220 protein-coding genes, 1 tRNA gene and 2 pseudogenes (2 of these 223 only partly in view) are annotated in these 221788 nt (G+C 69.0%); 127 read left to right on the top strand and 96 right to left on the bottom strand.

Annotated features, from left to right (window positions below):
• Positions 1-156: the 3' portion of a 23S rRNA (uridine(2552)-2'-O)-methyltransferase gene (locus tag LI336_RS15580; protein WP_227134072.1), read on the top strand. The gene continues 621 nt to the left of window position 1, outside the view; the window shows 156 of its 777 coding nt (coding positions 622-777); its start codon lies off the left edge, out of view; it ends in the stop codon at positions 154-156.
• Between the two features lie 19 nt (positions 157-175).
• On the opposite strand, the gene LI336_RS15575 is transcribed toward LI336_RS15580, so the two are convergent.
• The 4 genes and pseudogenes from LI336_RS15575 to tatC form a co-directional block, all read right to left on the bottom strand.
• Positions 176-352: a ribbon-helix-helix domain-containing protein gene (locus LI336_RS15575; RefSeq protein WP_227134071.1), complete on the bottom strand. Its 177-nt coding sequence runs from the start codon at positions 350-352 to the stop codon at positions 176-178.
• 60 nt (positions 353-412) lie between these two features.
• Positions 413-1069 carry a potassium channel family protein gene (locus LI336_RS15570; RefSeq protein WP_227134070.1) on the bottom strand — a complete coding sequence of 219 codons (657 nt, stop codon included), beginning with the start codon at positions 1067-1069 and terminating at the stop codon, positions 413-415.
• A 125-nt stretch (positions 1070-1194) separates the two neighbouring features.
• A pseudogene (locus LI336_RS15565) lies at positions 1195-2609 on the bottom strand (APC family permease).
• A 196-nt stretch (positions 2610-2805) separates the two neighbouring features.
• Complete coding sequence (gene tatC, locus LI336_RS15560) at positions 2806-5307, bottom strand: twin-arginine translocase subunit TatC (protein ID WP_227134069.1); 2502 nt, start codon at positions 5305-5307, stop codon at positions 2806-2808.
• A gap of 110 nt (positions 5308-5417) precedes the next feature.
• On the opposite strand from tatC, the gene LI336_RS15555 reads away from it, so the two are divergent.
• Positions 5418-6839: a twin-arginine translocase subunit TatC gene (locus LI336_RS15555; protein WP_227134068.1), complete on the top strand. Its 1422-nt coding sequence runs from the start codon at positions 5418-5420 to the stop codon at positions 6837-6839.
• A 169-nt stretch (positions 6840-7008) separates the two neighbouring features.
• Positions 7009-7320: a hypothetical protein gene (locus LI336_RS15550; RefSeq protein ID WP_227134067.1), complete on the top strand. Its 312-nt coding sequence runs from the start codon at positions 7009-7011 to the stop codon at positions 7318-7320.
• 5 nt (positions 7321-7325) lie between these two features.
• On the opposite strand, the gene larE is transcribed toward LI336_RS15550, so the two are convergent.
• Positions 7326-8216 carry an ATP-dependent sacrificial sulfur transferase LarE gene (larE, locus tag LI336_RS15545; protein WP_227134066.1) on the bottom strand — a complete coding sequence of 297 codons (891 nt, stop codon included), beginning with the start codon at positions 8214-8216 and terminating at the stop codon, positions 7326-7328.
• 366 nt (positions 8217-8582) lie between these two features.
• Between larE and LI336_RS15540 the strand changes: the two genes are divergently transcribed.
• Together LI336_RS15540 and LI336_RS15535 are read left to right on the top strand one after the other, a co-directional pair.
• A complete protein-coding gene (locus LI336_RS15540; protein ID WP_227134065.1) occupies positions 8583-9740 on the top strand; it encodes a sulfite exporter TauE/SafE family protein in 1158 nt (385 codons plus the stop codon).
• Positions 9740-10174 (top strand): universal stress protein, encoded by a 435-nt coding sequence (locus LI336_RS15535; protein ID WP_227134064.1) that lies wholly within the window; start codon positions 9740-9742, stop codon positions 10172-10174. The genes LI336_RS15540 and LI336_RS15535 overlap by 1 nt, the downstream gene beginning before the upstream one ends.
• Positions 10175-10287: 113 nt before the next feature.
• Here the strand turns inward: LI336_RS15535 and LI336_RS15530 are convergent, their stop codons facing one another.
• From LI336_RS15530 to LI336_RS15515, 4 genes are all read right to left on the bottom strand, one after another.
• On the bottom strand, positions 10288-10440 hold the full coding sequence (locus tag LI336_RS15530; protein WP_227134063.1) for a hypothetical protein: 153 nt from the start codon (positions 10438-10440) through the stop codon (positions 10288-10290).
• Between the two features lie 175 nt (positions 10441-10615).
• Complete coding sequence (locus LI336_RS15525) at positions 10616-11110, bottom strand: acyl-CoA thioesterase (protein WP_227134062.1); 495 nt, start codon at positions 11108-11110, stop codon at positions 10616-10618.
• A gap of 89 nt (positions 11111-11199) precedes the next feature.
• On the bottom strand, positions 11200-12990 hold the full coding sequence (locus LI336_RS15520) for an excinuclease ABC subunit C (RefSeq protein ID WP_227134061.1): 1791 nt from the start codon (positions 12988-12990) through the stop codon (positions 11200-11202).
• Between the two features lie 128 nt (positions 12991-13118).
• Positions 13119-13724 (bottom strand): hypothetical protein, encoded by a 606-nt coding sequence (locus tag LI336_RS15515; RefSeq protein WP_227134060.1) that lies wholly within the window; start codon positions 13722-13724, stop codon positions 13119-13121.
• Between the two features lie 126 nt (positions 13725-13850).
• Here LI336_RS15515 and LI336_RS15510 point away from each other — a divergent pair, with 126 nt between their 5' ends.
• The 5 genes from LI336_RS15510 to LI336_RS15490 all read left to right on the top strand — a co-directional run bounded on the left by LI336_RS15510 (position 13851) and on the right by LI336_RS15490 (position 18107).
• Positions 13851-15131, top strand: a complete 1281-nt coding sequence (locus LI336_RS15510) for an outer membrane protein assembly factor BamB family protein (RefSeq protein ID WP_227134059.1) — start codon at positions 13851-13853, stop codon at positions 15129-15131.
• Between the two features lie 86 nt (positions 15132-15217).
• On the top strand, positions 15218-15493 hold the full coding sequence (locus LI336_RS15505) for a DUF7967 family protein (protein WP_227134058.1): 276 nt from the start codon (positions 15218-15220) through the stop codon (positions 15491-15493).
• 230 nt (positions 15494-15723) lie between these two features.
• Positions 15724-16767 carry an ABC transporter ATP-binding protein gene (locus LI336_RS15500; RefSeq protein ID WP_227134057.1) on the top strand — a complete coding sequence of 348 codons (1044 nt, stop codon included), beginning with the start codon at positions 15724-15726 and terminating at the stop codon, positions 16765-16767.
• The gene (locus LI336_RS15495; protein ID WP_227134056.1) at positions 16764-17606 is read left to right on the top strand and encodes an ABC transporter permease subunit; all 843 of its coding nucleotides are present in this window, start codon (positions 16764-16766) and stop codon (positions 17604-17606) included. Before LI336_RS15500 ends, LI336_RS15495 begins: the two co-directional genes overlap by 4 nt.
• A 48-nt stretch (positions 17607-17654) precedes the next feature.
• Positions 17655-18107 carry a hypothetical protein gene (locus tag LI336_RS15490; protein WP_227134055.1) on the top strand — a complete coding sequence of 151 codons (453 nt, stop codon included), beginning with the start codon at positions 17655-17657 and terminating at the stop codon, positions 18105-18107.
• Here the strand turns inward: LI336_RS15490 and LI336_RS15485 are convergent.
• Complete coding sequence (locus LI336_RS15485; protein WP_227134054.1) at positions 18075-18335, bottom strand: hypothetical protein; 261 nt, start codon at positions 18333-18335, stop codon at positions 18075-18077. The two genes, LI336_RS15490 and LI336_RS15485, sit on opposite strands and share 33 nt — an antisense overlap.
• A 96-nt stretch (positions 18336-18431) precedes the next feature.
• On the opposite strand from LI336_RS15485, the gene LI336_RS15480 reads away from it, so the two are divergent.
• The 3 genes from LI336_RS15480 to LI336_RS15470 all read left to right on the top strand — a co-directional run bounded on the left by LI336_RS15480 (position 18432) and on the right by LI336_RS15470 (position 20984).
• The gene (locus LI336_RS15480; protein WP_227134053.1) at positions 18432-19400 is read left to right on the top strand and encodes an ABC transporter ATP-binding protein; all 969 of its coding nucleotides are present in this window, start codon (positions 18432-18434) and stop codon (positions 19398-19400) included.
• Complete coding sequence (locus tag LI336_RS15475; RefSeq protein WP_227134052.1) at positions 19400-20236, top strand: ABC transporter permease; 837 nt, start codon at positions 19400-19402, stop codon at positions 20234-20236. The genes LI336_RS15480 and LI336_RS15475 overlap by 1 nt, the downstream gene beginning before the upstream one ends.
• A 70-nt stretch (positions 20237-20306) precedes the next feature.
• On the top strand, positions 20307-20984 hold the full coding sequence (locus LI336_RS15470) for a hypothetical protein (RefSeq protein ID WP_227134051.1): 678 nt from the start codon (positions 20307-20309) through the stop codon (positions 20982-20984).
• Between the two features lie 78 nt (positions 20985-21062).
• Here the strand turns inward: LI336_RS15470 and ligA are convergent, their stop codons facing one another.
• Entirely contained in the window at positions 21063-23198 is a 2136-nt protein-coding gene (gene ligA, locus LI336_RS15465; RefSeq protein ID WP_438267286.1) for an NAD-dependent DNA ligase LigA, read from the bottom strand.
• An 88-nt stretch (positions 23199-23286) separates the two neighbouring features.
• Complete coding sequence (eif1A, locus tag LI336_RS15460; RefSeq protein ID WP_227134050.1) at positions 23287-23577, bottom strand: translation initiation factor eIF-1A; 291 nt, start codon at positions 23575-23577, stop codon at positions 23287-23289.
• Positions 23578-23703: 126 nt separating this feature from the next.
• Here eif1A and LI336_RS15455 point away from each other — a divergent pair, with 126 nt between their 5' ends.
• Positions 23704-23922 carry a DUF7470 family protein gene (locus LI336_RS15455; protein ID WP_227134049.1) on the top strand — a complete coding sequence of 73 codons (219 nt, stop codon included), beginning with the start codon at positions 23704-23706 and terminating at the stop codon, positions 23920-23922.
• Positions 23923-24392: 470 nt separating this feature from the next.
• Positions 24393-24590 (top strand): hypothetical protein, encoded by a 198-nt coding sequence (locus LI336_RS15450; protein ID WP_227134048.1) that lies wholly within the window; start codon positions 24393-24395, stop codon positions 24588-24590.
• 58 nt (positions 24591-24648) lie between these two features.
• Here the strand turns inward: LI336_RS15450 and LI336_RS15445 are convergent, their stop codons facing one another.
• Positions 24649-26661: a DUF460 domain-containing protein gene (locus tag LI336_RS15445; protein ID WP_227134047.1), complete on the bottom strand. Its 2013-nt coding sequence runs from the start codon at positions 26659-26661 to the stop codon at positions 24649-24651.
• Positions 26662-26703: 42 nt separating this feature from the next.
• On the opposite strand from LI336_RS15445, the gene LI336_RS15440 reads away from it, so the two are divergent.
• Positions 26704-26937 (top strand): winged helix-turn-helix transcriptional regulator, encoded by a 234-nt coding sequence (locus tag LI336_RS15440; protein ID WP_227134046.1) that lies wholly within the window; start codon positions 26704-26706, stop codon positions 26935-26937.
• A gap of 22 nt (positions 26938-26959) precedes the next feature.
• Here LI336_RS15440 and rnz read toward each other — a convergent pair whose 3' ends face one another.
• On the bottom strand, positions 26960-27895 hold the full coding sequence (gene rnz, locus LI336_RS15435; RefSeq protein ID WP_227134045.1) for a ribonuclease Z: 936 nt from the start codon (positions 27893-27895) through the stop codon (positions 26960-26962).
• A 194-nt stretch (positions 27896-28089) separates the two neighbouring features.
• Between rnz and LI336_RS15430 the strand changes: the two genes are divergently transcribed.
• The 4 genes from LI336_RS15430 (at position 28090) to LI336_RS15415 (ending at position 31579) form a co-directional block, all read left to right on the top strand.
• On the top strand, positions 28090-29445 hold the full coding sequence (locus LI336_RS15430; RefSeq protein WP_227134044.1) for a DUF4382 domain-containing protein: 1356 nt from the start codon (positions 28090-28092) through the stop codon (positions 29443-29445).
• A gap of 178 nt (positions 29446-29623) precedes the next feature.
• A complete protein-coding gene (locus LI336_RS15425) occupies positions 29624-30646 on the top strand; it encodes an AAA family ATPase (protein ID WP_227134043.1) in 1023 nt (340 codons plus the stop codon).
• A gap of 49 nt (positions 30647-30695) precedes the next feature.
• Positions 30696-31133, top strand: coding sequence for an acyl-CoA thioesterase (locus LI336_RS15420; protein ID WP_227134042.1), 438 nt, complete (start codon positions 30696-30698; stop codon positions 31131-31133).
• Positions 31134-31198: 65 nt separating this feature from the next.
• On the top strand, positions 31199-31579 hold the full coding sequence (locus LI336_RS15415) for a hypothetical protein (protein ID WP_227134041.1): 381 nt from the start codon (positions 31199-31201) through the stop codon (positions 31577-31579).
• Between the two features lie 33 nt (positions 31580-31612).
• On the opposite strand, the gene LI336_RS15410 is transcribed toward LI336_RS15415, so the two are convergent.
• Positions 31613-32740, bottom strand: a complete 1128-nt coding sequence (locus LI336_RS15410; protein ID WP_227134040.1) for a THUMP domain-containing protein — start codon at positions 32738-32740, stop codon at positions 31613-31615.
• Between the two features lie 205 nt (positions 32741-32945).
• On the opposite strand from LI336_RS15410, the gene LI336_RS15405 reads away from it, so the two are divergent.
• The 3 genes from LI336_RS15405 (at position 32946) to LI336_RS15395 (ending at position 34487) form a co-directional block, all read left to right on the top strand.
• Positions 32946-33515: a TATA-box-binding protein gene (locus LI336_RS15405; RefSeq protein WP_227134039.1), complete on the top strand. Its 570-nt coding sequence runs from the start codon at positions 32946-32948 to the stop codon at positions 33513-33515.
• A gap of 131 nt (positions 33516-33646) precedes the next feature.
• A complete protein-coding gene (locus LI336_RS15400) occupies positions 33647-34021 on the top strand; it encodes a DUF7473 family protein (protein WP_227134038.1) in 375 nt (124 codons plus the stop codon).
• 115 nt (positions 34022-34136) lie between these two features.
• Entirely contained in the window at positions 34137-34487 is a 351-nt protein-coding gene (locus LI336_RS15395; protein WP_227134037.1) for a hypothetical protein, read from the top strand.
• A gap of 136 nt (positions 34488-34623) precedes the next feature.
• On the opposite strand, the gene hisG is transcribed toward LI336_RS15395, so the two are convergent.
• On the bottom strand, positions 34624-35472 hold the full coding sequence (gene hisG / locus LI336_RS15390) for an ATP phosphoribosyltransferase (protein WP_227134036.1): 849 nt from the start codon (positions 35470-35472) through the stop codon (positions 34624-34626).
• Positions 35473-35601: 129 nt separating this feature from the next.
• Here hisG and LI336_RS15385 point away from each other — a divergent pair, with 129 nt between their 5' ends.
• The gene (locus LI336_RS15385) at positions 35602-36888 is read left to right on the top strand and encodes an amidohydrolase (RefSeq protein WP_227134035.1); all 1287 of its coding nucleotides are present in this window, start codon (positions 35602-35604) and stop codon (positions 36886-36888) included.
• 34 nt (positions 36889-36922) lie between these two features.
• Here LI336_RS15385 and LI336_RS15380 read toward each other — a convergent pair whose 3' ends face one another.
• Complete coding sequence (locus LI336_RS15380) at positions 36923-37972, bottom strand: type IV pilin domain-containing protein (RefSeq protein ID WP_227134034.1); 1050 nt, start codon at positions 37970-37972, stop codon at positions 36923-36925.
• Between the two features lie 221 nt (positions 37973-38193).
• Between LI336_RS15380 and LI336_RS15375 the strand changes: the two genes are divergently transcribed.
• Complete coding sequence (locus tag LI336_RS15375; RefSeq protein WP_227134033.1) at positions 38194-38943, top strand: hypothetical protein; 750 nt, start codon at positions 38194-38196, stop codon at positions 38941-38943.
• A 251-nt stretch (positions 38944-39194) separates the two neighbouring features.
• On the opposite strand, the gene LI336_RS15370 is transcribed toward LI336_RS15375, so the two are convergent.
• Positions 39195-41633: a PAS domain S-box protein gene (locus LI336_RS15370; protein ID WP_227134032.1), complete on the bottom strand. Its 2439-nt coding sequence runs from the start codon at positions 41631-41633 to the stop codon at positions 39195-39197.
• A gap of 195 nt (positions 41634-41828) precedes the next feature.
• Between LI336_RS15370 and LI336_RS15365 the strand changes: the two genes are divergently transcribed.
• The 4 genes from LI336_RS15365 (at position 41829) to hjc (ending at position 45141) form a co-directional block, all read left to right on the top strand.
• The gene (locus LI336_RS15365; RefSeq protein WP_227134031.1) at positions 41829-42515 is read left to right on the top strand and encodes a DUF2306 domain-containing protein; all 687 of its coding nucleotides are present in this window, start codon (positions 41829-41831) and stop codon (positions 42513-42515) included.
• A gap of 96 nt (positions 42516-42611) precedes the next feature.
• Positions 42612-43895 (top strand): adenosylhomocysteinase, encoded by a 1284-nt coding sequence (locus LI336_RS15360; RefSeq protein ID WP_227134030.1) that lies wholly within the window; start codon positions 42612-42614, stop codon positions 43893-43895.
• Between the two features lie 368 nt (positions 43896-44263).
• Entirely contained in the window at positions 44264-44596 is a 333-nt protein-coding gene (locus tag LI336_RS15355; RefSeq protein ID WP_227134029.1) for a carboxymuconolactone decarboxylase family protein, read from the top strand.
• A gap of 116 nt (positions 44597-44712) precedes the next feature.
• Entirely contained in the window at positions 44713-45141 is a 429-nt protein-coding gene (gene hjc, locus LI336_RS15350) for a Holliday junction resolvase Hjc (protein WP_227134028.1), read from the top strand.
• Positions 45142-45158: 17 nt separating this feature from the next.
• On the opposite strand, the gene LI336_RS15345 is transcribed toward hjc, so the two are convergent.
• Positions 45159-45905, bottom strand: a complete 747-nt coding sequence (locus tag LI336_RS15345) for an SWIM zinc finger family protein (protein WP_227134027.1) — start codon at positions 45903-45905, stop codon at positions 45159-45161.
• A 182-nt stretch (positions 45906-46087) separates the two neighbouring features.
• Between LI336_RS15345 and LI336_RS15340 the strand changes: the two genes are divergently transcribed.
• From LI336_RS15340 to LI336_RS15315, 6 genes are all read left to right on the top strand, one after another.
• Positions 46088-46423 carry a DUF7471 family protein gene (locus LI336_RS15340; RefSeq protein WP_227134026.1) on the top strand — a complete coding sequence of 112 codons (336 nt, stop codon included), beginning with the start codon at positions 46088-46090 and terminating at the stop codon, positions 46421-46423.
• Positions 46424-46447: 24 nt separating this feature from the next.
• A complete protein-coding gene (locus LI336_RS15335) occupies positions 46448-46963 on the top strand; it encodes a winged helix-turn-helix transcriptional regulator (protein WP_227134025.1) in 516 nt (171 codons plus the stop codon).
• A gap of 79 nt (positions 46964-47042) precedes the next feature.
• Positions 47043-48599: a TrkH family potassium uptake protein gene (locus LI336_RS15330; RefSeq protein WP_227134024.1), complete on the top strand. Its 1557-nt coding sequence runs from the start codon at positions 47043-47045 to the stop codon at positions 48597-48599.
• Between the two features lie 210 nt (positions 48600-48809).
• Positions 48810-50096, top strand: coding sequence for a DUF7405 family protein (locus LI336_RS15325; RefSeq protein WP_227134023.1), 1287 nt, complete (start codon positions 48810-48812; stop codon positions 50094-50096).
• Positions 50097-50260: 164 nt separating this feature from the next.
• Entirely contained in the window at positions 50261-51349 is a 1089-nt protein-coding gene (locus LI336_RS15320) for a DUF7350 domain-containing protein (RefSeq protein ID WP_227134022.1), read from the top strand.
• Positions 51350-51439: 90 nt separating this feature from the next.
• Entirely contained in the window at positions 51440-51679 is a 240-nt protein-coding gene (locus LI336_RS15315) for a DUF7472 family protein (RefSeq protein ID WP_227134021.1), read from the top strand.
• A gap of 135 nt (positions 51680-51814) precedes the next feature.
• Here LI336_RS15315 and LI336_RS20225 read toward each other — a convergent pair whose 3' ends face one another.
• On the bottom strand, positions 51815-52855 hold the full coding sequence (locus LI336_RS20225; RefSeq protein WP_264475483.1) for a DNA primase large subunit PriL: 1041 nt from the start codon (positions 52853-52855) through the stop codon (positions 51815-51817).
• Positions 52856-53011: 156 nt separating this feature from the next.
• Here LI336_RS20225 and thpR point away from each other — a divergent pair, with 156 nt between their 5' ends.
• The 4 genes from thpR to LI336_RS15285 all read left to right on the top strand — a co-directional run bounded on the left by thpR (position 53012) and on the right by LI336_RS15285 (position 54825).
• Entirely contained in the window at positions 53012-53566 is a 555-nt protein-coding gene (gene thpR, locus LI336_RS15300; RefSeq protein WP_227134020.1) for an RNA 2',3'-cyclic phosphodiesterase, read from the top strand.
• A 157-nt stretch (positions 53567-53723) separates the two neighbouring features.
• Positions 53724-53876, top strand: coding sequence for a 50S ribosomal protein L39e (locus LI336_RS15295; RefSeq protein ID WP_227134019.1), 153 nt, complete (start codon positions 53724-53726; stop codon positions 53874-53876).
• A gap of 2 nt (positions 53877-53878) precedes the next feature.
• Positions 53879-54157, top strand: a complete 279-nt coding sequence (locus LI336_RS15290) for a 50S ribosomal protein L31e (protein ID WP_227134018.1) — start codon at positions 53879-53881, stop codon at positions 54155-54157.
• Between the two features lie 2 nt (positions 54158-54159).
• A complete protein-coding gene (locus LI336_RS15285; protein ID WP_227134017.1) occupies positions 54160-54825 on the top strand; it encodes a translation initiation factor IF-6 in 666 nt (221 codons plus the stop codon).
• Between the two features lie 30 nt (positions 54826-54855).
• Here LI336_RS15285 and LI336_RS15280 read toward each other — a convergent pair whose 3' ends face one another.
• Entirely contained in the window at positions 54856-56937 is a 2082-nt protein-coding gene (locus LI336_RS15280) for a DUF7289 family protein (protein WP_227134016.1), read from the bottom strand.
• 415 nt (positions 56938-57352) lie between these two features.
• On the opposite strand from LI336_RS15280, the gene rpl18a reads away from it, so the two are divergent.
• The 6 genes from rpl18a (at position 57353) to LI336_RS15250 (ending at position 62856) form a co-directional block, all read left to right on the top strand.
• Positions 57353-57529, top strand: a complete 177-nt coding sequence (gene rpl18a / locus LI336_RS15275; RefSeq protein ID WP_227134015.1) for a 50S ribosomal protein L18Ae — start codon at positions 57353-57355, stop codon at positions 57527-57529.
• On the top strand, positions 57526-57987 hold the full coding sequence (pfdA, locus tag LI336_RS15270) for a prefoldin subunit alpha (protein WP_227134014.1): 462 nt from the start codon (positions 57526-57528) through the stop codon (positions 57985-57987). The genes rpl18a and pfdA overlap by 4 nt, the downstream gene beginning before the upstream one ends.
• A 6-nt stretch (positions 57988-57993) precedes the next feature.
• The gene (ftsY, locus tag LI336_RS15265; RefSeq protein WP_227134013.1) at positions 57994-59241 is read left to right on the top strand and encodes a signal recognition particle-docking protein FtsY; all 1248 of its coding nucleotides are present in this window, start codon (positions 57994-57996) and stop codon (positions 59239-59241) included.
• A 78-nt stretch (positions 59242-59319) separates the two neighbouring features.
• Positions 59320-59892 (top strand): response regulator transcription factor, encoded by a 573-nt coding sequence (locus LI336_RS15260; RefSeq protein ID WP_227134012.1) that lies wholly within the window; start codon positions 59320-59322, stop codon positions 59890-59892.
• Between the two features lie 327 nt (positions 59893-60219).
• Entirely contained in the window at positions 60220-61626 is a 1407-nt protein-coding gene (locus LI336_RS15255; protein WP_227134011.1) for a signal recognition particle protein Srp54, read from the top strand.
• Between the two features lie 3 nt (positions 61627-61629).
• Complete coding sequence (locus tag LI336_RS15250; RefSeq protein WP_227134010.1) at positions 61630-62856, top strand: MFS transporter; 1227 nt, start codon at positions 61630-61632, stop codon at positions 62854-62856.
• Positions 62857-62886: 30 nt separating this feature from the next.
• Here the strand turns inward: LI336_RS15250 and surE are convergent, their stop codons facing one another.
• From surE to upp, 3 genes are all read right to left on the bottom strand, one after another.
• A complete protein-coding gene (gene surE / locus LI336_RS15245; protein ID WP_227134009.1) occupies positions 62887-63753 on the bottom strand; it encodes a 5'/3'-nucleotidase SurE in 867 nt (288 codons plus the stop codon).
• Positions 63754-64183: 430 nt separating this feature from the next.
• A complete protein-coding gene (locus LI336_RS15240) occupies positions 64184-64393 on the bottom strand; it encodes a DUF7569 family protein (RefSeq protein ID WP_227134008.1) in 210 nt (69 codons plus the stop codon).
• Between the two features lie 65 nt (positions 64394-64458).
• Positions 64459-65136 (bottom strand): uracil phosphoribosyltransferase, encoded by a 678-nt coding sequence (gene upp, locus LI336_RS15235; RefSeq protein WP_227134007.1) that lies wholly within the window; start codon positions 65134-65136, stop codon positions 64459-64461.
• Positions 65137-65409: 273 nt separating this feature from the next.
• Here upp and LI336_RS15230 point away from each other — a divergent pair, with 273 nt between their 5' ends.
• Complete coding sequence (locus LI336_RS15230) at positions 65410-66108, top strand: DUF5828 family protein (RefSeq protein WP_227134006.1); 699 nt, start codon at positions 65410-65412, stop codon at positions 66106-66108.
• On the opposite strand, the gene LI336_RS15225 is transcribed toward LI336_RS15230, so the two are convergent.
• Positions 66105-67085 carry an ABC transporter permease gene (locus tag LI336_RS15225; protein WP_227134005.1) on the bottom strand — a complete coding sequence of 327 codons (981 nt, stop codon included), beginning with the start codon at positions 67083-67085 and terminating at the stop codon, positions 66105-66107. The genes LI336_RS15230 and LI336_RS15225 overlap by 4 nt on opposite strands.
• A gap of 125 nt (positions 67086-67210) precedes the next feature.
• On the opposite strand from LI336_RS15225, the gene LI336_RS15220 reads away from it, so the two are divergent.
• Positions 67211-67954 carry a response regulator gene (locus LI336_RS15220; protein ID WP_227134004.1) on the top strand — a complete coding sequence of 248 codons (744 nt, stop codon included), beginning with the start codon at positions 67211-67213 and terminating at the stop codon, positions 67952-67954.
• A gap of 165 nt (positions 67955-68119) precedes the next feature.
• Positions 68120-69313 (top strand): inorganic phosphate transporter, encoded by a 1194-nt coding sequence (locus LI336_RS15215; protein ID WP_227134003.1) that lies wholly within the window; start codon positions 68120-68122, stop codon positions 69311-69313.
• A 48-nt stretch (positions 69314-69361) separates the two neighbouring features.
• On the opposite strand, the gene LI336_RS15210 is transcribed toward LI336_RS15215, so the two are convergent.
• Both LI336_RS15210 and LI336_RS15205 read right to left on the bottom strand, forming a co-directional pair.
• Complete coding sequence (locus tag LI336_RS15210; RefSeq protein WP_227134002.1) at positions 69362-69679, bottom strand: hypothetical protein; 318 nt, start codon at positions 69677-69679, stop codon at positions 69362-69364.
• A 75-nt stretch (positions 69680-69754) separates the two neighbouring features.
• Positions 69755-71152 carry a hemolysin family protein gene (locus LI336_RS15205; RefSeq protein ID WP_227134001.1) on the bottom strand — a complete coding sequence of 466 codons (1398 nt, stop codon included), beginning with the start codon at positions 71150-71152 and terminating at the stop codon, positions 69755-69757.
• A gap of 152 nt (positions 71153-71304) precedes the next feature.
• Between LI336_RS15205 and LI336_RS15200 the strand changes: the two genes are divergently transcribed.
• The 5 genes from LI336_RS15200 to LI336_RS15180 all read left to right on the top strand — a co-directional run bounded on the left by LI336_RS15200 (position 71305) and on the right by LI336_RS15180 (position 73810).
• Positions 71305-71601, top strand: coding sequence for a glutathione S-transferase N-terminal domain-containing protein (locus LI336_RS15200; RefSeq protein WP_227134000.1), 297 nt, complete (start codon positions 71305-71307; stop codon positions 71599-71601).
• The gene (locus LI336_RS15195) at positions 71601-72119 is read left to right on the top strand and encodes a peroxiredoxin family protein (RefSeq protein WP_227133999.1); all 519 of its coding nucleotides are present in this window, start codon (positions 71601-71603) and stop codon (positions 72117-72119) included. Before LI336_RS15200 ends, LI336_RS15195 begins: the two co-directional genes overlap by 1 nt.
• A gap of 94 nt (positions 72120-72213) precedes the next feature.
• A complete protein-coding gene (locus LI336_RS15190) occupies positions 72214-72831 on the top strand; it encodes an L-threonylcarbamoyladenylate synthase (RefSeq protein ID WP_227133998.1) in 618 nt (205 codons plus the stop codon).
• A 55-nt stretch (positions 72832-72886) separates the two neighbouring features.
• Entirely contained in the window at positions 72887-73252 is a 366-nt protein-coding gene (locus tag LI336_RS15185; RefSeq protein ID WP_227133997.1) for a hypothetical protein, read from the top strand.
• A 246-nt stretch (positions 73253-73498) separates the two neighbouring features.
• A complete protein-coding gene (locus LI336_RS15180) occupies positions 73499-73810 on the top strand; it encodes a hypothetical protein (RefSeq protein WP_227133996.1) in 312 nt (103 codons plus the stop codon).
• Between the two features lie 25 nt (positions 73811-73835).
• On the opposite strand, the gene LI336_RS15175 is transcribed toward LI336_RS15180, so the two are convergent.
• Complete coding sequence (locus LI336_RS15175) at positions 73836-74498, bottom strand: CRISPR-associated protein Cas4 (RefSeq protein WP_227133995.1); 663 nt, start codon at positions 74496-74498, stop codon at positions 73836-73838.
• Positions 74499-74583: 85 nt separating this feature from the next.
• Positions 74584-75204, bottom strand: a complete 621-nt coding sequence (locus tag LI336_RS15170; RefSeq protein ID WP_227133994.1) for a conditioned medium-induced protein 4 — start codon at positions 75202-75204, stop codon at positions 74584-74586.
• A 407-nt stretch (positions 75205-75611) separates the two neighbouring features.
• Between LI336_RS15170 and LI336_RS15165 the strand changes: the two genes are divergently transcribed.
• On the top strand, positions 75612-77774 hold the full coding sequence (locus LI336_RS15165; protein WP_227133993.1) for a heterodisulfide reductase-related iron-sulfur binding cluster: 2163 nt from the start codon (positions 75612-75614) through the stop codon (positions 77772-77774).
• A gap of 293 nt (positions 77775-78067) precedes the next feature.
• On the opposite strand, the gene LI336_RS15160 is transcribed toward LI336_RS15165, so the two are convergent.
• From LI336_RS15160 to LI336_RS15140, 5 genes are all read right to left on the bottom strand, one after another.
• Positions 78068-78514, bottom strand: coding sequence for a DUF4870 domain-containing protein (locus tag LI336_RS15160; RefSeq protein ID WP_227133992.1), 447 nt, complete (start codon positions 78512-78514; stop codon positions 78068-78070).
• Positions 78515-78693: 179 nt separating this feature from the next.
• Positions 78694-79035 (bottom strand): hypothetical protein, encoded by a 342-nt coding sequence (locus tag LI336_RS15155; protein ID WP_227133991.1) that lies wholly within the window; start codon positions 79033-79035, stop codon positions 78694-78696.
• 107 nt (positions 79036-79142) lie between these two features.
• Positions 79143-79697, bottom strand: a complete 555-nt coding sequence (locus tag LI336_RS15150; RefSeq protein ID WP_227133990.1) for a GNAT family N-acetyltransferase — start codon at positions 79695-79697, stop codon at positions 79143-79145.
• 55 nt (positions 79698-79752) lie between these two features.
• Positions 79753-80304, bottom strand: a complete 552-nt coding sequence (locus LI336_RS15145) for a GNAT family N-acetyltransferase (protein WP_227133989.1) — start codon at positions 80302-80304, stop codon at positions 79753-79755.
• A gap of 64 nt (positions 80305-80368) precedes the next feature.
• Positions 80369-81013: a DedA family protein gene (locus LI336_RS15140; RefSeq protein WP_227133988.1), complete on the bottom strand. Its 645-nt coding sequence runs from the start codon at positions 81011-81013 to the stop codon at positions 80369-80371.
• 133 nt (positions 81014-81146) lie between these two features.
• Here LI336_RS15140 and hemB point away from each other — a divergent pair, with 133 nt between their 5' ends.
• The 8 genes from hemB (at position 81147) to LI336_RS15105 (ending at position 89587) form a co-directional block, all read left to right on the top strand.
• Positions 81147-82130: a porphobilinogen synthase gene (hemB, locus tag LI336_RS15135; protein ID WP_227133987.1), complete on the top strand. Its 984-nt coding sequence runs from the start codon at positions 81147-81149 to the stop codon at positions 82128-82130.
• A 174-nt stretch (positions 82131-82304) separates the two neighbouring features.
• Positions 82305-82724, top strand: coding sequence for a hypothetical protein (locus LI336_RS15130; protein WP_227133986.1), 420 nt, complete (start codon positions 82305-82307; stop codon positions 82722-82724).
• 444 nt (positions 82725-83168) lie between these two features.
• Positions 83169-83297: a hypothetical protein gene (locus LI336_RS20220; protein ID WP_264475482.1), complete on the top strand. Its 129-nt coding sequence runs from the start codon at positions 83169-83171 to the stop codon at positions 83295-83297.
• A complete protein-coding gene (locus LI336_RS15125) occupies positions 83297-84769 on the top strand; it encodes an ammonium transporter (RefSeq protein ID WP_227133985.1) in 1473 nt (490 codons plus the stop codon). The genes LI336_RS20220 and LI336_RS15125 overlap by 1 nt, the downstream gene beginning before the upstream one ends.
• A complete protein-coding gene (glnK1, locus tag LI336_RS15120) occupies positions 84762-85112 on the top strand; it encodes a nitrogen regulatory protein GlnK1 (RefSeq protein WP_264475481.1) in 351 nt (116 codons plus the stop codon). The genes LI336_RS15125 and glnK1 overlap by 8 nt, the downstream gene beginning before the upstream one ends.
• A 134-nt stretch (positions 85113-85246) precedes the next feature.
• Positions 85247-86557, top strand: coding sequence for an O-acetylhomoserine aminocarboxypropyltransferase/cysteine synthase family protein (locus tag LI336_RS15115; RefSeq protein WP_227133984.1), 1311 nt, complete (start codon positions 85247-85249; stop codon positions 86555-86557).
• Between the two features lie 555 nt (positions 86558-87112).
• A complete protein-coding gene (locus LI336_RS15110) occupies positions 87113-87454 on the top strand; it encodes an SHOCT domain-containing protein (RefSeq protein WP_227133983.1) in 342 nt (113 codons plus the stop codon).
• 120 nt (positions 87455-87574) lie between these two features.
• Positions 87575-89587 carry a copper-translocating P-type ATPase gene (locus tag LI336_RS15105; protein WP_227134262.1) on the top strand — a complete coding sequence of 671 codons (2013 nt, stop codon included), beginning with the start codon at positions 87575-87577 and terminating at the stop codon, positions 89585-89587.
• 147 nt (positions 89588-89734) lie between these two features.
• Here the strand turns inward: LI336_RS15105 and LI336_RS15100 are convergent, their stop codons facing one another.
• Positions 89735-90652 carry a DMT family transporter gene (locus tag LI336_RS15100; protein ID WP_227133982.1) on the bottom strand — a complete coding sequence of 306 codons (918 nt, stop codon included), beginning with the start codon at positions 90650-90652 and terminating at the stop codon, positions 89735-89737.
• A 213-nt stretch (positions 90653-90865) separates the two neighbouring features.
• Here LI336_RS15100 and hemL point away from each other — a divergent pair, with 213 nt between their 5' ends.
• From hemL to LI336_RS15075, 5 genes are all read left to right on the top strand, one after another.
• The gene (gene hemL / locus LI336_RS15095) at positions 90866-92203 is read left to right on the top strand and encodes a glutamate-1-semialdehyde 2,1-aminomutase (RefSeq protein ID WP_227133981.1); all 1338 of its coding nucleotides are present in this window, start codon (positions 90866-90868) and stop codon (positions 92201-92203) included.
• A 293-nt stretch (positions 92204-92496) separates the two neighbouring features.
• Positions 92497-92901, top strand: a complete 405-nt coding sequence (locus LI336_RS15090; protein WP_227133980.1) for a hypothetical protein — start codon at positions 92497-92499, stop codon at positions 92899-92901.
• 84 nt (positions 92902-92985) lie between these two features.
• Positions 92986-94110, top strand: a complete 1125-nt coding sequence (gene hemC / locus LI336_RS15085) for a hydroxymethylbilane synthase (RefSeq protein WP_227133979.1) — start codon at positions 92986-92988, stop codon at positions 94108-94110.
• A gap of 3 nt (positions 94111-94113) precedes the next feature.
• The gene (gene cobA, locus LI336_RS15080) at positions 94114-94953 is read left to right on the top strand and encodes a uroporphyrinogen-III C-methyltransferase (protein WP_227133978.1); all 840 of its coding nucleotides are present in this window, start codon (positions 94114-94116) and stop codon (positions 94951-94953) included.
• Positions 94950-95699 (top strand): uroporphyrinogen-III synthase, encoded by a 750-nt coding sequence (locus LI336_RS15075; protein ID WP_227133977.1) that lies wholly within the window; start codon positions 94950-94952, stop codon positions 95697-95699. Before cobA ends, LI336_RS15075 begins: the two co-directional genes overlap by 4 nt.
• On the opposite strand, the gene LI336_RS15070 is transcribed toward LI336_RS15075, so the two are convergent.
• Positions 95696-96679: an NmrA family NAD(P)-binding protein gene (locus LI336_RS15070; RefSeq protein ID WP_227133976.1), complete on the bottom strand. Its 984-nt coding sequence runs from the start codon at positions 96677-96679 to the stop codon at positions 95696-95698. The genes LI336_RS15075 and LI336_RS15070 overlap by 4 nt on opposite strands.
• A complete protein-coding gene (locus LI336_RS15065; RefSeq protein ID WP_227133975.1) occupies positions 96676-97308 on the bottom strand; it encodes an NAD(P)-dependent oxidoreductase in 633 nt (210 codons plus the stop codon). The genes LI336_RS15070 and LI336_RS15065 overlap by 4 nt, the downstream gene beginning before the upstream one ends.
• Positions 97309-97437: 129 nt before the next feature.
• Here LI336_RS15065 and LI336_RS15060 point away from each other — a divergent pair, with 129 nt between their 5' ends.
• From LI336_RS15060 to LI336_RS15050, 3 genes are all read left to right on the top strand, one after another.
• A complete protein-coding gene (locus LI336_RS15060; protein ID WP_227133974.1) occupies positions 97438-97878 on the top strand; it encodes a winged helix-turn-helix transcriptional regulator in 441 nt (146 codons plus the stop codon).
• A gap of 143 nt (positions 97879-98021) precedes the next feature.
• Complete coding sequence (locus tag LI336_RS15055) at positions 98022-99107, top strand: ABC transporter ATP-binding protein (RefSeq protein WP_438267285.1); 1086 nt, start codon at positions 98022-98024, stop codon at positions 99105-99107.
• Positions 99104-100015: an ABC transporter permease gene (locus tag LI336_RS15050; RefSeq protein ID WP_227133973.1), complete on the top strand. Its 912-nt coding sequence runs from the start codon at positions 99104-99106 to the stop codon at positions 100013-100015. The genes LI336_RS15055 and LI336_RS15050 overlap by 4 nt, the downstream gene beginning before the upstream one ends.
• A gap of 30 nt (positions 100016-100045) precedes the next feature.
• On the opposite strand, the gene LI336_RS15045 is transcribed toward LI336_RS15050, so the two are convergent.
• Complete coding sequence (locus tag LI336_RS15045) at positions 100046-102196, bottom strand: PAS domain-containing protein (RefSeq protein WP_227133972.1); 2151 nt, start codon at positions 102194-102196, stop codon at positions 100046-100048.
• Between the two features lie 1048 nt (positions 102197-103244).
• On the opposite strand from LI336_RS15045, the gene LI336_RS15040 reads away from it, so the two are divergent.
• Together LI336_RS15040 and recJ are read left to right on the top strand one after the other, a co-directional pair.
• Entirely contained in the window at positions 103245-104375 is a 1131-nt protein-coding gene (locus LI336_RS15040; protein WP_227133971.1) for a DUF2332 domain-containing protein, read from the top strand.
• A gap of 52 nt (positions 104376-104427) precedes the next feature.
• Positions 104428-105840 carry a RecJ family nuclease gene (gene recJ / locus LI336_RS15035; RefSeq protein WP_227133970.1) on the top strand — a complete coding sequence of 471 codons (1413 nt, stop codon included), beginning with the start codon at positions 104428-104430 and terminating at the stop codon, positions 105838-105840.
• 156 nt (positions 105841-105996) lie between these two features.
• On the opposite strand, the gene LI336_RS15030 is transcribed toward recJ, so the two are convergent.
• Together LI336_RS15030 and LI336_RS15025 are read right to left on the bottom strand one after the other, a co-directional pair.
• Positions 105997-107130 carry a PstS family phosphate ABC transporter substrate-binding protein gene (locus tag LI336_RS15030; RefSeq protein WP_227133969.1) on the bottom strand — a complete coding sequence of 378 codons (1134 nt, stop codon included), beginning with the start codon at positions 107128-107130 and terminating at the stop codon, positions 105997-105999.
• A 183-nt stretch (positions 107131-107313) separates the two neighbouring features.
• Entirely contained in the window at positions 107314-107916 is a 603-nt protein-coding gene (locus tag LI336_RS15025) for a metal-dependent hydrolase (protein ID WP_227133968.1), read from the bottom strand.
• Between the two features lie 64 nt (positions 107917-107980).
• Between LI336_RS15025 and LI336_RS15020 the strand changes: the two genes are divergently transcribed.
• Both LI336_RS15020 and LI336_RS15015 read left to right on the top strand, forming a co-directional pair.
• Positions 107981-108601, top strand: coding sequence for a DUF2238 domain-containing protein (locus tag LI336_RS15020; RefSeq protein ID WP_227133967.1), 621 nt, complete (start codon positions 107981-107983; stop codon positions 108599-108601).
• Positions 108602-108616: 15 nt separating this feature from the next.
• Positions 108617-109366, top strand: a pseudogene (locus tag LI336_RS15015) (TVP38/TMEM64 family protein); the annotation flags it as partial.
• Between the two features lie 97 nt (positions 109367-109463).
• On the opposite strand, the gene LI336_RS15010 reads toward LI336_RS15015, so the two are convergent.
• From LI336_RS15010 to LI336_RS14980, 7 genes are all read right to left on the bottom strand, one after another.
• Complete coding sequence (locus tag LI336_RS15010) at positions 109464-110336, bottom strand: DUF2270 domain-containing protein (protein ID WP_227133965.1); 873 nt, start codon at positions 110334-110336, stop codon at positions 109464-109466.
• 51 nt (positions 110337-110387) lie between these two features.
• Positions 110388-110798, bottom strand: a complete 411-nt coding sequence (locus LI336_RS15005) for a helix-turn-helix domain-containing protein (protein WP_227133964.1) — start codon at positions 110796-110798, stop codon at positions 110388-110390.
• A gap of 162 nt (positions 110799-110960) precedes the next feature.
• Positions 110961-112001, bottom strand: a complete 1041-nt coding sequence (locus LI336_RS15000) for a sulfite exporter TauE/SafE family protein (RefSeq protein WP_227133963.1) — start codon at positions 111999-112001, stop codon at positions 110961-110963.
• Positions 112002-112003: 2 nt separating this feature from the next.
• A complete protein-coding gene (locus LI336_RS14995; RefSeq protein ID WP_227133961.1) occupies positions 112004-112153 on the bottom strand; it encodes a DUF7512 family protein in 150 nt (49 codons plus the stop codon).
• A 477-nt stretch (positions 112154-112630) separates the two neighbouring features.
• On the bottom strand, positions 112631-113104 hold the full coding sequence (locus LI336_RS14990; protein ID WP_227133959.1) for a DUF6691 family protein: 474 nt from the start codon (positions 113102-113104) through the stop codon (positions 112631-112633).
• A complete protein-coding gene (locus LI336_RS14985; RefSeq protein ID WP_227133957.1) occupies positions 113101-113571 on the bottom strand; it encodes a YeeE/YedE family protein in 471 nt (156 codons plus the stop codon). Before LI336_RS14985 ends, LI336_RS14990 begins: the two co-directional genes overlap by 4 nt.
• Position 113572: 1 nt before the next feature.
• Complete coding sequence (locus tag LI336_RS14980) at positions 113573-114757, bottom strand: MBL fold metallo-hydrolase (RefSeq protein WP_227133955.1); 1185 nt, start codon at positions 114755-114757, stop codon at positions 113573-113575.
• 261 nt (positions 114758-115018) lie between these two features.
• Between LI336_RS14980 and LI336_RS14975 the strand changes: the two genes are divergently transcribed.
• A complete protein-coding gene (locus LI336_RS14975) occupies positions 115019-115264 on the top strand; it encodes a sulfurtransferase TusA family protein (protein WP_227133953.1) in 246 nt (81 codons plus the stop codon).
• A gap of 2 nt (positions 115265-115266) precedes the next feature.
• A complete protein-coding gene (locus LI336_RS14970; protein WP_227133952.1) occupies positions 115267-115875 on the top strand; it encodes a DsrE/DsrF/DrsH-like family protein in 609 nt (202 codons plus the stop codon).
• 1189 nt (positions 115876-117064) lie between these two features.
• On the opposite strand, the gene LI336_RS14965 is transcribed toward LI336_RS14970, so the two are convergent.
• Positions 117065-118831, bottom strand: coding sequence for a vWA domain-containing protein (locus LI336_RS14965; protein WP_227133950.1), 1767 nt, complete (start codon positions 118829-118831; stop codon positions 117065-117067).
• 158 nt (positions 118832-118989) lie between these two features.
• Here LI336_RS14965 and LI336_RS14960 point away from each other — a divergent pair, with 158 nt between their 5' ends.
• From LI336_RS14960 to LI336_RS14940, 5 genes are all read left to right on the top strand, one after another.
• A complete protein-coding gene (locus tag LI336_RS14960) occupies positions 118990-119307 on the top strand; it encodes a DUF5783 family protein (RefSeq protein WP_227133949.1) in 318 nt (105 codons plus the stop codon).
• 107 nt (positions 119308-119414) lie between these two features.
• Positions 119415-120104, top strand: coding sequence for a phosphatase PAP2 family protein (locus LI336_RS14955; protein ID WP_227133947.1), 690 nt, complete (start codon positions 119415-119417; stop codon positions 120102-120104).
• A gap of 163 nt (positions 120105-120267) precedes the next feature.
• Positions 120268-120624 carry a NifU family protein gene (locus LI336_RS14950; protein ID WP_227133946.1) on the top strand — a complete coding sequence of 119 codons (357 nt, stop codon included), beginning with the start codon at positions 120268-120270 and terminating at the stop codon, positions 120622-120624.
• Between the two features lie 204 nt (positions 120625-120828).
• Positions 120829-122406, top strand: a complete 1578-nt coding sequence (locus LI336_RS14945; RefSeq protein ID WP_227133945.1) for a sulfatase family protein — start codon at positions 120829-120831, stop codon at positions 122404-122406.
• 52 nt (positions 122407-122458) lie between these two features.
• Positions 122459-123493: a lysylphosphatidylglycerol synthase transmembrane domain-containing protein gene (locus LI336_RS14940; protein ID WP_227133944.1), complete on the top strand. Its 1035-nt coding sequence runs from the start codon at positions 122459-122461 to the stop codon at positions 123491-123493.
• 76 nt (positions 123494-123569) lie between these two features.
• On the opposite strand, the gene LI336_RS14935 is transcribed toward LI336_RS14940, so the two are convergent.
• The 5 genes from LI336_RS14935 to LI336_RS14915 form a co-directional block, all read right to left on the bottom strand.
• Entirely contained in the window at positions 123570-124511 is a 942-nt protein-coding gene (locus tag LI336_RS14935; RefSeq protein WP_227133942.1) for a ketopantoate reductase family protein, read from the bottom strand.
• 77 nt (positions 124512-124588) lie between these two features.
• Complete coding sequence (locus LI336_RS14930; protein WP_227133941.1) at positions 124589-124888, bottom strand: DUF7130 family rubredoxin-like protein; 300 nt, start codon at positions 124886-124888, stop codon at positions 124589-124591.
• Positions 124889-125155: 267 nt separating this feature from the next.
• Positions 125156-129343, bottom strand: coding sequence for a DNA-directed DNA polymerase II large subunit (locus LI336_RS14925; protein ID WP_227133940.1), 4188 nt, complete (start codon positions 129341-129343; stop codon positions 125156-125158).
• Entirely contained in the window at positions 129344-129763 is a 420-nt protein-coding gene (locus tag LI336_RS14920; protein WP_227133939.1) for a PPC domain-containing DNA-binding protein, read from the bottom strand.
• 171 nt (positions 129764-129934) lie between these two features.
• Positions 129935-130105 carry a DUF7556 family protein gene (locus LI336_RS14915; RefSeq protein ID WP_166039045.1) on the bottom strand — a complete coding sequence of 57 codons (171 nt, stop codon included), beginning with the start codon at positions 130103-130105 and terminating at the stop codon, positions 129935-129937.
• Between the two features lie 401 nt (positions 130106-130506).
• Between LI336_RS14915 and LI336_RS14910 the strand changes: the two genes are divergently transcribed.
• The 11 genes from LI336_RS14910 to LI336_RS14860 all read left to right on the top strand — a co-directional run bounded on the left by LI336_RS14910 (position 130507) and on the right by LI336_RS14860 (position 145590).
• The gene (locus LI336_RS14910) at positions 130507-132420 is read left to right on the top strand and encodes an ABC transporter substrate-binding protein (RefSeq protein WP_227133938.1); all 1914 of its coding nucleotides are present in this window, start codon (positions 130507-130509) and stop codon (positions 132418-132420) included.
• 156 nt (positions 132421-132576) lie between these two features.
• A complete protein-coding gene (locus LI336_RS14905) occupies positions 132577-133647 on the top strand; it encodes an ABC transporter permease (RefSeq protein ID WP_227133937.1) in 1071 nt (356 codons plus the stop codon).
• Positions 133644-135383 (top strand): ABC transporter permease, encoded by a 1740-nt coding sequence (locus LI336_RS14900; protein ID WP_368408389.1) that lies wholly within the window; start codon positions 133644-133646, stop codon positions 135381-135383. The genes LI336_RS14905 and LI336_RS14900 overlap by 4 nt, the downstream gene beginning before the upstream one ends.
• On the top strand, positions 135383-136774 hold the full coding sequence (locus tag LI336_RS14895) for an ABC transporter ATP-binding protein (protein WP_227133935.1): 1392 nt from the start codon (positions 135383-135385) through the stop codon (positions 136772-136774). The genes LI336_RS14900 and LI336_RS14895 overlap by 1 nt, the downstream gene beginning before the upstream one ends.
• A gap of 11 nt (positions 136775-136785) precedes the next feature.
• Positions 136786-138432, top strand: a complete 1647-nt coding sequence (locus LI336_RS14890) for an ABC transporter ATP-binding protein (RefSeq protein ID WP_438267292.1) — start codon at positions 136786-136788, stop codon at positions 138430-138432.
• A 25-nt stretch (positions 138433-138457) separates the two neighbouring features.
• Positions 138458-138892 carry a DUF7555 family protein gene (locus LI336_RS14885; RefSeq protein WP_227133933.1) on the top strand — a complete coding sequence of 145 codons (435 nt, stop codon included), beginning with the start codon at positions 138458-138460 and terminating at the stop codon, positions 138890-138892.
• 124 nt (positions 138893-139016) lie between these two features.
• Entirely contained in the window at positions 139017-139649 is a 633-nt protein-coding gene (locus LI336_RS14880) for a DUF7529 family protein (protein ID WP_227133932.1), read from the top strand.
• 87 nt (positions 139650-139736) lie between these two features.
• Entirely contained in the window at positions 139737-140588 is an 852-nt protein-coding gene (locus LI336_RS14875; RefSeq protein ID WP_227133931.1) for a CBS domain-containing protein, read from the top strand.
• Positions 140581-142314 (top strand): glycine--tRNA ligase, encoded by a 1734-nt coding sequence (gene glyS / locus LI336_RS14870; RefSeq protein WP_227133930.1) that lies wholly within the window; start codon positions 140581-140583, stop codon positions 142312-142314. Before LI336_RS14875 ends, glyS begins: the two co-directional genes overlap by 8 nt.
• Complete coding sequence (locus LI336_RS14865; RefSeq protein ID WP_227133929.1) at positions 142311-142943, top strand: dolichol kinase; 633 nt, start codon at positions 142311-142313, stop codon at positions 142941-142943. Before glyS ends, LI336_RS14865 begins: the two co-directional genes overlap by 4 nt.
• A gap of 109 nt (positions 142944-143052) precedes the next feature.
• Positions 143053-145590 (top strand): DEAD/DEAH box helicase, encoded by a 2538-nt coding sequence (locus LI336_RS14860; RefSeq protein ID WP_227133928.1) that lies wholly within the window; start codon positions 143053-143055, stop codon positions 145588-145590.
• A 28-nt stretch (positions 145591-145618) separates the two neighbouring features.
• Here LI336_RS14860 and LI336_RS14855 read toward each other — a convergent pair whose 3' ends face one another.
• Positions 145619-146272 (bottom strand): Sjogren's syndrome/scleroderma autoantigen 1 family protein, encoded by a 654-nt coding sequence (locus LI336_RS14855; protein ID WP_227133927.1) that lies wholly within the window; start codon positions 146270-146272, stop codon positions 145619-145621.
• Between the two features lie 183 nt (positions 146273-146455).
• On the opposite strand from LI336_RS14855, the gene LI336_RS14850 reads away from it, so the two are divergent.
• On the top strand, positions 146456-147352 hold the full coding sequence (locus LI336_RS14850; protein ID WP_227133926.1) for a hypothetical protein: 897 nt from the start codon (positions 146456-146458) through the stop codon (positions 147350-147352).
• A gap of 100 nt (positions 147353-147452) precedes the next feature.
• On the top strand, positions 147453-148367 hold the full coding sequence (gene mdh, locus LI336_RS14845) for a malate dehydrogenase (protein ID WP_227133925.1): 915 nt from the start codon (positions 147453-147455) through the stop codon (positions 148365-148367).
• Between the two features lie 346 nt (positions 148368-148713).
• Here mdh and LI336_RS14840 read toward each other — a convergent pair whose 3' ends face one another.
• The 5 genes from LI336_RS14840 to larB all read right to left on the bottom strand — a co-directional run bounded on the left by LI336_RS14840 (position 148714) and on the right by larB (position 152454).
• Positions 148714-150687, bottom strand: a complete 1974-nt coding sequence (locus LI336_RS14840) for a bacterio-opsin activator domain-containing protein (RefSeq protein ID WP_227133924.1) — start codon at positions 150685-150687, stop codon at positions 148714-148716.
• 96 nt (positions 150688-150783) lie between these two features.
• A complete protein-coding gene (locus tag LI336_RS14835) occupies positions 150784-151029 on the bottom strand; it encodes a ferredoxin (protein ID WP_227133923.1) in 246 nt (81 codons plus the stop codon).
• A 46-nt stretch (positions 151030-151075) separates the two neighbouring features.
• Entirely contained in the window at positions 151076-151336 is a 261-nt protein-coding gene (locus LI336_RS14830; protein WP_227133922.1) for a GIY-YIG nuclease family protein, read from the bottom strand.
• 56 nt (positions 151337-151392) lie between these two features.
• Positions 151393-151545 (bottom strand): DUF7563 family protein, encoded by a 153-nt coding sequence (locus tag LI336_RS20515; protein ID WP_418934291.1) that lies wholly within the window; start codon positions 151543-151545, stop codon positions 151393-151395.
• 135 nt (positions 151546-151680) lie between these two features.
• Positions 151681-152454, bottom strand: coding sequence for a nickel pincer cofactor biosynthesis protein LarB (larB, locus tag LI336_RS14825; RefSeq protein ID WP_227133921.1), 774 nt, complete (start codon positions 152452-152454; stop codon positions 151681-151683).
• A 244-nt stretch (positions 152455-152698) separates the two neighbouring features.
• On the opposite strand from larB, the gene LI336_RS14820 reads away from it, so the two are divergent.
• A complete protein-coding gene (locus tag LI336_RS14820) occupies positions 152699-152866 on the top strand; it encodes a DUF1931 family protein (RefSeq protein WP_166039076.1) in 168 nt (55 codons plus the stop codon).
• A gap of 161 nt (positions 152867-153027) precedes the next feature.
• Here the strand turns inward: LI336_RS14820 and rpiA are convergent, their stop codons facing one another.
• Positions 153028-153756, bottom strand: coding sequence for a ribose-5-phosphate isomerase RpiA (gene rpiA, locus LI336_RS14815; RefSeq protein ID WP_227133920.1), 729 nt, complete (start codon positions 153754-153756; stop codon positions 153028-153030).
• A gap of 221 nt (positions 153757-153977) precedes the next feature.
• Between rpiA and LI336_RS14810 the strand changes: the two genes are divergently transcribed.
• The 3 genes from LI336_RS14810 (at position 153978) to LI336_RS14800 (ending at position 156228) form a co-directional block, all read left to right on the top strand.
• Complete coding sequence (locus LI336_RS14810) at positions 153978-154730, top strand: ABC transporter ATP-binding protein (RefSeq protein WP_227134259.1); 753 nt, start codon at positions 153978-153980, stop codon at positions 154728-154730.
• Positions 154731-154750: 20 nt separating this feature from the next.
• Complete coding sequence (locus LI336_RS14805) at positions 154751-155962, top strand: ABC transporter permease (RefSeq protein WP_264475502.1); 1212 nt, start codon at positions 154751-154753, stop codon at positions 155960-155962.
• A gap of 95 nt (positions 155963-156057) precedes the next feature.
• Positions 156058-156228 (top strand): DUF8027 family protein, encoded by a 171-nt coding sequence (locus tag LI336_RS14800; RefSeq protein WP_227133918.1) that lies wholly within the window; start codon positions 156058-156060, stop codon positions 156226-156228.
• A 32-nt stretch (positions 156229-156260) separates the two neighbouring features.
• Here the strand turns inward: LI336_RS14800 and LI336_RS14795 are convergent, their stop codons facing one another.
• Positions 156261-157241 carry a cation diffusion facilitator family transporter gene (locus LI336_RS14795; RefSeq protein ID WP_227133917.1) on the bottom strand — a complete coding sequence of 327 codons (981 nt, stop codon included), beginning with the start codon at positions 157239-157241 and terminating at the stop codon, positions 156261-156263.
• A 103-nt stretch (positions 157242-157344) separates the two neighbouring features.
• Entirely contained in the window at positions 157345-157941 is a 597-nt protein-coding gene (locus LI336_RS14790) for a hypothetical protein (protein WP_227133916.1), read from the bottom strand.
• Between the two features lie 148 nt (positions 157942-158089).
• Here LI336_RS14790 and LI336_RS14785 point away from each other — a divergent pair, with 148 nt between their 5' ends.
• Entirely contained in the window at positions 158090-158620 is a 531-nt protein-coding gene (locus LI336_RS14785) for a metallophosphoesterase (protein WP_227133915.1), read from the top strand.
• Positions 158621-158987: 367 nt separating this feature from the next.
• Here the strand turns inward: LI336_RS14785 and LI336_RS14780 are convergent, their stop codons facing one another.
• The gene (locus LI336_RS14780; RefSeq protein ID WP_227133914.1) at positions 158988-159665 is read right to left on the bottom strand and encodes an ArsR/SmtB family transcription factor; all 678 of its coding nucleotides are present in this window, start codon (positions 159663-159665) and stop codon (positions 158988-158990) included.
• 286 nt (positions 159666-159951) lie between these two features.
• On the opposite strand from LI336_RS14780, the gene LI336_RS14775 reads away from it, so the two are divergent.
• Positions 159952-160095, top strand: coding sequence for a DUF7859 family protein (locus LI336_RS14775; protein ID WP_227133913.1), 144 nt, complete (start codon positions 159952-159954; stop codon positions 160093-160095).
• Positions 160096-160132: 37 nt separating this feature from the next.
• On the opposite strand, the gene LI336_RS14770 is transcribed toward LI336_RS14775, so the two are convergent.
• A complete protein-coding gene (locus tag LI336_RS14770; RefSeq protein ID WP_227133911.1) occupies positions 160133-161149 on the bottom strand; it encodes a threonine aldolase family protein in 1017 nt (338 codons plus the stop codon).
• Positions 161150-161308: 159 nt separating this feature from the next.
• On the opposite strand from LI336_RS14770, the gene LI336_RS14765 reads away from it, so the two are divergent.
• The 4 genes from LI336_RS14765 to LI336_RS14750 all read left to right on the top strand — a co-directional run bounded on the left by LI336_RS14765 (position 161309) and on the right by LI336_RS14750 (position 166857).
• Positions 161309-162073 carry a topoisomerase DNA-binding C4 zinc finger domain-containing protein gene (locus tag LI336_RS14765; protein ID WP_227133910.1) on the top strand — a complete coding sequence of 255 codons (765 nt, stop codon included), beginning with the start codon at positions 161309-161311 and terminating at the stop codon, positions 162071-162073.
• Between the two features lie 154 nt (positions 162074-162227).
• Positions 162228-163322: a tRNA-intron lyase gene (locus tag LI336_RS14760; protein ID WP_264475477.1), complete on the top strand. Its 1095-nt coding sequence runs from the start codon at positions 162228-162230 to the stop codon at positions 163320-163322.
• A gap of 72 nt (positions 163323-163394) precedes the next feature.
• Positions 163395-164996, top strand: coding sequence for a tryptophan--tRNA ligase (locus LI336_RS14755; protein WP_227133909.1), 1602 nt, complete (start codon positions 163395-163397; stop codon positions 164994-164996).
• A 145-nt stretch (positions 164997-165141) separates the two neighbouring features.
• Positions 165142-166857 carry a hypothetical protein gene (locus tag LI336_RS14750; protein WP_227133908.1) on the top strand — a complete coding sequence of 572 codons (1716 nt, stop codon included), beginning with the start codon at positions 165142-165144 and terminating at the stop codon, positions 166855-166857.
• A gap of 65 nt (positions 166858-166922) precedes the next feature.
• Here the strand turns inward: LI336_RS14750 and LI336_RS14745 are convergent, their stop codons facing one another.
• Positions 166923-167579 carry a class I SAM-dependent methyltransferase gene (locus LI336_RS14745; protein WP_227133907.1) on the bottom strand — a complete coding sequence of 219 codons (657 nt, stop codon included), beginning with the start codon at positions 167577-167579 and terminating at the stop codon, positions 166923-166925.
• A 167-nt stretch (positions 167580-167746) separates the two neighbouring features.
• Between LI336_RS14745 and LI336_RS14740 the strand changes: the two genes are divergently transcribed.
• From LI336_RS14740 to LI336_RS14730, 3 genes are all read left to right on the top strand, one after another.
• Positions 167747-168184, top strand: coding sequence for a hypothetical protein (locus tag LI336_RS14740; RefSeq protein WP_227133906.1), 438 nt, complete (start codon positions 167747-167749; stop codon positions 168182-168184).
• 376 nt (positions 168185-168560) lie between these two features.
• Positions 168561-170063: a phenylalanine--tRNA ligase subunit alpha gene (gene pheS, locus LI336_RS14735; RefSeq protein WP_227133904.1), complete on the top strand. Its 1503-nt coding sequence runs from the start codon at positions 168561-168563 to the stop codon at positions 170061-170063.
• Positions 170063-172033 (top strand): phenylalanine--tRNA ligase beta subunit-related protein, encoded by a 1971-nt coding sequence (locus tag LI336_RS14730; protein ID WP_227133903.1) that lies wholly within the window; start codon positions 170063-170065, stop codon positions 172031-172033. Before pheS ends, LI336_RS14730 begins: the two co-directional genes overlap by 1 nt.
• A 220-nt stretch (positions 172034-172253) precedes the next feature.
• Here the strand turns inward: LI336_RS14730 and LI336_RS14725 are convergent, their stop codons facing one another.
• A complete protein-coding gene (locus tag LI336_RS14725) occupies positions 172254-173489 on the bottom strand; it encodes a cytochrome P450 (RefSeq protein ID WP_227133902.1) in 1236 nt (411 codons plus the stop codon).
• A 165-nt stretch (positions 173490-173654) separates the two neighbouring features.
• Between LI336_RS14725 and LI336_RS14720 the strand changes: the two genes are divergently transcribed.
• On the top strand, positions 173655-174755 hold the full coding sequence (locus tag LI336_RS14720) for an aminopeptidase (protein ID WP_227133901.1): 1101 nt from the start codon (positions 173655-173657) through the stop codon (positions 174753-174755).
• 21 nt (positions 174756-174776) lie between these two features.
• On the opposite strand, the gene LI336_RS14715 is transcribed toward LI336_RS14720, so the two are convergent.
• The 4 genes from LI336_RS14715 to LI336_RS14700 form a co-directional block, all read right to left on the bottom strand.
• Positions 174777-177857: an outer membrane protein assembly factor BamB family protein gene (locus LI336_RS14715; RefSeq protein ID WP_227133900.1), complete on the bottom strand. Its 3081-nt coding sequence runs from the start codon at positions 177855-177857 to the stop codon at positions 174777-174779.
• 343 nt (positions 177858-178200) lie between these two features.
• Positions 178201-179469, bottom strand: a complete 1269-nt coding sequence (locus LI336_RS14710) for an erythromycin esterase family protein (protein WP_227133899.1) — start codon at positions 179467-179469, stop codon at positions 178201-178203.
• Positions 179470-179562: 93 nt separating this feature from the next.
• A complete protein-coding gene (locus tag LI336_RS14705; RefSeq protein WP_227133898.1) occupies positions 179563-179997 on the bottom strand; it encodes an RNA-binding domain-containing protein in 435 nt (144 codons plus the stop codon).
• The gene (locus tag LI336_RS14700) at positions 179994-180566 is read right to left on the bottom strand and encodes an AAA family ATPase (RefSeq protein ID WP_227133897.1); all 573 of its coding nucleotides are present in this window, start codon (positions 180564-180566) and stop codon (positions 179994-179996) included. The genes LI336_RS14705 and LI336_RS14700 overlap by 4 nt, the downstream gene beginning before the upstream one ends.
• 129 nt (positions 180567-180695) lie before the next feature.
• Between LI336_RS14700 and LI336_RS14695 the strand changes: the two genes are divergently transcribed.
• Together LI336_RS14695 and LI336_RS14690 are read left to right on the top strand one after the other, a co-directional pair.
• A complete protein-coding gene (locus LI336_RS14695; protein WP_227133895.1) occupies positions 180696-181073 on the top strand; it encodes a YccF domain-containing protein in 378 nt (125 codons plus the stop codon).
• Between the two features lie 49 nt (positions 181074-181122).
• Positions 181123-181197 (top strand) — tRNA-Arg (locus LI336_RS14690).
• Positions 181198-181329: 132 nt separating this feature from the next.
• Here the strand turns inward: LI336_RS14690 and LI336_RS14685 are convergent.
• The gene (locus tag LI336_RS14685; RefSeq protein ID WP_227133894.1) at positions 181330-182058 is read right to left on the bottom strand and encodes a hypothetical protein; all 729 of its coding nucleotides are present in this window, start codon (positions 182056-182058) and stop codon (positions 181330-181332) included.
• Positions 182059-182307: 249 nt separating this feature from the next.
• Between LI336_RS14685 and LI336_RS14680 the strand changes: the two genes are divergently transcribed.
• Positions 182308-182748 (top strand): MaoC family dehydratase, encoded by a 441-nt coding sequence (locus tag LI336_RS14680; RefSeq protein ID WP_227133893.1) that lies wholly within the window; start codon positions 182308-182310, stop codon positions 182746-182748.
• A 96-nt stretch (positions 182749-182844) separates the two neighbouring features.
• A complete protein-coding gene (locus LI336_RS14675; RefSeq protein ID WP_227133892.1) occupies positions 182845-183507 on the top strand; it encodes an HAD family hydrolase in 663 nt (220 codons plus the stop codon).
• 30 nt (positions 183508-183537) lie between these two features.
• Here LI336_RS14675 and LI336_RS14670 read toward each other — a convergent pair whose 3' ends face one another.
• Positions 183538-184650 carry a molybdopterin-dependent oxidoreductase gene (locus LI336_RS14670; protein ID WP_227133891.1) on the bottom strand — a complete coding sequence of 371 codons (1113 nt, stop codon included), beginning with the start codon at positions 184648-184650 and terminating at the stop codon, positions 183538-183540.
• Positions 184651-184698: 48 nt separating this feature from the next.
• Between LI336_RS14670 and LI336_RS14665 the strand changes: the two genes are divergently transcribed.
• The gene (locus tag LI336_RS14665; protein WP_227133890.1) at positions 184699-185643 is read left to right on the top strand and encodes a CBS domain-containing protein; all 945 of its coding nucleotides are present in this window, start codon (positions 184699-184701) and stop codon (positions 185641-185643) included.
• Positions 185644-185672: 29 nt separating this feature from the next.
• On the opposite strand, the gene LI336_RS14660 is transcribed toward LI336_RS14665, so the two are convergent.
• From LI336_RS14660 to LI336_RS14645, 4 genes are all read right to left on the bottom strand, one after another.
• Complete coding sequence (locus LI336_RS14660; protein ID WP_227133889.1) at positions 185673-186824, bottom strand: nucleoside recognition protein; 1152 nt, start codon at positions 186822-186824, stop codon at positions 185673-185675.
• Between the two features lie 98 nt (positions 186825-186922).
• Entirely contained in the window at positions 186923-187978 is a 1056-nt protein-coding gene (locus tag LI336_RS14655) for a hypothetical protein (protein ID WP_227133887.1), read from the bottom strand.
• Positions 187979-188103: 125 nt separating this feature from the next.
• Entirely contained in the window at positions 188104-188667 is a 564-nt protein-coding gene (locus LI336_RS14650) for a magnesium transporter (RefSeq protein WP_227133886.1), read from the bottom strand.
• Positions 188668-189249, bottom strand: coding sequence for a magnesium transporter (locus LI336_RS14645; RefSeq protein WP_227133885.1), 582 nt, complete (start codon positions 189247-189249; stop codon positions 188668-188670). It abuts the gene before it with no gap.
• Positions 189250-189380: 131 nt separating this feature from the next.
• On the opposite strand from LI336_RS14645, the gene LI336_RS14640 reads away from it, so the two are divergent.
• The gene (locus LI336_RS14640; RefSeq protein ID WP_227133884.1) at positions 189381-189782 is read left to right on the top strand and encodes a hypothetical protein; all 402 of its coding nucleotides are present in this window, start codon (positions 189381-189383) and stop codon (positions 189780-189782) included.
• A gap of 58 nt (positions 189783-189840) precedes the next feature.
• On the opposite strand, the gene LI336_RS14635 is transcribed toward LI336_RS14640, so the two are convergent.
• From LI336_RS14635 to hisB, 6 genes are all read right to left on the bottom strand, one after another.
• Positions 189841-192003 (bottom strand): S9 family peptidase, encoded by a 2163-nt coding sequence (locus tag LI336_RS14635; RefSeq protein ID WP_227133882.1) that lies wholly within the window; start codon positions 192001-192003, stop codon positions 189841-189843.
• 94 nt (positions 192004-192097) lie between these two features.
• Complete coding sequence (locus LI336_RS14630; protein WP_227133881.1) at positions 192098-192703, bottom strand: IMPACT family protein; 606 nt, start codon at positions 192701-192703, stop codon at positions 192098-192100.
• Entirely contained in the window at positions 192700-193242 is a 543-nt protein-coding gene (locus LI336_RS14625; protein WP_227133880.1) for a hypothetical protein, read from the bottom strand. Before LI336_RS14625 ends, LI336_RS14630 begins: the two co-directional genes overlap by 4 nt.
• A gap of 88 nt (positions 193243-193330) precedes the next feature.
• Positions 193331-193834 (bottom strand): TrpY family transcription regulator, encoded by a 504-nt coding sequence (trpY, locus tag LI336_RS14620; RefSeq protein ID WP_227133879.1) that lies wholly within the window; start codon positions 193832-193834, stop codon positions 193331-193333.
• A 268-nt stretch (positions 193835-194102) separates the two neighbouring features.
• Positions 194103-194588, bottom strand: coding sequence for a DUF3592 domain-containing protein (locus LI336_RS14615; RefSeq protein ID WP_227133878.1), 486 nt, complete (start codon positions 194586-194588; stop codon positions 194103-194105).
• A 93-nt stretch (positions 194589-194681) separates the two neighbouring features.
• Positions 194682-195269 (bottom strand): imidazoleglycerol-phosphate dehydratase HisB, encoded by a 588-nt coding sequence (hisB, locus tag LI336_RS14610; RefSeq protein ID WP_227133877.1) that lies wholly within the window; start codon positions 195267-195269, stop codon positions 194682-194684.
• Positions 195270-195688: 419 nt separating this feature from the next.
• Between hisB and LI336_RS14605 the strand changes: the two genes are divergently transcribed.
• Positions 195689-195952, top strand: coding sequence for a DUF8028 family protein (locus LI336_RS14605; RefSeq protein ID WP_227133876.1), 264 nt, complete (start codon positions 195689-195691; stop codon positions 195950-195952).
• Positions 195953-196168: 216 nt separating this feature from the next.
• On the opposite strand, the gene hisA is transcribed toward LI336_RS14605, so the two are convergent.
• Positions 196169-196903: a 1-(5-phosphoribosyl)-5-[(5-phosphoribosylamino)methylideneamino]imidazole-4-carboxamide isomerase gene (gene hisA / locus LI336_RS14600; protein ID WP_227133875.1), complete on the bottom strand. Its 735-nt coding sequence runs from the start codon at positions 196901-196903 to the stop codon at positions 196169-196171.
• Between the two features lie 124 nt (positions 196904-197027).
• On the opposite strand from hisA, the gene LI336_RS14595 reads away from it, so the two are divergent.
• The 4 genes from LI336_RS14595 to LI336_RS14580 all read left to right on the top strand — a co-directional run bounded on the left by LI336_RS14595 (position 197028) and on the right by LI336_RS14580 (position 200316).
• A complete protein-coding gene (locus LI336_RS14595; RefSeq protein WP_227133874.1) occupies positions 197028-198173 on the top strand; it encodes an inorganic phosphate transporter in 1146 nt (381 codons plus the stop codon).
• Positions 198174-198308: 135 nt separating this feature from the next.
• On the top strand, positions 198309-198698 hold the full coding sequence (fer, locus tag LI336_RS14590) for a ferredoxin Fer (protein WP_227133873.1): 390 nt from the start codon (positions 198309-198311) through the stop codon (positions 198696-198698).
• A gap of 108 nt (positions 198699-198806) precedes the next feature.
• The gene (gene hisI / locus LI336_RS14585; RefSeq protein WP_227133872.1) at positions 198807-199178 is read left to right on the top strand and encodes a phosphoribosyl-AMP cyclohydrolase; all 372 of its coding nucleotides are present in this window, start codon (positions 198807-198809) and stop codon (positions 199176-199178) included.
• Positions 199171-200316 (top strand): DUF7118 family protein, encoded by a 1146-nt coding sequence (locus LI336_RS14580; protein ID WP_227133871.1) that lies wholly within the window; start codon positions 199171-199173, stop codon positions 200314-200316. The genes hisI and LI336_RS14580 overlap by 8 nt, the downstream gene beginning before the upstream one ends.
• Before the next feature lie 24 nt (positions 200317-200340).
• Here LI336_RS14580 and glmM read toward each other — a convergent pair whose 3' ends face one another.
• The gene (gene glmM / locus LI336_RS14575) at positions 200341-201705 is read right to left on the bottom strand and encodes a phosphoglucosamine mutase (RefSeq protein WP_227133870.1); all 1365 of its coding nucleotides are present in this window, start codon (positions 201703-201705) and stop codon (positions 200341-200343) included.
• Positions 201706-201889: 184 nt separating this feature from the next.
• Here glmM and LI336_RS14570 point away from each other — a divergent pair, with 184 nt between their 5' ends.
• The 3 genes from LI336_RS14570 (at position 201890) to LI336_RS14560 (ending at position 204324) form a co-directional block, all read left to right on the top strand.
• Positions 201890-202747: an HVO_0234 family beta-propeller protein gene (locus LI336_RS14570; protein WP_227133869.1), complete on the top strand. Its 858-nt coding sequence runs from the start codon at positions 201890-201892 to the stop codon at positions 202745-202747.
• Between the two features lie 73 nt (positions 202748-202820).
• The gene (gene prs / locus LI336_RS14565; RefSeq protein ID WP_227133868.1) at positions 202821-203669 is read left to right on the top strand and encodes a ribose-phosphate diphosphokinase; all 849 of its coding nucleotides are present in this window, start codon (positions 202821-202823) and stop codon (positions 203667-203669) included.
• 118 nt (positions 203670-203787) lie between these two features.
• Positions 203788-204324 carry a heme NO-binding domain-containing protein gene (locus LI336_RS14560; RefSeq protein ID WP_227133867.1) on the top strand — a complete coding sequence of 179 codons (537 nt, stop codon included), beginning with the start codon at positions 203788-203790 and terminating at the stop codon, positions 204322-204324.
• 33 nt (positions 204325-204357) lie between these two features.
• On the opposite strand, the gene LI336_RS14555 is transcribed toward LI336_RS14560, so the two are convergent.
• Both LI336_RS14555 and ileS read right to left on the bottom strand, forming a co-directional pair.
• Positions 204358-206538, bottom strand: a complete 2181-nt coding sequence (locus LI336_RS14555) for a hypothetical protein (protein WP_227133866.1) — start codon at positions 206536-206538, stop codon at positions 204358-204360.
• 79 nt (positions 206539-206617) lie between these two features.
• Positions 206618-209803 carry an isoleucine--tRNA ligase gene (gene ileS, locus LI336_RS14550; RefSeq protein WP_227133865.1) on the bottom strand — a complete coding sequence of 1062 codons (3186 nt, stop codon included), beginning with the start codon at positions 209801-209803 and terminating at the stop codon, positions 206618-206620.
• 124 nt (positions 209804-209927) lie between these two features.
• Here ileS and LI336_RS14545 point away from each other — a divergent pair, with 124 nt between their 5' ends.
• A complete protein-coding gene (locus LI336_RS14545; protein ID WP_227133864.1) occupies positions 209928-210113 on the top strand; it encodes a hypothetical protein in 186 nt (61 codons plus the stop codon).
• A gap of 159 nt (positions 210114-210272) precedes the next feature.
• Here LI336_RS14545 and LI336_RS14540 read toward each other — a convergent pair whose 3' ends face one another.
• The 3 genes from LI336_RS14540 to LI336_RS14530 form a co-directional block, all read right to left on the bottom strand.
• Positions 210273-210518 carry a hypothetical protein gene (locus LI336_RS14540; protein WP_227133863.1) on the bottom strand — a complete coding sequence of 82 codons (246 nt, stop codon included), beginning with the start codon at positions 210516-210518 and terminating at the stop codon, positions 210273-210275.
• A 142-nt stretch (positions 210519-210660) separates the two neighbouring features.
• A complete protein-coding gene (locus LI336_RS14535; RefSeq protein ID WP_227133862.1) occupies positions 210661-211356 on the bottom strand; it encodes an eL24 family ribosomal protein in 696 nt (231 codons plus the stop codon).
• Positions 211357-211482: 126 nt separating this feature from the next.
• Positions 211483-211761, bottom strand: coding sequence for a hypothetical protein (locus LI336_RS14530; RefSeq protein ID WP_227133861.1), 279 nt, complete (start codon positions 211759-211761; stop codon positions 211483-211485).
• Positions 211762-211992: 231 nt separating this feature from the next.
• On the opposite strand from LI336_RS14530, the gene LI336_RS14525 reads away from it, so the two are divergent.
• Positions 211993-212418: an HIT family protein gene (locus tag LI336_RS14525; protein ID WP_227133860.1), complete on the top strand. Its 426-nt coding sequence runs from the start codon at positions 211993-211995 to the stop codon at positions 212416-212418.
• A gap of 51 nt (positions 212419-212469) precedes the next feature.
• A complete protein-coding gene (locus LI336_RS14520) occupies positions 212470-213219 on the top strand; it encodes a P-loop NTPase family protein (protein WP_227133859.1) in 750 nt (249 codons plus the stop codon).
• 93 nt (positions 213220-213312) lie between these two features.
• Here LI336_RS14520 and LI336_RS14515 read toward each other — a convergent pair whose 3' ends face one another.
• Complete coding sequence (locus LI336_RS14515; RefSeq protein WP_227133858.1) at positions 213313-213828, bottom strand: DUF7858 family protein; 516 nt, start codon at positions 213826-213828, stop codon at positions 213313-213315.
• A gap of 171 nt (positions 213829-213999) precedes the next feature.
• On the opposite strand from LI336_RS14515, the gene LI336_RS14510 reads away from it, so the two are divergent.
• Positions 214000-214911 (top strand): transcription initiation factor IIB, encoded by a 912-nt coding sequence (locus tag LI336_RS14510; RefSeq protein WP_227133857.1) that lies wholly within the window; start codon positions 214000-214002, stop codon positions 214909-214911.
• 11 nt (positions 214912-214922) lie between these two features.
• On the opposite strand, the gene LI336_RS14505 is transcribed toward LI336_RS14510, so the two are convergent.
• From LI336_RS14505 to LI336_RS14480, 6 genes are all read right to left on the bottom strand, one after another.
• Positions 214923-215612, bottom strand: a complete 690-nt coding sequence (locus LI336_RS14505) for a MinD/ParA family ATP-binding protein (RefSeq protein ID WP_368408393.1) — start codon at positions 215610-215612, stop codon at positions 214923-214925.
• A complete protein-coding gene (locus LI336_RS14500; protein ID WP_227133855.1) occupies positions 215609-216085 on the bottom strand; it encodes a DUF7857 domain-containing protein in 477 nt (158 codons plus the stop codon). Before LI336_RS14500 ends, LI336_RS14505 begins: the two co-directional genes overlap by 4 nt.
• A gap of 88 nt (positions 216086-216173) precedes the next feature.
• Positions 216174-217034, bottom strand: a complete 861-nt coding sequence (locus LI336_RS14495) for a DUF7856 family protein (protein WP_227133854.1) — start codon at positions 217032-217034, stop codon at positions 216174-216176.
• Positions 217031-217369 carry a DUF7855 family protein gene (locus LI336_RS14490; protein WP_227133853.1) on the bottom strand — a complete coding sequence of 113 codons (339 nt, stop codon included), beginning with the start codon at positions 217367-217369 and terminating at the stop codon, positions 217031-217033. Before LI336_RS14490 ends, LI336_RS14495 begins: the two co-directional genes overlap by 4 nt.
• A gap of 65 nt (positions 217370-217434) precedes the next feature.
• The gene (locus LI336_RS14485) at positions 217435-217716 is read right to left on the bottom strand and encodes a DUF7854 family protein (RefSeq protein ID WP_227133852.1); all 282 of its coding nucleotides are present in this window, start codon (positions 217714-217716) and stop codon (positions 217435-217437) included.
• The gene (locus LI336_RS14480) at positions 217717-221229 is read right to left on the bottom strand and encodes an LAGLIDADG family homing endonuclease (RefSeq protein WP_227133851.1); all 3513 of its coding nucleotides are present in this window, start codon (positions 221227-221229) and stop codon (positions 217717-217719) included.
• 229 nt (positions 221230-221458) lie between these two features.
• Between LI336_RS14480 and LI336_RS14475 the strand changes: the two genes are divergently transcribed.
• Positions 221459-221788, top strand: partial view of an alpha/beta fold hydrolase gene (locus LI336_RS14475; RefSeq protein ID WP_227133850.1) — the 5' end (the start) only. The gene runs 849 nt beyond the window's last position; 330 of the gene's 1179 nt are visible here — the first part of the coding sequence; the start codon lies at positions 221459-221461; its stop codon lies beyond the right edge, outside the window.

Below are 221788 nucleotides of genomic sequence, written 5' to 3'. Positions count from 1 at the left end.
GTCACCATCGAGGACGAGGGCAGCGAAGGCGACGGCGTCGCGAAGGTCGAGGACTTCACCGTGTTCGTCTCCGGCGCCGACGTCGGCGACGAACTCGACGTCCGCATCGACCAGGTCAAACCCCGGTTCGCGTTCGCACAGCCCGTCGAGGAATAGGGACCGCGTTCGCCGCCGGCTACGACTCGTCGTCCAGCCGGCCGTGGCGCTGGTCAATTTCGTCGAGCGTATCCAGCGTCTTCCGGATGGACGCCCGGATGGCCTCGCTCCGATTCACGAACTTCCCGTCACCGCCGACGTGGTCGTCCAGGTCGTCGAGGAGCTCCTGGGGGACCTCGACGCTTATCTTGGGCATACCCGAGGGTTCGCGAGGGCACCGTATATGATTGACGCCGGTTCCGTCGCTGGGTTCGCACTACCCGCGCAGGAGGTTCACGATCTCGTCGGCGACGTCGGCCTCCATCGCGACGAGGTAGCGTTCGCCGGGTTCGAGGACGGTGTCGGCCCCGCCGATGCGGCCACCGCCGGCGTCGGCGATGATGAGACTCCCGCGCGGGAGCGATATCTCCTGGAGGGTGCGGCCGGCCACGGGTGCGTCCTCGGCGACCTCGAACTCCGCGATCTCGAGGCCGAGCTCGCCGCCGACGTCCTCGATGGTTCGGACGCCACGCCCCGTTATCTCGTTCGCCGCGCCACGCGCGCCGAACGCCTCCGGGAACACCGTCCCGTCGACGAACGCGTCGTACTCCTCGCCCGGCGACGTCGACGTCCGCAGCACCGTCCGCACCGTCGCCATCCGCTGGGCGGCCATGCAGACCGCGAAGTTCGTCGCCTCGTCGTCGGTCAACGCCGCGACGACGTCCGTCCGTTCCAGGTTCGCCTGCGCGAGCACGCCCGGCCTGGCCGCGTCCCCCTGGAGGACGGTGCCGACGTACGCGTCGCTCAACTCGTCGGCACGCTCCGGGTCCGGTTCGACGATGGTGACGACGTGCCCGCGGTCGTCGAGGACGCGCGCCGCACCGAGGCCGACCTCGCCACCGCCCGCGACGAGGACGTCCAGCTGACTGCTCATCGCGACCACGCCCCGCGGACAGCGGTCGCGTTCACTCCGACACGGAGCGATGCGTCCGGGTCGGTCGAGCAGCCGAGAGGCGATGCGTCCGGGTCGGTCGAGTGAGTGTAGCGTGACATGGTTCCTCAGTCGTCGGTCGGAGGGACGTCGACGTCCGGGTCGACGTCCGGTTCGACGTCGACGGTGACCTCGACGTCGTCCCCTGGGTCGCCCGGGTCGCCCTTCCGGCGTTGGAGTGCAACGTAGACGACGCCGCCGAGGGCGAGCCAGCCGACGGCGAGCGTCCACGTCACCGGGTCGATGAACAACCCGAGCAGGAGGTTCAGGACGATACCGAGCACCGGCGGCACCGGATAGAACGGTATCTCGAAGGGGCGTCGGAGCGCGGGCTGCTGGCGGCGGAGCTCGATCGCGGCGAGGTTCACGACGACGAACCCCAGGAGCGAGAACAGGCTCGCGAGCTTCCCGACGATCTCGATGGGGACGAGGACGACCGCGACGAGCATCACGGCCGCGGACGCGAGCACCGCGACGAACGGCGTCCCGAAGCGGTGATGGAGTCGACCGAGGACGCCCGGGAGCTGGCGTTCCCGCCCCATCGCGAACGCGACGCGACTCGACCCGATGACGACCGCGTTCAACGCGGAGACCGTCGAGAACACCGCGCCGAACGCGATGAGCGCCGCCCCCGTCCCGAGCAGCGGGAGCCGGGGCATGAACCCCTCCGCGGCGTTCGCGATAGCGGTCTCGCCCGCGCCGGCGAGCGCCTCCGCGCCGAGCGTTCCGATAGCGACGAACACGACGAGGAGGTACACGACGACGGTCAACGCGAGCGACAGGAGGATGGCGCGCGGGATGTTCTGCTGGGGGTTCTCGACCTCCCGGTGACGGTCGCGATGAGGTCGTACCCCTGGAACGCGATGAACGTCAACCCCATCGCGGGCAGCACGTTGAGCGCGCCGTTCGGGAACGTCGGCGTGAACTCGCCGGGGTTCGCCTGCGGGAGTCCGAACGCCACGAACACGACGAGGATCGCCAGCTTCACGAGCGTGATCGCGGTCTCCGCACCACCGCTCGCCTCCGTCGACACCGCGTTCAGGACGACGAAGACGACGATGACGAGCAACGCGTACAGCTCCGGGAACGTCTCCCCGAACGGGAGCGCGAGGTCGTAGAGGTGGACGAACTCGACGAAGTTCGAGGAGAACCCGAGCGCGTACAGTGCGCCCGCCACCATGTATGTGAACCAGCGCGTCCACCCCATGACGAACGCGACGACCGGCGGGAACGCCTCGCGGACGTACGCGTATCCGCCACCGTTCCGCGGAATCGCAGCGGCGAGTTCCGCGTACGAGAGCGCAGTGAACGCCGTGACACCGCCGTTCAGCCCGAACGCGACGAGCGCCGCTGGGCCTGCGATGTCCGCCGCAGCACCAGTCAGGACGAAGATGCCCGCGCCGATCATCGCGCCGACGCCGACCATCGTCGCGTCCAGCAGGCCCAGGCTCGTCGTCGGCGCCCGCTCGCCCGACTGGCTCATACGTTTGCTACCACACCACACGACGTGAAATAGCTAGCCCTGGACCACTCCACGACGCCGACGAACGAAGCGCCGGACAAGAACAGGAACCCCGTAGAAGGTGAGACCAACTCCCACGGCGCGCACCGGTCCAGATCGCGAGTTCTGCCCCGAGCGTACCGGTCCAGATCGCGAGTTCTGCCCCGAGCGTACCGATTCAGACCGCGTCGGCTTCGGACCCGCCTCCGCCGCCGCCGAGGAGGCGGCCGGGCGCCGTCATGACGCGCAGGACGAGGAGGCCGAGTGCGTACGCGAGCGAGAGCGGAAGCGCGAACAGGAGCATCGACAGCACGCTACTGCTCGTGATGAACGCACCGCCGACGAACAGCGCGAGGATGACGCCGCGCCACGCGCGCTGCATCGCGTCGTAGCTCACGATGTCCGCGTAGTGGAACAGCACCATCGACACGGGGATGTCGAGCAGGATGCCGATGCCGACGGTCATGAACGCGATGAGCCACATGAACGAGTTCACGCGGTACGAGATGACCATGTTCGCGCGGATGGCGTCCTCGACGAGGTAGGAGACGATCGCGGGCGCGAACACGAGGTAACCGAGCGCGCTCCCGACGGCGAACCCGGCGAAGATGGCGCCACCCCAGAGGAGGAACGCCGACGAGTCCCCGTCGCCGCCGAACCCGCGTTCCTTCACCGCCGGCCACGCGTAGTACCCGAGGAGCGGGAGCGTCACCGCCGCTGCGACGATGGTACTCGCCTTCACCGCGAAGATGAGTTGCTCGACGGGATGGAGCGCGACGACGATCCCGATCTGACCGACGCCACCCATGTTCGCGAGCAGTTCCGCGGTCGGGAACACGTCCAGTATCGTCGTCGGACTCGACGGCCCCGCGGTCGCCCCTGCTTGCCCGCCGGGCATCGTCGTCATCGCGGACGCGAACGCGTTCGCGGTCTCGACGCTCTCCGCGAACGGGAGCGTGTTCGGGTCCCCGCGGACCTCCGGCGGGACCCGCGAGAGGAACTGCTCCTTGATGTCGCCGAGGCCGCCGCGGTACAGCCAGAAGAACACGCCCGCGAGCGTCGCCATGAACACCGCGACCAACCTGAAGACCTTCGACGTGAGCGACTGGAGCACGAACGTGATGTCGTAGTAGTACCCGCCGATGTCGTCCTCGGTCGTCTCCTCCTCCGTGAACGGGTCCATCATCCCGGCGGCGGTCGACTGGAGGACGTTCCCGTCGTCGTCGGCCGCGTCCGCGTTGCCTTTCATCGCGTCGACGTCCGTCACGGGCGTGTCGCCCGGCGGGCCGGCCGCGAGCTCGTGCCCGTCACTCGACCCGCTCGCCGCCTCGCCAGCGGCCGCACCAGCGCCTGCGGCCTCGGCCGCCTCCGCGGCAGCCTGCTGTTCCTGTATCTCGTCGAACCGGTCGAGGATCGCCTGGGCCTTGTCCGGATCGTCCGCGTCCATCGCCGTGCTCGCCTTCGAGAGCGCCTCGTCCTCGGTCATCTCCGCGAACACCTCGGGCGGGGCGGCGCGAACGCCCGCCTCGTCGAGGACGTCCAGGTCGATGTCCGCCGGATCCATGCCGCGACCGCCGGCGCGCGGGACGACGGGACTCCGCAGCACCTTCAGCGTGTACCCGAGCAGCACGAGCAGCGACACGATGAGTGCGATCTGCGACGCGATGAGTGCCTGCGCGACCCAGCCCGCTTCCGGCGCGAGCCCACCTGACGCGAGCGGGTTCGCGGGCTGAACGAGTCCGGGAAGCGCCGGGACGACCGCCGAGTCGATGGTCGCGACCACGCCGACGCGGATCGCGAGCACCGACCCGAGGAGGAGCGCCGCGAAGAACCCGCCGAACTGCAGCATCCGCATCCGGAGCAGGCCGTCGGCCTCCGCCGCACCCTCGCCGCGCCGCCGCAGGTTCACGACGACCTTCGAGAGCGCGAGCGACGCCGCGTACAGCGTACACAGCGGGATGGACCACATCACCTGCGTGAGCGGGTCCGGCGGGCTCGCGACCGCGCCGAACGCGAAGATACCGACGACCGCGAACTTCCACTTGTCGCGCCACGTCTCGTACGGCACGAGTTCCGCGTACGACAGCGACGACATCACGAGCGGCAACTGGGCGGCGAGCCCGAACGAGAGCGTGAGGAGGAAGAGGAACTGCGTCCACATCGTGATGTCCCACGTCGGTTTCAGCGTCGCGTTGATCGCGTTCTGCGCGAGGAACTCGAACATGAACGGGAAGAACACGATGTACGCGTACGCCACGCCACCGACGAACAACAGGATCATCAGGACGCTCAACCCGGCGAGTTGCGCTCGCGACACCGGGACCTCGGGCGTCCACCCGCGGCGCTTCAGCGGCTCCTTCGCGTAGTACAGGAGCACGGGTAACCCGAACAGGATGCCGACGACGGCGCCGATCTTGAACTGGAGGAGGATGACGTCGAACGGCGTCCGCGCGATGATGTCGACCTGCGCGGCGATCTCCGGGGGCATGCGCTGCTTGGTGTTGACCTTCAGCGCCTTCCAGAGGAACGTCCGGAGCGCCCAGATCGTCCCGAGCAGCCCGACGAGAGAGACGATGAAGACCTTCTGGAGCTCCTTCTGGGCCGCGCGGAGGAGTGCCCCGATCGTCTCGCGCCCGGCGTCGATGGTCCGGGCGGTGTCCTCGTTGATGACCGAACTCATTAGTTGCGGGAGGCTACCTACCTCGGAAACATCAATCTTCTTCTCCCCGCTCGCTCGCGAGCGCGACGGAGAAAAAGGCCTATAACGCCGCACCTGTCTACTTCCGACAGATGCCGGACGAGTCGGACGACCACGACGACGGCGCTCCGGACGACGCCGTCGGCGGTTCTGGCGACGACGCGAGCGACGCCACAACCGACTCGACCACGAACGCCGAGGAGTCCCCGGACGCGGAGGAGTCCCCGGACGCGGAGGAGTCTCCCGACAGCGAGGAGTCTCCGGACGCGGACGGTTCAAGTGACGACGAAGCCGCCGCCGAGGACTCGCCAGACCCGACGCCCGCCGACGCGGACGCGGGCTCGGACGACCTGGAGACGCCGGATGACGATTCGGGTGGGCTGGAGAAGGTAGACGACGACGATTCGGGTGGGCTGGAGAAGGTAGACGACGACGAGGACTCGGGCGGGCTGGAGCGAGTCGAACCGCGGACGCGGCACGTCGACGTCCCCGAGGAGGGCGAGGAGATGGCGAGGCCGGACGACGGCGTGGTCGCGGACGAGGAGAAGGTGCCGAACCGCGGCGTCGAGGCCGGATTCGAGCGCCCGGAGGACGCCCCGGAGAAGCATCGGCCCGAGCACCCGGACAAGCTCGACGCGAACGGCGGCTCGGACGTCCCGGTCGGGCACGCTGCCGGCGCACCGAAACCCGGTGAGGCGACGCCGGCGGGCGCCGGCGCGACCGGAACGGGCACCGGGACTGGGGCGGGCGGGGGCGGCAGGACCATCGAGGACGACGAGGAGCTGTTCGAGGGGCCGCCCGACGACGAGGAGATGCCGCTCGCCGACCACATCGAGGAGATGATGCTGCGGCTCGCCGCGGTCGTGTTCGCGGGCGCCGTCGCGACCATCCTGATGTACCTCTACTCGGACATCCTCGTCATGGAGATGTGGACGGACATCCTGCCGGCGGGCGAGGACGCGGCGCGCCCGCACCTCTACGCGCCCCTGGAGTTCATCTTCACGAAGATCAAGGTCGCGAGCCTCGCGGGCGTCCTCATCGCACTCCCCGTCCTCGTCTACCAGTCGTACCTCTTCATGCGACCCGGACTCTACCCGCAGGAGCGCCGGTACTACCTCGCGGCAGTCCCGACGAGTCTCGTCCTCGCCGTCGCGGGAATGGCGTTCGCGTACTTCGCGGTCCTCCCCGGCCTCTTCGAGTACTTCGACTACTACACCGAGGGGAACGCGGTCATCGCGTACGGCCTCCAGTCGACGTTCAACCTCATCGTCGCGCTCATGGGACTGCAGGCGGTCGTCTTCCAGATTCCGCTGTTCGTGATGCTCGCCATCATGATGGGCGTCACGTCCCGCCAGTGGCTCGAATCCCGGCGCCTCCTCTTCTGGGGGGCGTTCGGTGGGATCGCGTTCCTGTTCGCGCCGGACCCGACGGGGATGGCGCCGTTCATCATCGCGGTGTCGATGATCGTCCTCTTCGAGGGGACGCTCGCGCTCCTGCGGTGGACGGGGCGCTGAGACAGTCTGAGGGCTCCGCGAATCGACGTCGTCACTGAACGTTCTGAGAACTCGTCCGCGAAGACGTCCCCGTCGATTCTTCCAGAGCGGGTCATCCACTCGGAATCCTCCGAGAGACACGACGCCCCGTGCCAAATTTTATCAATTATCCGTAATCTATCGGGTTCGCATGGGACACGACCTGACTCCGATGTACCAGGGTGAGATAGAGGCCGACGTTCTCGAAACCTCGCTGGAGACGGTCTCATCCGCAGGCTGGGTGAAAGTCACGGACTGGACCGAGTATCACAACCACGCGGTCGTGTTCGCGCACTTCGCCGAGGGAGGGCAACTCAAGACCACGCATTACGACGGACAGAAGAAGAAGGAGGTTCAGAACTTCGTCCAGACGGACGGTGGCATCAATATCGGGACCGAGGAGTGGCAGGGGAAAACGCTGCTCTTGGCGGTCCTCGACGAGAAAGTCCCGACAACGGAGTAGACTCGCTATCCCGGGTACTCCTGCTCGAAGACGTTCGCGACCACGGGTTCGTCGGCGTCGTCCGCCTCGCTCGGAGTGCCGTCGCCGTCGCCTTCGGGGCTGACGCTCCCGGTGCGGTAACCGTGGAGGTCGAGCGTGACGTGCTCGAAGCCGAGGTCCGAAAGGTGCTCGCGGACGGCTTCGGCGAAGTCGCGGTCGAGCGCGACGTCGAGTTCGTCCGGGGTGACCTCGATGCGTGCGAGGCCGTCGTGGTCGCGGACGCGGAACTGCGAGAACCCCCACTCGCGCAGCGCCGCCTCCGCCTTCTCGACGCGACTCAGACGCTCCTCCGTCACCTCGATACCGGTGGGGATACGCGAGGACAGGCACGCCATCGACGGTTTGTCCGCGACGGAGAGCCCGTACTCGTCGGCGGCCGCGCGGACGTCGTCCTTCGTGAAGCCGTGTTCGAGGAGCGGCGAGTACGCGTCCAGTTCGTCGACGGCCTGCAGGCCGGGCCGATGCCCGCCGTCCGCGTCGCTCGCGTTCGTCCCGTCGCAGACCACGTCGATGCCGCGTTCCCTGGCGCGGTCGAACATCCGGCCGAGGCGCATCGTCCGGCAGTGATAGCAGCGGTCGCCGTCGTTCGCGACGAAGTCCGGCGAGTCGAGTTCGCTGAACTCGACGACGTCGTGCTCGATACCGATCTCGTCGGCGACCCGGGCGGCGTCGTCGAGTTCGGCGTCGGGCAACGTCTCGCTCTTGGCGGTGCACGCGACCGCGTCGTCGCCGAGGGCGTCGTGGGCGACGGCCGCGACCACGCTCGAATCCACGCCGCCGCTGAACGCGACGAGGACGCCGTCGCGCTCCGCGAGGTCCGCGCGCATCGCCTCGACCTTCGCCCCGATGTCGGTCATGGAACGCTCGTAGTCGCCGCGCACGCAAAAGCGCCGTGGGTCGCGGCTGCCGCCGCACGGGCCGCCTACCGGCACCGTTCGCGTGTGGCGACGTGGCAAGCCGCTCTCGAACCTCAAGGCTTTTATTCGAATCCTCGTTAGGCCACGCTCACCATGACCCGTTTCGCGACCCGCGACGAGCCAGCGCCGCAACTGCTCCACAGCGAACCACCCGGGGGGATCTCCTAGAATGCCCCGCCGTCGTCGCACTCGCGTCGCCCGTCGACCCGCTCGCTCTCCTGAAACCGACCTCGACCGTCCAGCAACCGCCATCGTCGACGCGACAGTGCGACCGCTGTCCGCGGCACGAACGGAGGCCTGACATCGATGAGTTCACCGTCGACGACCAGTCGCGTCCAGAAGAACTTCCTCAAGTACCAGCACCTGTTCGTGTTCACCGCGCCGGTGTTGTTCGTCGCGAGCGTCCTCCTGTTCGCGCCCACGGATGGTGCGAGCGGGACGAGTTACTGGCTCCAGTACTGGTGGCTGTTCCCCATCTTCCTCACGGGCGCCACCATCGTGAACACCGTCGGTATCAGCGGGAGCGCGCTGTTCGTGCCGTTCTTCATCTTCCTGTTCCCCATCTTCGAGTCCGGGAGCCTCGACCCGAGCATGTGGGCGGCGGTCGCGCTCGACCCGACGACGCTCGTGAAGGTCGGCCTCATCAGCGAGGCGTTCGGGCTCTCCAGTTCGAGCGTCGCGTTCATCCAGTACGGGCTCGTCGACCGGAAGCTCGCGCTCACGATCGTCGCGGGGAGCGTCCCGTTCGTCGTCGCTGGCGCCGTCATCTCGTTCCTCATTCCGGCGTGGGTGTTCCACCTCCTGCTCGGTATCGCGCTCACGGCGGCCGCGTACCTCCTGATGCGCGCGGACCTCGACCACGAGGAACCCGGTGAGGACGACGCCGATGCGGACGCGACCGCGGCTGCGGACGGCGGAATCGCGGACCGCGACCTGCCGGACGACGACGACAAGCTCGGGCCGGCGGGCGTCCGTACTGACGCCGACGGCACGGTGACGCGCGTCGACCGCGAGGGCGACGACTACCGGTACACGCGCGGCGGCTACCTGCGTCGGTTCGCGAACTACAGCGTCGGCGGGACGTTCCAGGGCCTCGCCGGCTTCGGGTCGGGCGAGCTCGGTATCGTCTCGATGCTCGGCACGAAGGTCCCGGTGCGGGTCGCCATCGGCACGAACCACATCGTCGTCGCGACGACCGCCATCCTCGCGTCGCTCGTGCACGTCTTCGGTGGCGGCATCCTCGTTGACCTGTTCCCGAGCCTGAAGGGTACCGTGCACTCGCTGAGTCTCGCGTCGACGCCGTGGAACATGGTCGTGTTCACGGTGCCGGCGACGGTGACGGGCGGCCAGATCGCACCGTACGTCTCGAACGCACTCGAGACGAGCACCATCAAGAAGGGCGTCGCTGGGCTGTTCGCGCTCATCTCGCTCGCCCTGTTCGGGATGGCGACGGGTGGGTTCTGATGTACGACGACATCCTGCTGCCGACGGACGGCAGCGAGGGGACGACGGCGGCGACGACGCACGCCGCCGAGCTCGCGAGCACGTACGACGCGACCGTGCACGTGCTGTCGGTCGCGGACTCGCGGAACCGCTTCGAGAGCCCGACGAGCGGTATCGCGCCGGAGGCGTGGGACGAGGAGCAGCGGAACCGCGCGGAGGCCGCCATCGACGCGACCGTCGACGCGCTCGGTGACGACGTCGACGTGCATCGCGTCCTCCGCGAGGGCGTCCCCCACGAGGAGATCGTCGCGTACGTCGACGACGCGGACGTCGACGTCGTCGTCATGGGGACCCACGGCCGGACGGGTCTCGACCACTACCTCATCGGGAGCGTCACGGAGAAGGTCGTCAGGCAGTCTGCCGCGCCCGTGCTGTCGGTGCGACTCGACGAGTAACTCGCTGCGCGGCCGCGGGCGATCCGGTCGAGTGACGCGTCGCTGGTCGGTCGCGGGCGAGCGGTGGTGAAAGTGGACTCGTTCTATCGGCGTTGCGTGACTTCAGGTGCCCGTCAGCGGCCGGCGTCGAACCGCATCCGGACGTAGCGGTCGGCCCATTCGCGGTCGTGGCGGCGCAACCGGTCGACGAGCGCGCGAAGCGGCCCTCGGTTCGCACGGTCGTCGCCTCGTCCACGTACCCCGGCTGGGTCATTTTTGTGGCTCATACAAGGAACGTGTGTGACATGCAGTGTGTAACATCATAAAAGTTGGTGCCATCTCCCGCTGGCTGGGGTCTCGAGGCCTGTGGCGTCCGTCGAGCGACCCAACCGCTGGCGAGTTTCGGCGCGTTGTCGGGCTCAGCGCGGTATTTCTCCGAGTAATCGTCGCGGGCGGCGTGCCCTACGCGGTGGAGGCGTCGAGGAGGTCTCGGCGGCGTTCCCGCCGGCGGTCGAGCGCTGTCTCGCGGAGTGCGACCTCGGCTTCGGTCGGGCATTCGAGGTGCGGGACGGGGGCGCTGGTGCCGTCGTCGTCGACGGCGACCATCGTGAAGAACGACGTCGCCGTCGCCTCGTAGTCGCCGGTCTCGGGGCGTTCGCTGTGGACGTCGACCTTGACGTCCATGCTGGTGTCGCCGGTCGCGAACACGTACGCCTGGACGGTGACGATGTCGCCGAGGTCGATGGCGGCGCGGAAGTCGACGTGGTCCATCGCGGCGGTGACGACCTGTTCGCGCGCGAACCGGCGGCCGGCGACGGCGGCGGCGATGTCCATCCAGTGGAGGATGGCGCCGCCGAGCGCGCGCCCGAGGTTGTTCGTGTCGTCGGGCATCAGTATCTCGGACAGCTCGGTGTAGGACTCGGCGAGACTGGCGGTGTCTGAGTCGTGGTCGTACATACGCGTACCCGACCACCGCGAACGCATAAAACCACTAGGATTAACTTAGGACAAGCTGGCTTGTTCTCTGGTGGGGGGGGGGAGACCGCTCAGAGTCGCTCGTCGATGGCGCGCGCGGTCTTCTCGCCGACGCCGTCGACGGTCGCGAGCTCCTGGACGCTCGCCGCACGCACGTTCTCCACGCTCCCGAACCGCCCCAGCAGTCGCTTCCGGGTCGCCGGCCCGACGCCGGGGACGTCGTCGAGCACCGTCGAGACGTCGTCGCGCACGCTCTGATGATACTGGACCGCGAACCGGTGGGACTCGTCGCGCACCCGCCGCAGCAACTGGAGCTTCGCGTCGCCGTCCCAGTCGTACTCGCGCCGCGGCGTCACCACCGTCTCCTCGCGCTTCGCCAACGCCACCACCGGCACGTCCCACCCGGCCGCGTCGAGCGCCTCCGTCGCCGCGTCGAGCTGTCCACGGCCACCGTCTATCAGGAGGAGGTCGGGGTCCGGACGGTCGTCCCGTCCCGCGACCGCGCGCTCGGCGCGCCACCCGACGAGCTCGCGCATCCGCGCGTAGTCGTCGTTCTCGTCCGTGAGCTTCTTCCGGCGATAATCCGCTTTCTCGGCGCTCCCGTCCACGAACACGACGTTCGACCCGACGACCGCCTTCCCCCCCGCGTGACTCACGTCGAACCCCTCGATGCGGGCCGCGGCGTCGATACCGAGTTCGCGCGCGAGCTCCCGACCAGCGTCCCGCGTCCCCGTCGCCGTCCGCGCGTTCTTCAGCGCGAGGTCGACGAGCTTCGCCTCCCGGCCCGCACCCGGGACCCTGACCGCGACGCCCTCGGCGTCCAGCCACGCCGCGACCTCCTCGTCGCCGTGCGCCTCCGGCAGGAGGACGGCATCGGGAAGGTCGCGCTCCGCGTAATATTGGACGAGGAACGCCGCCAAGACCGCTGGCACCGGCTCCTCGCCGTCGACGCCACCGTCCTCCGGGGCGCCCGTCGCCGCGTCCGCCTCCGCGGGGACGTCGATGCGGTGGCGGTCGCGTTCGACGAGCTGACCGCCCTCGGCGTGCAGCCTGGCGACGGTCGCTCGGTCGCCGTCGATGGCGACGCCGAGCACGTCGACGTGCCGCTCGTACTCGTCGCCGTCGCCGCCCGCCGCCGACACCGCTTCGCCGCCCGCGCCGTGGAACGACTCGACGACCTCGAGGCGGTCCCGGAGGTTCGCCGCGCGCTCGAAGTGCTGCGCGGACGACGCCGCCGTCATCTCGCTCCGTAACGGGTCCGCGAGCACGCCCGTCTCGCCCTTGAAGAACTGCATCACGGACTCGACGTCCCCGACGTAGTCGCCCGCACCGATCTCGTCAGTGCACGGCGCGGTGCAGAGCCCGACCTCGTAGTCCAGACACGGCCGCTCGCGGTTCGAGAACTTGTGGTCGCTACAGCCGCGGACGCCGAACGTCTCCCGCAAGGCCTTCACGACCGTCTCGACGTCGCCCTTGTCCGTGTACGGCCCGAACACGGTCGCGTCGTCCGCCGGGTCCCTGGTGACCTCGATGCGCGGGAACGCGTGGTCGGTGAGTTGCACGAGCGGATACGACTTGTCGTCCTTCAGGCGGACGTTGTACCGCGGCTGATGGCGCTTGATGAGGTTCGCCTCCAGCAGGAGCGCTTGCGTCTCCGTGTCGGTCTCCGCGACCTCGAGCGCGTCCGCTCGCTCGACCATCCGCCGGATGCGCGCCGACCGCGGGTCCGCGTACGACCGCACTCGAGCGCGGAGGTCCACCGCCTTCCCGACGTACAGCACCACGTCCTCGCCGTGGAACTGGTAGACGCCCGGCTCGGTCGGGAGGTCCTTGGCGCGTTCGCGAACGGTCGCCGCGTCCATCGCCAGCCCCTAGCGGCCTCGCGCGCTTAGGCGTGACGCGTCGCCGCCGCCGCTCGCGGTGACGAACCCGCCGTTGTCATCACCTCTCGGTACGCGCGTTGACGGCACGAAGCTACGTCTAGAGCGTTCTAATGGCGTTCTGTGGTGGTCTCGGGCCGTTCGACCGACCGGAGGGCCGTCCGCAGTCGTTCCGCCGCCGCCACCTCGCCGGCGTCGACGCGCAGCCGGACGTCGGTGTCGCCGGCGACGCCGACGGTGACGACGCGGTCGCGCGACCGCCAGTGGCGGACGCCGTGCCACGTGGCGACCACGAGGAAGCACGCGCCGGCGAGCGCGACGGCCTCGTCGAGGAGCGCGAGCGCGCCGAAGACGTCCGCGAACAGCGAGACGATACCACCGGTCCCGGCGACACCGCCGGACTGGACGCTCTCGGGGAGCGAGAACCAGTCGCCGACCTCGACGACGACGCCCGCGACGACGAACGACACGCCCGCGATACCCCACGCGACCGCCTTCGCGAGCGCCCACCGGTCGCTCTCGCTCCCCGCGGTCACCCCCTCGACGTTCGGGTGGTCGACGTGCCGGAAGTTCGCCGCGTCGTCGTCCGCGGTCGCGTCCGGGAACGCGAGCACGCGATGACTCGACACGTACACGCGGTTCGCGCCGACGTCCACGGTCTCCTGGACGGTCTCGCCGTCGTACAGCAGGTCGTTCACGCGGTCGCGCCACGACATCACGCAGAGGGTTCCGCGGCCGCGAGGAAATCCCTTCGGGCCCGCGGTCGCTTACGTCGCGACCGAGTCGGTCGACCCGCGATCCGAGGGCAAGCGGTATGTGGGTGCGCGTCGCGTCGGCTAGGCGTGACGAAGCGACTCTCACGCCGCGAGGGAACGGCGGACGGCGCGCGCGTCTCGCGTCGCGACGTGCTCGCCGCGACCGCCGCGGTCGGCGCAGCGAGCGCGAGCGCGGGCTGTCTGAGCGACGCGCTCGGCGGCGGTACCGCGAGCGTGTCGTCGACGACCGCGTTCGCGCAGTTCCGCGGCGGCCTCCGTCGACGGGGCGTCTACCCGGACGCGAGCGTCCCCGTGGAGGCGACCCACGAGTGGACGCTCCGGGACGTGAACACCGGCGACCACACCGCGGCGAAGGCGAGCGTCGTCCCGATCCCCGGCGGCGACCTGCTCTGTCCCGGCGACTCCGGGTTCCTGTGGCGCGTGACGCCCGGCGGCGACGTCGTCTGGCGGACCGACGTGACGGGCGCGACCCGCGGGATGCACGGGACGCCCGCGGTCGTCGACGGGTACGCGTTCGTCGGCGCGTACGACGGCGTCCTCACCGCGCTCGACGTCGAGACCGGCGACCTCGCGTGGCGCGCCGACCTCGGGGACGCCATCGGCTCAAGTCCCGCGTACCACGACGGCGTCGTCTACATCGCCGTCGAGTACGCCGAGCCGAGCGGCGCGATGTTCGGCGTCGACGCCGAATCCGGGGACGTCGTCTGGAAGGACCAACGCATCACGGACCACCCGCACTCGACGTGCGCCATCGACCGGGACGCGGGCCGGCTCGTCGTCGGGTCGAACGACGGCTACCTCTACGCGTGGAGCTACCCCGACCTCGCGTTCCAGTGGCGGTTCGACACCGGTCGCCCGATCAAGGGGCCGGTGGCGACGCACGACGGCGGCGCGTTCTTCGGGTCGTGGGACCGCCACGTCTACCGCGTCGCGCTCGCCGACGGCACGGAGACGTGGTCGACGCGCACCGGCGGCCTCGTGATGAGCGGCCCGGCGGTCGAGGCGTCGACGGACACGGTGTACGTCGGCAGCAAGGACGACCGGTTGTACGCGCTCGAGGCCGCGTCCGGGAAGGAGCGATGGGCGTACGACGCGGACGGCGCGATCATCGGTTGCCCGACCGTCGCTCGCGAGCACGTGCTCGTCGGCTCGTACGACGCGACCCTGCACGCCGTCGAGAAAACGACGGGTGACGTGGTGTGGCGCGGCGAAGGCGTCGGGCGCGTCACGAGCACGCCCCGCGTCCACGACGGCGCGGTGTACTTCGCCGACCGCGCCAGCGACGCTTACCTCGACGACGACGGCGACAAGTCCGGCGCGCTCTACAAGGTCGCGAGCGGCGTGTAGTCGCGCCGAGGGACCCGCTCCGTCGCGACCGACGCCGGCGGTCGCGTTCCCGAGGATACAAGCCCGCGCTGGCGGAACGGGAACGCATGACCGACGACGCAGCCGACGGCGTCCGCTGCTGGCTCGTGGAACGCGAGTACACCGACAAGGGCCTCGTGACGCTCGTGTACGCCGAACCCGGCGGCGAGCGCGCTGCCGTCATGCAGCGCTCCTCGAACATGCTCGCACGCATGGACGTCACCGCCGCCCGCGACGTCGACCCCGACGAGCTCGAACCGGTCGACGACCCCGAGGTCCGCGACCGGTACGCGACCGAGGTCGAACGCACCAGCGAGAGCCACGCGCCCGACGACGCGCTGTAGCCGGCGCGGCCGTGTCGTCACCGGTCCGACAGCGTCGGCGTCGCGTGGCAGATTCCCGTTTCGAGGGGTTCTGTCAGTTGTCGGCGGGGACGTCGTCGACCACAGATACGTGTCGGATACCGTCGATTGTTTTCGATAACCGGCGGGCAGATGGGTGTCAATACCGGAAATACACCGTGACATGAAGTTTCAGTCTATCTATAAATACTCGGCGGTCGTCTATCAGGTATATGTCTTCAGCCATCAGCATCGCCGGTCTCACGAAGCGATTCCCGGGTGACGTCCTCGCGCTCGAGGACGTCGACCTCGAGGTCCACGAGGGCGAGATCTTCGGGTTCCTCGGCCCGAACGGCGCCGGGAAGTCCACGACGATCAACGTCCTCCTGGACTTCGTCCGCCCCACGTCGGGGACAGTCAGCGTCCTCGGCATGAACCCCCAGAAGGAAGGCGTCGCGCTCCGTCAGCGCGTCGGCGTCCTCCCCGACGGCTTCCACGTCTACGACCGCCTCACCGGCCGCCAGCACGTCCAGTTCGCGGTCGACTCCAAGCGCGTCGACGAGGACGTCGACGCCCTCCTGGAGCGCGTGGACATCCTCGACGCCGCCGACCGCAAGGCCGGCGGGTACTCGAAGGGCATGAAGCAGCGGCTCGTGCTCGCGATGGCGCTCGTCGGCGACCCCGACATCCTCATCCTCGACGAACCCACCACGGGCCTCGACCCGAACGGCGCCCGCGAGATCCGTCAGATCATCCGCGAGGAGGCCGCGCGCGGCGCGACCGTGTTCTTTTCGAGTCACATCCTCGAACAGGTCGAAGCGGTCTGTGACCGCGTCTGCATCCTCGACGAGGGCCGCGTCGTCGCCATCGACACCATCGAGAACCTCCGCGACAGCGTCGACGCCGACGCCCGGATGACCGTCGAACTCGACGCCGTCCCCACGCCCGAGACCCTCGACGCCGTGGAAGCCGTCGCCGGCGTCACCGCCGTCACCGCGAGCGACTCGACGCTCACCGTCGCGTGCGACCCCGGCGTGAAGACGCGCGTCCTCGACGCCATCGAAGCGCAGGGCGTGGGCGTCCGCGACTTCGCCACCGAACGCACCAGCCTCGAGGACCTGTTCATGACGTACACGAACCACGACACCGACGACGAACTGACCGCCGACGACGCCGCCGACACCGACCGCGACGCGGCCGACGCACCGATCACGGACGCGACCACCGAGGACGCGACCGAATCTGACGCGGCCGAGCCCTCGGAGGTGTCGCGATGAGCGTCACCGCCATCGCCCGGAAGGACTTCCAGGACGCTCGCGGCTCGCGCGCGCTCTGGCTCCTCACCGCGCTGTTCGTGCTGTTCGCGGCGTTCATGGTGTGGGCGTTCGCGGAGTTCGAAGCCGGCGGGGTCGGCGCCGACCCCGACCTCGCCGCGCTCGGGTTCTTCGACTTCCTCGCCGCCAGCGCCGCGCTGTTCGTGAGCATCACCGCGTTAGTGGTGGCGTACAAGGCCGTCGCCGGCGAGCGCGACACCGGGAGCGCGAAGCTCCTGCTCGGCCTCCCGCACTCGCGACGCGACGTCGTCATCGGGAAGGTGTTCGGCCGCAGCCTCACGATGGCCATCCCCGTCCTCCTCGGGTTCGGGCTCGCGTTCGGCCTCGCGTTCTGGCTGCTCGGCGCCGTGAACCTCGTGGACTACGCGCTGTTCGTCGGCGTCACCGTCCTGTTCGCGTTCGCGTACGTCAGCCTCATGGTCGCCATCTCCGCGAGCGTCTCCACGACGAGTCGCGCCAGCGCGCTCGCGTTCGGCGCGTTCGTCGTCCTCGAACTCGTCTGGAGCCTCGTCGCCACCGGCGCCGTCTACGTCGCCAACGGCTTCGCGCTCCCCGCGACCGTCGCGCAGTACCCCGAGTGGTACTTCGGGCTCGTCAGCTTCGTGCCCTCCGCGGCCTACCAGTCCGCGGTCGCCGCGGTCGTCGACGCCACCAGCAGCGGCGGGCTCGCCGGCAGCGACGCCATCTACCTCGAACCCTGGTTCGGGTTCGTCTGGCTCGCCGTCTGGGCGATCGTCCCCCTCGCCCTCGCGTACGGCAAGTTCACCCAGGCCGACCTCTGAAGCGACCCACCGGTCCTTTTTGTTCGTCCCGACTGACCCGTCGAGCACATGCGTTCACGACGACGGCTGCTTGCCGCCCTCCCCACGACGATTGCGCTCGCCGGCTGCGTCGGAACTCGCTCTCCCAGGGCCGACCTCGGCACCATCTCGGTCGAGAACAACGCTGCGGAGGCAATCGAGATAGCGGTCCGCGTCGAACGCAACGGCGACGTGGTGGTCGACGATTCGACGACGGTTCCGACTGCTGACGAAGCTGGACGAGTCGTGGTCCGAGAGAGCACGCCCGGCGACCCGGGCCGGTACGTGCTCCACACGTCCGTCGCAGGAACAGACGAGACGGAGACGAGCGAGTTCACGACCGAGGGATGCGTCGACGTCCTGGTCAAGTACTGGCCGTCGTCGCTGAGTCACTACACGAAGACCCGGGACGGCAGTTGTTCGTCCCGGGAGCGCCTCGACGACGGGCGGTCAGCGGCCGCCGTGAGCGCGCCGGTCGAGTGACGCCATCGTCGAGACGAACATGAGGACGACCCCGGCGACGAAGTACGCGAGGACGAACGCGACGCCGACCGGGTCCGTGCTCGCGGAGACGTCTCGTTGCACGCTCAGATAGGCCTGTTGCCAGAACGTGAGGGCGGCGAATCCCGCGAGCACCGCACCGACTGCGAAGGTGGCCGCGGGTCGAAGGTGGTCGCGTGCCCGCGCCGCGAAACCGCGGTCCGATTCCATACCGGACCGAAATCAACGTTCGCTGATGTGTTCTTCGGTTCGGTCGTCGTCCGGGCCTCCGGTAGTCTCTTGTGCGTTCCTCGACACGTGCGGGGTATGGCTGCTATCGAACTGCGGGACGTGACCAAGCGCTTCGGGACGGTCACGGCCCTGGACGGCCTCGACCTCGAGGTCGAAGAGGGCGAGGTGTTCGGGTTCCTCGGGCCGAACGGCGCGGGGAAGTCCACGACCATCGACGTCCTCATGGACTACGTCCGCCCGACGAGCGGGACCGCGCGCGTGTTCGGGCACGACGCCCAGGAGTCCCCGACGGCGGTCCGCGAGCGCGTCGGCATCCTCCCGGACGGCTACGGGGCGCTCGGGCGGATGACGGGCCGCGAGCAACTCGAGTTCACCATCGAAGCCGAGCGCGGCCGCGAGCACCCCGACGAGATACTGGAGCGCGTCGGGCTCGCCGGCGACGGCGACCGGCAGGTCCGCACGTACTCGAAGGGGATGGCCCAGCGCCTCATGCTCGGGATGGCGCTCGTCGGCGACCCCGACCTCCTCGTGCTCGACGAACCGACGACGGGCCTCGACCCCGCCGGTGCACGCATGATGCGCGAGGTCATCGACGACGCCGTCAGCGACGGCCAGACCGTGTTCTTCTCCAGTCACATCCTCGGGCAGGTGGAGGCGGTCGCCGACCGCGTCGGCATCCTCTACGGCGGCGGGCTCGTCGCCGTCGACAGCATCGACGCGCTCCGCGAGACCGCGGGCGCGACGGGCGGCGTCACCGTCACGCTCGACGAACGCCCGGACACGCTCCGGAACGCGGTCGCCGGCCTCCGCGGCGTCACCGACGTCACCGTCGACACCGACGACAAGGGGCGGCCCGTCGTCGACGCCTCCTGCACGCCCGCCGCGAAGGGCCGCGTCGTGAAAGCGTGCTACGACGACGGCGCTAACGTCCGCGACGTCGACACGCGCGAAGCCAGCCTCGAGGAGTTGTTCGTCGCGTACACGAGCGGCGACGGCCGTGACGCGACCGCCACGGCCGAGGCGACGCCCGGAGGTGCGTCCTGATGTGGCGGCTCGTCGCGCGCAAGGACGTCCGCGACAGCGTCCGCGAACGCCAGCTCCACGTCGGCGTCGGCCTGTTCACCGTCGTCGGCCTCATCGCGGGCTACATCTACGCGAGCAGCTACGACCCCGCGTACGTCGACCGCCCCGGCCTCCGGTTCCTCGGCGTGCTCGTCGGCGCCGCCTTGTTCCTCGCCCCCATCGCCGCCATCATGCTCGCGCAGGGCCGGGTCGTCGACAAGCGCGCTCGCGGCGAACTCGTCGTCCTCCTCGGGATGCCGTTCTCGCGCCGCGATATCGTCCTCGGGAGTCTCGCCGGCCGGTTCGCGGTCACCGCGGTCGTCGTGACGTGCCTGTTCGCGTTCGCGACCGGCGTCGCCGCCCTCATGCTCGCGCCCATCCCGCTGCTCAGACTCGTCGCCGCGCTCGCGGCCCTCGTCGCGTTCGCCGGCATCTTCGTCGCGCTCGGCACCGCGATCTCGGCGGCGGTGTCCGGGACGACGCGCGCCGCCGTGCTCGCCGTCGGCGTCTACCTGTTCTTCGTGTTCCGCCTCCACGACATCCTCTGGCGACTCCTCGTGAACGGCGTGTACGGCACGCAGTCGGCGCCCGCGACGCTCCTGCCGGCGGTCGCCCAGTTCGGGCCGTTCACCGCCCTCCGGAACCTCGTCGTCGGCGTCTACCCCGACATCGGCGGGGCGTTCGGGTACTTCGGCGGGACGCCGCCGACGGAGCTGACGCTCCTCGCGGAACCCTCCGTCGGGTTCGTCGTCCTCGTCGTCTGGGCGACCGCACCGCTGTACGTCGCCCTGGAGCGCTTCGAGGGGGCGGACCTGTGACCGCATCCCGCTCGACGACTGCGATCGCGTCCACGACCGGACCCGGGGCCGCGACACCGGGGGTGGTCGCGTGACCGTAACGATCACGTGCTTCATCGACGACGAACGCCGCCGGCGGTTCGCGCGCCTCCGCACTCGCGCCTACGTCGGCCCGGCCCCCGGCGTCGTCGTGGTCGACGGCGACGACCGACTCGTCGTCCACCTCCCCGAGGGCACCGAGCCGAACGCACGCGTCCTCGCCGGGAACGTCCTCGCGCCCGGCGAGCGCGCCACGGCCATCGTCGCGACCGAACGCGACGGGGAGTCCATCGAACTCGGGTACGTCTACCAGGGCCGCGACGCCGGGAGCGTCCAGCGTCTCGCCGCCGAACTCGGCGATGGAGGCGACGCGGGGAGTGACGCGCACGCCGCCATCAAGCGCCAGTTCGGCCTGGACGCGGCCCGCGACCCGACCGGGCTCCGGGAGCGCCTCGAACGCGAGTACGGCGCCGACTACCTGCCGCTCGACGAACTCCACTTCTACGCGCAACAGCTCGCGGACGTCGCCGACCCCGACACCGTCCTCCGCGAGAGTGCCATCCGGAACGACCCCCGCGAGCGTATCCGGGAACTCGTCGCCAACCTCGACGACGACGCGCTCGACGCCGCACTCGAGGAGGCGGACTGGGCGTGGCTCGCCAGCCTCGCCGCCGACCGCACCAAACGACCACCGGTCGCGTACGAACCCGACGACCACGACGTGGTCTGAACTGACTCTATGGGCATCCGCCGGTCACCGGGTCGGCGGTTCGAGGCGGTGGGGTGCGCCCCCGAGTGGCGGTGACGTTTACTCGCCGGGCCAGTCGTCGACGCCGTGGTCCGTGAGGAACTCCCGGAGTTCGGTTTCGTCGAGCGTCGGGACGCCTTCGGTTTCGGCGTCGCTGGTCTTGCTGGCGCCGGGGCTGTCGCCGACGACGAGGTAGTCGGTGTTCCCGGAGACGCTCCCGGTCGCGCTCCCGCCGTGGGCTTCGACGACGTCCTCGAACGCGCTCCGTGCCGCCGAGAGCGACCCCGTGAAGACGAACGTCAATCCCTCCAGTTCCTCGCCCGCTACCCCCTCCGCTTCCAGTGGAGACACGTGGACGAGGAGGTCGTCAAGCACCGCCGCGTTCGCCTCGCTCGCGAAGAAGTCCACGAGCTGGGTGGCGACCGCGTCGCCGACGCCGTCGACCGCGGTCAGCGCCTCGCGGTCGTCGTTCGCGGCGGCGGCGCGGAGCGCGTCGAACGTCTCGAAGTGCCGTGCGAGCCGGTCGGCGAGCTCCGGGCCGACCTCCTGGATGCCCAGCGCCGCGAGGAAGTCCGCGAGCGCCGGTTCGCGGGTCGCGTCCAGTTCCGCGACGAGCTTCTCGGCGCTCCGCTCGCCCCAGCCCTCCAGGGCCGCCAGGTCGTCCTCGGTGAGCTCGTAGAGGTCCGCGACGCCGTCCTCGACGAGGCCCGCGTCGACGAGCTGGGCAACGGTCTCCTCGCCGAGGCCCTCGACGTCCAGGCCCTTCTCTGACCCGTAGTACTCCACCGACCGTCGGAGCTGCGCGGGACATCCGAGCCCGCCAGTGCAGTACGCGATCGGGCCCTCTCGTTCGACGACGCTCCCGCAGACCGGGCACGACTCGGGGAGCTCGTACGGCCCGTCGCTGTTCCGTTCGACGACCTCGTCGACGTAGGGAATGACGTCGCCAGCGCGCTGCACGCGCACGACGTCGCCGACGCCGACCCCGAGCGCTTCGACCTCGTCGAAGTTGTGGAGGCTCGCCCGCGACACCGTCACCCAGCCGACGTCAACGGGTTCGAGGAGTGCAACGGGCGTGAGTCGCCCCGTACGCCCGACCTGCACCGTCACGTTCGCGACCGGCGTCTCCTCGTCCCTCGCGGGGAACTTGTACGCCTTCGCCCACCGCGGCGCGCGCGCCGTCGCCCCCAGTTCGTCGCGCTTCGCCGTCGAATCGACCTTCACGACGACGCCGTCTACCTCGTAGTCCAGGTCGTCGCGCTCGGCGAGCAGCGCGTCGCGGTACGCGATGGCGGCCTCGGCGTCCGCACCAGTCTCGACGCGCTCGCAGACCGGGAGCCCGAGACGTCGGAACGCAGACAGCGCCGCACTGTGGGTGTCCCACGGACTGCTCGATTCGAGGACGTCGAAGAAGAAGACCGAGAGCGGGCGTTCGGCGACGACCGTCGGGTCCTGCTGGCGGATCGTGCCGGCGGTCGCGTTCCGCGGGTTCGCGAACGGGTCGTCGCCGCGCTCCACGCGCTCCGTATTGTACTCGGTGAACGCCTCGCGGGGCATGTACACCTCGCCGCGGACCGCGAGGAACTCGGGGTAGTCGCCCCGGAGCCGCTGGGGGATGGCGGCGATGGTCCTGGCGTTCCGCGTCACGTCGTCGCCCTCGTAGCCGTCGCCTCTCGTGGTCGCCCGCACGAGCTCGCCGTCCTCGTACACCACCTCGAGGCTCACGCCGTCGAACTTCGGCTCCAGGACGTACTCGACGTCGCCGACCTCGCGACGAACGCGGTTGTCGAACTCGCGGACGCCCTCGGCGCTGTCGGTGTGGTCGATGGAGAGCATCGGCGCGACGTGCTCGACCGTCTCGAACCGGTCGACGGGCTCCCCGCCGACGCGGTTCGACGGCGACCCCTCGATAGCGAGGTCGAACGCGGCCTCGAGGTCGAGCAGCCGCTGGAACAACCGGTCGTACTCGCGGTCCGCGACGACGGGGTCGTGGTCGACGTAGTACCGGTAGTCGTGGAACTCGATGGCCTCGCGGAGCGCCTCGGCCTGCTCGCGCGCCGCCACCTCGTCGAGCGCGTCGATCGGCTCGAACTCGCTGTCGGGGTCGCGCACGAACGGATTGTCCACCGGCGCGTCACCGGCGTCGTCGCTCCCCCCGTCGCCCGCCGCCGTCTCGCTCGCGTCGCTCGAAGTCACTACCCGGCACTATGCCCGCATCCGCCTAAAACGCTCGTAGTTCCCGCCACTACCCGCCCGGCGAGCACGAACGCGCGTCGAGAACGAGTCAGGCGATGTGGCCTTCTTCCCGGAGCTGCTCGGCGTCCTGCTTCTCGTACCGGTACGTGATGTCGGCCTTCTCGTCCTGCCAGTCCCACGGGTCGACGAGGACGACGTCGTCCTCCCGGATCCAGACGCGCTTCTGCATCTTCCCCGGGATGCGAGCGGTGCGCTCCACGCCGTCCGCGCACCTGACTTTCACCCGGTTCGCGCCGAGCATGTCTGTCACGGTAGCGAACACCTCATCGTCGTCGGGCATCCGGAGGTCCTTCCGTCCCCCGTCGTCGTTGTCGCTCATATCAACCGGTTCTCGCGCGACGGTTTTAACTAATTCCCTCTCTGGCGACCGAAACCCCACTCGAACCCCGCTTCGTCCGGCCACGGACCGGCAGGTTTAGGCCGTCCCGCCAAGCAATCGGGGGACATGAGTCAACGAAGTGGCGGTCTCGGACGCATGCGGCAGATGCTCGGCGTCTCCGGATTCCTCGGGCTGCTGTGCATCCTCGGCGGCATCGCAGCTATCGCCAGCCAGAACCTCATCATCGGCGGCGGTATCGCGCTCGTCCTCGCTGGCCTCGGCCTCTTCGTCCGCGCCCTCGTCTCCGGCCTCATGGGGATGATGGGCATGGGCGGCATGATGTAAGGCGGGCGAACGCGCGAACGAACCCGGTATCGACCCGACGAAGCCATTCTCACGCCTCTCGCGCCGAAGCACCCGATGCCGAGCTGTGCGAGTGCGAGTCGGTCACGAGCAGCGCTCGGCGTCAGACCGATCGGACCGTTCTGCACAGAGCGAATAGCTATGCTCCAGACTGGCGTAGACTCTGTATCGTGCGATACCTACGAACATCCGAGAGGGGAGTGACGCGCGGCGCCGGCGTTGGCCTCGCTCTCGGTGTCGGCCTCGGGATAGCGATCGATAGCATCGGCCTGGGAATGGGAATCGGCATGGTTCTCGGAGCAGCGATCGGTGGCAAGCTGGACCGACAGGACCGCTGAATCCATCCGCTGTGTCTAACGGTCCGGTCGTCGACGGCCCCGCGGACGCTCGCGAGCACGGGTCGCGTCCTGCCGCCGAGGATGGTTTATACCGGTCCTCGCCTATTGTGACGTATGGACACCGACCAGTTGAAGGAACTCGTTCCGCACTACCTCGCGATGATCATCCTCGTCTTCGGCGTTCTCACGATCCTTCGAACGGCCGTCGGCGACCTCGGTTTCTGGGGCGAACTGGTGGTCGTCGTCGCGCTCGCGTTCCTGTACCGCCCCGTCGTCGTCCGACTCGGCGTCGCCCCGAGTCCCTGGAAGTGACCAGGCAGGTGCGTGGGACGCGCGACGCCATGGCCCGCGGTCGCCGGCGGTTCGCCGTCTAGCTCCGTCGTTGCTCCTTCTTCGTCTCGGCACGGTGCTCGCTGATGAGCTGGTCGAGCTGCTCGGCCTTGCGCTCCTTCCGGCGCTGTTCGGCGCGGTCGTGCCAGTCCTCGACGACGGCGTCGACGTCGTTCTCGCGGGCGACCGCGAGCTCGTCGACCTCCTGCATCGCGACGTCGTCGGCCGGCCCGACCGGAACCTCGGCGTCGAACAGGACGGCGTCGGCCATGTCCGACAGGCCGCCGTCGCCGACGAGCACGACCCGTGGTTCGAACGCCGCGAGCTTCTCCGCGGTCGACCGCCCTGCACCGGCCGCGTTCCGCAGGAACACGACGTCGTCGGTCGCGATACCGTAGGCCTCGTGGGCGTCGTCGATAGCGGCCTTCGTGAACTCGTCGACGGGCTTGACCGGCACGAGCCCCTTCTTCTTCTCCTCGACGTCCGCGAAGTTCGAGTGGTCGAGCTTCCAGAGCTCCTTCAGGCGCGCGAGCTTCCCCTCGAGTTCGTCGATGCGGTCGTCGCGCTCGTCGACGTCGCGTTCGAGCGCGTCGTTCCGGCGCTTCAGCCGCGAGACGGTGCGGCGTTCGCGCGCGTCACGACGCTCCTCGCGCCGTGACTCCTCCAGCTCGCCCTCCAGCTCCTCGATGCGGTCGTCCTTCTCGCCGACCGTCTCCTCCAGGCTCGCGACGTGGTCCTGGAGCCGCTCGACCTGGCGCTCCAGGGTCTTGATGCGCTTCTCCTCCGCGCTCAACTCGCGTTCGACGTGCTCGCTCCCGTCGTCGCCGCCGCCGTCGTCGTCGCTCGCCGTGAGGTCCTCGACGACCGCCTCCACGGACTCCTCGCCCGCGACGACGCGCGCCGTCACCTCGCCGCGGTCCAGGCGCGGCGGCGTCTTCCGGGCCACCCGCTCGAACTGGTCCTCGTGGTCGTCGAACGCGAAGAGGGCGGCGGCGAGCGCGTCCCGCTCGTGGTCGTTCTCGTACCCCTCCTCGCGCGTCCGGTGCTGTTTCTCGTCCACCGGCAGGTCCGTCTCGGGAATCCAGCCGGCGGCGTCGAAGCTCCGCCGTATCTTCTCGACCGTGTTCGGCATCGGCTCCACGTCCGCCGCGACCACGATGGGGCGGCCGCGCTCGACGATCCACTCGATGACCGCCGCCGTGTCCGCGGTCCGCGTGGAGAGGACGTCGAGCACGCTCCCGTCGAGACCGACGATGGCGACCGCGGTCGTCGTACCGGGGTCGACGCCGACGAGCACGTGGTCGCGGCGCTTCGCGAGCGGCTCGAACTCGATGCCGTCCCGGCGCTCGCGCTCGATCTCGACCCTGACGTCCCCCGACCGATGCCGGCTCACGGGGATGTCCTGCGGGCGCCCCTCGACGTGAAAGAGCGCCTGCGAGAACCCGCCGTACTTCTCGGTGACCTCGCGCTCGTACTCCAGGCCCGCGTCGTCGAGTTCCGACTCGACCTCGCGAGTCCGCGTCTTCACGCTCCCGTGGATGCGTCGCGTGTACCGGTCCTCCGACCAGCCACCCTTCCCCGTCGACCGGCCGCGAGCGACCTTCACGGTGGTCTCGTCGGTGAACGCCGACACCTCCACGCCGACGTTCGCCGCCGCCAACCTCGCCGCGGCCTCGGCCTCCTGCATCGGGTCCTTCCCGTACGGGACGCCGTGACGCTTCGCCACCCGCGACAGCGGCTCGGGTTGCTCCGCGCCCGTGACCTGCACGAGCTTCGTCCCCGCCGGGAGCTCGCCGAGGAAGTGCACCAGAGCGTCCTTGTCCGCGGCGAGCTCGTACATGTTGTCCGTCGCGACGATACCGGGCTCCTCGTCGGCGATGCGCCGCCGGAGCTTCCGGAGCGTCACCACGTCGCGCTCGATCTCGTACCCGTCGTCGCCCGCGCTCGACTCGAGGACGACGAGCGCGTACGACGGCGCGTCCCCGCGCACGTCCCCGCTCTGGACGTCCACGCCGAAGACGACGCTGTCCAGTGCGCTGGTTCTCGCACTCACTGGCCGGCGATAGGGGCGAGACGCGTATAAGTTCCGCGGGGGTTGCGGTTTCGCGCTGGCGCCCGTCGCGGTTCAGGTGGCGAGTTCGCGCGCGATGCGGACGGGGACGGCCGGCGACACCGCACTCGTCGGTGCGACGCCGGCATCCTCCACCGCGAACAGTACGACGAGATACCGCCGCGCGTCGAGTACGCGCTCACCGCCGACGGCCGCGACCTCTGCGACGCGTTCGGCCCGCTCGTCGAGTGGGCGCGCGAGCGCGACGGAAGCGCCTGACAGAACGGGGAACGGGAGCGAATCAGTCGTCTTTGTCGGGGAACGGGACGTCGAACGTCTCGCCGTCCCGGGGCACCCACGAGCGCCCGTCGAACTCGTCGGCGGCCTCGGCCTCGTGCGCGGAGACGTCCCCGGCGTACCGCGAGGAGATGTGGACGAGCGCGAGCCGCCGTGCACCTGCCTGCTGTGCGATACTCCCGGCCTGTGCGGCCGTCGAGTGCGCGGTCGACGCCGCGCGCTCCTCGCACTCGTCGGTGAACGTCGCGTCGTGCACGAGCAGGTCCGCGTCCTCCGCGACGTCGACCGTACTCCCCGTCGGCGTCGTGTCGCCCGTGTAGACGACCGTGCGGCCGGGCCGCGGGTCGCCGACGACCGAATCGGGCTCGACGACCGTGCCGTCCTCGAGCTCGACGGCTTCGCCACGATGGAGCTTCGAGTACTTTGGCCCCGGCTCGATACCGAGTTCGTCCTCGGCTTTCTCGCGGTCGAACCGGCCCTTCCGGTCGTCCTCCACTATCGCGTACCCGACCGCGTTCGTCCGATGATTCACGTCGAACGCGCGGACCTCGTAGCCGTCGCCGTCCAGCGCGACGTCGCCCGCGCGCACCTCCTTCACGCGAACGGGGAACCCGGGCGTGTTCCCCGTCGCGTTCAGGAGCCGCTTCGCGGTCTTGCGTTCGCCCGCCGGCACGTGCACGGCGAGCGGTCGCTCGCGCTCGTTGAAGTCCATCGTCTGCGTGAGGCCGGGGATCCCCAGCACGTGGTCGCCGTGCGTGTGCGTGACGAACAGGTGGTCGACGCCGAACCCGGTGCCATAGCGCATCATCTGTCGCTGCGTGCCCTCGCCGCAGTCGAAGAGGAGGTCGTCGCCCTCTCGGGACACGAACAGCGCGGCCGGATTCCGTTCAGTGGTCGGGATCGCGCCACTCGTCCCGAGGAACGTCACGCGTAACGACATGCTCGCGTGAGTCTCGTGCCGCCACGGGGAAACCCGTATCGGAACGATCCCGGTGTCGATATCGCGGACCGGAACGCCGCCGAACCGCCCGGTTCCGCGGACGGTTCGCGTCCGTTCAAACCGTTCACGCCGACTGAATTGGGTCGAACGTTCTGGCCAGGTTATGACCAAGTAGGCGCTACGTACTCTCGACGATGCCCACGAAGAAGGCGGTCGGTGCGGTCGCCGTGGCAGCCCTCCTCGTCCTGGCGGGCTGTTCGACGGCCGTGCCGGGCACGACGACGCAAGCACAGGCGACGACCGACGACGGTGTCGGCGGCGACACCGGCTCGATGGCCGCGAGCGACTCGGCGGCCCTCACGTTCTACGTGAGCGACCGCCCGGGCGCCATCGAGGACTTCGAGCACCTGAACGTCACCATCACGAAGATCGGCCTGCACAAGGCCGGCGGTGACGACGCCGAAGACGACGACGCCGACGAGACGGCGTCGGCGAACGACACGACCGAGGCGGACGCGAACGCCGACGTCGGCGACGTCGACACCACGACGGTCGACGACCCGAACGAGACGACCGTCGATATGAACGACACCGAGACCGAGGAGCCCACGGAGACTGAGGAACCCGAGGAGACGGAGGAACCCGAGGAGACGGAGGAACCCGAGGAGACGGAGGAACCCGAGGAGACGGAGGAACCCGAGGAGACGGAGGAACCCGAGGAGACGGAGGAACCCGAGGCGTCCGACGATGACGACGACGCGGAATCGAAGGACGGCTGGGTCATGCACGACGTCGACAACGAGACCGTGGACCTGACGAAGCTCAAGGGCGCGAACGCGACCGCCATCTCGAACGTGTCGGTGCCCGCCGGCGAGTACGACAAGGTGTTCGTGTACGTCAGCGACATCAACGCGACGCTCACGAACGGCGAGTCCGTGAACGTCAAGCTCCCGAGCTCGAAGCTCCAGCTCAACAAGAACTTCGAGCTGTCGGCGAACTCCTCGCCGGACTTCGTGTTCGACATCAACGTCCACAAGGCCGGGAACTCCGGGAAGTACATCCTCCGGCCGATCGTGAGCGAGTCCGGGACTGGCGACCAGGTCGAGATCGAGAAGGTGAACAAGAACGGGAAGCCCGAGAACCCCGGGAACAGCGGCGCGAACGGGAAGGACAAGGGCGACGACGATGACGACGATAGCGACGACGACTCCGAGACCGAGGACGACGAGTCCGAGACCGAGCGCGCGCTCGAGGCGACGCTCGACGGCAAGGTTCGTGCCGGCGAGAACGTCACGCTCTCGGTGACGGACGCGAACGGGTCGGTCGCGAACGCGACCGTCTCCGTGAACGGCGAGGCCGTCGGCGAGACCGGTGCTGACGGGACGCTCGCGTTCGAGGTCCCCGACACCGACGAGCTCGAGGTGACGGTCACCAGCGGCGACGCCGAGGTCGAACTCGAACGCAAGGTCAAGGGCGGCAACGGCGGCGGGAACGGTAACGGTAGCGTGACCGCACAGCAACTCGGCGGGCACGCGCTCGCCGCGGTCTGACCGGCAACCACTTTCTCCGCGCATTCTTCCGTTCTCCACGACCTCCATAGCGGCGCGCGTCGATTGCGTGCGAGGGCGTCGCTTGGACTGCGTGCGAGGGCATCGCGTCGACTCGGTGGGCGACGACGCCGTGACGTAACCGACAGATTCGTACCGCGGCCGCGACTACGTCGTGGTGATGGACGCGCCGCTGTGGACCGACCGACACGCGCCGACGCTCGCGGACCTCCCTCAGGAGGACGCTCGCGAGTACCTCCAGCACGCCGTGGACGACCCGATAAACCTCGTGCTGTACGGGCCGGCGGGCGTCGGGAAGACCGCTGCCGCGCGAGCGCTCGCGCGGGAGAGCCACGCGGACCCGGAGAACGACCTCGTGGAGATCAACGTCGCGGACTTCTTCGATAGGACGAAAAAGGAGATCACGAACGACCCGCGGTTCGCGTCGTTCCTCCGCGGGAAGTCCCACCTCTCCAAGCGCGACATGATAAACCACGTGCTGAAGGAGAGTGCGAGCTATCAGCCCGTGAGCGGGCACTACAAGACGGTGGTGCTCGACAACGCGGAGGCGGTTCGCATCGACTTCCAGCAGGCGTTGCGGCGCGTGATGGAGCAGTACCACGAGGCGACGCAGTTCGTGGTGACGACGCGCCAGCCGACGAAGCTCATTCCGCCGATCCGGTCGCGGTGCTTCCCGGTGTCGATGCCGGCGGCGAGTCACGGCGCGCTCGTCGACGTCCTCGAGCGCGTCTGCGAGCGCGAGGGCGTCGAATACGACGCGGACGGACTGGAGTACGTCGCCGGGTTCGCGGACGGTGACGTGCGCGAGGCGGTGCTGGCGGCGCAGACGACGTACGAGGGCGAGGGCGAGGTGTCGATGCAGGCGGCGTACGAGACGCTCGGTGACGTCGCGCACGAGGAGCAGGTCCAGGAGATGCTGGACGCGGCCGAAGCCGGCGAGTTCATGGACGCCAGGGGCGTCCTCGACGACCTCCTCGTCGACGAGGGCTACGAGGGCGGCGAGGTCCTCGAGGTCGTGCTCGACGAGGCCAGGTCGCGGTACGACGGCGACAGGCTGGCGACGCTGTACGAGCTCGCGGGCCAGATCGACCTCGACATGACCGAGGGGTCGAGCGACCGCGTGCACCTCTCGCACATGCTCGCGGAACTCGGCCGCGAGGACGGGCCGCGCGTCGACACCTGAGCCGGTTCGCGCCCGGGGTTTTTGCGGCGGGTGCGCGAACGGTCGACGTATGGCTTCGCTCGCCGAGACGTACATCGAGAACCGCCAGCGCGTCCAGCCGAATCACGCGAACAACTACGACGCCGTCCACGGCGGGAACCTCATGAAGTGGATGGACGAGGTGGGGGCGATGAGCGCGATGCGGTTCGCTGGCGCGCCGTGCGTGACCGCGGCGGTCGACGAGTTCAGCTTCGAACGACCGATTCCCGTCGGCGACACCGCCGTCATCGAGGCGTACGTGTTCGACGCGGGGCGGACGAGCGTCCGCGTGTTCCTGCGCGCGCACCGCGAGGACCCCCTGACCGGTGAGATGGCGAAGACCACCGCGGCGTGCTTCACGTTCGTCGCCGTCGACGAGGACGGGAAACCGACGGGGGTGCCGGCGCTCGACGTCGACTCCGACGAGGAACGCGAGATGCAGACGACCGCGCACGACCTCGCGGAGTGAACGCGCACGACCTCGCGGGGTGAGTCACCAACAGACCTATTCTGTGCGCTCTCGCAGGCAGTCGCATGACCGACCCGAGTCGCTTCGAGCGCGTCGGCGTCGCCGCCGGCGTCGTCCTCGTCGCGGTGTTCGTCGTCGCGCTCCTCGCGGACGCCGTCGCGACGGACGCTCGGACGACGTTCGTCGCCGCGGTGCTCGCGCTCGGCGCGCTCGCGGGCGTCGTCGCCGCAGCCAGTGGCGTCCTCGACTACGAGGCCGTGTGGGCGTTCGCGCTCGGCGCGTGGCTCGTCGCCGTCCCGTTCGTCTCGCTCGCGCCCGAGGGCCGTCTCGCGATGCTCGTCGCGTCGGACGTCCTCCTCGACGACGCAGGATACCGGGTACTCGTGCTCGCGGTCGCGAGCCTCGGCGGCGTGGTCGTCGCCGCCGGCTACGGCCGGTACGCGTAGCTCACAGCCCGAAGTCCTCCGGAAGAATCGCGGTCAGACGGCGCGCGCGTCGACGCCGTCGTCGTCGAGCACGAGCACGTACCGGTCGAGGCTCGCGTGCACGCGCCGCTTGAACGCCGCGTCGACCGTCCACCCGGCGTCCCGGGCGGCGTCGCGCCAGTCGCGGTCGGCGACGAGCACGCAGCGGTCCGCGACCCGGCGACTCTCCTCGAGTGCGCCCGCGACGAGGTCGTCGAGCGCGTGCGTCTCTATCTTCGACTGGCGGCCGTACGGGGCGTCGAACACCACGCCGGTGACCGTGTCGTCGCGGAGCGCGAGCCGCGTCGCGTCCCCGCGCATCGTCGCCCAGTCGCCCGGCGTCGCGAGCTCCGGGACTCCCGACTCCAGGAACGCGGCGAGGTTCTCGCGCGCACCCCGCGCCATCTTCGCCTGCGCGTCCACGCCGAGGACGTCCGCGCCGACGAGCCCGGCCTCGACGAGCACGCCGCCGGTCCCGCACATCGGGTCGAGCACGGTCGCACCGGGGCGCGCGCCAGCGAGGTTCGCTATCGCGCGCGCCAGCAGCGGGTCCATGCTCCCCGGCTGGAAGAACGGCCGGTCCGTCGGCTTCCGGTCGCCGAAGTCCCGGACCGACGCCGCGGTCTCCCAGCCGACCGCGCAGACGCCAGCGTCCCCGGACTGCGGGCCGTGGGACGCGTCCTCTGTCGCCGGGTCCACCTCGGTGTCGCGGGCGTCGCCCGCTCGACTGTCCGAGGCGCGTAGCGCCTCGTCATCCGGCGCGAACGCGACCCGCAGGACGTGGTCGGGGTCGTCGAGGTCGACGTCGAACCCGCGGTCGACGAGCACGCCACCGAGTTCCCGTTCGGCGTCGCTCGTCGACACGCCCGTGGCGCCGCGGACGTCCCGCGCGCGAACCGCGACCGAGCCCTCCCGGGCGAGCGGCGCGGCGTCGAGGAGCGCGCGCGCCGACGCTATCGAGGCGTCGCCGGTCCCGACGAGTTCGCTCGCACGCCGCGTGTACGCCAGCCCGCGGACGCGCTCCGGGACCACCGCGTCCGCCGTCGCGAGGCCGACGCCGAGCCGCGAGACGCCCGTCGCTGCCGTCGCCGCCTCGCGGCGCGCGAACGCGTCGTCCTCGCCGCCGAGTTCCAGCAGGTACACGCCCGACCGTACCTCGCCGCCGCTCAAAAGCCGTTCGACCCCCGGTCGCGACCACGGCCGCGACCGCTACCGGACCCCCTCAAGTACCCCTTAAGACCGGGTTCGTCCGGCCGAAAGCCCCGAGAACCGGGGTGACGGTCGGTCGCGGCACGTTCACCGCAGCACCAACCTTTATAAGCCTTAAATACGACTTTAAGAGCGAACGATGACCGACGACGACCCCAAGGACACCATCAACATCGAGAACGTCGTTGCCTCCACCGGCATCGGCCAGGAGCTCGACCTCCAGTCCGTCGCCATGGACCTCGAAGGCGCAGACTACGACCCCGAGCAGTTCCCCGGTCTCGTCTACCGGACCCAGGAACCCAAATCCGCCGCACTCATCTTCCGCAGCGGGAAGATCGTCTGCACGGGCGCCAAGAGCACCGACGACGTCCACGAGAGCCTGCGCATCGTCTTCGACAAGCTCCGCGACCTCAAGATCGAGGTCGAGGAAGACCCCGAGATCGTCGTGCAGAACATCGTCACGAGCGCGGACCTCGGACGGAACCTCAACCTGAACGCCATCGCCATCGGCCTCGGCCTCGAGAACATCGAGTACGAGCCCGAGCAGTTCCCCGGCCTCGTCTACCGCCTCGACGACCCCGAGGTCGTCGCGCTCCTCTTCGGCTCCGGGAAGCTCGTCATCACCGGCGGGAAGAAGCCCGACGACGCCCGGCACGCCGTCGACAAAATCGTCTCCCGGCTCGAGGACCTCGGTCTCCTCGACTCCTGAGCGCGGCCCGACCGCTCTCACGACCCTTCTCGACGCGCCACGTACCCCGACCACGGACAGCCGCGGCACGCGCAAGCGACGAGGCACCGGAAGGGCGGGACTGAAAACCCGTCGGCTCCTTACGTCGAGTGATGGTGCTCTCGCCCGCGCAGCTCGACCCGGTCGCCGGTAGTCCGGTCGCGTTCATCGGTACGTTCCTCGTCGCCGCGATATTCTACTCGCTGACGTTGTTCGTCGCCGCGCGGTACGTCCTCGGGGATGCGCCACTGAAACGCGCCGTGGTCGTCGGCGTGGTGCTCGCGGTCGCGTCGATGCTCCTCCAGCGCTACGAGCCCGCTATCGTCATCGCGGTGACGCTCGCGCTCGATGCGTTCGCCATCTCCGCGGTCTACCGGCTCTCCTGGAAGTCCACGGCGCTCGTCGCGGTCGCGCACTACACGGTCGCCGTCATCGCCGGCATCACCGTGTTCAACCTCGTCGCGCTCCTCCAGACCGCGCCCATCTGACCGTTCGCCGCACTCCTCCGGACCGCGCCCATCTGACCGCTCGTCGCCTGGCACGCAGTCACTCGCTCACCCGGAACGCCGGGCTTTTTGTACGGTACCGGCCGTAGGTCGCGCCATGAGTACGTCCGAGGTCGACATGGACGCCGACGACCGCGCGAAGTTCGCGCGCGGTGGCGTGTTCCTCCTCGTCGGTGGCCTCCTCGTCGCTGCGTTCACCGTGCTGGGTGTGGAATCGTCGCCGTCGCTGTACGCGGGCCTCGTCGGTGGCGCGCTCGCGCTCGCCGTCGCGGTCGTCCTGTCGAGCGAGCCCGTGGTGCGCGCGGTGTGGTTCGCGCCCGGCGTCGCCGCGGTCGGGGTCGCGCTCAGCGACGTGTTCTCGCTCTCGGGAACCCTCGTCGGCGGGCTGTTGGTCGGGCTCGGTGTCGTCCAACTCGTCACCGCCGGCCTCCTCGAGAAACAGTTCTGAGCGCTCAGTGACGGCGCGGCGGCGACGGCGTGGCGTCGAGGGCGAGCGAGTCGGGTCGAGGGCGAGCCAGTCGAGTCGAGCGATGGCGCGGCGTCGAGGGCGAGCGAGTCGATTCGAGCGACGTTGCTCGATCTGGTTACTCGACGAGGCGCTCGATCTCGGTGACGAGGATGTCGCTCGCGCCCGCTTGCTTCACGCGATTGATCGTCTCGAAGACGTCCGCGTCGTCCACGACGACGTGCACGGCGACCTTGTCGTCGCCGGCGACGTCCATCACCGTCGGGCCGCCCATGCCGGGGATGACGTCGCGGATGGCGTCCAGGTCGGCTTCGTCCGCGTTCATCATCAGGTAGCGTTTGCCCTCGGCGGCGAGGACGCTCGCGAGCGCGGTCCGGACCTGCTCGGTCTTCTCGTCGTCGACGACGTCGCTGCGCGCGAACAGGTGCACGCTCGACTGGAGGACCTCGTCGATGATGGCGAGACGATTCACCTGGAGCGTCGTCCCCGTGCTCGTGATGTCGACGATCGCGTCCGCCATGTCGACGTGCGGCGTCAGTTCGGTGGCGCCCGTGACCTCGACGACCTCCGCGTCGATGCTCCGCTCGTCGAAGTACTCGCGGGTGAGCCGCGGGAACTCGGTCGCGACCGTCTTCCCATCGAGGTCGTACGGCGTCTCCACGTCGCCGTCTTCGGGCGCGGCGAGGACGAGCCGGCACTCGCCGAACTCGAGGTCGAGCAGCGCCTCGACGTTCTCGTGCCCGGCCTCCTCGGCCTGGTCGAGCCCGGTGATGCCGAGGTCCGCGGCGCCGTCGGCGACGTACTCGGGGATGTCGGCCGCTCGCGCGAACAGCACGGAGACGTCGGGGTCGACGGTGTCGGCGTACAGTTTCCGGTCCGCGCCATCCACCACCGGGAGGCCCGCGCGTTCGAGGAGAGAGATCGAGGGGTCGTGAATCCGGCCCTTGTTGGGTACCGCGATGCGCATAGGAGTCCTTGCGGTGGCGTGCGGAATACGCTTTCCCTCGCGGCAGCCGCGCGGTCCCGCGAGTCCCAGGGAGACGGGTCGGCGCTACGGATGAGAACGCACATGGCGCGGCGTCCGGAAGCAGGTGGTATGAGTACGCTCTGCGTGTCCGGCGGGCGCGTCCTGCTCCCGGACCACGACGTCGTGCGGGCGGACGTGCTGGTCGACCAGGAAGAGGGAACGGTCGTCGAGGTCGGCGAGGACCTCGCGGGCGACGTGACGCTCGACGCCGACGACTGTCTCGTGATGCCGGGGCTCGTGAACGCGCACACGCACGCCGCGATGACGCTCCTGCGCGGTATCGCGGACGACAAGCCCCTGGACGCGTGGCTCCAGGAGGACATCTGGCCCGTGGAGGCGGCGCTCACGAGCGAGGACGTCCGCGCCGGCACGGAACTCGCGGCGGTGGAGATGATAAAGAGCGGGACGACGGCGTTCGCGGACATGTACTTCGAGGTCGACGCGGTCGTCGACGCCGTCGAGACCGCTGGGTTGCGCGCCAGGGTCGGCCACGGCGTCGTCACCGTCGGGAAGGACGACGAGGCGGCGCGCGAGGACGCGGCGGAGTCCATCCGGGTCGCCGAGCGGTTCGACGGCGCCGCGGACGGTCGCGTCTCGACGGCGTTCATGCCGCACTCGCTGACGACCGTCGACCCCGACGTCCTCCGCGAGTACACCGAGGCAGCGCGCGACGCCGGCGTTCCCGTGCACTTCCACGCGAACGAGACGACCGACGAGGTCGACCCTATCGTCGACGAGCGCGGAGAACGGCCGCTGGCGTGGGCGCGCGAACTCGGCCTCCTCGAACCCGAGGACTTCCTCGCACACGGCGTCCACACCACGAGCGACGAGCACGCCCTGCTCGCCGAGACCGGCGCCGGCGTCGTGCACTGCCCGGCGTCGAACATGAAGCTCGCGAGCGGGATGGCGCCCGTCCAGGCCATGCGTGACGCGGGCGTGACGGTCGCGCTCGGCACCGACGGCGCCGCGTCGAACAACGACCTCGACGTCTTCGACGAGATGCGCGACGCCGCGATGCTCGGGAAGCTCGCCGCCGACGACGCGAGCGCCGTCCCCGCGGGCGCCGCCGTCGAGATGGCGACCCAGGGCGGCGCCGACGTCCTCGGCATCGACGCCGGCCGCGTCGAACCCGGCGCGAACGCCGACCTCGCCGTCCTCGACCTCGACGCCGCACACCTCACCCCCCAGCACGACCTCGTCAGTCACCTCGCGTACGCCGCCACCGGCAGCGACGTCCGCCACACCGTCTGCGACGGCCAGGTCCTCATGCGCGACCGCGAACTCACCACGCTCGACGCCGCCGCCGTCCGCGAGCGCGCCAGCGAGCAGGCCACGGAACTGGTCGAACGCGCCTGAACGGGAGTACCGATTCCGCCCTCGTCGAACGCCCCTAACTCGTCCAGCGCCCGCTCGCCGTCGCGTTCACCGCGCCGACACCGGGACCCTGCCGGGACGCGACGACGACCGGCGACGCCGAGGGCTCGTACACGCGGACGTTCCGGAACTGCGAGTTCGCGAGCGTCCTGCTGCCGTCCTCCGATGGGCACGACGCTCGCGAATTATCGACGTTCCCGTCGCAGTCGTTGACGAACACCAGATGCTCGATTTCACTCGGTAGGCCACTGGACTCGTAGTGCTCGCCGACCGGAATCTCGTAGCGAATCCAGCCGTCGCTGAGCTCGTAGTACTCCGCGCCAGCGAAGTCCGAGACGTTCTTCCCCCAGTCCTGGACGCCGAACACCTGCACGATGCGAGCTCCGGTCTGGTCCTGGTCGTCCTCCAGTCCGATACCGTGGATCTCGCCGCGGGCCGTGCTGTTGAACTCGAAGAAGAGCATCGTGTCCGCGGTCACGTCGTAGTCGTAGTCGACGTACTTCCACTGGTTGCCTTCCATCCGGACCGTCGCCCCGCCGGCCTCGACGGTCGTCTCGCCGTCGCCGTCCTGGCTGCTCTCGAACGACTGCGTCGGGTCGCTCGCGTCCATGTCGACGACGTCCGGCGAACTGTCGGGCCGGGAGACGGACTGTTCGACGACCACTGACCCCGAGGGGCGATGCACGAGCTGGACGGTCGTCGGGCCGTCGAGCAGGAACGCCGTCCGTAGCGTGTCGCCGGCGTCGACGACGCCACCGCTCGTCCCCGAGCGGTCGTCGAACGCCGATAGCGGCGTCCGCGTCGTCGTTCCCGCGTCGCGCACGACGACGTCGAACTCGGCTATCGCGAGCGCGTCCCCGCCGTCGTGCGCGACGACGAGCTGCTGTGCGTTCTCGCCGTCCACGACCGCCGTCACGGACACGCTCGCAGCCGGTGCTCGCTCCTCGTCGCTCGGCGCCAGGTCGAAGACGAACACGCCGGTTGCGCCGACCACCACGAGCGTCAACGCGACCATCAACAGCGACCCCATCGGTGACGACGCGCCCCGATCACTCCCCTTTCGCATACACTCCCTCCTCGTGCGAAGGCAATGAAACGTTCGCTCGCTGACGTGCTCGCCACGAACGCGCACCACGCCACCACCGCACCCGCAGCCCCGGAGTCCGGAATTAAACGACGAAAACGGTTTTTGAACGCCCTAACGTTCTTTAGGGACGTCTCGGTTGGGTGGTGAACGGAACGAACGAGGTGCCCGGTTTATGCAGGTATCCACGTTGTTACCAGGTGATGCCAGACTCCAGAAAGACCGCGTTGTTCGGCGTGCTCGTGATGCTCGTCGCCGCCGTCGGCCCGATGGTCGGCGCCGCCGCACCCGCAGACACGACAGCGACGACGGCCATCGACGGCGACGCCGACCTCGCGCTCAGCCCCGACAACGAGACCACCGACGAGAACGAGTCGGAACTCGACGAGAACGAGACGGACCTCGACGAGAACGAGACGGACCTCGACGAGAACGAGACGGAGGGGAACGAGAGCGATGACGTGATGGACGGGAACGAGACGAGCTCCGAGGCAGCGATGCAGGAGTTCGTCACGGGCCTCCAGCGCGTCATCGCGAACGCGACGAACGACACGAACACGACGGCGCCCGGTCGCGTCATCGCGTCGTACGTCGTCGCGAACAACCCGGGGAACGCGCCCGCTCACGCCGGTCCGCCGAACGGGACCGCCGGCGCTGGCGCCGCGAACGAGACGAACGCGTCCGCCGGCGGCCCGCCCGACGGTACGCCCGGCGCGAGCGCGGGGAACGGCTCCACTGGCGGTCCGCCGAACGGGACGCAGGGTGGTGCACCGACCGGGAACGAGACCGACGGCGGCGCACCCGGTAACGGCGGCGGGAACGGCAACGGTGGCGGGAACGGCAACGGTGGCGGGAACGGCAACGGCCCGAAGCAGGTCGCCGCCACGACCACCGTCGCAGCGGACTTCGCGGCGCACGCCGCAGTCGCCGTGACGACGCCGTTCGACTACTGACACGGCACGCAGCACACAGGCCCAACCGACCCTCTCACGCCGCCACGCGGTCCCCGCCCCCTTGCGGCGCCGTCGCTCCCCTCGCGGCGCCGCTTCCTCCCTCTCCTGCGACGCACACCCCTCGCGTCGCATACACGCTCCAACGACCCGGCAGCGACGCGTCGCCTGCAGCGGCTCACAGGAACCCCGACAGCGACGGCTCCCCACACAGGAAACGGCCGCCTGACGGCGGCCGTATGCTGGTGCGGTCGTCAGTCCGACACGAGCTCTGACTCTTCGCCGCCCTCGGCGGCGCCGGCCGCGAGCGGGAGGCGGACGGTGAACTCCGCCCCGCCCTCCGGGCGATTCTCGACGTCGATACCGCCGTCGTAGGACGCCACGAGCTCGCGGACGAGGTACAACCCGAACCCCGTCCCGGGCGAATCGAAGCCCTTCTCGCCCTTCTCGAAGATCGCGTCCCGCATCGCCTCGTCGACGCCCGGCCCGTCGTCCGCGACCGCCACTACCGCCTCGTCACCGTCGACGCGCGCCGACACCTCCACCGTCGGCTTCGGCGAATCGTTGTGCTGGACCGCGTTCGACAGCAGGTTCTCGAACACCTCCGGCAGCAGGTCGTTCCCGACGACGCGCACGTCCGGCGCCGGGTCGTACGTGACCGTCGCATCGTCGTACGCCTTCCGCGCCTTCTCCACCTCCGCCGACAGGACCGCGTCGAGCACCACCGGCTCCGTGCGCTCGCCGTCCTCCTCCGTCAACACCTGCATGAACGACCGCATCGTCTCGATGAGGTCGACCATGTCCCGGACGCGCGACTGCACCGTCTCCAGGTGCTCCGCGACCTCGGGGTCGACGTGCCCCGAGAGCAGGCCAGCGCGTGCATCCACGACGTTCATGCCGTTCAGGAGATTGTGCCGGATGATGCGGTTCATGAACTCCAGGCGCTCGCGCTCGTGCTCCAACTGCTGCTCGCGCTCCCGGCGCTCGGTCATGTCCCGCGTCACCTTCAGGAACCCGCGGAGGTCGCCGTCCTCGTCGCGTAGCGCCGTTATCGACACCGTCGCCCAGAACCGCGACCCGTCCTTCCGAACGCGCCACCCCTCGGTCTCCGTGCGTCCGAGCTCTCGCGCCTCCGACAGCAACCGCTCGGGCTCACCCGCCTCGCGGGCCTCCTCCGGGTAGAACGTCCGGACGTGCTCGCCGAGGACCGCCGACGGCTCGTAGCCCTTGATCTGGCGTGCACCACGATTCCAGGACGCCACGTGCCCGTCGGCGTCCAACCGGAATATGGCGTACTCCTCGACGTCACCGACGAGGGACGCGAACTGCTCTCTGGTCTCCCGCAAGGCCTGCTCGCGTTCGTCGCGCCGCCGCGCCAACTCCAGTTCGTTCCCGACCCAGTTCCCCATCAACTCCATGACCGTCATCTCCCAGTCGTCGACGGGCTCACCGGGCTCCGGCCCGTAGAACGCGAGCGTCCCATACAGTTCGCCGTCGACGTGCACGGGCATCCCGACGTACGACTCCACGTCGACGTCCGCGTGCGACAGACAGTCCGTGAGTTCCGCGGCCTCCGTGGAGAGGTGCCCGAACCGCTGGCTCTCGGTCGTCTCGACGACGCGTCGACAAACGGTATCCGAGAGCGGGTACGTCTCGCCCTCCGCGAGCGGCCAGTCGCGCGGACTCGCCGCCCGAACGTGGAAGTCCTCGCCGTCGACGCGCGCCAGCAGCGCGAACTCCATCTCCAGTTGCTCGCGGCCGACCTCCAGTAGCGACGTGATGCGTTCGTCCACGGTCGCGGACCGGTCCAGGAGGACGTCGTGGAGTTCGCGAAGCACGCGTTCGCGGTCCTCGAGTCGCGCGGTCGTCTCCTTCTGCGCGGTCACGTCCGTGTAATGCTCGATGCGGCCGCCCTCGTAGAGCCCGGACTCGATGGGTTGACTCCGGTACTCCAGCCAGCGTTCCTCGCGGTCGTCACTTCCCAGCACGTGGCACTCGAAGCGCTCCTCGTCGCGCGACCCGTCCGCGTCGTACACCGCTTCGAGTCGTTCGCGGAACCGTTCGGGGTCGGCGACCGCGGTCGCCGTCTCCGAGAGCACCTCGCGTTTCGGACGCCCCATGACGTCGTCGCGGTTCACGCCGAAGTACTCCTCGACCGCCTCGTTCACCCACACGACCTCGCCGTCGTCGCCCAGGACGAACAGCGCCACGTCGCTGGAGTCGAGGACGTCCTCCGTCATCGACCGATACCGTTCCTCGCTACGCTCCAACTCGCGGCGGTCCTGCGACCGCATCACGCTATAGATGCCGATGAACGACCCGAGGACGAGCCCGACCGCGGCGTTACTCGACGCGATGACGGCGACGTCCGTCCCGTTCTGGTAGTACAGCTGGATGCCGAGCACCCACGCCTGGAGCGCGAGCACGCCCCCGCTGACGACGAGACTCCACGTCGCCACCCGGAGGACGTGCTCGCCGTCCCAGTCGTTCAGGTACAGCCAGGCGACGACGACGCCGAACGCCACGAGGAGGAGACCGGGGAAGGAGAACTCGACGAGCGAGATGAGGATCGACGCACCGTCGCTCACCACGTCGGCGTACACGTCGTACAGCTGTGCGACCGCGACGACGACCCCGAGCGCGAGGAGGACGAAGACGCCGATCCGCCGCTGGAGGTCGTCGCTGATGTCCATATCCTATCATGCGTCGACCGGACCCGAAAGACACCCCACCTAACTGTCTAGCCCGGATACTCTCGTCGGGAACCGTCGACGCTGGACGGTCCGTTCGCGTCGACCCACCGTACAGCCAACCCCCACCCCAGTTTGTTCCACGCGATCACGAAACACACGATACGTCTTTATTTCATACTCCGCCGTACTCGTATCATGACGATCCTCGAAGACGCCACTCTCGGCGTTCACATCCTCGCCGGCGTCGTCGCGCTCGTAACTGGTGCCGGCGCGATCGTCACGAAGAAAGGCAACCAGCGGCATCGACGCCTCGGCCGCACGTACGTGTACGCGATGGCGGTCGTCTCCGTCACGGCACTCGGCCTGCTCGCGATCGACCAGACGATCTTCCGCGTGTTCCTGGGCTTCGTCGCCGTGTTCAGCTTCTACTTCGCGTTCTCCGGCTATCGCGTCCTCTCCCGGAAACGCACCATCGACACCCCCGGCACCGTCGACTGGGTGGTAACCGGCCTCTTCGGTGCGTCCGGCGTCGCCCTCGTCGCCATGGGTGCGTGGTTCCTCAGCGAAGGGATCGACTTCGGGATCGTCGTGCTCGTCCTCGGCACGATCGCGCTCACCACGACCGCGGGCGACGTCCGCCAGTTCCGCGCCACCGACCTCGAACCGCGCGCGTGGTTCTTCGAGCACATCAACCGCATGGGTGGGGCGTACATCGCGACCATCACCGCGGTCGTCACAACGAACGTGAGTGAGGTCCCGGGCGTTCCCCTGCCGGTGATCTGGTTGCTTCCCGCTGCCGTCGGCGGCATCGCTATCTGGTACGTCTCCCGGCAGTACAAGGCCAAGTTCGACCGCGGGACCAGCCCCCAGACCGCGGACTGACCCGGTACCGACACGCCGACTCGGGTCGACGGGCACACCGTCGTGAACGAATCCGGCTTCGGTAGGGTTTTTGCGTCGCTCCCGCTGGTATCTCGCATGACAACGTATCCGTCGGTGACAGCGCAACTCGACGACCCCGACGCCGCTCGCGAAGAGGGTCGTCGGAAGATGGAGTGGGCTCGCCAGCACATGCCCATCCTCGAAGCGCTCCGCGAGGACTTCGAAGCGAACCAGCCGTTCGCCGGCCAGCGCATCGCGATGGCGATGCACGTCGAAGCGAAGACCGCGAACCTCGTCGAACTCCTCGCCGACGGCGGCGCGGAGGTCGCCATCACGGGCTGCAACCCCCTGAGCACGCACGACGACGTCTCCGCGGCGTTGGACGCGCACGACTCCATCACGAGTTACGCGGTCCGCGGCGTCGACGACGACGAGTACTACGAGGCGATCGAGGCCGTCATCGACCTGGAGCCGACCGTCACCGTCGACGACGGCATGGACCTCGTCGCCGCCATCCACGAGGACTACCCCGAACTCATCGACAGCATCCTCGGTGGGGCGGAGGAGACGACGACGGGCGTCCACCGCCTGCGCGCGATGGACGACGACGACGCCCTCGACTACCCGGTGTTCGCGGTGAACGACACCCCGATGAAGCGCCTGTTCGACAACGTCCACGGCACCGGCGAGTCCTCGCTCGCGAGCATCGCGATGACGACGAACCTCTCCTGGGCGGGGAAGAACGTCGTCGTCGCCGGCTACGGCTACTGCGGGAAGGGCGTCGCGAAGAAAGCCGCGGGCCAGAACGCGAACGTCATCGTGACCGAGGTCGAGCCCCGGCGCGCGCTCGAAGCGCACATGGAGGGCTACGACGTCATGCCGATGACCGAGGCCGCCGAGGTCGGTGACGTCTTCATCACGACGACCGGGAACCGCGACGTCGTCGTCGACGAGCACTTCGACCGCATGAAGGACGGCGTCCTGCTCGCGAACGCCGGCCACTTCGACATCGAGATCGACCTGGACGCGCTCGACGACAAGGCCGTCGACCGGTACGAGGCCCGCGACGGCGTCGAAGCGTACGAGATGGAAGACGGCCGCCGCCTGAACGTCCTCGCCGAAGGCCGTCTCGTGAACCTCGCCGCGCCCATCGCGCTCGGCCACCCCGTCGAAGTCATGGACCAGTCCTTCGGCATCCAGGCCGTCTGCGTCCGCGAACTCGTCGAGAACCCCGACGCCTACGACGCCGGCGTCCACGACGTCCCCGACGAACTCGACAAGGAGGTCGCCGAGATCAAGCTGGAGGCCGAGGGCGTCGACTTCGACTCCCTCACCGACACGCAAGAAGAGTACATGGGGAGCTGGCAGCACGGGACCTAACGGCCCGCACGAGCATACGGCCGCCTCCAGGCGGCCGTTTCTGTGGAGTCGTCGGTGCGCGGTGAACTAATCGCACGAGCATACGGCCGCCTCCAGGCGGCCGTTTCCATGCTTGACTGACCGCACGAGGATACGGCGTCCCCTCGGACGCCGTTTCTGCGTTGTGGTCGGTCCCGTCTCTTTGGTCGTAAGCCGTCGTGTCGAAATCAGGTAACTGTCGCCCACGGTCCCGTTGTACGACCGCGTGGGTCTCTGAACTCCTTCAGGGAACCAACGTGGACAGATAGCTGGCTCAGCCGTTACCTTCTCCAGGAGTCACTGTTCAACCACCGGAACTATTGAGCACACTGGGCCGCATGACGTCGATAATGCCTGGTGGGCAATCCGACGATCGAGAACGGTTGAACGAACTGATGGCGACCCACGACCCGTTCTTCGCCGAATTCGGGGCGCTGGACGAATCCACGTACGCGGACGGCGCCATCCCGAAACGCTACAAGGAACTCACCGGCCTCTCGATCTCGGTCGCGACGCGGTGCGAGGAGTGCGTCACCTACCACGTCGAGGGGGCGATGGACGCAGGTGCCGAGACGGACGAACCGATCGAAGCGATCAAGATCGGCGTGATCGGTGGCGGCTCGATAACCTATCCGACCGCCCGATTCGCGTTCGCACGGCTGGAGGAACACGACGTCCTCTGATCGATATCGGGGCGCGCGCGAACGACCGACCCGTTCGACGTCCGGTGCGTGCGGCTCGGTTCCACTTCCACCGTGCTATCCGGTGGTTTATGCGCGTCCGTGAGTGACGACGTGGTATGAGCGCGAGTCGGAAGGGGAATCGTCGGGAGCGCGAGCTCGTGAACGCGCTGGACGAGGCGGGGTTCGCGGTGATGCGCGCGCCGGCGTCGGGGGCGGCGACGGACCGCGAGCTGCCGGACGTGCTGGCGGGGAACGGCGACGACTTCTACGCGATCGAGGCGAAGTCGTCGTCCGGGCGCCCGATATACCTCGAGGGCGAGGAGGTTGAGGCCCTGGTGTACTTCGCGCGGAACTTCGGCGCGAAACCGCGCATCGCGGTGCGGTTCGACCGCGAGGACTGGTATTTCTTCCATCCCGGCGACCTCTACACGACGGACAAGGGCAGCTATCGCGTGAAGAAGGAGACGGCGCTCGCGGACGGCACGGACTTCGAGGAACTCGTCGGGGATACGGAGAAGACGAGCCTCGGCGACTTCGACGCGTAGCTTCTCGCGAACCGGGACTAGCGCGACTCGCGACGTTCGTCGTCGAGCCGCTCCAGTCGCGACAGCGGGAACGAGTACACGCGCAACTCGCCCGGCCGCGGCCCCGCTCGCTCCACGCGTACCGACGGGTAGACCGCCGCGACGACCGGGTCGCTCGCCGGATACGCCGCGTTCGTCTCGTAGTCCGCGACCGACACGTCCCGCCCCGGGACGCTGACCTCGTCGGCGCGCTCGGGCGACACCGCGACCACGAGCACGACCTCCTCGGTCTCCCGGTCCCACGCCCGGTCCCCGACCACGAACCGATGGGCGTCACAGAGATGCGGCTCCCGCGCACCCGGCGGGACGAGCGCGAACCCGCCGCAGGACGCGCACGTCGACGCGACGTGACTCGGCGGCGCCACCGCACCCGCCGTTATCTCGATCGCGACCCGCCGCAGATGCTTGCAGCGCGCGCCCCTGATGGCGTGATCCGGACACGAACACCGGCTCTCGGTGACGTCGACGAGGTAGTCGTTCCCGCTCTGGCTGTGGACAGCGTACCGGCCGCTCCCGAGCGCGAGCACCGTCATCGCCTCCGTCCGCGCCCGCACCGACCGCTCGTCCACGTCCGACGCCGAGCGCTCGCCGTCCTCGCCGTCCACGGCGCCGTCGACGGCTTCCTCGACGCCGCCGTCGGCGCCGAGAACGCGGTCGCTCGACACCGCAGCACGGTCGTCGAACCGATCGGCTCCTGACGCGGGTGTGTTTCGAGTGTGCGTCATAGGTATCCAGGCCACACGACCCGTCCGGGCCGCGTAACCGTCGACTAGAAACAGGGGTTCCAGCGACTTCAAGCCTCGCACGCACGCGCGCACGAGCGCTGACAGCAGACGGAAGAGCAGAATCAGGTCGCTTGCGGGGTCGACCGAGGCCTTCACGAGGCTCCGGCACGTACGCGCCGACGATGGCATCCGTGGTCGCGGGCGTCGCCCTGCACGCCACGCCAACAGTCGGGCCGGCGTACGCCGCCGTGCTCGTCCTCGCGAGCCTCGGGAGCGCCGCCCTCGGCGGCCTCGCGCTCGCCGCGTTCGCGCGCCGCCGCACCAGCCCGTACCTCTTCGTCGCACTCGCCGTCGTCGCACTCGCCGCACGCAGCGCGGTCGGGTGGCTCGGGATGATCGGCGGCCTCTCCGCGACCACGCACCACACCGCCGAACACGGCCTCGACGTCGTCATGGTCGCACTCGTCGTCGCCGCCGTCTGGTACGCCCGCAGCGTCCGTCCCGCGACCACGCCCTGACACCCACACCACAGCGAGACCCGCATGACAGACACCAGAACCAGCATCGAACGCGCCGTCGCCACCACCCCGGGCGTGCACTTCAACGAGCTCGTCCGCGACACGCCCTACGCGCCCGGCCAGGTCCAGTACCACGTCCGCGACCTCGTCGACGCCGGCGCGCTCGCCCGCGAGGAACTGTTCGGCCGCACGCACTACTACCCGCCCGAGTACGACGCCTTCCAGCGGCGCGTCCTCGCACTCGTCCGCCGCGAGACCACCCGCGACGTCCTCCTCGCGTGCCTCGACGACGGCTCGAACCGCCCCGGCGACGTCGCCGACCGCGTCGGCATCGCCCGCAGCACGCTCGAACACCACGTCACCAACCTCGAAGCCGCCGGCGTCATCGAGAAGGAACGCGACAGGCGCGGCCGCGTCACCCTCGCGCTCGCCCGGCCCCAGCGCACCGCCGACCTCCTCGAGACCGTCGAACCCAGCGTCTCCGACAAACTCGTCGACCGCTTCACGCGCCTCGTCGACGACCTGCTGGCCGCCGACTGACCGCCACTGACCGATCCCTGCCGACCGTCGCCGCCGAAACTAGTACGCTCTTCACTCCCCTCCCACAAGGACGGGACAGATGACCCGTCCGACGAGCGCGTACGTCAATTATCGAGTGAGCGTCGCCTACATCGGGTCCGTCCTCAAGTACCTGGCCGCGGCACCGCTGTTCCCGCTCCTGCTCGCGTTCTACTACGCCGAGGACCCACTCCCGTTCGTCGCGGGGAGCGCGGTGATGCTCGCGGTCGGCGTGCTCTTCGAGCAAGCGCACGACACGAACGACGAGGACGCTCTCGGCAACCGCGAGGCGTTCCTCGTCGTGAGTCTCGCCTGGCTCGTCGTCCCGCTCGCCGGCACCGTCCCGTACCTCGTCGCCGGCACCGGCACCGTCGCCGCCCCCGTGAACGCGCTGTTCGAGAGCATGAGCGGGTTCACGACGACCGGCGCGACCGTCCTCGGCGAGATATCCGTCGACCGCCACGGGCACGCGATGCTCATGTGGCGACAGCTCACGCAGTGGCTCGGCGGCATGGGCATCCTCGTCCTCATGGTTGCCATCCTCCCCGAGCTCTCCGTCGGCGGCGCGCAGATCATGGACCAGGAATCCCCCGGGCTCTCGCTCAACAAACTCACGCCGCGCATCCAGAAGACCGCGCGAGTGCTCTGGGCCATCTACGTCGGATTCACGCTCCTCGCCGCGGCCGTCTACTACGCCCTCCACGTGGTCGACGTCGCACCGAACATGGACCTCTACAACGCTGTCGCGCACGCGCTCACGACGCTCCCGACCGGCGGGTTCTCGCCGGAAGCCCGGAGCGTGGAGGCGTTCACGCCCGCCGTCCAGTGGGCGGTGATGCCGTTCATGCTCGTCGCCGGCACGAACTTCGCGCTGTTCTGGTACGTCCTCCGCGGCGAACCCCGTGAGCTCGTCGAGAACGCCGAGTTCCGTTCGTATCTGCTCGCCGTCGTCGCCTTCGGCGCGCTCGTCTCCGCGCTGCTGTTCGCCGGCGTCGGCCTCGACGCCGTCCCCGCGAACGTCGACGCCATCCCGGGTAACGCCGAGAACTCGCTTCGACAGGGCCTCTTCCAAGCGATCGGCATCGTCACCACCACCGGGTACGCGAGCATGGACTTCAACACCTGGGACCCGTCGACGCAGACTATCCTCCTGTTCGCGTACTTCCTCGGCGGCTCCGCGGGCTCGGCCGCCGGCTCCATCAAGATCGTCCGCTGGGTGCTCGTGAAGAAGGCGGTCCTCCGCTCGTTGTTCACGTCGGTTCACCCGGACGCCGTCAGACCCGTCCGTCTCGGCGGTGAACCCGTCGACGAGGACACCGTCCTGAGCGTGTTCACGTTCGTCATGCTGTTCCTGGCGCTGTTCGCAGCTTCGACGATCCTCCTCTACCTCGACAGCCTCCGGACGCCCGACCTCGCGCTGACCGGATTGGAAGCGATGAGCGCCGCCATCGCCACGCTCGGGAACGTCGGCCCCGGCTTCGGCCCCATCGGCCCGATGGACAGCTTCCTGCCGTTCTCGAACGCCGGGAAGCTCTACATGGTGTTCCTGATGTGGATCGGCCGCCTGGAGGTCGTCTCGGTGCTCGTCATCCTCACGCCGTCGTTCTGGCGGTCCTAGCGCGACGAAGCACTCGCTCAAGGCCGCGTTTCCGAACGCAACCGGCCGTACCGCGACCGAACCGCCCGAACCGGGACCGCGGCCTCGCGGGCTGGTGGCTCGCTCGGCAGCGAGGCAGTTTCCCGGTCGCCTGGCGGCGAGCGTTTTCCTGCCTCGTTTTTCGACTTGCGGACCACGCAGTACAAGAAACTGTAGTCCCTACGGCCCCGCATGGATCCACGAGACGGTCGCGGACTCGATCGGCGCGAGTTCGTGAAGTCGGCGGTCGCCATCGGCGGGGCGAGCGCGCTCTCGGCGTGCCTCGACCGCCTCCCCGGCGACGGCCGCGACGTCCCCGAGGGCGGCGACCCGTCGACGCTCCCGGCGCGCCAGCACGCCTGGAACGAGTTCCTCCCCACGGACGAGCACGGGAACGACGTCATGGCGCGCCACCACGTCCTCGCGTACCTCGACTACGCCGGCGACGGCACGCCCACCGACGCCGAGCGCGAGACCGTCGAGACCGCCCTCAGGAGCCTCGAACGCGCCTACGAGTACTCGAACGAGGGCCTCCTGTTCACGGTCGGGTACTCGCCGTCGTACTTCGAGCGCTTCGACGAACCGCTCCCCGAGAGCGTCGACCTCCCGGCGCCCGAACCGATGTCGTCGTTCGAGGACCCCACGTTCGACGAGCAGGACGTCCTCGTGCACTTCGCGAGCGACCACGCCGACGTCGTCCTCGAAGCCGAACAGGCGCTGCTGGGCGAACGCGACGCCGCGAACGACCGCGAGCTGGACGCCGACCTCGCCGGCGTCCTCGAGCGCGCGGATCGCCGAACCGGCTTCGTCGGGAAGGGCCTGCCCGCGGAGAACAGCGACGTCGACGGCATCCCCGACGACGCCGACGTCGACGAGGACGCCCCGCTGTACATGGGGTTCAAGTCCGGCTTCAAGAAGAACCAGGCGACCGAGGACCGCGTCACCATCCAGTCCGGGCCGTTCCAGGATGCGACCACCCAGCACGTCTCGAAGATACGCCTCCGGCTCGACGACTGGTACGGCGAGCAGGACCAGGAGGACCGCGTCGCCGAGATGTTCTGTCCCGCGCACGCCGACAACGACGTCGTCGAAGGCGTCGGCGAGAACCTCGGCGACGGCACGAAGGTCAACGAGTGTCCCGCGCACTTAGACGAGACCGCTCAGGAGTACGGGCGCGTCGGCCACAACCAGAAGACAGCGCAAGCGCGCGACGAGAACGACAGTCCGCGCATCCTCCGCCGGGACTTCGACTCGACCGACGGCGGCGAAGCCGGCCTGCACTTCCTCGCCGTCCAGCGCACCATCACGGACTTCAAGGAGACGCGAGAGGCGATGAACGGCACGGACGCCACCGAGAACCCCGCCATCCGGCAGCGCGTCAACAACGGCATCCTCGAGTACACGTTCGTCCGCCGTCGCGGCAACTTCCTCCTCCCACCACGGAAGCATCGCGCACTCCCGACGCCACGGCCGGAGTGACGCGACGGCGAGATGACGCGACGGCGAGATGACGCGACGGCGAGGTGACGCGACGGCGAGGTGACGCGACGGCAAGGTGATGCGACGGGCGTTCGACCCGCGAACCACGCGGTTTCGAGTCCTAAACCACAACCCGCTTTTGCGTGACTCCCCGACCCTCGTACATGGATAGACGCACGTTCCTCCGGACGGCCGGCGCCGCCGCGACGGCGAGCGCGCTCGGCTCGACGGCGGGCTGCACGGGCCTGCTCGAGACGCGCTCGGCGCGCTCCCCGCCCGTGCTCGAGGACCGCCCGAACGCGGTGTACTTCCCGACACACATCGAGGGCATGGAGATGGGCGAGATGGGGAAGTCCGGGGACTACGCCGCGATGACGATGTACTCGTACCCGCATCGGTTCTGGAACGTCAACGGGACGAGCGTCGAGAAGACCCCCATCCAGGAGGGCGACGACGCGCACGTCATGGTGAGCGTGTTCGACCCGGAGACCAGGCAGGTGCTGCCCGACGCGGGCGTCAGTATCGCCATCGAGAGCGACGGCGAGACCGTCAGTCAGGAGACCATCTACCCGATGCTCTCCCAGCCGATGGGGTTCCACTACGGTGCGAACTTCGACCTCGGCGACGTCGACGCGGCGACGCTCACCGTGAACGTCTCCGTCGGCGGGCTCGAGGGCAGTGGCGTCACGATGACCGGCGACTACGCGGGCCGGTTCAGCGAGGGTGCGACCATCCCGGTGGAACTCCCCTACAGCGAGGCGACGAAGGAGAACATCACGTACGAGCAGACCCCCGACAGAGCCGGCGAGCTGGCGGCGCGCGGACCCATGCAGATGGACATGGACATGCCGATGGGCGTCGCGCCCGCACCCGGCGACCTCCCCGGGCGCGTCCTCGGCGACCCCGCGAACGACGACCCGAAGAGCGGTGACGCGGTGTTCGCGACGACCGTCGTCGACGCCGACCGCTTCGACGGCCGCTACCTCGCCGTCAGCCCGCGTACCCCGTACAACGGCTACGTCATCCCCCGCATGGGCATCCAGGCGACCGTCGATCGCGACGGCGACACCGTCTTCGACGACGCGCTCGACCGCGTCCTCGACCCCGAACTCGGCTATCACTACGGGGCGAGCGTCGACGTCCAACCCGACGACGACGTCACGCTCTCCGTGACCACGCCCGCGCAGGTCGCACGCCACGAGGGCTACGAGACCGCGTTCCTCGAGTTCGACGACGTCGAACTCACCGCGTGACGTCGGCGGGCGTCCACGTCACGCTCACCCCTCGAACGCGCCGACGGCGAGTTAGACACCCTTTTGTCCCCGCCCCGGTTCAAGTCGCCTATGGACCGTCAAGACTGGATCGAGGTCGTCGTCTCCATGGCCTCGGTTCTCGTCATGCTCGCCATCTTCGTCGCCATCGGGTTGACCTACGGCGACGCGCAGGGCGTCCTCACCGTCGACGGCGGGTTCGTGCTCGCCGGCGCCATCATGTTCTTCGTGCTGTTCATGGTCGGTATCGGCTACGGGCTCGCGTACCTCACGAAGTCCGAGGACGACGACGACAACGGCAACCCGGCTTGACCGCGACGCACGCGACCCGCCGGCGACGGACGCATTCTATGGACCGACGAGAGCGCCGCGAGCGCTGACGCACTGGCTTCGACGTGAGCGACGCAGGTGGGGACGCACTGGCTTCGACGTGAGCGCTGCGAGCGGTCAGTCGCCGGCGGACTCGACGCGCGTCTCGTAGTACGAGAGCGGATGCTGGACGTCAGCGCAGAGGTCGTCCTTGTTCACGCAGTCGCCGTACGCGTCCATCGTCTCGCACGAAGGCAGCGGGTACTCGACGCCGCGTTCCCCGGCGACGCGCTCGAGGCCGTAGCGGACGCGCTGGGCGAGCACGGGGTCCTCGCCCTCGGCGACGTCGAGGAGTTCGAGGACGTCGTCGGCGTCCATCCCGATGGCGGCGCAGAACGAGCACAGCGAGAACCACGAGTGCGCGGGTAGCTCCTCGCCGTCGCGAGCGCGCTCCAGGAGCGCGTGCACGCACGGCGGGAACAGTTCCGGGACGACGCGGTCGATGTCGACCGCGACGTCGATGTCCGCGAGCACCTCCTCGACGCGTCCGACCGCGTCGGTGAGCGCGTCCGCGATGGCGTCCGGGACCGACAACGGGAGGCCGTCGGCGACCCGGTCCTCGATGGCTTGCCGGAGCAAGACGAGCAACTCGTCGCGCTCCACGGGCACCTCGCCGTCGGCGAGCTCGCGGCGGTTCAGCCGCCACGCGTCGCCGTCGAGGTTCGACGACAGTCGCAGGTACGCGGTCACGGTCACGCGGTACGCGTCCTCGCCGGCGACCGGCTCGACGGCGTCGTCGAGCCCGAACTCCGACAGCAGTCCCGACAGCGACACCTCGCCGCCCGACCCGTAGGAGAGGTCCGCGTTCTCCGTCACGTCCGCGCGGATGCGTTCGACCGCGGTCGCCGCCTCCGCCTGCGCGTACGTCCGCGTCACCGCGGGCTCGTCGACGAGCGACACGAGCACGCGCGCGACCGGATACGAGAGCAGTTCCGTGCGCGTCCGCCGGCGCGGCGCGCCCACGTCGCCCTCCGTGAGCGCGGCCGTGACGCGCTCGACCGCGCGGTCGACCGCCGGCGCGTCACCGCGAGCGACGAGCTCCCCGAGGTCGACGGCCGCGTCGTCGACCGCCTCCCGCGCGCTCTCGAAGAACGGGTATCGCGCGTGCAACGACTCCATGCCAGGGTCTTACCGAGCGCCGTCGAATAAGCGCGACGGTCCGCGCTCCCCGCGAACCCCATCCGTCGGGCGGGGATTGAACGGGCGCATATCAGTCGTCGGGCGGGGATTGAACGGGCGTGGGGGTTTACGGTCGCGCGCGCACGACTCGAGAACATGCGACTGTTCGTGAGCGTCGACCTCCCCGACGCGCTCGCCCCCGCCGTCGCCGACGTCCAATCGCTGTTCGCGGACGCCGCCGGCGTCGACCCCACGGACCCCGAGGGGACCCACGTCACGCTGAAGTTCCTCGGCGAGACCCCCGAGCATCGCCTCGACGCGGTCGCGGACGCCGTTTCCCGCGCCGTCGACGACGCCGACGTCGACCCCTTCGAGGTCGAGTACGGCGACCTCGGCGTGTTCCCGAGCCTCGACTACATCAGCGTCGTCTGGATCGGCGTGCGTCGCGGCGACCTCGAACTCGCGCACCTCCACGACGCCATCGAGCGCGAGACGACCGCGCTCGGCTACGACCCCGAGGACCACGACTTCACGCCCCACGCCACCATCGCTCGCGTCCGCCACGGCGGCGGCAAGGATCGGGTGCAGGCCGTCGTCGTCGAGGAGGAACCGACCGTCGGCACCGCGCTCGTCGACGAGGTTCACCTCACCGAGAGCACGCTCACCGACGACGGCCCCGTCTACGAGACCGTCCGCGCGTTCGAACTCTGAGCGCAGTCGACGGCACGAAGCCCGTGACGCGAAACGTCGACGACCTGGACCTCCGTCGAGTACACCGTCGACGACGCTGCCACCGACCGCGACAACCCTCCGCACACGACGGCGAAAGGACAACCCTATAAGGTCCCACGCGATAGTCTCGGCCACTATGAGCAAGAAGTCGAAGGCGAAGAAGAAGCGCCTCGCCAAGCTCGACCGACAGAACAGTCGGGTGCCGGCGTGGGTCATGCTCAAGACCGACATGGACGTCCAGCGGAACTACAAGCGCCGGAACTGGCGGCGTAACGACACGGACGAGTAACGATGAGCGCAGAAGAATTCGAAGAGCGCGTCGTTACCGTCCCGCTCCGAGACGCCAAGGCCGAAGCGAAGCACAAGCGCGCGGACAAGGCCATGACGCTCATCCGCGAGCACCTCGCACAGCACTTCAAGGTCGACGAAGACCAGGTCCGTCTCGACCCCTCGATCAACGAGGCGATCTGGAGTCGCGGCCGGAAGAAGCCCCCGAGTAAGGTTCGCGTGCGCGCAGCGCCGTTCGACGTGGACGGCGACCGCGTCGTCGAAGCCGAGTACGCAGAATAACGGTGCTACGCACCGCGTTCGTCGGATCGCCGTACGTCGGCGTGTTCGCTCGCGCGACCGACACTGTACTCGTCGTTCGACCGGACGTCGACGACGAACTCGTCGACGCGCTCGCCGACGAGCTCGAGGTCCCAGCGATTGCCACGAACATCGGTGGGTCCGCGACCGTCGGGTCGCTCGTCGCCGGGAACTCGAAGGGGCTCGTGGTCACGGGCCGCATCCGCGACCGTGAACGCGACCGTCTCGAGGACGCCGTGGACGTCGACGTCGGCGTGCTCCCGGGTCGCCGGAACGCCGCGGGGAACGTCGTGCTCGCGAACGACGCGGGCGCGTACGTGCACCCCGAGCTGAGTGACGACGCGACGGCTGTCGTCGAGGAGACGCTCGACGTGCCGGTCGAGCGCGGCGAGCTCGGTGGCGTTCGAACCGTCGGGACTGCGGCGGTGGCGACGAACGACGGCGTGCTCTGTCACCCGAAGGCCACGGAGGAAGAGCTCGCGGCGCTCGACGAGCACCTCGGCGTGCACGCGGACGTCGGGACCGTGAACTTCGGCGCGCCGCTCGTCGGCTCCGGGTTGCTCGCGAACGACCACGGGTACGTGGTCGGCGAGGACACGAGCGGTCCGGAGCTGACGCGCATCGAGCAGACGCTCGGCTTCCTCGACTGACCCCGTTCGGGGTCGCGAGGCGTTTCTTCTTCACGCGACACTGACGGCGTCGAGCGACGCACGCGGCGTCGGTCGTGCGTCGACGGCGGCCCTGGCTCGTCGGTCGACGGCGGTCCCGAGTCCTGGATCGGCGACTGACCTGCGTTGACTGCTCGCGAGCGCGTCGCCTCCGCGAGCGATGCGGGCGGATCCGTCGGTGACGTTGACGTCGTCGTACGTGACGGAGATGACGTAGCCGTTCTCGATGGGCGGGTCGACGTAACTGAGGCCGGCGGTGGTCACGTCTGGTGCACCGTCGCCGTCGTCGTCCGTGGCGACCTGGTTCCGCAGCGACTCGTCGAAGTGGAACTCGGCCTGCTGTTCGAACGTGACGGTGCCGCCGACGAGCGCGCCCCAGACGTCGACGCGCTTCCCGAGGCTGATGGTGCCGTCGTCGGCGGCGTTCCCGGGCGCGTAGAGCACGCCCGTGAACGTCGTCGGGTTCGACGACGGAGCGTCGGCGAACGTCGCGCCACACCCGGACTTGCACGCGACGACGAGCGCGTTCGACCGGTACGTTCGCGTGCCGCCGTCGAGGACGCGCACGGTCGTGCCCTCGCCGACGAACAGCTGGTCGCCCGCGGTCGTCGATTCGCCGACGAACGCGTGCACCTGGCCGTCGCCCTTGACGGTCACCGTGGCGTCAGCGCCGATGTCGACGTCCTCCGCGATGGCGAGCACGACGTCGCCGTCGGTCGTGTCCAGGGTGAGGTCGGTCCCGGCTGGCACGGTCAGTTCGTCGAGGTAGTACACGCCGCTCTCGACGGTCGCACTCGAGGCCGTGTACTGGACGCCCGACACGTCGATGGCGGACTCGTTGTCGTTCGTGTTGTACGTGCTCGCGGTCGCGACCGTCCGGTCGATGGTCGCGTCCATCGGCGGAACCACCGGGAGCTGCGTGCCGTTCCCCCGCGTCCCGCCGATGCGTTCGGCGCGCTCGCTCGGGCTCGACGGCTGCAGCGCGGTGACGGGGCCGCTCGCCGTGGAGTTGTTCACGTAGACGTCCTCCGTGACGCAAAGATCGCCGCCGGAGCCACAGGACTCCGAGAGCGACACCGACCCTTCCGCGTACACGTTCCCCGCGATGGTCGCGCCGTTCGCCTGCACGGCGACGCTGCCGCGCGTCATGACGGTGCCTCCGCTGTCGTACGTCGGCGTGGCGCCACCCCACGGGCCGTCCCTGCTGTCGTAGCTGTCGACGGTCGCGTGCTGGGTCTGCAGCAGGAGTTCGCCCGAGGACGCCGTCGAGAAGATCGCGCCGTACACCTGGACGCCCTCGAACGTGAACTGGTCCGGGTGGACGCCCGCACCCAGGGGCGCGGTGACCGACGCGGTCTTCGTCCCGTGGTCGACGCTGTGGTCGGCGACCGCGCCGAACTCGCGCTCGAAGTACCGATGCCACGCCCGATAGTGGTCGCTGCCCGCGACGGTGATGGTGACCTCGCGCACGTACTCGAGGTCGGCGGCGCCGTCGTCGGTGAGACAGAGGTCGTCCTGGATGGTGTCGCCCGCGCGGTCGGCGCTCGCGAGGAACTCGCGCCCGTCGACGTCGCCGGTGACGTTCGGCACCGGGAACGACACCGTCCGGATCGGGTGGCCGTTCACGTGCTCGGTGCGGTATTCGAGCGCGGGCGACTGCAGGATGGTCGTCCCGCTCGCCGACCGCCTGAAGATGGCGCCCGCCTGGTACGCGACCGTGACGCCCGAGCCGGTGTCGGCGACGACGGTCCCGAGGTCGGTCGCTGCCGTACACGCTGTGCGTCCGTTCACCTGGACGCGGAGCCGGCCGTCGGCCTCGACGCGGACGTCGCGCGCCGAGTCGCCGAGGTCGACGAGTTCGGTCGCACCGCTCCCGGTGTGCGCGACCGACGCGAACGTCGCGCCGGCGGCCTGGAGCGAGGTCTCCACGCCGTCGGCCGCCGAAGCGTCCTGCACGGACGCCTTCGCGTCCATCCCGGTGGCGTAGACGAGCCCGGCACCGGCGACGACCAGCCCGAGCATGAGCACGACGCCGACGACGGGTGCGGCCGCGCGCCCTCGCTCGCGTCGCCGGCCGAATCCGAGCGGCTCCATGATAGCTACCAACTCACCAGGATTGGAGTTAGTTAGAGACCAGCTATGGCTGTCGTCCGCGACGGGAACGGGCGCATACGCGGACGGGAACGAGCGCATACGGTAAGCGTGACGAGCGGTTCCGCCAGCGAGACCGAGCGGTTCCACCAGCGTGACCGAGCGCATCGCTCACGCGACCGACGCATCCCTCCACTGCGACGAGAGCCGGCACCGACCGGGTGCAGCGTCGACCGACGCGAGTTCCAACCACGGCCGAACCCGCCGTAGACGTGACCTACTCGCGCATCGACGGTCGCCGGCAGTCCGTGGTGCCGGCGTACCGCCGGATATCACCGGCGTTCACCTGGCGAGCACGCCACAGCCCCAGGACATTGAAGTGAGAAGATTCTTCCCCCTAGGCGACGGATTCGACTACATGAGTGAGTTCACTATCCGCGGGACGTTCCAGACGAAGCGCGGACGGAACAACTTCGAGACGACGATCGACGCGACGAACGAGAACGTCGCTCGCGAACACACGTACGCGAACTTCGGCAGCCGCCACGGCTGCACGCGTCACCAGGTCGAGATCGAGGAGGTCGAAGCACAATGATGGGTGGTGGTGGCGGCGGTGAACTCCAGCAGCTCTCCCAGGAACTCCAGCAGATCCAGGAGGAGATAGAGGGTCTCGAAGCGGACATCGAGGACCTCCGCGACGAGAAGACCGAGATCGACGAGGCCATCGAGGCCCTCGAGACCCTGGAGACGGGGTCGACGGTGCAGGTGCCCCTCGGCGGCGACGCGTACGTTCGCGCGGAAGTCCAGGACCTCGACGAGGTCGTCGTCGGACTCGGCGGCGGGTACGCGGCCGAGCAGTCCGAGGCCGACGCCATCGAGACGCTCGAGACGAAGAAGGGCGTCGTCGACGACAAGATCGACGACGTCTCCGCGGACATCGACGACCTCGAAGCCGAGTCCAGCGAGCTCGAGGAGAAGGCCCAGCAGATGCAGCAGCAGCAGATGCAGCAGCAGATGCAGCAGATGCAGCAGCAGGAAGGCGACGACGAGTAAGGCTCGATGTTCGACAGTCTGAAGGAGAAGCTCGGGAGCTTCCGGAAGGACGCCGAGGAGGCGGCCGAGGAGAACGCCGAGGAGCTCGACCCCGAGGACGCCGAGGTCGCTGACGGCGAGGTCGTCGACGCGGCCGACGTCGACGGCGACGAGGCTGGCGCGACCGACGACGCAACCGCGTCGACGGACGCAGCGACCGCTGTGGACGACGCGGACACCTCGGATGCGGCGGCCAGCGACGCGACCGAGGCGGAGACGGTCGACGCTGACGCGGCCGATGCGGAGGCAGTCGACGCCGACGCGGCCGACGCGGGCGTGGCGGAGACCGACGCGGACGACGAGACGGACGACGAGGACTCGAAGTCGACGGGGTTCGCCCGGAAGGCGAAGTCCCTCGCCACGGGCAAGTTCGTCATCGAGGAGGAGGACCTCGAAGGCCCCCTCCAGGAGCTCGAGATCGCGCTATTGTCCTCGGACGTCGAGATGGGTGTCGCCCAGCAGATTCTGGACAACATCCGCGAGGACCTCGTCGGGGAGACTCGGAAGTTCACGGAGTCGACCGGGTCGGTCGTCGAGGAGGCGCTCCGGAACGCGCTCTACGACGTCATCAGCGTCGGCCAGTTCGACTTCGAGCAGCGCGTCGCCGAGGCCGACAAGCCGCTCGTCATCATCTTCACGGGCGTCAACGGCGTCGGGAAGACGACGAGTATCGCGAAGATGGCGCGGTACTTCGAGGAACGCGGCATGTCGTCGGTGCTGGCGAACGGCGACACGTACCGTGCGGGTGCGAACGAGCAGATCCAGGAGCACGCGGACGCGCTCGGGAAGAAACTCATCAGGCACGAGCAGGGCGGTGACCCGGCGGCGGTCATCTACGACGCCGTGGAGTACGCGAACGCGAACGACGTGGACGTCGTCCTCGGCGACACCGCGGGCCGTCTCCACACGAACGAGGGCCTGATGGACCAGCTCGAGAAGATCGGGCGGGTCGTCGGCCCGGACATGACGTTGTTCGTGGACGAGGCGGTCGCGGGCCAGGACGCCGTGCAGCGCGCGAAGCAGTTCAACGACGCGGCGGAGATCGACGGCGCCATCCTGACGAAGGCGGACGCGGACTCCAACGGTGGTGCCGCCATCTCGGTCGCGCACGTCACCGGGAAACCCATCCTCTTCCTCGGCGTCGGGCAGGGGTACGACCACCTGGAGCGGTTCGACCCGGACCGGATGGTCGACCGGCTGCTCGAGGATGACTGACGGCGCGGTCACGACGATTCTTCTTCGCGGTCGGCTACAACGGCTAAGTCGCTCCACATATTAGTGCCCGGATAGCAGATGCCAGGAGACCAGGAGACGACCGTGCTCGTCGTCGACGATGAGGAGAAGCTCGCGAACATGTTCACGCTCTGGTTGCGCGGAGAGTACGACGTTCGCACGGTCTACGAGGGGGAGGCGTTCCTCGCGGAGGTGGACGAGGACGTCGACGTGGTGTTACTCGACCGACGGATGCCGGGGTACTCCGGCGACGACGTGCTGGAGATGCTGGAGCGACGGGACGCGGACCCCGCGGTCATCGTGGTGACCGCAATCGACCCGGAGTTGGACGTGCTCGAGATGCCGTTCGACGATTACCTCGTCAAGCCCGTGCAGCACGACGAGCTCGTGGACGCGATCGAACGCCAGATGCGGGTGCGCGAGCACGATGCGGACCTCCAGCGGTTCCTGCGACTCGAGACGAAGCGGCGCGTGTTGCTCGCCGAGCACCGCGAGATGGCGCTCTCGGGGCGCTCGGAGTGGGAGTCGCTCGTCGAGGAGTACGACGAACTGAAGGACCGCCTCCAGCGGACCGTCGACGACTTCGACTCGGTACTCGAGGCGTACCGGTCCTCGCACCGCGGTCGGGCCTGAGGCGATTCTGTCCTCGCATCACGGTCGGGCCTGAGGCGATTCTGTCCTCGCATCGCGGTCGCTCACTGTCGTCGAACGCGGTCGCTCGCGGGTGGCGTGCGAAAGTGGTGATGGAAGTGGAGGATGACAGCCAGCGTCGGTAGCTGACTCACCCACAGCCAGCGGTGGCGAGGCACCAGCTGCGTTCACGAATACAGGATTCCCTCCTGAAAAAGTTATCGCGAAGACAGTTCCTGTCCGAGTGGTGAGGTGTCCGGCGCGGACTCGGTTGGTCCTCGTGCGCGAGAAAAAGGCCTTTAGGTGGGAGTCCCGTACCTGCGTCCAATAATGGTACTCGACGACCTCGGAAGCTCTCTGCGGGGCACGCTCGACACGCTCCGCGGGAAGTCACGCATCTCGGAGGAAGACGTCGAGGAGGTCGTCAAGGAGATCCAGCGGTCGCTCCTGCAGGCCGACGTCGACGTCTCCCTCGTGATGGACCTCTCGGACCGCATCAAGGAGCGGTCGCTCGACGAGGAACCACCGAAGGGAACCACGGCGCGCGACCACGTCCTCCGCATCGTCTACGAGGAACTCGTCGACATGGTCGGCGAGTCCACGGACATCCCGCTCGAAGAGCAGACGATCCTGCTCGCGGGCCTCCAGGGGTCGGGGAAGACGACGAGCGCGGCGAAGATGGCGTGGTGGTTCTCGAAGAAGGGCCTCCGCCCTGCAGTGATCCAGACGGACACGTTCCGCCCGGGTGCGTACGACCAGGCGAAGGAGATGGCGTCGCGCGCGGAAGTCGAGTTCTACGGCGACCCCGACTGCGACGATCCCGTGCAGATCGCTCGCGAGGGCCTGGAGGCGACGTCGGACGCGGAAGTGCACATCGTGGACACGGCGGGGCGGCACGCGCTCGAGGACGACCTCATCAGCGAGATCGAGGAGATCGAGCGCACCGTCGACCCGGACCGGTCGCTGCTCGTGCTCGACGCCGCCATCGGGCAGGGCGCGAAGGACCAGGCGAGTCAGTTCGACGAGTCCATCGGCATCGACGGCGTCGTCATCACGAAGCTCGACGGGACCGCGAAGGGTGGCGGTGCACTGACCGCGGTCGACCAGACCGATTCGTCCATCGGGTTCCTCGGCACCGGCGAGGAGGTCAAGGACATCGAGCGGTTCGAGCCCGAGAGCTTCATCTCGCGCCTGCTCGGGATGGGTGACCTGAAGCAGCTCACCGAGCGCGTCGAGCGCGCGATGGAGGAGACGGGCGACGAGGAGGACGACTGGGACCCCGAGGACATGCTGAAGGGGGAGTTCACCCTGAAGGACATGCAGAAGCAGCTGGAGGCGATGAACAACATGGGGCCGCTCGACCAGATCATGGACATGATCCCGGGGATGGGCGGCGGCATCAAGGACCAGTTGCCGGACGACGCGATGGACGTCACCCAGGACCGGATGCGGCGGTTCGAGATCATCATGGACTCGATGACGGAGAAGGAGATGGAGAACCCGCGTGGCGTCGGGCAGACGCAGGTCGAACGCATCGCGCGCGGCTCTGGCTGCGACGAGGAGGAGGTCCGCGAGCTCCTCCAGCAGCACAAGATGATGGAGCGCACCCTCAAGCAGTTCCAGGGCGGGATGGACGGCGACATGCAGCGGATGATGAAGAAGATGCAGGGCGAGGGCGGTGGCGGCATGGGCGGCATGGGCGGTATGGGTGGCGGCAAGGGTCCCTTCGGCGACTGAGCGGTGGGCTGGCGTTCGTTCCGGTCGCGGGTCGCGCGCGGCGACGCGCTCGCGCTGACGGCGAGCATCTGGTTCCTCGCGAAGTTCCTCCGGTACCTGTTCCCGCCGCTGTTCCCGACCTTGACTGGCGAGTACGGCGTGTCGAACGCGGTGGTCGGTGGGGCGTTCACCGCGTTGATGCTCGCGTACGCGGCGATGCAGTTGCCCTCTGGCGTGCTCGCGGATCGCTTCGGCGGGTGGCGCGTGGTCACCGCGGGCGCGCTGATCGCGGCGGTCGCGTCGCTCGCGCTCGCCGCGCCACTGGCGGTCGGCTCACCGCTGCCGTTCGCGGTCCTCGTCGCGGCGATGATCCTCGTGGGCGTCGGCACGGGGATGCACAAGACCGTCGCCGTCCCGCTCCTGTCGCGGGTCTACTCGCGGCACCGCGGTCGGGCGCTCGGCGTCCTCGACACGTTCGGGGCGTTCGGCGGTGTGGTCGCACCGGTGGCGGTGGTCGCGGTGACGACGGGCGTGCTCGCGGACGCGTTCGACTGGCCTGGCGTCTTCCTCGCTGCGGGCGCGATCGGGCTCGTGCTCGCCGGCGCGTTCGCGCTCCGCGTTCCCGGGCGCGTCGGCGACGCCGGCGCGGGCGACCCCGACAGCGGGACGTCGCTCTCGGCGTACGCGGCGCTGTTCGCGGACCGCGACGTCGCCGCGTTCGTCGCCGTCACCGTCCTGTTCTCCTTCTCGTACAACGGCGCCGTCGCGTTCCTCCCGACGTATCTCGTCGACGTCGGCGGGCTGTCGACCGCGACCGCGGGAACGGTGTACGCGGTGTTGTTCGCGGTGAGCGTCGTCCAGGTGGCGACGGGTGCGGCGAGCGACCGTCTCGGGCGACTGCCCGTCATCGCGGCGGCGCTCGCGCTCGCCGCGGTCGGGCTCGCGCTCGTCGTCGCGGTCCCGACCGCGGGCGTCCTCGTCGTCGGTGCGAGCGTCGTCGCGTTCGGTCTCGGCAGTCACGGGTTCCGGCCGGTCCGGGGCGCGTACCTCGTGGAACTCGTCCCGGACGACGTCGCCGGTGGTGCGCTCGGCGTCGTCCGCACCGCCATCATGGGCGTCGGCGCGGTGGCACCCGCGACCGTCGGCGTCCTCGCCGAAGCGTACGGGTTCCAGGTCGCGTTCGGCGCGCTGCTGGCGGCGCTCGTCGGCGCGCTCGTCGCGCTCGCCGCGGTCGCAGCGTTCTCGCGGTGACCGGCGGGTCGGGCCCGACTGGCCGTCGGGCTACTCGTCGCCGGCGTCCGCGAGCGCGGTGCGAGCGCGGTCGACCGACCGGACGACGCGTTCGAGCGCGTCGGTCTCGAGCGCGTTCCGCGGCGCGGTCAGCCCGGAGACGCCGACCTCGCCGTCGATGACGGCGCGCCGCTCCGTGCCGACGGGGTAGCGCTCGCGGTGCTCGTCGATGCCCGGCATCGGGTTCTCCCAGCCGACGACGTGCGGCCACAGCGAGTCCTCGAGACCGATGACGTCCTGGTCGTTCGCGACGTCGACGGGGAGGTCGTCGGTGTCCTCGTGGCGTTCGACGTGCAGGTCGAAGTCCGCGTCGGGTCGCGTGAGGCGGACGCGCGCGTCGGCGTCCTCGATCGGCGCGTTCACGTTCAGGACGTCGACGTCGTCGAACACGCCGGCGTCGAGTGCGGCCGCGACGACCTCGCGGGCGACGCGCGCCGGCGGGTCGAAGTCGTGGTCGTCGGGCGGATGCACGTGGAAGTCCCGCGAGTGGTACGCCGACACTGCGACCGCGGGCGTCCCGAGGAACGCGGCCTCCATCGCGGCGCCGACGGTCCCGCTGCGGCCGAGGACGTACGCGCCGAGGTTCGGGCCGTGATTGGCGCCGGAGACGACGAGGTCGAACTCGGTGTCGAGGCCGCGCAGGGCGTACGCGACGCAGTCCGCGGGCGTCCCGTCGACCGCGTACCCCCACGGGTGTTCCTCGCGCGTGACGTACTGCGAGCGTTCCCGGCCGACGCCGCTCTGGTTCTCGGCTGGCGCGACGACGGTGACGTCCCCGAGCGCCCGCAGTTCCTCGTAGAGCGCCGCGAGTCCGTCCGCGTCGATACCGTCGTCGTTCGTCAGGAGAACGTCGGTCATTGCGGGAGCGTTGGCGCGGGCGGCCAAACGGCTTTCGCCTCGGTCGGGGCCGTGGTGGCTCGCGGACGCTGGAGCGACGGCGAGACGACGTTCTCGCGGTCACCGGCCGCGTCGTCTCCCGTGGACCGACGCACATCGGTCGTCACACCTCACGCCACCGCCCCGACGACGCCTCCGAAGGGTCGTTTCGTCCCGAGGTCGAACGACTCACACCCCGGCGCAGTATCCGGGTTCCGGACCCGAAACGAGGGGGTTCGGTGGCGTGCGCTCGCGAGCGCTCCGGAGCACTCCCCATCGACGACGTGGCCTCGAGACCGCTCACGAGCGCTCGAGGGGTCCGTCTCCCGTGGAGCGAACGACGACCCGGACGCGCCGCTGTCGGGCGGTCTAGACGCGAAACGAAGGGGTTCGCTGGGCGAGCGACGACGGGTCAGTCGACGATGATGTCGTCGTCGTCGATCGTCGGCTCGTCCATCCCGCCCGGTTGCATCTCCGCCTGATAGCGGTCGATCCAGCCCGCGAAGCAGTCCGGGCACAGTCGCTGGGAGTCTATCTGGGTGCGGTCGACCGCCAACCGCACCGTCCGCGCCAGCGCGTCGGACACCGCGTCCCCGCAATCGTCGCACGCGTCCTCGGTCATGCCCGCTACGTGCACGCCACTCGTAATAAACCCCCGTTCCGTGCGGCCGCTCGCTACGTTCCGCGCTACGTCGTCCGGAACGCGCGGTCGCCCGCGTCCCCGAGCCCGGGGACGATGAAGCCGTTCTCGTCGAGCTCGTCGTCGATAGCGACCGTCAGGAGGTCCGCCTCCGGGCACTGCTCGGCGACGCGAACGAGGCCTTCCGGCGCCGACACCGCCGACAGCGCGACGAGGTGCTCGGGCTCGGGCGCGTTCTCCGTGACGTGCTCGAGGACGCGCCCCATCGTCGACCCCGTCGCGAGCATCGGGTCCGCGACGATGACCGTGTCCTCGGACGTTATCTCCGGGAGCTTCACGTAGTCGACCGTGATCGGGAACTCGCCGTCCTCGTTCCGCCCGGCCTCCTCGTCGCGGCTCGCGGAGATGACGCCCTGGCGAGCGCGCGGGAACGCCTTCAGGAGCCCCTCGACGAACGGCGTCGCCGCCCGCAGCACGTTCACGATGACGACGTCGTCGAGCCCCTTCACGCGCTCGCCCATCGTGTCCGCGAGCGGCGTCTCGATCTGGACGTACTCCGTCTCCATCCGACCGTCGATGATCTCGTACCCACAGATACGGCCGAGTTTCACGAGGCCCTTCCGGAACGCCACCTGCTCCGTCTCCACGCTCCGGAGCTTCGAGAGCGTGTCCTTCGCGAGCGCGTGCGTGACGAGGTACGCCTCGTCGCGGTTCTCGATGGTCATACTCGAACGCGCGATTCGTGGGCAATAGAAAGTACCGGTCGGAACCGACGGGAGAACGCCCCAGCGCGCGGCGAACGCACGGTCTCGCGTGCGCTGTCGCCCGGCAGCGGCGTCCCGGAGGGCTTCGTGCGCGGCGGTGCTGGCCGGACGCGATGGTCGCCCTCGGGTGGCGGCCGCGGCGAACGCCCCGGCGACAGCGATCCGTGCCGGCTGGTATCGATGCGCTCGCCGAGTGATACTTATGTGTTCTCGCGGACCTAGGACGTAGTCAGGATGGAAGAGAGCATCTCCGGATTCAAGGTCCGTGGGTCGTGGTCGGACGTCGTCGAGCACGGCGAGCGCGTCACGCGGGCGTTCCGGGACCTCGACGTCCCCTACGAGGAGCACGCGGGCGCGTTCGACGAGTGGGAAGAGTGGCGACCGAAGCATCACGAGGACATCGACGACGACGTCGCACCGAAGACCGCCGACCAGGCGAGCGTCGAGGAGGGCGAGGGCGAGAAGGCCGGGAAGGAACCCGGCGAGGACGTGCAGTCCGCGGGCGAGAAGATAAGCGAGTCCTACGAGCGCCTCGGCGACGGCGAGACCGACGACGCCGTCGAGGAGTGGCGCAAGTCCATCGGGTACGTCGCGCGCGCGGCCGACTCGGCGGGGCGGAAGGCACTCCGCAAGGTCGAGGACACCGTCTACCAGCACGTGATGACGCAGCTCGCGCCGTACTACTTCGACAACGCGCTCGTCTCCGCGAACATCCAGCAGACCGGCGGCGACGACGACACGTTCGTCTTCGAGGTGAACGTGAACGACGACGACCTCAAGGAGGAGGTCGCCGAGCGACTCTACGAGTACGAGGACACCGTCGACCGCTGGCACGTCGACACCGAGAAGGACACCGAAGTCGTCGAGGCCGTAGAGGGCGTCGAACCGCCTCACGGCACGACCGACGGCCGGTCCCGTCCGGACCAGAACTAGCGGTCGGCGTCGGTGGCGTGGTCGTCGCGGTCCTTCTGCTTCGTCTCGCGTGCCCAGTGATTCCCGCTCGGCTCGGTTTCGCGGCTGCCGTCGTCGGCGCGAGCGTCGCCGAGGGGGGACGACGAGTCTTCGTCGCTGGTCGGGCCGTGGTCGTCGTCGCTGGTTGAGGCGTGGCCGTCGTCGCTGGTCGGGCCGTGGTCGTCGTCGCTGGCTGGTGCGCGGCCGTCGTCGAGGCGCCCGTCGACGAGGTCGGTGACGAACGCTGCGGTGGCGGCGGTGAGTGCGGTGGCCAGCGGTGCGGCGAGGACGGCGGCGAGCGCGAGAGCGGGGAGTCCGAGGCGGACGACGGTGGACGCGGGAAGGGAGACGAGGGCGACGACCAGGAGGTACTGGCCGCCGTAGCTCGCGTACGCGCCGCCGTCGGTCGCGAGGTCGACGCTGCGGTCGATGGCGTCGACGGCGCCGCGGTCCTCGACGACGACGAGGAACGGCGCGGCGTACAGCGCGTACCCGACCGCGAGGACGACGGGGAACGCGAGCAGGACGAGCGGGCCGAGCGCGAGCGCGGACGCGACGAGGACGAGCCCGACCGCGGCGAGCGCGAGCGCGATGCCGAACACGGGCGCGAAGTACCGCGAGAGGGCCGCGCCGACGCGCACCTCGCCGCGTCCCGGGCGGACGCGTTCGACGACGCGCGGCACGTACACCGCGGTCAACGCGGCGTGCACGACGATGCCGACGACGAACGCGACCGGTCGGACGAACACGCCGTCGGGCGTCGGGACGTTCACGAACGACCACAGCGTCGCGAACCCCGTCGGGAACGCGAACGTCACGCCGCCGCCGGGGCCGGCGCGCAGCACCCGGAGCGCGTTCTCGAACTGGAGGACGGTACCGACCACGGGGAGTGCGAGCAGGAGCACGTCCGACCGCACGCGCTCCCACGCTCCCTGCACGTACTCGGGGAGAGAGGGCATGGACGCGAGCGGTTCGCCTCGCTGGTACTCGAACGTTCGGGTTCGAAACACAGGGTTACGCGCCGACCGTCGACCCGACGTGTCTTCCCCAGAACTTCTTTGCCGAGACGCGCGTTCGACCACGTATGGTCGAGCAGCAGACGGTGTTACACCTCGACGACGACGAGGCGTTCCTCGACCTCGCCGAACGGTTCCTCGAACGCGAAGGCCTCGACGTCCGCACGTACGTCGACCCCGACGCGGCGCTCTCCGCGCTCGAGGACGTCGAGTGCGTCGTCTGCGACTACGACATGCCGGCGTGCACCGGTCTCGAGTTCCTCGAACGCGTCCGCGACCGCGACTCCGACGTCCCGTTCGTCCTCTTCACCGGGAAGGGCAGCGAGACCGTGGCGAGCACCGCCATCTCCGCGGGCGTCAGCGACTACGTCCAGAAGGGCGGTGCTGACTCGTGGACGCTGCTCGCGAACCGCGTCGACCGCGCGGTCTCCGAGTACCGCGCACAGCGCGAGCTCCGCGAGCGCGCCGACCGCTTCGAGGCCATCTTCGAGGACCACGCCTCCCCGATGCTGCTCGTCGACCCCGACACCGGCCGCATCGAACGCGCGAACCGCGCCGCCTGCGAGTTCTACGGGTACGACGCCGACGCGTTCACCGAACGCAGCGTCGACGACGTCAACGCCCTCCCACCCGACGAGGTCGCCGACTGCCGCGCCGCCGCGGACGCCGGCGACGAGAACCACTTCGAGTTCGAGCACGAACTCGCCGACGGCGAGGTCCGCGCCGTCGACGTCCACTCCACGCCCATCAGCGTCGGCGGCGACGACGTCCTCTTCTCCATCGTCCACGACGCCAGCGACCGCGAGCGTTGACCGCGAGCCCGTCAACGAGCGTCGACTGCGAGCCCGTCCACGGGCGCCGACCGCGAGCCCGTCCACGAGCACCGACCGCGACTCCGCTCACGTATTCGCGACGGCCGACGCTCGACGCCGGAGACGACGCCTACTTGTGTCGTCCCGCACTCGAAGCCATACGAAATGGTCGACGCCGGCACCCTCGCGACGCTCGCCGTCGCCGGACTCGCGAGTCTGTTCATGGCATGGACGATCGGCGCCGGGTCGTCGGGGTCGACGCCGTTCGCGCCCGCGGTCGGCGCGAACGCCATCGGCGTGATGCGTGCCGGGTTCGTCGTCGGCATCCTCGGGTTCGCGGGCGCCGTCCTCCAGGGCGCGAACGTCACCGAAGCCGTCGGCTCCGAGCTCGTGTTGAACACCGCGCTGTCGGCCGAAGCCGCGACCGTGGGTCTGCTCGTCGCCGCCGCCCTCGTCGCGTTCGGCGTCTACACGGGCTACCCGATCGCGACCGCGTTCACCGTCACGGGCGCTGTCGTCGGCGTCGGACTCGCGATGGGTGGCGACCCCGCGGTCGCGAAGTACCAGGAACTCGTCGTCGTCTGGGTGTCAATCCCGTTCGTCGGCGGGTTCGTCGCGTATTCGACCGCTCGAGTGTTGCGCTCGGAGCGCGTGAGCGAACGCGCCGTCGTCCCCGTCCTCGCCGCGATCGTCGGCGCCATCGTCGCGAACATCGGGTTCACGCTTCTCGGGCCGGAAGGCGAGACCCAGTCCATGGCCGCGGCCGCCGCCGACGCACTCGGCGTCGCGTCGACCGCGGGCGTCCTCGCGGTCACGGCCACGATCGCGCTCGCGGTCGCCGGCGTCCTCGCGCTCGACCTCCGGAACGACGAAGCCGCTGGCCAACAGCACTTCCTCGTCGCGCTCGGCGGCCTCGTCGCGTTCTCCGCTGGCGGCAGCCAGGTCGGCCTCGCCATCGGCCCACTCACGCCCCTCGTCGGCGAAGGACAGGCCGTCGTCCTCCCACTCACCGTCCTCTTGCTCGCCGGCGGCTTCGGCCTCCTCGTCGGGTCGTGGACGGGCGCCCCCCGGATGATAAAGGCGCTCAGTCAGGACTACTCGTCGCTCGGCCCCCGCAGGTCCATCGCCGCGCTCATCCCCGCGTTCAGTATCGCGCAGGTCGCCATCTTCCTCGGCGTCCCCGTCTCATTCAACGAGATTATCGTCTCCACCATCGTCGGCAGCGGGTACGCCGCCGGCTCCAGCGGCGTCAGCCGCGAGAAGATGCTGAAGACCGTCGCCGCGTGGATCGGCTCGCTCGTCCTCTCGTTCGTCGTCGCGTACGCGGGCTTCTGGGTCGTCGACGCGGTCCTCGCGTAGGGCCGCTCGAACTCGCGCGCGAGACTCGAACGCGTCGGCTCTCCACCCTCAGACGACGGCTGCGGCGACGGCCGTGACGACACCGGCCGCGACGAAGACGACACCGAAGAACGCGATCGTCGTCTCGCCGTAGTCGTACTTCGAGTCGGTCGCCGCGACCGGCCGCCGGTACCTGACGAGGCTCCCGCCGACGGTCGCGGACCCCGCACCGAGCGAGACGAGTCCGGCCCGCGCGAGCACGCCCGGATCGCCCGTTCCGGCGGTCAGGCCGAGCAGTGCCAATCCGATACCGCCGAGCACGAACCCGACGGCGAACAGTCGGTACACTCGCCCTATCCCCCGGTCCGACGTCTCAGCGACGCTCATAGATGCACGTCTCGAGGTCGCGTAAAGAATCATGTGGTCGGGCACGTCGATGCGGCCCGCTCCGTGGGCCCGCCGTCACTCCGTCGGGACTTCGCCGGGTTCGACGTCCGCGTCCTCGTCGGGTTCGTCGCCGGCTTCCTCCTCGGGAAGGAGCGTCAACCGGGCCTTCATGATCCGCGTGTTCTCCACTTTCTCGACGGTGATACGGACGCGGCCGTACTCCATGACCTCGCCCTCCTCGACGAGGCGCCCGGAGCGATTGAAGATGAAGCCCGCGATGGTCTCGAACTCCTCGCCCTCCGGGAGTTCGATGTCGAGGAACTCGTTGACCTCCTCGATGTTCACCTCGCCCTTCACGAGGACCTCGTCCTCGCTCACCTGCTCGATGGGTTCCTCCTCCTCGCCCTCCAAGATCTCGCCGACGATCTCCTCGATCATGTCCTCCATCGTCACCAGGCCCTCGGTGGTGCCGAACTCGTCGATGACGATGACCATGTGCATGCGGTTCTCGCGCATCTCCGCCATGAGCTCGTCCGCGTTCTTCGACTCGGGGACGTGCAGCGTCGGCTGGATGAGGTCGCCGAGCTCGAGGTCGCCGTTCTCGCCGTAGTTCAGGTCGCGGACGAGGTCGCGGATGTGGACGACGCCGATGATGTTGTCCAGACTCCCCTCGTAGACGGGGAGGCGCGCGTGCCCGCCGTGGATACACTGCTGGATGGCGTCCTCGATGGGGTCGTCCTTCGAGATGGCGTCCATGTCGAGGCGCGGCGTCATCACCTCCTTCGCGATGGTGTTGTTGAACCGGAAGATGCGCTGGAGCATCTCGCGTTCGTCCTCCTCGATGACGCCCTCGCGCTCCCCGGTCTCGATCATGTCCTGGATCTCGTCCCGGGTCACGTAGCTCGTCTCGATCGCCGACCGCCCGCCCGTGATCTTGTTCACGACGCGGGTGAGGTAGTCGAACAGGACGATGAGCGGCATCAGGAGGTACTCCGACACCTTCAGCGGCTTCGCGATCCGGAGCGCCCACGACTCGGTGTTCTCGACCGCGTAGGACTTCGGCGCGCTCTCCCCGAACAGGAGCACGAGCGCGGTGATGCCGAACGTCGCGGCGAGAACCGCCTGTCCCTGGGTCAGGTACATGCCGAACAGCCCCGTCGCTATCGACGACATCGCGATGTTCACGATGTTGTTCCCGACGAGGATGGTCACGAGGAGCCGATGCGGGTCGTCCTTCAGCTCCTTGACCGTCTCCGCGCCGTACCGTCCGTCTTCGACCAGGGCGTCGATGCGGTGTGCAGCGAGGGAGAACATCGCGATCTCGGACGACGAGAAGAACGCCGAGAGGACGATGAGTACGACGATGATGAGACTTCCGAGCACGGCGATGGCGGTCTCAGAAATCTCGATACCGACGAACGGAACGGTGTACGCGGCCAGCAACGCAGATGCGGCACTAAGCGATGAACCCATTCAATGCCGTGCCTTGGTATCCTGTCGGATTAACTCTTTTCTTGTCCCCCGAATCGACCCGATACTGCAGTTGTCGACGACGCCAGGGATTCGAGTCGTGGTCGGCCTGCCGCGTCCCAAGTCCCTTAGTCGCGTGACGACGGAGTACGGGTATGACCGAGGACCCACAGATCACGCTCTATCGACTCCAGGCGTGCCCGTTCTGCGAGCGCGTCGTCCGCGTGCTCGACGAGTACGACCTCGAGTATCGCTCGCGGTTCGTCGAACCGCTGCACTCGCGACGGAACGTCATCCAGCGCGTCAGCGGCAGTCGCACCGCGCCCGCGATCGTCGACGAGGCGACGGGCGTGACGATGAGCGAGTCCGCGAACATCGTCGAGTACCTGCACGCGACGTACGGCGACGAGCGTGCGGCGACCGACGGCGGCGAATCCGGGGGTGCGGCCTGATGGTCGACCTCGACTTCGACGTCGTCTCCCTGCCCGACGCCGACCACCCCGACGTGGGCGACACCGCACCGGACTTCACGCGACCGCTCGTGAACGACGAGTTCTGGGAGGACCGCAGCCTCGACTCGCTGCTCGACGACGGGCCCGTCCTGCTCGTGTTCACGACGATGAACGGCGCGTTCCCGGCGACGTACACGTGGAACGAGCTCCGCGAGCGCGACTGGGAGGCCGACCACGACGTCTCCGTCGTCGGCGTCACGATAAGCGACCCCTACGACACGACCGAGACCATCCGCGACCGCGGCATCGACTACCCGATATTCAGCGACCCGCAGAACGGCGTCGCGGAGGCGTACGGCGTCGTCCACGACCTCGACGGGATGACGGGCGTCACCGAACCACGACCGAGCGTGTTCCTGCTCGATGCCGACCGGACCGTCGAGTACGCGTGGGCCGCGAGCGAGTGGCCGGACTTCCCGCCGTACGACGACGTCGAGGCCGCGCTCGACGAGCGCTGACGGCCGACCGGATGGTGCACTGCGGGCCGACCGGACGGTGCACTGACGGCTCGAACCAGCAGTTTATTCCGGTTCCTCGCGGTACGTTCACGCGATGACTCGAGGGAACCAGTCCGCGGACGAACCCGGGGATAGCGTCGCCGCGGCCGCCGCAGCAGTCCAGGCGGGCGACCTCGTCGTGTACCCGACGGAGACCGTGTACGGCCTCGGCGCGGACGCGCTGAACGCCGACGCCGTCGAGCGGGCGTTCGACGCGAAGGGCCGGGACCGCTCGAACCCGCTGTCGCTCGGCGTGCCGAGCGTCCCCGCGGCCCGCGAGCACGTGCACGCCGACGACCACACGATGGCGTTCATGCGTGCGTTCCTCCCCGGCCCCGTCACCGTGCTCTGTGAGCGCGCGGCCCACGTCCCGGACGTCCTCGTCGCCGGCGGCGACACCGTCGGCGTCCGCGTTCCCGCGCACGACCTCGCGCTCGACCTCTACGCGGCCGCCGGCACGCCCGTCACGGCGACGAGCGCGAACCGTTCGGGCGCGCCGAGCGTCCGCCACCCCGACGACCTCGAAACCGACTTCCTGGAAGCGGTCAGTTGCGTGCTCGACGGCGGCCGCACCGACGGCGCCGAGAGCACCGTCGTCGACCCCACCACGGGCGAGATAGTCCGCGAGGGCGCGCTCGCCGGCGCCATCGAAGCCTGGCTCGACGAGCACTGACCGACGGGTCGCCGCGGCAGAAGATACTCATGCGAACCGGCCGACGAGTCCGTCGATGCGTGGACTGACTCGCGTCGCCTGCTGTCTCCTGGTCGTTCTCGCGACCGCCGGCTGCCTGACGGGCGCTGGCGTCTCGAACGACGCCGCGAAGGAACGGGCGCTCGACGCCGAGGAAGCGTACATCACCGACCGGTTCGAGGACGCGTCCTGCGTCGAGAGCTGGAGTCTCATTTCGTTCGTCGGCATCGACGAGGAGGCGACGGTCGTGAACCGGACCGCCGACGGCGTCTACGTCGACGTCACGCACCCGCTCTCGTACGCGACCGACGACGAGGAGGCGGACGTGGCGACCGAGGCCACGTACCTCGTGACCGAGGACGACGTCCGGCGGGTCAGCGGAACGAACCTCTCGCCGTGCTGAATCGGGCGGGACGGACGCCTCGGCATCCTGTACTGAATCGGTCGGGACGGACGCCTCGGCAGCCTGTACTGGATCGGTCTGGACGGACGCCTCGGCATCCTGTACTGGATCGGTCGGGACGGACGCCTCGGCATCCTGTACTGGATCGGTCGGGACGGACGCCGTGAGCGGAGACGCGGAGGGTGAACTGGCGGTTTCAGCTTGAGGCGGTTCTTAGTGCGTCGAGCCGCCACGTCTCCGGTACGGATGAGTCGTCGAACACGAACCGGGTACGCGCTCGTGGTCATCGGCCTGGGAGTGGCGGCGCTGACGTTCCGCGTCGGTGGGGCGACCCAGCGGGCGTGTCCCGGCATCGACAGCGCGCTCTACGACCGGTTCGGCGTCTACCCGAGGGAAGCTCGCGTCGTGAGCGTCGACGTGCTCGCCGCCTCCCTGGAGTGGTACGACGGCTGTAACTGGCACACGCAGTCGCTGCTGCCGCTGTACGTCGGGCTGCTCGTCGTCGTCGTCGGCGGCGTCTTCCTGTCGCGAGCGTCGGCCGCGGACGCGGACGACTGACTCGTGGTGCTGGGGCGCTGCCCCGTCAGTCCCCGGCGAGCAGCGACCGGAGCGTGCTCGTTCGGACGCCGCACTCCTCGGCGTACTCGCAGGGCTCGCACTTCGACGCGGCGTCGCCGTCGAGCCGCGCCGGTGGTGCGCCCAGGTCGCGAACCGTCCGGATAGCCTCCCGATACCTCGCCTTCTTCCGGGTCGTCAGGCGCACGCGCCGGACTACGCCGTACGCGGGGTACTCGACGATTACCTCGTCGACGCGGGTCTCTCGCTCCCACGACAGCGCCTTCGCCGCGGCGACCGCCCACACCGCGTGGGGCTCCCAGACGCCCTGCTCGGGTGGCTTTCCGGGGGAGACGAGCGACGGCAGCGGCGGGTCCGGGAGGACCTTCGACGCGACGCCGTGGCACTCCCGACCCGAGAGGAAGACGTCGGTGTCGACCGGGTCGCAGAGGTCCGGGAAGCGCGGTTCGCGCTCGCGGACGCCCCGCAGCCGCTCGCGCCACGTCTCGACGGGGACCGCCAGGAGGTCGGCGTCGATCGATTCGGGGTCCGCGAGCGCGTCGTCGTAGCGCGTGGCGAGGTCGCGGACGGCGTGGACGCGCTCGGGCGGTGACCGGTTGTCGCGCTGGCGAGCGTACCAGAGCTGTCGGGGGCAGTACGCAGCGGTCCGGAGGTCGCTGAACGCGAGCACGCCGACGTTCGCGCGGTCTCGTACAAGAAGTGCGGGGTGGTCGTCGATGCGGGCGGCGTCGTCGTGGACGGCTCCACGTCGCGGGCTAGAAGTCGACGTCGACCTCCATCCCCTCGGTCGCCTCGTCGAGGCCGTCCTCGCGGGCGGTGTCGAGGTTCGTCGAGAGCGCGGCGTCCGTGAGGACGTCGTCGAACGCGTCCCGGTAGCGGTCGTTCGCGGCGCGCGAACGCTCGACGGCGTCCAACGCCAGCACGTACTTGCGTGCGGTGCGGTCGTCGACCTCGAACGCGTCCGCGACGGCGTCCAGGCCGTCCTCGCGCGTCTCGCGGAGGACGGCGACGGGGTCACGGTCGTCGTCGTCGACCACGTCGGCGTCGGTGGGGAGGTCGGTGTCGTCGACGAGGTGACAGTCGGTGCGAGCGACGAACACCTCGAACGCGTCGACGTCCGCGTCGAGCTCGCTCGCGATGGCGTCGTCGTCCACGTCGTCGTAGACGAGCTGCACGAGCTCGACGAGCTCGTTGTCGTCGAGGTCGGTCCCGAACCCGTAGCGGTCCCGGAGTGTCTCGACGATATCGTGGAGGGCAGCGTCGACGTCTGGGCGGTCAGTGAGGGAGCCACGGGACTCCTCCTGGGACTCGGTGACGGTGTCGTCACCGGCGACGTCCATGAAGATGTCACGCAGTTCCTCGGTCTTGCGGTCCATCACCGATACACTCGGGCCCTCACGGTACATAAACGTACCACACCTTTCGACCCCGGTAGTCTCCCTCTACGAACCGGGCCGTCGAGCAACCGCCGGCTACGTCGAGCAACCGCCGGTTACGACGAGTGACGAGCGGCCACGTCGAGCAACCGCTGGCTACGACGAGTGACGAGCGGCCACGTCGAACGACCGTCGACTCCGGCGAGCGACGGCCGGCGGCGCTTCCGGCGAGCAGTCGTCGGCACCCTCACCTGACGTGAGTACCCACTGTCTCGGGGCGTGAATCGCACGAAGGGAGCCCACTCGAACGCGGAAACCCTCAACTCCGGGAGGATTCTCGCAAGAGGGGAGCGGGCAACCGTCCGAGTGTGGCAAGATTTAAGCGGCAATCGCCCCGGTGATAGACTATGACAGTTCCGCTGGTACCGCTCCAGGAAACGACCCGCCCGACGTTCTGGCAGATAGGTCACACGGGCGAAGTCGTGTTCTACTACCTCGCCGCCGTCGCCATCGTCGTCTTCGCCTACGGCGTCTACGACCGGTTCGCCCGCTACGCACAGGGAGACGAGGACTGGTTCGAGCGCACCAACGACCTCGGTCGTCGCGTCCTCGAGGCGACGAAGATCGTCGCCTCGAACGAGAAACAGTTCGACAGAGACCTCTACGCCGGCGTGATGCACACGTTCATCCTCTGGGGGTTCCTGACCCTCACCATCGGGACGGGCATCCTCGCCGTCGACATGGACGGCTACCAGAAGTTCACGCAGTTCGTCCTCGGGAACAAGCAGTCGTTCTTCGTCGGCGACTTCTACGTCGCGTACTCGTTCGTGATGGACGCGATGGGGCTCCTGTTCGTCGTCGGCGTCGGCATGGCGATCTACCGGCGGTACGTCGAACGGAACGGCCGCCTCTGGGGCAAACACACGAGCACCGAGGACGACCTCTTCGTGTGGACGCTGTTCTACCTCGGCGTCGGCGGCTACATCACCGAGGGCGTTCGCATCCTCGGCACCGGTCGCCCCGAGTTCGAGACCGTGAGCTTCGTCGGCTGGTTCACCGCCGACGTCTTCGCCGCCGCGGGGATGACCGAGTCGATGGCGACCGCCGTCTACCCGCTCACGTGGTGGACGCACGCCGTCGTCGCGCTGATCTTCATCGCCGCCATCCCGTACGCGAAGCCGTTCCACATGATATCGAGCTTCGCGAACGTCGTCACCCGCGACGAGAAGGCCGGCAAGCGCCTCCCCGGCGTCCCCGCGGACCTGGACGCGGACACGGGCGCGGAGAGCATCGACTCCTTCAGCTGGAAGGAGATCCTCGACCAGGACGCGTGCACGAAGTGCGGGCGTTGCTCGTCGGTGTGTCCGGCGAACGCGAGCGGCCGGAACCTCGACCCCCGCGACGTCATCCTCGACCTCAAACAGTACCGGGAGAACCTCGACGCCGGCGGCGACGAGAAGGCCATCGTCGCCGACGGCGGGTCGTCGGTCATCCAGGCGGAGACGATGGAGTCCTGCATGTCCTGCATGGCGTGCATGGACGCCTGCCCCGTCGAGATCGAGCACCTGAACTCGTTCACGCGGATGAACCGCGAGCTGACCGACGCCGGCGAGATCGACCCGAACCTCCAGGACGTCTTCCAGAACCTCATGCAGAAGGGGAACACGTTCGGCGACCCGCAGCGCAAGCGCGGTGACTGGGCGGACCCCCTCGACTTCGAAGTGCCGGACGCCCGCGAGGAGGAGGTCGAGTACCTCTGGTACGTCGGCGACTACCCGAGCTACGACGACCGGAACAAGAAGGTCGCGCGGTCGCTCGCGACCATCCTCAAGGAGGCGGACGTCTCCTTCGGTATCCTCTTCGACGACGAGAAGTACGACGGGAACGACATCCGTCGCGTCGGCGAGGAGTTCCTCTACGTCGAACTCGCCGGGCATCACGTCGAGTCCTTCGAGGACTGCGAGTTCGAGAAGCTCGTCTGCACGGACCCTCACAGCTACAACACGTTCAAGAACGAGTACCCGGAGGTCGACTTCGAAGAGTTCGCGGACGACCCAATGATGCCCTTCGAGTTCGAGGGCCAGTGGAACGCGGACGGCGAGATAGACGTCAAGCACTGGACGCAGGTCGTCGAGGAGCTCGTCGAGCGGAATGCGCTCGGACTCCGTGGGACCGAACTCGACTACACCGTCACGTACCACGACCCCTGTCACCTGGGGCGGTACAACGACGAGTACGAGGCACCTCGCGACCTCGTGAAAGCGACGGGCTGCGAGCTCCACGAGATGCCGCGGAATCGCGCGGATTCGTTCTGCTGTGGTGGCGGTGGCGGCGGCCTCTGGATCGAGGTCGAGGAGGAGACGAAGCCGAGCGAGGAACGCCTCCGCGAGGCACTGGAGGATACGGACGCCGGGTCGGCGGTCGAGAAGTTCGTGGTCGCGTGCCCGATGTGCATGACGATGTACGAGGACGGCCGGAAGACCGGCGGGTTCGAGGACGACATCGAGGTCGTCGACATCGCGGAACTCATCGTCGAGGCCATCGGCGCCGAGGACCAGATCGCGGTCTGACCGCCGTCGGTCGCTTTCGACGCCGGTCTCGGGACAGTGCGAGACCGACCGCGTGCGGTCGCCGTTGCGGTCCCGATTGCGGTGCGGTCGCCGTTGCGGTTCCGATTGCGGTGCGGTCGCTTCTCGTCTGGTGTTTCGTCGAAAGGAGAGCGATGCGTTCGGGCAGCGGGGGCTGCGTCTGTCGCGACAGGTGGTCGATTCAGGGGACTCGGGCGAGTGGTCGATTCAGGGGAGCAGCCGATTCGGGCGAGTGGTCGATTCAGGGGAGCAGCCGATTCGGGCGAGTGGTCGATTCAGGCGATGCGGTCGGCGATCCCGGCGGCGATGGGGACGCGGGTGCGCTTGCCCTGGTAGGCCCGGAGCATGAGGAACAGCCAGAGGGCGAACGTGCCGAGCCCGATGACGAGCCACGCGAGGAAGAACACGAGTGAGACGATGGCGCCGGCGAAGCCCGCTTCGATGCTCGCACTCGAGATGATACTCACGAGGATGGAGACGAACGTGATCCCGATGCTGAGCGCGAACAGCGAGACGCTGAGGACGATGCTCTGTGCGGCGTGGAACCGGACGAACTCGTCCTCTGGTTCGAGGAAGTAGAAGATGATGCCCGTGAGGGCGCCGAAGAGGTAGGCGAGTGCGCCGGCGACGTTCGAGTCGAGGCCAGTGCCGGTGGATTGCTGGATGGTCTCTGTGCTGTGTTCGGTGGTGGACGCGTCGGTATTGATGTCTTCGGTTGCCATAATGTGACTCGTTACCTAATACCACTAGGGACGTATTAAACACAGCAGATGTGTGCGAAATAAGATGGTTCGCGTATGGTTCGTATACCCTAACGAAATGTGGTGAACGGTAACGAAGAGGGCACTAGACGCGAACGGTCGACTCGAAAATATACGATAACGTATTATTCCGCGCGGGTTCAGGCCTCGACCTGCTCGTCGAGGTCGACCGCGACCGAGTCCTCGCCGACGACGTCCTCGATGTCCTCGATGTCGTCGGAGAGCAAGCGGCGAGCGATGGTCCGGATGCCGACCGCCAGCACCACCAGGAACGCCGCACGTCGGAGGGTGCGGCCGATGGAGCGCTCGTCGTCCATCTCGTCCTCGGAGCGCTCGTCGTCCATCTCCTCGGCTCTCTCGGCGTCCATCTCGGCGTCCATGACGTCGAGCAGCTCTTCGGCTTCCTCGGCCGTGCTCCCGACGGCGTTGCTGAATCGGGCTTCGTCGAGGTGCAGCTCTAAGAGTGTGAACTTCTTGACCATGACCACTGATACGACGAGTGAGGACATATACTTGGTGTGACAGCTGGTGGCCACGTTCTCGACACCTGGTCACCAGGCGCTTCCAGCCGCGATGCACTCGACCGCGGTCAGGCGCCGCGGTCGCGCCAGTCGGCCTCCAGCAGCCCGAAGTAGAGCGTGTCGACGTACTCGCCGTCGACGAACTGGTTCTCGCGCAACCGGCCCTCCTGCTCGAACCCGAGCGTCTCCCAGATGCGCCGCGAGGCGTCGTTCGCCGCCATCACGCGCGCCTGCACCCGGTTCAGGTTCCGTTCGTCGAACGCGTACTCGACGAGCAACCGGCTCGCTTCGGTCCCGTACCCCTTGCTCCAGTGGTCGGGATGGATGGCGATGGCGAGCTCGCCCCAGCGCGTTCGCTCGTGAATCTTGAACAGCGCGATGTCCCCGACCGGCTCGGGGTCGCCGTCGTCGCCGTCGACGCAGATGAGGAGGTTCACGGAGTCGTCGTCGCTGACGACGTCCTCGTGGAACTCCTCGGTGGACCGCATCGTCGTCGGCGTCGCCGACGTCAACGGACGGCGCACCCGCGGGTCGTTCACGTTCTCGTTCAGGAGGTCGAGGTCCGCTTCCTCGATGGTGTGGAGGGAGACGCGGTCGCCGCGGAGGAAGACTGCACCAGGCATACGCCTGACTCGACCGCCGGCAAAAAAAGGCGTTGTGGAAGCGTGTGAGTCGTCCTCAGGACTGTCGGGCGTCGCGCTTGCGCCACTCGTCGGCGAGGACGCCGTAGACGTGCATGTCGCGGTACTCCCCGTCCATGAACTCGCTCTCGCGGTGGGTGCCCTCGTGGGCGAACCCGAGCTTCTCCCAGATGCGCTTCGAGCCGTCGTTGCCCTCGATGTGCTTCGCCATCATCCGGTGGACGTTCCGCTCGTCGAACGCGTAGTCGACGAACCGTTCGCACGCCTCGGTGCCGTAGCCCTCGCCCCAGTACGGTTCGGCGACCCAGACGCCGATCTCGGCCTCGCGCGTGCGGTCGTCGACGTGCATCCCGACCTCCCCCACGGGCTCGGGGTCGCCGTCGTCGCCCTCGCGGCAGACGAGGAGGCTGGTGCCGTCGTCGTCCTCGAGGAGGTACTCCTCGACGTCGTCGTGGTTCTCCGGGTACGGCCAGATGTACGACCGATGGACTGCGGGTGGGTTCTTGTGCTCGTGGACGAAGTCCACGTCCTCCGCCTCTATCGTCCGTAACGTCAACCGGTCCGACCGCAGGAAGACTGCTCCGGGCATACCGCGACGATTCGACGGCGCGCGAAAAGCCCTTGTGGGTGTGTGCGAACCCGTGGCGTGGTCGTCAGAAGACGCCGAGTTGGAGGACGCCGAGCCACGCGAGCGCGAGCCACGTCTGGAAGAGCACGCTCCCGACCGCGGAGAGCGCGACGAACTCGAGGTCGTTCATGTCCGCGAACCCGGCGGGGACGGTGAGCATCCCGCGCGTGAACAGGAGCGCGTTCGAGACGGGGACGGCGGCGCGCCCCCAGCGGTCGAACCAGCCCTCGAAGCGCTCCAGGCGGTCCTCGCTCACGCGGAACCACGTCCGGTCGAGCAGCCAGTCGCGGCCGGTGCGTTTCGCGAGCGTGAACAGCGCGTACTGGCCGACGGTCGCGCCCGCGGCGGCGACGAGGATGAGGACCGCGATGGTCTCGACGTCGCCGGTGCTCGCGGCGAGCAACTGGATGCTCGCCGGGACGAGCGCCTCGCTCGGCGCGAAGTACAGTAGCATCGCGCCCTCGAGGACGAGGATGGCGAACAGCGCGAGCACCCCGTACTGGTCGAGGAACGCTCGTGCGAGGGATTCGTCGCCGACGAGGAACAGCGCGACCCCAGCGACGGCGAGGACGGCGAACCCGACCGCGACCGCGAGCGGCCCGTACTCCGCGAGGAGCCACCGCAGGCCGTCCTCTCGGGGTTGCGCGCCGTCGGTGACGTCAGTCGTCATTCGACCTATGGTCACGAGGCGGCAGGTAAATGCGTTGTGTCACGTTGGCAACGATGGTGGTCGCGGCGAGTTCTCGAGGTGCGGTGGCGTCGAGAGCGCTACGCTTACCCCGGGCGCCCCCGGAGTGTCGGGTATGGAGCGCATCGAGCGTCCGCGCCGCCTCCGGAAGGACGGCGTGCGCGAGCTGGTGAGTGAGACGACGGTGGACGCGACGGACCTCGTCGCGCCCGTGTTCGTGGACGCGACGACCGACGAGCGCGTCCCCATCGAGTCGATGCCGGGCCACGAGCGCGTGCCGGTCGAGGAGGCGGTGGCGCGCGTCGAGGAGGTCCTCGCGACGGGCGTGGAGGCCGTGATGCTGTTCGGCATCCCCGAATCGAAGGACGAGACGGGGTCGCAGGCGTGGGCTGGAGACGGTGTCGTGCAGGAGGCGACGCGGCGCGTCACCGCGGAGACGGACGCGTACGTCATCACGGACGTCTGCCTGTGCGAGTACACCGAGCACGGGCACTGTGGGGTGCTGGAACCGCACGCGCACGAGGCCGCGGAGTTGACCGTCGAGAACGACGAGACGCTGCCGTTGCTCGGGAGCGTCGCGGTGAGTCACGCGAAGGCGGGCGCGGACATGGTTGCGCCGTCGGGGATGATGGACGGGATGGTCGGCGCGATCCGTGGTGCGCTCGACGACGCCGGGCACGCCGACGTGCCCATCCTCTCGTACGCCGCGAAGTACGAGTCGGCATTCTACGGGCCGTTCCGCGACGCCGCGGACGGCGCTCCCGCGTTCGGCGACCGCCGGCACTACCAGATGGACCCCGCGAACCGCCGGGAGGCCACTCGCGAGGTCCGCCTGGACGTCGAGGAGGGCGCGGACGTCCTCATGATCAAGCCCGCGCTGCCCTACCTCGACATCGTCGCGGACGTCCGCCGCGAGTTCGACCGGCCGGTGGCGGCGTACAACGTCTCCGGCGAGTACGCGATGCTGCACGCCGCCGCCGAGAAGGGCTGGCTCGACCTCGAGGGAACGGCCAGGGAGTCCGTGCTCTCGATCAAGCGCGCCGGCGCGGACCTCGTCGTGACGTACTTCGCGGAACTGCTCGCTGAGAGCGCCGACTGACCGACGGTCACGGGACCGGGCACGCGAACCGCCCGCGCTCGTCGAACCGACGCGCTGACGGTCGAACCGGTTCTGTCGAGCCGACACGTTGGTGGTCGAATCGCGTTGCGGGTCGTCCCCGAATCCGCATCGGTTTTGGGAATCATTATTACTGACGAGTGTTGGTATGTGTACATGAATCGACGAGCTGTTCTGAGGCGAGCCGGGGCCGCGGCGGCCGCGAGTGGCATGACGTCGGTGGCTGGCTGTGGCGTGCTCGGGAGCTGTGGCCCGGGCGAGAACGAGATCGGTGCGCTGGCGGAGCGAGCGCGCGAACAGGCCGAGGAGACTGAGAGCGAGAACGCGAGCACGGGGTCGGAGACGACCGAAGAGCTCCCGCGCGTGGTCGGCGCCATCGAGAAGGCGACGCAGTCCGAGGTCGCCATCGACGACGGCACGGGTCGAGCGTCCCTCCAGACGCTCGGCGGCGGGTTCCAACTGCAGAACATCGAGACCGGCGATTGCGCGTACGCCGTCGGGTTCCCCATCGAACCGGACGCGGAGACGGACGCCGACGTGACCATCATCGTCACCGACATCGGCCTGGAGGAGTAGCGGCGAGGCCCCGCCCCGTCGACCTAATATTGTCTTCGACAGGTCGACGCGGCGGGCTGGGGTTGTAATCGACAGGTCGACGCCCGGCGTCGTGGTCGGTCGGATGGATTCTGGGTGCTCGCGCGTGCAAGATTTGCCGACGGCGCGGGTCGACGCAGTCTTGCGGTTTACGGCGTCGTTCCTGCGTGTCATGGTGGGGCATGTCGCTGTGGTCGGCCGCTGGGCGCGTTCGTGGACTCGACGAACGTCGAGTTACGCGCTGACGGACGCGTGATTTCTGGACGCTTTACATCCTTAAACAGACTTGATTCGATTGAAGTTCGTACGAACGTCCATCATGCACCTGGTATTGTGGACGTTCGACAACGCTAATCCTTATGTACTGTGCTATGATGACGACTATCCGTGACTCGGAACACGAACGCGTGTAAATCTAATAGTATCGTGGACGAACGGTCAGCCACTACCGGAACGGGTGGCGGGTTCGACGACTCGACGGTCGACCCCAGCTCGACGGAGACGCGCGCAGTGAACGACGACCTGCTCGCGACGCTCGCGGAGGTCGAGACCTGATGCTCGACGGCCTCGCACTCCAGCTCGACCCGAGCGCGGTCGCGAACAGCATCAACACCGTCTGGGTGCTCGTCGTCTCCTTCCTGATCTTCTTCATGCAGCCTGGCTTCGCGCTCCTCGAAGCCGGCCAGGTACGCGCGAAGAACGTCGGGAACGTCCTCATGAAGAACATGACCGACTGGGGGCTCGGCGTCCTCGTGTACTTCATCGTCGGCGCCGGCTTCGCGGGCGTCGTCGGCGCACTCACCTCGAGTTCCGCGCTCGACGTCATGGGCGCGTTCTCGTACGTCGGCTCCGCCGGCTCCTGGGTCGGCTGGGTGTTCGGCGCGGTCTTCGCGATGACCGCCGCGACGATCGTCTCCGGCGCCGTCGCCGAACGCATGGACTTCAAGGCGTACGTCCTCTTCGTCGTCGCCATCACCGCCGTCATCTACCCGACCGTCCAGGGCCTCACGTGGGCCGGTGGCCTGCTCGCCGGGCCGTCCGCAGGTGGATACCTCGGTGAAGCGCTCGGCGTCGGCTACCTCGACTTCGCCGGTGCGACCGTCGTCCACATGGTCGGCGGCCTCGCCGGCCTCGTCGCCGCGAAGATGGTCGGCCCGCGCAAGGGCCGGTTCGACGCGGACGGGAACAGCCAGCCCATCCCCGGGCACTCGATGCTGCTCGCCGTCCTCGGGACGCTCATCCTCGCGTTCGGCTGGTACGGCTTCAACGTCGGCACGCAGGCGACCGTCCTCTCCGTCGCCGACGACGGCTCCGTCGCGTTCATGGGTGCCGCACTCGGTCGCGTCGCGCTCGTCACCACGCTCGGCATGGGCGCCGGCGCGGTCGCCGCGATGCTCGTCTCGACGTTCTGGCAGGGCAAGCCCGACCCCCTCTGGATGGCCAACGGGCTGCTCGCCGGCCTCGTCGCGGTCACGGGCGCGGTCCCGCACGTCACGTGGTGGGGCGGCCTCGTCATCGGCGCCATCGGCGGTGCGCTCGTCCTGCCCGCGTACCGCTGGACCGTCGATTCGCTGAAGATCGACGACGTCTGCGGTGTCTTCGCAGTCCACGGGGCCGCGGGTGGTGTCGGGACCATCCTCATCCCGTTCTTCGGCGCGTCCAGTAGCGGGGTCGCCATCCTCGGCGACGGCTGGGCGTTCCTCGGCGTCGACCAGCTCGTGATGCAGGTCGTCGGCGTCGCCGTCATCGGCACGTGGACGGTGCTCGCGACCGGCGCGGCGTTCCTCGTGCTCGAAGCGACCGTCGGCCTGCGCGTCAGCGAAGAGGAAGAGGAGGCCGGCCTGGACGCGGGCGAACACGGCATCTCGACGTACCCCGAGTTCGTCGGGGACGCCAGCCCGGAATCGGGTCGTGCGACCGTGACGACCGACGGCGGTACGGACGTCCGCACCGACGGTGGCGCGGACGCTTCGGACGCGACCGCGGACGCCACGGACGCGGCGACCGGAGGTGAGAGCGATGACTGACGAGATCAAGATGGTCGTCGCGATCATCCGCCCGGACCGCCTCACGGAGGTCAAGCGTGCGCTCTCGGAAGCCGGCGCACCGTCGTTGACGGTGACGGACGTCTCCGGACGCGGCAGTCAGCCCGCGAAGAAGAGCCAGTGGCGCGGCGAGGAGTACGTCGTCGACCTCCACCAGAAGGTCAAGGTCGAGACCGTGGTCTCGGACACGCCCGCCGAGGACGTCGTCGAAGCCATCGCCGAGGCCGCACAGACCGGCGAGAAGGGCGACGGGAAGATCTTCGTCCTGCCCGTCGAGGACGCCTACCAGGTCCGGACCGGCAAGACCGGCCCGGACGCGGTCTGACCGCGACGGTCGCGGCAACCACCACGCGCAGTCCTTCTCGCTGCGTCGTCGCGGTGCTTGGTAGTCAGTCGTAGACGCCGGCAAGAGTCACCACACTCAACTCGGCTAAGGGCGTCGACGCCCTGGTGGCTTCCATGACGGACGAGTCACCCGACGATACGGACGACCGCGGATTCGCCACACACTCGCTGCACGCCGGGCAGGAGCCGGATTCGGCGACGGGGTCGCGTGCCCCGCCACTGTACCAGACGACGAGTTACGTCTTCGACGACGCGGAGGACGCGGCGAGCCAGTTCGCGCTCGAGAAGCCCGGGTACATCTACTCGCGACTGATGAACCCGACGGTGGAGACGCTCCAGGAGCGCCTCGCGGCGCTCGAAGGTGGTGTCGGTGCGGTCGCGACCTCCTCGGGGATGGCGGCACTGAACCTCGTGACGTTCCTGCTCGCGGACGTCGGCGACAACATCGTCTCCTCGAAGTCGCTGTACGGCGGCACCGCGACGTACCTCACGCATAGCGTCGAGCGCAACGGCGTGACGACGCGGTTCGTGGACGCACTCGACTACGACGCCTACGAGGAAGCGATCGACGAGGACACCGCGTACGTCCACCTGGAGACCATCGGGAACCCCGCGCTGGACACGCCCGACATCGAGCGCGTCGCGGACATCGCGCACGACCACGACGTCCCGCTGTTCGTCGACAACACGTTCGCGACCCCGCACCTCTGCAACCCCATCGAGCACGGCGCGGACCTCGTCTGGGAGTCGACGACGAAGTGGATCCACGGCTCGGGGACGACCGTCGGCGGGGTCGTCGTCGACGGCGGCACGTTCGACTGGGGCGAGCACGCCGAGAAGTTCCCGGAGATCGGCGGTGAGAACCCCGCGTACCACGGCGTGAACTTCGCGGAGACGTTCGGCGACGCGGCGTTCACGTACGCCGCCATCGCGCGCGGCCTCCGCGACCTCGGGAACCAACAGAGTCCCTTCGACGCCTGGCAGACCCTCCAGGGCCTGGAGACGCTGCCGCTACGCGTCGACCGGCACTGCGAGAACGCGATGACGGTCGCCGAGTACCTCGAGGACCACGAGGACGTCGCGTGGGTGAACTACCCCGGCCTCGAATCCCATCCGACCCACGAGAACGCCAAGAAGTACCTGGACGGCGGCTACGGCGGCATGATCACGTTCGGCCTCGAAGGCGGCTACGAGGCCGCCCGCGGTACCGTCGAGAACACCGAACTCGCGAGCCTCCTCGCGAACGTCGGCGACGCGAAGACCCTCATCATCCACCCGGCGAGCACCACGCATCAGCAACTCACCGACGAGGAACAGGAGGAAGCCGGCGTCACCGACGACCTCGTCCGCCTCAGCGTCGGCATCGAGGACCCCGCCGACATCGTCGCCGACCTCGCCCACGCCATCGAGACCGCTACCGACTGAACGAGCGGCCACCGTCCACCAGGCCGCGATTTCGGGCGTTTCGAGGCCCGGTTCCTTCGTCTACTCGTCGGCCGTCTCGGCCGCCGCGGTGGCGCAATTGCACGGTTTCCCGCTGCTTCGTCAGACTGGAACCGTAAGCCTAGCCGCGTCTCACAGCACGAACCATGCGACTGTAGCGACTGGCAGCGCTACGCCCGTCAGAGAGCGGCACACGGCGACCGGCTCACAGACGCTGATGCCGTCCTTGCGACGGCACCTGCAGTGGAAGACCGTAGACGACGCGACGGCACCCGCAGTGGCGGACCGCAGACGAGGCGATGGCACCCGCAGTGACCGACGGTAGACGACGTGACGGCCTGTCACCGTCGCAGATTGACGTTCTCTCGTCCGAGCGAAGCCACGGGGTGCGCTCCTGCCCGACCATTCGATGGTAAGTTCTGTCCCCGTTCTGCTTTCGATTCATGTCTCTGTGTCGCGACGCACGTTGTATTCCTGACCACAACCGACGTGAATGGGGGCGACGTATATGCTAACATGGGTCAAGAACGTGGCCGGATGAGCGGGGGACGACCCCTCGCAACGGTAGTACTGCTCGTGGTACTCGTGATCGCTTTCAGCGGCCCTGTCGCTGCCCACACCGACGACGATGGCTTCCACCACCACGACGGCTGGATGGGGTCCCACGATGGGACGTTCGGGTACCTGTGGATGACGCTCTGGATGGTCGTCCTGATAGCCGTCCCGCTCGGTCTCGGCTACGTGTTCCTCGCGCGCCGCGACGCCGGTGGTGAGGCGTCAGACGACGCACTGGCCGTCCTGCGGCGCCGCTACGCCCGGGGAGATATCGACGAGGAGGAGTTCGACGCTCGCCGCCGAAAACTGCAGGGCGGTGAGTGAGTCGTGAACGACTCGCATCGTCCCGGTGACGCGAGTCACGACGCGAACGGTCACGCCGACGACCACGCCCACCACGAGTCGGACGCCGACCACGACGAGGAGCACGGTGGCCACGGCGGTATGCACGCCGGGCACGAACGGATGTTCCGCCGACGCTTCTTCGTCTCGACGCTGCTCTCCATCCCAGTACTGCTCTACAGCGAAACGCTCCAGTCGTGGCTGGGGTTCTCGGTTCCCGCGTTCCCCGGCAGCGAGTGGCTCAATCCCGTCTTCGCGGTGGTCGTCTTCGCCTACGGCGGCGTGCCCTTCCTCCGGATGGCCGTCCCGGAAGTGAGCGACCGGGCGCCGGGGATGATGACGCTCATCTCGATGGCGATCAGCGTCGCGTTCGTCTACAGTCTGGCGAGCGTCATCTTCCCGACGTCGTCGGCGTTCTTCTGGGAGCTGGTGACGCTCATCGACATCATGCTGCTCGGTCACTGGATAGAGATGCGCTCGGTTCGGCGGGCCTCCAGTGCGCTCGACGAACTGGCGAAACTCATGCCCGACATCGCCGAGCGAATCACCGACGACGGCACCGAGGAAGTCCCAGTCACCGAACTCTCGGAGGGCGACCGCGTGCTCGTGCGACCGGGCGCGAGCGTCCCCGCCGACGGCGTCGTCGAGGAGGGCGATTCGGACGTGGACGAGGCGATGATCACCGGCGAGTCCAAGCCCGTCTCGAAAGAACCAGGTGCGGACGTCATCGGTGGCACCGTCAACGGTGACGGCAGCCTCCGCGTGCGCATCGACGCGACCGGCGACGAGACGACGCTTGCAGGCATCATGCGACTGGTCGAGGAAGCTCAATCGAGCAAGTCCAGGACGCAAGTGCTGGCCGACCGCGCTGCTGGGTGGCTGTTTTACGTCGCCGTCGCGGCGGCGGTCGTGACCGCTATCGCGTGGACGATCGCGGTGTCGTTCGACGCGACCGTCATCGAGCGCGTGGTCACGGTACTGGTCATCGCCTGCCCGCACGCACTCGGCCTGGCGATTCCGCTCGTCGTGGCGATCAACACCTCGCTGGCCGCACGCAACGGTATGCTCGTCCGGGACCGCATCGCCATGGAGCAGGCCCGTAACCTCGACGCCGTCGTCTTCGACAAGACCGGGACGCTCACTGAGGGCGAACACGGCGTCGTCGGGGTGGAGACGGTCGACGGTGTCGACGAAGACGACGCGCTCGGACTCGCGGCGGCCGTCGAGAGCGACTCCGAGCACATGATCGCTCGCGCCATCCGCGAGGCAGCCAGCGAGCGCGGCGTGACCGTGGCCGACGCGACCGGGTTCGAGGCGATGAAGGGCCGCGGCGTCAGGGCGACCGTGGGCGGTCGAGCGGTGTACGTCGGCGGTCCGAACCTCTTGAACCACCTCGATAGCGAGGTTCCGGACTCGCTCACCGGCTTCGCCGACGAGGCCGGCGAGAACGCACAGACCGTCGTTTACCTCGTTCGAGACGGGGACCTCGTCGCGGCCTTCGCGATGGCGGACGTCGTCCGCGAGGAGAGCTATCGCGTCGTCGAGGCTCTCCACGACCTCGGCATCGAAGTGGCGATGCTGACCGGCGACTCCGAGGACGTGGCGTACGCCGTCGCCGAGGAACTGGGCATCGACACCGTCTTCGCCGAAGTGCTCCCGGAGGACAAGGACACGAAAGTCCAGGAGCTACAGGACGAGGGCAAGCTCGTGGCGATGGTCGGTGACGGCGTCAACGACGCGCCCGCACTCACCCGCGCGGACGTGGGCATCGCCATCGGAAGCGGGACCGACGTGGCCGTCCAGTCGGCGGATGTCATTCTCGTCCAGAACAACCCGATGGACGTGGTTCGGTTGGTGAAGTTGAGCAAGGCCAGCTACCGGAAGATGCAGGAGAACATCGTCTGGGCCGCTGGCTACAACGTCTTCGCCATCCCGCTCGCCGCTGGCGTCCTCGCCCCCGTCGGCGTTTTGCTGTCGCCTGCCGTGGGCGCACTGCTGATGTCGCTGAGTACGGTCATCGTCGCCATCAACGCACAGCTACTCCGGCGCGTCGACCTCTCCGTGCCGAGTTTGCCGGGGATGCCGGCGTCCGGTGACGCGCGCCCTGCAGACTGAAGGACCCGGTCTCTTCGACCGACACCAGCGAGCGGTTCCCACTGTCACCCCGTCGTTGCGTGGCAGTGCGGTCGGCTTTCGGCGTCCTTCCGGGGGACGGTCCGTTAGATGAAGCGCGCTCCATCGGCCGGTGCCGGTGCGACCAGTTCAGTCGCCTGTAGCGGGCGGTGCGTCCTCGGCGAGGGCGTCGCGGATGGCGGTGCGTTTGACGAGTGCGAACCCGACGGCGATGACGGCGAACCCGGTGACGGTCTGGGTGGAGATGGCGTCGTCGAGGAACAGCCAGCCGACGAGCGCGGCGAAGACGGGCGCGACGTACCCGACGAGGTTGATCTCGACGGGCCCGAGGCGGTCCAGGAGCCCGAAGTACAGGAGGTAGCCGACGACGCCGGCGGCGAGGACGAGGTACGCGAACGCGACCGCCGCTTCCGTGGTGACGACGACGGCCTGGGTCTCGCCGGCGAGGACGCTCGCGGCGTGGAGGAGCGGGCCGCCGAGGAGCATCATCCAGCCCTGGCGGGCGGCGACGCCCAGCTCGGGGGTCTCGCGGCGGAGGCCGACGGCGGCGAGCGCGAACGCGATGGCCGAGACAGTCAGGAGGCCGACGCCGACGGGGTCCGGGGAGTCGACGCCGCCCGAGCGGGGGACGGCGAGGACGGCGACGCCCACGGCGCCGAGGAGGATGCCGACGACGCGCGCCGGCGTCGGTCGCGCGGTGTCGAGGAAGGCGACGGCGAACGCGACCGACCAGATGGGGACGGTCGCGAGGACGACCGCGCCGACGGCGCCGGTGACGCGCGCCTGCCCGAGGAACAGCAGGCCGTTGTGGACGGCGACGATACCGACGCCGCCGACGAGGATGCTCCGTACGTCGGCGGCCGTGGGGCGGACGCGCTGCCCGCGGACGACGGCGTACGCGAGGACGACGACGCCGATGGCGTCGAACCGGAGCGCTGCCATCAGGAGCGGGTCGACGCCGGCCTTCGCGGCGGTGATGGCGGGGTAGCTCGCGCCCCAGAGCGCGGCGAGCGCGAGGAACCCGAGCGCGTTCTCGTGACGGGTCACGGTTCGACCGATGCGGTTCGACGGGATAGCGCTTGCGTGGTGGGAACGCTCAACACGATTCGGGCGGGCACGGTGCCGGCTAGCGATTCCCGCCACGGCCTTCGGTCCGGTGGCGACCATGGACGCCGCCGGTTGCGCTCCCGTGAGGGTCGAGGTTCTCGGGGTGGGGGAAATCTCGACACGCACTTGTGGGGTGCGTCCGAACCGCGGGGTATGACCAGTGACGAGTCGCGGGAACTGTACGACCGCGCGCTCTCGGTGCTCGCGGGCGGCGTGAACTCCTCGGTGCGCGCGACGATGCCGTACCCGTTCTTCGTGCAGAAGGGCGACGGCGGGCACGTCGTGGACGCGGACGGGAACCGGTACATCGACTACGTGAACGGGTACGGCCCGCTCCTGTACGGGCATTCGCCGCCGGAGGCGGTGCAGGCGGCGGTCCAGCAGCACTCGAGCCAGGGCCCGATGTACGGGGCGCCGACGGAGATCGAGGTGGAGCACGCGGAGTTCGTGGCGCGGCACGTGCCGAGCGTGGAGATGCTCCGGTTCGTGAACTCCGGGACGGAGGCGACGGTGTCGGCGGTTCGGCTCGCCAGGGGGTACACGGGCCGTGACAAGATCGTGGTGATGCAGGGCGGCTATCACGGCGCGCAGGAGTCGACGCTCGTCGAGGGCGAACCCGGCGACGTGCATCCGTCGACGCGCGGAATCCCGCAGTCGTTCGCGGAGCACACGATCCCGGTGCCGTTCAACGATACCGAAGCCGTGATCGAGGTGTTCCAGGAGCACGGCGACGACATCGCGGCGGTCCTCACGGAGCCCATCCTCGGGAACAAGGGCATCGTGATGCCCGTAGATGGATATCACGAGACGCTCCGGGACCTGTGTGACGACTACGGCGCGCTGTTGGTGTTCGACGAGGTCATCACGGGGTTCCGCGTCGGTGGATTGGGGTGCGCGCAGGGGAAGTTCGGGGTGACGCCGGACGTGACGACGTTCGGGAAGATAATCGGTGGCGGGTTCCCAGTTGGTGCGATCGGTGGGCGCGCGGAGATAATCGAGCAGTTCTCGCCGAGCGGGCCGGTGTTCCAGTCCGGGACCTTCTCGGGGCATCCGGTGACGATGGCGGCGGGCCACGCGTATCTCACGTACGCGGCGGAGCACGACGTCTACGAGCACGTGAACGCGCTCGGCGAGCGGCTCCGGGAGGGCTTGACTGAGATCTGTCGGGAGCAGGCGCCGGAGTACACGGTGGTGGGGACGGATTCGATGTTCAAGGTGCTGTTCACGCGCGAGGCACCTGATGGGTTCGAGGGGCACTGCGAGGCGGGCTGTTCGCAGCGCGAGGACTGTCCGCGCTACGACGTGTGCCCGAAGAACGGGGCGGACGTGGCGGCGTGCGATACGGAGCGCTGGGAGCGCGTGTTCTGGCAGGAGATGAAGGAGCGGGGCGTGTTCCTCACCGCGAACCAGTACGAGTCCCAGTTCGTGTCGTACGCGCACACCGAGGAGGACGTCGAGGAGACGCTGGCCGCGTACCGCGAGGCGCTGTAGGGCGGTCTGGCGGTCGCTGTGGTGGGGCGTGCAGGCCTCGCGCTCGGTTTCTGGGGGTCGCGGCGATGCGGGGCGCAACCGTCTCGGTCGCTCGCGGACCCGGGTCAGGTCACGCCGACTGTGGCAGCGGACTGGCACTTGAACCCTCGGCAGCGACCGCACCGCAACCTCGCCCTCCCCAGCCGACGCCCGCGCCGGCTCCCGGTGGTCGCCGGCGCGGTCGTCCCTCGCGCGGGCTCGGCTCGCCCGGCCTCACCGGGGTTCGGCCGCGCTCGCCAGCGCGCGCCCGACCGATGGGTGGACCCACCGTCGCGTCGCTGGACTGGACCGCAACGCGAAAGCCGGTCGACCTGCTGGGTCTGGACGTGAACGTTCGCGCGCTCGCGGCGAATCGGCTCGCGGTGGTGGGAGTGGTCGCTGTGGTGATGGTCGGGATGGCGTTCTTCGGTGGGCTCTGGCGGCCGGTCGCGGTGGTGCTGGGTGGTGGCGTGGGGCTCATCGGCGCCATCGTGGCGGAGCGCATCCCGGAGGCGGAGGCGGTGCTGGACGACGTGCCGCCGCCGATCTTTGCGCTCGCTGGCGTGGCGCTCGCGTGGGGTGGCGCGGCGTACGCGCCGGCGCTCGCCATCTCCGCGTTCGCCGGCCTCGCGGTGGGGTACGTGGTCGCGACCGCGGCGTTCGTCGCCGCGGACGCCTGAGCCCGCCAGTCTGGTTGGGACGGTGACGCGTGGGCGCGGGCAAACGGACGTACTTTTCCCCGCGCGCCGCCGACGACTCTGTATATGCGAACGAAGGGGACGATACGGCTGGCGACGCGTGGCTCGGACCTCGCGCGCCGGCAGGCGGCGACGGTGGCGGAGGCCTTGGAGGACCGCCGGTACGAGGTCGAACTTGTGGAGGTCTCGACGGCGGGCGACCGCGTCCGCGACGAGCTCATCCAGGACCTCGGGAAGACCGGTGCGTTCGTCCGGTCGCTCGACGAGCAGGTGCTGTCGGGCGACGTGGACGCGGCCGTGCACTCGATGAAGGACATGCCGACGGACAGCCCGGACGACCTCGTCGTCGCGGGCATCCCGGAGCGCGCCGCGCCCGGGGACGTGCTCGTCACGCCCGACGGCGCGGGGTTCGACGAGCTCCCGGAGGGCGCGACGGTCGGGACGAGCTCGCTCCGCCGGAAAGCCCAGTTGCTCTCGAAGCGCCCGGACCTCGACGTCGTCCCGCTCCGCGGGAACGTCGACACGCGCGTCGAGAAGCTCCTCGCGACGCACCTCCAGGCCGAGCACGAGCGCCGGAGTGCCGTGGAGGCGGAGAAGCGCGGCGACGCCGGCGGCGACATCGACGGTATCGACGCCGAGGACGTCGACGTCGACCCCGAGGAGTACACGTACGAGCGCAGCGTCGAGGAGTGGTTCGACTCGCTGAGCGAGGTGCAGCGCCGCGCGATGGAACGCGACCCCGACCACGAGCTCGACGCCATCGTGCTCGCCGAGGCGGGCCTGGAGCGGATCGGGCTCGCGCATCACGTCGAGACCGAGCGCCTCCCCATCCGCGAGTTCGTCCCCGCTGCGGGCCAGGGCGCGCTCGCGGTAACCGCTCGCGACGACGACGTCGGCGAGGCCATCCACGGCGTCCTCGACCACGCCCGGACGCGCGTCGAGACGACCGCGGAACGGAGCGTGCTCGCGGGCCTGAACGGCGGCTGTATCGCGCCCATCGGCGTGTACGGCGTCGTGCAGGGCGCGCACGTCAGCGTCACCGCGGCGGTGTACGACGAGCGCGGCGAAGAGACCGTCGTCGAGACCCGCGACCTCCCCGTCGAATCGCACGCGACCGCGGCCCGCGAGTTCGCGGCGGACCTCCGCGAGCAGGGCGCGGCCGACCTCGTCGCGCAGGCTCGCGAGGACTGACCGATGCCCGAGGACGCTCCAGCAAGCGAGGACGTCGGGACGGTCTACCTCGTCGGTTCGGGACCGGGCGACCCGGGGTTGTTGACGGTGCGCGCTCGCGAGGTCATCGACGACGCGGACGTCGTGCTGCACGACAAGCTCCCGGGCCCGGAGATACTCGACTCCATCCCGGCGGGCAAGTGCGAGGACGTCGGGAAGCGCGCGGGCGGCGAGTGGACGCCCCAGGAGTACACCAACAGGCGGCTGGTCGAGCTCGCCGAGCAGGGGAAGACGGTCGTCCGGTTGAAGGGCGGCGACCCGTTCGTGTTCGGGCGCGGCGGCGAGGAGGCCGAGCACCTCGCCGCCAACGAGGTCCCGTTCGAGGTCGTGCCCGGGGTCACGTCGGCCATCGGCGGCGTCGGCGTCGCTGGCATCCCCGTGACGCACCGCGACCACGCGTCCAGCGTCTCGTTCGTCACGGGCCACGAGGACCCGACGAAGGACGAGTCCGCGGTCGATTGGGAGGCACTCGCCGCGACCGGTGGCACGCTCGTCGTCCTCATGGGCGTCGGGAAGCTCCCGGAGTACTCGCAGGCGCTGCTCGACGCCGGCATGGCCCCCGAGACGCCGCTCGCGCTCGTCGAGCGCGCGACGTGGCCGGACATGCGCGTCGCCACCGGCACGCTCGGCACGGCCGAAGCGACCCGTGACGACGCGGGCATCGAGCCGCCCGCGGTCACCGTCATCGGCGAGGTCGCGGCGAGCCACGATCGGCTCCGCGCGTTCCTCGCGAACGAGCGCGTCAGCACCGTCGACGCCGACGACGGCGACGTCGACACCGGCGACGCGGAGGGCGCGGAATGACGACGCGCGACACCACGGTCGCGGTCTTCCGGCCGGACGACGGCCGGCTCGCGGCCGCGGCGGAACTCGTCGAGTCCCTCGGCGCGACGCCGATAGCGGACCCGATGCTCGCGGTCGCCGCCACCGGTGCGGCGCCGCGCGAGGACGCCGATGTCGTGGTGTTCACGAGCAAGACCGGCGTCGACCTCGCCGCGGACGCGGGCTTCGACGCCGCGGAGGCAACCGTTGCCGCTATCGGTGACACGACCGCGGGCCGCCTCCGCGACCGCGGATACGCCGTCGACGTCGTCCCCGAGGCGTTCACGTCGACCGGGCTGGTCGCCGCGCTCGAACCGCTCGTGGACGGTCAGCGCGTCGAGGTCGCGCGCAGCGACCACGGCTCGCAGGTCCTCCTCGACGGCCTCGAAGCCGCTGGCGCGTTCGTCCACGAGACCATCCTCTACGAGCTCACGCGGCCGAACGGGAGCGGCGAGTCCGCCGCGCTCGCCGCCAGCGGCGACCTCGACGCGGCCTGCTTCACCTCCACCCTGACCGTCGAGCACTTCCTCGACGCCGCCGCCGAGCAGGGCGTCCGCGAGGACGCCATCGCCGGCCTGAACGACGCCGTCGTCGGCGTCATCGGCCCACCGACCAGAGAGACGGCCGAATCACACGGCATCACCGTCGACGTCGTCCCCGACGTCGCCGACTTCGACGCGCTCGCCACCGAGGTCGTCGAAGCCGCCGCGCCCACGTACCACGACTAGGTCGCCGTCGGGCTCTCCGCAGTTCCGCCTGACTCCTCGGTCGCTCGCGCGAACGCGTCGGCGTGGTCCGCGACGAACTCGCGGACGGTGATGGGGTCGCGGCCGAGGACGCGCTCGACGTCGTCGGTGACGCGCCCGGCGAGCCCGAGGCGTGCGGTCCCGTACACCACGAGCTGCACGACGACGAACGGGAGTGCGGTCCCGTGCCGGTACTCGGTCCGCGCGTACTCGAGGATGCCGGGGTTCGCGTACGCGATTTCGCGGTCGAGGACGTCCGTCATGACCGCGGCGACCTCGTGGTACGTGAGCGCCTCGGCGCCCGTGACGTCGATCGCGCGGTATCGGAGCGCGTCGTTCTGGAGGGCTTCGGCGGCGACCGCGCCGACGTCGCGTGCGTCGACGAAGCTCGTCTCGCCGTCGCCCGCGGGCAGGAAGATGCGGTCGCGCTCCACGAGGTCCTCGCGGTGCACCTCCAGAAGGTTCTGGAGGAAGAACGACGCGCGGAGGAACGTCCACGCCATCCCCGAGGCGGCGACGTGCTTCTCGATGCGACGATGCGGGAGGATCGGGTTCTTCTCCGCGCCGAGCACGGAGAGGACGACCGCGTGCTCGACGCCCATGCGGTCGGCCGCGTCGACGAACGGGAACACGTCGCGCTTCACGCGCCCAACCTCCGGCGGTCGCACGAGGAAGGTCGCGCGCGCACCGTCGAGCGCCGGATGGTACGTCTCCGGTTTCTCGAAGTCGAACGCGACGTACTCGACGTGCTCGCCGTCGCCCTCGTCCTCGAGCCACGCGGTCTCGAAGCGCTCGCGGGCGCGCTCCGGGTCGCGCGACGCCGCCCGCACCGGCACGCCCGCCGCCGCGAGCGCTCCGACGACCACGCGGCCGACGGTCCCGGTCGCGGCCGTCACGAGCACGGGCGCGTCCGCAGTCGACCGCCGCGTCCCGTCGACGCCCTCGTCGACGGCTCCCGTCATGCCGACCCCACCTTCGGCATCTCGCCGACGTACGCGTCGTCCTCGAGGAGGTCGAGGATGCAGCGCGCGACGTCCGCGCGAACGACGGACTCGAACCCGAGGGCGATGTCGCCGGCGCGGTACTCGCCGGTGCCGTCGCCGTCGACGAGCCGAGGCGCACGCAGGACCGTCCACTCGGTGTCACTCTCCCGCACGTGCTCGACGTGCTCGGCGGCGTCCGCGAGCACCTCCTTCGCGAGGAGCTTCAGGAGCGTCCCCATCGCCTTCCCGGTCAGCGACACGGACTCGCCGTCCTCGCGGACGCCCGCGCCGACGAGCGTCACGAACCGCTCGACGCCCGCGTCGCCCATCGCGTCGAGGACGTTGTCGCCAGCGACCGTCAGGAGGTCGTCCGGGCTCGCCTTCGTCTGTCCGAGCACGGACACCACCGCGTCCGCGCCCGCGACCGCCGCGGCGACGCCGTCGCCCGCGTAGGCGTCGCCCTGAACGACCGTCAGCGCGTCGTCCGCGAGGGCAGCGAGGTCGCTCGGGTCGCGAGCGAACGCCACCACGTCGTGGCCGCGCTCCATGGCCTGCTGGACCAGCGGGCGGCCGGTTCGTCCCGTCGCACCGAACACTGCGAGTTGCATACCGTCACTATCGGGTCGCGAGTGCTTGAACTTGCAACTTCGAAGTTTCGAAGTAACGGGCTCGATACGGCCGCTCAATCGTTGCTTCGAAACCACAAGCGTAAGCCGTCCCGGCGCGTACGTGACCGCATGACCGCAGACGACGAGAACGCAGGCGTCGACCTCGAGTCGCTCCTCGAGGACGTCGAGGTCCCGGACCTGAACGCGGGCCGAACGCGCGAGGAGGCCCAGGCGTTACGGGACGCCATCCCGCCCGCCGAGCGCGAGCGCGTCGAAGCGACCGTCGCCGACCTGCTCGACCTCCTCGGGAAGACGCACGCGATGGCCGTCCTGAGCGCGTTCGCGTTCGCCGACGGCCCCCTGCGGTTCTCGGACCTCGAACGCGAACTCGACGTCGCCCCGAACACGCTCTCCGCGCGCCTCAAGGAACTCACCGGCGCCGGCCTGCTCGACCGCGAGGCGTTCGACGAGATCCCGCCGCGCGTCGAGTACACGCCCACCGAGAAGGCCGAGGCGCTGTTCCCCGTGTTCGCGCACCTCCACCACTGGGGGATGCGGTACACCATCTGAGGCCCCGGCTCCGGGACACGCAGCCCCTCGATTCCGGGACACGCGGTCCCCCGACTCCGGAACGCGCAATCACTTCACGTTCTGTAGTAAGCCCAGTGCTTCGAAGTCACAAGCATATCACTACAGTCGCCGTAGTCTTTGCCGTGACCCAGCAACCCGCATCATCGACGGACGCGTCCACACGTGACGAGGACGCGACCGACACCTCCCAACCGACCGACGAACCGACCGCTTCCGGTCGCGCCGCCATCGACGCGACCGGCCTCGAACTGACGTACGCCGACGGCACGCAGGCCGTCAAGGGCGTCGACCTGCGCGTCCCCGAAGGCGAGTTCTTCGGGTTCCTCGGGCCGAACGGCGCCGGGAAGACGACGACGATCAAGGTCCTCGCGACGCTCCTCTCGCCGACCGCGGGCGACGTCACCGTCAACGGGTTCGACGTCGCCACCGACCCGCGTGCGGTCCGCGAATCGATCGGCTACATGGCTCAGGAGACGAGCGTCGACCCGGAACTCACCGCCGAGGAGAACATCCGGTTCGCGTGCGAGGCCTACGGCGTCCCGAAGGCCGACCGCGCCGACCGCATCGCGGACCTGCTGGACCTCGTCGACCTCGCGGACGTCGCGGACAAGCGCGCCGACGAGTTCTCCGGCGGCATGAAGAAGCGCCTGGACGCCGCGACCGCGCTCGTCCACCAGCCCCCGCTCGTGTTCCTCGACGAACCCACCACTGGACTCGACCCGAAGGCCCGGAATCGCCTCTGGGAGTACTTCGAGGACATCAACGACCGCGGCACCACCATCTTCCTCACCACGCAGTACTTAGAGGAGGCGGACGCGCTCTGCGACCGGCTCGCGGTCATCCTCGACGGCGAGATCGTCGCCGACGGCTCCCCGACCGACCTGAAACGTCGCGTCGGCGGCGAGGTGCTCGAGGTCTCGCTCGAGGACGGCGCCGACGCCAGCGAGCGCGCCGCCGCCATCGCGGACGACATGGCGGTGTTCGGGGACGCGGCCGTGGAGGCGACCGACGACGGCCTCACCGTCACGAGCGAGGCCGCGCGCGAGCACGGCACCGACCTCCTCGTCGCGCTCCGCGACGCCGACCTCGTCGTCACCGGGTTCAACGTCCGCGCGCCGACGCTCGACGACGTCTTCCTCGCCATCACCGGCGAACACCTCGACGCCGACGTCACCGACGACGGCGTCGCGACCGAGGGCGGGCGATGACTCGCGACGACGCCCGCGCGGACGGCGGGACCGCGAACGCGGACGCGACCGCGACGCGAGACCGCCCCGTCAGGCGCTCCAGCAACTCGTTCCTCGGCGACGTCTGGGTGAACTTCAAACGCTGGAACCTGAAGGCCGTCCGGAACCCGTTCGTCCTCGTCGTCTCGCTCGTCCAGCCCGTCATCTTCCTCGTGCTCTTCACGGAGGTCTTCGGGAACGTCGCCGGCGCCGCCGTCAGCCAGGGCCTCGGCGACGTCAGCTACGAGACGTACCTCGTCCCTGCCATCGCCATCCAGGTGTCGCTGGCCGCCGCCGTCACCTCGGGTATCGGGCTCGTGAACGACATCGAGGAGGGCATGTTCGAGAAGGTGCTCGTGTCGCCGATGAACCGGACCGCGGTGTTCGTCGGGAAGACCGCCGCGGAGGTGTTCCGTATCGCCGTCCAGGTCGCCATCATCCTCGGCCTCGGCGTCCTCCTGGGCGCCGAGATCGAACTCGGCGCCGTCGGCGCACTCGGCATCGTCGCCGTCGGCGTCCTCTTCTCGCTGTGGTTCGTCGCGCTCTCGAACTCGCTCGCCGTCATCACGAAGGACCAGGAGTCCACCATCATCGCCGCGAACCTGCTGCAGTTCCCGCTCCTCTTCCTCTCCTCGGCGTTCCTGCCGCTCGAATCGCTCCCCGAGTGGATCCAGACGTTCGCGCGCTTCAACCCCGTGACCTACGGCGTCGACGCTGCGCGCTCCATCATGCTCGACCGCGACGTCATGACCGTCATCGAGGTCACCACGTTCGACGGCGCACTCGACGGTATCGTCCCCGGCGTCGCCGTCCTCCTCGCGCTCGACCTCGCACTCGGCGCCGTCGCCGTCTACCTCATCTCGCGCGCATCCAGCTCGAACGTCCAATGACCGCGTCCCGACCCTCGTAGTCGAGTCAGCTTACGCCGCGGGCAGTTCGACGACGACGTCGGCGCCGCCCGCGCCGCTCTCCCCGATGCCGACGCGGCCGCCGTACGCGTCGACCATCGACGACACGAAGTACAGCCCGAACCCCGTCCCGGGCGAGGACCCCGCAGTCTCGCCGCGCTCGAGGACGCGCTCCGGGTCGTCGATACCGGGGCCGTCGTCGCCGACGACGACCGCGACCGCGTCCGCGTCGTCGCGCTCCTCGACGACAACCTCGATGGTCGTCGCGCCGTCGCCGCCGTGCTCGACCGCGTTCGACAGCACGTTCTTCAGGACGTCCCCGAGGAGGTCGTCGGCGAGCACGTACACGCCCTCGGGTGCGTCGACCGACACCGAGACGTCCGCGGCCATCGCCCGCACCCGCTCGGCCTCCGACTCGAGGGTCGCGACGAGGTCGACGACCTCGCGGGCCCGCCGGTCCTCGCTCGTCACCGTCGCGAGCACCGACCGCACCTTCCTCGTCAGGTCGATGATGTCGTCCGTCCGGTCGACGATGTCCGCCGCGGCCGCCGCCCGCTCGCCGTCGACCTCGCGCGACAACTCCGCCGCCCGCGACCGGATGAGCTGGAGGTCGTTCCCCATGTCGTGGCGCAGCATGCTGTTGAAGAACTCTATCTGTTCGGTCCTCCGTCGGAGCTCGCGCTCCTGCTTCTTGCGCTCTATCGGGTACCGGAGCGACCGCGAGAGCGTCCGCGAGTCGATCTCGTCCTTCACCAGGTAGTCCTGCGCGCCCGCCTGGATGGCGGCCACGGCACGCTCGTGGTCGTCCAGGCCCGTGAGCACGACCACCGGCGCGCCCGGTTCCGCGTCGAGCGCGCGCTCCAGCGTCTCCAGGCCCGTGCTCTCGGGGAGCCCCAGGTCGAGGAACACGCAATCGAACGACTCCGCGTCGAGCACCGACAGCGCCGCCGTCAGCGACCCGACGTGCGTCAGGTGCCTGGCGTCGAACTCGACGGTCTCTCCGTCGGCTGCACGCTCGACGGCGTCCCGGAGCGCGCGCCGCGAGTCCGCGTCGTACTCCCACCACGGCGTGTCCCAGAACGCCTCGCCGAGCACGTCCTCGGGCTCGGCGCCGATCATCCGAAGCGCCGTCTCGTTCGCCTCGAGGAGCGTTCCGTCGGGCTCCAGGACCCCGATGAAGCTCGACGGGGCGTTGAACAGCGCGTCCGCGCGCCGCTTTCGTTCCGCGAGCTCCGTCCGCCGACGGTCGCGCTCCAGCTCGGTGCCGACCCAGCCGGCGACGACGTCCACGAACATCCGTTCGGCCTGCGAGAACGGTCGCGTCCGCGTCGACGACCCGGCGAAGCAGACCGTCCCGTGAACCTCGCCGTCGACCACCACCTGCTTGCCGACGTAGCTCTCCAGCCCGAAGCGCTCGTAGGCGTCGGTGCCGGCCATCGCCTCGCTGGCGTCCAGTATCGTACACAGGCCGTCGGTCGCGTCCTCGCCGTAGGTCAACTGGCAGTACGTCTCCGCGAGCGGTGCGGTGGCTCCCGCCTGGAGCGCGTCGTGAACGCCGAGGGACTGCGTGACGGTCTGGACGCCGTCCTCGATGGCCGAGAGGTACGCGTACTCCATGTCCAGGAACCGACACCCCGTCTCCAGCATCGCCGCGACCTTCGACTCGGTGCTGCCGTCGCCCATCTGGTTCTCGTGGAGTTCGCGCAGAGCTGCCCTGCTCTCGTGGAACTCGTCCGTTCGCTCGCGCTGCTCGGTGACGTCCCTGAGGAACGACAGCAGCCGTTCCTCCTCGCGGAGCTGGGCGCGCGTGATGGAGACGTCCACCCAGCGTCGGCCGCCGTCGGCGCGTTCGACCCGCCACTGGAATCGCGTCTCGCCGGTCTCCAGGGCTTCGCGGACGGCGTCCCGCGCGTCAGCGGCGGAGAGCGTCGGGTCGGCGGCGTCGACGCCGTCGGCGCCCGCCCCGAGCGCTTCGAGCGACAGTCCGGCGAGCGCGTCGCTGTCGTATCCGAGCAGCCGTTCGGCGGCGTCGTTCGCGTCGACGACCCGCCCGTCGCTCAGGTCGTGGACGAGGATGGGGTCCCGCGAGACCTCGAAGAGGTCCCCTCGCCGTGGGTCCCGGTCGGACTCGCTCGCCGTCGGCCCTCGGTCGTGCTCGCTCATACGCCCCGGACGGACCCGCCAGTGAAATGACCTTGCGCCACGCTCACAGACGCTGGCGCCCCACCAACCCCCGACCAAAACGATTCTGTATCGCGACTATCGATTTATCAGGTGGTCTCGGGGTGGTTCCAGCCCCTCCACCCGAGATGCACGCAACCGCTCAAGAACGGAGCGCAGCGGCGCACAGACGCCCGAATCCGGAGCGAGAACGACCGAGGGACCTCAGATTCCGGTGCGAGAACGACCGAGGGGCCGCGGATTCTGAAGCGAAGACGTCGCGACGCCGCCCGAACGACCCGACAGCCGTCGCCCCCTGCCAGTCGCGACCACCACCCGTCCAGATTCCTCCCCTCTCTCGGAACGATGGTCGACGAACCCGCCCTCCAGGCTGCCCTCGCCCGACGCGTGATGCTCGGGCTCCCGGCCGGTTGGACGACCAGCCCCACCGGCAGCCTCGACGACGACAGCGTCGGACCGTCTACTACCCCGGGATCGACGACCCGACGGCCGCGGCCGTCCTCCTCGACGGCTCCGGCGGGCGCGAACTCGCGACACGCGCGCCTGCTCGCCGACCACCGACGTCGCCGCGAGTCCGGTACTTCGGCGACCCCGACCCACTCTCCAGCGCCCTCGTCGAAGCCCCCGTCGAGTCCGCTCGCCGAAGCCGCCGTCGACTACGTCGCGAACGCCCTCGACCGGCTCCGCAACGACGACCGCGTCGCCCACCAGTGCCAGCCCGACACCGCCCACGTCATCTCGCCGTCGCTCCGGCCGACGTCCGGGCTCTCCGACGGCTACTACGAGTACGGCGGGACGTCCGCGGGGAACGCTCGCGCTCAGCGCGAGTACTGGCCGGCGACGCTTGGACGTTCGACGACGCCCTCTCGAACTGACCGCAGTACGGCGATTCTCTGCCTTTCCTCGCACTTGATGACGGACGTGCGTCTGACGCCATCAATCACTGACGACGATACGAAACCGCTCGGGGAGCCCCAGCGCCGACCACGACGAGACGGGTTTCTTGTGCATCCCGGACGACCGCCTGGGTATGCCAGCCGCCCTCGACCGTGTCGCCGCCGAGTTCGAGGACCTCGAAGGGTGGGCCGCGGACTCCTCCCCGCTCTACGAGCGCCTCTGCCGTCTCGCCACCGGCGACGACCTCCTCCTCGACGTCGCCGCCGACCACACGCCCGGCCAGCCCGCACCCCAGCTCCTGCTCGCCGCCATCCAGGCGGAGCTGTTCGCGAGCGACGCGACCGACGACCCGAGCACGGTCGACGGCGTGCTCGCCGCGTACTACCCCTCCGTCGTCGACGACGCTCGCGACCCGGACCACGCGCTCGCGAGCACGGTCCGGGCGTTCGTCCGCGAGCACGAGCCTGCACTCCGCGAGCGCGTCTCGACCCGGCGCGTCCAGACGAACGCCGTCCGGCGCTGTAGCGCGCTCTATCCCGGGTACGCGACCGTCGCCGAGCGCGTCGACGATCCGCTCGCCGTCCTCGAGGTCGGGTCGAGCGCCGGCCTGAACCTGAACTGGGACCGCTACCGGTACGCGTACCGGACCACCGATGCCGAGCACGTCGCCGGGAGCACGGACGCGCCCGTCACCATCGAGACCCGCCTCCGGGGCGAGGTCGTCCCGCCACTCCCCGACGACCCGCCCGCGGTCGCGGGGCGCGTCGGCGTGGACGTGAACCCGCTCGACCCCACGAGCGCGGCGGACGCGCGCTGGTTGCGCGCGCTCGTCTGGCCCGAGCACGACGACCGCCGGCGCGTCCTCGACGGCGCGCTCGCCGTCGCCCGCGAGCACCCGCCCGACGTCCGCACCGGCGACGCCGTCACCGACCTCCACGCGGTCGCCGACCAGCTCCCCGCGGACGCGCCCCTCGTCGTCGCGCACAGCCTCGTCCTCTACCAGTTCGACGACGACGCCCGCGAAGCGTTCCACGACGCCGTCGCCGTCCTCGCGAGCGAGCGCGACGCCCCCACGTTCCACCTCGCCGGCGAACGCCCCGACCCGGACCGAGACCACGGCATCCAGCTCCGGCTCGCACGCGTGGACGGCGACACCACCACTGGCGGCGAGCACCTCGGGACGTTCGAACAGCACGGCGCGTGGGTCGCGTGGCGCGACGCCGGCGACGGCACCGAAGCGGCCGTCGGCTCGGAGACCATCTGACAGTCGGCGCGGACCCGGGAGTTTAACTCCGAAGCCGCGACTACATCCGGTGATGGCAGGTCCCGTCCCCGAACTCGACGCTCGCGCCACGGCCTGTGCCGACCGCATCCGGGACGCCGACCGCGTCCTCCTCGCGTCGCACATCGACGCCGACGGCCTCACGAGCGCCGCGGTCGCGTCCAGCGCGCTCGCGCGCGCCGACGTCCCCCACGAGGTCGTGTTCAAGAAGCAACTGGACGAGACCGAGATCGCGAGCATCGCCGCGCGCGAGTTCGACGTCGTGCTGTTCACGGACTTCGGGAGCGGCCAGCTCGACGTCATCGCCGAACACGAGGCACGCGGGGACTTCGTCCCGGTGATCGCGGACCACCACCAGCCCGCCGACGCCGACACCGAGTTCCACCTGAACCCGCTGCTGGAGGGCATCAACGGCGCGACCGAGCTCTCGGGTGCGGGCGCAGCGTACGTCCTCGCGCGCGCTCTCGAACCCGCGGGCGTGGACAACCGCGACCTGGCGGCGCTCGCGGTCGTCGGCGCGGTCGGCGACATGCAAGAGCAGTCCGGCGAACTCGTCGGCGCGAACGCGGGCATCGTCGAGGAGGGCGTGGCGGTCGGCGCGCTCGACACCGCGAAGGACCTCGCGGTGTACGGCAAGCAGACCAGGCCGCTCCCGAAACTCCTCGAGTACGCGAGCGACGTCTCGATCCCCGGCATCACGAACGACCCGGAGGGAGTCAGGAGATTCCTCGACGGCATCGACGTCGAGTGCTACGCGGACGGCGACTGGCGGACGTGGGTCGACCTCTCCATGCAGGAGCGTGCGGCGGTGGCGAGCGCGCTCATCCAGCACGCCATCCGCCGGGGCGTGCCCGCGAGCCGCATCGAGGAGCTCGTCGCGACCTCGTACACGTTCCCGAACGAACCGGAAGGGACCGAACTGCGGGACTCGAGCGAGTTCTCGACGCTCCTGAACGCGACCGCGCGCTACGAGCGCGCCGACGTCGGGCTCGCGGTCTGCCTGGGGAACCGCGACGACGCACTCGACCGCGCTCGCGAACTCCTCCGGAACCACCGACGGAACCTCAGCGAGGGCGTGACCTTCGTGGAGAACGAGGGCGTCACGTACGAGGAGCACGTGCAGTGGTTCGACGCGGACGACCGCATCCGCGAGACCATCGTCGGCATCGTCGCCGGGATGGCACTCGGCGCCGACGGCGTGGCGCGGGACCGCCCCATCCTCGCGTTCGCGAACGAGGACGACGAGCACGTGAAGGTGTCCTCGCGCGGCACGCACGCGCTCGTCCGCGACGGCCTCGACCTCTCGGCGGTCATGCAGGAGGCGTCGCGCGCGGTCGGCGGCGACGGTGGCGGCCACGACGTCGCCGCGGGCGCGACCATCCCGCGCGGCGAACGCGAGGCGTTCGTCGCCGAAGCCGACCGCATCGTCGGCGAGCAGCTCGGCTGACTGGGTCTCGCGGTTCCCGTGACCGAAGCAGCCGACGCGGTCGCTCCCGGGGACGTTGGTCGCGAAAGAGAGATGCGGGCGGTGGCAGGGTGACGTGGGATGACGCGTGGTGACGCGGCGACCGACGCCCGCGGGTCGGTCAGGTGGCTCGCCTGCTCAGTTCGACGGTTCGGGGAGCTTCGCGAGTTGCTCCTCCTGGCGGCGCTTGCCGAGCGCGAAGTAGTTGTTCGGCTTCACGAACGTGTCCTGGCCGAAGTCCGAGAGGACCATGCGGATGACGGCGGCTTCCTGCTTGCTGGTGCCCTGCCACGTGTAACAGTGGAGGTCACGCGAGAGCGGGTAGGCCTTCGAGTCGAGGCCGTTCTGGTCGTCCTGATAGCTGTAGGTGGTCCCCTCCCATTCGAGGGCGACGGGCGCGAGGCCGCTGGTGTCGATGAACGCGAGCGCGAGGTAGCTGATGGCGTTGTCGGCCTGTGCGATCGCCTGCGCGAGACGCTGGTTCTGCCCGAAGCGGTTCGCGACGCTCGTGTCCTCCTCGGGGTTCCCGAAGACGTTCGCGACGAAGCTGGTCCGGGTCCCGGAGCCCTTGACGCGGCCGAGCACCTGGATCTCCTTGTCCGGGCCACCGAGCTCGCTCCAGTTCGTGATCTCGCCCTTGTAGAGGCCCTTGAGTTCGTCGCCGGTGATCTTCTCGACGCCAGCGTCGGCGATCTCCTGGGAGACGACGAGGGGCTGGCCGTCGACGCCGACGACGTGGTCGACGAAGTCGTCGTAGGAGTCGCGGTCGGGGAGTTCGTCCTCGACGTTCCCCGAGGAGTTGCCGATGTCGTGCTGGCCGTTCATGACCTTCTCGACGCCCGTCCCGGAGTGAGAGAGGCCGACCGTGAACTGGAACGGCGGGTCGCCGTCCTCGCCCTGGAACCCGTAGAGGCCACCCCAGTAATCGGCGAGGTTCTTGTCCGTGTCGATGCCGTACTCGCCGTGGGGCCAGTACTCGGTGTCGCTGGCGGGCCGGTTCGCGTTCCAGTACGACGCCGCGGTGTTCATGATCGGGTACACCGTCGACGACCCACCGGACGTGAGCGTCGTGGGTCCGCTCGACGAGGAATCACTCCCGTCGTCGCTCCCGGACGTCGTCGACTCGCCGCCCGAGGAGTCGTCGTCCGCTTCGGTCTCGCCGCCCGAGTCCCCCATGCAGCCGGCGACCGCCGTGGCACCGGCAACGCCGGATGTCGCGATGAACTTCCGCCGCGATACGACGTCAGCAACCCGCTGTGACTTGTCGGCCATCACCAGCTACTCCCTCCAGATTCACTAAAGCGGTTTATAATAGGGGTACGGCTCCCTCATAGTCCACAATTCGAGTCATACGGGTTGGGTCGACTCTGACGAACCGTGTGTGGAACGTAGACATGGTTGCGACTGGGTCGTCCCGTCGTCGAAGGGACCACCAAGCGTGCGATGTCTCGTCCGTCAGTCGTAGAAGCGCTCGGGGACGTACGGCGCGACCGGCGCGGGGAGCGCGCGGGCGACGGTCGCCCAGACCGCCGCCAGGCGCTTGCGGAGCGCGACGTACGCGACCGACACCGCGAGCACCGCGGCGACGAACGCCGGAATCGGCTCCGGAAGCGTCGCCGCGGGCACCACGGCGAGCACGCCGGCGAGCCCGAGGTCGTGAAGCGAGCCGTCGTAGGGCACGAGCCGTCGCGGTTCGAGCCACGCGCCGTGATAGTGACTGTAGACCGCGCGCTCGCTCCCGCCCTCCCACGGGCGGAGCTCGAGCCCGCCGCCGAAGACGTCCATGCCGGCGTGCAGCGCCGCCGCCGCGAGGAACGTCGCGACCGCGACCGTCCCGGGTGACGGGACGAGGGCGGCGAGTGCGACCGCTGGCGCCGCCACCACCCACCCGTACACGGGATAGTGGAGCGTCCGCCGATGCCCGTGGTAGATGTCGAGGTCCGGCGCGACGCTCCCTGCGACGGCGGCCACCACCACGACCGCCGCGAACTCGGGCGCGACCACCGCTATCGCCGCCCCGAGGAAGGCCCCAGCCAACGCGTGTGTCGTCCCCATCATGGATAGTCTGGTAGGGCCCGCGAGTATTTGCACCTTTTTGTCACCGCGTGTCGTACCCGAGCGCGTGCACTCCCTCCGCAGGGCGCTCCTGGATCCGCGTCAGGTCACGCGAGTTGCGCGCGCCGGTATCGTCGGCGTCCTCGTCGTGGGCGCGTTCACGCGGAACGTCTCCGTCATCGTGAACGCCACCGGCGCACTCGCTGTCTCCTACCTCCCGGGCGTCATCCGACGCGACCTCGACGTCCCGCTCCCGCCGTGGACCGCCTCGTACGTCGCCGTCGCCGTCCTCCTGCACGGCGTCGGGATGGTCGCCCTCTACGACGACGTCTGGTGGTGGGATCACCTGACGCACGTGCTGTCCGCGAGCGTCGTCGCCGGCGTCGGGTACGTCGTCGTCACCGCGTTCGACGAACACGACCGCCGCATCTACATCCCGCAGCCGTTCCTCGGCGCGTACGTCGTCGCGTTCGCGCTCGCCGCCGGCGTCGTCTGGGAGGTCGGCGAGGAAGGGATGCGTCAACTCGCCATCGCGGCCGGCTTCGACCCCGTACTCGTCGTGTACGGCCTCGAGGACTCCGTACTCGACCTCGTGTTCGACGCCGCCGGCGGCGTCGTCGTCGCGCTGTTCGGCCACGGGCCACTCGAAGAACCGGCGCGACACCTCGCCGACCGCCTCCGCGACTGACCCCGCAGCCGCTCGATGCCGGTACGCCGTCGCTCGCTCGACCGGGGCCATCGGCACGTTTCGTCGCGCGCTCGGCCGGGTTCCTCGGCACGTACGTTCAAGCGCCCGCGTTGTGAACGCGGACCCGTGCCGCGTCTATCGCTCCTCGCGCCGGACGTCGACCGCGGTCGCTTCCTCGCGTACGCAGCCGCACTGGCGGTGCTCGTCGCCGTCGTCGTCGCCGCGTTCGGGCGCGCGTTCGCGGACGTCACGTCACTCGACGCCCTCCGCACGTTCGTCCTGTCGACCGGGCCGCTCGCACCGGTCGCGTTCGTCCTCGCGCAAGCGACGCAGGTCGTCGTCGCGCCCATCCCCGGGCAGACGTTCGCGTTCCTCGCCGGCTACCTGTTCGGGCCGTGGCGCGGGCTCGCGTACAGCCTCCTCGGCGCGACCATCGGGACGTACGCCGCCGTCCGCATCGCGACCGCGCTCGGCCGCGAGCGCGTCGAACGGCTCGTCGACGACGACGCGCTCGCGTCCCTCGACGCGATCGTCGACCGTCGCGGGCTCCTCGCGACGTTCCTCGTGTTCCTCGTGCCGGGCGTCCCCGACGACGTCGTCTGCTTCGCCGCCGGCGTCCTCGGGCTCGACGCACGCGACGTCGCGCTCGTCTCCGTGGTCGGTCGGTTCCCGGGGTACATCGTCCTCACGACCGCTGGCGCGGGCGTCGCCACCGACGCGTACGCCACGACCGCCATCCTTCTCGCCGCCGCCGGCGGCGCCACCCTCCTCGCGTACCTCGAACGAGACCGCATCTATCGCGTGCTCGCCGACACGAAGTAGGAACGCGTACGCGCAGTCAGCGGTTGGTGGGAGCGCGCGGTCAGCGGCGGTCGTCCCACGCCGAGAGGTCCTCGGTCCGCAACTCCGCTTCCGCCTGCCACTCGCGCGGCCGGAACGACACCGCGAACAGCGCCGCGTACGCGAGCACGACCACGGCCGTCGTGACGCGACCCGGTATCGTCCCGATCGCGGCGCTCGCCGGCCAGCCGGCGGTCGCCATCACGGTCACGCGGACCACCCACGCGACGACGAGCACCGAGAACAACGGGAGGTACACGCGTCGCAACCGATGCGCGAGCGCCTCCTCCGCCGATATCTTCAGTTTCGGTTCGCGGTAGTCGTCGCTCAACCGCTCGCGCCAGCGGTCGTCCTGCACTTGCTCTCGCGGGTCCAGGCCGTGCGCGATGACGTTCTCCTGGAGGACGCGCACGCGACTCCGCCACACGTCGTACCCCCGGTAGCGACGCGCCTCGATGACGAGGAAGATACCGAGCATCACCGACCCAGCGAGCAGCAGATAGTGCGGGTGGTCGGGGCTGGAGAACGAGAACGTCAGGATGGCGGCGATGGTCGTCACCGCCCAGTTCGTCGTGCGGTCCAGGCGCTCGCGCCAGAACTTCATCCGATGTATCTCGCCGCGATAGAGGTGCGCGAGCGACGACCCCGGCCCCATCTCCTCTTCGAACAGGCCGCGGCCGATGTCCCGGGCCGCACCCGCAGTCGGGTCGACGCCACCGCGCTCGCCCGCCACCGGTTCTGCGTCCGCCGCCCGCCGGGTGTCGTCCACGGCGGCGTCGGCGGATGCCGGCGACTCGTCGTCCGTGGCGGCGCTGCCAGACGCCGCCCCCTCGTCGTTCGTGGCGGCGTCGGCGGATGCCGGTGGCTCGTCGTGCGTGGGGGAATCGGTAGTCATCGAAGTGCCTCCGTCGCGGAGTCGCCGGTCATCGGACCGCCTCCGCGGACGTCACTCGCTGGTCGCGGTCGCTTCCTGCGCGGTCGCTTGCTCGTCGTACTTCTCGCGGAACTCGCCGATGAGCGTCCCCATCTTCGCGTACCACTCGTTGAGCATCGTCTGCATGTCGTCCGCGACGTCGTCGGGGTTCACGGGCTTGTAGACGTGGTAGTACCCGCCCTGGTCGTAGTTCACCTGTTCCTGCTGGACGAACCCGGTCTGCTGGAGGCGCTTGACGGCGCGGTACGCCGTCGAGCGCTCGCGGTCGACGCGGTCGGCGACCTCGTCGACGGTCAACGGTTCGGGGCTGTCCACGATCGTCATGTAGACCTCCCGGTCGAGCTCTTTCAGTCCGTGGATGCACTCCAGCAGCCCCTCGCACTGCATGTCCTGCTGGAGGTACTCCTGCATCGAGTTTGCCATCGTTACTCTCCCTTCGCACTCTGTGCGTAAAAGTCTTGTTCGGTGTGTGCAACACCGTGCACGGACGTTTCCGGGGGCGAGAAGCGCGTTCAGCCCCGATGGGTTCGTTCGTCGACGACGAGAGCTGACGATCGCGTCGTCGACGAACGATGGGTCGCACGGTCAGTCCGCGGTCTGTGCGGCCGGGCGCGTCTTCTCGGCGCGGAGCTCGCGAATCGAGCTCACGACGACCGCGCCACTCACGAGGAGTGCCGCGCCGACGATGATGGCGAGACTCACGAGGTCCAGCACGGGCATCTCGACGATACCGCCGACCTCGCGGACTGCGACTGCGGTCGCGCCGAGCAGCAGCATCACGCCGAAGTACACCTTGATCTCGGACTCCTCGACGAGGCTCGTCGCGGCCGCGCCCATGCGAGCGCCGAGTGCGCTCCCGGCGAGCAGCGGCGCGACGATGGCGAGGTCGACCGCGCCGTCGATGGCGTACAGGAAGCTCCCGATACCACCGGAGAACACGATCTCGAAGAGGTCGGTCCCGACCGCGACCGGCACCGGGACGCCGATGAGGTAGAACAGCGCTGGCATCCGGATGAACCCGCCGCCGACGCCCAGGAACCCCGAGAGGAGGCCCGTGAGGAACGCGACGCTGAGGATCATCCAGAGCGAGACGCGCACGCCCCCGCGGAGCTTCATCATCGGCGGGACGCGGTAGGACTGGATCTTCTTCGCGATGTCCGGGATGTCGTCGGCGTCCAGTTCCTCGTCGCCGTCGGCGTCGTGACTCACGCCGCCGTCGTCGTCGCCGCCCTTGACGGCGTTGTACGTGATGAACACCCCGATGGCGCCCAGCAGGAACACGTAGGAGACGCTGACGACGGTGTTCGCGAGTCCGATGTCCTGCAGCCAGTGCAGGCCGATCTTCCCGACCTCGATGCCGGCGGTGGTGCCGGCGATCATGAGCACGCCGAGCTTGTAGTCCACCTGCCCGAGGTCGCGGTGTTTGAGCGTCGCGATGACGGAGGTCCCGAAGACGAACGCGAGACCGGACGCGACCGCGACGTCGGTCTTGTACCCCATGACGAGGAGTGCGGGCGTGACGAGGAACGACCCGCCCATCCCGAAGAACCCGAAGAGGAGACCGATGAGGAGGCCGAAGCCGCTGAACATCACGAGCAGCGAGAGTGCGACGCCGAATACCTCCATGGTCAGTCACCCCGCAGGAACGCGGTGAGGCGGGGCCCGAGTAGCTTCTCGAGGACGCCGTAGCCCACGTAGAGGAGTATCGCTTCGAGCAGTACGATGCCGATGAGCGTCGCCCCGTCGACGACGCCCTGCGAGATCTCAATGCCGAACATCGACGATCACCTGCTTCAGTATTGTGTGGAGCATGGATTTCTGTGCAGTCGACCGTAGCCGACAGCGGGACTTAACGGTTTTGGGAAGAGCGCACAATACTATATCTCGCTACCCAACCCATCGCCATCCATAACTTACGCATGACTACGCCGGCCGAACCGGACGCCTCACTGACGGTTCGTCACCCGAACGAGCCGCTCGAGAGCGCGCCCGAGCGACCACTCCCACGCGCCCGAGCGAGCACCCCATGAACCGGCTATCCCACAGAGCGACGGACGAGACACTCGCCACCACGAAAGTGGAATGATGGAACGACCGAGAACGACTACCCGAACGGCCGAGGAGGAATCGAGCGGTTCGCGGAAAGAACGCGACCCTTGTGATGGAGCGGTTCACGGAAAGAAAGCGACCCGTGTGACGGAGCGGTTCACGGGGAGAAAGCGACCGGACAGCGTCGAAGGAGATCGGGATTCAGGTCAGTCGGCGGTCGTCGCCGCCGACTCCGCGTCGCTCGCGCTCCACTGCCGCCAGAGCGCTTGCGCGTACGCCCCGACGAACATCGCGCCGATCGCCCACAGGATGGTGAGGTTCCCGATGCCGACGCTCGCGTACGCCGCACCCGGACAGATGCCCGAGAGCCCCCAGCCGACGCCGAAGACGACGCCGCCAGCGAGGACGTTCCGGTCGAACGACTTCAGGCGGCGCGCGTACTCGCGGCCCGTCAGCGGCGCCGCCTTGCCCGTCCTGCTCAGCAGCCAGAACGACGCGCCCGCGACGATGCTCCCGCCGAACATCACGAACACGAGCCCGAAGTCCTCGAACTGCAGGAAGCTCAGGACGACCTCCGGCTTCGCCATCTCGCTCACCGCGAGCCCGACGCCGAACACCAGCCCGCCCACGAGGACGATGAGGTTGAACGCTAGCCCGCGGTCGGTCGGTTCCGAGCTCATGGCCGCACCCCCATCGCGAACACCAGCTGTGCGGTCCCGATCGCGACCAGGAGGAACGTGGCGACGTTCACGAGCGACGTCTGCGAGAGCGACCCGACGCCACAGACGCCGTGCCCGCTCGTGCAGCCCTTCCCGAGGCGCGTGCCGACGCCGACGAGGAACCCGCCGACGACGAGCCGCCACGGCTCCACGCGCGTCGAGTAACTGAAGTCACCGGTCACGTACGTGTACGCGGCCGCTCCCAGGACGATTCCGAGCGTGAACACCACGCGCCAGTCCCGGGACGCGACGTACTTCCGGCGCTGGAACCGGTCCAGGTCCGAGACGTACGACCACGTCGACTCCAGGAACGTGCTCGCACCCGCGATGATACCGGTGCCGACGTAGATGATGACGACGCCGAGCCCGACGAACGCTCCACCGATCGCGTACTGCGCGATCCCGTTCGGGAAGAGAGTCTCGAGCATCCTACTCGGTCATCGCGTCCTTGCTGGCCGCGCAGTTGTTCGGGCCGAGCTCGAGCTCGAACGCCTCGTCGGCGTCCGGATCCTGTTCGCCGAGGTTCGTCGCGATGATGTCCTCGTAGTTCGCCGGGCGCGACGGCATGTCGCTGAGGACGAAGTCGACGAAGGCCTCCTTGTCCATCGAGAGCGCGCTCATGTCGTCGAACAGTTCCCCGAGCGTGGCGGTGTACGTGCCGTCGGCGGCAGGCGTTGCCGCGTCGGAGAAGTGTCCGGGTGCGACGACGACGTCGTCGTCGAACTCGCGGAGCGTCTGCAGCGAGTCGTACAGCAAGCGCGCGGCGTCGGGCGCGCCCTCGTCCCCGTCCTCGAGGTCGGGGCGGGCGACGCTCTCCGTGAACAGGAAGTCGCCGGTGAACAGCGCGGCGTCGTCGACGAGGTAGCTCGTCATCCCGGTCGTGTGCCCGGGCGTGAACACGGCCTCGACGACGATGTCGCCGACCGCGAGTTCGTCGCCGTCCTCGAGGACGACGTCGGGGTCGAACGCCGCGCCGCGGTCGAGCGACGCCTGCGGGTACGCCGCCTGGACCGAGTCGACCGCGTCCGCGAGGTCGCGTGCGCCGCTGATGTGGTCCGCGTGGATGTGCGTGTCGACCGCGTATTTGATTTCGGCGTCGTACTCGGCAGCGTCCGCGACGTAGCGGTCGGTGAACTCGCGGAGCGGGTCCGCGACGAGCGCCTCCCCGTCGGAGACGACCATGTGGGACAGACAGCCGCTCGAGGGCCGCTGGTACTGGAGCACGGTCGCGTCGGTGTCCGCGTCGATCTCGGTCGCGAAGTAGAGGCGCGCCCACTCGTTCATGCCGCCGTCCATGTTGACGGCGTCGAACCCGTTGTCTTCGAGCTGTGCGGCGATGTACTCGCTGGCGCCGCCCTTCGCGCAGACGACCACCACTGGGTCACCGTCGGGCACGCGGTGGAGGAGGTCGTCGTCGACGTCGTCGAGGAACTCGAAGTACGGGACGTTCGCGACGTCGACGTTCTCGCCGTCGATGTGCCAGTCGTCGTACTCCGAACTGGCGCGCACGTCGAGGAGTGTCACGTCGTCCTCGTCCTCGACCTGCTCGTAGAGGGTCTCGGCGTCGATGCTGTCGACGGTAGCGTCCGTCTCTGGGAACAGTTGCTCGCTCATCTTCGGTCGAGTGTATCCGACCGCCGCACTTAACGGTTTGGATAGTTGTACACAACATCCACAATACTATATCTCGCCCCGTCGGCTCCCGCCAACGTCGCCCGAACTCACGAACACACGCTCAACGCGCATCCGAATGGCTCTAGTTGCTGTCTGTGAGCGACCCGACGACGACTACGTGGCTCTATCGCGTTCGACAGCGCTCGTCCGGCACCGTCAGATATTTAGTGCATAGCGCAATATTGTGGAGTACACACAACGATGAGTGTAGACATCAGTGCCACCGAGACGCTCGACGTGAAAGGAGAGAACTGCCCGATGCCGGTCGTCAAGACCAAGCAGGCGATCGACGACCTCGCGGTCGACGACGTCCTCGAGGTCGTCGCGACGGACTCCGGCTCGATGAGCGACATCGCCGGCTGGGCGGACACCACGAACGGCGTGGAGCTCCTCGACCAGGTCGAGGGCGACGGCGTGTACAAGCACTACGTCCGGAAGACCGAGTGACGATGAGCACAGATACCGACGCCAGCGAGACCGAGGACGCCGCCGCGACGGCCGCGGGCAGCGTCTCGCCCGAGGACGTCGCCGCGCTCGAGGCACGCATCGACGAACTCGAGGACGAGCTCGCGGACGTCCGCACCGACGAGGGCGACGACCAGGGGAAGATGGTGATCATCGCGACGAAGGGCACGCTCGACATGGCGTACCCGCCGCTCATCCTCGCGAGCACCGCCGCCGCGTTCGGCTGGGACGTCACCGTCTTCCACACGTTCTGGGGGCTGGACATCCTCCACGAGGAGCGCTCGCAGAACCTCCAGCTCAGTGCCGTGGGGAATCCGAACATGCCGATGCCGAACGCGCTTGGCGCACTCCCCGGCATGGACCGCCTCACGACGAAGATGATGGAGAAGCGCATCGCCGACAACGATACCGCGTCCATCCAGGAACTCATCGACACGAGCCTGGACATGGGCGTCGAGTTCCAGGCGTGCCAGATGACCATCGACCTCATGGACTACGACGAGGACGACTTCTTCGACGGCGTCACCACTGGCGTCGGCGCTGCCAGCGCCCTCGGCGACATGGTGGACGCGGACGTCCAACTCCTCGTCTGAACCGACCCATCCTCCTTCGAGCAGTTCGATAGCGACCGCGCCGCCGGGAGCCGTCGCTATCGACCACACTAGCCGGTTTCGTATAGCGCCAACCAGTTTATGCAGGCTGGTCGGATGGTTCGGCACGCGACCACCGTGACCCTTTCAGACAGCCGAAAACGACCCGTACCATCGATCTGGCGAGGTTCATCTCGACGCGAGACACAGAGATGCGGGCAGCCGGTCCGCGAGCCCGAACGACCTGGTGGCTTCGCCGGCGGGTCCCCGAGCACACGATCCTCCACCGGGTGTTCGACCCGGAACGACAGACGTTCAGTGAAACGCACCATCGCGTGCACGACCCTCACCCTGGTCCGTCCGGTTCGAAGAGCGACTGCACTCCGCGTCCCGAGGAATCGTCGCCAGGGTGAACCGACATGCGCGTTCGACGGTTCTCGCGCCATCCAACTGCAGACGCTAGCTCACCCGAAGATGTCGTGCCAACGTCGCAGTGACGCCGACAGGTAGAGTGCGGACACTCGCGGACGGTTCGTTCGACCGCCAACCCCTGGGGTCGGACCGGCAGAACGGCACCGAACGAACGGGCGAACTACCGGAGGGTGCGAGACCGCATCGCCACCGGGAGTCGAAACATCCACCGACTCGCGGTCTCGACCGGTCGACTCCCGAGCGCGACGACGCCACCGCACACCTCGACCCGGACGGGCCGAACCGGGACCACCGTTCGGGCGTCGAGCGAGGACTTCCGCTCGAACCGACGAGGAACGGGCCGCTCGTGACGCAGACCGACCGAGTCGCCGGCGCGGGTTGGTCTCTACTCCTGGAAGCGAGTCGCTGGCGCGGGTTGGTCTCTACTCCCGGAAGCGAGTCGCTGACGCGGGTTGGTCTCGGATGCTACTGGAAGCGGGCGCTGAGCCGGGGTGGCCCCGATCGGTATCGAGTGGGGTCGCTGAGCCGGTGGTGGTCTTCGATTCCAGCGTTTTCGGGGTTCCTGACCGGTCTGGGCGATGAGTCGTCGTCCGACCGAATGCACCCCCGAGCCATCCGATAAACCCCATGCCGCGATATCGAATCTGGTTCGTCGTGTTCGTCGCCGATCGTCGAGGGACTGCTCGTCGCTAGCGTCCACGCTGCCCGCGACGCGGGGCAGGGACTCCAGGCGCTCGAAGGAGGAACCGGCCGGTCGTGCTCAGTGCTGGACCGGGCCGACGGGCGCGCGTTCCGTGGCCTCGCCGTACGTCGCGAGCGTGCGGAGGAGTTCGAGCTCCTGTTCGAGCGCGTCGTCGCCGAGGACGTCCATCTCTCGCTCGAAGTGCGCCGCGAACGCACGGAACCGGTCGCGGTACTCGCCGGACACCGACAGCTCCTCGCTCTGTTGCTCCCACTCGCCGAGATGATCGTCGTCGTACACCGCGACGCCGTCCGTGGTCGGTTCGCCGTCGCGTTCGCGTTCGTCGACCATCCAGCGCTTCAGGAGGTCAGCGTACCGCGAGAGCAACACGGCCTTCCGCACGCCCGTGTTCGCGAACGCCTCCGGGCCGCCGTCCGGGAACTCGACGGTCGTCTCGCGCTCGCTCGTCTCGCCGGTGCGGTCCGCCCAGCTCGCGCGCAGTCGAAGCGACCCCTTGCCGGGCGCGTCGGCGGTCCGCGAGACCTTCGCGAGCACGACGCCACCCTTCGTCTTCCCGTCCGACGTCGGGGACGCGAACAGCGTCTTCACCGACAGCACCTCGCCGGTGGACTCCTCGGCCGCCGACGAGCCGTACACCTTCTCTATCTCGTAGCCCTCGGCGTCCAGTTCCAGCGAGAGGTCGAACACGAGCGGCGTCACCATGTACTCGAAGTTCTCGACGACGCGCTCGCGGAACTGCGCGGGCGAGTGCACCGAGTAGTAGTTCGCGCCGCGGACGCTCGTTATCTCGTCGACGATCTCCGTGTTGAAGTCGACGCCGACGCCGACGAACGTCGCGTGCACGTTCCGCTCCGCGGCAGCGGTCTCCAGGCGACCACGCAGTCCCTCGTCGCTCGTCTCGCCGACGTTCGGCATCGCGTCCGTCAGGACGATCATGCGGTTCTCGTACGTCGTCTGGTCCGCGTCCGCGTGCGGTTCGAGGAGCGAGAGCGCGTCGTCCATGCCGGCGTCGAGGTTCGTGCCACCGCCGGGCTGGACGTCCTCGTGGATGTGGCCGCGGATGGCGTCCATGTCGGTCTCGGCGACGGGATTCAGGGGTTTCGCGACCGCGGCGTCTTGACTGTAGAGGACGACGCCGAGGCGGTCGTCGGGGCGGAGTTTCTCCGTGAGCGAGGCGAGTGCGTCCTTCGCGACCGCCATCTTCGACTGGCTGCCGGCGTCCTCGACGGTCTGCTTGTTCCCGTACTGGTCGTAGTAGTACCGGTCGAACGACGACCCCATCGACCCGGATATGTCGAGGACGAGCACGAGGTTCAGGCGCTTCCGGTCGAACGAGTCCGCGTCCAGCCCGGAGTTCAGGCCGACCGAGAGGTACCGTTCGGGCTCGCCCGAGAGCGGGTCCGCGGAGACGGCGGGCGCGTACCGCGGACAGAACAGGTCGCTGCAGGACCCGCCGTCGCCGGTGTCGAAGTAGTAGTCGTAGAACAACCCCTCGTAGGAGAGCGAGGACGGGATGGGGAGGTAGTCGTTCTCGACGTTCCGTCGGAACGTGTTCGCGTCCTTCGCGCCGCCCGCGGCGAGCCCGACGTCCGCGCTCTCGGCGGCTGCGCCGCCGGACGACGCCTGGTACGTGACGTTCGACCCGCCGCCGCCGCCGCCACCGGCGCCACCGAGGTCGCCGTGGGAGTACTGCCAGTCGTCGACACCTCGCCCGTCGTCGTCCGACAGCGAGGGGAGGTCTGCGATGCGACCACTACAACCCGCGAGCGCCGCCGACGCGGCGGTCGCGAGCGAGAGGACCGTCCGTCTACTGTGCGGGGACATACGACGACGGTGCGTCTCCGACACCATAACACGTAGACTAGCTGAAACGACGATTTCACCTCTGCTGGTGCTCGACGCGGCCGAACCACCCACGTCGTGAGTCGGTAGCCGGCGCGCGAAACGCCTCACTTTTCACTCGCGGCCGCGGACACACCATCATGACCGACCTCGACCCCGAGACGTTCGAGGAGGAGAAGTACGTCGACTACTTCCCGAAGCTCCAGCAGGCGTACAAGAACGCGTTCAATCGCGTGAACGAGCAGTACGACGCCGAGCTCGTGCACGCCATCGACCAGCAGGTCCTCAACGAGAGCGAACCGCACTACGAGGGCGACGGCGAGTTCACCATCGACCTCCCCGACGACCCCTACGACCGTCTGGAGGGCGTGCTCGCCGACCGCGAGAAGTTCGACGCCGTCCTCGACGCGTACCTCGACGAGATAAAGACCGAACTCGAGCGCGTCTTCAGCGTTTGAACGCGCTGCAGCGCCCCGTTACTCGTCTCGCTCTGTCACCCACCATGCCAGAAACGTTGACAAATCAAACAACGGATATTTAACGGTCTGTGTGACAGATTCGAGGGATGCGCCCTCCACTCGACCGCCGGGACTGCAGTTACATCGCCGTCCCGCTCGTCGTCTCCGCCGTCGCGGGGACGGCATCCGAGCTGTCGCCGTACCCGCTCCGAACCGACCTCGTGCACGCGCTCGAAGGCGGTACCGTCGCGCTCTTCCAGCCGTTCGTTCACCCCGCCCTCACGACGTTCTTCGTCGCGTGCTACCTGCTCGCGTACCCCGCCCTCCTCCTCTGGACGTACGTCGCCCTGAAACGCCAGCAGGGACGGTCGCGAGCGCTCGACTACGTCGTCACGTACACGACGACGATCGGCCTCTCCATCCCGTTCTTCTACTTCGTGCCCGTCGGCGTCACCGGGTACTTCCTCGACGGCATCCAACCCGTGCTCTACGAGTCCACGGGCCCGATACAGGCGTTCATGCTGAACGTCGACACGCTCCAGAAGGCGCTCCCGAGCCTGCACGCCGGCCTCGCAGCGAGCGCGTCCCTCCACGCGCCACGGGGCGCCGAGCGCGCGAGCTGGACGATTACGGGCGCCGTGCTCGCGTCCACGCTCTACCTCGGCATCCACTGGCTGACCGACCTCGCGCTCGGCCTCGGACTCGCGTACGCCGCCTACCGCCTCACGCCAGCGATCCGCGCCACGCTCGCTCGCGCCGGAGCCGACCCCGAGCCCGCACCCGCGAGCGGGGACTGAGCAGTCGGTTCCGAGCCCGCACCCGCGAGCGGGGACTGAGCAGTCGGTTCCGAGCCCGCACCCGCGAGCGGCGACCGAGCAGTCGGTTCCGAGCCCCGGTCGGCCCCCGAAGCCGAACGCGTCAGTCCAAAGGCCTAAGCCCGTTCACTGGCTAGTCCACTCCATGAGTACGGAGACCCAGGACGGCGACGACCTCGAGGAGCGCGTGACGAACTTCCTTCGCCGGAACTTCCCCCAGATCCAGATGCACGGCGGGAACGCCGCCATCACCGACCTCGACCGCGAGACCGGCGAGGTCTCCATCCAGCTCGGCGGCGCGTGCTCGGGCTGTGGTATCTCCCCGATGACGATCCAGGCGATCAAGTCCCGGATGGTCAAGGAGATCCCCGAGATCGAGACCGTGCACGCCGACACGGGCATGGACGGCGGCGGTGGCGGTGGCGGCATGAGCCCGTCGTTCCCCGGTCACGAGGGCGACGACGACGGCGAGGGCGACGAAGGCCCGCAGGCACCGTTCTGACCTCGAACGCGCCGACCACTCCTCCTCGCGACGCCGCACCCGCCGAGAGCATCCGGCAGCCTCGCTCGTCGACGCGCTCTCGCCCCGTCGACGCGTTCTCGTCCCGTCGACGCGTTCTCGTCGGTTCACGGGCGGGTTCTCGCCGGCACGTGAACGCTCGGCGAAAACAACAGTTCTTAGTCGTTGCTTCACTCGAAAGCCGGTATGGACCGCACCGACTCCGGGCGGAACGTCCTCTTCGTCGTGCTGGACACGGTCCGGAAGGACCACCTCTCTGTCTACGACCACGACCGCCCGACGACGCCCGCCCTCGAGGACTTCGCCGACGAGGCGGCCGTCTACGAGCAAGCGATCTCTCCCGCCCCGTGGACGCTCCCCGTGCACGCGTCGATGTTCACGGGTCTCTATCCGAGCGAGCACGGCGCCAGCCAGGAGAACCCCTACCTGGAGGACGCCACGACGCTCGCGCAATCCCTCTCCGATACGCACCGGTCGGCGTGTTACTCGTCGAACGCGTGGATCACGCCGTACACGCACCTCACCGACGGGTTCGACGACCAGGACAACTTCTTCGAGGTGATGCCCGGCGACTTCCTCTCCGGGCCGCTCGCGAGCGTCTGGAAGACGATGAACGACAACGACCACCTGCGGAAGGTCGCGGACTACCTCGTGAGCGTCGGGAACAAGATCCACGAGTACACCGCGAGCGGCGAGGGCGCGGACTCGAAGACGCCCGAGGTCATCGACAAGAGCCAGGACTTCATCGCCGACGCGGAAGCCGACGGCGAGAACTGGTTCCAGTTCATCAACCTCATGGACGCCCACCTCCCGTATCATCCGCCCGAGGAGTACGCCGAGGAGTTCGCGCCCGGCGTCGACTCCACGGCGGTCTGCCAGAACTCCAAGGAGTACAACTGCGGCGCCCGCGACATCGACGACGACGAGTTCGCGGACCTCCAGGGGCTCTACGACGCCGAGATACGGCACATGGACGCCCAGCTCGACCGGTTGTTCTCGTGGATGCGCGAGGCGGGCGTCTGGGAGGACACGATGGTCGTCGTCTGCGCGGACCACGGCGAACTGTTCGGCGAGCACGACCTGTACGGCCACGAGTTCTGCATCTACGACCCGCTCGTGAACGTCCCCTGCATGGTCAAACACCCCGACCTCGACGCGGGCCGGTACGACGAGCAGTTCGAGATGCTCGACCTCTACCACACCGTCCTCGACCACGCTGGCAGCGCGCCCGACGCCGACGTCGACCCCGGCGACCTGACGCGGGACCCGCAGGCGCGTGACTTCGAGGCCGCGCGGTCGCTCTTGCGCGACGACCACCGGACGTTCGACGAGCCGGCGTACGAGGGCGCGGACCGCGACCGCGGCGAGTACGCGTTCGTCGAGTACTACCGGCCGGTCGTCGAACTCAAGCAACTCGAACAGAAGGCGAGTGCGGCGGGTATCACGCTCGACGAGGACTCGCGGTTCTACTCGCGGATGCGCGCCGGTCGGCGGACGGACGCGAAGTACGTCCGGAACGAGCGCATCGCCGACGAGTTCTACCGGCTCAAGGACGACCCCGAGGAGACGGTCGACCTCGCCGGCGACGCTCGCGAGCACGCGAGCGAGCTCGACGAGGCCGCGCTGGAGGCGACGGAGGCGGCGCTCGGCGCGTTCGAGGACCGCCACGGCGGCGAGTGGAAGGCAGTCGAGGACGACGACGTCCTCTCGGACATGAGCGACGACGCGAAGGACCGCCTGCAGGACCTCGGGTACCTCGAGTAACCGTGGTCGACGGCTATCGACGAGGACGATCCATGTCAGGAGGAGACTACGCGTGACGGAATCGAGGGGGTCGCTCGCGGACGTGTTCGGCCGGCAGACCATCGTGAAGATGGGGATCGGGTTCGCCATCGCCATCGTGCTCCTCGCGATCCTCGCGACCGCCATCGGCTGGCGGGCGGCGCTCGCGGAACTCCGGAGCGCGGACCCCGTCTACGTCGCACTCGGGTGTCTGTCGACCGCGCTCGGCCTGATGGCGTGGGGGAAGGCGTGGCAGGTCGTCCTGCGCGTCGGCGACATCGACGCGCCGTACCGGAAACTCGTGGTGACGTACTTCGCGGCGACGTTCGCGAACTACGTCACGCCGCTCGGGCAGGCCGGCGGCGAGCCGTTCATCGCGTACGTGCTCTCGCGGGACACGGAGGCCGACTACGAGCAGAGCCTCGCGAGCGTCGTCACCGCCGACCTCCTGAACCTCCTCCCGTTCTTCAACTTCGCCGCCGTCGGCACTGCGTACCTCGTGCTCTCCTCGGGGTTCGGCGGGAACGGGACCGCGGACGGGCTCGCGGTCGCGCTCGGCGCGATGGCGGTCGGCGTCCCCGGTATCGTGTGGGCGGGCTGGCACTGGCGCGACGCCGTGGAATCGCTCGTGCTCGCCGTCGTGAAACCCCTCACGAACGTCACGAACCGCGTCACGGTCGACGGCGCGCGCGAGCGCATCGAGCGGTTCTACGAGAGCGTCGAGCGCATCGCGAGCGAACCCCGACAGCTCCTGGTCGCGCTCGCGTTCTCGTACGTCGGGTGGCTCCTGTTCGCGCTCCCGATGTGGTTCGCCGTCGAGGCCGTCGGCGCCCCCGTCGGCCTCCTCATGGTACTGTTCATCGTCCCCGCGAGCACCATCGCTGGCCTCGTCCCGACCCCTGGCGGTCTCGCCGCGGTCGAGGGCGCGCTCATCGGACTCCTCGTGAGCCTCACCGCGACCACGAACGGGATGGCTGCCGCAGTTGCGACGCTCTATCGGCTCGAGAGCTACGTGTTCGCGCTCGTCCTCGGCGGCATCGCCGCGTTCTGGGTGACGTACCGAACGTGACTGACTGAACCGGCATCCGACGGGCCCCAGGCCGTCGGTTCGAGCGGTGGCGATCGAGTCACACGGGGAGACGCTGCTACGAGTCGCTCGGGCCGCTGTCGGGCGCTCCGCGGACGCCGTGGCCGCGCTCCCACGCCCGCAGCAACCTGGTGAGCACTCGGTTCGTGGGGACGTCCAGGTCGAGTTCGCGGCGCGCTTCGGTGGCGGCGTCGACGACGTAGCCGTTGATGGCGTCCACCTCGGTGCGTCGCCCGGCTTCGACGTCCTGGCGCATCGAGGAGGTGTTCGTCGCCGTTCCCTCGGCGACGGCCTCGACGCGCGCCAGCGCTTCGCGGTTCGACAGCGGGACGTCCCGCGCTCTCGCGACCCTGGCGGTCTCCCGTGCTGCGGCGCGAGCGAGGTCGTTCGCGTCGCCGGAGAGGAGCGCGCCGTTCTCGACGCGCGCGAGCGCCGTCACCGCGTTGATGCCGGCGTTCACCGCGAGCTTCGCCCAGAGGCGCCGTGGCATGTCGTCGACGGCGTCCGCGTCGAACCCGACGTCGCGGAACGCCGCAGCGAGCGAATCGGCGGTCGACGACTCGCCGCCGTCGGCCGCACCGACGACGAGTTCGCCGCGGCCCGTACACTCGACGACGCCCGGGTCCTGGAGTATCGCACCGCAGGTCGCCGTGCCCGCCAGGATCTCGCAGTCGAGATGCTCGGCGAGCGTCTCCTCGTTCCCCATGCCGTTCTGGAGCGAGCAGACCGCGTCGAACTCGCCGGTCGCGAGCGCCGCCGCCGCCTCCGAGGTGTCGAACGCCTTCACCGTCACGAGCGCGACGTCGCCCGACAACCCGGTCCCGTCCGTCGTCGCGTTCGGCGTCGTCGTCCCCTCGAACGCGCCCTCGACGCGCAGCCCCGAGTCGCGGACCGCCGACGCGTGCGGGTCGCGGCCGACGAGCGTCACGTCGTGCTCGCGCGCCAGCACCCCACCGAGTAGCGACCCGAGACTCCCCGCGCCGAAGACGACGATTTCCATACTGGGAGCTACCGTCGTCGGGCAAGAAAAACGCTGCCGTCGTCACGCCAGCGGCCGGGCGAGGACCGCGTCCGCGGCTAGTCCTCCGTCCAGTAGTAGATGTCCTCGCGCTCGGTCCCGCAGTTCGGGCACGCTTCCGGAAGCTCGCCGTCTAACTTCCCCATCTCGCCGCACTCCCAGCACCGCCACATGAGCTCCGCTTCGCCGAAGTCGTGGCCGGCGCGCGAGTGCTCGATACTCCAGCCCTCCACGCCCTCCTCCGCCGTGACGTAGAACCCGTGCTCGTCGAACCCGCGGACGTGCCCGAGCAACTCGCCGTCGTCCGTGTATACCTTCGTCCCGAACTTGACGTCGCCGCGCTCCTCGGACTGACTCATACAATGTGGTACGGTACCATGCAACATAAGATTCGGTCTTCGACAGAGCATCTCGGCACCGCGCGGTGGCTGTGCGGTCGTGGAGGCGGTGGCTGTGTGGTAGCGGTGGCGGTGGCTGTGTGGTGCCGGCGGCCGTGCGGCGTGGTTCAGGCGCACTCACCGAGCGCGAGCGAGCGCAGCGAGCGAGTCGCTCGGCTCTTTTTCGAGCAACGTTTTTTCAAGGAGGGTCAGCTCCGCTGACCCGACGCAGAAAAAAGGTTGTTGGTGTTACATGAAGTCCGCGATGCCGCTCTGCTTGTTGTGGTCGTTCTCGAAGATGGATTCGAGTGCGCGTTCGAGTTTCTCGAGGCGTTGTTTGGTGTAGGGCCGGCAGCCGAAGTCGTCGGCGACGTCGATGGCGGTCTGCATGTACTTGTTCACGGACCCCTGGTGGACGGTGAGGTTCACGCGCCCGCCGCATTCGCGGCAGTCGCCCGTAAGTGGCATCCGGCGGTACTTCTCGCCGCAGTCCAGGCACCGCGTCTCCTGGCGCGCGAACGCCCGGAGGTTCCCGATGAGGTCCGGGAGGAAGTGCCCCTCGATGATGCGCTCGGCGACGTCCGTCTCGTCCACCGCTCGCAGGTTCCGTGAGAGGTGCAACTGGGCGTCCATCTTCTCCTCCATCGACCCCAGCGTCTTGTACGCCGACAGGTCCGGCCCAAGCGCCAGGTCGCTCGTATCGTGCGTATGGAAGAAGTCCGTGTACTCGCGCTCGCTCCCGAGGTTCTCCTCCGCGATCGTCATGACGTCCTCCACGTCCTCCGGGTCCGCCATCTCCCGCGTCGCCTCGTAGAACTCACGCGGGTACTCCCACATCACGTCCATGTTGTGCGCCTCGTCGTCGATCTCCGACGGGTCGATTCTGGAAGACATCACGAGCGGCGCGTCCATCCGTCCACCGCGCTTGTCCGGGAGGTACGTTTTGCTGAAGTTCAAAAGCCCATCGAGGAGGAGCATCACGCAGTCTTCGTCCCCGTCGCACTGGCCGGAGTGGAGGCCGTTCGCGACCAGTCGGTGCGTGTCGGCGACGGTCACCGAATACGTATGATCGACCTCTGCGGGCCGATATTCGACGTTCTCGACCGTTTCACAGGCCAGATCTCCGCCGTCGGCGACCGCGGGCGTCTGGATTACTTCGTGCGGGTCGTCGAACGTTGCAGCAGGAAGTCGGTCACCGACCTCGACGTCGCGGGCGTCGGTTTCCACGACACCGTCGTCCCAGACGACCATCGAGTGCTCTGGCGTGACCGTCAGCGTGGAATCGTCCTCGGTCGATATCTCGACGACGTGGTCGGTAGCGACGTGCTTCGAAACCGCTTCCACTGGTTTGAGGACCGTTCGGCCGTCATCCGCGAGGGACGGAACGTGCACTTCCCCATCGAGTTCTTGCACGAGTGCGCCGAAGTCGTCCGCGTCCGCGGTCTCGGGGTCGAGTCGGTCCTCGACTAGCGTCTCGATACGGTCGTAGTGCCAGTCGTCGTTCTCATCGCGGTACCAGACCTTCGTTTCGGGATGGAAGCAGTTGCGCCTTTTTGCGGCGTGGAAGTACGGGTGGGCGTAGCCGACGGCGGCGCTCGTGAACCCGACGACCCGTCCTACTGTGGCGGCGCTCGTGTGCGGAGCCATGCCGAAGACGAGTTCGCCGATGAGGTCGTCGCGGTCGTCGAACTCGTAGAACCTATCGAGGTCGTAGTACTGCGCGAGGAGGTCGTCGACGAAGTCCGCGGTCTTCAGCATGTGTTCGGCGGCGCCGTTCGAGAGGACGATGTCCTGGACCTTGAGTTCGACGAGCTGGTCGTCGTGCCTGAGGGGGTCGCCGTGGACGTCGGTCTCGTAGCCGAGGCCGCGGAACTGGTCGGCGGTGGCGTCGAGTTCGCTCGGGCGGACGGCGGTGACGGGGAGGTCCGTCATGTCGTAGCGGACGGTGCCATCTTTGAACGACGTGACGCCGTGTTTCGCGCGGAGGATGCCTTTCTCCATCGGTTCGGGCGTCTTGTTCGCGGAGAGCAATCCCTGAACGCCTTTGAGGATGTCGAACGCGTTCTCGCGTTCGCCGACGGCGCGCATGGCGTCCTGGTACACCTCGTTGACGTCGACGTCGGTCGGTTCGACGCTGGTGCCGGTGGCGTCGCAGCGGTCGCAGTACACGCGCCCGGCCTCGTCCGGTTCGAGGTCCTGCTCGCAGAACGGACACCAATACTCGGGGTCGGTCCGGGTGGCGCATTCGGGGCAGCGAGCGCGCCACGTCTCGGTGCCACAGGACTCGCAGCGGCGTCGGCCGACGTCCACCTCGACGATACCGGGCGTCGAGCGCATGTCTGGAGCGTGCTTCGCGGCGTCGCTCACCGACCGCTGGCTCCCGCCGGCTTCCCCGATGGGGAACAGGGTGTGGACGGCGGGCGACAGGTCGCGGGACTCGGACTTCTCCGGGCGCCCCATCCGGTTCCCGATGCGGGTCGGGGCGCGCTCGCGTAACTCGAACGGCGCGACCTCGTTCGCGACCTCGATCGCGTTCTCGCCGTCGGCGTACTCGCGAGCGCGCTCGGAGACGTCGGCCGCGTCCCACGTCTTCTCGAGGGTGACGGTCGGGCCGTCCGCGCTCGGATCGCGGGTCGCCTCGACGCCGAGACTCGCAGCGAGCGGCACCCAGTCGTCGACGCGCAACTCGTCGTCCGTCTGGCGGTGCGTGACGAGGAGACGTTCGAGGACGCGCCGCGTCGTCTCCGTGCGTTCGAGGACGAGCACGCCGGGGGTGTCCGGGTCGACGGGGGCTCGCGCGTCGTCGTCGCGAGCGAGCGAGCCGCCGTCGGCGACCGCAGGCTCGACGCTCGCAGCGGCGACCGCGTCCGCGAGCGTCTCGAAGTCGTCGACGCTCACGTCGTGGAACATGTACGTGTACTGTGGATGTAACGGCGCGTCGTACTCGCGGGCCCAGTCCAGGGCGTCGCTCGCGTCCGGGTCCGCGAGGTCGACGCGCGGGGAGTCCGAGAGCGCCTGCACGTCACAGCCGGCGGCGTCCAGGTCCTGGCGCCACCACTCGACCGTGTACGACGCCGGCGCGAGCGGATGGTTGTTCTCGACGAACTCGCCGTAGTTCACGAGGTACTCGCCGAGGTCGAGGATGGACTCCACGCCGTTCCGGACCTCCTTCGCTTCGGCGGGGTCGTCGATGCGTCGGACGTCGCCGTTCGCCAACCTGACCGTGGGGCCGTCGATGGAGTCGACGGGGACGACCCCGGCAGCTTTCCCGGGGCGTTCGGTCTTGATCTGCGTTCCCGTGGCGAGGAAGTCGTCGACGAGATGCATCGTCGCCGGATGAACGCCCGCCGTCGCGAACCCGTGGTTGCGCGCTCGGCCGTACCGGAGGCGGAACCCCCCGGACTCGGACGGATGCCCGAACACGGGCCGACCCGCGATGAGGTCCCGGAGGTACTTCTTGGACTTCTCGGGGCGTGGCGGGCCCGCGGCGACGTCGTTCGCGTCACCGGCTTCGGCCGCTTCCCCCTCGCCGTCGTCCTCGTCCGCAGCCTCGTCGGCGTCCGCGTCCGCGGCGTCGTCGCCCTCGCCGTCGTCCTTCCCGATGGTGCCGTCGATGAGGTCCTGGAGCCACGGCCACTCGACCTCGTCGAGCTGGCGCGTGTACCGCTGGATCTTCGGCGCCTTCAGCGCGATACCCTCCGCGAGCACGAGGCACATCCCACCGCGCGCGGAGTTCGTGTCAACGCGCTCCAGGTCGCGGAAGCCCGACACCTCCTCGTCCCCGGTCGCCTCCCCGTCGAGCATGATGGGCATGTGCTCGGCGATGAACTTCGTCTCCTTGTCCTTCGGCGAGTACTGGAGCCCGGTCTCCTTGTCGTAGAGCGCGACCTCCTCGGCGTACCGCTCGACCTCGTCGGTCCGGGCGTTGAACTCCTCGATGTCGAGGAGGCTGCGTGCGTAGTCCGCGACCAGCACGGACAGCGCCTGCGCGGTCCCGCCCGCCGAGCGGATGGGGCCGGCGTAGTAGACGTTCACGAACTCCGTGCCGTCGTCGTTCTGCAGGAGCTCCACGCGGTCGATGCCCTCGATGGGTGCCGCGACGACGCCCTCGGTGAGGAGCGCGACCGCGGTCCGGACCGCGCCCTCGACCTTCCCCTCGCGGGACTCGTAGTCACCCACCGACCCCTCGACGAAGTCCTCGACGAGCGCGAGCGCCGCCTCCTCGCGACTCATCTCGCCTTCGAGCTCGCGGACGCGTTCGGCGACCCCGTCGATACCGAGGATGTTCTCCACGCGGTCCGCCATGTCGCGTGCGGTCGGGATCTCCACCTCGGGCTTCGGGTCGTCACCGATGGCCTTCGCGTGCTCCGCGACGTCGAACGCCTCGTCGAGCCGGGATTCGAGCCGCTCGAAGTACCGCTCGTCGTCCTCCCGCATCTATAACCAGAGGTCCAGGTCGGTCACGGCGTCGTGCTCGCGCACGAGATCGGTGTCGAACTCGGTCACGTACACCTCCCCCGCGAACACGGTCGCCTCGTCCAGGTGCCCCGCGACCGACTCCCCGTCCGGTCGAGAGAGCACGGCGTGCGTGTGCGCGAACGGTTCGCCGTCCAACTCGCTGAGGTTCCCGACGCAGGACGCGACCTCGAGGTGCTCGTCGAACTCGACGGGCTCGTACTCGCCCGCGTCCTGGTGGTAGTACCAGAGCGTCGCGTCCTGGACCGCGCCGAGGCCGACGAACCAGCCCGCGTCGATGTCCTCCACGTCGGCGAGTTCCTCCACCTGGGCTCGCCAGTCCCGTCCGTTCTCGAGCCGAACGAGGTACTCCCCGACGGTCTCGACCTCCCGGTAGTTCATACTGGCGTCCACGGCACGGGTGGGCAAAAAACTGACCAACGCCGCTGCTGGCGACGACGACGGTCCGGCGCCGGTCGCACCCGAGTCTCGGGCGCTACCGACGTCGCTAACGGGACGTTCGAGAACAGAACTCGCAGGAGGGTGTCGCCCGGCGCACGGGCCGGGAGGTGGTTACCGCCAGTCCGGGAGGTCCGGGGCGTCGTCCGCCTGCATCGCGAGCCACGCACCGTCTGCTGTGATGTCGGCGATTACGTACTCCTTACTGGAGCCCTCGCCGTCGACAGACGATACCACATCGTACCCACTGTTCGCGTCCGTGGGTCCTGACTCGGATGCGGCCATGTGCGTACCTGTCTCATGGAGGGGTATAAACGCTCCGAAAAGACAGAGCGGTTTATGACCTCGTCGAGCGTCGAATGCCCGATTCGGTCGGGAGGAGCGCTCTGACTGGCGAATAATGGCGCGTTTCTGGCTGCCACGGGTGGCGTTACCGTGGCCCGCTCCAGGGGCGATACGCCGGATGCCGTCGGGCTGGCCAGAGCGTCGACGCAGTGGAGGCGAGCATCGACGACGTGTCCACATTCGTATATAATGCCGTCACGATAGCGGCAACAATTCGTGGTCGTGGTCGGGCCGAGCCCTCTGCCGATTACAAATGCTGGTATAAGAAACTTCGGGTATGTAAAACCGGCACAGACCATAACGGTAATTTTAACCGAACCGTCGCCAAAGAACTGCGTGGGATGACAGACAATAACAGCGTTGACCGGCGCCGTTTCCTACAGGCGACCGGTGGCGCAGCAACCGCAGCAGCCCTCGCGGGCTGTCTCGGTGGCGGCGATTCGACAGAAACTGAACCCGAAACCACCACTGGTGGCGACGGTGACGACGGTGGCGACGGCGAAGATGGTGACAGCGAGCCCCAGGGTAACGACCGCACCCTCCAGCTCATCAACTCCACCATCACCACGATGGACCCCATCAAGGCGACGGACACCGCGTCCGGCATCATCATCCAGCAGGTGTTCGACGCCCTGATGAACTACCCGAACGGCGAAGTCGCCGTCCAGAACCTCCTCGCGGAGGAGGTCTCCGTCTCCGACGACTTCACGACGTACACGTTCACACTCAAGGAAGGCGTCGAGTATCACGGCGACAACGGCGAAGTCACCGCCGAGGACGTCGTGTACTCCTTCGAGCGCCTCGCGGCCTCCTCGAACTCCCGACGGACGTACTTCATCCTCGCGTACGCACTCAACATCGCACACGAGACCGACGACGAGGGCGCGTACGTCCCCGGTTCGCTCCAGATGGCGGCGACCGGCGACTACGAGTTCAAGATGCGCCTCGCGAAGCCGTTCGCCCCGGCGCTCGAGATGCTCGCGTACACTTCGTTCTCCGTGATCCCGAAGGGCATCCTCGGCGACATCGACGTCGTCCCCTCCGGCGGCCTCGACTCCGACGAGACCGAGAGCATCGGCTCCGGGATGATGGAGCACAAGGAGTTCGCGACGAACAACCCCATCGGCGCGGGCCCCTACGAGTTCGACCACTGGGAGACCAGCCAGGAAGCCGAAGTCGTCCGTAACGACAACTACCACGGCGGCGAAGTCCTGAACGGCGGCGTCTACTGGAAGGTCATCCCGAAGGCCGAGACCGCCTACCAGTACTCCCAGAACAAGAACTCCGACCTCATCTCGATGCCGACGTCGAAGTACGACCCCGGCAAGGTCCAGGTCGAAGGCACGGACGACCTCGGACGCCGCTACGGTCAGTACGGCCCGATGGACAACGGCACCACGGCCAACTACCTCGAAGTCGCGACGATCAACTCGTTCTACATCGGCTTCAACTGCGAGAACGTCGAGAAGCCCGTCCGCCAGGCCATCGCGTACGTGTCGAACCAGCAGGAAGGTGTCGAGCAGGTGTTCAAGGGCCGCGGCAAGGCCGCGTACCACCTCACGCCGCCGAACATCTACCCCGGTGGCGCACCCGAGTACACCTCTCACGCGAAGGAGAGCTACCCCTACGGGTACAACAAGACGCAACTCAACAAGGCGAAGAACGTCATGGAGGAGGCCGGCTACGGCCCCGACAACAAGTACGAGGTCACGTTCACGACGTACCAGTCGCCGACGTGGCAGGGTCTCGGGAAGCTCCTCCGCGACAAGCTCTCGACCGCCCACGTCAACATGCAACTCGAGGAGGCGCCGTTCTCGACGCTCCTCCAGCGTGGTCGGAACGGGAACCTCGAAGCGTACTCCCTGGGTTGGGTCATGGACTGGCCGCGCCCGAACAACTTCCTCGGGCAGGCCGTCCCCGAACTCACCAACACGGACCAGGATGGCGGCGCGCAGGGCTTCTACCTGGACTGGGACGGCGACGACGACGGCATGACCGACGCCGCGATGCAGGCCCAGAGCGCCTGGGAGACCATCCAGAACAATCCCGAGCCGACCGACTCCGCGCAGAGCGCGCGTGACGAGGCGTACGTGCAGATGGAGGAAGCCATGTGGGAGGACATGGTCCTCCTCCCGATGTACCACCGGACGGACGAGCGCATGTGGTACGATTGGGTCGACGCACCGCGCTTCGGTGGCGCCGGTGGCTCCCGGCAGAAGCGCTGGAAGTTCATCATCGGCGAGCGCGACAAGTAACGTCTCGACAACCGACGCGTTTTCCGTTTTTCGCCGCCGTAGCGCCCGCTACGGGCCGGTTATGCTCAACCAAGGAACGCAAGACATAACCATGGGTGCGAAATACACTATCAGTAGAACAATGGTGATGGAAGTGGCTCACCGGAGGGCCGAAAAATGAGTCGGTGGTCGTACTTCGCGCGCCGACTGATATTGGCAATCCCGGTCGTGCTCTTCGGGACAACACTCACGTTCATGATCATCTACCTGGGTCCGATAGACCCAGTGTCGGCCATCCTTGGCCCGCAATCAAACACGCAGGCGTACGAGCAGATCGAAGCGCAACTCGGGCTCAACAAGCCATTATTCGGACAGTACATCGACTTCCTGGTCGACCTCGCGATGTTCAACCTCGGCGAGTCGTGGGTCATCCAACCGGACACGAGAGCGATGGAGCTGATCGGGAGTTTCGCACCGCGGACGCTCTGGCTGGGCTTCTGGTCGGTGCTCCTCCCGCTGTTCGTCGGTATCCCGCTCGGTTTCTACGCGGGACTGAATCCGAACACGTGGTCGGACTACCTGGCATCCCTCGGGGGGATCGTCTGGCGGTCCATGCCGAACTTCTGGCTGGGCGTGATCCTCCTCGCGGGACTCAGTCAGGACAACGTCCTCCTCGGGTTCAACTGGAAGACGTTCATCGTCGACACAGGCATCATCGGTGCACCGCCACTCGACTTCTACAACGTCGAAGGCGTGACGCGCATCAATATCGGCGGGTCGACGTTGTTCCGACTGCCGTTCAAGTTCAAGTTCGAGACGTTCATCGAAGCGATCAAGCGAATCCTGCCGCCCGCGGTCGTCCTCGGGTCGGCGTCGATGGGGAACGAGATGCGTCTCGGCCGGACCGCGGTCCTCGAGACGGTGAACTCGAACTACGTCGAGACCGCGCGAGCGAAGGGGCTCTCGAACGGGAAGATCGTCTGGAAGCACGTCTTCCGGAACGCGCTCATCCCGCTCGTGCCCATCATCCTGAACGAGGCGTTCCTCCTCATCGGTGGGTCCGTCATCCTCGAGACCATCTTCGGAATCAACGGCCTCGGTTGGCTGTTCTTCCAGGCGGTAACCCAGGCGGACCTGCCGCTTGCAGGGTCGCTGATGTACATCTTCATCCTGATCATCGTGTTCCTCAACATCCTGCAGGACTTCCTGTACACGATCATCGATCCGAGAGTGGGGTATGACAAATGAGTGAAAAATCTGAGACGTCGACGCTACGGGAGCGGATTCTCGCGCACCCCGAGCCAGCGATGATCTGGCTCGCGGGTGCAACGTTGCTGTTCCTCCCGCAGGCGAGTGCGTTCTTCGAGACGCTCATGCTCTGGGGCGATATGGTGAACCCGTTCACCACGGGGTCGCTCGAGATAATGAGCTGGTACGTGGATACGATGGTCGGGACGCTCGGTCCCGTCGGCGGCTACTTCATGGTCGCCGTCGGTGGACTCGTCCTGGTATCCATCGTGACGGTGCTCGTGAAGGCGTTCTTCATCCCGTTCTCCATCGTCGAGTCGCTCGGCCTGGAGGACTTGCCGATAAGCGCCGACCTCCTCGAGCGAACGATCGTCGGGTCTGTCATCACCGTGATCGGCGTGCTGCTCGTGTTCTCGCCGCTCGGCGCTGCACTCGAGGGGCTGTTCGCAGTGCTCGCCGACATCGCGACCGTGTTCACGGACCGCTGGACGCTCCTGTCGCGCGACGTGATGCCGAACCAGGGGTTCCAGCCGCCGGCGTCGGCGACCGACCAGTACCCGACCGGGGCGCTCGGCCCGTACCACGGGACGTTCCTCGGACTGGAGCCGGCGGTCGTGTGGGCCGTTCGCGTCCTGCTCGTGTACCTGTACGCGTTCCTCTGGATCGGCTGGGCGTGGTTCGGGTACAAGACGTTCCGTCGGCACTACCGGTACGCTGACTGGACGCCGCGGGACGACATGATCGACCGGTTCTCCACGCACCGCTGGGGGCAGTTCGGGTTCGTCGTCGTCGCGATGTTCCTGACGATGGCGATCTTCGCACCGCCGCTCGGGCCGGTGACCGCGCAGGAGAACATCCAGGAACCGTACAGCTATCAGGTGAACTACACCGAGAACGGGACTGTGAAGAACATCACGCACGGTGGCGCGAACTCCGGGTCGCTCTCGCAGGGCGGTGACCGGAACGTCGGCGTCCTCCAGTACGACGACTTCGGTCGGTTCCACCCGATCGGGACGACGACGAACGGGAAGGACCTGTGGACGTTCATGACGATGGGGTCGCGCGTCAGCCTGTTCATCGGGCTGCTCGCCATCGTCGGGAGCGGGTTCATCGCGGCGTCGCTCGCGCTCGTGACGGCGTACTACAAGGGACTGACCGACCTCGCGGTCGTCGTCCTCTCTGACGGTATCCAGGCGATGCCGGCGTTGCTCGTCCTCATCTTGCTGAGTACGGTGCTCGCCGGACACCCGATATCGAAGGTGTACAACGGTGCGCTCGTGCTCGTGCTCATCTTCATCGCCATCCAGTGGGCTGGCCTGTGGCGCGCCCTCCGTGGGCCCGCGCTCCAGGTCTCCGAGCAGGAGTGGATCGACGCGGCGAAGAGCTACGGGCAGCGACCGACGACGACGATGAAGAAACACATGGCGCCGTACATCCTCGGCTACCTGCTCGTGTACGGGTCGCTGAACCTCGGTGGTATCATCATCAGCGTCGCGGCGCTGTCGTTCCTCGGACTCGGTATCGAGCCGCCGGTCCCCGAGTGGGGTCGGATGGTGAACTCCGGGCAGCCGTACGTCGCGTCGTTCTCGTGGCACATCGCGACCATCCCCGGTATCATGGTCGTGCTCGTCGTCACGGGGTTCAACGCGTTCGGTGACGGCATCCGTGACGCTATCGACCCGCAGTCCGACGGGGCGTCGAGTGACGAGGCCGCGGCCGCAGGGGGTGGTGGATGATGTCCACGCCCGAGCAGATCGGCACGGACGATGCGGTGCTCAGCGTGAAGAACCTCCAGACGTCGTTCTTCACTGACAAGGAGACAATCCGCGCTGTCGACGGGATCAGTTTCGACATCCACGAGTCCGAGACGGTCGGCATCGTCGGCGAGTCCGGGTCCGGGAAGTCCGTGACGGCGCGCTCCATCATGGGGCTCGTCGAGAGCCCGGGGAGCGTGCTCCGCGGGAGCAGCGTCCAGTTCCGCGCGCCGCGTGCGGTCGAGCGGTTCGCGAACACGTTCCGTGGGTCGACCGTCGACCTCCAGAAGCTCTCGGAGAAGCACGACCTGGCGACGGCGCTCGACGACGCGTTCACGCAACTCGGCGCGAAGCCGAGCGAGGTGACGAACCACGAGAAGTACGCGGGCAAGCCCGCCGAGCAGGTGAACCCACAGCAGATGGTTACCGACGGTGCGGTTCACTGGGACGACTTCATCACGTCCGGGTACGCGGACGACCTCGGTCTGGTCGACGGGAACGACTTCGTGTTCGTCGAACGCGGCGACGTCTCCTCCGGTGGGGCGACCGTCGACGCTGGCTACATCGACGTGACTCGCGCACACGATAAGGGCCTCCGGAAGCTCCGCGGTGGGAACATCGCGATGGTGTTCCAGGACCCGCTCACGTCCCTGAACCCCGTGTACACGGTCGGGAACCAAATCAAGGAGGCGCTTCGCTTGCACCGCGGGCTGCGTGGTGCGGAGGCGACCGAGGAGGCGATCAACCTGCTCGAGGCGGTCGGGATTCCGGACTCGCGGCGGCGCGTCCGCGAGTACCCCCACCAGTTCAGTGGTGGGATGCGTCAGCGTGCGGTCATCGCGATGGCACTGGCGTGCGACCCCGAGGTCTTGATCTGTGACGAGCCGACGACCGCGCTGGACGTCACCATCCAGGCGCAGATCCTGGAGCTCCTGGAGGACCTCCAGGAGGAACGTGGTCTGTCCATCATGTTCATCACGCACGACATGGGTGTCATCGCGGACATCTCCGATCGCGTGAACGTGATGTACGCCGGCGAGGTCGTCGAGACGGCGGACGTGGAGGACGTCTTCCACGACCCGAAGCACCCCTACACGCGGGGGCTCCTGAAGTCCATCCCCGGCCAGCAGGACGGCGATCGCTTGCTGACGATCGAGGGGGACGTGCCGACGCCGAACGAGGATCCGACGTACTGTCGGTTCGCGCCGCGGTGTCCGGAGGCGTTCGAGGACTGCGAGGCGGTGCATCCCGAGCGCGTTGGCGTCGCCGACGACACCGACGACCATATCGCGGCGTGCCTCCTGTATCCGGAGGACGCGACGCAAGCAGAGGCGATCGAACTCCACAAGGCGAAAGGAGGGCGTGACGAATGAGCAAACAAGCGATGTCAACGGCGCAGGCGACAGACGAGCAGCACGCGATGATCGAGGTCCGTAACCTGAAGACGTACTACGAGGGTGGCGGGCTGGTTTCGAGTAACCCCGTGAAGGCGGTCGATGGGGTGAACTTCGACATCCGGAGCGGTGAGACGCTGGGTCTCGTCGGCGAGTCCGGGTGTGGGAAGTCGACGCTCGGTCGGACGCTCGTGCAGTTGGAGGATGCGACGGCCGGCGTCAGCCGGTTCTCGAAGCCGGACGTCGTGCAGACGTTCGCGAACGGGAATCGCCGACGGACGGTGTTCCTGCCGGACGTCTACGAGCGTCACGACGCGGTCGAGCTCGTGCAGCAGCTCCTGAACGACGGCGTGAAACCCCAGCTCATCACTGACGCGCCGCAGTTCGCGACGATCAGTGCGGACGAGGCGAACGCGAAGACGCTCGTCACGGAGGGGAACGTGACGGTCGAATCCATCGTTGACGAAGGGTTCGGTGAGCGTCTCGGGTTGTACGACGAGAAGGACTTCGTGTTCGTGGAGTCCGGGTCGAAGGGCGGTGACGGCCTGCAGGTCGACGCCGGGTACATCGACGTGACGTCGGCGCCGGATTACGCGTTGAAGAAGCTTCGCGGGAAGCAACTGGGTATCGTCTTCCAGGACCCCGAGTCGAGCCTGAACGACCGGATGACGGTCGGTGAGATCGTTCGTGAGCCCTTGGACGTCCACAGTTGGGGGACGAAACGCGAGCGCCGCGAGCGCGTGCGCGAACTCCTCGAGACGGTCGGGCTTCGCCCGGAGCACTACTTCCGGTACCCCCACCAGTTCAGTGGCGGGCAGCGTCAGCGCATCGGGATCGCGCGAGCGCTCGCGCTCGAACCGGACTTCCTGGTGCTCGACGAGCCGGTGTCGGCGCTAGACGTGTCCGTGCAGGCGAAGATCCTGAACCTCCTGGAGGACCTCCAGACGGAGTTCGGGTTGACGTACCTGTTCATCGCGCACGACCTGAGCGTCGTCAAGCACATCTGTGACCGGGTGGCGGTGATGTACCTCGGGCACATCATGGAGATCGGCGACACCGAGGAGTTGTTCGAGGCGCCGGCGAACCCGTACACGCATTCGTTGCTGTCGGCGATCCCGGAGCCGGATCCGAACGCGGAGAAGGACCGGGTGACGTTGCGGGGGACGCCGCCGAGTCCGCGCGACCCGCCTGCTGGGTGTCCGTTCAGTACGCGGTGTCCGGCGAAGATACGGCCGGAGGCGTACCGCGGGATGGACGACGAGGCGTGGGAGCGCATCGAGGTGTTCCGCGAGGTCATCCGCGAGCGGACGCGCGCCGACCGGTCGTTCTCGGATCGGGTCCGGGAGTTCCTCGGGAAGGAGACGCGGTTCTCGGACATCTCCGAGATCACGGACGAGCTGTTCGGTGACGTGCAGGACAAGCTACCGGACGATGCGCGACAGCACATCCGCGAGGCGTCGAGTTACGTCGACGCCGGGAACGATAATCAGGCGCGGAACTACCTCTTCGAGGAGTTCGGGAGCGTCTGCGACAAGGAGAAGCCGCGGCATCATTCGGTGACCGAGCTCCGGACGAGCTTCTGTCACCGTCACATCGACGAGTACGAGGACAGTCAGTCGGTCTTCAAGCGCCTCTAGGATGTCGGCGTCGTCTTCGAGTGGGGTGTCGCCTGACGCCGTCGAGGCGTTCGCGTTGAAGGTCGTGGACCTGGCGACGTACGTGGTGGTCCTGTTGGTGGTCGTGTTCGCGCCGCTGTCGGTGGTCGAGCAGGTGGCGTTCGGTGGGTTGGTGTTCACGAAGTGGGTGACGTTCCTCGTCGGAGCGGGGGTGGTGGCGTACGCGAGCTTGAAGCTCCGGCCGGATTCGCCGAAGAAGCGTGCGGCGTCGGTCGATGCGGGTGCGAGTCATCCGACGGTCGGGAACGTCGAGGTGTCGGTCGTGCAGCGCGTTGCGGCGGCGCTACCGCCGGCGCGGTGGACGGAGCTGTCGGTCGGTGAGCGGTTCTCGCCGGACGTGAAGCGGTTCGTCGGTGGGGTCGCGATCGTCGCGGCGTCGATGGCGATGGAGTTCGTGTTCGGTATCGGACTCGGTGCGTGAGTCCGGACCGCGGACACTCGTCCGCTCGTTCTCGTAGGTTCAACGTGGGTAGCGGGACGGTCCTGGGTCGGTGTCGTCGGCGCGTAGAGACACCCTTAACCGACTCGGGTGCGTCGTGCGAACCATGCCCGAAGCCCCCGACATCGACGAGGAGGACTTCACGCACGCGGACCGAATCGCGGCGAACGCGGACGCCATCCGGGAGGCGTGGGAGGCCACCCTCGAGGACATGGAGGCGATGGCTGCGGCTCGCCGCGAGGAGGGCTGGACGGCCGTCTCGTGTATGGCGGTCGATACGGCGCCGACGAACCCGGACGCGGGCGACCGCGACGACTTCGGTCTGGTGTTCGTGCTCCCGAACAACATGGCCGAGGAGTTCGAGGACGCCTACGAGGGTCGCGAGTTCCCGAAGTACGAGGTGTACCGGGCCGAGGACCAGGGCCGTGCGTACGTGGTCGTCGAGTACATCGACCCGGCGACGGAGACGGTCATCTTCGTCGCGGGCCAGTACGAGCTCCGGTTCGCGCCGGGGATGGTGAACGCGGCGCGTCGCGAGGACGAGATGTACACGTACGCGCAGCTCATCGACGGGACGCGTATCGGTGCGTTCGAGCACGATAGCGTCGAGAAGTTCGTGCCCCAGATCGACCGTATCGAGGATTACCGGATGGAGTCGATGGACCCCCAGGAGGTCGCGAAGAAGCTCGACGACGTCGACCCGGAGGACGTCGAGGACGGGTCGGTCGAGGACGCCTGAGCGCGCGTTCGGTTCGTCGGTCGGTGCGGTGCGTGCGCGCCGGCAGAAACAGGGGCTTTATTTCCGTTTTGACTGTAGGGTGCGTGTATGAACGTTGCCGACGCTATGACGACGCGCTCGGAGTTGGTTACGGTCGAGTTGCCCGGGACGCGCGACGACGTGCTCGAGTACCTCCAGGAGCACGGGTTCTCGTCGGTGCCCGTGGTGAAGCGGACCGAGGCCGGAGAGGAGTATCGTGGCCTCGTGTCTCGCGACGCGCTCATCGACCAGCCCGACGAGGACCAGCTCGCGATATTGATGGAGGAGGTGCCGACGACGACGGCGGACGCGGACCTGACGGTTGTCGCGCGGCAGATGGTCGAGGAGGGTGCGCGCCGGATGCCGGTTGTCGACGGCGAGCTCGAGGGTATCGTGACGATGACGGACGTCGTGCATGCGGTCGCTCGCGGGGACGCGGCGACGGACGCGACCGTGGAGTCGGTCGCGACGCGGGACGTGAACACGACGTACGCGGGGACGCCGCTCCCGGTCGCGGAACGCGAGCTGTTCTACGCGAACGTCCCGTACGCGGTCGTGCTGGACGACGACGCGGACCTGACGGGGATGTTGACGGAGGTCGACATCATCGAGGTGGCGCGTATCGTCGAGGGCGAGGACGACACGGGGAACTCGATCGCGAACGAGGACGACGAGTGGATGTGGGAGGGCATCAAGGCCGTCGGTGGTCGGTACGTGCCGACGCGGAACGTCGAGATTCCGGCGGAGCCAGTCAGCAAGTTCATGACGGCGGACCTGGTGACGATCTCGGGACGCAAGTCCGTCCAGAAGGCGGCCCAGGAGATGATCACGCACGACATCGAGCAGGTGCCGGTGGTGTCCGGTGACCGCCTGGTCGGTGTCGTTCGGGACGTGGACGTCCTGGAGGCGCTGTATGAGTAGCGACCTGAGCGAGCTCGCGCGCCGCCGCGGGTTCTTCTTCCAGTCGAACGAGGCGTACGGTGGCGTCGCGGGGTTCTACACGTACGGCCCGGAGGGTGCGGCGTTGAAGCGCAACGTGGAGGACGCGTGGCGCGACCGGTTCGTGACGAAGGAGGGGAACCTCGAGATCGACGCGCCGACGGTGACGCCCGAGGCGGTGTTCGAGGCGTCGGGGCACCTGGATGGGTTCGACGACATGCTCGTCGAGTGCCCGGGGTGCGGTGAGAGTCATCGCGCGGACCACGTCGTGGAGGACGCGACGGACCTGGAGGACGCGGAGAGCTTGCCGACCGACGAGGTCGAGGCGCTCATCGCGGAGCACGAGCTGGCGTGTCCGGAGTGCGGCGAGAGCCTCGTGGGCCAGCCCGTGGAGACGTTCAACCTGATGTTCGAGACGAGCATCGGGCCGGGCGGCGACCAGGCCGGGTATCTGCGGCCGGAGACCGCCCAGGGGATGTTCGTGGAGTTCCCGCGATTGAAGGAGTACGCGCGCAACCAGACGCCGTTCGGGGTCGCGCAGATCGGTGCGGGCTACCGGAACGAGATCTCGCCGCGGAACGCGCTGTTGCGTGCTCGCGAGTTCACGATGGCGGAACTGGAGATGTTCATCGACCCGGAGGAGGACGAACCGGATCTGGACGCGGTCGCGGACGTCACGCTCCCGCTGTATCCCGCCGACGCCCAGGAGGGCGACGGCGAGGAGTACCTGACGTTGACGCCGACGGAGGCGGTCGAGGAGGGCGTCGTCGCGGGCGAGTGGCTGGCGTACTTCCTGGCGCGGTCGACGGCGTGGTTCGAGCGCGTCGGCATCGACATGGAGAAGTACCGGCTCCGCCAGCACCTCCCGGGCGAGCTCGCGCACTACGCGAGCGACTGCTGGGACGCGGAGGCGCTCGTCGACGGCGACTGGGTCGAGATCGAGGGCATCGCGGCGCGGAGCGACTACGACCTGTCGAAGCACGCGAAGTACGGCGACGATTCGTTCACGCTGTTCAAGGAGTACGACGAGCCGGTGTCGACGGAGCGCGCGACCGTCGACCCGGACATGAGCTACCTCGGGCCGGAGTTCGGCGGTGCTGCTGGTGACGTCGCGGAGGCGCTGCAGGCGCTCGCGGACCGCGACCGGTCGGCGTTCGACGGCGACGAGGTGACCGTCGAGGTCGACGGCGAGACGTACACGGTGCCGACCGAGCAGACGGGGTTCGCGGTCGAGGAGGTCACGGAGCACGGCGAGCACATCACGCCGCACGTCGTCGAGCCGGCGTTCGGCGTCGGTCGCGTCGTGTACTCGGTGCTCGCGCACGCCCACGAGACCGACGAGGTCGAGGGCGAGGAGCGCGACGTCCTTCGACTTCCCGCGGCGGTGGCGCCGACGTTCGTCGGCGTGTTCCCGCTCACGGACCAGGACGGGCTGCCGGAGACGGCGCGCGAGGTCGCGTCGACGCTTCGTGCGGCCGGGTTCGACGTGACGTACGACGACTCCGGGAGCATCGGTCGTCGCTACCGACGGCAGGACGAGGTCGGGACGCCGTACTGCGTGACGCTGGACGCCGACCCGGAGGGAACGGCGACGATCCGCGAACGCGATTCGACCGAGCAGGTGCGCGTGGACGTCGACGACCTCGTCGGGACGTTCGCGGAGCTTCGCGCGGGCGAACTCGACTTCGAGGACCTCGTGGACGCGTGAGCGAGTCCGGTCCGCAGGAACTCGTCGGGCTCCGCGACGAGGTGGCGCGTCGGCTCGTGCACGCCAGCGGTGCGGTCGTCCCGCTCGCGTGGGTGTTCGGGCGTGACGTGGGCGTGGAGTGGGTCCACGTCAGGGCGTTCTTCGTGGTGTTCGCGGTCGCGGTCACCATTCTAGAGGTGTTGCGGTTGTTCGTCGGCCTGGAGTGGGTGGTGTTCGAGAAGCTGACGCGCGAGTACGAGCAGGAGAACCCGGCGGGGTACGCGCTCTACACGTGGAGTGCGACCGCGGTCGCGCTCGCGTTCGAGCCGGCGATCGCGGTGCCGGCGATGCTCGCGTTGATGCTCGGCGACCCCGTGAGCGGGTTGTTGTCCGACGGCGAGTTGCGGACGGTGAAGCGCCCGCGCGTCCTCGCCGCGATGTTCGGGACGTCGTTCGTGCTGGCGTGGTCGTTCCTGCCGTTGTCCGCGGCCGCGCTCGGTGCGGTCGGGGCGACGGTCGCCGACGGCGTGAAGCCGCGGTTCCGCGGGGTGGTGGTCGACGACAACCTCTCCATCCCGCTGGCGGTCGCGGCCGGGGCGTGGCTCGGGCTGCGGTACCTGCCGCCGGTGCTCGCGCCGCTGTCCCTGTAGCGCCGGCGCCCTGACGACCACCGCTGTCGACGTCGCCGCACGCGCCACGGTTTCACTTCCACCGTGCTCGGCGAACGCTTAACCGCGAGGCCGCTCAACGACGACGTAGATGGCGACGACTGACGACGGCGACGTCGCGTACGTCGAGCACGCCCTGCTGAACCCGGGGTTCATCGAGCGCCGGCTCTACCAGCTCCAGCTCGCGGGTGCGGCCGCGGACGCGCACACGCTCGTCTGCCTCCCGACGGGCCTGGGGAAGACGACGGTGAGCTTGCTCGTGACGGCGCGTCGACTCGACGAGGTCGGCGGGACCTCGCTGTTGCTCGCGCCGACGAAACCGCTCGTGAACCAGCACGCGGAGTTCTACCGGGAGGCGCTCTCGATCCCGGACGACGACATCGTGGTGTTCACGGGCGAGGTGAAGCCCGAGGACCGTGCCGCGCTCTGGGGCGACGCTCGCGTGGTCATCGCGACGCCGCAGGTCGTCGAGAACGACCTCGTCGGCTCGCGAATCTCGCTCGCGGACGTGACGCACGTGACGTTCGACGAGTGCCACCGCGCGACCGGCGACTACGCGTACACGTACATCGCGGAACGCTACCATCAGGACGCCGACGACCCGCTGGTGACGGGGATGAGTGCGTCCCCTGGTGGGAACGAGGAGGAGATCGCGGACGTCTGCGCGAACCTCGGTATCAGGCAGGTGGAGGTGATGACGGAGGAGGACGCGGACGTCGAGGAGTACACGCACGACACGGACGTCGAGTGGGTGGAGGTCACCCTGCCGGACGAGATACTGGAGATCCGTGACGCGCTGAACGACGTCATCAGCGACCGCCTGGAGGAGTTGAAGGAACTCGGCGTGGTGAACACGACGCAGCCGGACCTCTCGGAGAAGGTCGTCAACCGGATGAGTGCGGAACTCCGGAAGCTGATGGACAACGACCAGAGCGAGGGCTACCAGGGGATGAGTTTCCTCGCGGAGATCCGGAAGCTCCGGACGGCGGTGACGTACGTCGAGACGCAGAGCGTGGAGAGCCTCCGGCGGTACTTCGAGCGCCAGGAGAACGCGGCGCGGTCGTCGGGGGCGTCGAAGGCGAGTCAGCGGATGATCAGCGAGGCGAAGGTGCAGGAGGCGATGCGGCGCGCGAGGGAGTACGACGACCTCCACCCGAAGTACGCGGAGGCGCGACGCCTGCTGGCGGAGACGCTCGGCCTCGAGGGCGGGGAGCGCGTCATCGTCTTCACGGAGTCCCGGGACACCGCGGAGGCGCTCACGGACTTCCTCTCGGATGGGTTCGACGTCCGGCGGTTCGTCGGGCAGGGCGACAAGGAGGGGAGCGACGGGATGACCCAGACCCAGCAACAGGAGGTGCTCGACGACTTCCGCGCGGGCGAGTTCGAGGTCCTCGTCTCCACGTCGGTCGCGGAGGAGGGCCTGGACGTGCCGGAGGTCGACCTCGTCCTGTTCTACGAGCCGGTACCGACCGCGATCCGCTCCATCCAGCGGAAGGGGCGGACTGGCCGGCAGGCCGAGGGCCGCGTCGTGGTGTTGATGGCCGAGGATACGCGGGACGAGGCGTACTTCTGGATCAGCAAGCGCCGGGAGCGCGAGATGGAGTCGGAGTTGCGGGAGTTGAAGGCGAGCGTGGACGACCTGGCGGAGGAGCTGGACGACTCGCAGGCGTCGCTTTCCGCGTTCGAGGACGCGCCCGATGGTGGCGAGTCGAGCGCCGGACCGACGAGCGAACCGGCTGCGAGCGACGGCGGTTCGAGCGCCGTGGATAGCGCTGGCGACGCGCAGCCGGGCCTCCAGGATTTCACCGGTGGCGACACCGACGGTGGCGCGGACGCCGACGACGCCGACGACGCGGACGACAGCGAGGGAGCGGACGACGCCGCGGCCGACGGCGTCGACGACGCCGAGGTCGCTGCCGATGCGGGGAGCGAACCGGTCGAGCGCGCACAGCCGGATGCGGACGGCACCGTCGAGGTGGTGGTCGACCAGCGCGAGATGGATTCGACGATTCCGCGCGAGCTCTCGAAGCGCGAGGGCGTGACGACGCGCCTGGAGACGCTATCGGTCGGCGACTACGTGCTTTCCGACCGCGTGGTCGTCGAACGGAAGTCCGTGGACGACTTCCTCGACACCCTCACGGGCGGCGACCGGTCGATGTTCGAGCAACTCGGTGACGCGACCCGCCACTACTCGCGGCCCGTGGTCGTCGTCGAGGGCGAGGGCAGCCTGTACGGGCGACGGCAGGTGCATCCGAACGCGATCCGTGGCGCGCTGGCGTCGCTCGCGGTCGACTTCGGCGTGAGCGTCCTCCGCACGCAGAGCGAGGCGGATACGATGGAGCTCCTGTCGGTGGTCGCGGAACGCGAACAGGAGGTCGACGGCCGCGAGGTGAGCGTGCACGGCGAGAAGGCGTCGAAGACGCTCACCGAGCAACAGGAGTACGTCGTCTCGTCCATCGCGGACGTCGGGCCGGTGACGGCGCGGTCGCTCCTCGAGCACTTCGCGACGGTGGAGGCGGTGATGACGGCGCGCGCCGAGGACCTGGAGGAGGTCGCGGGCGTCGGGACGGTGACGGCCGAACGGATACGGGAGGTCGTCGGGAGCGAGTACGACCCGGGCCGGGACTGAGGCGGCGTTCGGTCGCGTTCGTCCGCGGTCAGCGTGCGTCGCCCCGGAGCGTGCGGAGCGTGTCGGTGGCGTCGCGGACGACGGCGAGGTACTCACGGGCGCGCTCGGGGTCGTCGGTGTCGGCGGCGGCGGCCGCGAACCGCTCGACGGTCGCTTCGACGTTTGCGACCGCGTTCTCACCGGCCAGTGCGTCCCCGGTGCCAGAGACGGTGTCGTGACGCTGTGCGCGGTCGTCGGCGGCTGGTGGTTCCGGTTCGGGTGTCGCGCTCGACGACGCGGCGGTCGCGGCCGTCGGGTCGGCGTCGGTCCGGGTCGCGTCCCGTGGTTGTACGTTCGCTTCCTGCGGTTGTACGTTCGCGTCCTGCGGTTGTACGTTCGCTTCCTGTGGTTGTGCGTCCCCGGTGTGCGTGTCCGCCGTGGTGGTGGCGTCGTCCTGCTGGTTCGTGTTCGCGTCCGCCGTGGTGGTGGCGTCGTCTTGCACCTTGTTGCTGCACGTGGGACAGAACTCCTGGCCGTCGTACCGGAAGATGGGGTCGCCGCAGGTCCCGCAGTGGGCGTTCGTCATCGTGGCGCCCTTGAGGAGCAACTCGCTCATGTGCTCGGTCGCCTCGCGGTCCTCTCGTTCGGCCTCGTACTTCTCTCTGAGGCGCTGCCGTTCGGCTTCCTTGTCGAAGTCGCTCATGCCCATGGGAAGGAGCGCAGTGCGTGAAAAACCTGCGTCTCCGCGGCTCGCCGCTCGAACCACGGCGGCTTCGCGACCTCGTCTGCGATCCGGTGCCTTCGCCGCGTCTCTTGGGCTGCGCGGTCGTCGCCCGGTCACGACCCGAACGCACTTGTGGCACGGCACCGACACGTCGACTCGACGATGCGACGGCCCTCCCTCACGCGACGACGACTCCTCCGCGGCTGTGGCGGCGCGGTCGGTTGCGGGACCGTCGCGAGCGCCGCGGGGTGTCTCGCCGGGTTCCGGCCGCCGTCGTACCCGACGTGGCTTCCGGCACCGACCGCGACCACCACCACCTCGGCCTCCGGGTTCGAGATGCTGCAACCGGCCGTGCTCGTCGAGCGACAGGAGCAGTTCTCGGCTGACCTCACGTTCGACGAGATGGACAGAGTGTGGGCGCCAGCGCCGATCGAGGCCGGCGACGCCAGCCGGTTCCTCCACCAGAACAACGTCGTCGTCGTCGAGGGGTCGTTCGACCGCGATGCCGCCCGTGCGGCGTTCGAGGCCGACGGTTTCGAACCGCGTGGGACGTACGATAGCTACTCGCTCCTGTCGGCGCCCGGGAAGGGAGCGGGCGCCGCCATCGGCGACGACGAACTCGTCGGCGTCGGACTCTTCATGGCGGCCGTCGATTCGCCCCGGGCGTACCTCGAGGCGTACGTCGACGCGAACGCTGGACGCGTCGACCGGTTCGTCGACGCAAACGACGACCTCCCTGCGCTCCTCGACGCACTCGACGACCCGCACTACCTCAACGCGGCGATGTTCGACGCGAGGACGGCGCACGAACCGGAGAACGGACTGTTCCGTGGAGTGGTCGGCCGCGGTCACGGGTGGTCGGTCGCGGGGCGGACCGTCACCGCTCGCTGGGCGTTCCCGTTCGAGTCCACGGACGCCGTCGACGTCGAAGCCCTCCGGACGTGGGTCGACGCGAACCGTGGCCCGGGCCAGGAGTTCGCGGACTGGCGGGACGTCACGGTCGACACCGCCGAGGCCGTCGCCGTCGTCACCGCCCGGATGGACGCGCAGGACTACTGACGCAACTCCGGCGGCAGTGCGTGGTCGCGGTCGCGTCGAGGTGGCCAGTACCGCGGACTTCGACACGATTAACTCCCCTCCGATGGCAATTTCGGGTGTTATGACGAAAGTCAGCGTTGTCGGCGCGGCCGGCACGGTCGGTGCCGCAGCAGGGTACAACCTCGCACTTCGAGACGTCGTGGACGACCTCGTCTTCGTGGACATCCCCGACCAGGAGGACGTCACTATCGGGCAGGCCGCGGACGCCAACCACGGCGTCGCGTACGACTCGAACACGACCGTTCGACAGGGCACGTACGCGGACACCGCGGGCTCGGACGTCGTCGTCATCACGGCGGGCATCCCGCGCCAGCCGGGCCAGACGCGCATCGACCTGGCGGGCGACAACGCGCCGATCATGGAGGACATCCAGTCCTCGCTCGACGAGCACAACGACGACTACGTGTCGGTGACGACGTCGAACCCCGTCGACCTCCTGAACCGGCACCTCTACGAGGCCGGTGACCGCGACCGGAACCAGGTCATCGGGTTCGGCGGCCGCCTGGACTCGGCGCGCTTCCGGTACGTCCTCAGCGAGCGCTTCGACACGCAGGTCGGGAACGTCGAGGCGACGATCCTCGGCGAGCACGGCGACGCGCAGGTCCCGGTGTTCTCGAAGGTTCGCGTCGACGGTCGCGACCCGAGCTTCGGTGGCGACGAGAAGGAGGAGATCCTCGACGACCTGAAGCAGTCCGCGATGAACGTCATCGAGCGGAAGGGCGCGACCGAGTGGGGGCCGGCGACGGGCGTCGCGCACATGGTCGAGGCCATCCTGAACGACACAGGCGAGGTCCTGCCGGCGAGCGTGAAGCTCCAGGGCGAGTTCGGGCACGACGACGTTGCGCTCGGCGTGCCGGTGAAGCTCGGCGCGAACGGCGTCGAGGAGGTCGTGGAGTGGGACCTGTCGGCGTACGAGCGCGAGCAGCTCGGTGAGGCGGTCGACAAGCTCAGCGAGCAGTACGACGAGATCGCGTAAGCAGTTCGGACGGTTCGGGCGGTTCGAGCAGTTCGAGCGGTTCGGGCTTCTGTGCTGCGGTCGGTTCGGTCGTGCGGTCTCTGGTGGCTGATTCCTCGGGGACGCGTCGGTCCGGTGACGGGTGCGTTCGCGCTCGCGTTACCACTCGTGGCGATCGTGGTCGGTGCCGCGGTCGTCGACGAGCGCGTCGGGGACGGACGCGTCGAGGAGTTGTGCCCATTCCTCGATGTGAGTGCGTCGCTCTGTTCCTCCCATGTCGGTAGATACCGTGAACGCCGGAGAGATTAACTCTTACGCCGCTTCCAGACGTGTCGCTTGTTTGTCTTTCCGGTGGCTGGTGGCGTGGTCAGGGTCGGTCGAAGAACTCGCCGACGAGCTTGCGTTCGGCGGCGCGGAGATGCTGGTGGTACGTCGACCGTGCGATACCCATCGATTCGGCGAGGTCGTCGCCGCTCGTCGGACGCGGCCACTCGAAGAACTCGCCGAAGTACGCGCGTCGGAGCGCGGTCAGCTGGCGCTCGGTGAGCTGAGATTCGAGGCTCGCGATGAACTCCTGCTTCGTGGAGGCGCTGCGTTCGCGCTCGCGGTACGCGGTCAGTTCGACGTCGTCGTACTCGGCTTCGACGTGGTCGACGAGCGACCGTGCGTTCGCGTCCCGCGGGAGCTCCACCCCGACGGTCGCGTTCGTCGGCGACGCGGTTATCTCGCGGATGTCCGCGCCGTAGTCCGCGAGCGTCGACAGCAACCCGGCGTTCTCGACCTCGAACTCGACGAGACAGGCGCCGTCGTTCGCGGTGATGACGGTGACGTCGACGACGCCATCGAGGTCCATGGCCGCGGCTTCGAGCGCGTCCGGGTCGTCCGTCTCGACGGTGAAGAACAACCCGAGGCGGTCGTCGTCGCGATGCATCGACCCGGCGTAGGTCAGGGAGACGTCGGCGGCCTCGGCGACGCGAACGAAGAACGCGTCGCGGTTCCGGACCGCGAACGACAGCGACACGATGTCGTCGGCGGTGAGCGTCCGTCGCGTCTCCACCGCGGAGATGGCGGTGCCGGCCATCCGCCCGAGCGCGTTCAGGATGGCGACCTCGCGCTCGTCGAGAGCGGTGGCGTCGTCGACGTACGCGCAGAACACGCCGTACTTCGCGTCGCGATGCGAGAGCGGGACGATGGCGACGGTCGCGAACGACTCGTCGGCGAGCGCCTCGTGCCACTCGCGGTCCGGGAGGTCCGCGGCGTCGACGACCTGCGTCTCGCCGGACGCCATCGCCTCGTTCACGGGACCGTCGCCGCCGAGGAGGTCCAGTGCGTCGTCGACTGCGGTGCCGCCCGCGATGGCGCTCGGCGCGATGGACTTGTCCGCGAGGTCGGGTTCGCCGACCCACGCGCACGTGTAGGGGTCGTTGTCGACGACGAGGTCGCACATCGCGGTCTCGACGGACTCCCGGGTCGTCGCCTCGACGAGCGCCTGCCCGGCGTCCTTGAGGAGGCCGTCGATGCGTTCGAGGACGTGCTGGAGGTTCTCGCGTTCGGCGGCGAGTTCGGCGGCGCGTCGTTCCGCGACGCGCTCGGCGTTCACGCGCTCGGTGATGTCGGTCTGGAAGCCGACGAAGTGGGTGACGTCGCCGGTGGCGTCTCGAACCGGCGCGATGTCGACGCGGTTCCAGAACTTCTCGCCGTCTTTCGTGTAGTTCGCGAGCTCGGCGGTCACGTCGGTCTCGCTGTTGATCGCGGCGCGCATCTCGCCGATGGCTTCCGGGTCGGAGTCGTCGCCCTGGAGGAACCGACAGTTCCGGCCCATCGCGAACTCGCGGTCGTATCCCGTGAGTTCCTCGAAGGAGTCGTTCGCGTAGATGAGCGGGAGTTCCGGGTCGCGCGCGTCGGCGATGGTGATGCCGACGGGCGCCTCGTCGAGCGCGCGTTCCTTGAGGAGGCCGGTCGGGTCGCGGTCCGCGTCGATGGCGCGCGCGACCGCGGCCTGGAGGCGGTCGCGCCAGTCGTCGACGCGACGCACGTACGCGCTCACGTCCTGCGCGACGGCGCGTTCGGCGAGCGCCTCGTCGCCGTCGGCGGTCAGGAGCACGAACGGGACGTCGCCGTGGACCTCGCGGACGTGCGTGAGGAGGTCCAGTGCGGTGCTGTCGTCGAGGTCGCGTTCGCAAACGACGCAATCGATCGGGTCGTCGCCCAGGGCCGTCAGTGCGGCGTCCGCAGCGTCGACGGTCCGGGTCTCGCGGTCGGGGGTCGCGAGCGCGTCCGCGGTCTCGGTGGCTCGAGTCGCGTCCGCGTCCACGACGAGCACCCGGGAACGTGTCGTCATACCATAGCCTACAACTCCAGTGGTATAGAAGTACGGCCTCCGACCCTCACCTGTTAGGTGGCGCGCGTAAATACGGCGTGGGCCGTGTCGGTGCGGTCAGGGGACGAGCTGGTTGCCGTCGTCGTCGTAGACCGTGATGGCCTCGACGGGACAGGCGCGTGCGGCGAACTTCGCGTCTAGCTCGGCGTCCTCGGGGACTTCGCGGACGAACACGTCGTCCTCGCGTTCCTCGGCGTCGGCGAGGATGGCCTTCCCGGCGTCCTCGTCGCGCTCGAAGGCGTCCCACTCGGCGACGCACTGGAACATCCCGATGCAGGTGTCGTAGTCGTACTCGATTCGCATACGCCGCCGGTTCGGGGACGGTGGGCAAAACCTTGACGCCCGTGACTCACGTCTCGGTCGAGTCGCTCGCGACGAGGCGTTCCTTGCGCGCTCGCGAGAACGTCTTCACCTCGTGTTCGCGGGACATCGCCGCGGACTGCGAGTCGTACGTCTCGACGTGGACGAGCGAGACGGGCGTCCGGCCGCGCGTGTACTTCGCCCCGTCACCGGCGTCGTGCTCGGCGACGCGGCGCTCGACGTCGGTGGTGTAGCCGGTGTAGTACGTTCCGTCCGCGCACTCGAGGACGTACACGTAGTGGTCACTCACGGAGGCTGGTACTCGGTGGTCGCTCAAAGAGGCTTCGCGTGGTGGTTCGCACGCGGTCAGGAATCTGGCCTCGCGCGACGCCGGGACTCCTCGGCGATTCCTGCGTTCGCCGAACAGTTCACGCACGCCAGGATTCGCCCGTGTTCGTCCGCGAACACGCGTGCGAATCGTTCCGAGACGTGGGCGCCGCAGTTGTCACAGTCTGGCATGGTGGGGGGACCGGCGTGGTTCGGGTGCCGGTACCTCCCCGTTGGCGGTATACGTATAAATACAGCCGGAATCGCAAGACGACGTTGGGAATCGTGAAAAGATTCTTGTCTAAAGACGTTATATGGTATGGGGTCTCACGTGTCTGTGTCGCGTGCGGCGCCGACGCGCCGCGCGACGAGCGCCGCCTGAGCGCCCGCGACGAAGCCGGCGTCGACGTTCACGACCGACAGGACGGTGCAGGACTGCAGCATCCCCGCGAGTGCCGCCTCGCCCTCGCCGCCGTGCCCGTACCCCGTCGAGACCGGGAGGCCGACGACCGGTGCGGAGACGAGGCCGGCGACGACCGTCGGGAGCGCGCCCTCGCGGCCGGCGGCGACGACGAGCGCGTCCGCCTCGTCGAGCGTCTCGCGGGCGTCGAGGACGCGCGCGATGCTCGCGACGCCGACGTCGTGGACGGTCTCGACGGTCGCGCCCATCTCGCGAGCGACCACGGCGGCCTCCTCGGCGGCCGCCGCGTCGCCGGTACCCCCGGAGACGACGGCGACCGTCGCCGGGACGGCCGGCGCGTCGAACGTGGGTGCGTGCGCGACGACGAACCCCGAGCGGTCGTGGACGGTGACGTCGACCTCGGGGTGGTCGGCCGCGAGCCGGTCGCGGACCGCGGTCGCGGCGGCGTCGCTCGCTCGCGTGACGAGCGCACGCCCCGTCGTCTCCACGGCCGCGGCGGCGAGCGTCGCGACCTCGTCTGGCGTCTTCTCGTCGGCGAGCACGGCCTCGGGGACGCCACGGCGCTGCTCGCGGGCCGCGTCGAAGCGGCCGTCGTCGGTCGTCGCGTACCCGCGTAGCTCGGCTTCGGCGGCTGCCGGCGACAGGTCGCCGTCGGCCACCCGCTCCAGTACGTCGCGCATGCTCGGTCCTCGGTCGCGGACGCACTCGTATCCGTCGACGTTCGCCGGCGTACCGGCGCGCGCGCCACTGCGAGCGCCCGCTGCGAGCGCCCGTCGACGACGGTTCCGCGGCCCCGAACCAACGCACGAATGAGTACCTTTCGGTTCGTGGTGGGGGCTGTCACCCCCGTAGACGCGCTCTCGCGCCCGTCTGACGGCCCTAACTGGAAACTATTATAAAGGGGGCAGGGGAATGGCCGCTTGTATGGCAGACCTCATCGTCAAGGCAGCCGTGAAGGAACAGCTCGAGGGTAAGAACGTTGCGTCCGACTTCTACGACGCACTCGACGAGGAAGTCGAGGAGCTCCTCGAGGACGCCGCCCGTCGCGCCGAGGCCAACGACCGAAAGACGGTCCAGCCGCGCGACCTCTAAACCCGGTCCCAACCGACTTTTGAACCGGCGGTGACCGCGGTGGTCGCCGCTTCTTCCACGACCGACCAGCTGCAGCGCTCGGTCGGTCGACGCGACTCCAACCGCCCGACAGCGACGTGTACGCTACGAACGAGCCACACCGGCCGACAGCGACGCGTGCGCTACTCGGTCGCGACGTCGTGGACGTCGACGCCGTCGTCGGTGCCGACGTGGACGGCGTCGGCGAGGTCGACGAAGAGGCCGTGTTCGACGACGCCCGGGGTGGTCGAGAGCGCGGTCGCGAGCGCGCGCGGGTCGTCGATTGCGTCGAACGTGCAGTCGAGGACGAGGTTCCCGTTGTCGGTGACGACCGGGCCGTCCTTGCGGTCGGCGCGCCGGAGGTCGGGGTCGCCGCCGTGGTCGCGGACGGCGTCGGCGACGACGGTGCGTGCGGCCGGGAGGACCTCGACGGGTACCGGGACCGATACCGCGGTCGCGAGCTTCGACGGGTCGGCGACGACGTGGAACGCGTCCGCGGCCGCGTCGACGAACTTCTCGCGGGCGTGCGCCGCGCCACCGCCCTTGACGAGGACGGTGCCGGCGGCGCCCGTCTCGTCGGTCGCGTGGACGCCGACGACCTGGTCGGCGCCGTCGATGGCGACGTCGACGCCGTCGACCGCGTCGAGGTCCGCGAGCGGGACGCCGACCTCGCGGGCGAGTTCGCGCGACGCGAACGACGTCGGGACGCCCACGACGTCCAGACCGGCGTCGACGCGCTCGCCGAGTTCCCGGATGGCGTGCGCGGCGGTCGACCCCGTTCCGAGCCCGACGACGGTCCCGTCGGTGACGCGCTCGGCGGCGCTCTCGCCGGCTCGACGCTTCTGGTCCTCGCTTCCACCGGACTGCTTCATGCCCGAGACGCTCGCGGCCCCGGGAGGTAGGCGCTTCGGTCGCTCCCCGACGACTCCGGGGGGCCGTCGACGCGGCCTCGTCGGGTGCGGTATTGATACGTCCGGACGCCCTCGTTTCGGGTGTGACTGGAGGACCTCCAGGTGGGGAGGACGCTGTTGCGTCCTCGACCACCGACGCTGACGCTGACGGTGTCGTCGTCGACGACGCCGCGGTCGAACTCGTGGACGCCAGGAAGACGTACCAGCTCGGCGAGCCGGTGCACGCGCTCGATGGCGTGACCGTCGACGTCCCGCGCGGGTCGTACACGGCCGTCATGGGGCCGTCGGGCTCCGGGAAGTCGACGCTCATGAACCTCGTCGGGTGCCTGGACACGCCGACGTCGGGGTCGGTGTTCGTCGACGGCGCGGACGTCGGCGCGATGAACGACCGGGAGCGGACGCGTCTGCGCGGCGAGAAGGTCGGGTTCGTGTTCCAGACGTTCAACCTCATGCCGCGGCTGACCGCGGTGGAGAACGTCGCACTCCCGCTCGTGTTCCGCGGCGTCTCGAAGGACGACCGCCACGAGCGCGCTGCGGACATCCTCGAGCGCGTCGGCCTCGGCGACCGGCTCGGGCACGCACCGAACGAGCTCTCGGGCGGGCAACGCCAGCGCGTCGCGATCGCTCGCGCGCTCGTGAACGACCCCGCCCTGTTGCTCGCGGACGAGCCGACGGGGAACCTCGACTCGGAGACGGGCGCGAACATCCTCGACCTGTTCGACGAACTGAAAGCGGAGGGGAACACGCTCGTGATGGTGACCCACGAGCGCGACGTCGCCGAGCGCGCCGACCGCATCATCCACCTGCTCGACGGCAAGATCGAGCGCATCGAGGCGGTCGGTGACCTCGCCGGTCGCCAGCACGACGACGCGACGACCGAACGCGACGACGTTCCCGACGACGGGCACGCTGACGTCGGCGGTGATGCAGCGTGAAGGCTGGGACGACGGTGACGATGGCGTGGCGCGCCATCCGCGCGCACAAGCTCCGGTCGACGCTGACGACGCTCGGCGTCGTCATCGGCGTCGCCGCGGTCCTGACGTTCGTCATCCTCGGCGCGAGCCTGCAGGCGGGCGTCATCGGCGACGTGAGTCCGGACGACCGCGAGAACGTCTACGGGTGGGCGTCGCCGCCGGACACGAACGGCGGGCCGGGTGCGGGCGCGCAACCGGTGTTCACGCCGCGTGACCTCGCGCAGATAGAGAACGAACCGGCGGTTCGGGCAGCGTACGGCTTCCAGCCAGTGCCGACGCAGACGCTCTCGTCGGGGAACGAGACGGTGCCACGTGGGAGTGGCGTGTACGCGGCCGGGCCGGCGTACGTCGACCGCGAGGACGTCGCGGAGGGCCGCCAGTTCCGGATGGGTGAACGCGAAGCCGTCATCAATCCCGCCGCCGCGGCGCTGTTCGAGCAGAACCTCACGGTCGGGGACCGCATCGAGATACAGGTGCCAGTCGTCGGGAGCGTGAACGCGACCGTCGTCGGTATCACCGAGGACGCGGAATCCCGGAGTCCGTTCGAGGGCTTCAATCCGGAACCGCGCGTGTACCTGCCCACGGACCCGTACGTGACCGACGTGACGCAAGCGGATCGGACGCGATTCTCGCTCGTGGTCGTCGAGGCGACGGACCGCGGGAGCGTGGACGACGCTCGCGACCAGGCGCTCGCGTACCTGAACAGCTCCGAGAGTGACGCCTCCGGGTTCGGCGACGAGGACCTCGTGTACAACTTCCAGACGAGCCTGGAGCTCCTCGACCAGTTCCAGGAGCTGTTCAGCGTCCTCCAGAACTTCGTCGTCGGCGTCGCCGCCATCTCGCTGCTCGTCGGCTCCATCGGCATCGCGAACATCATGCTCGTCTCCGTCACCGAACGCACCCGCGAGATCGGCATCATGAAGGCCGTCGGCGCGCAGCGCCGGGACATCCTCCAGTTGTTCATCGTCGAGGCGATGGTGCTCGGCGTCGTCGGCGCCATCCTCGGACTCGGACTCGGGCTCGTCGCCGGGTTCGGCGTCGCGGAACTCGTCGGGTTCGAGGAGCTCGTCATCCCCTGGGAGTGGGGCGCCATCGCGGTCGTCGTCGGCATCGGCGTCGGCGTCCTCGCCGGGCTCTACCCGGCGTACAACGCGTCGAAGACCGACCCCATCGACGCACTCCGGTACGAGTAACCGAGCATCCCGGTTCGGCGGCTCTTTCGGGTCCGTTCCAGGCCCGGTTCGTCGTCTGGCCTAGAAATAAGACGACTCGCGTGGTAGGAAATAGCATGGTCATCCCTGGCTACGACCTCGACGACCTCGACGAGAACCTCCGCGAACGCATCGACGAGAAGAAGCTCGACGACGTCCTCAGCGACGAGGACCGCGCGCGACTCGACGCCGGCGAGAGCCTCCTCGAGGTCCTCGACGACGAGGACCTCGACCGCGTCACAGCCTGACCGACAGCCCCGGCCGCCAGCGCGCCCGCGACTCAGTCGTCCGCGGCCTGGCCTTCGGTGCCACCGAGGACGCGCGGCTCGATGTACACCGTCTTCACCGACGACTCCATCGTCTTCAGCTTCGACTCGATGTCGGTGATGGCGTCGTCGATCGCCTCGGTATCCATGTCGCTCCGGAACGCCACGTCCGCGGTGACGACGAGCTTCTGCGGCCCGAAGAACACCGTCCGGAAGTCCGCGACGTTCTCCACGCCCTCCCACTCCGCGACGACGTCACGCAGCGGGCTCTCGGCGTCCTTCGGCAGGCTCTCCCCGAGGATGAGTCGCTTGTTCTCCCACGCCAGCAGTATCGCGAACCCCATGAGGAGCAGGCCGATGATGAACGCCGACGACGCGTCGTAGATCGGGTTCCCGGTCGTCCGGGAGGCGTACACGCCCAGCAGCGCGATCCCGGCACCGGCGCCCGCGATGGTGTCCTCCGTGAGCGCGGTGAGCGTCGTGATGTCGCTCGTCTTCCGGAACGCCTCGCGAATGGTCGTCCACCCGTTGCGTTCCATCTGCTTCTTGATGGCCTTGTACGCCTTCGCGAACGCCCACGCCTCGAAGATTATCGCACCAGTCAGGACGGTGTAGTTCACCCACACGCTCGGGATCGTCACCTCGACGACCGGCAGGAGCACCGAGGACGCGTCCACCGGCTTGGGGTGGTTGATGGCGTGCCAGCCGTGTTTCGCGGACTCCCAGCCCGCGATGCCAAAGAGCATCACCGACACCAGGAACGCGTAGAAGAACTGCGCTTTCCCGTACCCGAAGGGGTGACTGCGGGAGGCGTCCTTCCCGCCGTACTTGATGCCGATGAGGAGGAACACCTGGTTCCCGGTGTCGGAGATGGAGTGATACACTTCCGAGAGCATCGCGGGACTGCCCGTCAGGAGGTACCCGACGAACTTCATGACCGCGATGGCTCCGTTCGCGATGAGGGCGGCGATGACGACGCTGGTACTGGAGGCCATCTGTTATCGTTCTTTCACGCGCTCCCGTCGACAAAAGTAGTTTCCGTATCGACGCGGTCGGTCGACGCCGGTAGCGTGCCACACCGCGCAGGTGAGCGTTCGCTCAGGCGGGCACGTACGTCCAGACGTCGTCGTCACCGTCGGCGGGTGCGGTGACGCCGGGGAGCGTTCGGAGTCGCGGGCGAACGCACTCCAACCACTGCTGGCGGTCGTTGTAGCCGGCGCTGTGCGCGCCGTAGACGGCGTCGATGATGGCGGCGTCGGTCGCGGCGCCGTGCTCGGCGAGGTACTCCCACGCGTTCCGGATGGCGTCGCGACGCCAGTCCTGCATCATCTCGCTCACGCCGGGGACGTCGAGGTCGGCGATCGCGTCCTCGAGCGCGTCGGTCCGGTCCGCGTCCGGCGTACCGGACGCGAGCCGTTCGACGTGCGCGGTCGCGGGGAGATACCAGACGCGGAGTGTCGCCGCGCCCGACTGCAGTTGCTTCGTGGCGAGGTCGCCGTCGGCGACGAGCGTGTCGAGCGCGTCCGCCGCGCGCTCTCGTTCGACACCGGTCTCGTCGACGACCTCGGGGAGCGTGCGTGGTGCGGCGTCGACGAACGCGGCCGACACCGCGTCGCGGTCGACGACCGCCGGCCGCTCCGGGTGGTCGTCGCCGGCGGGTGTCGTCGCGTCGTCGCGTTCGCCCTCCTGGGACATGCGCCCGAGTTAGTGACCCGTCCACATGGTCCTTTCCCACTCGACGCCACCTCGTCGACCCGCGACCGACCGTCGACCGTCGCAGTCCGAGGTCGTCCGCGCTGGGGCGTGCCGAAAGACACGACTGCCGTCGGTTCGAACGACGCGTATGCTCGTCGTCGTCTCTGACTCGCACCGCGAGACCGGTACCGGACTGGAGGGGCGGACGCTCGACGCCGTCCGCGAAGCGGACGTGGTCGCGCACGCCGGGGACTTCGTCACCGAGGACGCGCTGGACGCGTTCCACGACGCGGCCTCGCGACTGCACGCCGTCCACGGGAACGCGGACCGGCCCGCGGTGACAGAACGCTTGCCGACCGCGCGGTCGTTCTCGTACGCGGACGTGTCGGTCGCGATGACGCACCGCCAGCGCGGCGGCGGGATGGGCCTTGAGCTGTTCGGTCGGGAGCGCGACGCGGACCTCGTCGTCTCCGGGCACACGCACCGACCCCGGGTCGCGGACGCGGACGGACTGACGCTCCTGAACCCGGGGAGTCACGCGGACCCGCGCGGGAACCGGCCCGGGCACGCAGAACTCGAACCGACCGACGACGGGCTCGACGGTCGACTCGTCTCCCCGGACGGCACCGTCGCGGAGACGTTCCACGTCCCCGTAGGCGGGGTCGACGGGACGCGGTAGCGCGAGGCGGCGTCGCGGACTCGACGCTCCACGTACTGCTCTTCGCGACGGACCGCAGGAAGGGTAGGGGTTGGTGGAGGTGGGGGCTCGGTCGGGGGCGACTGCGTCAGCGGGGACGGATGGGGGGCGGGGGCGTCAGCGGGATGCCGTGCGCCGCGGCGGCGCACGGGACCGAGGTGGGTGGGGGGTGGAGGGTGGGCGTCAGCGCGACGCCCGGGACGCACCTGTACGTACAGCGTATGTATCAAAAGGCATACCGGATACTCAAAACGGAATTTTACCTAGCCCCACATCGTCGACTCGACCACCACCACTGCGTCCGCGCTCGCGGGTCGAGACGCCCGCTCGACGGTTCTCGCGCGGTCGTTCAGGCGCTCGTGGTGTACCAGTACGCGAACCCGGCGGCGAGGACGAGCGCGCCACCGAGGAAGAACGCGACGCCCGGCGGGATCGCGCTCAGCGCGGCGTCGGCCGCTCCCGCCGCGGCGTCCGTGGCCGCGGTCGTCGTCTCGACGGTCGAGTTGTTCGCGTTCCCGGCGACCGGGGCCTCGCCCGGGCCCGGCGCGGGCCGCCCGACGCCGGCGTCGCCACCGAACAGCGCGCCGAGGTCGCCAGCGACCGCCTGCACGAGCACGGACAGTCCGGCGAGGAGCGCGAACGCGCCCAGGAGGCGCGTGAGCGCGGCTTTCAGTCCCGTGGACTTCTCTTCGCCGCCCGCGAACACGACCAGCGGCTGGTTCGCGGGCGCGTACACCTTCATCTCGCGGCCCTTCGCGGAGTACGCGGTGTCGATGACCTCGATGACGTCGGCGTCCTCCAGCTTCTCCAGGTGGTACTGGGTGTTCTGGAGGGAGGTGTCGACGCGGTCTGCGAGCTTCGACGGTGTCGCCGGGTCCTCGTGGAGTGCCGTCAGCAGTTCCCTGGCAGTACCCGAGGAGAGCGCTCCGATGAGGTCGTCGGCGTCCTCGCTGTCGAGTCCGATGACGCGAGGTTCCGCGTCCTCGACGGCCGACGTGTCGGGGGTGGAGGGCAGCAAGTCAGCCATGTGCTACGGCTAGTCATCGGTTCCCATGAATGTTTGTATATTTTTCCTCCGGGAAAACGTGCTACCGAACCGTCGAACGAACGTCGCTGGCGGTTGGTCGTCCGTGAAGGAATACTGCGTGTACGCTTCACGTCCAACAGAAACCTAGTGGACGGTATGGAAATAACCGGTGGTTCTGGTAACATAACTCATGGTTCGCGATAGCACGAGGCACACACCTGGGCGTGAGCGGTCGACGGACGCTGCGAAAGGCCTATAGCGCCACTGCCGGAACGTCCACGCAACAATGGCGTGGTTAGGCTTCATCCCGGAGGACCCCGTCGCGCTCGTGTTCGTCCTCCTGGTCCTCGGCCTCATCTTCTTCGTGTACCTCATGCTCCGCAAGACCGTCACGGAATTCAGCGAGGGCATGCGGAAAGGCCAGAACTAGCCGGTTCGACGGCGATCGTCGAGCGTCGACGCGAGATTCAGTCGACGACGTCCGCGACGACGTCGATAGCGTCGTCCACGTCCTCGCGCGTGACGTCGAGGTGCGTGCAGAGGCGGACGCGACCGCCACCGAACCCGGAGCACTGTACGCCGGCGTCGGTGCACGCGGCCGCGAACTCGTCCTCCGTCATCCCCGTGCCCGTGACGTCGGCGACGACGATGTTCGTCTCCGGTTGCTCGATGGTGATCCCCGAGACGTCGTCGAGTCCCGCGGCGAGGAGCTGTGCGTGCTCGTGGTCGGTCGCGAGCCGGTCGACGTTCTCGAGCGCGTACAGGCCGGCGGCGCCGAGGACGCCAGCCTGCCGCATCCCGCCACCGAAGAGCTTCCGGACGCGCCGCGCCTCGGCGATGAAGTCCTCGCTCCCGACGAGCATCGACCCGACGGGTGCGCCCAGGCCCTTCGAGAGACAGAACATCACGGAGTCGACGTGCTCGGCGAACGCGCTCGCGGGCTCGTCGAGCGCCACCGCGGCGTTGAACAGCCGCGCACCGTCGAGATGCACGGGCACGCCGGCGTCGTGCGCGACCGCCGCCGCGTCCCCGAGCTCGCTCGGCGGTATCGCGAGCCCACCGCGCGAGTTGTGCGTGTTCTCCAGGCAGAGCAGGCCCGTGCCGGGTCGATGCAGGTCCTCGTCGACGAGCGCAGCCTCGACCTGCTCGGGCGACGGCACGCCACGCGGCCCGTCGAACGTCCGCACCTGGAGTTCGGCGTGCTGCGCGAACCCGGCGAGCTCCCACTTGTAGACGTGACTCTGGACGTCCACGACGGCCTCCTGGCCGCGTTCGGTGTGGACGCGCGCCGCGATCTGGTTCCCCATCGTCCCACTGGGCACGAACATTGCCGCGTCCATCCCGAGTCGCTCCGCGGCTCGCGCCTCCAGCTCGTTCAGCGTCGGGTCCTCGCCGTAGACGTCGTCGCCGACGTCGGCGTCGGCCATCGACGCGCGCATCTCCTCGCTCGGTGTCGTCACCGTGTCGCTCCTGAGGTCTATCATGCTCGACCGTAGCCCCGGTGCGAGCAAAAACCTGCCCCACGCGGCAGCGCCACCGGGCGCCCGAGACCGACGGGTCGCGACCCGACGTCGCCGCAACCGGACCTCGCTCCGTCGCGGTACGGCCGTGGGTTCAAGTACGAACCCGCGGCCACCGGCGGTATGCCTCAGACAGCAACCGCGACGCTGTACGCCGGCGACGCGACCGTCGTCGAGGACGCCACCGACCGCCGCGAGTACCGCGGCCGCGTCGTCGTCCTCGCGAAACCCGACGGGACCGTCCTCGTGCACGACGACTCGGGCTACCAGCCGGTGGCGTGGCTCACGCGCGCCGACGCCGTCACCGTCACCGACGACGAGGACGTGGTCCGCGTCACCGCGCACGACGAACGCGCCGACGACTGGCTGCGCGTCACCGGCCACGACGCAGGTGGCGACGCCGACGGTCACCCCGCGCTCTCGGGCCGCTACCCGGTGTCGGTCGCCGGAGAGCCCGTCGGCGACTGTCCGAACTGCGACGGCGCGCTCGTCGACACCGGCGGCGCCGTCGCCTGCGTGCACTGCGACGACGTGCACGGATACCCCGACGACGCCGTCCTCCACGGCGCCCGCTGCGACTGCGGCCTCCCGCGGATGCGCGTCGAACGCGGCGCCGCCATCGACTGCTGCGTCGACCGCGACTGCGAGCGCCTCGACGACCGCGTCCGCGACCACCTCGACCACGCCTTCGACTGCCCCACCTGCGACGGCGACCTCGTCGTCCAGCGCGAACGCGGCCTCTTCCTCGCGTGCGAACACCGCCCCGACTGCGACACCGCGTTCTACGTCCCCAGCGGCGTCCACGACGGTACCTGCGAGTGCGGGCTCCCCGCGTTCACCGTTGCCAACGGCCGCCGCTGCCTCGATGCCACCTGCGACCAGACCTGACCGCCACTGGCTCACCGCCGGAACCGACGACCTGACGGTCGTCTGCTGGTGCGGTCGGTGGCGGACCACCGGAACCGGCGACCCGCTGGTCGCCGTACGCTCGTCAGTCACTCAGACCGACACGGCTTTCGGCGACGATGGCGACCGTCAGCGTATGAACATCGAGGGTCACGTCGACGGCGACGTCGTCCACGTCGGGCACGACGCTCGCCAGCGGTTCCACGACTCGCGCGGGTACGGCTACCCGCTCGACGGCAACGACGTCGCGCTCGCGCCCGTCGAGGCCGCGCACCTCCTCGCCAGGGACGACCTCGCGGCAGTGGACGGCATGGACTTCCGTGCGTTCCTCCGCGCGAGCGACGACCCGACCCTCCCCGTGCGGTACCTCGTGTACGCCGACCTCCGCGAGCGCGGGTTCTACTGCGCGCCCTCGCACCCCGACTGGACGGCGTTCGCTCGAACCGACGGCACCGCGGACGATGCTGGCAGTCGAGGCGGCGACGACCTCGTCGTCTACCCGCGCGGGAGCGGGCCGGGCGACGGCGAACTCGCGTACCGCGTCCGCGTCACCGGCGAACGCACCGCGGTGCCCGCGAGCGCGCTCGGGGACTGCGTGCTCGCCGTCGTCGACGAGGAATCCGAGATCACGTACCTGGACACGACCCGGCCCGACGTCACCGGCGACGTGCGTCCGGACCTCCCCGAGCGCGTGGACGCGGACCTGCTCGCGGACCGCGTCACCGTCTGGGGCGACGCCGCGGACGCGCTCTACGAGCGCGGGTTCTACGGGACGCCGCTCTCCGGGCGCGACACCGGCCGCGACGCGGTCGTCCTGTCGCTCGTCGAAGGTGCGTTCCTCGCCGCCGAAGGCGCACTCGCCCTCGACCCCGCCGAAGCGGTCGCGCGCGGCCGGAGCGTCGAGGGCGAGCGGTTCGACCGCCGACTCGCCACGTACCGCGACCTCCGCGCGAGCGGCGTCGCTCCCAAGACCGGGTTCAAGTTCGGCGCGGACTTCCGCACGTACGCCGACTTCCAGAGCCCCGACGACGTCGGGCACAGCGAACGCCTCGTGCGCGTCCTCCCCAGCGAGCACGCGTTCGCACCCCGCGACCTCGCGCTCGACGTCCGGCTCGCCAACGGCGTCAAGAAGACGATGACGTACGCGATCGTCGACGCGGACGGCGACGGTTCGCCCCCAGGCGACGCAGCGACCGTCGACTGGCTCGCCATCCAGCGCCTCACGCCCTGACCGGTCGACGGGCGTCGTCGAACCGGAGGGCAGAGCGAACGCTTTTTGCGCGTTCCGCGGCGAGTGCGGGGTATGACAGACGACGACGCCGACGCGCGAGACCAGTCGGGTGCGTCCGGCGACCGCGCGGACGCGCTTCGCGCCGACGGCGGGGACGCTGCGGCGGCGGGTGCGGACGACGTGACGCTCGACCCGTGGGGGTCCTCGACGGTGGCCGATTATCGAAAACTCTTCGAGGAGTTCGGCATCGAGAGCTTCGACGAACTCCTGGAGGGCGTGCCGAACCCGCACTACCTGATGCGTCGCGGGGTCATCTTCGGGCACCGCGATTACGAGCCGGTCGCGGAGGCGATGCGCGAGGGCGAGCCGTTCGCCGCGCTGTCGGGGTTCATGCCCACCGGCGACCCGCACATCGGGCACAAGCTCGTGTTCGACGAGATCATCTGGCACCAACAGCAGGGTGGCGACGCGTACGGCCTCATCGCGGACCTTGAGGCCCACGCCGCGCGCGGGTTGACGTGGGCGGAGATCGACGAGCATTCGCGGGACTACCTGCTCAGCCTCATCGCGCTCGGGTTCGACCCGGAGGAGGGCGAACTGTACCGGCAGAGCGAGAACCGCGAGCTCCAGGACCTCGCGTTCGAGCTGGGGGCGGAGGCGAACTTCTCGGAGTTCCAGGCGATCTACGGGTTCGACGGCGAGACGGACGTGAGTCACATGCAGAGCGTCGTCACGCAGATGGCGGACATCCTCTATCCGCAACTCGAGGAGCCCAAGCCGACCGTGATTCCGGTCGGCCCCGACCAGGACCCGCACGTGCGGCTCGCTCGGGACCTCGCGACGCGGATGCGGTTCTTCAAGGTCTCGAAGGCGTACGCGAGCTTCGAGTGCGACGACGAAGAGCGCGAGCTCGTCGCGGCGGCGTACGCGGCGCTCGCGGACGACCTGGACGACGACGAGATGGTGCGCTGCGAGGACGCGGCGGACTGGCTGCGCGAGCACGCGCCGGAGCCGACCAAGGCGCGCGAGTCCGTCGCCGCGAAGCTCGACGAGGCCGGGATGGAGCCGGTGCGTCCCCGGACGCGCTTCTTCGACCGGCAGGCGACCGACGAGGCGTTCGAGGCGCTCATCGACGCCGTGGCGGGCGAGAAGCGCGTGTACGAGGGTCACGTGGACGCGTTCGACCTCGACCGCGCCGAGGCGGAGGAGCTCGCACGCCAGGTGGAACTCGACCACGGCGGGTACGGGTTCGTCGCGCCGTCCTCGATCTATCATCGGTTCATGACGGGACTGACGGGCGGGAAGATGTCGTCGTCGATCCCGGCGAGCCACATCAGTCTCCTCGACGACCCCGAGGAGGGCTACGACAAGGTGAAGTCCGCGACGACGGGCGGTCGCCAGTCCGCCGAGGAGCAACGCGAGAAGGGCGGGAAGGCCGACGAGTGCCCGGTGTACGAGCTCTACGCCTATCTGCTCGCGAACGACGACGACGACTTCGCGACCGAGGTGTACGAGGAGTGCGTCGGCGGCGAACGCCTCTGCGGGGACTGCAAGGAGCAGGCCGCGACGCTCATGCGGGAGTTCCTCGAGGACCATCAAGAGAAGCGCGAGGAGGCCGAGGAACTCCTCGACGAACTCGACATCCAGCTGGAGTCCTCGCGCAAGCGGACGTAGTCGTCGGGGAGCCCGCTGCTTGCGTCCGGTTCGGCGGTTCTCACGTCACGGCCTCTGCATCGTCCACTGACAGGTTTTCTCGGGTGGTCGTCTGACGAAAATATATACGTCCGACGCCGCAACGTGTGCATCGAGACGCGGAGTCATGCGCCACGGTACCCCGGGGTTCGAGCGAGAGGACGCGCTCGCGTGCGCGGACGTCCTCGGCGGGTTCGGCGTGTCCAGTGACCACGTCCGCGAGCGCGTCGCGGACGCGACGACGGTCGACCCCGGCGAGGACCTGGAGGCCGCGATACAGCGCGCGCTCGCGGACCCCGAGCATCCGACGGCGTTCGTTCGACGGACGGTCGCGGCGGCGCCCCGCGGCGTGGATTCGCCCGCGCGATTCTGGACGACGGCGCCGGAGACCCAGCTCGGGGACGTGTTCGCGGCGATCGACTGGACGTTCGACGTGCGGAGCGCGAACGGCCGGTCGCTCTCGGTCGAGGACGCGGAGCCGTACCGGTTGCGCGTCGAGGACGCCGACGGCCGGACGCGCTCGACGGCGTTCTCGTTCCCGGACACGCCGCTGGGCGACGACAACTATCCGGCGCTCGTGGACGCCATCAATCGAGAGCTCCTGTTCGGGTTGGACTGTCGGTTCGTCCAGCTGAGCGACGGGACGGACCGCTGGCGGTTCGCGCTCGTCGAGGTCGACGAACTCGACCGGCTCGTCGACCGCTTCGGCGAGCGCATCACGGCGTTCGACCGGCCGTTGCTCGCCGCCGACCAGCCGGCGGCGTACGTCCCGGACGCTGACGACGATTCTCTCGAGAGCGGTGCTCAGGCGGCGGACGAGGGCGGCGTACCGGTGCCGGCGTGGGCGCGCGAGTCCCGCGAGCGCTCGTGGCGCGGCCGTCGACTGACCGCGGACGCGTTCGACGCGGACCACGTCGGCGGCCTCGACCACCTCGCTGACGCCGACGACGGTGGGGACGGCGCGACCAGGGATGCGGACGCCGACGACGGTGGGGACGGCGCGACCAGGGATGCGGACGCCAACGACGGTGGTCTGGCGGGCGGCGACGAGGGGGCTGCGGCCGACGCTGCGGCCGCTATCGAGTTCGTCGACGGCCCCGACGCCGGGTCACGGGATGCGGGGTCGCGCGACGGCGCGGGCGACGCGAACACGGCGACGCGAGAGGCGTCGACGCCCGTCCGCGACGCCGACGCGACGGTCGTCCGCGACGCGGAGACGGGTGGCGTCCCGGGCGCCGAGACGGGGTCGAACGCGGACGACGACCTCGACGGCTGGTCCATCGGCGGGTCGGTCGACGCCACCACTCGCTCCTCGAACCCGGTCGACGACGGATCGTCGAGCGACCTGTCGCCGTCGGGGTTCACGTGGGGTGACGACGCGACCGCGGCCAACACGAACGAAGGCGACGCGACCGAGGACGAGACGAGCGCGGTCGTGGACGGCGACGAGCGCGTTGACGACGACGACGACGAGCGCAGTGACGGCGACGACGGGTTCTTCTCGGCGGACGCGGTGTCGTCGTTCGACGCTGGCGCGAAGACGAGTCGCGTCGGCGGCGATTCGTTCGGCGTGGACGCCGGCGAGCAGACGGAGGACGACCGGTTCGCGGCGGTCGGCGCGGCCATCGCCGCGCCCGCCGGTATCTCGTGTCGCGGACTGCTCGACGACGACGAGTTCCTCCCCGAGATTCCGCGCACCGAACCCGCGGAGACGCGACTGGAGTTCGACGACGAGTTCGACCCGACGGCCGACCCCGCGGACGAGCGCGAGACCGACGACGGGTTCGTGTGGGTGAACGAGTCGTCCGGGCTCGGCGAGGACCGGTCGAGCGCGAGCGACTGACGCTCAGCGAGATGGCTCTCCGCCGGCGACGCGCTCGGCGAGACCGTCCTCAGTCGGCGACGCGCTCACGCTGGCTTCCGGACGTACACGGCCGGCGAGCCGCTGCGTTGCACGTAGTCGGCGTCGGGGTCGGCGTCGACCGCGGTCCAGTAGCTCCTGGGGTAGTGGCCGAGGACGTCGTGGATGCGGTCGTACGTGAGGAGGTTCTCGCCGTCGGCGACGAGCGAGAAGGCCTCGCGTTTGCCGTGGTCGTCGTCGGTGAGGCCCTGCGCCCACGCCTGCATGTTCCGGTTCGGGTACGTGAACGCGAGCGCGCCACCGGGTGCGGTGAGTCGCCAGAGCTCGCGGAGCGCGGCCGCGGCGTCCCGGACGAAGTAGAGGACGGCCATGCAGTACACGACGTCGAACTTGCGGTCGATGCCGGTGTCGGGGAGCGTCGCGACGTCGAACGTGACGTTCTCGACGCCGTCGGCGTCGGCCTTCCGGCGGTTCGCGTCGACGACCGCGGGCGCGGCGTCGTAGCACGCGAGCTCGACGTCCGGGCGTCGCGCTGCGACGTCGAACTCGGCGGCTGCGGGCCCGCACCCGATGCTCGCGACCGCGTCGACGTCGTCGACGTGGTCGAGGAACGCGTCCAGGTGCGCGGCCATGTCGTCGCCGCCGACGTACGCGCCGCGGTCCCAGTCGTCGCCGTCGTAGTACGCCTCCCAGGAGAACCCCATACCTTCGGTCCGACCGGTCGCGGCTTCAGGGTTGTGGAGCGCTCGCGCTCGACGCACCCGTAAACGGTGCCTACGCCCCATTCGGCCCCGGTTACGTCTCAGTCGGTGATGCCTACCACGTGAAACGATTACAAGTATTAAATAATACCGTGCCAATACCTGATTTAATGGCAACCACGTCCGACCCAGATGAAGTGCCGTCCGCCCCGTACACCCCGGCCGGCGACATCGACGAGGTCCTCACCGAGCTCGACGACGTCGACGTCTACACGGTCGCGGACGACCGCGACGACGACGACGACGACGCCGTGCTTCCGGTGCTCGACGACGCGCTCGCTGAACTCGCAGCCGTCGTGGACGCGCCGACCGACGCGGCGAGCGACACCGACGACGAGAGCGCCGAACGCGACGCCGGCGGACTCGCTCGCGACCGTGCGGACTTCGAGGAGGTCGCCGCGAACACCGAGGTCGACTCGATCCCCTACGAGAACGCGGCGGCGTTCCTCGCGAACACGCTGTACGCGGTCCCGCCCGCGAACACGCGCTTCGAGTGGGCGGAGGTCGACGACCCGACGCCGGACTGGGACCTCGACGTCGACTGGTAGCGACGCCGATAGAACGGCTCGCGGTGGCGCGATGGGTGGACGCGGTGCGGTGGGTGAACGTGGCGCGGTGGGCGAACGTGGCGTGATGGGTGGACGTGGTGCGGGGGCGTTGCGTGAACGCGCTCCCGACGGAACGTTTAACGGGCGAGGGACGCCTACGTGGAGGTATGGTAGCCTCGTTCGGCTCCGGTGGTAGCGTCGACGAGCACGCTCGAGTCCACGGAGTCGGCTTCTTCTTTGCAGCGGCGTGAGCGCGGTGGATGGCCACCACGGCCGGGGGCGAGGAGTCGCCTCGGTGGGTGGTGGTCGCGAAACCGCGGTCGTCGCGTTGTCGGAACAGATAACTGACCGAGTTGCGGATACGCACACAAGATTGATGGAACTGAAAGCGACACACGTCGCGGTCCTCGAGACCGCGGATGCGACCGAGGCGCGGTCGGTCGACGCGCTCGCGGACGACACGGGGGAGCCCCCGGAGTCGGTCGCGGGTGCGGCGTTCGACCTCGCGGAGCGCGGGCTCGTCGACGTCACGGAGCGCGTCGAGGAGACCGTCGAACTGACAGCAGAGGGTGAATCGTATCGAGACGCGGGCCTGCCGGAGGTTCGCCTGTATCGGGCGGCGCGAGACGTCGGTGCGACCGATGCCGAGGCGGTCCCGATGGGCGAAGTGATCGGGGCGAGCGACCTCGGTGACGCGGTCGACATAGCGCTCGCGAACTACGCGCGGAAGGGGTACGGCGTCGTCGACAGCGGCGAGGTGACCGCGGACCCGGACGCGGACCCCGACGACGACGCGGAGGCGATGGCGCTCGACGCGGTCGCCGCCGGCGAGGCCGTGGACGAGGACGTGCTCGGTGACCTGGAGCGCCGGAACCTCGTCGTCGTCGACGAGCACACGGTCCGGTTCGTGGAACTGACCGAGGACGGCGTCACCGCGCTCATGGAGGGCGTGGAGGCGACCGACGCCGTCGGCCAGGTCACGCCCGAGATGCTGTCCTCGGGCGACTGGCAGGACGCCGAGTTCGCCGAGTACGACGTCGAGGCGGACGCGGACGTCGAGTACGGCGGGAAGGAGCACGTGCTCCGGCAGACCGCCGAGCGCGTGAAGGACGTCCTCGTCGGGATGGGCTTCCAGGAGATGGACGGCCCGCACGCGGACGCGGAGTTCTGGATCAACGACTGCCTGTTCATGCCCCAGGACCACCCCGCTCGCACCCACTGGGACCAGTTCGCGCTCGACGTTCCGCCGATGCAGGACCTCCCCGAGGACCTCATGGCGCGCGTCGAGCACGCGCACCGCGAGGGCGTCGGCGAGGACGGCGACGGCTATCACTCGCCGTGGGGCGAGGAGATGGCGCGCGGCGTCGACCTCCGCGGGCACACCACGTCGCTGTCGATGCGGTACCTCTCCGGGCACGAGGTCGGCGAGCTCGAACCGCCCGAGCGGTACTTCAGCGTGGAGAAGGTGTACCGGAACGACACCCTCGACGCCACCCACTTGCTGGAGTTCTTCCAGATCGAGGGCTGGGTGATGGCCGAGGACCTCTCGGTGCGCGACCTCATGGGGACGTTCGAGGAGTTCTACGCGCAGTTCGGCATCACCGACATCGAGTTCAAACCGCACTACAATCCCTACACGGAGCCGAGCTTCGAGCTGTTCGGCGAGCACCCCGAGACGGGTGAGGTCGTCGAGATCGGGAACTCCGGGTTGTTCCGCGAGGAGGTCCTGGAGCCGCTCGGCGTGGAGTGCGACGTGATGGCGTGGGGGCTCGCGCTGGAGCGACTCCTGATGCTCACGCACGGGTTCGAGGACATCCGCGACGTCCACGGGACGCTCGTCGACCTCGACTTCCTCCGCGACGAGGAGGTGGTGTACTGATGCCCGTCGTCGACGTCGACCCCGACGAGCTCCGGGACCTCACCGGACACCAGGACAAGGACGACGAGGAGTTGAAGGACGACCTGTTCGCGCTCGGCCTCGAGTTCGAGGGCGAGACCGAGGACGGCGCGTTCGAACTGGAGTTCGCGCCGGACCGCCTCGACCGCCTGAGCGTCGAGGGCGTCGCGCGGAGCCTCCGGTATCAGTACGGCGACGACCGCGGCGTCTACGTCCCGAAGGTGAACGACGCGGACTGGACGATCGAGGTCGACGACTCGGTGCCCGACGAGCGCCCGTACGTCACGGGGGCCGTCATCCGCGACGTGAACCTTGACGACGACGCGTTGGATTCGCTCATCCAACTCCAGGAGAAGCTGCACGCGACGATGGGCCGCAAGCGCGCGAAGGGCGCGATCGGTATCCACGACCTCACGATGCTGAAGGGGTCGGCGGTCGAACGCGACGACGACGCCGCGGACGCCGGGGAGACCGCGGCGGACGTCGGCGACGACGTCCGCGTCTCGGAGACGAACAAGTCCATCTCGTACGTCGGCGTCGAACCCGACGAAGACGAGTTCGTGCCCCTCGACAGCGACCGCGAGATGACGCCCGCCGAGGTCCTCGAAGAGCACGCGACGGGCCGCGAGTACGCCGACCTCGTGAGCGGGTACGAGCGGTATCCCGCGATCTACGACGACCTCGGGTTGTTCTCGTTCCCGCCGGTGATCAACGGTCGCCGCACCGAGGTGTCGACGGACTCGCGGAACCTGTTCGTGGAGATGACGGGCACCGACCAGTGGACGATCGACAAGATGCTGAACGTCGTCTGTTACGCGCTCGAAGCGCGCGGGGCGACCGTCGAGGAGGTCCAGGTCGAGTACCCCGATAGCGGCGTGTACGCGGACGACGACCTCGTCGATCCGGGTGCGACGCTCGTCCGCCCGAACCTGGACGTGGACGAGAAGCGCGTCGCGCACGAGCGCATCGAGCGCGTGCTCGGCGTCGCGCTCACCGCCGAGGAGGTCGTCGACCTCGCGGAGCGCGCCGGGCTGGACGCGACGCCAATCGACACGGCGACCGGCGAGCACCCCGAGCGTGCGCGGGAGCGAGCGGGGAGCGACCTCCCGGACGACCCGCGCGGGAGCATCGAGGGGAACCAGGCGACGACGGCGAGCGCCGACCAGGACGCGGACGTGGACGCGGCGCCGACGGTCGCGGGCGACCTCGTGTACGACGTCGCCATCCCGCCGTACCGCGTGGACGTCCTGCACGCGCTCGACGTCGTCGACGACCTCGGGCGCGCCTATGGCTTCAACGAGCTGGAGCCGAAGTCGCCGAACGTCTCGACGACGGGCGGCCGCCACGAGCGCTCGCGCCTCGAGCGCGCGGTCCGCGGTCAGCTCGTCGGGCTCGGCTTCCAGGACCTCCTGAACTTCCACATGGTCGCTCGCGAGGACAACTACGACCGCATGCACGTCGCGCCCGCCGACTCGGCGAGTGCGGCGGACGCACTCGGCGCCGAGCCGCCCGTGACCATCACGGAACCGTACAGCGAGGACTACGAGATGCTGCGGTCGTGGGCGCTCCCGAGCCTCGCGATGGTCCTGGAGAACAACACCCATCGGAGTTACCCGCAGGACCTCGCGGAGATCGGCCTGGTCGCGCACGTCGACCCCGACGAACCGACGGGCGTCCGGGAGGAACGCCACGTCGCGGCGGTGCTCGCGCGCGCCGACGCCTCCTACGAGGACGCCAAGAGTCGCCTGCAGGCGCTCGCGCGGAACTTCGACGTCGCCCTCGAGACGCCGCCGACCGAGCACCCGTCGTTCATCGACGGCCGCACCGCGACCGTCGTCATCGACGGCGAGCCCGCCGGCGTCGTCGGCGAACTCCACCCGAAGGTGCTCGTCGAGCACGACCTCGAGGTGCCGGCGGTCGGGTTCGAGTTCGACCTCGCGGCGCTCGAGTAAGCCGAGGCGGTCACTTTTTCACCCATGTTTTGCGGGTCGCGAGCGGCGAACGGGCGGCGGCCGTGAGCCGGAGCGAGCGACCCGACAAAAGATGGTCGCGGCAGGACCTCGAGGTGCCGGCGGTCGGGTTCGAGTTCGACCTCGCGGCGCTCGAGTAAGCCGAGGCGGTCACTTTTTCACGCATGGTTTGCGGGTCGCGAGCGAGAGCGGTGGTGGGTTCTCAGCGCGGCTGGAACTGGATGGGTAGCGATTCGACGCCGTAGATGAACGAGCTGCGGACGGGCTGTAACTCGGTGTCGGCGATCTCGATGGCGGTGAGGCGGTCGGTGAGTTCGTCGAGTGCGACCTTGGCTTCGAGCCTGGCGAGGGGGGCGCCGAGGCAGTAGTGGCGGCCGTGACCGAACCCGAGGTGGCTGCTGGGGGACCGGTCGGGGTCGAACGCGTCCGGGTCGGGGAAACGGTCGGGGTCGCGGTTGGCGGCCCCGAGCCAGACGACGACGCCGTCGCCGGCGTCGAGGGTTTCGCCGCCGAGTTCCACGGGCTCTACGGGGACGCGCGTCATCGCCTGGACGGGCGAGCGGTGGCGGAGGACCTCTTCGATGGCCGTGCCGAGTGCGCGTTCGTCGGCGCCGAGTTCGGTGAACAGGTCGCGGTCGTGGCCGTCGAAGCACCGGACGGCGTTCGTGACGAGGTGCGTCGTCGTGATGTTCCCCGCGATCAGGAGGAGCATGCACATCCCGAGGGCTTCGCGCTGGGAGAGCCGGCCGGCGTCGCCTTCGGCGGTCGCGATGGTGGTGAGGAGGTCGTCGCGGGGGTCCTGGCGACGGTTCTCGAGTTCGGTCAGGAAGTACATCGCCATCTCCTGGCCGGCCTGTCGTTGCGCTTCGACGAACGTCTCGGCGTCCGTGTCGCCACCGGCGCCGCGGACGATGGTGTCCGACCAGCGCTTGAACTGGTCGCGGTCGTCGCGCGGGACGCCGAGCATGTCGGCGATGACGATGACGGGCAGCGGGTACGCGAGCGCGTCGACGACGTCGAGTTCGTCGTCCGCGTCGGCGAGCGCGTCGTCGAGCAACTCGCCGGCGAGCGTCCGGATGCGCGGTTCGAGCTCGCGGACGGCGCGCGGCTCGAAGGCGTCTTCGACGACGCTCCGGAGTTCGTCGTGCCGCGGCGGATCCTGGAGCAGCATCGTGTCGAGCAGGAACCCTTCGTCTTCGGGTGGTTCCTCGAACCCCGTGATGTTCCGTGGGCTCGTCGAGAACCGGCCGTCGGGGTTCGCGAGGACGTGCTTGACGTCGTCGTACCGGAAGACGTCCCACGTCCGGCGGTCGGAGTCGTACCGGACCGGCGCGCGCTCGCGCATCTCGGCGTACCAGTCGAACGGGTCGAGCCACGCGTCCCGCGCCTGGAGTGCCGCGGGGAACGTCTGCAGGCCGCCGATGTCGGCTGCACTCATACTACCGAGTTCGGTCAGGTCGGTCAAAGGTCGAGTGACCGCGTGGTCGGGGATTCGTCGCCGGCTTGCATCCACGTTCGTGTTCGTTCCGACCGGTCGGCGAGGACCGACCGACGGCGTCGCTGAAAGGGAAAGGTTTCTGCGGGGCGCTCACCGAGTGGCCGTATGGACCCACGAGTTCGCGAGCACGCACAGATCATCGCGAATCATTCGGCCGGTATCGAGGACGGGGACAACGTGGTCGTCGACGCGCACGGGACGGCCGGCGACCTCGTGACGGCGCTGTTCGAGCAGTGCGCTGACGTCGGCGCGAACCCGCTCTCGATCAATCAGCGGATGGGCGACCGCTTCCGGCGCGCGTACCTGCGGAACGCGGACCCCGAGGACTTCGAGTTGCCGAGTCACGAGATGGCGTTGTTCGAGGAGATGGACGTCTACGTCGCGATCCGCTCGGGCGCGAACGTGACGCAGACGAGCGACGTCGACAGCGACGTCCAGATGGCGTACGACAAGGCGCGACGGCCGCTCCTCGAGGAGCGACTGGGGAAGACGTGGGTGCTCACGCAGTACCCGACGGACTCGTTCGCGCAGCTCGCGGAGATGAGCACGGAAGCCTACGAGGGCTTCGTGTGGGATGCGGTGAACAAGGACTGGGAAGCCCAGGGCGCGTTCCAGCAGCAGATGGTGGACGTCCTGAACGACGGCGACGAGGTCCGCATCGTCTCCGGCGATTCCACGGACCTGACGATGAGCGTCGCGGGGAACACGACGCTGAACGACACCGCGGAACGCAACCTCCCCGGCGGCGAGGTGTTCACCGCGCCCGTGAAGGATTCCGTCGAGGGCGAGGTCCTGTTCGACAAACCGCTCTACCATCAGGGCCGCGAGATCACGGGCGTCCACCTCGTCTTCGAGGACGGCCAGGTCGTCGAGCACTCCGCCGAGAAAAACGAGGACGTCCTGACGGGCGTGCTCGACACGGACGAGGGCGCGCGCTACCTCGGCGAACTCGGCATCGGGATGAACCGCGACATCACCGAGTTCACGTACAACATGCTCTTCGACGAGAAGATGGGCGACACCGTCCACATGGCCGTCGGGCGCGCGTACGACGCCACCGTCGGCGACGAGAACGAACAGAACGACTCCGCGGTCCACGTCGACATGATCGTCGACATGAGCGAGGACTCCCGCATCGAGGTCGACGGCGAGGTCGTCCAGCGCAACGGGACGTTCCGGTTCGAGGACGGGTTCGAGGACGAGTAAGACGGACGGCTCGCCGCCGATTCAGCGGGCGACGAGTGCGTGCACGAGGCCGTCGGTCCCGCCGACGTACACGACGTCGTCGACGACGGCGGGTGCGCCAACCACCGCGTAGTCGGTGTCGTACGTCCAGCGCTCGGCCCCCGCCTCGGCGTCGAACGCGTGGAGGCTGTCGGTGCCCGCGTACACGACGCCGTCGGCGACGGTCGGTGCGGCGTTCGTCGACTCGCTCGTGGCCGTACGCCAGCGGACCGACCCGTCGGACCGGTCGAGCGCGTACATGACGCCGTCGTCGGACAGCAGGTACACGCTGTCGTCGGTGACTGCTGGCGAGGCTTGGAGGTCGACGTCGAACCGCCACCGTTCGCTTCCATCCGTTCGGTCGAGCGCGTACAGTCGACTGTCGGCGGCGTCGCCGTTGTAGAACGCGGCGTAGACGGTGTCGTCGTCGACCGTCGGCGCGGTGATACCGCCCTCGACGTCGTCGAAGCGAGTCCAGCGGCTCGTGCTGAGGGCGACGTCGTACGCGGGGCCGACGTCGTACGCGCCGAGCACGCCGGCCGGTGATGCGGCGTAGAGGACGCCGTCGACGACCGCTGGGTCGGCGGTGACTATCATCCCGACGGCTGCGTTCCCGAGCTCGTCGCCCGTCGACGCGTTGAGCATCGCGACATCGCCGTACAGGTTCCCGAAGAACGCGGCCCCGCGGGCCACCGCGGGTGCGACTGTGCACGAGTCAATCAGTTCCGTTCGCCAGACTCGGCCACCGTCGTTGGCGTCGACGGCGTGGGCGTGCAGGTCGTTCCCGCCGACGTAGACGGTGCCGTCGACGACGCTGGCCGGTGAGCGGGAGCCGTCGTCGATGCGGTACAGCCATTCGACGCTCCCGTCCGCGGCGTTCAGCGAGTACAGTCCGTGGGCGCTCCCACTCCCGGTTGTGTACACTGACCCGTCGACGACGGCGGGTTCGTTCGCTTCCTCGAAACTCACCGCTGTCGACCACGTCTCGGTCACGCCACCGGCCGGTCCGCTCTCGGTTCGCGCCCACCCGGTGTTCGCGAAGTCGTACTGGACGGTCGGCCAGTCGTCGTCGCTCCCGGCGTCGTCGCCGTCGTCGCCGCTTCCGGTGCGGTCGAGGATGCGGACGTCGTCGAACACCCACGCGGCGTCGCCGCTGCCGTAGAAGCCGATGCCGCCTTCGGTCGGCGCGCCGTCTGGTTCGGGCGCGCGGAGTTCGACCCACGGGTTCTGCGTGCCGATGGAGACGACGATGTCGTCGCTCGACGCCGCCCAGTCCACGGTGACGAGATAGAACCAGTCCTGCTGGAGGTCCACGTTCGCGCTCGCAATCGTCTCCTCGTCGTCGGGGGCGCGACTGTACTGGAGGCGGACTTCGTCGGCGGCGGGTTCGAACTCGAGCTCGTAGCGCCGCTGGAAGTCGTCGGGGTCGGCGATTGCGAAGCTGAACATCGCGTACCCGTTCCAGTTCCCGAACGTTCCGAACATCAGTTTGAACCGGTCACCTCGCTTCGGGTACGCGGGGAGACCCCGGTGTGACTGGAGGTCAGTGCCTTCGCCACCCTGGAACTGGAGCGCGTGTCGACCGTGGTTCACGTGGTCACCGACGACCGACCAGTTCGCCTTCGGGCCGTCGGCGGCGACGTACTCGGTGAGGTCGTCGTCCTCGAAGTCGTCGACTATCATCCCCGCGTCGTGGCCGTCGTCATCGCCACCTGTGTCGCCGTCGTCGCGGCTGAGTCGGACGCTGTCGAACGCCCACGCGGCGTCGCCACTGCCGTAGAAGCCGATGCCGCCTTGGGTCGGTGCGCCGTCTGGTTCGGGCGCGCGAAGGGTGGCGACGGTGGTCACGAGGTCCTGGACGGTGACCACGATGTCGTCGCTCGACGCCGCCCAGTCCACGGTCACTTCGTAGAACCCGTCCCTGCGGAGGTCCGCGCTCGCGCTGGCGATGGTCTCCTCGTCGCCTGGGGCGCGGCTGTACTGGAGGCGGACCTCGCTCTCGGCGGGCTCGAACTCGAGTTCGTAGCGGCGCTGGAAGTTATCTGGGTCGGCGATGCCGAAGCTGAACATCGCGTACCCGTCCCAGTTCCCGAGCGTCCCGAAGTCAAGGCGGATGCGGTCTCCGCGCTGTGGGTACGCGGGCAGGCCGCGATGGGACTGGATGTCGGCACCGTCGCCGCCCTGGAACTGGAGTGCGCGTCGACCGTCGTACGCGGAGAAGTCGACGATCGACCAGTTCGACTTCGGGCCGTCGGCGGCGACGTACTCGTCGAGGTCGCCGTCCAAGAAGTCGTCGACGACGGTTACGTACCGAGCGTCGTCGTCGCCGTCGTCGCCGTCGCTGCGGTCGTCGCAGTCGAGGATGGTGACGTAGTCGAACAGCCAGGCGGCGTCGCCGCTGCCGTAGAAGCCGATGCCGCCGCCGGTTGGTGCGTCGTCGGGTTCGCTCGCGCGGAGGGTCGTCCCGTCGTCGTCCGAGTCGGTGACGGTCGCAACGATGTCGTCGCTCGACGCCGCCCAGTCCACCTCGACGATCTGTCGGTCGCGGCCGTCGAACGACCGGGACGCGCTGGCGATGGTCTCCTCGTCGCCGGGAGCGCGGCTGTACTGGAGGCGGACCTCGCTCTCGGCGGGTTCGAACTCGAGTTCGTAGCGCCGCTGGAAGTTCTCGGAGTCGGCGATGGCGAAGCTGAACATCGCGTACCCGTCCCAGTTTCCGTAAGGGTAGAACAGGAACGAGAACCGGTCGCCGCGACGCGGGTACGTCCCGAGGCCGCTGTAGGACTGGAGGTCCGCGCCGTCGCCGCCCTGGAACTCGAGGACGCGGCCGTTGCGGAACGACGCGACCCGCCAGTTGGCCTTCGGGCCGTCCCTGGCGACGTACTCGTCGAGGTCGCCGTCCTGGAAGTCGTCGACGACGCAACGCGACCGTCCGCGCTCGCGGTGGCGTTTGCTGGCCCCGTGCCCCGCTCGCTCGCCGCTTCCGGCGGCGTGGCCGCTCGCGCCCGCGAACGCGCCAGCGCCGAGCGCCCGGAGCAGAAGCCGTCGGTCGATTCCTCGTCGTTCGTCGTCCGCGTGGCCCATGCCTCCTCTGGTGACGACCGCGGGGTTAAGCGCGGGAGATAGTTCGGGGTTTCCGGCAACGGGACGCGGAACCTACCCGAACCGAGCAGTCGGTTAGGAACGAGTAAACGACGGTACTGGACGTGGTAGCGGTTCGGAGAAACGTCGCGTTTCGAGCGGACTGCCGCGAGTCAGTTCCCGGGACAGCGGTCCTCGGCGTCGCTCGTCACCGGGCGACAGTCCCGAGTCGACGAGAAACGAGACGAGTTCGTCTACGGCGTGGCCGGTCAGCTTGGTGTGCCTTTCGGCGAAACCGGCGACCAGCGGCACGTAAGAGGACGAGAACTGAACGTGCAAGTAGCGGTCAGTCGTTTGCGGGTCGCGCTCGCGTCGTCTCGTCGACGTAGAGCGCACCGTCGAACGCGCGCCCGAGGTCGTACGTCGTCCAGTTCCCTGCGTCGTCAGGGGCGTAGTGGGCGCCGATGGCGTGCATCCGGTGGGCGTCCTGGAACCACTCCACCAGCCTGGAGTCCGCGCGAGCGCTCTCGAAATCCAGGTACGCGATGTCGTCGCCGAGCGCGTGCAGGTCCGCTTCCAGTGAGTCCGTGGGTTCGTCGACGCTGAACGCCCGGAGGCCACGGGTGCCGTCGGCGGTCTCGCCGATGGCCTGGAACGACCCGCTCCCGAACACGAGCGCGACGGGGTGGTAGGCGTCGCCGTGGTCGTCGTCGAGGTGCGAGCCGAGCGTCTCGACGGCGGTCTCGAGGTGCTCGGGGTGCATCGGATCGCGTGCGAGGTGGCCGTCGTGCGCCCACAGGACGACCGCGTCCGCGCCAGTGTACTCGAGCACCCAGTCGGTGGTGTCGGCCATCGCGCGGTCGCGCCTGGCGAGCGCGTCCGCGTCCGGCGGCCCGTCGGCGGTCGACTCGGCGAACGCGACGGCGTCGACCATCGAGCGGACGTGCTGTCGAGCCAGGCGCCACGCTCGCTCGTCGGTCGCGTCGACGAGCGCCTCCCGGTCGGCGTCGAACCGCGAGTTCGTTCGGTCGACGATCTCGCGGGCTCGCTTGAGCGTCACGGCGTCGTCGGTCTCACCGACGTACCCGTAGAGTCCGTCGGCGGCGAGCGCGTCCAGCCCCTCGATCGGGTCGCCGGCCGCGCGCTCGAGGAACGCGACGACGTGGTCGGCCGACGCGGCGGCGTACTGCGCGTCAACGCCCCAGAACGACACTTGCTCGTCGGGTTCGCGGTCGCGGTTGAACTCGCGGAGCCACTCGACGAACGCGACGAACGATTCGGTGCGCCACGTCCAGAACTGCATGCCTTCGACGACTTCCTCGGCGCTCCCCTCGCCGTCGCGGACGTACGCGTTCACGCGGCGGGCTTCGCCGAATCCGGCCTCGATGGCGAACGTCCGCAGTCCGTGGCGTTCGACGAGTTCGCGGACGAGCCGGTGTTTCAGCTCGAAGAACTCGCGGGTTCCGTGGGTGGATTCGCCCAGGCCGACGACGCGGACGTCGGCGAGTTCGTCGCACAGCGCTTCGAGCCCGTCGCCGTCGCTCGTGGGGTCGGTCGTTTCGAGTGCGAGCGAGTGGTCGTCGAGGGCGTCGAGTAGCCCGGTCGAATGGGTCATCGTCCTGACTTCTCCCGCGGGTGAAAAAAGTGCGCATAGAGGCTGCAAGATTCGCTCAAACAGCAACCGGACGAACGGACCCGTGGCTCGTGGTCAGTTCCCGGGGCCGCGGTCTTCCGCGTCGCTCGTGACGGGCCGGCCGTCCTCGGTGGGTGGGGCGACGTAGTCGACGAACTCGTCGACCGACGGGTCCTCGACGCGAACGCGGACGTGGATGTCGCCGAGTTCGTCAGGATTCCCGACGGCGAAGTTCACGACGCCCTGGAACGCGGCCTGTTTCTTGAGCGCGAACGCGAACGCGTCGCCGTCCCGGCCCGCTTCGAACTGGCCGCGGGCGGTGTCGAGTATCTCCTGGGCGTGCAGGCGCTCGCTGAAGTGCTCGAGCTGGTGCGTGGTCGCCAGTACTTCGCCGGGGTGTTCGGTGACGTCGGCGTCGGGGAAGAGGTTCGTGATGGCGTCGACGACGCGGTCGGTGACCTCGGTGTCGTTCACGGGCGCGGTTATCTCGACGTCCACCGAGTAGATCATGCGTCGACCTCCGTGACGGCGTCGGGGCCGTCCTCGAGGAGTGCCGTGATGCGGGCGCGGAACGACTCGAGCGTGTCGGTGTTGGTGATGGTGACGTCGGCGCGCGCCATGGCGTCGTCCATCCCGAACCCGCGTTCGCGGTCGTCGCGCTCGCGGAGCGTCTCGCCGACGTCGCCGTCGGTGTTGTCGCGACCGCGAGTACTGATGCGGTCTCTGCGGACGTCGAAGGGCGCTTCGATACTGACGAGTAGCCAGTCGTCGCCGAACGCTTCCTCGAAGCGGTCGGCTTCCACGCCGGAGCGGAGGCCGTCGACGAGCACGGTGTCGGTGCCGTCGAGGTGCTCGCGGATGATGGGGAGCGACCGTTGCGCGATGGCGTCGGGGCCGTTCTCCTCGCGGAGTGCTTGCGCGATCTCGCCGTGATGCGTCGCGGGGTCGAGGCCGCGGTCCCGGCACTCCTGGCGGATGACGTCCCCCATCGTCACCACGGGGATGCCGGCGTCGCGTGCGACCGCCGCAGCCTCGCCTTTCCCGCTTCCGGGCAGGCCGACGGTACCGATGACAGTCATTGGAGACGAATACTCGAGTCGGCGGCTTAACCCCACCGCTCTCGCGCGCCACGTCGCTCCTCGACGTCGTCCTCGACGAATCCGGGGTATGGGAGAAGACCCATACGCGTTCGCGGTGACCGTTCGAGTATGACCGACCAGCACTCGCTCGTCGTCCGCGTCATCTGGTTCTTCCTCGTCGGGTGGTGGCTCACGCTTCTCGCGATCAACGTCGCGTGGGTCCTGAACGTCACCATCATCCTCCTCCCGCTCGGCATCAAGATCATCAACCGCGTCCCGTACCTCCTCACGCTCAAACGCCGCGACACCGGGTTCGACCCGGACGGCGTCCCGCAGACGAGCCTCGTCCTGCGCGCCGTCTACTTCGTGTTCGTCGGGTGGTGGGCGAGCTTCATCTGGGCGAACGTCGCGTGGGCGCTCTGCGTCAGCGTCATCGGCATCCCCATCGGCATCTGGATGTTCGGCAAGCTCCCCTACGTCACGAGCCTCTACCGGCTCGACGCCTGAAATCCGAATCCGGACCGCTTTTTTGCTCGCGCCGTCCACACGACAACGAGGGCACGTAGCTCAGCCAGGATAGAGCGTCGGACTTCTAATCCGATGGTCATGGGTTCGAATCCCATCGTGCTCGCTACCTCCGAGCAGCACGAGGAGTAGCGACACAGGGGATTCGAAGCCTGCGAGTCGCAGCCCGCGCAGCGAACGCTGTGGGCGAGTGCGTCCGTGTCGCTTCGGTCTCGTCGTTTCCCGTTCGATTCCGTTGCTACAGTCGCGGTCGGTCGGCGGTGACGGTGATGCGGAACGCTTCGAGCGAGTTCGTCTGTCCGTCGATCGTCGCGTCGAACCGGCCGCCGCCAACGGTCCCGGCGAGGGACGCGCCCATGTGCACGTCGGACATGTACGGGATGGTGGTCGGGCCGACCGCCGAGATGTTCGTCGTGTTGTTCAGCCAGATCCACCCGCCGGGGAGGACGCCGTGGTTGGTGAGGGTCCCGCGGAGCTGGCCGTTCGTTTCAGTGATGTCCCAGTGTTGTTCGAACCATTGCTCCCAGGTATCCTGATCCTGGTAGACGCCCGCGGACCAGAGCGAGTACGTGTACTCCGGAATGCTGGAGCCGGTGAGTGCGGTGTTCCCGACGATGCTGAGGTGGAACGGGTTCGTTTCGCGGACGCCTCCGTACTGCTTGGGGGTTCCGACGGTGACTGCGACGGGGTAGGTGACGCTCGCGCGTTCGCCGTTCCGGAGTGCCTCGACGGTGGTCTGTCCCCGGTATTCGCCGTAGATTCCGTCGGCCGTCGCGCCACCGGGGGCGTTCGGTGCCGGCGCGCCGACGGGGTCCGCGGGGTTGGCTGTTGGGTTCGGCGCCGCGGTCGGTGCGTTCCCGGCGAGGCAGCCGGCGAGGAGCGTGACGCCGAGCCCGGTGGTGGCTGCGAGGAACTGTCTTCGCGAAGGGAAGTGGCCGCTCCCGCCGATGGCCGGGGTCGTTGTCATAGGTCCTTCAGGCGCCTTCAGGGGATAACCGGCGCTGTATACTTGATGCTCGTTGGTGTTGGTTTGGTCGATTCGCTGGCGATGCTGCCCTCTCGGTCGGCGGCGGACGACCGTGTCAGCCGCCGCGCTGGAGCCACCTCCGCCAGGCGCGTTCGTCGGTTCGCTGGAGTTCGACGTGCTGGTTCGTGCGAGCCCGAGCGACGGCGCGCGACCCGAGCCGTTTTGTCGTGACTGCGTGAACGTGTGCGTATGGACCACGGGTACTTCGAGGACGTGACGGTCGGTGAGGAGCACGCGTTCGGGTCGTACGAGGTGGACGAGGACGAGATCATCGAGTTCGGGGAGCGGTACGACCCGCAGGCGTTCCACACGGACCCGGAGGCGGCTCAGGAGTCGATGTTCGGCGAGTTGGTGGCGTCGGGGTGGCATACGTGCGCGATGACGATGCGGCTCCTGGTGGAGAACGAGCTGCAGGATACGAAGGCGATGGGTGCGATCGGCGTGGACGAGTTGCGGTGGAAGCAGCCGGTGTTCCCGGGCGACGAGTTGCGCGTGGAGACGCAGGTGTTGTCGAAGGAGGACTGGCAGCCCGGGGTGGGGTTGGTGCGGTCGCAGACGCGGACGTTGAATCAGGACGACCGCGAGGTGTGTTCGTTCGTCGGGCTCGTGTTGTACGAGAAGCGGGAGTGACCGCGTGCGGTCGTTCGACGTCCGGCGTGGCGAGCGTGTGCGGGGCTGTGTCGTGGTGGCGGTGGTTTTTCGAGGGGTGCGGGCGTCGCGGTCGGTATGAGTGACGCGTTCGAGCGGGCGGTCTTCTTCGACCTCGACCACACGCTCTTGACGTTCGAGACGGCGTACGCGACGGTGCTCCGGGAGGTGACCGAACGCCAGCTCGGTGGTGGCGACGAGGCGTTCGAGGTGACCTACAGCGACCGGTTCCTCGAGTTACTCGGCGATCACGCCGAGGAACCGTATCGGCGGGCGTTCGAACACGCGCTCGCAGCGCACGACTACGCCGACGCGGTGGCGTCCGTGGACGCGCTCGTCGAGACGCTCCGCGAGCGCGAGGTCGCTGGCGTTGCGCCGTCACCCGGCGTCGAGCGCGCGCTCGCGGAACTGCGCGACCGCGGGTACGGCGTGGGCGTGCTCACGAACGGCGTCCCCGGATTCCAGTTGGCGAAGCTCCGCGGGCACGACCTCGACGCGTACGTGGACGCGAGCGTGGTGTCCTACGAGGCGGGCGCGCACAAGCCCGACCCGGCGCCGTTCGCGCTCGCCGCGGAGCGCCTGCCGGCCGACGAGTACGTGATGATCGGTGACTCCTACGAGGCGGACGTCGCGGGCGCTCGCGAGGCCGGGTGGCGCGGCATCCACTACGCCCCGGGCGGCGACTCGCCCGGGAGCGACCCGCTCGCGTCGTTCGACGACCTCCTCGACCGACTGGAGTGACCGCGACGGCACCGCGACCGCGATTGGGCGTCAGTCGAACCCGGAGACGAGCGTGACGACCCACTGCGCGGGGTCGGCGCGGTCCCTGACTTCGACGGAGTCGATCCACTTCACCCACTGGAACCCGCGACGTCCGGGTGCGACGAGTCGGAGCGGGTAGCCGTGGCCGTGCGAGAGCCGGGCGTCGTCGACGTGCGTCGCGAGCAACGCGCGTTCGGCCTCCTCGCGCGGGAGGCTCCACCGGTATCCGGTGACGGACGTGAACCGAACCCAGTCGGCGTCGGGGTCTGCGTCCGCGGCGTCGAGGAGGTCGCCGACCTGGACGCCCCGCCAGTCGTGTTCGCTGTACCAGCCGCTCGTGCAGTCCAGGAGCGCGCGCTGCTCGCTCGTCGCGACGGCGTCGCCGGACGTCGTCCGGCTCCCCGAGGGACGTGGTCCCTCGTCGCCGAGGACGACGGATTCGTCGAGGTCGAGCCGCTCGTCGACGCGGCCGGTGACCGAGAGCGTCCAGTCGGCGGCGTCGACGGGGTCGGGGTCGTCGGCGACCCACGACGTGACGGGGAAGCGGTTCCCGTCGTCGCTCCCGCGTTCGGTCGACCCCGTGAACCGCCTTGCGGGCCCGAGGACGCGCGTGAGTCGCCACGCGACCGCGCCGGCGACGAGCGTCGCGGATAGCTTGAGGGCGTTCCGCCGGCTCGCGTCCTGCTTCGTCGGCGTCCGGAACCGCGAGTAGAGGTGGACGAGGAAGATGGGGACGAGTGCGATGCCGACGTACGCGTGCAGGACGAGGCCCGTGAACGGCCCGACCTGTTCGACGACGCCGAGCGTCCACGCGAGCCCGGTCGCGAGCGCGAGGACGGCGACGACCGTCAACGCCACCGAGATGCGGACGGTCCAGTTCCAGGACCCGGAGAGCCGGTGGCGGACGCGCGCGAGCTTCGCGGCGAGTGCGCCGACGAGGACGACGCCAGCGATGCCGTGGAGCCAGAACACCCACGCGTCGCTCGCGGTGCCGGCGAGGATGCTCGCGAACCCGGTGCTGGCTGCGACGACGACGCCCGCGAGGAGGACGGCGTCGACGAGTCGCGCGGGGAGCCACGTCGAGAACCGGGACACGCCCGTTCGTAGGGACTGGACGTGCATGAGTGTGCCACCCTGGGGATTTTGACCGTGCCCGTCGCAGGCTCGTGTATGCTCGTGGCCCTCTCGGTCGCGGACGTGATGACTCGGTCCGTGGAGACGATCTCGCCCGACGCGTCGCTCGCGGCGGCGGCGTCGCGGCTCGCCGAGGGGTACGGGTCGCTCGTCGTCGCGGGGAACGGCGACGCGGCCGGTATCCTCACGCAGTCGGACGTCGTGCGCGCGTTCGCGGCCGGTGACACCGAGGGGACCGTGGCGGACGCGATGTCGGCGCCGGCGCTCTCCGTGCACGCCGACGACGACCTCGCGGACGCAGCGAAGGTGCTCGGCGATGCGGACGTCGGACAGGTCGTCGTCGTGGACGACGCGGGCGACGTCGTGGGCGTGCTGTCGGCGACGACGGTCGTGGATTACGTGCCGGCGATCGCTCGCCGGCACGCCGTTCCGGGGACGCCGGACGACGCCGGGGCTGCCGGCGGGACGGCCGAGCCGGCGCGCGTCGGCGACCGCGACCGCCAGGGGCACGTCCGGAAGCCCGGGCGCGTGGACACGGCGTACGAGGAGAACGACTGGGCGTTCGAGTGGGACGGCGGCGACGGTATCGCGGTCGGGAACGTCGCGCGGTTCTCGAAACCGGTGACGGAGAGCGACGTCGAGGAGTTCGCGCACGCGACCGGCGACACGAACCGCCTGCACCTCGACGACGCGTTCGCCGAAGGCACGCGGTTCGGGCGTCGCATCGCGCACGGCGTCCTCACGCTCGGGCTCGTGTCCGCGGCGCTCGCGCGGATGCCTGGCGCCATCGTCTACCTCAGTCAGGACTGCTCGTACCTCGCTCCGGTCGACCTCGGCGAGCGCTGCATGGCGACGTGCCGGGTCGTCGACGACCTCGGCGACGACAAGTATCGGCTCGACGTCCAGGTGCACAACGGCGACGGCGAGACGCTACTGGAGGGCGGGAGCACCGTGCTCGTCGACGACATCCCCGAGCGGTAGCATCGGGCGAGGCGTGGGGCGAGTCACCGTCAGACGAGCAGCACGGCGAGCGCGATACCGATGAACACGACCTTGAGCGCGGTGTTGAGTGCGACGACCTTCGACCCGAAGCTCGCGCCCCAGATGCCGTACTGGAAGGGGATGGAGCGCTTGAACGTGGAGACGGCGAAGGAGACGATGCCGCCGACGAGCATCGTCGCGACTGCGGTCCTGGGCGTGAAGGGGCCGTCGGGGCCGACGAGCGGCGCGATGAAGAACGCGCCGCTGGTGGTGTCGACGGCGAACACGGCGACGACGCCGGCGGCGGCCCCGGGGAGCCCGAGCAGGCTCGTGAGGGGGTCGGCGAGGCCGGTGACGGCGTCGAACACCGCCGGGTAGCGTTCGACGACGACGAGCACGAGCGAGTAGACGACGAGGAGTCGCGGGACGACCCGGCGGAGCGTGGACTTCGTCGAGTCGAACGCCTCGCTCGCGCGCTCGCGGAGCGACGCGGGTTCCTCGTCGGTGGAATCGGTCGCTTCGTCGGTGGAACCGGTCGCTTCGTCGGTGGAACCGGTCGCTTCGTCGGTGGAACCGGTCGCTTCGTCGGTGGAATCGGTCGCTTCGTCGGTGGAATCGGTCGCTTCGTCGAGGGTGTCGTCGCTGGCTGGGTGGCCGCCGTCGCTTCGCGCGTCGTCGCTGGCGAGGTCGGCGGGCGTGGCGTCCGGGTCGACGTTCGCGGGCGAGAGGAAGAGTGCGCCGGCGAGGACGCCGGTGAGGGTGATGGCGAGGCTGATGGCGGCGCGCGCGCCGACGTACATGAGGCCGACCTCGAGGCCGAGGATCGGTATCAGGACGGGGACGTAGAACGTGAAGATGTGCTGGACGAACCCGAAGAACGTGTTGATGGTGACGGCGACGAGCGTCGCGCGGTCGTCGAGCGTCCCCGAGTCGCGCAGGGTGGCGAGCATCCCGTAGCCCGCAGTCGGGGAGGCGGCGGTGGTGACGACGGCGACGCCGGCTTCTGCGGGGAGGTTCGCCTGCTCGGTGAGTGGTTCGGCGAATCCGCGAACGCGGTCGACGACGCCGAACTCGACGGCGAGGTTCGCGAGCGTCACGCCGACCGCGATGAGCGCGGTGACGGTGAGGACTCGCGGGAGCACCTGCCCGAGGACGACGTCGAGGATGGACGCGTCGCTCACGCGTGGACGTCAGCACGGCGCGAGTAAAGTCGTCTCGATGTCCGCGCGCGACGACGGCGTCGACGGTGTCGGCGAGAGGTGGTGGGTCGGTGGTACCGTCAGTTGCTCGCGCACTCGTCGACCTTCTGCAGTTGCGCTTCGCCGTCCTCCTTGTGGGAGTTCGCGTCGGCGAGGTTCCCGTCGCTCGCCGCCGCGGCACTCTTCTCGAACGCGGTCGCGGCCTTCAGGAGGTGCGTGCTCTGGCACGCTGCGACGTCGATGCGCGCGGCGACGTCGTCCGGTGCGTTCGCGGCCGAGTCGGCGAACGTCGCGTCCGCCGTCTCGAAGTGCGCCTTCGCCTCCCCGAAGGACTCCTCGGCTGCCTCGTACTCCTTGGATTCGCTCCGCGAGCGCCCGGTCTCCAGGTCCTTCGCGCCGAGGATGGTCGCCTCGTACCCGCTGGTGAGCGCGTCGACCGTGTCGACGAGGGACGCGGTCTGCGTGACCGCAGCCTCGACCTTCGCGTACTCCACGCCGTCGACCGCGGCGAGACGGTCCTCGTTCACGCCCTCGAGCGCGTCCTCCGCGGTCGTCGTGCGCTCCTGGGCGGTCGTCGCCTTCGCTTTCGCGTCCCGGACGACCGACAGGGCGTCGTCGTAGTTCTCCGCGTCGAGCGCCGCCTGCGCGTCCTCGGCGAGCGCGTTCGCGTCGACAGTCAGGAGGATGCCGACGACGCGCGTCATCTCCGCGAGCACCGTCGCGAGGTTCCGGAGGGTCGCGATCTGCTTGGTCTGGGTCTCGGTCGCGGTCTCGCTCGCCGTGTCGAGCTGGCCGCGAGCCTCCTCGATGCCACCCAGGAGCGTCTCCTGGTCGAGGTCGACCTCGTCGGGCGAGTCGAGGTCGTCCTTGACCTTGTTCAGGCGGAGCGCAACCGCGTTCAGCGTACTCACCGCTTGCGCGATGTACAGCTCCGCGTCGTTCTCGTCGCTCGTCGTCGCGTCGCTCTCGTCGCCGGACCCACCGGCCCCGTCGCCGGACCCGCCGCCGGAGCCACCACCCGACTCACCGCCGTCGCCGTCGCCGCCGTCGCCCCCGGACGTCGGCGAGCTCGAACAGCCCGCGATGGCGCCCAAGCCGAGCGCCGTCATCGTGCCGAGCATGTCTCGTCGTTCCATACCGTCTCCTGCATCTACGGCCTCTTGAACGCGTTGGCAGTTTCGGTAGGTTCAGACTATCCGAACCGTTCACGACCGTTCACGCGGCCGAATCCGCGAGGACGTATCGTGGTCGTGTGGGTCTCTCACGGGGCGAGGACGGCGGCGACGCCGACGAGGACGAGGACGCCGAGGACGTCGCAGGCGTTCGTCACGACGGGGATGACGACGTCGTCCGGGTCGAGGCCGCGGACGTACGCGACGTACGTGGCGACGAGCGTGACGGCGACCGCGAGGACGGCGAGCGCGACGCCGGCGACGGTCGCGACGAGGACGACGCGGAGCGGCGAGAGGCGCGTGCTCCCGGCGACGAGCTCGGCCGTGACCCACGCGCCGGCGCCGACGGCGGGGAAGACGCTCGCGGCGAGCGCGAACGTCGCGACGGCGTTCCCGACGAGCGCGTCGTCGTCGGCCTCGAAGCTGACGGTGCCGAGGTGGACGGCGGTGGAGAGGCGCGCGGCGAGGACGCTCCCGAGGTTCCCGGCGGTCCCGATGGTGACGGGGACGAGCACGAGCAGCGACGGGGACGCGAGCAGGGTGTCCTCGACGCTCCCGAGGACGAGCCCGCTCCCGAGTTCGACCATGGAGAGCACGACGAGCAGCGGGAGGGTGGCGCGCGTGATGGCGCGCACCGTCCAGTGCTCTGGCATCTATATCCCTCCGAGGGCCGCGGCGACGATTCGCGTGGCGAGCAGGAGGACGGCGAGCCCGACGAAGTCCCCGGTCGTCGTCACGACGGGGCCGACGAACGTGTCGGGGTCGAGCCCGCGCCGGAACCCGACGATGACGACGGAGACGACCGCGACCGTGAGCGCGATGCCCGACATGATGCCGGCGAGGAGCGCGATGAGGACGAGCGCGAGGAGGCTCGCGGGGTTCGAGCCGAGTGCGGTGAGGGCGGCGTACGTCGCTATCGCGGCGAGCACGGACACGAGCACGCCGTTGGCGAGCGCAGCCGCGATGGCGCCGCGGAGCCGGTCGTCGTCGAGGTCGATCTTCGGTTCGAGCAAGCCCTGATGGAGGCCGGTGGCGAGGCGCGCGCCGAGGCTCCCGTAGACGTTCCCGCGCGTCGCGAGCAACGCGGGCACGAGCACGAGGAGGCCGGAGATGTCGCCGAGTTCCGCGCGCATCCCACCCAGCACCGCGCCCGCGAACAGGCCGCCGACGACGCTCGCGGCGAGCGCCGGCAGCGCCTCCCGATACGCGCTCGCGGCGACCTCGCGGACTGTCATACGCGACGCGACTCACTCCCGGGCCTTGACCCTTCCCCAGGCGGCGAACGTCCGAGCCCCGGTGGTCGGGAGCCGACCGGGTCGCGTCGGAAGCGACAGGTATTCCGAGCGTGCGTCCCGAGGAACGCACGATGACTGACACTGCGACCGCGAGCGACGACGACCGCGACGTCGCCGGCGCTGGCTGGTTGGCGGCTGAGGTTGGGTCGCTCGTGAGCGCGTCGGTCGCGTTCGCGCTCTGGCTCGACGGATCGACCGCGGTCGCGGTCCCCGGCGGGTCGGTGTCCGCGCTCGCGGTGACGTTCCTGTTGCTCGCACTCGCCGCGGTCGCCGCGGGTGGGAAGGCGAGCGTTCGCGGCCAGGGGCTGCGCGCGCTCGGACACGGCACGCTCGCGGTCGGGCTCGTCGTGCTCGCCGCCGGGAGCGGTATCGCACTCGTCGCGGTCGGCGGCTTCACCGTCACGGTCGGAACGCTCGGGGTCCTCGTCGCGGTCGGCGGCGCGAACCTCGTCGTCCTCGACGTCCTCCGGTAGGGCGAGACGCCTCGACGAGACGTTTCAACGGTCGGTCGAGCAGCCTCGACGAAGCTGCTTACAGCGGTTCGTCGAACTCGAACGCCGTCGAGTACCCGCGGAACCAGTCGCGGATGCGCGCGATGCGGTCGACGACGTGCCCGGGTTCGCCCGAGCGCGACAGCTCGTGGCCCTCCCGGGGGTAGCGGACGAGTCGGGTCGGCGTGCCGTGCTTGCGGAGGCCGCGGTAGAGGAGTTCCGCGCCGCCGATGGGGACGCGGTAGTCGGCCTCGGCGTGGAGGACGAGCGTCGGCGCGTCGATGGCGTCGGCGTGCATGGCGGGCGAGTGCTCGGAGAGGAACGCGGGGTCGGTCCACGGCGTCTCCCCGAAGTCGTCCTCGACGAGCTTGTACGCGGCGTCGGTCGACCCGTAGAACGACACGAGGTCGTAGACGCCGCGCTGGGGGGCGCCCGCGTCGAACCGGTCGGTGTGCGCGAGCAGCCACGCGGTCATGTACCCGCCGAACGAGCCGCCGGCGAGGAACAGCTCGTCGTCGTCGACGGCGTCGCGCTCGGTGACGTGGTCGACGCCCGCGAGGACGTCCGCGCCGGTGACCGCGCCCCAGTCGCACTCGATGGCGGCCTGGAACGCCTCGCCGTACCCCGTGGAGCCGCGGGGATTGCACGCGAACACGCAGAACCCGGCGGCGGCGAGCGTCTGGAACTCGTGCCACATCGTCCCCGACCCCGTCCACGTGGCGTGCGGGCCGCCGTGGACCTCGACGACGAGCGGCGCTGACTCCTCGGGGCCGAGTTCCGGAGGCGTGAACAGCCAGCCCTGGACGGTCGCGTCATCGACGCGCTCCACGTCCACGGGCTCGCCTGCGGCGTCGGCCGCCTCGCTCCCCGACCGGAGCGCGCTCGCGTCGCCCGCCGGGAACGACAACGCCTCGGGCTGGACGACCGCGCGCTCGTCGAGGTACGCCCGGTTGAGCGTCGAGAGCCGCGCCTCCTCCGCGCCACGGGGCGTCGCGGCGAAGACGTCGCCGGGGTGGTCCCACTCGCTCGCGGTGAACGCGAGGACGTCCGCGCTCGCGTCGAACCCGCTGCAGTGGGCGTCCTCGCCGACGACCACGGTCACGTCCTCGTCCGGCGGTGCGTCGGCTCCCGCAGGGGCGACCGGGACGCGACGCACGACGACGCTCCCCGTCTCCGGCGTCAGCACGTACACGGACTCGTCGCCGGGCCCGAACTGGACGGGGCCGTCGCCCGCGACCGTACGGTCCATTCCCGCGGTCGGCACGCGCACGTCGCCCGTCTCCGGGTCGTAGACGTGCACGTCGGCCTGCCGGAGCGTTCCGCGTTCCTCGGGCGTGGACGCGTACGCGACGCGGCCGTCGTCGGCGACCGCGACGCGGGGCGCCCACGAGGTGTCGCGGACGAGCGTCTCCACGTCGCCGTCGGGGTCGCGACGCCGGAGCGCGAACTCGGTCGTGTCGTCGGGGTCCGCATCCCCGTCCGCGGGGTCGCGCGCCCCGAAGTAGAGCGCGCCCTCGGCGCCCCACGCCGGCGCGGTGTGGTCGACGTCGCCGTCGGTGACCCGCGTCACCGCGTCGTCGCGGTCGAGGGCCGCGACGTAGACGTGCGAGCGCGTCCCGTCCGTGTACGACTGCGCGGCCCGGTAGACGGTGCGGTCGATCACGCGCGGGTCCGGCTCCTCGCGTTCATAGTCCTCGGCCACGTCGAGGTCGTCGCCGCGCTCGCGCTCGCCCGCCGTCGTCGACTGCAGGAACGCGATCCGGTTCCCCTCCGGCCCCCACGCGAGCGCGGACACGCCACCCGGCACGCTCGTCACCCGGCGCGCCTCGCCGCCGTCGACCGGGAGCACCCAGACGTCGGGCGCGCGGTCCTCGCCGCGGTCGGTCGCGAACGCGATGCGGTCCCCGCTCGGACTCCACCGCGGACACGCGTCCACGCCCGCCGCCGCCGTGAACCGACGGGGTTCCTCGCCACCGAGGTCGACGACGTACACGGACGCCTCGACGTCCTCGACGTCGGTCGCGTCGAACGTGTCGTCGTCCGATCCCCCGTCCTCCGACTCGTCGCGCTCGCCGCTATCGGTCTCGCCCTCGTCCACGCGCGCCGTCCGTCGGACGAACGCGACGGCGTCGCCGTCGGGCGACACGCGCGGGTCGCTCGGCGTCGCCAGCTCCAGGTAGTCCTCGGCGTCGACAGTCTTCATGCCTCGCCGAACGAAACGCACCCCCAAGGGGATTCGGGCTCCGGTACCGCGCGAGAACGCCCGCACCGACACGCGAACCGACGCGCCGCCGCGCTCAGTCGTCGTCGAACTCGACGCGCCCGCTCGTCGCCGACCGCAGGCGGTCCCGTAACCCCGGGGCGTCCTCGACGGGGACGCGCGCGTCGATGCGGACGCGCTCGCCGTACTCGGCGTCGAACTCGACGCCCGCGCTCTCGACGATACCGCGGACCGTCCCGGAGTCGTCGTAGTCGACGACCACCCGGACGCGCTCGTGGGGGCGTTCCTCGACGACGCCCGCGTCGTCGACGGCGTCCTTCACGGCCTGCGAGTACGAGCGCGCGAGCCCGCCGACGCCGAGGTTCGTCCCGCCGTAGTAGCGCGTGACGACGACCGCGACGTTCTCCAGCTCGCGCATCTGGAGGACGTTCAACATCGGCTTGCCCGCGCTCCCCGTGGGTTCGCCGTCGTCGCTCGAGTACTCCCGCAGCGGGTCGGCGCGCACGCGGTACGCGGGGACGTTGTGCGTCGCGTCCGGGTACTCGCGCCGTACCTCGTCGACGAACGCCTCCGCGTCCGCGACGGTGTCGACGGGCCGGGCGTGCCCGATGAACTCCGAGCCCTGCACCTCGAACGCCGCCTCGCCGCGGCCGTCGACGGTGTCGTACGCGTCGTCGGTCACGGGTCCGTTCCCGTCGGGTCGTCGTTCCGATTCTCAGCGGTCGGGTCGTCGGTTCGACTCTCGGTGGTCGGGTCGTCGTCGGTCGTTCGTTCGCCGTACAGGAGCGCGAGCAGGACGACGAGCGCAGTCGCCTCGACGACCTTGCTCACGAGCAGGAGCCAGTCCGCGACCAGGTGCTCGAACAGCGTCGCGACCGCGGTCCCGTGCGAGTGCGCGGTCGTCTCCCACGCCGGCGCGATGAGCGCCCCGCCCGTGCGGTGTCCGCCGAGGAACACCCACCCGAGCAGGTAACAGAGCATGAGGGCGACGCCGAGCGCGTACACGTAATCCCGACGCAGCCCCCACGCGGCGAGGCCGACGCCCGCGAGCACCGCGAGCGAGGACAGCACGAACAGTATCTGGAGGGGGTCGATGAAGGGCGTGCCCGCCTGCACGTAGACGAACAACCGCGGCCAGCCGACCCAGAGGTGGATGGCGGCCGTGACGAGCGACAACTGGAGCGCGCCCACGCGCAGCGCCGCATCCACGTTCTCGTCCATACCCACGCTCGGGGTTCGCGCTACCTCAACGCGTCGGTCCGCCCGCGGACGCGCCAGGCCGGGGACGCCGTACCGGGTCGTCGCGCGGTCACTGGAACTCGAGCTTGCGGACGAACGAGAGGTCCCGGAGCTCGTTGATGAGGTCGCCGGGGAGGTCGTGGTCGGTGACGATGTGGAGCTTGGGTTCGTCGGTGAACTCGGGGTCCTCGCTGATCGTCTGGCGGATGGAGACCTCGTGGTCGGCGAGGAGGCCGGTGACGGTGGCGACGATGCCGACGTCGTCGGCGTCGTCGACCGCGATGGAGAGCACGGTCAGGTCGAGCACGGGCGCGAGGTCCATGAGACTGGGCACCTGCGAGATGTTCTGGAAGATGCGCCTGAGTTCCTCGTCGTCGAGGATGGCGTCGGTCGTGGAGTCGACGACGCGGCGGTCGACGCCGATCTCGCGTGCGATGCCCGTGTTCGGTATCTCGATTCCCCCCGAGACCACTCGCCCGTCGTCGTTCACGGAGAACCCCCGTTCGAGGAGGAGGCGGATGACCGCCTGCTGGCTCGGCGACCCCTCGAACTTCTCCATGATCTCGTCGAACATCACGTGCATCGACGACGCCCGACGATTTATGATTGTGGTTGTCGCCCGCCTCTGGGCCGTGTGAACGGGCGTCTAACCGCCGCAAACGCTCGCAGAATACAAATTACGCTAGGATTTCTGGGGAACGAACGGCGACTGGGCGGGGGCGTCTTCGTTCGACGACCTGTCACGAACGCCGTTCGCGCGCGGTCAGCCCTCGCCGTAGCGAGTGGATGGCCCCTCGCCGCAGCGAGCAGATGGCCCCTCGCCGCAGCGAGGGGATGGGCCGTCAGCGAGCGAACAGGACGAGTCGGCCGAGCCACGCGACGCCCGCGAGCGACGTGACGAGACCGACGCCGACGAAGATGGCGTGGAAGAGCGTCTGGCGTTCCTTCACGAGGAACGCCGTCGTCGGGTCGTCGCGGTCGACGTACGCGGTGACGTTCGCACCCGGCGGGTGCTCGTCGACGACCCGGTTCGCCCACCCCTGGCCCTTCGAGACGCTCCCCGGCCCCGGAATCACGTTGTCGCCCTCGTAGGACTCGCCGTCGACCTCGTACCGGTAGACGACGTCCGGCCGATAGCTACGCGTGACGTCGCCGTCGCTGTCGCGGTCGGTCTCGACCACGACCTCGGCGCTGACGACCGTCGCGTCCACGGGCTCGCTGTTCTCGATCGCTCGCCGTTCCTCGACGTAGAGGTAGCCGCCGACGCCCGCGAACACGAGCCCGAAGACGACCATCAGGACGACCGCTGCCAGCGACCTCGCGACCATGCCGCATGGAGACGTGCCGACACGATGAAGCTATCCCCACGGAACGGCGTCGCCCTCGCGTCGACGCGGTCGCGACCGACCGCGGCCCTCGCGCTACAGTTCGCCCTTCGTGCTCGGGGTGTCGCTCCGCCGGTCGTCGAGCCGGGTCGCGTCGTCGAGCGTCCTCGCGAGCGCCTTGAACAACGCCTCTATCTCGTGGTGGGCGTTCGCGCCGTCGACCTCGGCGTGCAGCGTGACCCTGGCGTTCATCGCGAACGACCGCAGGAAGTGCTCGGCCATGTGGCTCGTCAGGCCGCCGACGCGCTCCTGGCTGAACGCGCCGTCGAACTCGAACAGCGGCCGGCCGGAGACGTCGACGACGACGCCCGCGACCGCCTCGTCGAGCGGGACCTTGCGGTCGGCGAACCGGCGGATGCCGCGCTTGTCGTCGAGCGCGTCCGCGAACGCCGACCCGAGCGTGATGGCGACGTCCTCGACGGTGTGGTGGTCGTCGACCTCCAGGTCGCCGTCGCAGCGCACCGTCACGTCGAACAGCCCGTGTTTCGCGAACGACGCGAGCATGTGGTCGAGGAATCCGATGCCGGTGTCGATCTCGCTGTCGCCGTCGCCGTCGATGGCGACGGTCACCTCCACGTCCGTCTCCGCCGTCGTTCGGGTGACGGCGGCGGTTCGGTCGGTCATACCTCGCGCTTGGAAGGGCGGACTCATAGCACTGGCGGGGCACAGCAGCTATCAGGGCTTTCTAGCTCACAGCTCGCAGGCCGCTCGCGACGCCTCCGCGACCTGACGGGGTGGTGCGTGTGACGTCGACGGGGTGTCGCGCGCGCTGGACCGCGGTCGGTGCGCGCGAGCAACTCGACGCCCGCAGAAACCCCAGCTTACCCCGGACGCATCAGGAAAAGTTCACATTATACGTTTGGTTCTCAGTTGCTATCGTATCGTTCCAGAAACGGCCGTAAAACGTCTAAAGCGCTCTCGAAGCGTTACGGCCAGTCGGTAAAATGACGAAACGCGGGTGAAACGTCGCGAATTCAACCGAACCCTCGACCCAGTTTATTATGGTATGGAATATAGGCGTAAGTGCCGACAAGGTGTCCAACATGTCCACGACCACTCCCTCCACGCCCGACCCCTCCGCGACCGACCCCTCAGCGACCGACCTGCGCTCTCGACTCGGCCTCGAGACGATCCTCAAGCCCGTCCGCGCGACCAGCTTCTACGCGGCACTCGCGCTCCCCCTCGCGTACGTGCCCCTGCTGGTCTCCGGGCTCGAGACCGTCTCGCAGACCACCACGTTCGCCCTCCTGCTCGGCCTGCACGTCCTCGCGCTCGCGGCCGGGCACGGACACCACCCCGGCGAGTAGGCACCCGACGGGCGAAGCGGACGACTCCCCTGGCATCGCACGACCCGCGCGCGCACCGGACTCCCACACCAACGCGGTGCGCGCCCCCACGGTCCCCGACCGGGTTGGACGAGTGGTCGTGGACATCCCCTTCCTCCACCTTCCCAACGAACACGCAGCCGCTGGCCTCTCCTCGCCCCTTCACGCGCCACTTCTCCGTTCACGCTCGCGTGCTCGCTACTCGTCGCCGAGCGCGTCCCGCGCGTCGGCGAGCGAGAACCGACCCTCGTAGAGCGCGCTCCCGACCACCGTCGCCGCCGCGCCCGCGTCGCGGAGCGCGAGGACGTCGTCGACGGTGGCGACGCCACCGCTCGCGACGACGGGGAGGTCGACCGCGTCGGCGAGCGCGCGCACCGGCTCGGTCGCGACGCCCTCCAGGCGTCCCTCGACGTCCACGTCCGTGAACAGGATGGCGCACGCACCCAGGTCCGCGTACCGCGTCGCCGCCTCGGCCGGGTCCAGGCCCGTCGACTCCGTCCACCCCTCGACGACGACCTCGCCGTCCTTCGCGTCCAGGCTCACGACGACCGAATCGGGATGCGTCTCGCTTATCTCCGCGACGATCTCGGGCGTCTGGACGGCGGCGGTCCCGAGGATGACGCGGTCGACGCCGCGGTCGAGGAGGTCGCGTGCGTCCGCAGCGGTCCGGATGCCGCCGCCGAGCTGGACGGGGACGTCGACCGCGTTCACGACGCGCTCGACCGCCGCCGCGTTCGCGCGCTCGCCCTCGAACGCCCCGTCGAGGTCCACGAGATGCAGCGTCTCCGCGCCCGCATCCACCCACCGTCGAGCGGCGTCGACGGGGTCGCCGTACGTCTTCTCGGTGCCTCGCTCGCCCTGGACGAGCTGGACGACCTCGCCGTCCTGGACGTCGACCGCGGGAACGACCTCGAACTCCGGGAACGGTTGCATACGCGGGGGACCGACGGCGGCGCGCAAGAACCCACCGGAATCCACGCCGTCGACCACGAGGTCGAGTACCGACGCTGGCAGCGACCGGAAGTCCTACCAGGGGCCGGTTGGAACGGGGTGACGAATGGTTGCCCTGTTGCTACTCGTCGGTATCGCGGTCGCCGTCTTCGTCGGGTTCAACATCGGCGGATCGTCGACGGGCGTGGCGTTCGGGCCCGCCGTCGGGAGCGACACCATCGGGAAAACTGGTGCGGCGGCGCTGATGAGTGCGTTCGCGCTCATCGGCGGCTGGACCGCCGGACGCGAGGTCATCACGACGATGTCCGACGGCATCGTGAACGTCTCGTTCACGCTCGCGGCGAGCGTCGCCATCCTGTTCTTCGTCGGGTTCGCGCTCCTCATCTCGAACCTCTTCGGCGTGCCCGCGTCGACGTCGATGACCGCCGTCGGCGCCATCGCCGGCATGGGCGCCGCCATCGGCGAACTCGACCTCGAGAAGATGGGCGAGATCGTCACGTGGTGGTTCGTCGCCCCCATCCTCGCGTTCTGGGTGTGCGCGATGATCGGGCGCTACCTCTATCCGTACCTCGCGTCGTCGTTCCCGCTCGGCACCGGCGAGTCGAGCGACACCGCCGAACGGATCGGGCAGTTCCTCGTCATCGCCATCGGCTGCTACATGGCGTACTCGGCGGGCGCGAGCAACGTCGCGAACGCCGTCGCGCCGCTCGTCGGCGCGAACGAGCTGTCGGCGAACAACGGCGTGTTCCTCGCGGGCGGCGCCATCGCGCTCGGCGCGTTCACCATCGCACGCCGGACGCTCGACACCGTCGGGAACGACCTCACGGACCTCCCGCTGCTCGCGTCGCTCATCGTCGAGGTCGTGAGCGCGAGCCTCATCACGTTCCTCTCGTTCATCGGTATCCCCGCGAGCCTCGCGGTGTCCGCGACGATGAGCATCGTCGGCCTCGGCTGGGGGCGCGCGACGCGCACCACCACCATCTCGGAGGCGGCGACGAAGGCCGTCGAGGGCCAGGGCATCGAGGACCCCGACGAGGAACCCGCCGAAGCGGGCGTGGCGATGAGTGCGCTGAACGCGGACGAACCGGGGAAGGACGTCGCACCCATCGGCGAGGAGGAACCCGACGAGTTGAACGCCAGCGACCTGTTCGACCCGCGAGCGACCGGCCGCGTCATCATGCTCTGGGTTGCCACGCCAAGCATCTCCGCGGGCGCGAGCTACGCGCTGTTCTCGACCGTCGACCTGCTCTGACCGGTCGACGGGCATCAAATCCGCGGCACGTCCGGGGACGCGCGTCTCGACGCCCCGAACGCCGAGTTCTCAATGGTCTTTCGTGATTTCGCAAACAGCAAGGTCTTAGGGGCGCGAACGCGAACAGTCTCGTTGATGCCCACGGTAGAATACCTCAATTACGAAGTGCTCGACGACAACGGCTGGGACATGGACGACGACGACCTCTTCGAGAAGGCCGGAGACGCCGGTCTCGACGGAGAGGACTACGGGTCCCTCGAAGTCAATCAGGGCGAATACATCCTCGAGGCCGCCGAGGCCCAGGGCTACGACTGGCCGTTCTCGTGCCGCGCGGGTGCCTGTGCGAACTGCGCAGCCATCGTCAAGGAGGGCGAGATCGACATGGACATGCAGCAGATCCTCAGCGACGAGGAGGTCGAAGAGAAGATGGTGCGGCTGACCTGTATCGGCAGCCCCGCTGCGGACGAGGTCAAGATCGTCTACAACGCAAAGCACCTCGACTACCTCCAGAACCGCGTCATCTGAAAGGGTCACTCCCTTCTCTCTGACTTGCTCGCCGGGTAGCTACAGCGTCGCCTTCGGCTGGCGGTCGCGAGGGAAAGACCCATGCCGCGTCCGCGGCCAGTCTGGGTCATGAGTGACGGCGTCGATATCGACTTCGGGGAGGATGGCCTGGTGCCAGCGGTCGCGCAGGACGCCGATTCGGGCGAGGTGTTGATGCTCGCGTACGTCGACGCGGAGGCGCTCGCGGCGACCCGGGAGACGGGCCTCGCGCACTATCATTCGCGGTCGCGGGACGAGCTCTGGCAGAAGGGCGGTTCGAGCGGGCACGTCCAGCGCGTCGAGGAGGTGCGCGTCGACTGCGACGCGGACGCCTTGCTGTACGTCGTCGAGCAGGAGGGCGGCGCGTGCCACACGGGCTACGAGTCGTGCTTCCACCGGACGGTCGACGGCGAGGTCGTCGGCGAGCGCGCGTTCGACCCGGACGAGGTCTACGATGACTGAGCGCGAGACGGTCGACCCGGCCGATTCGGGTGCGGCGGCCGCGCTCCGGGACGCTGCCGCGGAGTTCCGCGCGGCACGCGAGGCGGTCGACGACCACGGGGGACGCGAGCGTCTGGAGACGGTCGCGTCGGCGCTCCGGGACGCGGACCGGAAGCTGAACAGCTACGAGGAGTCGGCGACGGGGACGGGCGACTTCGAGTCGTACGTCCGGTTCCAGGAGGAGTTCGCGACGCTCGTCGAGGGGCTCGACGACGACCTCCCGGAGCGCGGGGCGTTCGAGGACGCCCTGGAGTGCGTGGAGAAGCGGCGGTTGAGCGAGTCGGACTTCGCGGCGGCGCGCGACGCGCTGGAGCCGGCGCGCGAGTTGGCGTCGGTCCGCGAGCGGTTGTCGTCGGCGCGCGAGGCGTTCGCGGACGCGCGACGGCGCGCGACCGACCGGTTCGACGCGGTCGAGGACGGCATCGAGGCGCGCGAGCGATTGCTGGAACTCGGGAACGCCGACCTCGACGCGCCCGTCGATGTCCTCCGGGACCCCATCGAGACGTACGACGACGCGGTCACGGACGCGTTCGCGTCGTTCCGCCGGGAAGCGCCTGCGGGCGAGGTGTTCGACGTGCTCGCGGACGCCGCGGCGTACCCGCTCGTCGACGTCGACGCTCCACCGACGGCGCTCCGCGAGTACGTCGCGAACGCGGGCGACGAGCACACGATCCCGGAGCTGCTCGAGTACGCGGACTACTCGCAGTCGAAGCTCGAGCACTACGTCGACGACCCGAGCACGCTCCGGTCGGTGGTGGGGACGCGCCGCACGTACCTCGACCGGCTCGACGGCGCCGGGTTCACGATCGGGTGGCCGCCGCCGGCGGCGGAGGTCCTCCAGTACGTCACTCGCGAGCTGCTGTCTGTCGTCCCGGGGTTCGCTGACGAGGACGTCGCGGCGACGCTCCAGTCGGTCCGCGAGCTCGCGTGGCGCGACGACTACGAGCGATTGCGGACGGCGGCGGTCGCACTCGAGGAACTCGGTGCGAACGAACGCGAGAAGCTGGCGTCCGGTGCGGTCGCCGACGAACGGGACGCGCTCGAGGACGAGGCAGCGGCCCTCGAGACAGCTCTCGACGAGACCGAGGACCTCGCCTGAAGGAACTGCTTCTCGATACGGTCGTCAGGCGGCGTCGCGTGCGTCCGCGAGTTCGGCGACGACGAAGTCCGCGAGTTCGTTCGCGCGCTCGTCGGTCCGGGCTTCGGCGTACACGCGGACGAGCGGTTCGGTGCCGCTCGGGCGGGCGAGCACCCACGCGTCGCCGTAGTCGAGCCGGTAGCCGTCGATGGTCGACAGGTCGGCGTCGGCGTCGGCGGCGACGGCTTCGGCGGCGTCGAGCATCGCGTTCCGCTCGTCCTCGGTGTCGTAGTCGAGGTTCCGGCGGACGTTGTGGTAGCCGTCGTACGGGGCGACGATCTCGCTGACGGGGCGGTCGGCGACGAGTTCGAGGAAGCGCGCGCCGATGAACGCGCCGTCCCGCGAGAGCCGGTAGTCGGGGAAGAAGATGCCGCCGTTGCCTTCGCCGGCGACGGGGACGTGTTCGCCGTCCGCGAGGAGTTCCTCGATGCGCGTGATGATGTTCGTCGACCCGATGGGCGTGAGTTCCAGGGTGGCGCCGGCGTCGTTGGCGACGTCGACGAGCCGCTGGGAGACGTTCACCGCGGAGACGGTGGTGTCGCCGGGTTCGAGTTTCGCAGCGGCGAGCGCGGCGAGGGTGGCGTCGCCCTCGACGTACTCGCCGTGCTCGTCGTAGAAGATGGCGCGGTCGGCGTCGCCGTCGTGCGCGATGCCGACGTCGGCGTCGGTCGACCGGACGAGTCGTCCTAGGTCCGCGAGGTTCTTCGGGACGGGCTCGGGGTCGCGGCCCGGGAAGTGCCCGTCCGGCTGGGCGTTCACCGTGACGACCTTGCAGCCGAGTCGCCGGAAGAACTCGGGGCTCGTGAGGCAGCCGGCGCCGTGCCCGGGGTCGAGCGCGACCGTCAGGTCCGCGTCCGCTATCTTCTCGCGGTCCACGCTCGCGAGCAGCTCCTCGACGTAGCGGTCGCGGGCGTCAGCGACCCGCGTCTCGTCGCCGACCTCGTCCCAGTCGGCGGCCGCGAACGTCTCCCCGACGAGGACGTCCTCGACGCGTTCGAGGTCCTCGACGGCGAGTTCGACGCCGTCGGCGCCGACGAGCTTCACGCCGTTGTACTCCGGCGGGTTGTGGCTCGCGGTGATCATGACGACCGGGACGCCTTCGCGTTCGGCGTACGCTTGCGCGCCCGGCGTCGCGACGACGCCGAGGCGGTCGACGTCCACGCCGACGCTCGCCAGCCCTGCCGCGGCGGCGTCGGCGAGCATCCGTCCCGTCGCTCGCGTGTCCCGAGCGATGGCGACGCGCTCCGCGCTCCAGGCCGTGCCCGCGGCCTTCGCGACGCGCAGCACGAACCCCGGCGTCAACTCGTCGTTGGCGACGCCGCGCGTCCCACTGGAACCGAATACCTTCATTCGTGTACCTTCTTGCGCGGGGTCGACTAAGGGATTCCGTTACCGCTCGCGTCCGTCACGCGCTCGCAGGGCACGCACTCGACGCGGGAGCGACGACGCGGGAGCGACGCCGCGGGAGCGACGCCGCCGTCCGTGGGCGTTCCCGGGCGGGGTTTGATACGTGGACGCGCCGAAGGGGTGGGTGATGAGTGCGGACGAGGACATCGGGATCGACGAGAAGCGCGTGTACGATGGCGACGAGCGCTCGACGACCGTGTACGTCGCCGCGTCGACGGGCGTGGTCGCCGTGTCGGTGGTCGAGGAGCGCGTCGGCGAGTTCGAGCTCGCGGTACGATGCACGGCTCGGGACGTCGCGAGCGGGCCGGCGGGACTGGCGGTCGCGACCGACGACGCAGTCCTGCTGGACGCGGGCGACGGAGCGCGGTCGACTACGCCCGATCGTGGCGAGCGGTTCGTGGAGACGGGGTTCGGGGCGGCGTCGGCGGTCGCGGTCCACGGCGACGACGTGCTCGCGGCGACCGACGACGGCGCGGTCGCACGCTACCGCGACGGCGAGTGGCGGGACCTCGGCGAGCTGACGGCGGTCGCGCGCATGGACGGCGACCTGCTCGCGACCGCGGACGGCGTCTACCGCGCGCTCGACGGGTCGCTCCGGCACGCCGGGCTGGCGAGCGCGACCGACGTCGCCGCGGCGGGGGTGCCGCTCGCGACGACCAGCGAGGGCCTGTTCCAGCTCGGGAACGGCTGGATGGACGTCGCCGACGGCGACTTCCGGTTCGTCGCGAGCGACCCGGGCGCCGCAGACGGTCGACTCGGACGTGCGCACGCCGGCACCGACGAGGTCCTGTACGCGCACCACGACGGCGACTGGACGCACACCACGCAACTCGACCGCCCAATCGTCGACGTCGCGTACGGCGACACCGTCTACGCGGTCTCGGCGGACGGCCTGTTCGCCGCGGAGGGCCCGGACGGCTGGCGCCACCAGGAACTCGGCGTCCGGGACGTGACGGCGGCGGTCGCCCGCACCACGACGGAGTGAACCGACGCGTCCGGTCCGACGGCGTTCGCGCGCAAAGAAAACGGATTTACGCGCCCGCGTCGACCCGTCGAACATGATATTCGGTGGGTCGAGCACCCAGTCGCTCGCGGCAGCGCTCGCGGGCGAACTCGACGACGAGCTGGCGCTCGTCGACTACGAGCGGTTCCCGGACGGTGAACTGAAGGTGAACGTCGGCGACGTCGCGCCCGACCGCGCTATCGTGGTTGCGTCGACCGCGAGCAGCGACGCGCACGTGGAGTGCCTGCAGCTCCAGGACGCGGCGCGCGAAGCTGGCGCGAGCGAGGTCGTCACCGTCCTACCGTACATGGGGTACGCGCGCCAGGACGAGGCGTTCGATCCGGGCGACCCGGTGTCGGCGCGCGCCGTCGCCGGTGCGCTCTCGGCGAACGCGGACCGCGTCCTCACCGTGAACCCTCACGAGACGGCCGTCTGCGAGTTCTTCGAGCCGACTGCGACCGCCGTGGACGGCGCTGGCGTGCTCGCGAACCCGCTCCCCGACGACCTCGTGGACCCGCTCTTTCTCGCGCCCGACGAGGGCGCGTGCGACCTCGCGACGACCGTCCGGGACGCGTACGGCCGCGGCGCGACCGACCACTTCGTGAAGCATCGCGTCAGCGGCGACGAGGTCGATATCACGCCGAGTGACGCCACGGTCGCCGACCGGGACGTCGTCGTCGTCGACGACATCGTCGCCACCGGGTCGACGATGAGCGAATCCATCGCGGTGCTGCGCGACCGCGACGCCGCGTCGGTGTCGGTCGCGACCGTCCACCCGCTGTTCGCGGCGAACGCCGTCACGAAACTCCGCCGCGCGGGCGTCTCCCGCATCGTCGGCACGGACACGCTCGAACGCCCGCAGAGCGTCGTCAGCGTCGCACCCGCCGTCGCCGAGCACCTCTAGCGCCACCGGTCGCGCCACCCCAGTTCGACGGGTTCCGCCCGTCATCGTGGAATCCACCCCAATGTTTTAAGATATGGTCGCCGTACGTAGGTGACAGTTAGCCTGTCGAGCACGCAACATGCATGGAATCCTCCACAAGTCACTGAAGACGTACGTCGCTGAGAACATGGGCGAGGACGTCTGGGACGACGTCCTCGAGCGCGCGGACATCGACCCGAAGCTCTACCTCCCGGTCTCGCACTACCCGGACACGGACCTCACGCGGTCGCTGTCGGTCATCGCCGAGATGAGCGGCCACGACGAAGCAGCGATCCAGCGGGACTTCGGTGCGTTCCTCGCGGGCGACCTGCTCTCGACGTTCAAAGCACACGTCCGCGACGACTGGTCGACGTTCGACCTCCTCGAGGGATTACCGGGCATCTACGAGCAGATCGAAGCGCAGAACGCGGAGACGACGACGCCAGACGTCACCACCGAACGCCTGAGCGAGGACGTCGCAGTCGTCGAGTTCCGCTCGGAGCGCGACCTCTGCACGCTCGGCGAGGGCATCATCATCGGCGTCGGCGAGACGTTCGGCGACCCCTGCGAGGTCACCCAGGAGTTGTGTACGCGCGACGGCGAGGACCACTGCGAGTTCCACGTCGAACGGGCGTGACGCCGCTGGCGTGACGCGGATCCGAAGGGGCTTCTAGTCGCGTCCTCGACCGAGTGCGACGAGAGCGAGCACCGCGAGCGCCGCGAGTGCGACACTCGCACCGAACCCGGGAACCGGCAGCGACTCCTCGGTCGTCCCCCCGCCCTGCGACGTGCGCTCGGTCGTCGTCGCGCCCGTCACCTGCACGGTCACCGTCTGGTCGCGGACGCTGACGACCTGCTCGCCGGAGCCGGCGAACGAGATGGTGTACGTCCGCTGGACGCTCGACTCCGCGGGCACGAGCACCGTCTCGTTCGCGAGCACCTCGCCGTCGAGCGCGACCGGGACGACCACGCGCCCCGGCACCGGGGCGTCGTTCCGGACCGAAAACGACAGCGTCACCTCCTCGCCGGCCGCGACCGTCGTCGGCACCGAGACGTCCTCGACGGTCGGCGACGGCGGTTCGACGACCTCGACCGCGAGCGTTCGCCCGCCGGCACGCACCCGGTAGGTGCCCGGGTCGTCGAACGCCTGCTCGAACGTGACCGTCGTCGACGCACCCGTCGCGAGTTCGCCCTCGCGGACGGCGACCCGCTGCCCGTTCACCGTCATCGCGGTCGTGTACGTGCCTGCCTGCCAGCCGACGTTCGTCACCGCCACCGTCACCGAGAGCGTCTCGCCGGCGATCACCGTCGCCCGCGTCCGCCCGAGCGTCCGCTCGCCGTACGGACCGCTGGTGGCGACGCCAGCGACCGGGACCGAGACGTCGAACACGGGCGGTTGCACGCCGAAGTACCGCTCGTGCGTGCGCTCGTCCCACGCCTCCGCGGTCCGGTCGCTCCGGGTCAACGCCGACGCGTACGCGCGGACGTTCGCGCCCGCACCGTCACCGACGGCGTCCAGGACGACGTCGTTCGACACCGTCCCGTTGTACGCGTTCAACGCCCGGAACGTCGTCTGGAACGACGCCGAACTGTTCGTCGATTCGCGCATCGCGAGGTCGATGGCGCCGGCCGCGAGCGCGCCCTTCAGGTAGTTCGCGCCGCTGCTCCACGTCTGCGGGAACGCCAGGACGTCGTCGTCGTACTGGTCGCGTTGGCCGCGCTCGAGCTGCCTGCGGAACGCCGCGTAGCTCGCGTTCCCTTGCCCGTACGCGAGCAACGCCGCGTAGTAGTCCGCGGTCGCCTCCGTCACCCACCGGCCGCTCTCGGTCGTGTCGAACGCCTGGCGCGTATGGACGTACTCGTGGATCCACACGCTGTCCGGCGAGTCGACGGGCGACCCGGCGAGCACCCACGCGTCGTCCTCGCCGAACTGGAGGCCGGCGATCCCCCAGTCGACGTCCTCGGGGGCGGCGATGACGAACACCTCCTCGCTGCGCGCGTCGACGCGGAGGTCGTCGCTCGCCGCGACCAGCGACCCGAGGACCGCCTGGGGCGTCCCGTTCAACTCGGCGCGCTCGGGGACGACGAGCTCGAACCGTTCACCGCGCCCCTCGGCGGTGTATCGCTCGACGGGCCCGAGGTACGCCATCTCGCCGCCGGTCGCACCCGCGCCGTCGACGACCGCGTCCTTCTCCAGGTCGACGTCGGTCGCGCCCGTCCACCCCCAGCGCGTCCCGACGCGCGGCACCTGCACGAGCGCCCACGGGCCGGCGTCCACGAACACGTACCCGTCCGCGCTCGCTCCGGTCCCGGCCGCACCGGTCCCGGCCGCACCGCTACCGGACGCGTCGACGGCGGTGCGACGACCGCCGGACGTCCGGTTCGCGTCCACGCGCAACTCGAGCGTCGGCGTCGACGTCGACTCCGTCCACGCGTACGTGCCGTCGCTCTGTCGCTCGAACCCGTCGGTGGCGACGACCGTCGACTCGTCGCCGAGCGACACCTCGAGCCGCGTCACCGGGTCGGGCACCTCGTAGGTCACCACCGCCTGCACCGACCCCGGTTCGTCGGGTGTCAGCGACAGCTCGACGGTTCGACGGATGGTCTCCGTCGCCGCGGTCGCGTTCGACTCGCTGGCCGAATCGACTCCCTCGCTTGCGGTCGACTCGCTGGCCGGACCGACTCCCGTCGACGCGCTCGCGGTCGACCCGAGCGGGTCGACAGCGGTCCGCACGACCGCATCGGTGCGTGCGTCGACCGACTGTGGCGTCGCGGACGTACCGACACCAGCAGTCGCGACCGCTGGAAGCGAGACGACGAGAACGACGACGAGCGCGAGCCGACGGAACACACCCGTCGTTCGGGCGGTTCGGAAAAGACTCTTGTCCCAACTCGTCCCGGGACGCGGGCACCGCAGCGGGTCGCCGAGTTCAGGCCTCGGCTTCGGCGACCGGGTCGAGCGCGATGGTGACCGTCGTCCCCTCGACGTCCCACTCGCGGGCGTCGGCGTCGACGTCCTCGACGAACGTCGCACGGGTCTCCTCGGCGACGAGGTCGCGGTGCTGGTCGACGAGGCCCGCGATCCGGTCGTCGGCGACCTCGACGTGCAACCGGACCTGCTCGTCGACGTCCAGCTCGAGGTCCTTGCGCATCTCCTGGACGCGACGGATGACCTCGCGCGCGTACCCCTCGCTCTCGATGTCCTCCGTGAGCGTCGTGTCCACGTACACGACGCCCTTCGTGTCGCCGTCGACCTCGAACGTCGACCCGGCGACGCTGTCGGGCGTCTCCGACTCGAAGGACACCATCGACTCGTCGAGGTCGGGTTCGCCGACGACCTCGCGGAGCGTCTCGAGGTCCTTCTCGTCGAGGCGCGCGTCGTTCAACGCCTGCATGACCTCGCCGGCACGGTCGCCGAACGCCGGCCCGAGCTCGCTCATGTCCGCGCGAGCGGAGTACGCGAGCTCGCCCCACTGCTCGCCGGGGTCGACGAGCTCGACGTCGCGCGCGTTCAACCGCTCGGCGAGCAGCGACAGGTGGCGGTCGACCGCCTCGTACGTCCGCTCGTCGTTCGGTGCGACGACGACGCGCGTCACCGGCCAGCGGAGCTTCCGGTCGGCCTGCTGGCGCGCGTTCGCCCCCGCCTCCTCCATCGCTCGGAGGACCTCGACGTCGGCCTCGAGTTCCGCATCGACCCACGTCTCCTCGACCTCGGGCCAGTCGCGCATGTGGACGGTATCGAACCCGCTGTCGCCCGTGAGCGTCCCGTACATCTCGTCCGCGATGAACGGCGCGTACGGCGCGAGGAGCGCGACGACCTCGTGCATGACCTCGTAGACCGTCGCGTACGCCGCGAGCTTGCTCTCGCTCTCCTCTTCCTCCCAGACGCGCTCGCGGATCGCCTGCACGTAGAACCGCGACACGTCGTCGGTGACGAACGAGAGCAGCGCGTTCAGGGCCTTGTCCGGCCGACGGGCCTCCCAGTGCTCGGTCATCTCGGCTTTGACGGACTGGAGGCGCGCGAGCACCCACTCGTCGACGAGGCGCGTGTCGAGCTGGATGAGGTCCTCGTCGCCGGGCTGGAAGTCGTCCATCTCCATGTACGGCAGCGGGAACCGGAAGACGTTCCAGAGGATGTTCAGGTCGCGCGAGACGTTGTCCATGCCGTCCCACGAGAACTTCATGTCGCTCCCCTGCGGGTTCTGGCTGAGGAGGAACGCCCGCATCGGGTCGACGCCGTAGTCGTCGATGACCTCCTGCGGGTCGACGAGGATGCCCTTGGACTTCGACATCGTCCGGCCGTCGGGCATGAGCGCCCACCCGTGCATGAGGACCTCCTCGTAGGGGATCTCGCCGAACGCGGCGGTCCCCATACCGAGCTGGCTCCAGAACCAGCCGCGCGTCTGGTCGTGAGCCTCCATGATGAGGTCCGCCGGCCAGAGCTCGTCGAACTGCGAGTCGTCCTCGGGATAGTCGAGGGTACCCCAGGACGCGACCGAGGAGTCGAGCCAGACGTCGAACACGTCCGGGACGCGGGTCGCTTCGCTCCCACAGCCCGCGCAGTCCATCGTCAGGTCGTCGACGGTCGGCTTGTGGAGGTCGACCGCGTCGGGGTCGACGTCCTGATGCACGCGGTCGGCGAGCGTCTCGCGCGTATCCACGACGTTCAGGTGGTCGCAGTCCTCGTCGTCGCACGTCCAGATGGGGATGGGGATGCCCCAGTACCGCTGTCGAGAGACGTTCCAGTCCGGCGACCCCTCGACGAAGTCCTTGAAGCGGTTGTCCCTGGCGTCCGCGGGATACCACTCCGAGTCCTCGATGTTCGCCAGGAGCTCCTCTTTGATGTCCGAGACCGTGATGAACCACTGGTCGGTGACGAGGCGAACGATGTCGGTGTCACAGCGCCAGCACTTCCCTTCGCCCTCGACGAGGTAGTGCTCGTCGTGCGCGAGCAGGGCGCCCTTCGCGTCGAGGTCCGCGATGACGTCCGCGTTCGCGTCACGCACGAACTGCCCGGCGTACTTCCCACCGGCCTCGCCGTACGTGCCGTCGCTCCCGACCGGACAGAAGATCTCGAGGTCGAGCTCGCGGCCGCGCTCGAAGTCCTCCTCACCGTGCCCGGGCGCGGAGTGCACCATCCCGGACTTGTCGCCGGCGTCCGCGTACTCCGCGGTGTAGACCTCGCCGGCGCCCTCGCCCTGCGGGTGGTCGGGGACCTCCTCGCCGAGCGGGTGCTCGTACTCCATACCGACCATCTCGTCGGCGTCGCGCTCCTCGAGGACCTCGTAGTCCTCGTAGCGACCGGCCTTCAGGACGGCCTCGACCTGACTCGCGGACACCCACAGGACGTCGCCGTCGCCGTCACCCGTCTCCGCGCGCACTTTCGCGTACTCGCCGTCGGGGTCGACCGCGACGAACGTGTTCGCGGGGATCGTCCACGGCGTCGTCGTCCAGATGACGAGGTTACCCTCCTCGCCCACCAGCGGGAACTTCACGTAGATCGCTGGCTTGTGGACGTCGTGACGCTCGACCTCGTTGTTCGCGATGGCGGTCTCGCAGCGCGGACACTGGTTGATCGAGCGCTGGCCTTGCTCGACGAGCCCGCGCTCGTGAGCCTTCTCGAACCCGAACCACGCCGCCTCCATGTACTCCGGATTCACGGTCTTGTAGGGGTTCTCCCAGTCCATCCAGACGCCGAAGCTCTGGAAGTCCTCCTGGAGGCCCTCCAACTGGTCGTCGGCGAACGCCTTGCACTCCTCGATGAAGTTCTCGACGCCGAACTCCTCGATGTCCTTCTTGTTCTCGAACCCGAGTTGCTCCTCGACCTTCGTCTCGATGGGGAGCCCGTGCATGTCGTAGCCCGGACGGTCGGTGACGTCGAACCCCTGCATCCGATAGTACCGGATGAACGCGTCCTTCAGGGTCTTGTTCCACGTCGTCCCCATGTGCGCCGCCCCCGACGTGTACGGCGGGCCGTCGACGAAGAAGAACGTCTCCTCGCCCTCGCGGTGGCGTCGTGTCTGCTCGTAGGCGTCGACCGCGTCCCAGTGCTCGAACACGCGGTCCTCGACCGCGTCGGGGTCGTACTGGTCCGCGACCTCCTCGAACCGTTCCATATCCGGGCTAACTCCCTCCGTCACTAAAGTGGGTTCGGTCCTGCAGAACGAGACCGGACGACCGCGCACGGCTCACGACGGTTTACCCCGGGTTTGATATGACTTCTCGGCATCACTTCCGGATATGAACACGACGCTGTCGTCGTTCTCCGAGGAACAACTGAGCGCGATCCTCGTCGTCGCGACCGTCGTCGTCCTCCTCGCGTGGAACGCGACGACCCTCGACGGCATCTCCCGCATCACGACCGCGGGCCTCGCCGGCGTCGTCGCCAGCGCCGCGATGGTCGCCGGCCTCCACGTCCTCGAGTAACCACCTGTCGTTCGCTCGACTCGGACGCTGCGACGCCTCGGACGCCCGAACCCCGGTTATTTCCACACCCTCCGCTGGTGATGCGTTTCTCCCCGCTGCTGTTACATACAGCACGACGACTAACCGCCGCGTACTACGGGGCTCAGCGCACCTCTGACATCAGGGAAGGGACACGCCGTTCGTCCTGAGGTACTCAGACGATCGGACGAGCGCTGTCCCCAGGAAGATAACGGTGAGTCCAGTCAGCGCAACTAGTGCCATCATTTCAGGGTCTCCACTCGCCATCGCGAAGAGAGACGCCGACCCGATAAGTAACGACACGGCAAATAGCAGTTCTACCGCAGTATCATTTAGTTCGAGCCACGTTGACGGGAGGGCGAACCTGTTTTGTTGGCTGTAAGCCATGTTCATGATAGAATCTCTACCTCTTGTTAAATGCACCGGTGACTCGGCCGAAATACCCGGTGCATTCGCATTCTCATCCTAACGACTGTTTCAGTGAGCGCGGTGTCGAATCGAGAGGATTCCAACGGAGCCGAGTATCTGGTTACGTCGCGATGCGTTCGCCGATGAACCCGCCGACGTAGGACCCGATGAGGGCGGGGCCGACGAAGTAAAGCGTCGCGATGGCGGCGACGACGAGCGTGACGATGGAGCCGGCGACCGCGATCGCGACGAGGACGACCGCGATGACGACCGTGATGAGCGCTTCGACGAGCGCGCCGTTCAGGAGGGCGAACACGGCTGGCCAGAACATGAAGAACAGGACGCCGAGTCCCATGACGGCGACGGTCGGGAGCGACAGGCCGAGACCGAGGTCCATCTTGAAGTCGTCGTCGGCGTCGATGTCGTCCGCCAAGGACGGGTACAGCAGGCCGGCGAGGAAGGAGAGTGCGAGCGTCGACGCGGAGATGTACACGATGTTCCCGGGGCCGCCGACGTCGAGCGTGTCGATGAAGTACTTCCCGGTCGGGTCGAACTCGAGGAGGGGCTGCGGGTCGACGAACAGGAGGCCGACGGTGACGAGCGCGAACGGCGCGCCGAGCTTCAGTCCGAAGTCCATCGCGGGCCCGCCCTCGTACTCGTCGTCCTCGTCGTCGCCGGTGACGGCGTCCGCGAGTTCGCCGTCGTCGTCGCCCTCGGAGAGCATCTGCTTGATCTCGGCCGCGTCGTCGTCTTCGGTTCCACCGTCCGTCCGTATCGCGTCGTCGGCGTCGTCTGTCGCCGAAGTCCACCCTGGCATACGCCGACACGACCCACGGTCGAAATATAAACGTACCGGATAGTACGGCGAATCGTCACGTCCGCGAGGGCCGTGGCTGGGCGTTATCGCTGCGAGGACCGTGGTCGGCCGGAATCGCTGCGAGGACTATCGTTCGTCGTCGACCGCGAACTCGAAGACGTCGTCACCGCTGAACACCGTCATCGTCGTCGCATCGTCGACGTCCTCTCTCCCCTCACGGTCGATGTCTCGGTCGTCGCGGCCGACGTCTCGGCCGTCGTCGTGCGGTCGTTGCTCGCCGGTGCCGTCCGTCGACGCGGGCTCGGTATCCTGCGGTCGCCGGAACACGGACGGTTCGCGTTCGTCTCTCCGTCGGTCGCGCGCCGACTCGTCCCCCGACTCGTCGGCGAAGATGCTCGAACCCATTCCCTGATTGAAACGACCGACGGCACGGTTAGGAGTATTCTGGCTGTATATCCAAGGAGCAGCGTCGGGAAGGGCCGTTCCCGGCCGATTTTGCCGGCACCGGGCGAGGGAGGTGGGACGTCGAGCACGCCCGTGCCAGATGCCCGGGCGCAGGTGGACGTCGATGCCGGATGCACGGGCGGGGGCGGGTGACGGGTAATCTTCATACGGCCGCCGGCCGACGTCCCGGACATGAGCGAGGACTGCATCTTCTGTCAGATCGTCGCGGGCGACATCCCGAGTCGGACCGTCTACGAGGACGACGACGTGCTCGCGTTCCTGGACGCGAACCCGCTCGCGCCCGGGCACACGCTCGTCATCCCGAAAGCGCACCACGAGACGCTCGGCGACCTCCCCACCGACGCCGGCGCGAGCGTGTTCGAGACGCTCCACCGACTGACGCCGGTCATCGAGACGGCGGTCGACGCGGACGCGTCGAACGTCGCGTTCAACAACGGCGAGGCCGCCGGCCAGGAGGTCCCGCACGTCCACGGACACGTCATCCCGCGGTTCGACGGTGACGGCGGCGGCCCGATCCACGCCATCGCCGGCGCCCGCCCCGACCTGAGCGACGACGAACTCGACGACATCGCCGCGCGCATCGCCGACGACGCCTGACCGCGACTTTCCTTCACGGAGTTTATCAGTGAAAGCGCCGGAGGTGGTGGTATGAGTACGCCACGTTCGGTCGCGGTCGTCGGCGCCACCGGTGGCGCGGGCACGACCCGACTCGTCGTCGAGACCGCTGCCGTCCTCGCGCGCGACGGCCGCGACGTCGCGGTGTTCGACGCCGCGTTCGCCACGCAAGGACTCGCCCACTACGTCCCCGGACGCGTCGACGTCGACGCCACCCGATTGCTCACGGACGACGCGGTCGCCCCGAGCGAATCGCTCGTCGACCTCGACGTGAACGCACCCGGTCGCGTCGCCGCGTGCCCCGCCCGCGCGTCGTTCACCGAACTCGCCGACGCGAAGACCGCGGCCGCGGCCGAGCGCTTCGACGCCGTCGTCCGCGAGACCGCCGACGCGTTCGACTACGTCCTCGTGGACGTGTCACCGGTCGCTGCGAACCAGCACGTCGCCGCGGTCACCGCCGTCGACCGCGTCGCGCTCGTCGCCCCCGACGGCCACCGTGGCGCGGACGCCCTCCCGCGCGTCCGGGACCGCCTCCGCGACCTCGACGCAGCCTCCCCCGGCGACCTCGTCGTCGCGAACCGCGTCGCGGACTCGCCGGTCGTCACGGACCCGGCGGTCGCGGTCCCGGAGAGCGACGTCGTCGACCCCACGGCTGCACCGGTCTGCGACGACGCCACCGGCGCGTTCCCGAACGCAGTAGCCGAGTTCGCGACGACCGCGTTCGACGCCGACCTCGACGTCGACGCCGGTCCGCGAACCGTCACGGAACGAATTCTCGATTGACGTCGACGGATCGCGGTCGCCGAGTGGCCTGGCTGGCGGGTCCGGATACTTCGACGGCGACGTCGACCGCGACGCTGGCGGTCACCTCGACGGTCAGTAGAACTCGTCCGCGCTCGACATCGTCTCCGCGAGCGCGTTCCGCTTCTCGACGCTCGCCTCTCGTTCGTCCTCGAGCGCACCATCGACGACGCCGCGCGCGCCATCGATGGGGTCGTGCGTCGCGACGTACGTCGCGAGCGCGAACTCGGCGTCGGACAGCGAGAGGAGGCCGCGTGCGTCCGCTCGCGACACTCGCCCGGTGAGGTAGTCCTCGAGCACGCGCTCGCCGGTCGCGCTCACCGGCGACAGGCCGGCGAACCCGAGTCGATGCAGCGTCTTCGCGGCCGTCATCGGCGGGACACCGGCGTCGTGTCCCGCGGCGTCGACCGCCCCGCCGCCGACGTACGCCTCGGCGACGGCCGCCGCCGCCGCCGGCTCGCAGGGGAGTGCGTCCGCGAATGCCGCGAGCGCGTCCGCGAGGTCCGCGTCGGTCGCGTCGACGCTCGCCACGCCGCGCTCGTCCTGCTCGGTCGTCGTCGACAGTCCCGCCGCGATGTCGGCCAACCCCATGCCAGCACGTACACGCCCGACGTGATTTAAACCATCGTATCCAATGACGCATATAATCTGCTTCCGGCGAGAGGAACGTACCGGATTCCGGTACGTTCGAAGCGCCGCTGTCGGGCTTTTCGACCCGCGACCACCTGTAGTTAAGTAAGGGTTCGCGGCGAACGTTCGAGTATGGGAACGACAGTCTGCCCCGAGTGCGATGGCGACGTTCGACCGAGCGACGACGAGTACGTCTGCACCGACTGCGGCCTCGTGGTCGCCGCCGACCGCGTCGACCGCGGCCCCGAGTGGCGGAGCTTCGACGACGGCCCTGCCGACGGCAAACGAACCGGTGCTCCCCTGACGCGCTCCCGGCACGACCGCGGGCTCTCCACGACCATCGGGCACGGGTCGGACACGCGGCTCACCGGCCGGAAGCGTCGTCGCGTCGCCCGGATGCGCCGCGAGCACGCAAGAGCACGCATCGCGACGAAACGCGACCGGAACCAGGTGTACGCGTTCACCGAGGTGCGCCGCGTCGTCGGCGCGCTCTCGCTCCCCGAGTCCATCCAGGAGCAGGCGTGCACGCTCTTCGAGTCCGCGCAGAACGAGGACCTCCTCAAGGGTCGGTCCCTGGAAGGGTTCGCCGCTGCCGCGGTGTACGCCACGTGTCGCGTCCGGTCGCTCTCCCGGACGGTCGAGGAGATCGCGGCGGTCGCACGCGCCGACGAACGGGAGCTCCGCGTCGCCTACGACGCGCTGAACCGCGACCTCGGCCTCCCGACCGGGCCCGTCGACCCGCGCGAGTACCTGCCGCGGTACGCGAACGCGCTCGACCTCCCCCAGCACGTCGAGGGTCGTGCCACGGACCTCGCCGCGACCGCGGTCGAGTCCGGGCTCGCGACGGGGAAGAACCCGAGCGGCGTCGCCGCCGGCTGCCTCTACCTCGCCGCGACCGACGCGGGCGTCGACTGCACGCAGGCCGACGCGGCCGACGCCGCGGACGTCTCACCGGTCACCGTCCGCCACACGTACCAGGCGCTCGAGGAGCGGCGTGACGCGCCCGACGACGCCGTCGGGACAGTGGCGGTCGCGGACGACTGACCGGGGCGTCGCTACGCCTCGTCCGAACGGGTTCGGCCGTCGGTGGCGCCGTCCGCGAGCGTCCGCGCGACCGTCGCGAACGCGTCCACGACCGGTGCGTCGGGGTCCTCGCGCGCGACAGGTCGCCCTTGGGCCTGCGCGCTGGCGACGGCGTCGCTCTCGGGGACGGCCACTGCTGGTGCGCCGAGTGCCTGCGAGAACCGCGACACGTCGAGACCATCTGGTGCGCGGTTCACGACGACGCCGGCCAGGCCAGCGTCGAGCTCGCGGGCGAGCGCTCGCGTTCGGACGGCGGCCGGGACGGCGAACGCGGTCGGCTCGCAGACGATACCGACGCGGTCGGCGACCGCGAGCGCCACGCCCGCGTCCGCCGCCATCCCCGCCGGACAGTCCACGACGACCGCGCCGAACTCGCGTTCGACCACCTCGAGCGTCGGTCGGAGTCGCCGGACGTCGCTCGCTCGCGCACCAGCGAGCGTCCGGCCGCACGAGAGCACGCGGACGCCAGCGACCGACCGCACCGCCTCCAGCGCGCTCGCGCGCCCCGCGAGGACGTCGTGGAGGTCCGGCCCGCGTCCGCCCGGCAGGTCCGCCATCGCCAGGTCCGCGTCCACGACCGTCGCCGCCAGCGCGTCCGCGACGTTCAACGCCACCGTCGACTTCCCGACGCCGCCCTTCCCGCCCGCGACCGCGAGGATCACGCGCCCCACCCGTCGCCGTCCCCGGACGCGGCGTTCGCGCCCTGCTCGACGGGCTCGTCCGACCCCTCCGCACCTGCGTTCTCGCGCGGCGTCGCGGCGAGCGGCGGTGCGAACGACCCGAGCGCACGGACGACGCCGTCGACGTCCGGTGCGTTCGCGTCCGTCGAACCGGCCGCGGTCGTCGCCTCCGGCTCGACACCACCGCGCCCCTGCGTCGCGACGCGTTCGACGTCGACCGTCGACGCCGGCGTCGCGAACCCGACGCCGCGAACGCCACCTGCGGCCACGGTCAGCGTCACGCCCTCGGCGTCCCACCCCGCCGCCGGCACGCCGCGCCGCCGCGGCGGCCAGAGCGCACCCTCGCAGGACACCGCCAACCGCACGCGCCGCCGTTCACTCGACCGGTTCTCCACGACCACCGTCGCGAACGTCACGCCGTCCCGACGCGACGTCCGAACCCGCACGTCGATCATGCCCGCTCTCGCCGCGTCCTCACTGATAAACGACGACGCGGACGCCGGGCCGAGACCCGGCGAGGCGGTTGCGCGCACCGACTGCGCGTCAGTCCGCCGCGAGCACGACCGGTGCGTCGAGAACCTGGTGGGCGGTCTCGGCGTCGTCGAACCGGTCGATGCCGACGACCACCGGTGTGGTGACGTTCGCGACGCGCACGGCGGCGAGCGCCGCCGTCGCGTCGTCACCCGCGAACGACCCCGGCTCCGCATCCACGTCGTCGAGACTGCCGCCAGGCACCGCCACGACCGCGTCGCGGAACGCCGACCACGTCGTCGCGACGCGGTTCGCGCGCACCTCGCGCTCCAGGCGCCCGACGCGGTCCGCCAGCGACAGCCGTCGTTCGCGCACGTCCCGCGCCTCCCGAGCCAGCTCGCGTTCCCGCGCGAGCGCCTGCTCGGCCGCGACCAGCTCGGTCTCGCGCTCGCTTGCGTCCGCCACCGCCGCCCGCAACCGCTCCCTGCCGGCGTCGACGTCCGCGTCCAGGTCCTCGCGCGCCTGCACCGCACCGCGCGCCGCCGCCACGTCCGCCGTCACCGCCTCCGCCGCCGCCCGCGCCTCGGCCACGCGCTCGCGGGCCGCCGACACGTCCACCTCGGGGACCTCGACCGCAGCCAGTTCCTCGCGCGCCGCCGCCAGCGCCTCGACGCCGTCGACCGACTCCTCGCGCGACCACGCCACCGCCGCGAGCGCCGCCCGCACGTCCACCGCCGCACCCGGCGAGACCACGCCCACGTGCTCGAACACGCGCCCCGGCGGCTCGCAGTGCACCCGCAACTCGCGGCCCTCGTCGACCACGACCGACCCCGTCGCGCGAACCCCCGCCGCGAGCGCACGCACCGACACCGCCACGTCGCGCAGGTCGAGTGCCCGCCCCGACCACGACGCCGCGCCGTACGCGACCCTCACAGCTCCTGCTCGCGGAGCCGGTCCTTCGACGGCAAGTCCCGCTCCTTCGCGAACTTCGCGTACGGCGTCGAGACCGACTCGCGGTCCTCGTACGCGACCGCCGCCTCGCGAGCGTCCGCGAACGCGTCCTCGAACTCGTTCAACGGCGTCGTCCGCTCCAACTGGACGTCCCCGCCGTGGCGCTCCCGGAGTCGCAGCCCGAGGAACGCCCCGAACGCCGTCGCCTCCAACAGCGCCACCCGCCCGAACCGGCGAACGACCGCGTCCTCGTGCGCCCGACACGCGTTCCGGAGCGCCTGCCGCGCCGCCCGCGAGTACGTCACCACCAGTATCACTACCATTCAATCCCGATTCGAACGAAAAAAGAGCTACGGCACGCGCTCGACCGACACCACTCCACCTACGTCACGCGCTCCACCGACAACACCCCACCCTCGACGTCAACGAGTTCGCGAACGCGCTCGCGCGCCCCGACCGCATCCGCCGCGACGACCACCACACCCACCGCCGCCTCCGGCCCCTCCACCACCCGAAACGGCGCCACCCCATCGCCCTCGAACGACGACACGTACGTCCGCAACACGCCCTGCACGCGCCCCTCCAACTCCGCGAACGAACACTCGCCGTCCTCGAACTCGCGGAGCGCCGACTCCACGTTCCGCAACGCACTGATCCGGTCCATCTACGTCGTCCGCAGGTGCTCGTGCTTGGGCTCGTACACCTCACCCTTCTGCTTCAACTTGTCAATCTCGTGCTCGGCCTTGCTCGCGTCCATCCCGATCTCGTCCGCCCGATCCATCACCACGTCCACCGGCGCCCCGTCGTCGTACTCCTCCTCGATATCCGCGATGAGCGCCTTCAGGTTCTTGATGCGGTCACGCTGCGTCTTCGACTGCCCCGTCTCCACCACGTCCGCGTCGAACTCCCCAGTCTCCGGGTCCACGCCGATGTCCTGCAAGCACGACCGCACGATCTCGATGACGCGCTCCGAATCCTCCTCGTCGACCGTATCAGACAACCGCACCCGCGCCGACGCCTCCGCCAACCGCACGATCGCCTCCAGCTGGCGCGCCGTCACCGGCACCGGCGAATCCTCGTCCTGCCCCTTCGACCGCAGATCCACGTAGAAGTCCTCGATCGCTTGCCGCGCGTTCTCCGTCATCCGCGGATGACAGTTCTGCTTCGCGTACGCGATGTACTTCCGCATCAACTCCGGGTCGATGTCCGGGTCCACGTCCGCCGTCACCGCATCGATCTCGTCGTCCGACACGTCCACGTTCGTCATCTTCGAGCGCTGCGTCGACAGCTCGCCAGCGTAGTTCGTGTTCAGGATGTGCTGCGCGAGATTCCGGTCCTCCTCCTCGTCCGGCTGATCCGTCACCGTGAAGATCAGGTCGAACCGCGATATCAGCGCCGGCTCGAGGTCGATCTGCTCGCCGATCGGCTCGTACTGGTCGAACCGCCCGTACTTCGGGTTCGCCGCACCCAGCAGCGAACACCGCGACTTCAACGTCGCGTTGATACCCGCCTTCGACACCGAGATCTCCTGCTGCTCCAACGCCTGGTGCATCGCCGACCGGTCGTCCGGCGCCATCTTGTCCAGCTCGTCCACCGCCGCAATCCCTCGGTCAGCCAACACGAGCGCACCGGCCTCCAGCGACCACTGCTGGCCGTCACCGAAATCGTCCCTCACAGCCGCCGCGGTCAAACCCGCCGAGCTGGAGCCTTTACCCGACGTATAGACGGATCTGGGAGCGACGTTCTTGATGTAGGAGAGGAGCTGTGAGTTATGCGAGATGATGCCATTCGAGACGTACGTGTGCGTCCCGGCAACTTCGAGGTCGTACACCCACTCGCCGTCGGGTTCGTACGTCTCAATCGAGTCGATTCGGTCCCAGTGGACGTCTCCTTCTGCGAGATGACGGAGGCCGGTGATCGCTGCGCGGAGGCTGCCACCGTCGGCGATTTGACCACTCGGAGTTGGGTCTGGCTGTTCGACGAGTGCGTCCTCGAATGTCTCGACGACGGTCAGGAGGCTCTCTCTACTTGGATTTCGGTCACCTCGCTCGTAGTGCTGGTACGTCGATCTCGGGAGGCCACAGTCGGACTGAGTGAGTCCGAGCCCCTCGCGGACGCGTCGACAAACCGTGCCGACGTCCGGAATCACGTCTCGGTTCGTATTCCCCACCCCATCCGTGTATTCGTCGCCGACAGATTGCTTGCGGTCAGTCAGGAACCCGATTTTGCGAACGTACTTTGTCGCCTCGAACCCGCTGACGCGAAGCCGGTGACTATCGTTCTGACGCGGGTGGAGTTGACTCTGTATGCCGAATCTGAGGAGGAGAGTCCGAACGCCTTCCAGCAGTTCCCGACTCATCGACGCAACCGTGATTTCCCGCTGCGTCGACGTCACGTGACCCTCCCCTTCGATGAACGCCTGAAGGAACGCACGTTGCGTAGCTCGAGAGGCACGGAATATCGCACCGGGGACGGTTTTGGATGCCGAACCCTCGAGGAGCGTTGGTTCGAGATTCTCGAGGAAACTCGCGAACTCGCCCGAACAGCAGAGGATCTCGCTCGCCGTCTTGCCCTCGTGGCTTTGTCGCGTCGAATAGTTCAGTCCCAACCGGTCCAGACCATCTCCCACAGCATCCAATACCTCTTCGTCGTTGTTGGTGACCGAAATGAACGCAGTGTTGTCGTCACGGTATTCGACGTAGCCTTCTGCAGTAACGTACCCGACGAGCCGCGCTAGCCAGGGCGTCCACTCGTCGGGTAGTTCGAGGCGAACCGCGTTCGGAGCCTTGGATTCCCGATAACCAACTTCGAGCAAGTCGTCTCCACCGACGTCGAGCTCGCCCGGTCTCGCCACGAATTCGCCGTTCTCGAGGTCGTCGGCTTGAACTGCTTCGAATCCAGCGTCTCGTTGGACGAACAACGGGTGAGATGGCGTGACGTCGATTTCTCGACCGCTGGACGTTCGGATGCGGTACATTTCGTCGGGAGCGTCGCGCTTCCAGACCTTCGTCGCGGACTCGGTTGCGATGCTTCCATCTGGTTGAAGCGATGGGACGTCGAAGTCGGCGTGGTCCCAGACGCCGTCGTCGACGGGCTTCGGATTTTTTAGGTTCGACTCGACGAGGTCGCGAATCTCGCGTTCGCTCCCGTCTACGAGCGTGACCCTGGTGTCTCCTGAGACGCACTTCCCCGTGCCAGGGTCCCCTATCAGCAACATGTGGAGGTCGCCGCGGATGCGGGAGCCGTCGGGGAGGTGTTTGGTGACGCCGGAGAAGAGCTGGAGGATCATGGAGAGCTTCTCCTCGTCGTACCCGTAGATGCTGGGGGCGACGGAGGCGACCATCTTCTCGTAGATGTCGGGGTTGTTGGAGAGTTCGTAGATGGCTTCCTTGTCGGCGTCCGTGATCTCCATGTCCTCGAAGTCTTCTTCGTCGATGACGACGCTGACGCCGTCCATGTAGACGTCGAACACCGCGGACTTGTCCTGGTCGCTGCCCTGTTGTTCGAGGCGGAGGATGCCGGTGGCGGCGACGTGGTCGCCGGGCGTGACGTTCCCGGTGATGTCGTCCTCGATCTGGACGTCGATCGCCTGCGGTGTCTCGCCGCCCCGCAAGCCTTCGGGTGATTCCTGGACGCGGAGTTTCTGGGAGTCGACGAACTCGGATTGGTCGTAGTTCAGGCCGAACGGGCCCTGGCGTTCGCAGCCGCCGCATTCGTGTGGTTCCTGGAAGTCGCCGCCGGATTGGGGGATGCGCGTGAGGGTGCCGCAGCGCTGGCATTCGAACGCGGCTTCCTGCATCTTCGGGCGGACGTCGGTGGCTTTGTTGACGGTGCCGCGGACGGTGACGAGCGTGTTGACGTGGCGGGCGCGGATCTCGCGGATGTCCGTGGAGTCCGGGAGGGGGTCCATGCGGACGTGCGCTTGCCCGAGTTTGACGTCGACGGGGAGGTCGTAGAGGCGCAGCGCTTCCTCGGCGTACTTCTGGAGTTGTTCGGGTTGGTTCTCGTAGTCGTCGGCGAGGTCGGGGTCGAAGCGGTAGAGGTCGTCGTAGTCGATGTACAGCGAGCGCTGGTCGGTGGGGTAGTTCTGTGCGAGCTTCCCGATTTCGTCGCGGTAGTAGGTGCGGTAGAAGTCGAGGAACGCGTCGACGAGTTCGGAGTTGTCCCCTGCAGCCATTACACGCTTCTAGACGCGTGCCGACTCAAGAAGGTTCGCAAAGGCGGGTGAAAGTGAACGATGCGGTCGGGTGCGGGTTGTGGCCGCGGTCGGGTGCGGGTCGTGGTGGGGACCACGTGGTTTGAGGTAGGTGGTGTGCGTGTGCTGTGGCGTGCAATCGTCGTTCGTGGATGACGTCCGGGACCGGGTGCCGTCGTGGTCGCGTCGTCGCTGGCTTGGGGTGGTCGCCGTGGGCGTCCTCGTTGTCGTCGTGCTCGCCGCGGCTGGGTTCTACGTGTACTTCGGCGTGCTGGGGTTCCATGCGCCGGCGGACGTCACCGAGTCGGTGCGTGCGAACGCGAACGTGAGCGTCGAGCGGGCGTACGGCGGGTTCGTGGTGCGGCCGACCGATGCGCTGGACGCGGGGACGCGGCGTGCGGGTGACGGCGTCGGCGTGGTGTTCTATCCGGGTGGGCGCGTGGCGCCGGACGCGTACCTGTCGTCGGCGGCGCGCGTCGTCGAAGCGACTGGCGTGACGGTGTTCGTTCCGAGGATGCGGGCGAACCTCGCGGTGCTCTCG

It is taken from the genome of Halorubellus salinus (genome assembly GCF_020567525.1).
GTDB classification, from domain to species: Archaea; Halobacteriota; Halobacteria; order Halobacteriales; family Natrialbaceae; genus Halorubellus; species Halorubellus salinus.
The sequence above is the reverse complement of the archived record's forward strand: the minus strand, read 5'-3'. Positions and strand labels throughout refer to the sequence as shown.

Excerpts from the sequence above, each read along its gene's own strand:
- LI336_RS15575 (WP_227134071.1), bottom strand. The coding sequence starts at position 352 with ATGCCCAAGATAAGCGTCGAGGTCCCCCAGGAGCTCCTCGACGACCTG.
- LI336_RS15570 (WP_227134070.1), bottom strand. The coding sequence starts at position 1,069 with ATGAGCAGTCAGCTGGACGTCCTCGTCGCGGGCGGTGGCGAGGTCGGC.
- tatC (WP_227134069.1), bottom strand. The coding sequence starts at position 5,307 with ATGAGTTCGGTCATCAACGAGGACACCGCCCGGACCATCGACGCCGGG.
- LI336_RS15555 (WP_227134068.1), top strand. The coding sequence starts at position 5,418 with ATGCCGGACGAGTCGGACGACCACGACGACGGCGCTCCGGACGACGCC.
- LI336_RS15550 (WP_227134067.1), top strand. The coding sequence starts at position 7,009 with ATGGGACACGACCTGACTCCGATGTACCAGGGTGAGATAGAGGCCGAC.
- larE (WP_227134066.1), bottom strand. The coding sequence starts at position 8,216 with ATGACCGACATCGGGGCGAAGGTCGAGGCGATGCGCGCGGACCTCGCG.
- LI336_RS15540 (WP_227134065.1), top strand. The coding sequence starts at position 8,583 with ATGAGTTCACCGTCGACGACCAGTCGCGTCCAGAAGAACTTCCTCAAG.
- LI336_RS15535 (WP_227134064.1), top strand. The coding sequence starts at position 9,740 with ATGTACGACGACATCCTGCTGCCGACGGACGGCAGCGAGGGGACGACG.
- LI336_RS15530 (WP_227134063.1), bottom strand. The coding sequence starts at position 10,440 with ATGAGCCACAAAAATGACCCAGCCGGGGTACGTGGACGAGGCGACGAC.
- LI336_RS15525 (WP_227134062.1), bottom strand. The coding sequence starts at position 11,110 with ATGTACGACCACGACTCAGACACCGCCAGTCTCGCCGAGTCCTACACC.
- LI336_RS15520 (WP_227134061.1), bottom strand. The coding sequence starts at position 12,990 with ATGGACGCGGCGACCGTTCGCGAACGCGCCAAGGACCTCCCGACCGAG.
- LI336_RS15515 (WP_227134060.1), bottom strand. The coding sequence starts at position 13,724 with ATGTCGTGGCGCGACCGCGTGAACGACCTGCTGTACGACGGCGAGACC.
- LI336_RS15505 (WP_227134058.1), top strand. The coding sequence starts at position 15,218 with ATGACCGACGACGCAGCCGACGGCGTCCGCTGCTGGCTCGTGGAACGC.
- LI336_RS15500 (WP_227134057.1), top strand. The coding sequence starts at position 15,724 with ATGTCTTCAGCCATCAGCATCGCCGGTCTCACGAAGCGATTCCCGGGT.
- LI336_RS15495 (WP_227134056.1), top strand. The coding sequence starts at position 16,764 with ATGAGCGTCACCGCCATCGCCCGGAAGGACTTCCAGGACGCTCGCGGC.
- LI336_RS15490 (WP_227134055.1), top strand. The coding sequence starts at position 17,655 with ATGCGTTCACGACGACGGCTGCTTGCCGCCCTCCCCACGACGATTGCG.
- LI336_RS15485 (WP_227134054.1), bottom strand. The coding sequence starts at position 18,335 with ATGGAATCGGACCGCGGTTTCGCGGCGCGGGCACGCGACCACCTTCGA.
- LI336_RS15480 (WP_227134053.1), top strand. The coding sequence starts at position 18,432 with ATGGCTGCTATCGAACTGCGGGACGTGACCAAGCGCTTCGGGACGGTC.
- LI336_RS15475 (WP_227134052.1), top strand. The coding sequence starts at position 19,400 with ATGTGGCGGCTCGTCGCGCGCAAGGACGTCCGCGACAGCGTCCGCGAA.
- eif1A (WP_227134050.1), bottom strand. The coding sequence starts at position 23,577 with ATGAGCGACAACGACGACGGGGGACGGAAGGACCTCCGGATGCCCGAC.
- LI336_RS15455 (WP_227134049.1), top strand. The coding sequence starts at position 23,704 with ATGAGTCAACGAAGTGGCGGTCTCGGACGCATGCGGCAGATGCTCGGC.
- LI336_RS15450 (WP_227134048.1), top strand. The coding sequence starts at position 24,393 with ATGGACACCGACCAGTTGAAGGAACTCGTTCCGCACTACCTCGCGATG.
- rnz (WP_227134045.1), bottom strand. The coding sequence starts at position 27,895 with ATGTCGTTACGCGTGACGTTCCTCGGGACGAGTGGCGCGATCCCGACC.
- LI336_RS15430 (WP_227134044.1), top strand. The coding sequence starts at position 28,090 with ATGCCCACGAAGAAGGCGGTCGGTGCGGTCGCCGTGGCAGCCCTCCTC.
- LI336_RS15425 (WP_227134043.1), top strand. The coding sequence starts at position 29,624 with ATGGACGCGCCGCTGTGGACCGACCGACACGCGCCGACGCTCGCGGAC.
- LI336_RS15420 (WP_227134042.1), top strand. The coding sequence starts at position 30,696 with ATGGCTTCGCTCGCCGAGACGTACATCGAGAACCGCCAGCGCGTCCAG.
- LI336_RS15415 (WP_227134041.1), top strand. The coding sequence starts at position 31,199 with ATGACCGACCCGAGTCGCTTCGAGCGCGTCGGCGTCGCCGCCGGCGTC.
- LI336_RS15405 (WP_227134039.1), top strand. The coding sequence starts at position 32,946 with ATGACCGACGACGACCCCAAGGACACCATCAACATCGAGAACGTCGTT.
- LI336_RS15400 (WP_227134038.1), top strand. The coding sequence starts at position 33,647 with ATGGTGCTCTCGCCCGCGCAGCTCGACCCGGTCGCCGGTAGTCCGGTC.
- LI336_RS15395 (WP_227134037.1), top strand. The coding sequence starts at position 34,137 with ATGAGTACGTCCGAGGTCGACATGGACGCCGACGACCGCGCGAAGTTC.
- hisG (WP_227134036.1), bottom strand. The coding sequence starts at position 35,472 with ATGCGCATCGCGGTACCCAACAAGGGCCGGATTCACGACCCCTCGATC.
- LI336_RS15385 (WP_227134035.1), top strand. The coding sequence starts at position 35,602 with ATGAGTACGCTCTGCGTGTCCGGCGGGCGCGTCCTGCTCCCGGACCAC.
- LI336_RS15380 (WP_227134034.1), bottom strand. The coding sequence starts at position 37,972 with ATGCGAAAGGGGAGTGATCGGGGCGCGTCGTCACCGATGGGGTCGCTG.
- LI336_RS15375 (WP_227134033.1), top strand. The coding sequence starts at position 38,194 with ATGCCAGACTCCAGAAAGACCGCGTTGTTCGGCGTGCTCGTGATGCTC.
- LI336_RS15370 (WP_227134032.1), bottom strand. The coding sequence starts at position 41,633 with ATGGACATCAGCGACGACCTCCAGCGGCGGATCGGCGTCTTCGTCCTC.
- LI336_RS15365 (WP_227134031.1), top strand. The coding sequence starts at position 41,829 with ATGACGATCCTCGAAGACGCCACTCTCGGCGTTCACATCCTCGCCGGC.
- LI336_RS15360 (WP_227134030.1), top strand. The coding sequence starts at position 42,612 with ATGACAACGTATCCGTCGGTGACAGCGCAACTCGACGACCCCGACGCC.
- LI336_RS15355 (WP_227134029.1), top strand. The coding sequence starts at position 44,264 with ATGCCTGGTGGGCAATCCGACGATCGAGAACGGTTGAACGAACTGATG.
- hjc (WP_227134028.1), top strand. The coding sequence starts at position 44,713 with ATGAGCGCGAGTCGGAAGGGGAATCGTCGGGAGCGCGAGCTCGTGAAC.
- LI336_RS15345 (WP_227134027.1), bottom strand. The coding sequence starts at position 45,905 with ATGACGCACACTCGAAACACACCCGCGTCAGGAGCCGATCGGTTCGAC.
- LI336_RS15340 (WP_227134026.1), top strand. The coding sequence starts at position 46,088 with ATGGCATCCGTGGTCGCGGGCGTCGCCCTGCACGCCACGCCAACAGTC.
- LI336_RS15335 (WP_227134025.1), top strand. The coding sequence starts at position 46,448 with ATGACAGACACCAGAACCAGCATCGAACGCGCCGTCGCCACCACCCCG.
- LI336_RS15330 (WP_227134024.1), top strand. The coding sequence starts at position 47,043 with ATGACCCGTCCGACGAGCGCGTACGTCAATTATCGAGTGAGCGTCGCC.
- LI336_RS15325 (WP_227134023.1), top strand. The coding sequence starts at position 48,810 with ATGGATCCACGAGACGGTCGCGGACTCGATCGGCGCGAGTTCGTGAAG.
- LI336_RS15320 (WP_227134022.1), top strand. The coding sequence starts at position 50,261 with ATGGATAGACGCACGTTCCTCCGGACGGCCGGCGCCGCCGCGACGGCG.
- LI336_RS15315 (WP_227134021.1), top strand. The coding sequence starts at position 51,440 with ATGGACCGTCAAGACTGGATCGAGGTCGTCGTCTCCATGGCCTCGGTT.
- LI336_RS20225 (WP_264475483.1), bottom strand. The coding sequence starts at position 52,855 with ATGGAGTCGTTGCACGCGCGATACCCGTTCTTCGAGAGCGCGCGGGAG.
- thpR (WP_227134020.1), top strand. The coding sequence starts at position 53,012 with ATGCGACTGTTCGTGAGCGTCGACCTCCCCGACGCGCTCGCCCCCGCC.
- LI336_RS15295 (WP_227134019.1), top strand. The coding sequence starts at position 53,724 with ATGAGCAAGAAGTCGAAGGCGAAGAAGAAGCGCCTCGCCAAGCTCGAC.
- LI336_RS15290 (WP_227134018.1), top strand. The coding sequence starts at position 53,879 with ATGAGCGCAGAAGAATTCGAAGAGCGCGTCGTTACCGTCCCGCTCCGA.
- LI336_RS15280 (WP_227134016.1), bottom strand. The coding sequence starts at position 56,937 with ATGGAGCCGCTCGGATTCGGCCGGCGACGCGAGCGAGGGCGCGCGGCC.
- rpl18a (WP_227134015.1), top strand. The coding sequence starts at position 57,353 with ATGAGTGAGTTCACTATCCGCGGGACGTTCCAGACGAAGCGCGGACGG.
- pfdA (WP_227134014.1), top strand. The coding sequence starts at position 57,526 with ATGATGGGTGGTGGTGGCGGCGGTGAACTCCAGCAGCTCTCCCAGGAA.
- ftsY (WP_227134013.1), top strand. The coding sequence starts at position 57,994 with ATGTTCGACAGTCTGAAGGAGAAGCTCGGGAGCTTCCGGAAGGACGCC.
- LI336_RS15260 (WP_227134012.1), top strand. The coding sequence starts at position 59,320 with ATGCCAGGAGACCAGGAGACGACCGTGCTCGTCGTCGACGATGAGGAG.
- LI336_RS15255 (WP_227134011.1), top strand. The coding sequence starts at position 60,220 with ATGGTACTCGACGACCTCGGAAGCTCTCTGCGGGGCACGCTCGACACG.
- surE (WP_227134009.1), bottom strand. The coding sequence starts at position 63,753 with ATGACCGACGTTCTCCTGACGAACGACGACGGTATCGACGCGGACGGA.
- LI336_RS15240 (WP_227134008.1), bottom strand. The coding sequence starts at position 64,393 with ATGACCGAGGACGCGTGCGACGATTGCGGGGACGCGGTGTCCGACGCG.
- upp (WP_227134007.1), bottom strand. The coding sequence starts at position 65,136 with ATGACCATCGAGAACCGCGACGAGGCGTACCTCGTCACGCACGCGCTC.
- LI336_RS15230 (WP_227134006.1), top strand. The coding sequence starts at position 65,410 with ATGGAAGAGAGCATCTCCGGATTCAAGGTCCGTGGGTCGTGGTCGGAC.
- LI336_RS15225 (WP_227134005.1), bottom strand. The coding sequence starts at position 67,085 with ATGCCCTCTCTCCCCGAGTACGTGCAGGGAGCGTGGGAGCGCGTGCGG.
- LI336_RS15220 (WP_227134004.1), top strand. The coding sequence starts at position 67,211 with ATGGTCGAGCAGCAGACGGTGTTACACCTCGACGACGACGAGGCGTTC.
- LI336_RS15215 (WP_227134003.1), top strand. The coding sequence starts at position 68,120 with ATGGTCGACGCCGGCACCCTCGCGACGCTCGCCGTCGCCGGACTCGCG.
- LI336_RS15210 (WP_227134002.1), bottom strand. The coding sequence starts at position 69,679 with ATGAGCGTCGCTGAGACGTCGGACCGGGGGATAGGGCGAGTGTACCGA.
- LI336_RS15205 (WP_227134001.1), bottom strand. The coding sequence starts at position 71,152 with ATGGGTTCATCGCTTAGTGCCGCATCTGCGTTGCTGGCCGCGTACACC.
- LI336_RS15200 (WP_227134000.1), top strand. The coding sequence starts at position 71,305 with ATGACCGAGGACCCACAGATCACGCTCTATCGACTCCAGGCGTGCCCG.
- LI336_RS15195 (WP_227133999.1), top strand. The coding sequence starts at position 71,601 with ATGGTCGACCTCGACTTCGACGTCGTCTCCCTGCCCGACGCCGACCAC.
- LI336_RS15190 (WP_227133998.1), top strand. The coding sequence starts at position 72,214 with ATGACTCGAGGGAACCAGTCCGCGGACGAACCCGGGGATAGCGTCGCC.
- LI336_RS15185 (WP_227133997.1), top strand. The coding sequence starts at position 72,887 with ATGCGTGGACTGACTCGCGTCGCCTGCTGTCTCCTGGTCGTTCTCGCG.
- LI336_RS15180 (WP_227133996.1), top strand. The coding sequence starts at position 73,499 with ATGAGTCGTCGAACACGAACCGGGTACGCGCTCGTGGTCATCGGCCTG.
- LI336_RS15170 (WP_227133994.1), bottom strand. The coding sequence starts at position 75,204 with ATGGACCGCAAGACCGAGGAACTGCGTGACATCTTCATGGACGTCGCC.
- LI336_RS15165 (WP_227133993.1), top strand. The coding sequence starts at position 75,612 with ATGACAGTTCCGCTGGTACCGCTCCAGGAAACGACCCGCCCGACGTTC.
- LI336_RS15160 (WP_227133992.1), bottom strand. The coding sequence starts at position 78,514 with ATGGCAACCGAAGACATCAATACCGACGCGTCCACCACCGAACACAGC.
- LI336_RS15155 (WP_227133991.1), bottom strand. The coding sequence starts at position 79,035 with ATGGTCAAGAAGTTCACACTCTTAGAGCTGCACCTCGACGAAGCCCGA.
- LI336_RS15150 (WP_227133990.1), bottom strand. The coding sequence starts at position 79,697 with ATGCCTGGTGCAGTCTTCCTCCGCGGCGACCGCGTCTCCCTCCACACC.
- LI336_RS15145 (WP_227133989.1), bottom strand. The coding sequence starts at position 80,304 with ATGCCCGGAGCAGTCTTCCTGCGGTCGGACCGGTTGACGTTACGGACG.
- LI336_RS15140 (WP_227133988.1), bottom strand. The coding sequence starts at position 81,013 with ATGACGACTGACGTCACCGACGGCGCGCAACCCCGAGAGGACGGCCTG.
- hemB (WP_227133987.1), top strand. The coding sequence starts at position 81,147 with ATGGAGCGCATCGAGCGTCCGCGCCGCCTCCGGAAGGACGGCGTGCGC.
- LI336_RS15130 (WP_227133986.1), top strand. The coding sequence starts at position 82,305 with ATGAATCGACGAGCTGTTCTGAGGCGAGCCGGGGCCGCGGCGGCCGCG.
- LI336_RS15125 (WP_227133985.1), top strand. The coding sequence starts at position 83,297 with ATGCTCGACGGCCTCGCACTCCAGCTCGACCCGAGCGCGGTCGCGAAC.
- glnK1 (WP_264475481.1), top strand. The coding sequence starts at position 84,762 with ATGACTGACGAGATCAAGATGGTCGTCGCGATCATCCGCCCGGACCGC.
- LI336_RS15115 (WP_227133984.1), top strand. The coding sequence starts at position 85,247 with ATGACGGACGAGTCACCCGACGATACGGACGACCGCGGATTCGCCACA.
- LI336_RS15110 (WP_227133983.1), top strand. The coding sequence starts at position 87,113 with ATGAGCGGGGGACGACCCCTCGCAACGGTAGTACTGCTCGTGGTACTC.
- LI336_RS15105 (WP_227134262.1), top strand. The coding sequence starts at position 87,575 with ATGCACGCCGGGCACGAACGGATGTTCCGCCGACGCTTCTTCGTCTCG.
- hemL (WP_227133981.1), top strand. The coding sequence starts at position 90,866 with ATGACCAGTGACGAGTCGCGGGAACTGTACGACCGCGCGCTCTCGGTG.
- LI336_RS15090 (WP_227133980.1), top strand. The coding sequence starts at position 92,497 with ATGGGTGGACCCACCGTCGCGTCGCTGGACTGGACCGCAACGCGAAAG.
- hemC (WP_227133979.1), top strand. The coding sequence starts at position 92,986 with ATGCGAACGAAGGGGACGATACGGCTGGCGACGCGTGGCTCGGACCTC.
- cobA (WP_227133978.1), top strand. The coding sequence starts at position 94,114 with ATGCCCGAGGACGCTCCAGCAAGCGAGGACGTCGGGACGGTCTACCTC.
- LI336_RS15075 (WP_227133977.1), top strand. The coding sequence starts at position 94,950 with ATGACGACGCGCGACACCACGGTCGCGGTCTTCCGGCCGGACGACGGC.
- LI336_RS15070 (WP_227133976.1), bottom strand. The coding sequence starts at position 96,679 with ATGACGGGAGCCGTCGACGAGGGCGTCGACGGGACGCGGCGGTCGACT.
- LI336_RS15065 (WP_227133975.1), bottom strand. The coding sequence starts at position 97,308 with ATGCAACTCGCAGTGTTCGGTGCGACGGGACGAACCGGCCGCCCGCTG.
- LI336_RS15060 (WP_227133974.1), top strand. The coding sequence starts at position 97,438 with ATGACCGCAGACGACGAGAACGCAGGCGTCGACCTCGAGTCGCTCCTC.
- LI336_RS15050 (WP_227133973.1), top strand. The coding sequence starts at position 99,104 with ATGACTCGCGACGACGCCCGCGCGGACGGCGGGACCGCGAACGCGGAC.
- LI336_RS15045 (WP_227133972.1), bottom strand. The coding sequence starts at position 102,196 with ATGAGCGAGCACGACCGAGGGCCGACGGCGAGCGAGTCCGACCGGGAC.
- LI336_RS15040 (WP_227133971.1), top strand. The coding sequence starts at position 103,245 with ATGCCAGCCGCCCTCGACCGTGTCGCCGCCGAGTTCGAGGACCTCGAA.
- recJ (WP_227133970.1), top strand. The coding sequence starts at position 104,428 with ATGGCAGGTCCCGTCCCCGAACTCGACGCTCGCGCCACGGCCTGTGCC.
- LI336_RS15030 (WP_227133969.1), bottom strand. The coding sequence starts at position 107,130 with ATGGCCGACAAGTCACAGCGGGTTGCTGACGTCGTATCGCGGCGGAAG.
- LI336_RS15025 (WP_227133968.1), bottom strand. The coding sequence starts at position 107,916 with ATGATGGGGACGACACACGCGTTGGCTGGGGCCTTCCTCGGGGCGGCG.
- LI336_RS15010 (WP_227133965.1), bottom strand. The coding sequence starts at position 110,336 with ATGACTACCGATTCCCCCACGCACGACGAGCCACCGGCATCCGCCGAC.
- LI336_RS15005 (WP_227133964.1), bottom strand. The coding sequence starts at position 110,798 with ATGGCAAACTCGATGCAGGAGTACCTCCAGCAGGACATGCAGTGCGAG.
- LI336_RS15000 (WP_227133963.1), bottom strand. The coding sequence starts at position 112,001 with ATGGAGGTATTCGGCGTCGCACTCTCGCTGCTCGTGATGTTCAGCGGC.
- LI336_RS14995 (WP_227133961.1), bottom strand. The coding sequence starts at position 112,153 with ATGTTCGGCATTGAGATCTCGCAGGGCGTCGTCGACGGGGCGACGCTC.
- LI336_RS14990 (WP_227133959.1), bottom strand. The coding sequence starts at position 113,104 with ATGAGCTCGGAACCGACCGACCGCGGGCTAGCGTTCAACCTCATCGTC.
- LI336_RS14985 (WP_227133957.1), bottom strand. The coding sequence starts at position 113,571 with ATGCTCGAGACTCTCTTCCCGAACGGGATCGCGCAGTACGCGATCGGT.
- LI336_RS14980 (WP_227133955.1), bottom strand. The coding sequence starts at position 114,757 with ATGAGCGAGCAACTGTTCCCAGAGACGGACGCTACCGTCGACAGCATC.
- LI336_RS14975 (WP_227133953.1), top strand. The coding sequence starts at position 115,019 with ATGAGTGTAGACATCAGTGCCACCGAGACGCTCGACGTGAAAGGAGAG.
- LI336_RS14970 (WP_227133952.1), top strand. The coding sequence starts at position 115,267 with ATGAGCACAGATACCGACGCCAGCGAGACCGAGGACGCCGCCGCGACG.
- LI336_RS14965 (WP_227133950.1), bottom strand. The coding sequence starts at position 118,831 with ATGTCCCCGCACAGTAGACGGACGGTCCTCTCGCTCGCGACCGCCGCG.
- LI336_RS14960 (WP_227133949.1), top strand. The coding sequence starts at position 118,990 with ATGACCGACCTCGACCCCGAGACGTTCGAGGAGGAGAAGTACGTCGAC.
- LI336_RS14955 (WP_227133947.1), top strand. The coding sequence starts at position 119,415 with ATGCGCCCTCCACTCGACCGCCGGGACTGCAGTTACATCGCCGTCCCG.
- LI336_RS14950 (WP_227133946.1), top strand. The coding sequence starts at position 120,268 with ATGAGTACGGAGACCCAGGACGGCGACGACCTCGAGGAGCGCGTGACG.
- LI336_RS14945 (WP_227133945.1), top strand. The coding sequence starts at position 120,829 with ATGGACCGCACCGACTCCGGGCGGAACGTCCTCTTCGTCGTGCTGGAC.
- LI336_RS14935 (WP_227133942.1), bottom strand. The coding sequence starts at position 124,511 with ATGGAAATCGTCGTCTTCGGCGCGGGGAGTCTCGGGTCGCTACTCGGT.
- LI336_RS14930 (WP_227133941.1), bottom strand. The coding sequence starts at position 124,888 with ATGAGTCAGTCCGAGGAGCGCGGCGACGTCAAGTTCGGGACGAAGGTA.
- LI336_RS14925 (WP_227133940.1), bottom strand. The coding sequence starts at position 129,343 with ATGCGGGAGGACGACGAGCGGTACTTCGAGCGGCTCGAATCCCGGCTC.
- LI336_RS14920 (WP_227133939.1), bottom strand. The coding sequence starts at position 129,763 with ATGAACTACCGGGAGGTCGAGACCGTCGGGGAGTACCTCGTTCGGCTC.
- LI336_RS14915 (WP_166039045.1), bottom strand. The coding sequence starts at position 130,105 with ATGGCCGCATCCGAGTCAGGACCCACGGACGCGAACAGTGGGTACGAT.
- LI336_RS14910 (WP_227133938.1), top strand. The coding sequence starts at position 130,507 with ATGACAGACAATAACAGCGTTGACCGGCGCCGTTTCCTACAGGCGACC.
- LI336_RS14905 (WP_227133937.1), top strand. The coding sequence starts at position 132,577 with ATGAGTCGGTGGTCGTACTTCGCGCGCCGACTGATATTGGCAATCCCG.
- LI336_RS14900 (WP_368408389.1), top strand. The coding sequence starts at position 133,644 with ATGAGTGAAAAATCTGAGACGTCGACGCTACGGGAGCGGATTCTCGCG.
- LI336_RS14895 (WP_227133935.1), top strand. The coding sequence starts at position 135,383 with ATGTCCACGCCCGAGCAGATCGGCACGGACGATGCGGTGCTCAGCGTG.
- LI336_RS14890 (WP_438267292.1), top strand. The coding sequence starts at position 136,786 with ATGTCAACGGCGCAGGCGACAGACGAGCAGCACGCGATGATCGAGGTC.
- LI336_RS14880 (WP_227133932.1), top strand. The coding sequence starts at position 139,017 with ATGCCCGAAGCCCCCGACATCGACGAGGAGGACTTCACGCACGCGGAC.
- LI336_RS14875 (WP_227133931.1), top strand. The coding sequence starts at position 139,737 with ATGAACGTTGCCGACGCTATGACGACGCGCTCGGAGTTGGTTACGGTC.
- glyS (WP_227133930.1), top strand. The coding sequence starts at position 140,581 with ATGAGTAGCGACCTGAGCGAGCTCGCGCGCCGCCGCGGGTTCTTCTTC.
- LI336_RS14860 (WP_227133928.1), top strand. The coding sequence starts at position 143,053 with ATGGCGACGACTGACGACGGCGACGTCGCGTACGTCGAGCACGCCCTG.
- LI336_RS14855 (WP_227133927.1), bottom strand. The coding sequence starts at position 146,272 with ATGAGCGACTTCGACAAGGAAGCCGAACGGCAGCGCCTCAGAGAGAAG.
- LI336_RS14850 (WP_227133926.1), top strand. The coding sequence starts at position 146,456 with ATGCGACGGCCCTCCCTCACGCGACGACGACTCCTCCGCGGCTGTGGC.
- mdh (WP_227133925.1), top strand. The coding sequence starts at position 147,453 with ATGACGAAAGTCAGCGTTGTCGGCGCGGCCGGCACGGTCGGTGCCGCA.
- LI336_RS14840 (WP_227133924.1), bottom strand. The coding sequence starts at position 150,687 with ATGACGACACGTTCCCGGGTGCTCGTCGTGGACGCGGACGCGACTCGA.
- LI336_RS14835 (WP_227133923.1), bottom strand. The coding sequence starts at position 151,029 with ATGCGAATCGAGTACGACTACGACACCTGCATCGGGATGTTCCAGTGC.
- LI336_RS20515 (WP_418934291.1), bottom strand. The coding sequence starts at position 151,545 with ATGCCAGACTGTGACAACTGCGGCGCCCACGTCTCGGAACGATTCGCA.
- larB (WP_227133921.1), bottom strand. The coding sequence starts at position 152,454 with ATGCGCGACGTACTGGAGCGGGTGGCCGACGGCGACCTGTCGCCGGCA.
- LI336_RS14820 (WP_166039076.1), top strand. The coding sequence starts at position 152,699 with ATGGCAGACCTCATCGTCAAGGCAGCCGTGAAGGAACAGCTCGAGGGT.
- rpiA (WP_227133920.1), bottom strand. The coding sequence starts at position 153,756 with ATGAAGCAGTCCGGTGGAAGCGAGGACCAGAAGCGTCGAGCCGGCGAG.
- LI336_RS14805 (WP_264475502.1), top strand. The coding sequence starts at position 154,751 with ATGGCGTGGCGCGCCATCCGCGCGCACAAGCTCCGGTCGACGCTGACG.
- LI336_RS14800 (WP_227133918.1), top strand. The coding sequence starts at position 156,058 with ATGGTCATCCCTGGCTACGACCTCGACGACCTCGACGAGAACCTCCGC.
- LI336_RS14795 (WP_227133917.1), bottom strand. The coding sequence starts at position 157,241 with ATGGCCTCCAGTACCAGCGTCGTCATCGCCGCCCTCATCGCGAACGGA.
- LI336_RS14790 (WP_227133916.1), bottom strand. The coding sequence starts at position 157,941 with ATGTCCCAGGAGGGCGAACGCGACGACGCGACGACACCCGCCGGCGAC.
- LI336_RS14785 (WP_227133915.1), top strand. The coding sequence starts at position 158,090 with ATGCTCGTCGTCGTCTCTGACTCGCACCGCGAGACCGGTACCGGACTG.
- LI336_RS14780 (WP_227133914.1), bottom strand. The coding sequence starts at position 159,665 with ATGGCTGACTTGCTGCCCTCCACCCCCGACACGTCGGCCGTCGAGGAC.
- LI336_RS14775 (WP_227133913.1), top strand. The coding sequence starts at position 159,952 with ATGGCGTGGTTAGGCTTCATCCCGGAGGACCCCGTCGCGCTCGTGTTC.
- LI336_RS14770 (WP_227133911.1), bottom strand. The coding sequence starts at position 161,149 with ATGATAGACCTCAGGAGCGACACGGTGACGACACCGAGCGAGGAGATG.
- LI336_RS14765 (WP_227133910.1), top strand. The coding sequence starts at position 161,309 with ATGCCTCAGACAGCAACCGCGACGCTGTACGCCGGCGACGCGACCGTC.
- LI336_RS14760 (WP_264475477.1), top strand. The coding sequence starts at position 162,228 with ATGAACATCGAGGGTCACGTCGACGGCGACGTCGTCCACGTCGGGCAC.
- LI336_RS14755 (WP_227133909.1), top strand. The coding sequence starts at position 163,395 with ATGACAGACGACGACGCCGACGCGCGAGACCAGTCGGGTGCGTCCGGC.
- LI336_RS14750 (WP_227133908.1), top strand. The coding sequence starts at position 165,142 with ATGCGCCACGGTACCCCGGGGTTCGAGCGAGAGGACGCGCTCGCGTGC.
- LI336_RS14745 (WP_227133907.1), bottom strand. The coding sequence starts at position 167,579 with ATGGGGTTCTCCTGGGAGGCGTACTACGACGGCGACGACTGGGACCGC.
- LI336_RS14740 (WP_227133906.1), top strand. The coding sequence starts at position 167,747 with ATGGCAACCACGTCCGACCCAGATGAAGTGCCGTCCGCCCCGTACACC.
- pheS (WP_227133904.1), top strand. The coding sequence starts at position 168,561 with ATGGAACTGAAAGCGACACACGTCGCGGTCCTCGAGACCGCGGATGCG.
- LI336_RS14730 (WP_227133903.1), top strand. The coding sequence starts at position 170,063 with ATGCCCGTCGTCGACGTCGACCCCGACGAGCTCCGGGACCTCACCGGA.
- LI336_RS14725 (WP_227133902.1), bottom strand. The coding sequence starts at position 173,489 with ATGAGTGCAGCCGACATCGGCGGCCTGCAGACGTTCCCCGCGGCACTC.
- LI336_RS14720 (WP_227133901.1), top strand. The coding sequence starts at position 173,655 with ATGGACCCACGAGTTCGCGAGCACGCACAGATCATCGCGAATCATTCG.
- LI336_RS14715 (WP_227133900.1), bottom strand. The coding sequence starts at position 177,857 with ATGGGCCACGCGGACGACGAACGACGAGGAATCGACCGACGGCTTCTG.
- LI336_RS14710 (WP_227133899.1), bottom strand. The coding sequence starts at position 179,469 with ATGACCCATTCGACCGGGCTACTCGACGCCCTCGACGACCACTCGCTC.
- LI336_RS14705 (WP_227133898.1), bottom strand. The coding sequence starts at position 179,997 with ATGATCTACTCGGTGGACGTCGAGATAACCGCGCCCGTGAACGACACC.
- LI336_RS14700 (WP_227133897.1), bottom strand. The coding sequence starts at position 180,566 with ATGACTGTCATCGGTACCGTCGGCCTGCCCGGAAGCGGGAAAGGCGAG.
- LI336_RS14695 (WP_227133895.1), top strand. The coding sequence starts at position 180,696 with ATGACCGACCAGCACTCGCTCGTCGTCCGCGTCATCTGGTTCTTCCTC.
- LI336_RS14685 (WP_227133894.1), bottom strand. The coding sequence starts at position 182,058 with ATGACAACGACCCCGGCCATCGGCGGGAGCGGCCACTTCCCTTCGCGA.
- LI336_RS14680 (WP_227133893.1), top strand. The coding sequence starts at position 182,308 with ATGGACCACGGGTACTTCGAGGACGTGACGGTCGGTGAGGAGCACGCG.
- LI336_RS14675 (WP_227133892.1), top strand. The coding sequence starts at position 182,845 with ATGAGTGACGCGTTCGAGCGGGCGGTCTTCTTCGACCTCGACCACACG.
- LI336_RS14670 (WP_227133891.1), bottom strand. The coding sequence starts at position 184,650 with ATGCACGTCCAGTCCCTACGAACGGGCGTGTCCCGGTTCTCGACGTGG.
- LI336_RS14665 (WP_227133890.1), top strand. The coding sequence starts at position 184,699 with ATGCTCGTGGCCCTCTCGGTCGCGGACGTGATGACTCGGTCCGTGGAG.
- LI336_RS14655 (WP_227133887.1), bottom strand. The coding sequence starts at position 187,978 with ATGGAACGACGAGACATGCTCGGCACGATGACGGCGCTCGGCTTGGGC.
- LI336_RS14650 (WP_227133886.1), bottom strand. The coding sequence starts at position 188,667 with ATGCCAGAGCACTGGACGGTGCGCGCCATCACGCGCGCCACCCTCCCG.
- LI336_RS14645 (WP_227133885.1), bottom strand. The coding sequence starts at position 189,249 with ATGACAGTCCGCGAGGTCGCCGCGAGCGCGTATCGGGAGGCGCTGCCG.
- LI336_RS14640 (WP_227133884.1), top strand. The coding sequence starts at position 189,381 with ATGACTGACACTGCGACCGCGAGCGACGACGACCGCGACGTCGCCGGC.
- LI336_RS14635 (WP_227133882.1), bottom strand. The coding sequence starts at position 192,003 with ATGAAGACTGTCGACGCCGAGGACTACCTGGAGCTGGCGACGCCGAGC.
- LI336_RS14625 (WP_227133880.1), bottom strand. The coding sequence starts at position 193,242 with ATGGACGAGAACGTGGATGCGGCGCTGCGCGTGGGCGCGCTCCAGTTG.
- trpY (WP_227133879.1), bottom strand. The coding sequence starts at position 193,834 with ATGTTCGACGAGATCATGGAGAAGTTCGAGGGGTCGCCGAGCCAGCAG.
- LI336_RS14615 (WP_227133878.1), bottom strand. The coding sequence starts at position 194,588 with ATGGTCGCGAGGTCGCTGGCAGCGGTCGTCCTGATGGTCGTCTTCGGG.
- hisB (WP_227133877.1), bottom strand. The coding sequence starts at position 195,269 with ATGACCGACCGAACCGCCGCCGTCACCCGAACGACGGCGGAGACGGAC.
- LI336_RS14605 (WP_227133876.1), top strand. The coding sequence starts at position 195,689 with ATGTCCACGACCACTCCCTCCACGCCCGACCCCTCCGCGACCGACCCC.
- hisA (WP_227133875.1), bottom strand. The coding sequence starts at position 196,903 with ATGCAACCGTTCCCGGAGTTCGAGGTCGTTCCCGCGGTCGACGTCCAG.
- LI336_RS14595 (WP_227133874.1), top strand. The coding sequence starts at position 197,028 with ATGGTTGCCCTGTTGCTACTCGTCGGTATCGCGGTCGCCGTCTTCGTC.
- fer (WP_227133873.1), top strand. The coding sequence starts at position 198,309 with ATGCCCACGGTAGAATACCTCAATTACGAAGTGCTCGACGACAACGGC.
- hisI (WP_227133872.1), top strand. The coding sequence starts at position 198,807 with ATGAGTGACGGCGTCGATATCGACTTCGGGGAGGATGGCCTGGTGCCA.
- LI336_RS14580 (WP_227133871.1), top strand. The coding sequence starts at position 199,171 with ATGACTGAGCGCGAGACGGTCGACCCGGCCGATTCGGGTGCGGCGGCC.
- glmM (WP_227133870.1), bottom strand. The coding sequence starts at position 201,705 with ATGAAGGTATTCGGTTCCAGTGGGACGCGCGGCGTCGCCAACGACGAG.
- LI336_RS14570 (WP_227133869.1), top strand. The coding sequence starts at position 201,890 with ATGAGTGCGGACGAGGACATCGGGATCGACGAGAAGCGCGTGTACGAT.
- prs (WP_227133868.1), top strand. The coding sequence starts at position 202,821 with ATGATATTCGGTGGGTCGAGCACCCAGTCGCTCGCGGCAGCGCTCGCG.
- LI336_RS14560 (WP_227133867.1), top strand. The coding sequence starts at position 203,788 with ATGCATGGAATCCTCCACAAGTCACTGAAGACGTACGTCGCTGAGAAC.
- ileS (WP_227133865.1), bottom strand. The coding sequence starts at position 209,803 with ATGGAACGGTTCGAGGAGGTCGCGGACCAGTACGACCCCGACGCGGTC.
- LI336_RS14545 (WP_227133864.1), top strand. The coding sequence starts at position 209,928 with ATGAACACGACGCTGTCGTCGTTCTCCGAGGAACAACTGAGCGCGATC.
- LI336_RS14540 (WP_227133863.1), bottom strand. The coding sequence starts at position 210,518 with ATGGCTTACAGCCAACAAAACAGGTTCGCCCTCCCGTCAACGTGGCTC.
- LI336_RS14535 (WP_227133862.1), bottom strand. The coding sequence starts at position 211,356 with ATGCCAGGGTGGACTTCGGCGACAGACGACGCCGACGACGCGATACGG.
- LI336_RS14530 (WP_227133861.1), bottom strand. The coding sequence starts at position 211,761 with ATGGGTTCGAGCATCTTCGCCGACGAGTCGGGGGACGAGTCGGCGCGC.
- LI336_RS14525 (WP_227133860.1), top strand. The coding sequence starts at position 211,993 with ATGAGCGAGGACTGCATCTTCTGTCAGATCGTCGCGGGCGACATCCCG.
- LI336_RS14520 (WP_227133859.1), top strand. The coding sequence starts at position 212,470 with ATGAGTACGCCACGTTCGGTCGCGGTCGTCGGCGCCACCGGTGGCGCG.
- LI336_RS14515 (WP_227133858.1), bottom strand. The coding sequence starts at position 213,828 with ATGGGGTTGGCCGACATCGCGGCGGGACTGTCGACGACGACCGAGCAG.
- LI336_RS14510 (WP_227133857.1), top strand. The coding sequence starts at position 214,000 with ATGGGAACGACAGTCTGCCCCGAGTGCGATGGCGACGTTCGACCGAGC.
- LI336_RS14500 (WP_227133855.1), bottom strand. The coding sequence starts at position 216,085 with ATGATCGACGTGCGGGTTCGGACGTCGCGTCGGGACGGCGTGACGTTC.
- LI336_RS14485 (WP_227133852.1), bottom strand. The coding sequence starts at position 217,716 with ATGGACCGGATCAGTGCGTTGCGGAACGTGGAGTCGGCGCTCCGCGAG.
- LI336_RS14480 (WP_227133851.1), bottom strand. The coding sequence starts at position 221,229 with ATGGCTGCAGGGGACAACTCCGAACTCGTCGACGCGTTCCTCGACTTC.